At 37.5% G+C, this 175,452-nt stretch carries 141 protein-coding genes, 2 tRNA genes, 5 pseudogenes and 1 CRISPR repeat array; of the genes and pseudogenes, 57 read left to right on the forward strand and 91 right to left on the reverse strand.

Annotation, left to right across the window (positions count from 1 at the left end):
* Nucleotides 1–1,731, reverse strand: a pseudogene (locus tag VB694_RS02085) (transketolase); the annotation flags it as partial.
* Between the two features lie 478 nt (nucleotides 1,732–2,209).
* On the opposite strand from VB694_RS02085, the gene VB694_RS02090 reads away from it, so the two are divergent.
* Together VB694_RS02090 and VB694_RS02095 are read left to right on the forward strand one after the other, a co-directional pair.
* A complete protein-coding gene (locus tag VB694_RS02090) occupies nucleotides 2,210–2,290 on the forward strand; it encodes a hypothetical protein (protein ID WP_323358794.1) in 81 nt (26 codons plus the stop codon).
* Nucleotides 2,291–2,964: 674 nt separating this feature from the next.
* Nucleotides 2,965–5,469: a plasma-membrane proton-efflux P-type ATPase gene (locus VB694_RS02095; protein ID WP_323358654.1), complete on the forward strand. Its 2,505-nt coding sequence runs from the start codon at nucleotides 2,965–2,967 to the stop codon at nucleotides 5,467–5,469.
* Between the two features lie 141 nt (nucleotides 5,470–5,610).
* Here the strand turns inward: VB694_RS02095 and VB694_RS02100 are convergent, their stop codons facing one another.
* From VB694_RS02100 to alr, 6 genes are all read right to left on the reverse strand, one after another.
* A complete protein-coding gene (locus tag VB694_RS02100; protein WP_323358655.1) occupies nucleotides 5,611–8,562 on the reverse strand; it encodes a hybrid sensor histidine kinase/response regulator in 2,952 nt (983 codons plus the stop codon).
* A gap of 72 nt (nucleotides 8,563–8,634) precedes the next feature.
* Nucleotides 8,635–10,926 carry a methyl-accepting chemotaxis protein gene (locus VB694_RS02105; RefSeq protein ID WP_323358656.1) on the reverse strand — a complete coding sequence of 764 codons (2,292 nt, stop codon included), beginning with the start codon at nucleotides 10,924–10,926 and terminating at the stop codon, nucleotides 8,635–8,637.
* A 64-nt stretch (nucleotides 10,927–10,990) separates the two neighbouring features.
* Nucleotides 10,991–11,488 carry a chemotaxis protein CheW gene (locus VB694_RS02110; RefSeq protein WP_323358657.1) on the reverse strand — a complete coding sequence of 166 codons (498 nt, stop codon included), beginning with the start codon at nucleotides 11,486–11,488 and terminating at the stop codon, nucleotides 10,991–10,993.
* Nucleotides 11,489–11,531: 43 nt separating this feature from the next.
* Nucleotides 11,532–12,569, reverse strand: a complete 1,038-nt coding sequence (locus VB694_RS02115) for a response regulator (RefSeq protein ID WP_323358658.1) — start codon at nucleotides 12,567–12,569, stop codon at nucleotides 11,532–11,534.
* Nucleotides 12,570–13,044: 475 nt separating this feature from the next.
* A tRNA-Leu gene (locus tag VB694_RS02120) sits at nucleotides 13,045–13,126 on the reverse strand.
* Nucleotides 13,127–13,273: 147 nt separating this feature from the next.
* Entirely contained in the window at nucleotides 13,274–14,461 is a 1,188-nt protein-coding gene (alr, locus tag VB694_RS02125) for an alanine racemase (protein ID WP_323358659.1), read from the reverse strand.
* 796 nt (nucleotides 14,462–15,257) lie between these two features.
* Here alr and VB694_RS02130 point away from each other — a divergent pair.
* Nucleotides 15,258–17,624, forward strand: coding sequence for a hypothetical protein (locus VB694_RS02130; protein ID WP_323358660.1), 2,367 nt, complete (start codon nucleotides 15,258–15,260; stop codon nucleotides 17,622–17,624).
* Between the two features lie 22 nt (nucleotides 17,625–17,646).
* Here VB694_RS02130 and VB694_RS02135 read toward each other — a convergent pair whose 3' ends face one another.
* Complete coding sequence (locus VB694_RS02135; protein ID WP_323358795.1) at nucleotides 17,647–17,838, reverse strand: hypothetical protein; 192 nt, start codon at nucleotides 17,836–17,838, stop codon at nucleotides 17,647–17,649.
* 249 nt (nucleotides 17,839–18,087) lie between these two features.
* Here VB694_RS02135 and thrC point away from each other — a divergent pair, with 249 nt between their 5' ends.
* The gene (gene thrC, locus VB694_RS02140) at nucleotides 18,088–19,179 is read left to right on the forward strand and encodes a threonine synthase (RefSeq protein WP_323358661.1); all 1,092 of its coding nucleotides are present in this window, start codon (nucleotides 18,088–18,090) and stop codon (nucleotides 19,177–19,179) included.
* Nucleotides 19,180–19,375: 196 nt separating this feature from the next.
* Here the strand turns inward: thrC and VB694_RS02145 are convergent, their stop codons facing one another.
* Entirely contained in the window at nucleotides 19,376–20,812 is a 1,437-nt protein-coding gene (locus tag VB694_RS02145) for a bifunctional orotidine-5'-phosphate decarboxylase/orotate phosphoribosyltransferase (RefSeq protein WP_323358662.1), read from the reverse strand.
* A 493-nt stretch (nucleotides 20,813–21,305) separates the two neighbouring features.
* On the opposite strand from VB694_RS02145, the pseudogene VB694_RS02150 reads away from it, so the two are divergent.
* Nucleotides 21,306–22,143, forward strand: a pseudogene (locus VB694_RS02150) (Rpn family recombination-promoting nuclease/putative transposase).
* 270 nt (nucleotides 22,144–22,413) lie between these two features.
* Here the strand turns inward: VB694_RS02150 and VB694_RS02155 are convergent.
* From VB694_RS02155 to VB694_RS02170, 4 genes are all read right to left on the reverse strand, one after another.
* Complete coding sequence (locus VB694_RS02155; RefSeq protein WP_323358663.1) at nucleotides 22,414–23,154, reverse strand: molybdopterin-dependent oxidoreductase; 741 nt, start codon at nucleotides 23,152–23,154, stop codon at nucleotides 22,414–22,416.
* A 91-nt stretch (nucleotides 23,155–23,245) separates the two neighbouring features.
* Complete coding sequence (locus VB694_RS02160) at nucleotides 23,246–23,839, reverse strand: cytochrome b/b6 domain-containing protein (RefSeq protein WP_323358664.1); 594 nt, start codon at nucleotides 23,837–23,839, stop codon at nucleotides 23,246–23,248.
* A gap of 264 nt (nucleotides 23,840–24,103) precedes the next feature.
* Nucleotides 24,104–25,795: a restriction endonuclease subunit S gene (locus tag VB694_RS02165; protein ID WP_323358665.1), complete on the reverse strand. Its 1,692-nt coding sequence runs from the start codon at nucleotides 25,793–25,795 to the stop codon at nucleotides 24,104–24,106.
* Nucleotides 25,792–27,240 carry a class I SAM-dependent DNA methyltransferase gene (locus tag VB694_RS02170; RefSeq protein WP_323358666.1) on the reverse strand — a complete coding sequence of 483 codons (1,449 nt, stop codon included), beginning with the start codon at nucleotides 27,238–27,240 and terminating at the stop codon, nucleotides 25,792–25,794. Before VB694_RS02170 ends, VB694_RS02165 begins: the two co-directional genes overlap by 4 nt.
* A 209-nt stretch (nucleotides 27,241–27,449) precedes the next feature.
* Here VB694_RS02170 and VB694_RS02175 point away from each other — a divergent pair, with 209 nt between their 5' ends.
* Entirely contained in the window at nucleotides 27,450–27,701 is a 252-nt protein-coding gene (locus VB694_RS02175; protein WP_323358667.1) for a hypothetical protein, read from the forward strand.
* Nucleotides 27,698–28,108, forward strand: coding sequence for a type II toxin-antitoxin system VapC family toxin (locus tag VB694_RS02180; RefSeq protein ID WP_323358668.1), 411 nt, complete (start codon nucleotides 27,698–27,700; stop codon nucleotides 28,106–28,108). The genes VB694_RS02175 and VB694_RS02180 overlap by 4 nt, the downstream gene beginning before the upstream one ends.
* Nucleotides 28,109–28,230: 122 nt before the next feature.
* Here VB694_RS02180 and hsdR read toward each other — a convergent pair whose 3' ends face one another.
* Nucleotides 28,231–30,576, reverse strand: coding sequence for an EcoAI/FtnUII family type I restriction enzme subunit R (gene hsdR / locus VB694_RS02185; protein WP_323358669.1), 2,346 nt, complete (start codon nucleotides 30,574–30,576; stop codon nucleotides 28,231–28,233).
* A gap of 288 nt (nucleotides 30,577–30,864) precedes the next feature.
* Between hsdR and VB694_RS02190 the strand changes: the two genes are divergently transcribed.
* Together VB694_RS02190 and VB694_RS02195 are read left to right on the forward strand one after the other, a co-directional pair.
* On the forward strand, nucleotides 30,865–31,860 hold the full coding sequence (locus VB694_RS02190; protein WP_323358670.1) for a tRNA-dihydrouridine synthase family protein: 996 nt from the start codon (nucleotides 30,865–30,867) through the stop codon (nucleotides 31,858–31,860).
* A 41-nt stretch (nucleotides 31,861–31,901) separates the two neighbouring features.
* A pseudogene (locus VB694_RS02195) lies at nucleotides 31,902–32,051 on the forward strand (RNA-guided endonuclease TnpB family protein); the annotation flags it as partial.
* 34 nt (nucleotides 32,052–32,085) lie between these two features.
* Here VB694_RS02195 and ruvC read toward each other — a convergent pair.
* Nucleotides 32,086–32,577: a crossover junction endodeoxyribonuclease RuvC gene (gene ruvC, locus VB694_RS02200; RefSeq protein WP_323358671.1), complete on the reverse strand. Its 492-nt coding sequence runs from the start codon at nucleotides 32,575–32,577 to the stop codon at nucleotides 32,086–32,088.
* Between the two features lie 264 nt (nucleotides 32,578–32,841).
* Between ruvC and VB694_RS02205 the strand changes: the two genes are divergently transcribed.
* Nucleotides 32,842–34,215 carry a gluconeogenesis factor YvcK family protein gene (locus tag VB694_RS02205; RefSeq protein ID WP_323358672.1) on the forward strand — a complete coding sequence of 458 codons (1,374 nt, stop codon included), beginning with the start codon at nucleotides 32,842–32,844 and terminating at the stop codon, nucleotides 34,213–34,215.
* Between the two features lie 249 nt (nucleotides 34,216–34,464).
* Nucleotides 34,465–34,920, forward strand: a complete 456-nt coding sequence (tsaE, locus tag VB694_RS02210; RefSeq protein WP_323358673.1) for a tRNA (adenosine(37)-N6)-threonylcarbamoyltransferase complex ATPase subunit type 1 TsaE — start codon at nucleotides 34,465–34,467, stop codon at nucleotides 34,918–34,920.
* Here the strand turns inward: tsaE and VB694_RS02215 are convergent.
* Complete coding sequence (locus tag VB694_RS02215) at nucleotides 34,906–36,225, reverse strand: dihydroorotase (protein WP_323358674.1); 1,320 nt, start codon at nucleotides 36,223–36,225, stop codon at nucleotides 34,906–34,908. The genes tsaE and VB694_RS02215 overlap by 15 nt on opposite strands.
* A 192-nt stretch (nucleotides 36,226–36,417) precedes the next feature.
* Between VB694_RS02215 and lepB the strand changes: the two genes are divergently transcribed.
* From lepB to VB694_RS02230, 3 genes are all read left to right on the forward strand, one after another.
* On the forward strand, nucleotides 36,418–37,086 hold the full coding sequence (gene lepB / locus VB694_RS02220; protein WP_323358675.1) for a signal peptidase I: 669 nt from the start codon (nucleotides 36,418–36,420) through the stop codon (nucleotides 37,084–37,086).
* Between the two features lie 107 nt (nucleotides 37,087–37,193).
* Nucleotides 37,194–38,342, forward strand: a complete 1,149-nt coding sequence (gene ldpA, locus VB694_RS02225) for a circadian clock protein LdpA (protein WP_323358676.1) — start codon at nucleotides 37,194–37,196, stop codon at nucleotides 38,340–38,342.
* Nucleotides 38,343–38,394: 52 nt separating this feature from the next.
* Nucleotides 38,395–40,125: a R3H domain-containing nucleic acid-binding protein gene (locus tag VB694_RS02230; RefSeq protein WP_323358677.1), complete on the forward strand. Its 1,731-nt coding sequence runs from the start codon at nucleotides 38,395–38,397 to the stop codon at nucleotides 40,123–40,125.
* A 255-nt stretch (nucleotides 40,126–40,380) separates the two neighbouring features.
* Here the strand turns inward: VB694_RS02230 and VB694_RS02235 are convergent, their stop codons facing one another.
* The 7 genes from VB694_RS02235 to VB694_RS02265 all read right to left on the reverse strand — a co-directional run bounded on the left by VB694_RS02235 (nucleotide 40,381) and on the right by VB694_RS02265 (nucleotide 49,364).
* The gene (locus VB694_RS02235; protein ID WP_323358678.1) at nucleotides 40,381–41,052 is read right to left on the reverse strand and encodes a GIN domain-containing protein; all 672 of its coding nucleotides are present in this window, start codon (nucleotides 41,050–41,052) and stop codon (nucleotides 40,381–40,383) included.
* A 31-nt stretch (nucleotides 41,053–41,083) separates the two neighbouring features.
* On the reverse strand, nucleotides 41,084–41,608 hold the full coding sequence (locus tag VB694_RS02240) for a hypothetical protein (protein WP_323358679.1): 525 nt from the start codon (nucleotides 41,606–41,608) through the stop codon (nucleotides 41,084–41,086).
* Nucleotides 41,609–42,301: 693 nt separating this feature from the next.
* Nucleotides 42,302–43,270, reverse strand: coding sequence for a Calx-beta domain-containing protein (locus VB694_RS02245; RefSeq protein ID WP_323358680.1), 969 nt, complete (start codon nucleotides 43,268–43,270; stop codon nucleotides 42,302–42,304).
* Nucleotides 43,239–44,918, reverse strand: coding sequence for a Calx-beta domain-containing protein (locus VB694_RS02250; protein WP_323358681.1), 1,680 nt, complete (start codon nucleotides 44,916–44,918; stop codon nucleotides 43,239–43,241). The genes VB694_RS02245 and VB694_RS02250 overlap by 32 nt, the downstream gene beginning before the upstream one ends.
* 225 nt (nucleotides 44,919–45,143) lie before the next feature.
* Entirely contained in the window at nucleotides 45,144–47,207 is a 2,064-nt protein-coding gene (locus tag VB694_RS02255; RefSeq protein ID WP_323358682.1) for a pentapeptide repeat-containing protein, read from the reverse strand.
* A gap of 294 nt (nucleotides 47,208–47,501) precedes the next feature.
* Nucleotides 47,502–48,326: a PEP-CTERM sorting domain-containing protein gene (locus VB694_RS02260; protein WP_323358683.1), complete on the reverse strand. Its 825-nt coding sequence runs from the start codon at nucleotides 48,324–48,326 to the stop codon at nucleotides 47,502–47,504.
* Between the two features lie 360 nt (nucleotides 48,327–48,686).
* Nucleotides 48,687–49,364, reverse strand: coding sequence for a DsbA family oxidoreductase (locus VB694_RS02265; protein ID WP_323358684.1), 678 nt, complete (start codon nucleotides 49,362–49,364; stop codon nucleotides 48,687–48,689).
* Nucleotides 49,365–49,889: 525 nt separating this feature from the next.
* On the opposite strand from VB694_RS02265, the gene VB694_RS02270 reads away from it, so the two are divergent.
* Both VB694_RS02270 and VB694_RS02275 read left to right on the forward strand, forming a co-directional pair.
* Nucleotides 49,890–50,828, forward strand: coding sequence for a phosphoribulokinase (locus VB694_RS02270; protein WP_323358685.1), 939 nt, complete (start codon nucleotides 49,890–49,892; stop codon nucleotides 50,826–50,828).
* Nucleotides 50,829–50,999: 171 nt separating this feature from the next.
* Nucleotides 51,000–51,263 carry a hypothetical protein gene (locus VB694_RS02275; protein WP_323358686.1) on the forward strand — a complete coding sequence of 88 codons (264 nt, stop codon included), beginning with the start codon at nucleotides 51,000–51,002 and terminating at the stop codon, nucleotides 51,261–51,263.
* A 242-nt stretch (nucleotides 51,264–51,505) separates the two neighbouring features.
* Here the strand turns inward: VB694_RS02275 and VB694_RS02280 are convergent, their stop codons facing one another.
* Entirely contained in the window at nucleotides 51,506–52,639 is a 1,134-nt protein-coding gene (locus tag VB694_RS02280) for a glycosyltransferase family 4 protein (protein WP_323358687.1), read from the reverse strand.
* 40 nt (nucleotides 52,640–52,679) lie between these two features.
* Nucleotides 52,680–53,852 carry a glycosyltransferase family 4 protein gene (locus VB694_RS02285; RefSeq protein ID WP_323358688.1) on the reverse strand — a complete coding sequence of 391 codons (1,173 nt, stop codon included), beginning with the start codon at nucleotides 53,850–53,852 and terminating at the stop codon, nucleotides 52,680–52,682.
* Nucleotides 53,853–54,643: 791 nt separating this feature from the next.
* Between VB694_RS02285 and VB694_RS02290 the strand changes: the two genes are divergently transcribed.
* From VB694_RS02290 to VB694_RS02300, 3 genes are all read left to right on the forward strand, one after another.
* On the forward strand, nucleotides 54,644–56,866 hold the full coding sequence (locus VB694_RS02290) for a hypothetical protein (protein WP_323358689.1): 2,223 nt from the start codon (nucleotides 54,644–54,646) through the stop codon (nucleotides 56,864–56,866).
* Between the two features lie 373 nt (nucleotides 56,867–57,239).
* A complete protein-coding gene (locus tag VB694_RS02295; protein ID WP_323358690.1) occupies nucleotides 57,240–58,022 on the forward strand; it encodes a PIG-L family deacetylase in 783 nt (260 codons plus the stop codon).
* A 75-nt stretch (nucleotides 58,023–58,097) separates the two neighbouring features.
* The gene (locus VB694_RS02300) at nucleotides 58,098–59,210 is read left to right on the forward strand and encodes a glycosyltransferase family 4 protein (RefSeq protein WP_323358691.1); all 1,113 of its coding nucleotides are present in this window, start codon (nucleotides 58,098–58,100) and stop codon (nucleotides 59,208–59,210) included.
* 46 nt (nucleotides 59,211–59,256) lie between these two features.
* Here VB694_RS02300 and VB694_RS02305 read toward each other — a convergent pair whose 3' ends face one another.
* The 20 genes from VB694_RS02305 to VB694_RS02400 form a co-directional block, all read right to left on the reverse strand.
* The gene (locus VB694_RS02305) at nucleotides 59,257–60,135 is read right to left on the reverse strand and encodes an aspartoacylase (protein ID WP_323358692.1); all 879 of its coding nucleotides are present in this window, start codon (nucleotides 60,133–60,135) and stop codon (nucleotides 59,257–59,259) included.
* A gap of 329 nt (nucleotides 60,136–60,464) precedes the next feature.
* A complete protein-coding gene (locus tag VB694_RS02310) occupies nucleotides 60,465–61,898 on the reverse strand; it encodes an O-antigen ligase family protein (protein WP_323358693.1) in 1,434 nt (477 codons plus the stop codon).
* Nucleotides 61,899–61,946: 48 nt separating this feature from the next.
* Nucleotides 61,947–62,882, reverse strand: a complete 936-nt coding sequence (locus tag VB694_RS02315) for a glycosyltransferase family 2 protein (protein ID WP_323358694.1) — start codon at nucleotides 62,880–62,882, stop codon at nucleotides 61,947–61,949.
* Nucleotides 62,800–63,999 carry a glycosyltransferase family 4 protein gene (locus VB694_RS02320; RefSeq protein WP_323358695.1) on the reverse strand — a complete coding sequence of 400 codons (1,200 nt, stop codon included), beginning with the start codon at nucleotides 63,997–63,999 and terminating at the stop codon, nucleotides 62,800–62,802. Before VB694_RS02320 ends, VB694_RS02315 begins: the two co-directional genes overlap by 83 nt.
* A gap of 61 nt (nucleotides 64,000–64,060) precedes the next feature.
* Nucleotides 64,061–65,050: a glycosyltransferase family 2 protein gene (locus VB694_RS02325; RefSeq protein WP_323358696.1), complete on the reverse strand. Its 990-nt coding sequence runs from the start codon at nucleotides 65,048–65,050 to the stop codon at nucleotides 64,061–64,063.
* Nucleotides 65,051–65,099: 49 nt separating this feature from the next.
* Nucleotides 65,100–66,104, reverse strand: a complete 1,005-nt coding sequence (locus VB694_RS02330) for a glycosyltransferase family 2 protein (protein WP_323358697.1) — start codon at nucleotides 66,102–66,104, stop codon at nucleotides 65,100–65,102.
* Between the two features lie 207 nt (nucleotides 66,105–66,311).
* A complete protein-coding gene (gene hepA, locus VB694_RS02335) occupies nucleotides 66,312–68,147 on the reverse strand; it encodes a heterocyst formation ABC transporter subunit HepA (RefSeq protein ID WP_323358698.1) in 1,836 nt (611 codons plus the stop codon).
* Nucleotides 68,148–68,440: 293 nt separating this feature from the next.
* Entirely contained in the window at nucleotides 68,441–69,208 is a 768-nt protein-coding gene (gene hepC / locus VB694_RS02340; RefSeq protein WP_323358699.1) for a heterocyst development glycosyltransferase HepC, read from the reverse strand.
* A 672-nt stretch (nucleotides 69,209–69,880) separates the two neighbouring features.
* Nucleotides 69,881–72,112, reverse strand: a complete 2,232-nt coding sequence (locus VB694_RS02345; protein ID WP_323358700.1) for a polysaccharide biosynthesis tyrosine autokinase — start codon at nucleotides 72,110–72,112, stop codon at nucleotides 69,881–69,883.
* A 66-nt stretch (nucleotides 72,113–72,178) separates the two neighbouring features.
* A complete protein-coding gene (locus VB694_RS02350) occupies nucleotides 72,179–73,279 on the reverse strand; it encodes a glycosyltransferase (protein ID WP_323358701.1) in 1,101 nt (366 codons plus the stop codon).
* Between the two features lie 673 nt (nucleotides 73,280–73,952).
* The gene (locus tag VB694_RS02355; RefSeq protein ID WP_323358702.1) at nucleotides 73,953–75,266 is read right to left on the reverse strand and encodes an NAD(P)H-dependent oxidoreductase; all 1,314 of its coding nucleotides are present in this window, start codon (nucleotides 75,264–75,266) and stop codon (nucleotides 73,953–73,955) included.
* A 2-nt stretch (nucleotides 75,267–75,268) separates the two neighbouring features.
* Entirely contained in the window at nucleotides 75,269–75,814 is a 546-nt protein-coding gene (gene rfbC / locus VB694_RS02360; RefSeq protein ID WP_323358703.1) for a dTDP-4-dehydrorhamnose 3,5-epimerase, read from the reverse strand.
* Between the two features lie 70 nt (nucleotides 75,815–75,884).
* Entirely contained in the window at nucleotides 75,885–76,724 is an 840-nt protein-coding gene (locus tag VB694_RS02365; protein ID WP_323358704.1) for a phytanoyl-CoA dioxygenase, read from the reverse strand.
* Nucleotides 76,725–76,743: 19 nt separating this feature from the next.
* The gene (locus tag VB694_RS02370) at nucleotides 76,744–77,754 is read right to left on the reverse strand and encodes a glycosyltransferase family 2 protein (RefSeq protein WP_323358705.1); all 1,011 of its coding nucleotides are present in this window, start codon (nucleotides 77,752–77,754) and stop codon (nucleotides 76,744–76,746) included.
* Between the two features lie 141 nt (nucleotides 77,755–77,895).
* Nucleotides 77,896–78,921 carry an SDR family oxidoreductase gene (locus tag VB694_RS02375; protein WP_323358706.1) on the reverse strand — a complete coding sequence of 342 codons (1,026 nt, stop codon included), beginning with the start codon at nucleotides 78,919–78,921 and terminating at the stop codon, nucleotides 77,896–77,898.
* Between the two features lie 116 nt (nucleotides 78,922–79,037).
* Nucleotides 79,038–80,249, reverse strand: a complete 1,212-nt coding sequence (gene lhgO / locus VB694_RS02380; RefSeq protein WP_323358707.1) for an L-2-hydroxyglutarate oxidase — start codon at nucleotides 80,247–80,249, stop codon at nucleotides 79,038–79,040.
* A 37-nt stretch (nucleotides 80,250–80,286) separates the two neighbouring features.
* On the reverse strand, nucleotides 80,287–81,060 hold the full coding sequence (gene rfbF, locus VB694_RS02385; RefSeq protein ID WP_323358708.1) for a glucose-1-phosphate cytidylyltransferase: 774 nt from the start codon (nucleotides 81,058–81,060) through the stop codon (nucleotides 80,287–80,289).
* Nucleotides 81,061–81,774: 714 nt separating this feature from the next.
* Entirely contained in the window at nucleotides 81,775–83,970 is a 2,196-nt protein-coding gene (locus VB694_RS02390) for a tetratricopeptide repeat protein (RefSeq protein WP_323358709.1), read from the reverse strand.
* Nucleotides 83,971–84,122: 152 nt separating this feature from the next.
* Nucleotides 84,123–84,902: a PP2C family serine/threonine-protein phosphatase gene (locus tag VB694_RS02395; RefSeq protein ID WP_323358710.1), complete on the reverse strand. Its 780-nt coding sequence runs from the start codon at nucleotides 84,900–84,902 to the stop codon at nucleotides 84,123–84,125.
* Nucleotides 84,903–85,083: 181 nt separating this feature from the next.
* Nucleotides 85,084–85,758, reverse strand: coding sequence for a vWA domain-containing protein (locus VB694_RS02400; protein ID WP_323358711.1), 675 nt, complete (start codon nucleotides 85,756–85,758; stop codon nucleotides 85,084–85,086).
* Nucleotides 85,759–86,394: 636 nt separating this feature from the next.
* Between VB694_RS02400 and VB694_RS02405 the strand changes: the two genes are divergently transcribed.
* Nucleotides 86,395–87,762: a response regulator gene (locus VB694_RS02405; RefSeq protein WP_323358712.1), complete on the forward strand. Its 1,368-nt coding sequence runs from the start codon at nucleotides 86,395–86,397 to the stop codon at nucleotides 87,760–87,762.
* 180 nt (nucleotides 87,763–87,942) lie between these two features.
* Entirely contained in the window at nucleotides 87,943–89,220 is a 1,278-nt protein-coding gene (locus tag VB694_RS02410) for an ABC transporter ATP-binding protein (RefSeq protein WP_323358713.1), read from the forward strand.
* Between the two features lie 266 nt (nucleotides 89,221–89,486).
* On the opposite strand, the gene VB694_RS02415 is transcribed toward VB694_RS02410, so the two are convergent.
* Both VB694_RS02415 and VB694_RS02420 read right to left on the reverse strand, forming a co-directional pair.
* Nucleotides 89,487–89,873, reverse strand: a complete 387-nt coding sequence (locus tag VB694_RS02415; protein ID WP_323358714.1) for a HetP family heterocyst commitment protein — start codon at nucleotides 89,871–89,873, stop codon at nucleotides 89,487–89,489.
* A 297-nt stretch (nucleotides 89,874–90,170) separates the two neighbouring features.
* Nucleotides 90,171–90,743 carry a hypothetical protein gene (locus VB694_RS02420; RefSeq protein ID WP_323358715.1) on the reverse strand — a complete coding sequence of 191 codons (573 nt, stop codon included), beginning with the start codon at nucleotides 90,741–90,743 and terminating at the stop codon, nucleotides 90,171–90,173.
* A 1,250-nt stretch (nucleotides 90,744–91,993) separates the two neighbouring features.
* On the opposite strand from VB694_RS02420, the gene VB694_RS02425 reads away from it, so the two are divergent.
* On the forward strand, nucleotides 91,994–92,170 hold the full coding sequence (locus tag VB694_RS02425; RefSeq protein WP_323358716.1) for a hypothetical protein: 177 nt from the start codon (nucleotides 91,994–91,996) through the stop codon (nucleotides 92,168–92,170).
* A 632-nt stretch (nucleotides 92,171–92,802) separates the two neighbouring features.
* Here the strand turns inward: VB694_RS02425 and VB694_RS02430 are convergent.
* Nucleotides 92,803–95,184, reverse strand: a complete 2,382-nt coding sequence (locus VB694_RS02430; RefSeq protein ID WP_323358717.1) for a GH116 family glycosyl hydrolase — start codon at nucleotides 95,182–95,184, stop codon at nucleotides 92,803–92,805.
* A gap of 162 nt (nucleotides 95,185–95,346) precedes the next feature.
* Here VB694_RS02430 and VB694_RS02435 point away from each other — a divergent pair, with 162 nt between their 5' ends.
* Nucleotides 95,347–95,868: a DUF29 family protein gene (locus VB694_RS02435; RefSeq protein WP_323358718.1), complete on the forward strand. Its 522-nt coding sequence runs from the start codon at nucleotides 95,347–95,349 to the stop codon at nucleotides 95,866–95,868.
* A gap of 21 nt (nucleotides 95,869–95,889) precedes the next feature.
* On the opposite strand, the gene VB694_RS02440 is transcribed toward VB694_RS02435, so the two are convergent.
* From VB694_RS02440 to VB694_RS02455, 4 genes are all read right to left on the reverse strand, one after another.
* Nucleotides 95,890–96,693 (reverse strand): formylglycine-generating enzyme family protein, encoded by an 804-nt coding sequence (locus tag VB694_RS02440; protein ID WP_323358719.1) that lies wholly within the window; start codon nucleotides 96,691–96,693, stop codon nucleotides 95,890–95,892.
* 80 nt (nucleotides 96,694–96,773) lie between these two features.
* Nucleotides 96,774–97,067, reverse strand: coding sequence for a hypothetical protein (locus VB694_RS02445; RefSeq protein ID WP_323358720.1), 294 nt, complete (start codon nucleotides 97,065–97,067; stop codon nucleotides 96,774–96,776).
* 271 nt (nucleotides 97,068–97,338) lie between these two features.
* Nucleotides 97,339–97,410, reverse strand: a tRNA-Cys gene (locus VB694_RS02450).
* Between the two features lie 137 nt (nucleotides 97,411–97,547).
* Nucleotides 97,548–98,135 carry a chromophore lyase CpcT/CpeT gene (locus VB694_RS02455; RefSeq protein WP_323358721.1) on the reverse strand — a complete coding sequence of 196 codons (588 nt, stop codon included), beginning with the start codon at nucleotides 98,133–98,135 and terminating at the stop codon, nucleotides 97,548–97,550.
* Nucleotides 98,136–98,500: 365 nt separating this feature from the next.
* Between VB694_RS02455 and VB694_RS02460 the strand changes: the two genes are divergently transcribed.
* The 4 genes from VB694_RS02460 to pstB (VB694_RS02475) all read left to right on the forward strand — a co-directional run bounded on the left by VB694_RS02460 (nucleotide 98,501) and on the right by pstB (VB694_RS02475) (nucleotide 102,587).
* Nucleotides 98,501–99,514 carry a PstS family phosphate ABC transporter substrate-binding protein gene (locus tag VB694_RS02460; RefSeq protein WP_323358722.1) on the forward strand — a complete coding sequence of 338 codons (1,014 nt, stop codon included), beginning with the start codon at nucleotides 98,501–98,503 and terminating at the stop codon, nucleotides 99,512–99,514.
* Between the two features lie 229 nt (nucleotides 99,515–99,743).
* A complete protein-coding gene (gene pstC, locus VB694_RS02465) occupies nucleotides 99,744–100,658 on the forward strand; it encodes a phosphate ABC transporter permease subunit PstC (protein WP_323358723.1) in 915 nt (304 codons plus the stop codon).
* 217 nt (nucleotides 100,659–100,875) lie between these two features.
* Nucleotides 100,876–101,799 carry a phosphate ABC transporter permease PstA gene (gene pstA / locus VB694_RS02470; RefSeq protein WP_323358724.1) on the forward strand — a complete coding sequence of 308 codons (924 nt, stop codon included), beginning with the start codon at nucleotides 100,876–100,878 and terminating at the stop codon, nucleotides 101,797–101,799.
* Nucleotides 101,793–102,587, forward strand: a complete 795-nt coding sequence (gene pstB / locus VB694_RS02475; protein ID WP_323358725.1) for a phosphate ABC transporter ATP-binding protein PstB — start codon at nucleotides 101,793–101,795, stop codon at nucleotides 102,585–102,587. Before pstA (VB694_RS02470) ends, pstB (VB694_RS02475) begins: the two co-directional genes overlap by 7 nt.
* A gap of 381 nt (nucleotides 102,588–102,968) precedes the next feature.
* On the opposite strand, the gene pstB (VB694_RS02480) is transcribed toward pstB (VB694_RS02475), so the two are convergent.
* The 4 genes from pstB (VB694_RS02480) to pstS form a co-directional block, all read right to left on the reverse strand.
* Nucleotides 102,969–103,748, reverse strand: coding sequence for a phosphate ABC transporter ATP-binding protein PstB (gene pstB, locus VB694_RS02480; protein WP_323358726.1), 780 nt, complete (start codon nucleotides 103,746–103,748; stop codon nucleotides 102,969–102,971).
* On the reverse strand, nucleotides 103,741–104,667 hold the full coding sequence (gene pstA / locus VB694_RS02485; RefSeq protein WP_323358727.1) for a phosphate ABC transporter permease PstA: 927 nt from the start codon (nucleotides 104,665–104,667) through the stop codon (nucleotides 103,741–103,743). Before pstA (VB694_RS02485) ends, pstB (VB694_RS02480) begins: the two co-directional genes overlap by 8 nt.
* Nucleotides 104,668–104,719: 52 nt before the next feature.
* A complete protein-coding gene (pstC, locus tag VB694_RS02490; protein ID WP_323358728.1) occupies nucleotides 104,720–105,715 on the reverse strand; it encodes a phosphate ABC transporter permease subunit PstC in 996 nt (331 codons plus the stop codon).
* 456 nt (nucleotides 105,716–106,171) lie between these two features.
* Complete coding sequence (gene pstS, locus VB694_RS02495) at nucleotides 106,172–107,212, reverse strand: phosphate ABC transporter substrate-binding protein PstS (protein ID WP_323358729.1); 1,041 nt, start codon at nucleotides 107,210–107,212, stop codon at nucleotides 106,172–106,174.
* A gap of 284 nt (nucleotides 107,213–107,496) precedes the next feature.
* On the opposite strand from pstS, the gene VB694_RS02500 reads away from it, so the two are divergent.
* The 4 genes from VB694_RS02500 to VB694_RS02515 all read left to right on the forward strand — a co-directional run bounded on the left by VB694_RS02500 (nucleotide 107,497) and on the right by VB694_RS02515 (nucleotide 108,814).
* A complete protein-coding gene (locus VB694_RS02500) occupies nucleotides 107,497–107,847 on the forward strand; it encodes a histidine triad nucleotide-binding protein (protein WP_323358730.1) in 351 nt (116 codons plus the stop codon).
* Nucleotides 107,848–108,142: 295 nt separating this feature from the next.
* Nucleotides 108,143–108,322: a ribbon-helix-helix domain-containing protein gene (locus VB694_RS02505; protein WP_323358731.1), complete on the forward strand. Its 180-nt coding sequence runs from the start codon at nucleotides 108,143–108,145 to the stop codon at nucleotides 108,320–108,322.
* Between the two features lie 23 nt (nucleotides 108,323–108,345).
* Complete coding sequence (locus tag VB694_RS02510) at nucleotides 108,346–108,540, forward strand: hypothetical protein (RefSeq protein ID WP_323358732.1); 195 nt, start codon at nucleotides 108,346–108,348, stop codon at nucleotides 108,538–108,540.
* Entirely contained in the window at nucleotides 108,518–108,814 is a 297-nt protein-coding gene (locus tag VB694_RS02515; RefSeq protein ID WP_323358733.1) for a hypothetical protein, read from the forward strand. Before VB694_RS02510 ends, VB694_RS02515 begins: the two co-directional genes overlap by 23 nt.
* 305 nt (nucleotides 108,815–109,119) lie before the next feature.
* Here the strand turns inward: VB694_RS02515 and VB694_RS02520 are convergent, their stop codons facing one another.
* Together VB694_RS02520 and VB694_RS02525 are read right to left on the reverse strand one after the other, a co-directional pair.
* Nucleotides 109,120–109,572, reverse strand: a complete 453-nt coding sequence (locus VB694_RS02520) for a DUF29 domain-containing protein (protein WP_323358734.1) — start codon at nucleotides 109,570–109,572, stop codon at nucleotides 109,120–109,122.
* A gap of 94 nt (nucleotides 109,573–109,666) precedes the next feature.
* The gene (locus VB694_RS02525; protein WP_323358735.1) at nucleotides 109,667–110,587 is read right to left on the reverse strand and encodes a phosphodiester glycosidase family protein; all 921 of its coding nucleotides are present in this window, start codon (nucleotides 110,585–110,587) and stop codon (nucleotides 109,667–109,669) included.
* 142 nt (nucleotides 110,588–110,729) lie between these two features.
* Here VB694_RS02525 and VB694_RS02530 point away from each other — a divergent pair, with 142 nt between their 5' ends.
* Together VB694_RS02530 and VB694_RS02535 are read left to right on the forward strand one after the other, a co-directional pair.
* Nucleotides 110,730–111,104: a type II toxin-antitoxin system RelE/ParE family toxin gene (locus VB694_RS02530; RefSeq protein ID WP_323358736.1), complete on the forward strand. Its 375-nt coding sequence runs from the start codon at nucleotides 110,730–110,732 to the stop codon at nucleotides 111,102–111,104.
* Nucleotides 111,101–111,424 carry a helix-turn-helix domain-containing protein gene (locus VB694_RS02535; RefSeq protein WP_323358737.1) on the forward strand — a complete coding sequence of 108 codons (324 nt, stop codon included), beginning with the start codon at nucleotides 111,101–111,103 and terminating at the stop codon, nucleotides 111,422–111,424. The genes VB694_RS02530 and VB694_RS02535 overlap by 4 nt, the downstream gene beginning before the upstream one ends.
* A gap of 191 nt (nucleotides 111,425–111,615) precedes the next feature.
* Here VB694_RS02535 and VB694_RS02540 read toward each other — a convergent pair whose 3' ends face one another.
* Nucleotides 111,616–112,869: a DUF4912 domain-containing protein gene (locus VB694_RS02540; RefSeq protein WP_323358738.1), complete on the reverse strand. Its 1,254-nt coding sequence runs from the start codon at nucleotides 112,867–112,869 to the stop codon at nucleotides 111,616–111,618.
* A gap of 509 nt (nucleotides 112,870–113,378) precedes the next feature.
* On the opposite strand from VB694_RS02540, the gene VB694_RS02545 reads away from it, so the two are divergent.
* On the forward strand, nucleotides 113,379–113,948 hold the full coding sequence (locus VB694_RS02545; protein WP_323358739.1) for a Uma2 family endonuclease: 570 nt from the start codon (nucleotides 113,379–113,381) through the stop codon (nucleotides 113,946–113,948).
* A gap of 316 nt (nucleotides 113,949–114,264) precedes the next feature.
* On the opposite strand, the gene VB694_RS02550 is transcribed toward VB694_RS02545, so the two are convergent.
* The 7 genes and pseudogenes from VB694_RS02550 to VB694_RS02580 all read right to left on the reverse strand — a co-directional run bounded on the left by VB694_RS02550 (nucleotide 114,265) and on the right by VB694_RS02580 (nucleotide 118,277).
* Nucleotides 114,265–115,266 (reverse strand): glycosyltransferase, encoded by a 1,002-nt coding sequence (locus VB694_RS02550; protein ID WP_323358796.1) that lies wholly within the window; start codon nucleotides 115,264–115,266, stop codon nucleotides 114,265–114,267.
* 8 nt (nucleotides 115,267–115,274) lie between these two features.
* Nucleotides 115,275–115,901, reverse strand: coding sequence for a DUF6391 domain-containing protein (locus VB694_RS02555; RefSeq protein WP_323358740.1), 627 nt, complete (start codon nucleotides 115,899–115,901; stop codon nucleotides 115,275–115,277).
* Nucleotides 115,902–116,244: 343 nt separating this feature from the next.
* The gene (locus VB694_RS02560) at nucleotides 116,245–116,514 is read right to left on the reverse strand and encodes a hypothetical protein (protein ID WP_323358741.1); all 270 of its coding nucleotides are present in this window, start codon (nucleotides 116,512–116,514) and stop codon (nucleotides 116,245–116,247) included.
* Between the two features lie 6 nt (nucleotides 116,515–116,520).
* A pseudogene (locus VB694_RS02565) lies at nucleotides 116,521–116,700 on the reverse strand (hypothetical protein); the annotation flags it as partial.
* A 103-nt stretch (nucleotides 116,701–116,803) separates the two neighbouring features.
* A pseudogene (locus tag VB694_RS02570) lies at nucleotides 116,804–117,034 on the reverse strand (hypothetical protein); the annotation flags it as partial.
* Between the two features lie 96 nt (nucleotides 117,035–117,130).
* Nucleotides 117,131–117,262, reverse strand: coding sequence for a hypothetical protein (locus tag VB694_RS02575; RefSeq protein ID WP_323358742.1), 132 nt, complete (start codon nucleotides 117,260–117,262; stop codon nucleotides 117,131–117,133).
* Nucleotides 117,263–117,761: 499 nt separating this feature from the next.
* Nucleotides 117,762–118,277, reverse strand: coding sequence for a hypothetical protein (locus VB694_RS02580; RefSeq protein WP_323358743.1), 516 nt, complete (start codon nucleotides 118,275–118,277; stop codon nucleotides 117,762–117,764).
* 194 nt (nucleotides 118,278–118,471) lie between these two features.
* Between VB694_RS02580 and VB694_RS02585 the strand changes: the two genes are divergently transcribed.
* Nucleotides 118,472–120,007 (forward strand): YifB family Mg chelatase-like AAA ATPase, encoded by a 1,536-nt coding sequence (locus tag VB694_RS02585; RefSeq protein ID WP_323358744.1) that lies wholly within the window; start codon nucleotides 118,472–118,474, stop codon nucleotides 120,005–120,007.
* Between the two features lie 358 nt (nucleotides 120,008–120,365).
* On the forward strand, nucleotides 120,366–122,471 hold the full coding sequence (locus VB694_RS02590; RefSeq protein ID WP_323358797.1) for a S8 family serine peptidase: 2,106 nt from the start codon (nucleotides 120,366–120,368) through the stop codon (nucleotides 122,469–122,471).
* Here VB694_RS02590 and VB694_RS02595 read toward each other — a convergent pair.
* The 7 genes from VB694_RS02595 to VB694_RS02625 all read right to left on the reverse strand — a co-directional run bounded on the left by VB694_RS02595 (nucleotide 122,411) and on the right by VB694_RS02625 (nucleotide 132,011).
* Nucleotides 122,411–127,348 (reverse strand): filamentous hemagglutinin N-terminal domain-containing protein, encoded by a 4,938-nt coding sequence (locus VB694_RS02595; RefSeq protein ID WP_323358745.1) that lies wholly within the window; start codon nucleotides 127,346–127,348, stop codon nucleotides 122,411–122,413. The two genes, VB694_RS02590 and VB694_RS02595, sit on opposite strands and share 61 nt — an antisense overlap.
* Nucleotides 127,349–127,656: 308 nt before the next feature.
* Nucleotides 127,657–128,433 carry a 1-acyl-sn-glycerol-3-phosphate acyltransferase gene (locus VB694_RS02600; protein WP_323358798.1) on the reverse strand — a complete coding sequence of 259 codons (777 nt, stop codon included), beginning with the start codon at nucleotides 128,431–128,433 and terminating at the stop codon, nucleotides 127,657–127,659.
* Between the two features lie 111 nt (nucleotides 128,434–128,544).
* Nucleotides 128,545–129,030, reverse strand: coding sequence for a tRNA adenosine(34) deaminase TadA (gene tadA, locus VB694_RS02605; protein ID WP_323358746.1), 486 nt, complete (start codon nucleotides 129,028–129,030; stop codon nucleotides 128,545–128,547).
* Nucleotides 129,030–129,368: a glutaredoxin 3 gene (gene grxC, locus VB694_RS02610; RefSeq protein WP_323358747.1), complete on the reverse strand. Its 339-nt coding sequence runs from the start codon at nucleotides 129,366–129,368 to the stop codon at nucleotides 129,030–129,032. The genes tadA and grxC overlap by 1 nt, the downstream gene beginning before the upstream one ends.
* A 97-nt stretch (nucleotides 129,369–129,465) precedes the next feature.
* The gene (locus VB694_RS02615) at nucleotides 129,466–130,911 is read right to left on the reverse strand and encodes an ATP-dependent DNA helicase RecQ (protein WP_323358748.1); all 1,446 of its coding nucleotides are present in this window, start codon (nucleotides 130,909–130,911) and stop codon (nucleotides 129,466–129,468) included.
* A 27-nt stretch (nucleotides 130,912–130,938) separates the two neighbouring features.
* Nucleotides 130,939–131,445, reverse strand: coding sequence for a hypothetical protein (locus tag VB694_RS02620; RefSeq protein WP_323358749.1), 507 nt, complete (start codon nucleotides 131,443–131,445; stop codon nucleotides 130,939–130,941).
* Between the two features lie 14 nt (nucleotides 131,446–131,459).
* A complete protein-coding gene (locus tag VB694_RS02625; RefSeq protein WP_323358750.1) occupies nucleotides 131,460–132,011 on the reverse strand; it encodes a GNAT family N-acetyltransferase in 552 nt (183 codons plus the stop codon).
* A 180-nt stretch (nucleotides 132,012–132,191) separates the two neighbouring features.
* Between VB694_RS02625 and VB694_RS02630 the strand changes: the two genes are divergently transcribed.
* Entirely contained in the window at nucleotides 132,192–133,565 is a 1,374-nt protein-coding gene (locus tag VB694_RS02630) for a hypothetical protein (protein ID WP_323358751.1), read from the forward strand.
* A 37-nt stretch (nucleotides 133,566–133,602) separates the two neighbouring features.
* The gene (locus VB694_RS02635) at nucleotides 133,603–134,025 is read left to right on the forward strand and encodes a DUF29 family protein (RefSeq protein WP_323358752.1); all 423 of its coding nucleotides are present in this window, start codon (nucleotides 133,603–133,605) and stop codon (nucleotides 134,023–134,025) included.
* Between the two features lie 59 nt (nucleotides 134,026–134,084).
* Here VB694_RS02635 and VB694_RS02640 read toward each other — a convergent pair whose 3' ends face one another.
* Together VB694_RS02640 and VB694_RS02645 are read right to left on the reverse strand one after the other, a co-directional pair.
* Nucleotides 134,085–135,677, reverse strand: a complete 1,593-nt coding sequence (locus VB694_RS02640; protein WP_323358753.1) for a 2-isopropylmalate synthase — start codon at nucleotides 135,675–135,677, stop codon at nucleotides 134,085–134,087.
* Nucleotides 135,678–135,768: 91 nt separating this feature from the next.
* Nucleotides 135,769–136,290: an NYN domain-containing protein gene (locus VB694_RS02645; RefSeq protein ID WP_323358754.1), complete on the reverse strand. Its 522-nt coding sequence runs from the start codon at nucleotides 136,288–136,290 to the stop codon at nucleotides 135,769–135,771.
* A gap of 888 nt (nucleotides 136,291–137,178) precedes the next feature.
* Here VB694_RS02645 and VB694_RS02650 point away from each other — a divergent pair.
* Nucleotides 137,179–139,515 carry a serine/threonine-protein kinase gene (locus VB694_RS02650; protein ID WP_323358755.1) on the forward strand — a complete coding sequence of 779 codons (2,337 nt, stop codon included), beginning with the start codon at nucleotides 137,179–137,181 and terminating at the stop codon, nucleotides 139,513–139,515.
* Between the two features lie 197 nt (nucleotides 139,516–139,712).
* Here the strand turns inward: VB694_RS02650 and VB694_RS02655 are convergent, their stop codons facing one another.
* Entirely contained in the window at nucleotides 139,713–140,864 is a 1,152-nt protein-coding gene (locus tag VB694_RS02655) for a homospermidine biosynthesis protein (RefSeq protein WP_323358756.1), read from the reverse strand.
* A 217-nt stretch (nucleotides 140,865–141,081) separates the two neighbouring features.
* Here VB694_RS02655 and VB694_RS02660 point away from each other — a divergent pair, with 217 nt between their 5' ends.
* The 3 genes from VB694_RS02660 to cobO all read left to right on the forward strand — a co-directional run bounded on the left by VB694_RS02660 (nucleotide 141,082) and on the right by cobO (nucleotide 142,732).
* On the forward strand, nucleotides 141,082–141,441 hold the full coding sequence (locus VB694_RS02660) for a DUF433 domain-containing protein (RefSeq protein ID WP_323358757.1): 360 nt from the start codon (nucleotides 141,082–141,084) through the stop codon (nucleotides 141,439–141,441).
* A 164-nt stretch (nucleotides 141,442–141,605) separates the two neighbouring features.
* Nucleotides 141,606–141,914 (forward strand): DUF433 domain-containing protein, encoded by a 309-nt coding sequence (locus tag VB694_RS02665; RefSeq protein WP_323358758.1) that lies wholly within the window; start codon nucleotides 141,606–141,608, stop codon nucleotides 141,912–141,914.
* A gap of 122 nt (nucleotides 141,915–142,036) precedes the next feature.
* A complete protein-coding gene (gene cobO, locus VB694_RS02670) occupies nucleotides 142,037–142,732 on the forward strand; it encodes a cob(I)yrinic acid a,c-diamide adenosyltransferase (RefSeq protein ID WP_323358759.1) in 696 nt (231 codons plus the stop codon).
* A gap of 1 nt (nucleotide 142,733) precedes the next feature.
* Here cobO and VB694_RS02675 read toward each other — a convergent pair whose 3' ends face one another.
* The 4 genes from VB694_RS02675 to VB694_RS02690 all read right to left on the reverse strand — a co-directional run bounded on the left by VB694_RS02675 (nucleotide 142,734) and on the right by VB694_RS02690 (nucleotide 147,634).
* Nucleotides 142,734–143,444, reverse strand: a complete 711-nt coding sequence (locus VB694_RS02675; protein WP_323358760.1) for a hypothetical protein — start codon at nucleotides 143,442–143,444, stop codon at nucleotides 142,734–142,736.
* Between the two features lie 846 nt (nucleotides 143,445–144,290).
* Complete coding sequence (locus VB694_RS02680) at nucleotides 144,291–145,367, reverse strand: fatty acid desaturase (RefSeq protein ID WP_323358761.1); 1,077 nt, start codon at nucleotides 145,365–145,367, stop codon at nucleotides 144,291–144,293.
* A gap of 160 nt (nucleotides 145,368–145,527) precedes the next feature.
* Nucleotides 145,528–146,574 carry a fatty acid desaturase gene (locus VB694_RS02685; RefSeq protein WP_323358762.1) on the reverse strand — a complete coding sequence of 349 codons (1,047 nt, stop codon included), beginning with the start codon at nucleotides 146,572–146,574 and terminating at the stop codon, nucleotides 145,528–145,530.
* A gap of 241 nt (nucleotides 146,575–146,815) precedes the next feature.
* Nucleotides 146,816–147,634, reverse strand: coding sequence for an acyl-CoA desaturase (locus VB694_RS02690; RefSeq protein ID WP_323358763.1), 819 nt, complete (start codon nucleotides 147,632–147,634; stop codon nucleotides 146,816–146,818).
* 109 nt (nucleotides 147,635–147,743) lie between these two features.
* Between VB694_RS02690 and VB694_RS02695 the strand changes: the two genes are divergently transcribed.
* Nucleotides 147,744–148,973: a methionine gamma-lyase family protein gene (locus VB694_RS02695; RefSeq protein ID WP_323358764.1), complete on the forward strand. Its 1,230-nt coding sequence runs from the start codon at nucleotides 147,744–147,746 to the stop codon at nucleotides 148,971–148,973.
* Between the two features lie 41 nt (nucleotides 148,974–149,014).
* On the forward strand, nucleotides 149,015–149,392 hold the full coding sequence (locus VB694_RS02700) for a GxxExxY protein (protein ID WP_323358765.1): 378 nt from the start codon (nucleotides 149,015–149,017) through the stop codon (nucleotides 149,390–149,392).
* A gap of 35 nt (nucleotides 149,393–149,427) precedes the next feature.
* Here VB694_RS02700 and VB694_RS02705 read toward each other — a convergent pair whose 3' ends face one another.
* Nucleotides 149,428–150,627, reverse strand: a complete 1,200-nt coding sequence (locus tag VB694_RS02705; RefSeq protein WP_323358766.1) for a Coenzyme F420 hydrogenase/dehydrogenase, beta subunit C-terminal domain — start codon at nucleotides 150,625–150,627, stop codon at nucleotides 149,428–149,430.
* 497 nt (nucleotides 150,628–151,124) lie between these two features.
* Here VB694_RS02705 and VB694_RS02710 point away from each other — a divergent pair, with 497 nt between their 5' ends.
* The gene (locus VB694_RS02710; protein ID WP_323358767.1) at nucleotides 151,125–151,865 is read left to right on the forward strand and encodes a THxN family PEP-CTERM protein; all 741 of its coding nucleotides are present in this window, start codon (nucleotides 151,125–151,127) and stop codon (nucleotides 151,863–151,865) included.
* Nucleotides 151,866–152,363: 498 nt separating this feature from the next.
* Here VB694_RS02710 and VB694_RS02715 read toward each other — a convergent pair whose 3' ends face one another.
* Nucleotides 152,364–153,008, reverse strand: a complete 645-nt coding sequence (locus VB694_RS02715) for an Abi family protein (RefSeq protein ID WP_323358768.1) — start codon at nucleotides 153,006–153,008, stop codon at nucleotides 152,364–152,366.
* Between the two features lie 336 nt (nucleotides 153,009–153,344).
* On the opposite strand from VB694_RS02715, the gene VB694_RS02720 reads away from it, so the two are divergent.
* The 5 genes from VB694_RS02720 to VB694_RS02740 are packed head-to-tail and all read left to right on the forward strand — an operon-like array spanning nucleotide 153,345 to nucleotide 155,060.
* The gene (locus VB694_RS02720) at nucleotides 153,345–153,515 is read left to right on the forward strand and encodes a type II toxin-antitoxin system HicB family antitoxin (RefSeq protein WP_323358769.1); all 171 of its coding nucleotides are present in this window, start codon (nucleotides 153,345–153,347) and stop codon (nucleotides 153,513–153,515) included.
* Between the two features lie 58 nt (nucleotides 153,516–153,573).
* Nucleotides 153,574–153,936, forward strand: coding sequence for a type II toxin-antitoxin system RelE/ParE family toxin (locus tag VB694_RS02725; RefSeq protein WP_323358770.1), 363 nt, complete (start codon nucleotides 153,574–153,576; stop codon nucleotides 153,934–153,936).
* A gap of 17 nt (nucleotides 153,937–153,953) precedes the next feature.
* Nucleotides 153,954–154,277 carry a helix-turn-helix transcriptional regulator gene (locus VB694_RS02730; protein WP_323358771.1) on the forward strand — a complete coding sequence of 108 codons (324 nt, stop codon included), beginning with the start codon at nucleotides 153,954–153,956 and terminating at the stop codon, nucleotides 154,275–154,277.
* Between the two features lie 52 nt (nucleotides 154,278–154,329).
* Nucleotides 154,330–154,575, forward strand: a complete 246-nt coding sequence (locus VB694_RS02735; protein ID WP_323358799.1) for a UPF0175 family protein — start codon at nucleotides 154,330–154,332, stop codon at nucleotides 154,573–154,575.
* Nucleotides 154,572–155,060: a DUF3368 domain-containing protein gene (locus VB694_RS02740; RefSeq protein ID WP_323358772.1), complete on the forward strand. Its 489-nt coding sequence runs from the start codon at nucleotides 154,572–154,574 to the stop codon at nucleotides 155,058–155,060. Before VB694_RS02735 ends, VB694_RS02740 begins: the two co-directional genes overlap by 4 nt.
* Before the next feature lie 48 nt (nucleotides 155,061–155,108).
* Here VB694_RS02740 and VB694_RS02745 read toward each other — a convergent pair whose 3' ends face one another.
* The 5 genes from VB694_RS02745 to VB694_RS02765 form a co-directional block, all read right to left on the reverse strand.
* Nucleotides 155,109–155,885 (reverse strand): cobalt-precorrin-6A reductase, encoded by a 777-nt coding sequence (locus VB694_RS02745; protein ID WP_323358773.1) that lies wholly within the window; start codon nucleotides 155,883–155,885, stop codon nucleotides 155,109–155,111.
* Between the two features lie 73 nt (nucleotides 155,886–155,958).
* The gene (locus tag VB694_RS02750) at nucleotides 155,959–156,384 is read right to left on the reverse strand and encodes a DUF1636 domain-containing protein (protein WP_323358800.1); all 426 of its coding nucleotides are present in this window, start codon (nucleotides 156,382–156,384) and stop codon (nucleotides 155,959–155,961) included.
* A gap of 215 nt (nucleotides 156,385–156,599) precedes the next feature.
* Entirely contained in the window at nucleotides 156,600–157,094 is a 495-nt protein-coding gene (locus tag VB694_RS02755; protein ID WP_323358774.1) for a hypothetical protein, read from the reverse strand.
* Nucleotides 157,095–157,236: 142 nt separating this feature from the next.
* Complete coding sequence (locus VB694_RS02760) at nucleotides 157,237–159,357, reverse strand: pentapeptide repeat-containing protein (RefSeq protein WP_323358775.1); 2,121 nt, start codon at nucleotides 159,355–159,357, stop codon at nucleotides 157,237–157,239.
* A 61-nt stretch (nucleotides 159,358–159,418) separates the two neighbouring features.
* Entirely contained in the window at nucleotides 159,419–159,760 is a 342-nt protein-coding gene (locus VB694_RS02765; RefSeq protein WP_323358776.1) for a hypothetical protein, read from the reverse strand.
* A gap of 499 nt (nucleotides 159,761–160,259) precedes the next feature.
* Here VB694_RS02765 and VB694_RS02770 point away from each other — a divergent pair, with 499 nt between their 5' ends.
* Complete coding sequence (locus tag VB694_RS02770; RefSeq protein ID WP_323358801.1) at nucleotides 160,260–160,691, forward strand: hypothetical protein; 432 nt, start codon at nucleotides 160,260–160,262, stop codon at nucleotides 160,689–160,691.
* Nucleotides 160,692–160,742: 51 nt separating this feature from the next.
* On the opposite strand, the gene VB694_RS02775 is transcribed toward VB694_RS02770, so the two are convergent.
* Complete coding sequence (locus tag VB694_RS02775) at nucleotides 160,743–161,474, reverse strand: cyclase family protein (protein WP_323358777.1); 732 nt, start codon at nucleotides 161,472–161,474, stop codon at nucleotides 160,743–160,745.
* 330 nt (nucleotides 161,475–161,804) lie between these two features.
* Entirely contained in the window at nucleotides 161,805–162,077 is a 273-nt protein-coding gene (locus VB694_RS02780; RefSeq protein ID WP_323358778.1) for a hypothetical protein, read from the reverse strand.
* Between the two features lie 48 nt (nucleotides 162,078–162,125).
* On the opposite strand from VB694_RS02780, the gene VB694_RS02785 reads away from it, so the two are divergent.
* From VB694_RS02785 to VB694_RS02800, 4 genes are all read left to right on the forward strand, one after another.
* On the forward strand, nucleotides 162,126–162,752 hold the full coding sequence (locus VB694_RS02785) for a TetR/AcrR family transcriptional regulator (protein WP_323358779.1): 627 nt from the start codon (nucleotides 162,126–162,128) through the stop codon (nucleotides 162,750–162,752).
* A 62-nt stretch (nucleotides 162,753–162,814) separates the two neighbouring features.
* A CRISPR array of direct repeats spans nucleotides 162,815–164,481; the repeat unit is 37 nt; unit sequence GTTTCAATCCCTAATAGGGAGTATTGGAAATTGCAAC.
* Between the two features lie 340 nt (nucleotides 164,482–164,821).
* On the forward strand, nucleotides 164,822–167,380 hold the full coding sequence (locus VB694_RS02790; RefSeq protein ID WP_323358780.1) for a dynamin family protein: 2,559 nt from the start codon (nucleotides 164,822–164,824) through the stop codon (nucleotides 167,378–167,380).
* 107 nt (nucleotides 167,381–167,487) lie between these two features.
* Nucleotides 167,488–170,886 carry a molecular chaperone gene (locus VB694_RS02795; RefSeq protein ID WP_323358781.1) on the forward strand — a complete coding sequence of 1,133 codons (3,399 nt, stop codon included), beginning with the start codon at nucleotides 167,488–167,490 and terminating at the stop codon, nucleotides 170,884–170,886.
* A gap of 138 nt (nucleotides 170,887–171,024) precedes the next feature.
* Complete coding sequence (locus VB694_RS02800; protein ID WP_323358802.1) at nucleotides 171,025–172,140, forward strand: hypothetical protein; 1,116 nt, start codon at nucleotides 171,025–171,027, stop codon at nucleotides 172,138–172,140.
* Nucleotides 172,141–172,147: 7 nt separating this feature from the next.
* Here the strand turns inward: VB694_RS02800 and VB694_RS02805 are convergent, their stop codons facing one another.
* Both VB694_RS02805 and VB694_RS02810 read right to left on the reverse strand, forming a co-directional pair.
* Nucleotides 172,148–172,327 (reverse strand): hypothetical protein, encoded by a 180-nt coding sequence (locus VB694_RS02805; RefSeq protein WP_323358782.1) that lies wholly within the window; start codon nucleotides 172,325–172,327, stop codon nucleotides 172,148–172,150.
* 205 nt (nucleotides 172,328–172,532) lie between these two features.
* Nucleotides 172,533–173,258: a cytochrome b/b6 domain-containing protein gene (locus VB694_RS02810; RefSeq protein ID WP_323358783.1), complete on the reverse strand. Its 726-nt coding sequence runs from the start codon at nucleotides 173,256–173,258 to the stop codon at nucleotides 172,533–172,535.
* 123 nt (nucleotides 173,259–173,381) lie between these two features.
* On the opposite strand from VB694_RS02810, the gene VB694_RS02815 reads away from it, so the two are divergent.
* Nucleotides 173,382–174,191 carry a DNA adenine methylase gene (locus VB694_RS02815; RefSeq protein ID WP_323358784.1) on the forward strand — a complete coding sequence of 270 codons (810 nt, stop codon included), beginning with the start codon at nucleotides 173,382–173,384 and terminating at the stop codon, nucleotides 174,189–174,191.
* Between the two features lie 318 nt (nucleotides 174,192–174,509).
* Nucleotides 174,510–175,452: hypothetical protein (locus tag VB694_RS02820; protein ID WP_323358785.1), on the forward strand; the 943-nt coding region annotated here is incomplete at its 3' end.

The raw sequence follows: 175,452 nt of genomic DNA on the forward strand, positions 1-175,452 counted from the left end.
ATCCCTATATTCCCCGCAAAGGCATCTAAAACAGCATCACCTAAACCACCTTCTAACCAATGATCCTCTACAACTACTAAGTTACCGTTTGTATCTTTTGCAGCTTGATGTAATGTTTGCACATCAATGGGTTTAACGGAATAGGCATCAATGACGCGAACTGTGATACCTTCATTTTTCAATCTTTCGTAAGCTTTGAGGGCTTCATGTACAAGTAATACCTGCACCAATAACTGTAGCTTGATCTCGATGAGAACAGTGTATAACTTTACTGCCACCAATGGAAAATTTCTCTTCAGAACTATAAATTACAGGCGTGCTTTCTCTAGTAGTGCGAAGATAAATAATACCAGGTAAATTACTCATTTGTGCTACTAGTTTAGCGGTCTGATTGGCATCACTAGGATACAATAAGGTGCTATTCCATACAGCACGAAAAGCGGCTAAATCTTCTAATCCCATTTGGGAAGCACCATCTTGACCGATGGATACACTGGCATGAGAACCGACTAATTTGATGTTAGCATGAGATACCGCAGCCATCCGTACAAAGTCGTAAGCACGAGTTAAAAAAGCTGCAAATGTAGATGCAAAAGGTTTGTATTTTCGCACCTGTAAACCTACTGAAGCTCCTATCATCTGCTGTTCAGCAATATACATCTCAAAATAGCGTTCTGGAAAGGCTTCGGCGAAATCTTCTGCGTAAGTTGAATTACTTACCTCAGCATCAAGAACAACTACATCAGGTTGTGATTTTCCCAAAGCTAATAAAGCATCACCGTAAGCGCGACGGGTAGCAACTTTTTGACCTTTTTGATAGCTGGGAAGTTCTAAGGGGTGAGGTACTCCTAGTACAGCGGGTTGGCTTTCTGATTCTGGTTGATCAACTGTAATCCTAATGTGACGTTCTCCACCTAATTCTGAGATTGCTTGTTGTTCTTGTTCTTGTTTCAACGCTTTTCCATGCCAACCGCCTATATCTTCTAAAGATGCCACGCCTTTACCTTTCTTTGTGCGGGCAATAATCACCGTCGGACGGTCATTTACAGCTACAGCAGCACTAAAAGCCTGGTCAATTTCAGTGAGATTATGACCATCAATTTCTATTGCTTGCCAACCAAAAGCCTTAGCACGGTTAGCATAAGCTTGTGTATTCCAACCTAATTCTGTTTGACCTCGTTGACCAAGACGATTGACATCAATAATCGCAATTAGATTATCTAAAGTATAGTGAGAAGCATGATCAAAAGCTTCCCAAATCGAACCTTCTGACGTTTCGCTATCCCCCAATAATACCCAAACATTGTAAGGTAATTGGTCTAAATATTTACCTGCTAAAGCCACACCTACACCAATGGGTAAACCTTGTCCTAAAGAACCTGTGGCCACATCCACCCAAGGCAAAACAGGGGTGGGATGACCTTCTAAACGACTGCCAAACTGACGCAAAGATAGTAATTCTTGATCAGAAATTACACCTGCGGCTTTATACATAGAATATAGCAAAGGCGCAGCGTGTCCTTTAGAAAGAATAAAGCGATCATTATTAGGATTATCTGGATGATTGAAATCGTAGTGCAGATATTTAGATAGTAAAACCGCCATCAAATCAGCGGGAGACATAGAAGAAGTAGGATGACCTGAACCAGCAGTAGTTGTAGCGCGAATACTATCAACACGCAACTGTTGTGCGAGTTCTTGCCATTGATGTAGTTGTTCTTGGGTGGTCATAATTGCTAATAGGATTATTTCTAGGATTATTTTTTGATGGATTTATGAAATCTTAAATAATCACAGAATTAATTACTTCTTGCTATTGAGAGAATAATCACTCTCTCTAAAGAAATAGTAATTGATGACTATTTTACTAGTTGGCTAAATAGCATTTTTAAAGAAAGTAATAGCAAGACAACTCCAAAGATTTTTTCTAAAATCACTGTAGGTATACTAGTGGCAATCTTTCCTCCTATAAAACCTCCACATATAAATCCTAGAAGTAAATAAAGTAATGTCATGGTATTACCAAACCCTACCTAATCTATCTTCAAGATAATATTAACCATATTTTCAATAGATGTGTAATTTATCTGAATAAAAATTCATTGCTATCTCAATCTCAAGATAGAGTTACTTGTTTTAAATTTATCGTCACAATAGGAAAATATATCGTGCTTTTATTGCAGGTAATTACAAAAAATGCCATTTTGGGCTGAATACAACTACCCTAGTTTGGCACTTTGTAGATGGAATTTGGTTAGTTTTTTTTTCTCTCATCTATATTTGGCAATAGCATTTATGAAATTCACAAAACACCAAGTTTTATTAAATATTACTCTCTGCAACTCTGTGTCTTTAAGTGAGATAAATTCGGATAAATACCTATCAATAAACAATAACAATATTGAAGAAACTCCTTCCCGACCTCATGATTCATTAATTGCTAAAGGTTGGCAAAAAGAACAATATATTGGTATTGCTATTTTATTAGTAGGACTAATCACTATTATCGGATTTTTTAGTCGTAGATTTGAATATGCTTTGATTTTTTCTTTAACTCTTAGTGTGATTTTAATTGTTTTTTTTATGGTTGTTTAAAAAAGGTTAAAAAATGCTGAAGTTAAAATTCGGGGAACTTTACTTAAATTAGAATTAAATAATGCAATAGCTAATATTTATAATCTGTTTGAAATTAACGGTGAAATCGGGCATTTAATTCGCCAAGGTACTTATTTAGAACTTTTACCAATACCAATACATAACTTTAAAGCTACCGCAGAATGGCTAAATGAAGAAATTTTTGAACATCATCTTGCTACTAAAGATACAGGTAAAACGGCATTACAAGCAATAGAGTTAGTTAGTAGGTGGTGCAGTTGTGGGGGTTCTCGCTGCAAGAAAATTATTGCAAATGCTGGGTGATGAAAACACAAAGTAAAATTATTTTTTTTAAGACTGCATTGAAATATGAAAAAACAACGTCAACCTAGAAAATTAACAGCGACATTACCTCCATCTACAGATAGTAATTTAACAGTATCAGAATTGCAGACGCAATTGCAAACTTCGGAAAATGGTTTAAGTCAAACAGAAGCGAAAAACCGGATAAATCAATATGGTTATAACGAATTACCAGAAGAAACTAAAAATCCATTAATTGAGTTTCTTTCCTATTTTTGGGGACCAATTCCTTGGATGATTGAAGTGGCTGTTTTTCTTTCGGCTTTGGTAGGTGATTGGACTGACTTTACCATTATTATGATTTTGTTAATTGGTAATGCGGTGGTTGGTTTTTGGGAAGAATATCAAGCGGGAAATGCCATTGCAGCTTTAAAGGCTAAATTAGCATTACACGCTCGTGTCAAGCGAGATCAAAATTGGCAACTGATACCCGCCCGTGAAATTGTTCCTGGAGATATTATTCATTTACAAATTGGTGATATTATCCCCGCAGATGTCAGATTATTATCAGGAGAATCTCTAGAGGTAGATCAATCAGCTTTGACGGGAGAATCTTTACCAGTAACTCGTAATTCTGGCGATGTGGTTTACTCTGGTTCTATTCTCAAACGAGGAGAAATTGATGGTTTAGTTTATGCAACAGGGCAAAATACATACTTTGGAAAAACGGCGCATTTAGTGGAAAGCGCCCACACTGTCAGTCATTTTCAACAAGCAGTATTAAAAATTGGTGATTATTTAATTGTTATTGCGATCGTACTCGTAATTCTCATTTTAGCTGTGGCATTATTCCGGGGCGATAGTTTAGTTACTACCCTGAAATTTGCTTTAGTTTTAACTGTTGCCTCTATTCCCGTAGCTATGCCTACTGTCCTTTCTGTAACAATGGCAGTAGGAGCGCAAATTTTAGCTAAAAAACAAGCTATTGTGAGTCGTTTAGCTGCTATTGAAGAGTTAGCAGGAATGGATATTTTATGTTCTGATAAAACCGGAACATTAACTTTAAATCAGTTGACTTTAGGTGAACCTTTCAGCATTACGACAGATGAAGAAGTTATTCTCATGGCTGCTTTAGCCTCTCATAGTGACAATCAAGATCCTATTGATTTAGCAGTATTAACTGGTTTAAAACCTGAGCAAAATTTGCAAAATTACCAAGTTCTACATTTCCAACCTTTTGATCCAGTAAACAAACGGACAGAAGCAACAATTAAAACAGCAAATGCACAAATTTTTAAAGTTAGCAAAGGCGCACCTCAAGTAATTATGAAATTGGCTACTAATACCGCAGAAATTCAAACTCAAGTAGACCAAGTTATCAATGAATTTGCCCATAGGGGTTTTCGTTCTTTGGGTGTAGCGCGAACTAATGAACAAAATCAATGGCAATTTATCGGCATTTTACCGTTATTTGATCCCCCACGTCCTGATTCCCAAATCACCATTGATGAAACAAGGGAACTAGGAGTAGATATTAAAATGTTAACCGGAGATCAAATGGCGATCGCTCAAGAAACTTCCCAACAATTAGGACTAGGAAAAAACATTGTTGATGCTAGTATTTTTGCCAAAACTGAACCTCATAAAATCGGTCAATTAGCCCAAACTATAGAAAATGCTGATGGCTTTGCTCAAGTTTTTCCAGAACACAAATACCACATTGTGGAAGTATTACAACAACAAAATCACATTGTGGGTATGACTGGTGATGGTGTTAATGATGCCCCAGCATTGAAAAAAGCAGATGCAGGTATAGCAGTTTCTGGTGCTACCGATGCAGCTAGAGCGGCGGCTGATATAGTATTACTTAATCCTGGACTTTCTGTAATAGTTGATGCCATCAAAACCAGTCGCCAAATATTTCAGCGTATGAACAACTATGCTACCTATCGCATCGCTGAAACTATCCGCATTTTATTATTCATGACTTTATCAATTATAGTATTTAATTTTTATCCAGTTACAGCCATCATGATTGTACTTTTAGCATTACTTAATGATGGTGCAATTCTCACTATTGCCTATGATAAAACTCGTTATTCTCCCCATCCAGAAGCATGGAATATGCCCATAGTTTTAGGTCTAGCGACAGTGTTAGGCATGGCTGGAGTAATTGAATCTTTTGGTTTATTTTATATTGGTGAAACCATTTTTCAATTGAGTAGAGAAACTATTCAAACTTTTATCTATCTGAAGTTATCTGTAGCCGGACAATTGACAATTTTTGTAACTCGTACTCGTGGACTATTCTGGTCAATTAAACCCGCACCATTATTACTAGGTGCTGTCGGTATTGCCCAACTATTAGCAACTTTAATTTCTGTGTATGGCCTATTTGTTGCCCCCTTGGGTTGGGGTTTAGCTTTATTTGTGTGGGGATATGCTTTGCTAGGGTTTTTGATCGAAGACAGAGTGAAAATTGCTGCATATCGAATTTTTGATCATCGTCAACCAATTCTACTGGCTAAAGGTATTAAGCGTTGGGCTACTCAAAGATTTCATTTTTACTAAATACTGATAATTCCAGTAGATTCGTAGATGTTTTTACAAAATGCGTAGCACGAAAAAAACAGTGTCATTATTTCAATATCATGTTTTTAAACATGAGTTTTTTGCTGTTCCCTGTTCCCTCTGAACTGAATTCTGACTATTTTAGTTATTAGCAGACCCAGGTTCCGTCATGATAAAAATTATTTCTTCCAATGTTCTCAACAAATCTTGTTCATTATAAGGTTTAGAAAAATAAGCTCTAGCTCCTAATTGCATTGCTAATTGACGATGTTTATTACTACTACGAGAAGTCAACATGGCGACAGGAATACTTTTCAAATCAGTATGAGATTTAACCCGTTCTAAAAAACTATAACCATCAAGACGGGGCATTTCAATATCACAAATTACAGCTTGCACTTTTAAGCCATTCTCTAACTTTTCCCAAGCATCTTGACCATCTTTAGCCTGTTCAACCTGATAGCCTCCCTTTTCCAGAGTTAAAGCTAAATAACGCCGGACATTAATAGAATCGTCGACAATTAAAATCATGCCTTTTTGATGAACCTGTCTAGCTATAGGTTTCGGCTTTTGTGGTTTAAGAAAAGCAGTTTTTAATTTAGTTGCAGGTGATTTATTAGTCTTATGAGGACGTTGATTATTTGCTACCCAAGATACTAATTCATTAGTATTTACTAGCGGCACTACGCGACCATCACCAAGCATTGTGCAGTTACTAAAACCATCAGGTAAAGGTATATTTCCTTCAACTTGACGAATTGCGACTTCTTGCTCACCCCAACAACGGTCGATTTGCACCGCTATGGGTTGATAATCATTTTTGATAATTAATACACTACTAACATTGATTCCCGTGAGACTTTCTATCTCTAAATGATTGTAGTGAGAACAATTAAACTCAAAGTAATTACCCAAACGCATTAAAGGTAGCATGGTATCTTGCCATTTGAGAAATTCCCCACCATCCATTGAGAAAACTTGATCATTATCTAGTAAAAATATTTCCGCAACTACATCTGTCGGAAATGCTAAAACCATGCGGTGGTTTAAACCTTTAGCAGTATCGCTCTCTACTAACAAAACTCGTGCAACTGAAAGTGTAAATGGGACTGATAAAGTAAAAGTAGTGCCAATTCCTGCCTGTGTATCAACTTGAATATCACCCCGCACTAGTTGCAGATTATTACGAACTATATCCATTCCCACGCCACGACCAGATAAAGCCGTAACTTTTTCAGAAGTGGTAAATCCAGGCTCAAAAATCAATGATAATAGTTCTTCTTCACTAGCGGCAGCTATTAAGGCTGTATCTAAACCCATAGCTATAGCACGTTGGCGAATTTTTTCTAAAGAAATACCTCGACCATCATCACTGATGCTAATAATTGTGCGATCGCTACGATGAAATCCTTTAATTTCAATCCATGCCTGTTCTGTTTTTCCTAAAGCGCGACGGGTAGCCGAATCTTCAATTCCATGATCAAAAGCATTACGTAATAAGTGCATTAACGGCTCATTCAAAGCCTCTAAAATACTGCGTTCAATTAAAGTTTTACCACCCTCAATTTTTAGCTGGACATTTTTACCATACTCAACATTTAAATCCCGAATTGCTCGAGGAAAACGCTCAACTAAATCCGATAAAGGACGCATCCGCACTTGTGTTAATTTTCTCTGCACTTGCTTGGATGTTTTATTGAAATTCCTAGCAATTTGATCTGTATCATCAACACTAAGTTGAATATCACTAGCAACTTCTGCTACCTGAACAATAGTTTCCATCACATCTTGAGATAGCAAGTTTAATTTTTGATAGCGTGCTATTTCTAAACTATTCACCTCAGATTCTTTGACTATTTCTGACGATATATTTTGAGTAATAATTTTTTCATAGACAGAACGCACTTCTTGATTTTCTTGATGAAGCGTTTGCACTCTTTGGCTTAGTCCCAAAACCAGTTTGCGTAATCTTTCTAACTGGGAATTTAATCCATTCCGCTGAATAATTATTTCCCCAAATAAATCATTAATTTCTTCCAATTGCTTACTAGGAACTCGGACAGTGTTTTCATGAATTTCTTTGTCTTTAGCAACTCCAGTAATTTCGCCTTTGCGTTCAATATGTTTATAATCTATCGCAGGAATTTCTTGAGTAAATGCTATATTTGGCTCAGGAAACTCCACAGCATTAATTTCTGGTGGTAATTCTATTTCTAAAGAGTCAGAATCAGCAACTATTGCCGATCCTGCCAAGGTATTTTCCTGATTTGTAGCTGTATTAGTATCATCAACCTGCGGCTGAGTATAACTAACAACTATTTCCCCTAACTCAATTTTTTTTGGTAATCTATCCCGTTGATTTGTCAGCACTAAAGCTTGCGATCGCCTCCATGCTTGCAATGCTAACTGAGCAATTTCTACAGAGCGATGAGGCTGACTTTCTAAATGATCACGAATTGATTCACAAAGCTGAATAAAAGCAGGTAACTGAAGCATTTCTCCCAACCCACCCAACTCTAAAGCCATCACTCCCACTTGTGATTGTAAATCATTGACAGAACTATTTGTCACTAAAGATTCTAAATTCTGTAAACATTCTTCTACTTCTGTTTCAAACAACAAAGGAATGATTTCTTGACCATCTTCGGGTGATAGCATGGTGGTAATATCCTCTGGTGAGGGATCACCCAAACGTTCATGTAGTTCATCAAAAATTGGATAACAAAACGTTTTTAACCATTTATCATCTAGAGATTTTCTTTCTGCTAATAACTCTACAATCTGCCGTAACCAGTCAACTCCAGATAATAATAAACTCTGTAAATGAGTATCAATTTCTAGAGATTTTTTGCGCGTTTTTAAAACCTTAAAAGAATCTTCTAAACGATGAGCCAAATTACTTAACACCTTAAACCCCATCATGGCCGCACCACCTTTAATTGAATGTGCGGTTCGCATGGCGGCATTAATCTTGTCTAAATCGAGATGTTTACTAGTATCTATTTCCAGCAAGATATGTTCTAAAGTATTCAAATAATCAGTGGCTTCTTCCAAAAACTGCATCTGAATTTCCAGTTCTTTGTCATTGGTCATAAATTATTATTCCTTAGTCGTTAGTTAGTTAGTTAGTTATTAATCATTATTAGCCCAGAATACACTACTGAATTAATTGATTTTAAAAGTATTAACCTGATTTTCTAGCTGCTGGGAAATTTCAGCAATTTTTTGTAAAGATGCAGAAATTTGTCGGGAAGAATCGCCAGTGTGTTCTGAAATAGACACAATATTTTTCATTAATTGGTTGATAGCTTGTGATGTTTCCACCTGAGAAATAGAAGCCGTAGAAATTGAATTGATAAAATCGTTAATTTGCTGCGAAATATCAACAATCTCACTTAAACTATGTTGGGCATCTGCGGCTATTTGCGTACTCTCAATTACCTGATTTGTGCCTACCTCCATTGCTTTTACGACTTCAGTTGTATCTCGTTTAATTTTCTCAACAATTTGCTCAATTTCTTGAGTAGCAGCAGCACTACGCGCCGCTAACTCACCTACCTCTTCAGCGACAACAGCAAAACCTTGTCCTTCTTCTCCTGCACGCGCTGCTTCAATTCCGGCATTAATCGCCAACAAATTAGTCTGCACCGCAATTTGGTTAATTAAAGACACCACGCGGGAAATTTGTTGAGAAGATTCTCCTAAATGTTGCACTTTTTTAGCAGTTTCACCCACAGTTTCTTGCAAAAACAAAATATTTTCTACTGTCAAATCCAGCGCTTTTCCACTTTTGTTGGCGATGTAGTTAGCATTGTTAGCCATAGCAGTAATTTCTTGAGCATCATCTACTAAAGCTTGCATAGACTTGGTCATTTGCTCAACTTTTGCTAAAGTGCGGTTAATTTCCTCAACTTGTGTAATTGCTGTCTCTGTTAAGCAATTAATAGCATCTTGATTCGAGCCAATATCTCTATTAATTTGATGAGTATTTTGTTTGATGTTGTTAACAATATCCCGGAGACTTGCTAAAATTGAGTTGAAAACATTGGCAATATTACCTATTTCTCCATCTTTAACCTCAGCCTGTACTGTCAAATCACCTTTAGCAGCATTTTCTACTTGCTTGATTAATTGCAGAAGTTGCAACTGTAGCGGCTCTTTTTGTTGCCATTCCTGCCCATTTTTAGTTTCTCTACTATCTTGAATAGCCCTTTCTGGAAACGCAATAGATAATTTATTCTCAGCTACTGTTTCCAACCCAGCAACCTGAATATTCCCTTCTTTAACCCCAGTCAGTAATTCTTCATCTTTTTGATTTCCTAGAGAAATTTTAATTTCATCATCAGGGGAATTTTGCTTTGTTATACTCTTAGCTAACCAAGCAGCAACCAATGTCATCAATAATGCTATTAGTGTTGTTAGATTAACAATATTCTTCAAAAATTGTCTTTGCGGCTGTAAAGCAATTGCTGCATCTGTAGCCAGAATTAATTGCCAATTCAGGTTTGGTAAACCTGCTAATTTTCTCAATGGTGCATAACTAACTAGTTGCGGAACTTGATAAATTGTCTGAACTCCTGTCAAAATATCAACCTTTTCTCTGTCCATCAATTTAGCTAACCCAGGATATATTACTGTAGCTGCTTGACCTAATAAATCCTGCTGGAGACTGAGAAAAAACTTACCCTGACTATCAACTAAATAATAGTCATCATTATGATCTACATAATTTTTGATTGTCTCTATTAACAATTGCATAGATATACGCGTTCGGACTACAGCAATCGTTTTTCCTGTGGCTACATCTTTAATAGGTGCAGCAATATAAATCACTACTGCATTATTTTTTAATGTTTCTGGTTCACTAATAACCGGAGCATTTTTTTGCAGCACCTCTTGAAAATATTTCAGGTTTCTTTCCTGACTACTAGTTCCACCTTTAGATTGAATAATTATCTGGCCATTTAGATCAAAAACTGCTAAATGATCATAGCCTTGATAGGCTGCAATAAAGCTGTTTAAGACTGCTTTTTTGTCAGCAATACTCGTGATTTTACTAATTTCAGCATTAGTTAAAAATGGGAGATTTGAGAGAATTTGAATATCTCCATATCTGGCTAACAGAAATCGATTGATAATCTCACCTAAGCTAATTACTTGATTTTCCTGAGTCTTGATAATTTGTTTATGAATTGATTTGCTACCAAAGCTATAGGAAATCATGCCAATTCCTACTACTGGCAAAGTGCCAATAGCAATAGCAAAAATTACCGCTTTTGTACTTAATTTCAGTCGCTGTAAATATTTAATTACATTACTACCAGAATAAGTATCATTTTTTTTTATATGCGGCTGTCTAAAATTTTTCCTTTTCTTATCATTAGTTGATGATGATGCCTTAATAGATGCTTTGCTATTGGTATCATCAGTTTGAGCAGTGTCAGTTTTATTAAACATAAATTAATGCCCTGGAATCTCTGTAATAATAACAGTAAAAACTGATTTTTTTGATCTTGATTGTCTAATCACTATCTGAATGAGAATAATTTACAATATTATGTGCATCTAAAACCAGCAATATTTCTTCTTTTTGCTCCACGCAGCCACATAAATAAGGTACTAAACTAGTAGCTACTTGTCCTACAGGGGAATGAATATCATCAGGTTTCAATTTAGTTGTCCCTTTAATTTCTTGCACAACTAAGCCTAAAAGCTTTGATTCCACTTTGAGAACGATAATATTATACTGCCTCAAATGATGATCTAGCCCTTCTAAATTAAACATTTTTGGTAAATCAATTACCCAAATAACGCGACTACGCCAATTCATTAACCCTAATATATAAGTAGGCATATTAGGCATAGATGTTACAGATTCAACAGGTAAAATAATCGCTTCTTGGGTATGAATAACTGATAATACAGCAGTAGTTTGTTGATTGATTTGAAACTGAAGATAGCTATCTTCTAAGGATTTTTGACTAGGTTGATAATAAAGACTTAGTTTAGAATTTGTCATTTATTTAAATCAAAAAATTGGAAATTTATGCTCACTTATTAAATCAGCCAATGTATTTAGACACCATTCTCAGCAAGTCGGCTCTTGTGAAAGGCTTAGTTAAATAGCCTGATGACCTCACAAGTTTAGCTTTTGCTTTATCCACAAATCCTGTCCTCCCAGTTACCATAATAATAGGTGTATTTTTAAATGTGGAATGTCTCCTCAGTAATGAACATAGTTCATAACCATCTAAATTTGGCATTTCCACATCTAATAAAATCAAGTCAGGGTTACTTCTGATAATTTGCATTAAAGCTTTAATCGGGTCATTAATCATCACAACTGCAAATGTTTTCTCATCTAGAAAATGGTTAATAGAATTCAAAATAGCTTGACTATCATCAATACAGGCAATTGTATATTTTCTTTCACTAAAACCGGATGGCAAATTTTTGTTTAACTTGCGTTCAATCATCGCCACTTTGTCTAACTTATCTTCTATTTGCTGTTCATATTTTTTCTGAGCTTGAAAATTCCTATTTGATAATGTTTTTGACTGAAGATGTTGGCGATAACGTAACTGTTTTTGACAATGTTCTACTATTAATTGCAAATCCAAATGGCAGAATTTTGGTAGTTCATTTAAGAAAATATCAGAATTTAGTTTATAGTTGCCTTCTTTTAAGGAAATAAATGATTCTAGTACCTCTTTAGCCAGTTCTTCTATCACTATCTCCGCTTGTTTACGGGTAATATAGTTTTGATTTACTAGCCAGCAAATAGCATGATAGTCAGCATTCTGTATCAACTTACTTTGATTTTCATCCTCCAACATCAAACCCATTAGTTCATAAGTTGCATTGTTGAAAGCAGGAATTTCCTGATTTAAGCGTTGTAAGTTACTTTCCAGACGTTCAAATACTTTCTCCGAATAAGTCGCATAAGTTAATTTACCTTCTTCTAAATAAATTGACCAAGAAACAATTTCGGTAAATACACTTAAACAACCCGTGACTTTCCTTGTGCTTAACTGTGCCAGCAGTGACAGTGGATGCAGTTGGTGAAACAACCTGTAGCTACCTAAAGGAGTTGTTATCATTTTGCTTTTACTTGAGCTAAATTAATTTGCATAGCAGATACAATACATGATAATTACAACCAACCAAGTATAAAACATCAAAAATTTAGTAATCTTAAATACAAAAATTGATGTTTTATTTTGTGTGAAGACTCAACAATAACAGTGTTAATGAAAGATTATCAAATCTTAGTCAATTTGTCGGGTTTCAATAACTTACTGTAACTGCTGTTACCAAACATTTTTGCTGAATCACGCCAAAAATGTCAATGATAAATGATATTCTGTGTGTTGAATTACTATAAGTTACCGTGATTTTCTTTTTAGCTGGCTTTTCACGGTATTTGCCAAAATTTCTCTTATATTGAAAAATAGACTTAATATCTCTGTTCGTTTGCGGTAACGCTCTGCTTCACCCAAACTAGATTTATCTAATCATGCTGATGTGAATAATTCAACATCAGTAAACATAAAATATAATAATATTGTTTGTAAATGCGGATGAAAGGACTTGAACCTTCACTCCTTTCGGAACTAGAACCTAAATCTAGCGCGTCTGCCAATTTCGCCACATCCGCATCAGTTACTTATAGTAACATAACAAATTATAGATGGCAAGAGGTAATGGGTAATTCAATTTGGGATTTGGTATTTTCCTGAAATTAACTCCAATCCCCAATCCCCAATCCCCAATCCCCAATCCCCAATCCCCAATCCCCAGACCTCTACATCACAGCTACACGAGGTAGACGGTGTTTGAATCCGCAAAGAATTTCCCAAGAAATGGTGTTTAATTGATTTGCCCAATCATCAGCTGTGATTTTTTCTGCTCCCTGTTCTCCCAGTAAGGTGACTATTTCGCCTTCCTGCACATCGGGAATAGAACTTACGTCTATCATCAATTGATCCATAGTAATTGTGCCAATTTGTGGTGTGCGCTGACCACGAATTAATACTTCCATTTGATGGGAAAGACTCCGGGGAACTCCGTCTGCATAACCAATACCGACAACGGCAATCCGCATTTCTCTGGGTGCGATAAACTGATGACCATAGCTGACACCAGTTCCCGCAGCAATTGTTTTGACATGGGTAACTCTGGCTTTGAGTTGTAAAACAGTTTGTAGTTGAATTTCATTTTTTAAATGAGGAGCGGGATAAAGTCCATAAATGGCTAAACCTGCACGTACCATGTCATAGTGTAAGCTGGGATCTGCTAGGGTAGCGGCCGAGTTGGCTAAATGTAAGCTGGGAATTTTGATTCCTCTGGCTTTGATTTGGGTTACTGCTTCCTCAAATCTTCGATGCTGTACTTGCATAATCGCCGGATCTGGACTATCTGCGGTAGCTAGGTGAGAATAAATGCTGGCAATATGCAGATGCGGTAATCCCTGTACTAATTGGACAAAATCGGCGGCTTCTTGCCAATTTGTGCCTAACCTTGACATTCCTGTATCTAATTTTATGTGTACAGGTAGAGGATAATTATAGTTAATAGCTTCAAGTGTATTAGAAAATATGAAAGCTTGTTTAGGGTTGCATAGTGTCGGTTGCAGTTTCCAGTGAGCGATCGCCTGAATTTGTTCTGGTGTATGAGTTGCTCCTAATATTAAAATCGGGGCTTTAATCCCAGCTTCCCGTAACTGAATACCTTCGGGAACTGTCGCTACTCCTAACCAACTCGCACCCGCTTCAATGGCAGTTTGAGCAACTGTCACCGATCCATGTCCATAGGCATCAGCTTTTACCACTGCCATCAACTGGGTATTAGGCGATAAAAATATTACTAACTGCTTGATATTATCAGACAATGCTCCTAAATCAATTTCTACCCAAGCACGTTGAGAAAACCAAGCGTAAGTATCCCGTTCTTGATTATCAGCAAAACTAGGGGTTTGTTTGCTACTTAACATTGTTGCTGTTCACTCCTATCACACCACTGAAAAGCTTTCAGACTATCATGATTATGGTTTGTAACCCTCCAAACCATATCAATTTAATCAGGAAAGTCTACCTTTGATCCGGGAGTTATAGCAATGGACAGGGTGGTTAGGACATTAACTAATGATCAAACTCAAATACAAACAGACTTTCAACCCAGTCCCCAGTCCCCAGTCCCCAGTCCCCAGTCACCTGCTATAATACAAGACTTTAGATAGTGATCAGTTTTGCGATCGCTATTTCAGTGGATGATCTAAATTGGGATAAATTTTTAGCAACCGTATCATCTATTATCAGGTTTTCACATATTTGCATACATCCTCTAGGAAGATGCAGCCACAAAACCAGACAGGCTAAATTAGTTTGGGATGTTGTTATGCACTGGATTTATATTGAGGTTTGGTTAACCGCCAAACCTTTTTTATCGCAAGTGACAGATGTATTAATATTTCTTGAAATAAAACATATATTTAATTATAATCATATAACTATATTATTTCAAGTATAAACACTTTTTAACTTAATTAATAAGGCGATAAGATCCCCGACTTCTTTTATTGTGTCCATAAATGATAAATTGATCTGGTGAAGTCGGGGATCTGGATATGAACGATTTGCTCTAGCTGAATACTTACCATATATAAATTGTATTTTTTTTGTAAAATGTAAAAATTTAAACTTCATAATTATGGGCAACTGCTCAAATCAGGAGTATAAAAGCAAATATACTCAGCCCAAAAAGATTCTCTGCATTGACTGAAAACTATAATGGCCAAGCAATCGCGCAAGCTGAACCGAAAAGCGACTCGAATTAGTCAGCCTCGTACTAGTGCAATCACCAGGAGAGCTAAAAAATCTCAAAAACAGTCTCAATGGCGTAGTTGGTTATTGTCAACCTTGTCCTTGGCTATTTTGTTGGCTAGTAGTGGTGTAATTATCGCTTTTGGCTGGATTAGCATTCTCTTCATACTTAATCCGCAACAGGTTAGCTGGTTAAATGAATTTTTACCCGCAGGGATACAAATCCCTATCAACAAAAAAGATATACCTCAAAGCATCGCAGAAATTCAACTGGCCTTAAATAAACAAAATCGTATCGACGGGGAACGTCTGTCTTTAGAATCTGCAAATAACAACAATAATCAAAACCCAAAATTATTTTTACTGCCAATTTTCCAAAAACGCAATAATTGTCAATCTGATTGTCAAGAATTAGTAGAACTAAGAGTTTATCAACGCTCAAGAGATTTAGAGTTTCAATTTCAAGCAGAAACATACTACGATCTGATTACAAAACTACCTATTACTGGACTGACAAAATCTGTTGTGGAATCTCCCTTGGTGAAAAATACTGCCGAGTCAGAAAATCAAGGAGGAAAAAACTACTTACCTTTAAATAAAATCCAAGCTTTTAATGATCCTACATTATCACCAGGATTATGGTTTAATTTGCTGGGTGAACATAAACAAGGAGATAGTCAGATTATTTATGGGCAAATTATTCACTATAATCCCCAACTTCGTAGCTTAAAGCTAATGTTATCTTGGCAAAATCCCAATGGGCAATTACCAAAATGGCAACAGGTAACTGGTGGTGGCGCAAAAGAATTAGTTATAGATAAAACAATAGATTTAGAACCAAATTTACAAGTTTACCAAGTCGAAGAAAGCAAATTAGTTAATAATTCTGTATTACTGGAAGCTATTAACTTAAAACCATCCTATGAAGATTTTGGTTATCAAAAATCTCTATTATTGGCTAGAAATGGACTGTGGACACCCGCTGATGCTTGGTTAACATCTCTACAAAAACAGCAAAAAAGACCTTTCCCAGATTCTGTTCAGGGACAAATTGACTTAATTGGTTTGCATTCTCAATTTACTAAAATTCAAGCTGATAAAAATTGGGCTAGTCCTAGTCAACAAGTGCAGACAGCTTTAATTGATGGTCGTTGGGAACGAGCTTTACAGGTTTTGACAACATCTTATAATAACGGTCAAGAAATTTCTAATCTACTTAAAAGTGATAGAGGTAGATTATGGAATCGGACAACGGTGGCTTTACGACTCAACCCCAGTAGAAAGGCCGTGTTAGCTTGGGCATATCTCATCTTAACTGTACAAAGGGGAGAACAAAAAGCTAATACTTGGTTGCAGGGACAGCCTAACATTAATGAAGAAACTCTAGTTTATCTTCAAGGTTTGTTAGCAAAACTCAATGACGAAGTAACAAATCCTCATCAAAGTCAAATTATTGGTGGAGTACAAACAATCACCAAGATTAATAATACTAATTGGCTGCCAGTAGATGGTCAAGCAGAGGTAAAAATTACAGATAACCAAACTTGGTATCAGGTAGATGTGGGTGCATTTCATGATGGTACAAGTTGGTTAAGTTACCCATTTGCTAATTTCCCATTACCAAAAATTCAAACTAGCCAATTTTGGGCGAAAATTTTGGGAATTAGTGTTGATTCCACCATGCAAATAGTTGTTTGGCTACCTAATGGAGAACAGCAAATCAATACTGTTACTATTAAAGCGGTTCAAATGCGGAATGGGGTTTTACAACTTTTAGCTGCTGGTGATTTTGTGCTGGAAAATCAGGATAATTCTCTTCAACCTAAACATCTAGCTTTAACTGCTGCTGCTTTGGAATGGGTACAACCATCGCCTATTAGTATTCAAGCACTTTCTCAACAAAATCCTCAAGTTACACAGGAAATTCTCCCAACTTTGTGGCGTTCTTTCCAGCAGTCCGGTGATATTTCTCCTGGTGAAGTTCCCAGCTTTGAGGAAATTAAGGAAAAAATGAGTGATTGGCCGGTGCAGATGATTGATGTTACTAATGACGGTAATGTTGATGTGGTTTTGAGTATTTCTAGTTCGGCTATAGCGTCTTTGACTGAGGCTAAAAATCCAGATTTGGGAAATGAAGAAGAACAGAAACGTCCCCGGACTGTGATTTTTGCAGCTAATGGTCAGGTGATTTATACTGATTTTGCTATCAATTCACAACAAACACTAACAGCGATCGCTAAACTGAAAAGTGACCAATCTCTAGCTTTATTGGTAGAAAATAATAATAAATATAGCTTGAGGCGCTGGTCAGCCACCAATCAGCGCCTAGAATAGTGACCAAATTAAATTCTTGGGTTTATTCTTCGTTGCTAGAAGATTCTAGTTTTTGGCTCTTGAGGTTTTGTAACTGTTGTAGCAGGGAATCTACTTCCGCTTGCAGGTCAATAAATTTTTCTTGTTGCTCGTCCCCATAATAAGCTTTTGTAAGCTTTTTGACCAATTCACTATGGGATTCGCAACTGGCAACACTGGATGACAAGGTAGACATAGTTATACTCATTTGCAAAATTGGCTCACACCATTTGAGATATTATAATAATGTAATATTAAACTTTCTTAAAACATTGTAAACTTTTCATCACATACTCTGATAGGTTTCCTGTTTAGTGATAAGAGACTGCGATGATAGAGACTCTGTTCCTGAGATCACATCGCCATTTGCATGGTAAAGTGATTGACACCATCAAAAAATCCAATTTTCCTATCCCAAATCCCTAGTTAAGAAGTTTAGAATCCTGTGACTTTGAGTTTGTCTGTTGCTAAATCTCATCGCCAACCTTGGCCCGGACTGATAGAAGCCTATCGTGAATACTTGCCTGTCAGCGCCAGCACTCCAGTTGTTACTCTTCTGGAGGGTAACACACCTTTAATTCCAGTGCCAGCGATCGCAGAACGCATTGGTAAACAGGTGAAGGTATTTGTTAAATATGATGGTCTTAACCCCACTGGTAGTTTTAAAGACCGGGGTATGACTATGGCTATTACTAAGGCCAAGGAAGCTGGGGCTAAGGCGGTGATTTGCGCTAGTACAGGCAATACTTCCGCTGCGGCTGCCGCTTATGCTCAACGTGGGGGAATGAAACCTTTTGTGTTAATTCCCGATGGTTATGTGGCTTTAGGTAAGTTGGCACAAGCTTTACTGTATGGGGCTGAAGTATTAGCCATTAAGGGAAATTTTGACCGGGCTTTAGAAATTGTCCGAGAAATGGCGGAACACTATCCCATCACTTTGGTGAATTCTGTCAATCCTTACCGCTTGGAAGGTCAGAAAACTGGCGCTTTTGAAGTGGTGGATGCTTTGGGTAATGCTCCCGATTGGTTATGTATTCCGGTGGGGAATGCGGGAAACATCACAGCATATTGGATGGGTTTTTGTCAATACCATCAAGATGGTAAATGCGATCGCTTGCCAAAAATGATGGGTTTTCAAGCTGCTGGTGCTGCACCTTTGGTAAATGGTCAACCGGTAGCAAATCCTGAGACTTTAGCGACTGCAATTAGAATTGGTAATCCTGCGAGTTGGGATAAAGCGATCGCTGCTCAAACCGCTAGTCAAGGTTGTTTTAATGCTGTCACAGACGAGGAAATTCTCGACGCTTATCGGTTGTTAGCGTCATCAGAAGGGATTTTCTGTGAACCTGCTAGTGCGGCTTCTGTGGCTGGGTTATTAAAGGTAAAAGACCAAGTTCCTACAGGTGCAACTGTGGTTTGTGTCCTCACTGGTAATGGTTTGAAAGACCCAGATACAGCAATTAAACATAGTCATGCTCAGTTTAAGCAGGGTATTCCCGCAGACTTGAAAGCTGTAGCTGAAGCGATGGGATTTTGAATGAACTTTAGGGTTTGAATTACTGAACTAAGCGATTACAAAGTAGGGCTTCATTATCGCTTATTAGAAACCTGTGCAAACCTACAGCAGATAGCAGGTAAGTACTAGTGCAAAATAAATTGAACATTTTAAAAATCCCTAAACCAATCCCCCTGTGGTTGCCCCAAATACCGGGGTAGGCACGGGGGCGCTACCCCTACATTATTTCCTGAAAAGCCAAGAGTTGCTGATCAGTTATTCTCCTTGTTTGATGTAGAGTAGTCACAATTTCCGAAATAGTTAACACAGAATGACCACAATAACCATTGTCTTTTAACCTATCTTTTACACCTTGTTCATGGTCTATAAAAACCACAATATCATTAACTTTTAATCCCACAGATTTGATCTTTTCTGCACCTTCCATCACACTTTTACCACTGATGAGAATATCATCAACTACTGCAACTGTTTCACCAGGATGAAAATTACCCTCAATTACTTTGCGTGTACCATGTGCTTTTACCTCTTTACGGGGAAAAATCATCGGACAATGTAACCGTAAAGATAAACCAGTTGCTGTAGGTAAAGAACCGTAGGGAATACCAGCCAACCTATCAAAAGTGAGGGTTTTTAAAATTTCCTCATAAGCAGTAAGAACCTGATTAAAAACTTGCGGATTAGAAATAATTTTCCGCAAATCAATATAATAAGGAAAAGTTGCCCCTGATGCTTGGACAAATTCCCCAAACATAATACAACCAATATCAAAAAGTTGTAAAATCAAATCTTGATGAGGATGTTTATCTTTAAGATCAACATCAGAAAACCAAACATCACAACTAGAAGCATCATGGATAAATTCACTTCTAAATTGATTGATTTCTGTACGTAAAGATTGAATTTGTTGAGATAAATTGGCACGACTCAACATATCTTGAGGAACAGGAATCAACAAACCATCACCATTATTATTTAAACCTGCGGCTAAAATTGGTTTTAGGTTTCCATCACCAGCCCAAATACTCCGCGCCATAATCATTCTTTCCGGCGCAATTGAACGAATAGATTTTAAAATTTCAACATTTGTAGTTCCTACTTCTAAAGCTAATTGTTCGGGAGTTCCCCAGGTTTTTGATTCCTGTACTACCTGTAAATAAAGCGGTGAATTATTATTAGGATATTGCTGTAAATTCGCAGCACCAGGATTAGAAGTACAACACAAAATAAACACAGCTTTATCAGGATAAACTAAAAAAGGTGCAACATGATCCTGTCCAGTATAGGGACTAAGAGTAACCGCGTCTACCTGCCATTCTGTAAATATAGTATGAGCAAAAACGCTGCTAGTATTTAAATCACTATGTTTAGCATCTAAAATAATAGGAATATGGGCGGGAATAGAACTTAATGTTTTAATTAAAAGTTCTAAACCACGAACACCCAAAGCTTCATAAAATCCCAAAGTTGGTTTATAAGCACAAACAAAATCAGCCGTTTCTGCAATCATAAATTGCAGCCAATTGTCCAAACCAGTCATCATATCTGAAGATTGATAACGGTTAGGAATCATCTCAGGATTTGGATCAAGTCCCACAAATAGTAAACTTTGATTTTGGGATGTTGCTGTATTTAACTTGTCGAAAAAGTTCATGTTAAAGTTTTTTAGGGGTTTATTTCTTTATTTTATCTGATTATTAATCGAGTTTTACCAACCTAGATAAATGGAAAATAATAAATGTTGGGTTATGCCTTCGGCACACTGCGTGAACGTTACCTCAAACCAACCTACTTACTAAGTATAGGTATCAAACAAGTAAAAAAGAAGGAGCAACAACTGACTACACTCAAGTTGCAAACTTTTTTTTAGATCAGGGAAATATGGAAATTCATCAAGGAATTATACAAGAAATTAGGGATAATAAACAAGCATTTGAAAAATTTTGCTCTATCTACCGTTCTATTGTGACTGATTCCAGAACACCCAACCGTTTAATTAATCTTTGTTCGTTAGTGAATATTTTCGAGAATTAGTTTGTAGGTTAGATTGACACAAAAAACCAAAATCACCTATCCAAAATGACATAGAATGAGGTTGGGAAAGTAAATAGGAAAAATATCGCTCATCAAATGGGTTTAAAATTCTCATGTATGACAACATCTGCAAATTCTTAGCCGAAAACTTCAAAGATGACTTAGCAACATGGTTACTAGGTTCACCAGTTAAATTAACAGAACTTAGCCCCACAGAATTATCAAATGAACCAATTCGCGCTGATTCATTAATCTTATTACAATCAGATGAATTAGTTCTACATATCGAATTTCAAACCGACATAGATAAAAGATATGCCTTTTCGGACGTTAGATTATCGAATTAGGGGATATCGTCGGTTTCCTCATAAAAAAATGCGTCAAATAGTCATCTATTTGCGAAAAACAGGGTCAGAATTAGTCTATGAAAACAATTTCAAATTAGAAAACACCTACCATCAATTTGAGGTTATCCGGTTATGGGAACAACCGACAGAGCAATTTTTGACAGTTCCCGGTTTATTACCCTTCGCGGTGCTGAGTCAGACAAATGATCCTACAATAGTATTAACCAAAGTAGCACAAGCAGTAGAAAGAATCACAGAAAAAAGGTTACAAAGAAATATAGCTGCGGCTAGTAGCGTTTTAGCCGGTCTGGTGTTAAACAAAGATGTAATTAGGAAAATATTCAGGAGTGAGATTATGCGCGAATCAGTCATTTATCAAGAAATCCTAGAAGAAGGTAAAGCCGAAGGTAAAGCCGAAGGTAAAGCCGAAGGTAAAGCCGAAGGTAAAGCCGAAGGTAAAGCCGAAGGTAAAGCGGAAACAACCAGAAAGTTAGCTTTAAACTTGTTAAGAATGGGAATAATGAGTTTAGAACAAATTGCTGAAGTCACAGAATTATCTGTTGAGGAAGTGCAAACTTTACAACAAGAAATTCAAAAATCTTAAATTTTTATAGGGTGTAAAGGATTATCTTTTACACCTAAATCATCTATACTCAACACGGCTTAATCATTTGATTCTGTGGGTAGGGGTTTAGCTCATGCTTTACCCCTACAAATCTGGGTTTTTCGTAATTTTGTAAAAGTCCATGTCTCAACCGTGTTTAGTATAACTATTACCAGGAGTATCGCAAGTTTGAAAAATAAAGTTACACATTAACATAAGTTTAGGGAAATCATCACTCAAATCCATAATCTCTGTAAACTTAAATTTGCTCTACAACCCTGCAAACCATTCATAACCCTGATCTTCCCAATAACCTTTAAAAGCTGATAAATGACTAGTTACAGTAATTCTTGTCACCCATTTACTTTGTTTATAACCTAATTTAATAGGAGAAGCTAAACGCAAAGGTGCGCCATTTTCCACAGGCAATTTTTCCCCATTTTTTTGATAAGCTAACAAAGTTTGCGGATGGGTAGCAGAAGCTAAATCCCAACTTTCATAATAACCATCAGCTGATTCAAAAAAAGCATATTTAACATTTTCTTGCGGTTGAGCTAAAGTAATTAAATCACGTAAACGAATACCACCCCATTGGACAATTGCAGCCCAACCTTCCACACAAACATGACGAATAATCATAGAAGTTAAAGGTAAATTTTGAATTTCTGCCATACTCAAACTCAGGGGATTATTGACTTCACCATCAATAATTAACCGGAATTTATCTACATCAATAATTGGTGTACCACGGAAAGTATTAATTATTAAAGCTTCTGGTTGAATTTCACTAGCAGTAAATTCTGGGACAAGTTTTTGCGGTTGAAAAATTAATTGTTCAACTTTTTGATTTAATGGTTCTGACAGTTTACCTACTAAATCTTCTAATGCTGGTGTACCACAACCACCAAGTAAACCACCTATGCTGGAAATTCCCGAAATTTGTAAGAATTTACGGCGTGTTAGTTGGGGTTTAGGGATATGAATTAGTTGTTTTTTGTTGGTGTTTTTCACGGTTTTGATTCTAGGTTTTTATTTTTTTTTACTAACCGCAGAGGCGCAGAGAACGCAGAGTTAAGAAATTTAGATAAGGATATTTTTTGAGTTACCAAAACATTGATTCTATTAGTTTTTCTCCTCCGGCTTTTTGTCCTAAACGCCAATGAATTATTACAAATAATACCACCAATGGCACAGAGGCAAAATGCACAATTCTTAATGCTGTCCAATCGCCAAACATATCGACTATCCAAGGAAATTGGGCAGGTTTATACATTCCTATTCCTGTTAATATGGCTAAGAACAATATGGGAATAATAGATGTATAAATAATTCGATGCCAAGCATAGGTTAGACGTTTGGGATTTTGCGTTTTTTGTAAGGCTTTAATGTCATTATTTCCTACAAATTTATGTCGCCAACGTCGGGTAATTAAAATGTAAATTCCATAAAATAAAAGATTGAGAGAAAATAGCCACATAGCAGCAAAATGCCAGTGTCTACCTCCAGCTAACCAAGCGCCTAATGTGAAAATTGGGGGAATATGTAAACCTGCACGGCCACCAAAAACGGGATTAGCGTTGTAAATTTGCAATCCGCTGGTAATCATTAAAAATAGGCTAATAATATTGAGCGCGTGGAATATTCTAGCGGCTATAGCTTGGGTTGGTAATTTGCTGGGTTTGGCGGGAGAAATCATAGCAGTTATATTTGGTTTATTTAAAGATTATCTATTTAAAATTTTACTCTCTAAAAAGAAATTGGAGCAAGTGCGATAGCAAAGCTGACCAAAGATATTGCTAAAATTTAAAACCTTATTGGGTCAAATAGCTAGTACCGCTTCGCAGAAGTCAAAAGTCAAAAGTAGGGGTAGCGCCCCCGTGCCTACCCCGGTATTTGGGGCAACCACAGGGGGTTTACCCCTACAAAATTGATTGGTTTAGGGATTTTTAAAATGTTCAATTTATTTTGCACTATTACTTAATTGTTTGACAGCAGCGTTGATGATTTTTTCGCTCTCTGTTTGAGTTTGTGTTAGTTTGGTTTCTAGTTCATCACATAGTTTCATTAATTTATCTACTTTGGCAACTATGCGTTTTTGTTCTTGATATGGTGGTAAAGGTACAACTATACCTCTAATTTTACCTACGCTTAAGCTATAAAGTCCGCTAGTGGTAATGGCTAATTTTTTTATTTCTGTTATTCCAGCAGGAGAATTTAAAAATAGAAGTGTAAAAAGACTTCCAGTATGTCCAAGTGGTCTGCAACGAATTAAATGATTTTGATGAACACAATTTTTTATCTCTCCATTCCAAACAGCACATCTACCTATTTCATTTTCACTACCATTACCCTCAACAATAAGTAAATCTCCAGGGAATAAATTCCATTTTTGTAGGTCATTTTCAAAAAGTTCAAAGTACATAATTTCTGATAAATCTAACCTTCCTCTATAAACGTTAGCTACTCGTAAATAGGGATAATAGTTAGAGATTGGTGTTCTTTTTGGAGTCTTCTGAATTCCACCTACAACTTCATAAAAATCATCAATACGTACCCACTCCCACCCAGATGGTAATTCAAACAGTAATTCATCTGTTTCTAGTGGAGATACTAACTTTGATTTACTAACCTTCCCTTCCTTAATTAACCGTTCCTTTTCCTTCTTAATTCTCTCCAACAAAACCGCCGCAGGTTCATCATTTGCATTTTGCGGAACTAGCTTACCCATAACAGCCAGTTGGAGAATAGCTTGACGCAATTTACCAATATTTTCTGGCGCACTGTAGAGAATGTCAAAATTATCGCCAATGCGCTGCCAATTTTTGGTGAATGTCTCTGGTGTGTCAGCAGTGAGGAGTTTGTTTAATGCTGCATTATTGATTAATATGCGGGTTTCCCGTTTCTTTTTTTGACGTGCTTCTAATTCGTCGCACAGTTTCATTAATTCATCTACTTTGATAACAATGCGTTTTTGTTCTGCAAGTGGGGGAACTGCTATTTTAAAAGTTTCTAAATTTGTTTTTGATATAGCTTTAAAAGTTGAACCAACCCCCATTTCTGATATTTTTTTTTCAAATGCTCTGAGGAAATAAAGTAGGTAGAAATTATTAGTATTATCAAGACTTCTTAAAGCTGCTAATCCGCGACCAATACAAGATTTTTCTTGACATATATTAGTTGAACCTACAGGCGCACGTACTGAAATTAAAATATCATTTTCTTCAGCAATCTTTAGCGGAATTTCACACCAGACTCTTGGGGTAGGATATAAATTATTGAAATCGGATTTACCTTGATAAAAAGGTAAGCCTTTTTTATGATTATTATAGTATGTTGAATCTGGAGATTGTCCCATTACTATTAATACATAACTATCTAAATTAACCCACATCCAGTTTTTTGGTAATTCAAAAGGAATTTTACTATCATCTATTTTGCTAGTAGTGCGAACCTTTTGAATCTTTCCTTTAACTAACCGTTCCTTTTCAGCTTTAATTCTCTCCAACAAAACCGCCGCAGGTTCATCATTTGCATCCTGCGAAACTAACTTACCCCTCACCGCTAAATCTAAAATCAATTCTCGTAACTTCTGCACACCATTAGGCGCTTCAGCCAACAAATCAAAATGCTCAAAAAACGTTTCTAACTTCATACAAATTCACCCCCTAAAGCCGTCATCAATTCCCGTTTCAAACTATTGCGAGTATCACCTAAATCACCTAAAAGACTTGCATATTCTTCCAACATTTCCTCCACATCTCGATGTTCAAAATCAACCGTGTGGGGATTTTTGACATCTAAATTATATCCATTATCCTTAATCACCTGAATAGGAACTTTCCAAGCAAATTCAGATTCGATTCTATCGTCCCACCAAGCCTTCTCCGGTGCAAATTCTTCAATCCTAATCGGTTTAGTTTTCGAGTAGGACTTATACCCCGGTGGATAGGGGTGTTCATAATACCAAATCTCTTGAGTTGGTTCACCTTTAGTAAAGAATAATAAATTAGTTTTAATGCCAGTATAAGGACTAAAAACCCCATTCGGTAAACGGACAATAGTATGTAAATTACAATCCTCCAACAACTTTTCTTTAATGCGGGTTTTCACACCTTCACCAAATAAAGTCCCATCTGGTAAAACAATACCACCCCGTCCCCCATCTTGTAATAAATGGCTAATCAATAATAAAAATAAATCAGCCGTTTCTTTAGTCCGAAAAGTAGCCGGAAAACCAGACTCAATTCCATCTTCTTCCATACCACCAAAAGGCGGATTAGTAATAATGACATTCACTCTATCACTAGGTTTATAATCCCTTAAAGGTCGAGATAAAGTATTATCATGACTTATCGCTGGAACTTCCACACCATGCAATAACATATTCGTCATACACAATAAATGAGGTAAGGGTTTTTTCTCCACACCTCTAATTAATTTATGTAATTTTTCACTATCTTCTGAAGTTTTTACATATTTATTTTTAATATGTTCCAAAGCACAAGTTAAAAAACCTCCCGTACCGCAAGCCGGATCTAAAATTCTTTCACCCAATTTAGGATCTATCATATCCACCATAAACTGAGTTACAGCGCGGGGAGTGTAATATTCTCCTGCATTCCCCGCACTTTGTAAATCACGGAGAATTTGTTCATAAATATCGCCAAATAAATGCCTATCTTGGGAACTATTAAAATCAATTTCGTTTAATTTATTAATTACTTGCCGGATAAGAGTGCCATTTTTCATATAATTATAGGCATCCTCAAACACATCACCAATCATTTTACGAACGGGATTTCCATGCTGATTTGTATGAAATTCTTTTAAAGTTTTGAATAAAACATTATCCACAAAATTAAGTAAATCCTCCCCTGTGTCTCCTTCTGGGTTTGTAGCCCAATTCCGCCACCTTAAAGCCTCTGGAATGGGAGAACGGTAATTATCATCTAAAAGTTCATATTCCGCTTCCCTATCGTCAAAAATCTTCAGAAAAATCATCCATACTAATTGACTAATACGCTGGGCATCACCATCCACACCAGCATCTTTACGCATGATGTCTTGGATAGTTTTAATTGTGGTACTGATTGACATTTGTTGATAAAGTTAGAGTTTTTGTATTATATACGTAGGTTGGGTAGAACAAAGTGAAACCCAACATAAACAACCTATTGAGGTGTTGGGTTTCGTTCAACAAGTAGTTTATGTTGGGTTTTCTCAACCCAACCTACTAAAGATCATTAAAGATTTTATCATCATGTTATCATAGAGTAGTATTAAGTAAGAAATCATTTACAAAACCTATGAATAGTCTCTTACAACAAGCATTTAGTGTAGTGTCACAGCTACCGGAAACAGAACAAAATGAGATTGCTAAACTAATTTTTCAAAAAATATCCCAGAAAGTACCCCAAAAATTATCAGATTCAAAAAATATAGATTTCATGCAATTTGCTGGTATTGCTAATGAAGAAGAAAGCATACTTTTACAAAAACTAGAACGTGAGGTAGAAGAACAAAGATTACTAGACTTAGAAAGGCAGATTGAAGTGTGAAAAAGGCTCTATTAGACACTAACATCATCTCATATTTTCTTAGAGGTGACACACAAGTTGTTCAAAAATTCCGTGAATATCAAACATTTCACAATTATCTAACTTTTTCTGTTCTTACCTACTATGAAATAAAAAGTGGATTGCTGTATAAAGATGCTAAAAATCTTTTACAACAATTTGAACTTCTTGCTAATAGTAGCGAGATTTTACCCCTTGATATAGATACTTCTAATGTTGCAAGTATTATTTATCAAGATTTACGTCAAAGAGGTTTATTAATTACTCCCATTGATTTACTGATTGCAGCATCAGCTATTCATCATCAATGTGTTTTAATTACTGCTAATATTAAACATTTTCAAAATATCCCTAATTTAGAATATGAAAATTGGGCTATTATTTGGTAGTAGATACGTAGGGTGCGTTAGTGATAGCGTAACGCACCGCAAATTCGACTAATGGTGCGTTACGGCTTTGCCTAACACACCCTACAAATACTGATATGGCTACGCTACGCTATCAGACAGAATTATGATGCCATATAAAGTTGATTTTTTAACTCTTGTAATGCCTCTAAATACTTTTGTTTACTGCCAAATATTTTATTGACAATTTCTATAGGTGTACCTATTTTATCAAACGGTTGCACTTTTAAATCATTTATATTTTCAATATTTTCAATTCCTTCATCTGCATATTTATCTAAAAGTCCATCTATAACCGCACGGGCTTTTTCGCTGTATTTATGAAAATAATCACGCTGACGCACCTTTTTAGCCCGTTCTTTGCGACTTAAAGCAGGTTGGTCAAAAGCCACATGACAAATTAAGTCAAAAGGATCAAAATCTTTGCCAACTTCCTCCGCTAATGCTTCTAATAAAATACCCTGTTCATTTAATTCTTGAATAATAGCTTGTTTCTGTGCTGCTGCATTCCAACGACGCAGAAATTTATCTAAAGTCGTAAATTCTTGTTGGACAGTTTTCCGGGTATAGTCTTTAATAGATTCGGTAATTAATTTACCATCTTTACCATAATAAAGAGTCCTTTCAGAAATTATTGCAGCATCCACATCTACAGGTACAAATTTAACTCGCTTTTGCCCTGTTTTTTCAGGTAAATCATCAATATTATCTCTACTATCTGCACTACCATTATCATCATCTGGAGGTACAGGAGACTCCCCCGTTTTTGGTTCATATATTTGTACAGGTTCGCCATCAAAATCTTCATCATTAAACTTTTTAGTCGCTTTTTTGAAATCTATAATTGTGAAATATTTTTTATCAAATTCTTCATTAATTCTTGTCCCTCTGCCAATGATTTGTTTAAACTCTGTCATTGAACCAATATTTTTATCTAAAACAATTAATTTACAGGTTTGGGCATCTATTCCTGTAGTCATTAACTTAGATGTCGTCACAATCACTGGATAGGTACTTTCTGGTAATATAAAATTATCTAATTCTGCTTTTCCCTGTTCATCATCTCCCGTAATTCGCATAATATATTTACGATTTTGGGAAACTAAATCACTATTTTCATTAATTAACGCACAGCGCATTCTTTCCGCGTGGTCTATATCTTCACAGAAAACAATAGTTTTATCAAATCGGTTAGTAGCTTTCAGGAATTCGGTAATCTTTTTAGCAACTAAAATATCTCGATTTTCTAATACCAATGTGCGGTTAATATCTTTTTGGATGTAAATTTTATCTTCAATTAATTGATTATATTTATCTAATTCTCCTGGTGCTGGTTGCCAACCTTCTAAATCCTTATCAATATCAATTCTCACAACTTTAGAAGGGGCTAAAAATCCATCTTCTATGCCTTGTTTGAGAGAATAAATATAAATAGGTTCGCCAAAATAATCTATATTAGAAACTTCTTTAGTTTCTTTGGGTGTAGCTGTTAAACCGATTTGGGTAGCAGCAGAAAAGTATTCTAAAATTTCTCGCCATGCGGAATCATCAGCCGCGCTACCCCGGTGACATTCATCAATCACAATTAAATCAAAAAATCCTCTAGAGAATTGTTTATAGATATTTTTAGCTTCTTCTGTTCCTGATACACCTTGATAAAGGGCTAAATAAATTTCATAGGATTTATCTACCTGACGTTTAGTGATTTTCGTCATAGCAGAACCAAAGGGTTTAAAATCGTTGGTTTTAGTTTGGTCTATGAGAATATTTCTATCTGCTAAAAATAAGATTCTCGTCTTGGTTTTAGATTTCCATAACCGCCAAATAATTTGAAAAGCTGTGAAGGTTTTACCCGTGCCTGTAGCCATAACTAATAATATCCTGTTTTCACCTTTGGCAATGGCTTCTACAGTTTTATTAATAGCAATTTGTTGATAATAACGAGGTGATTTACCACTGCCATCATCATAATAACTTTGGGTAATAATAGGCTGTAGTTCATCATCAATATTTTTCCATTGACAATAACGTTGCCATAATTCTGCCGGTGTGGGAAATTTATCTAAAGGAATTTCTCTTTCTATGATTCCTGATGTCACAGTTTTATCATGTTCTAAAAATGCGTCACCATTGGAACTGTAAACAAAAGGTATATCTAATATTTCTGCATAGTTGAGTGCTTGCTGCATTCCACTAGCAACACTGTGGTTATTATCTTTAGCTTCAATGACAGCAATTTTGATATTAGGTTTGTAATAAAGAATATAATCAGCGCGTTTACTTTCTCCTCTTGTGACTAATTTACCTCTCACATAAACCCGTCCTGCGGTAAAAGTGACTTCTTCACGGATTTGGGTATGTAAATCCCATCCTGCTGTTTGCACTATCGCAGGGGTGATGTATTTGGTACAGATGTCGCGTTCACTGAGGGCTTTTTTGTCAAAGTCCATAGGATTAAGTCTGGTTATATTTTTAGCACACTTATTACTTATAGTATCAATTAAACGTAATTTTGACAAGACAAAGTGTATATTTTACAATATAGTTGTACAACTTTTGAATAAAATACAAAATTGTTAATCATGTTTGGTTTTTCTATTTAGGGACTTCCAAATAAAAAAATACTCAACCACCTAACGCAAAAATCTCTCAAACCCTTATTCCTCTGTGTTCTCTGCGCCTCTGCGGTTCGTTAATCTGGATAATTTATTTCTTGGAAGTCCCTTATCAAATTCTCTATGTCCCAGGTATCGCTTCCCCTCACTGCACTTGCACCCATGCAAGATGTAACAAACCTCTGGTTTATGAAAGTCATTGCCCATTATGGCAGTCCTGATTACTTCTTTACCGAGTATTTCCGCGTTTATGATAACTCACGGCTCAATCGGAACATTCTCTCAGCAATTACCGAAAATGATACAGGTCGCCCCGTTTTTGCCCAAATGATTGGCGAAAGCATTCCCAACTTAGTCAGAACAGCAAAAGAACTCTGTAAATATAATATCGCAGGGGTAGATTTAAACATGGGCTGTCCTGCGCCTCGCATCTATCGCAAAAATGTTGGCGGTGGGTTGCTGCGAGAACCAGAAAAAATAGACCAGATTTTGGGAGAATTGCGTGCTGCGGTGAATGATAAACCTTTAACCGTGAAAATGCGCGTAGGCTTTGAAAATACAGATAACTTTTACCAAATACTAGATATTATCAATCGCCACAATATTGATTTACTGAGTTTGCACGGTCGCACAGTGAAAGATATGTATCACGGAGAAGTTAAATATGATTTGATTGCGGAAGCTGTGAAAAGGTTAGATTGTCCAGTGCTGGCCAATGGTAATATCAACTCGGCAAAAACAGCCCTAGAAGTGCTTTCGCAAACGGGTGCAGCGGGTGTAATGGTGGGACGTTGGGCAATTGGGAATCCTTGGATTTTTAATCAAATTCGTCAGGCTTTGCGAGGAGAAGATATTACACCTGTTCCTTTATTAGAGGTACGTAAATATATTGACCGTTTGTCACAAACTCCTGTAGCATCAACCGTACCAGAACGGGCGCGGGTAGGCTACCTGAAAATGTTCCTGAAATACATTGCTTTGAGTGTGGATACTGAGGGTGAGTTTCTGCGATTGATGCGACAGGCGCAGACTGAGGTAGAATTGTTTAATGTGTGCGATCGCTTTCTCCTGAGTAATATAACGAAAACTTTAGCCCTAGCACCTGCTTTGATTGTGTAACTATAAGTAGGGTTTGCTGAAAAAGTTATCTGTGAGGGCAATGTGATAGCTGTGGTTTTGAGAGTGACAGAGATTTAAACGCTGCGATTAATTTAAAACAAGAAGCGGTCAGATTGATCGTGTTAGCCTGTGGACTAGATAGTGCCGACACTTCTAGGGTGAAACAGGAAGAAAAAGCCGACTTTTGTTAGCATTAGTTAGCTTTTTTGTATCGGATATCATCGCCTACAACTGAAACGAAGCAGTTAAAGCTACAGCCAAAGCATCCGCCGCATCATCAGGCTTAGGAAGTTCCTCTAAATCCAACTCGCGCATCACCGCTTCCTGCACTTCTGCTTTATCCGCTCTGCCATAATTTGTCAAAGCTTGCTTGATTTGGGGAGGGGCAAATTCCACATAAGGAAGTTTGCGTTGTCCCAAAACCAACATTAATACACCCCTAGCCTGTGCAACAAAAATAGTATTTGCCATACGATAGAAAAATAATTTTTCAATTGCTACTAAATCAGGTTGAAACTCATCCATCAGTGTGTGTAAATCGTCAAACAAAGTACATAGACGCTGACTCATTTCCATATCAGATGAAGTCCGAATTACCCCAAAATCCAGCATCTTTACCGTAGTATCTTGTAATTTACCTTGATTTTGCTGCCATGTAATTACGCCAAATCCCACAATTGCTAGTCCAGGGTCTAAGCCTAAAATTCGCTTTTCCATAAATTTTGGATAAATTGTTTATAAAATTCATTTTTACTGAGTCAAGGTGCGTAACTCAGATTATCAATTAAAGGTACATTCGTATTAACACTGTTCCGGGTTTTCCCTCTTCAAGTTGTAACTTGGTTTGGGTCAAGGTTTTTTCTTCATCTTGATTATCCTTGCACCTTGTTGGCATTTTAAATTGATTTTACTCTTGGTCTTTAAACCAGGTAGTGTACATTTTCTGTTAAACATTGTTTGTACCACCGTTCCCTATTAGGTATGTCAATCGGTTTTCTTAGACAAGCCCTCAACGCCATCCAACTCCAGTCACACAGCCGCACTTCCCATAGGGTTAACCAGTGGTTTAAGTGGTTATCCCCTGGAATATCGGTAAAACGCTGGTTTTTTGTCAGTGTTGGCGGTGTTTTGTTGGCAAGTTTGGGGTTGGCTATTTGGATTAAGCTAACCCCAATTTTTTGGATATTAGAATTTCTGCGTGGTTTACTGGGTTTCCTTACCGACATCCTACCCAACTATATCAGCGGACCATTGGTGTTAGTATTGGGTGTACTATTGGTGCTGTGGGGACAATCTCGCACTGTCGGTTCAATTACTGAAGTGTTAAGACCCCAAGGGGATGAGGAAGAACTGATAGATGTTCTCCTCGCCCATCGCCGTTTGTACCGAGGTCCAAAAATTGTCGTCATTGGTGGCGGTACTGGACTTTCTACTTTACTCAGAGGCTTAAAAACTTACAGTGCTAATATTACTGCTATTGTCACCGTAGCCGATGATGGTGGTTCTTCGGGCAGGTTACGTCAGGAATTTGGCGTTTTACCTCCTGGGGATATTCGTAATTGTTTGGCTGCACTAGCGGATGAAGAAAAATTATTAACAGAATTATTTCAATATCGTTTTCGCGCTGGAGACGGTTTGACAGGCCACAGTTTTGGTAACTTGTTTTTAACTGCCATGACTGATATTACTGGAGACTTAGAAAGGGCTGTTGCAGCTAGTTCCAAAGTTCTAGCTGTCAGAGGACAAGTTTTACCCGCAACCCTTAGTGATGTGCGTCTCTGGGCAGAATTAGAAGATGGACGCCGCATTGAGGGTGAGTCTAGTATTCCCAAAGCTGGGGGAAAAATTCTTAAAATTGGTTGTATTCCTGAAAATCCACCTGCTTTACCCTCTGCGATTAAGGCCATTAAAGAGGCTGATTACATTATTATTGGTCCTGGAAGTTTGTATACTAGTTTAATCCCTAATTTATTAGTACCAGAAATTGCCGATGCGATCGCAGAGAAAAAAGTACCCCGTATCTATATCTGCAATATTATGACCCAACCAGGAGAAACAGAAGGATACACCGTTGCTGAACACATCGAAGCCATTGATGAAGCTTGTGGTGATAGAAAACTGTTTGATGCTGTATTAGTAAATAAAAAAACCCCATCAGCCCAAGCCCTCATCCGCTACGCCCAACAAAATTCCCATCCCGTTTTCTTAGACCGAGAAGCTGTCATCAATCTAGGACGGCGAATAGTCCCTTCTAACATCTTGTATGAAGATGAAATCGGTTTTGTCCGCCATGACCCACAAAAATTAGCTAAGTTTCTATTAAAGTGGTACAGTGTAGCACAGCATGGGAAGTAATGGGGATTGGGGATTGGGGACTGGGGACTGAGGAGCAGGGGGAGCAGGGGAGGCAGGGGAGGCAGGGGAGGCAGGGGAGGCAGGGGGAAGATTAATAACCCAATGCCCAATGCCCAATGCCCAATGCCCAATGCCCAATGCCCAATAACTAATGCCCAATAACTAATGCCCAATGCCCAATAACTAATGACTAATGACTAATGACTAATGACTAATGACTAATGACCAATAACTAATGACTAATGACCAATGACTAAACTTTTCCTTCCTGATACAGAAGCAACACAACAGTTAGGTATTTTTCTGGGCGAAAATCTGACTGCTGGTAGTGTGATTTTACTAGAAGGTGATTTAGGTGCTGGTAAAACAACCTTGGTTCAAGGTATTGGTAAGGGTTTGGGTATTACTGACTCTATCGTTAGTCCTACTTTTACCCTCATTAATGAATACACAGAAGGACGCATCCCCCTTTACCATCTAGATTTGTATCGTCTAGAACCTCAAGAAGTGACTGGCCTGAATTTAGAAAGTTACTGGGAAGGGATGGAAGTTATACCGGGAATTGTTGCCATTGAATGGGCGGAACGAATGCCTTATTTACCAGATAGTTATTTAAAAGTATGTTTAACATCTGGTGAAAATGGCACTCGTCAAGCGGAAATTATTACTGTGAATTGTACGATAAATTTTTTACGAGAATGTTAAAGCTTTTCCGCGAATTTGCGTATTTACCTGCCCTTTGTCATAGACAATTTCACCACCGACAATGGTTGTTACAGGCCAGCCAGTTAAATTCCAACCTTCAAAGGAATTCCAACCACATTTGCTGACAACTTCTTCCCGCTTTACAGGTTTGTAGGTATTTAAATCTACTAAAACCAAATCCGCATCGTAACCAGGAGTAATTTCTCCCTTGTTAGGAATACCATAAGCAATAGCTACCGCCTTAGACATCCATTTCACAACCTGGGGAACGGTGCATTTTCCCTCCATTGCAGCAGTTAACATTAAAGGCAAGGAAGTTTCAACACCAGGCATTCCTGAAGGGGTATTTGGGTAAGTTTGCCCTTTTTCTTCTAAAGTGTGTGGTGCATGGTCAGTAGCGATAAAATCAATGACACCATCTCGTAAAGCTTGCCAAAGCACCTCATTATCATGGGGCGATCGCAAAGGTGGATTCATTTGTGCCAATGTGCCAATAGTTTCATAAGCACTGGTATTTAACAACAAATGTTGTGGTGTCACCTCCGCTGTCACCCAACTTGGTTTATCCTCACGCAGTAACTCGGCTTCTTGGGCTGTTGAAAGATGCAGAATATGTAACCGACGTTGATATTTTTTAGAAAGTTTTAATGCTAATTTTGTGGCATTCAAAGCCGCTTGATTATCTTGAATTTGGGAATGCACAGCCGGATCATGAATACCAGCAAACTCCTGTCGTCGTTGTTTAATTCTCTCCTGGTCTTCGGCATGAACAGCAATTAAGCGGCTTCCCTGAGCAAAAATACTCTCCAACACAGTTTCCTGGTCAACCAACAACTCACCGTGCATCGACCCCATAAAAATCTTAATTCCCGGTGTCGGCTGGGCTGAAAGTAATTCTGTTAAATTATCTGCCGTTGCCCCAATAAAAAAGCCATAATTAACTAAGCACTTATTGGCAGCCCTTTGGAGTTTGTCATCCAAAGCTGACTGGCTAGTTGTCAAAGGTCTTGTATTCGGCATTTCCAGAAAGGAGGTGACACCCCCTTTAGCGCAAGCACAACTGGCAGTAAACAGGTCTTCCTTATATTCTAGCCCTGGTTCGCGGAAATGCACCTGGGGGTCAATAACTCCTGGCAACAAAGTTAAACCTTGTGCGTCAATTTCTTGAGTCGCTGTAGCATTAGCTATTTCTGAACCTACCTCGACTATTTGCCCTCTATCCGTCAAAACATCCCCAATCATAAACTCCCCATTGGGTAAAATCAGGCGTGCTTGGCGAATCAGTAAACTTTTTGGAGATGACATGGATTTATCAGTGATCAGTTATCAGTGAATAGTTTCATCGTAAGAGATTTATAAAAATTAATTTATGTGAGAACACAAATTCTGCAACCCCTATCTTGATCTGTAAAACTTGCTGATCTAGTTAAGATAATAAACAAAATCTCCCCTAATGATTTCAATGCTTGCCTCTTACCCTAAAATTTAAGTAATTTCATGCAAAATCAAGTGTCTGATAAAAACTCGAGCCAACAGCCTGATAATTCCTGGATCGTCGAGCTAGTGAAAACAATTGTCTTGAGCGTTTTTCTAGCCCTGGGAATTCGTACTTTTGTCGCTGAAGCCCGCTGGATTCCGACTGGCTCTATGGAACCGACGCTGCATGGTGTACAAGACCAGTGGAAGGCAGATAAGATCATCGTTGATAAGGTGAAGTATAAATTTGCTAACCCAGAACGGGGGGATATAGTTGTATTTTCACCTACAGATGAGTTAAAGAAAGAACAATACCATGATGCCTTTATTAAACGAATTATAGGTTTACCAGGAGAAAAAGTAGAAATTAAAGATGGCAAAGTCTATATTAATAACCATCCTCTTGCGGAAGATAAATATTTATTTCCCTCTGCGCGTACAGTTGTTGATGTTTGCCAATCAGGAGGGCAACCCCCTTTCTTGGCTAAACCCGAAACCATACCACCAAACTCATACTTAGTATTGGGTGACAATCGTGCTAGCAGTTATGATGGACGCTGCTGGGGGCTAGTACCACGAGAAAATATTATTGGTCGGGCTGTAATTCGTTTCTGGCCTGTCAATAAAATTGGCGGTCTCGATAAGACACCTTTGTATCCATCTTCTAAGGGAATAGAGAATCAGGAATAGGTTGTAACTGCCGTTCAGGATTTACTAAAAACGACAGCTAAAAGAAATCTAGATTTTTTCCTGATTGTGGGCTGCAATTTTCACGCCGATGAAAGCATAATAGAAGTGTGACTAATCTGTTAGCCCCTTTACAATCCCTAAAACAAGGTCACTGGTTCAAACTGATTTGTGGAGCCAGTTACCAACATCTACCTGCGGTCAGAAGTTTAACTTTAGCCTACACTTTGGCGGGTGCTGACTGCATAGATGTCGCAGCTGATCCAGCGGTTATTTTTGCTGCTCAAGAAGCTTTAGTAGTTGCCAAAACCCTAGCTAAGAATGCTGAGGAGCGTGGCTTTGGCTTTAAAGGGGATTTACCCTTGTTAATGGTCAGCCTCAACGATGGAGAAGACCCCCATTTTAGAAAAGCAAAATTTGATGCTCATAATTGTCCTCTAGATTGTCCTAGACCCTGTGAAAAAATTTGTCCAGCACAAGCTATTGTGTTTAACAATATAAAAGATAGCTTTTCAGGAATTATTGCGAAAAAATGTTATGGCTGTGGGCGTTGCCTTCCAGTTTGTCCTTATGAGATGATTGATACAGCGTCTGATGTATCAACGCCGGGAGCGATTGCACCATTGATTATGTCAACGGGAATAGATGCCATAGAAATTCATACAAAAGTAGGGCGTTTGGCAGAGTTCCAGCGTTTGTGGACAGCTATCGCTCCTTGGGCAGATAAATTAAAGTTAATAGCTATCAGCTGCAATGATGCTGAAGGGCTGATTGATTACCTGCAAGCAATTTATGATGTAATTGCCCCCCGTCCCCAAGTTTTAATTTGGCAAACAGACGGGCGCTCTATGAGTGGTGACATCGGCGATGGCACAACCATAGCAGCTATAAAATTAGGGCAAAAAGTTTTGGCAGCAAACCTACCGGGATATGTGCAGTTAGCAGGTGGTACTAATAGCTACACCGTCCCTAAATTAAAGACGATGGGACTTTTACAAGGATGGGGAGATGGGGAGATGGGGAGATGGGGAGAAAAAATCACCCCACCACCCTACCACCCTACCACCCCATCTATTGCCGGCGTTGCTTACGGTAGCTATGCCCGTGTGTTGCTGTCATCAGTTCTCGAGCCGTTAGAGCATAAGGAGGTGAATTCCACTGGTTTTCAGGCTAATCCCCGCCTTGAAGATGAACCGGCAATACTTTGGCAAGCTGTAGAACTTGCTCATTCTCTCGTTTCTCAGATTAAGTCACAGTAAGAGCGTTAATTGCTCCTTCGTTATCTCTAAAAACGTCACTACCATAGAAAGCATGACGATTACAGAAGATCTCCAAAAGTTACTGGACATTTTGCCTCAAGACCTACGACAAAAATTAGAGCATCATCCCCAAAGAGATAATTTAGTTGAGGTGGTCTTGGATTTAGGTCGTCGCCCAGAAGCTCGCTTTGCTGACAATGCTGAGTATCTGAGCGAAACCCCCGTTACTCAAGCACAGATAGATGATTGCATTCAAAGAGTCGGAACCTTTGGTGGAGATAATCGGGCAGGAATTGAGCAAACTTTGCATCGCATCAGCGCCATCCGTAACCGCACAGGCAAGATTATTGGTTTGACTTGTCGTGTCGGTCGGGCTGTGTTTGGCACAATTGGCATGATCCGCGATTTGGTGGAAACTGGTAAATCAATTCTCATGTTAGGTCGTCCGGGTGTGGGTAAAACCACCGCTTTAAGGGAAATTGCCCGTGTGTTGGCAGATGACCTGAATAAACGAGTGGTAATTATTGACACCTCTAATGAAATTGCTGGAGATGGCGATATTGCTCACCCGGCTATCGGTCGCGCTCGGCGGATGCAAGTAGCCAAGCCGGAATTACAGCATCAGGTGATGATTGAGGCTGTGGAAAACCATATGCCCGAAGTGATTGTCATTGATGAAATCGGCACAGAATTGGAAGCTTTGGCAGCCCGTACTATTGCTGAGAGGGGTGTACAATTAGTTGGTACGGCTCACGGAAACCAAATTGAGAATTTGATTAAAAATCCTACCCTTTCTGATTTGGTTGGGGGTATTCAAGCGGTGACGCTAGGAGATGACGAAGCCAGAAGACGAGGTTCGCAAAAGACAGTTTTGGAACGCAAAGCACCGCCTACTTTCGAGATTGCTGTGGAAATGTTGGAGAGACAACGCTGGGTAGTGCATGAATGTGTAGCTGATACTGTGGATACTTTGTTACGGGGTCGTCAACCTAACCCGCAAACGCGCAGTGTGGACGAAAAGGGCAAAGTGGCGATTACCAGACAGTTATCTGTGGTTAATGGTCGGGGTGGTAATTTAGCTAGTGAGCAAGAATCTTTCCCCGCAGTTCAGCAGGTTAATGGCTGGCGTGCTTCTGGTCAAATGGTCGCTTTACCAGCTTTACCTGTGGAACGGGTGACGGGACGCAGTGAGTTTGACCGCTTGTTAGATGAATCTTTCAATTATTCGGAAACTATTGATTTTAGTCATACTAAATCAGCAGGTCCGAATGGGGAAGATTTACCTCTGCACATTTATCCTTATGGGGTGAGTCGTCATCAACTGGAACAGGTAATTAGTGTGTTAACTTTGCCTGTGGTCTTGACAAAAGACATAGATAGTGCTGATGCTATTTTGGCATTGCGATCGCACGTCAAGAACCATGCTAAGTTAAGACAAATGGCAAAAGCTCGTCATCTACCAATTCATGTGATTAAGTCCAGTACCATTCCTCAAATTACTCGTGGTTTGCGGCGGTTACTGAATATTGAAGAGCCAGAACTTGCCGATGATAAGGAATTGCAGTTATTTCTACACAGAGGCGGTGATGACGAGATGGACGCTTTAGAGGAAGCGAGACTTGCGGTTGAGCAAATCGTCATTCCTAAAGGTCAGCCGGTGGAGTTATTACCCCGTTCTCCCCAGGTGCGGAAAATGCAGCATGAGTTGGTAGAACATTATCGGCTCAAGTCTGATAGTTTTGGGGAAGAACCTAATCGGCGGTTAAGGATTTATCCGGCTTAATTTCAGATATAGGAATTACGCAACTGTCCTATGAGTAGGGTGTGTCAGACTCGATAATTCGTTAACATTTAACTAATTTTAAACATCTGACGCACCATACATTTAACGGTAAAAGTAGTTCGGAACTCTATCTTTGATAGAAACCGAATAGTGCGGCTTGTAGTTAGCCCAGTAAGGCTTGGCCGTGAGCATCAGCCGAACGGTGCAAACCTTACCAAGCTAGAAATATTTGATTATATTTTTAGTAACTATTAGCTAACGTTTCTTGACTGACCCCATGCCCTGCCGAGATTCCCGAACTTGAGGAGAACCAATATACTCTATTGAACCCACGCCGGATACAGTCGCATCCAACTGCTCACTCACATTAACCACAGCACTCCCCACGCCGCTATGGCGAACCGTCGCCTGCTTAGTCTTCAAATTCTCACCTTGGAAACTTCCAACCCCGGAAAGATTGAGTTCCAGCACATCGACACTTCCGGCGATTGTCATACTACCCACCCCATCAAGGGAAATCGACAACTGTTTACCTTGGATATCCGTTACCTCAACACTACCGACACCATCTATATTCAAGCTCTCTAGGCTCTTCACCTCCACAACGAACTCAATGTGCTTGGAGGGATTCATACTGGTATCTTTCATGATGGTGAGATACAGCACATTGTCAGCTACACGACTTTTTAGCAACGGCAGAATGTTGTCGTCAGCGGTAATCGTTAGAGACTCTTTTCCTGTTTGCTGTATCGTAATTTTGCCGATAGATTTACTAGAAATAGATGAAAATCCAGCCACCTTTCTAGATTCAGTCTTCGCTATTCCAGAGCCTCTCAGCCCGCCTAAGTTAATAAAGCAGCCTGTTAATAGGCTCAAAGTTGCAAAGCACGCAACCAAACCGTATAGATTCGATCTCTTCGATCTCATTGTTTTACCTGCTATATAAATCCTTATTCATTCACTTTTCATTCAAAAGATTTCTGGAAAGCTTCTGGCTTAACACGAGGCGATTCTTGTATTTCGTATAAGCAAAATAACTAGCAATAATTATCAGAAATCCTGGAGATGCAAGCCATAACCAGAAACCAGGAAGTAACTTAGTTAATAGAAGATGACTATAGGGATTACTACCATTGGGTAACACCAGCCAGTATGCTGATATTGTTCCTGTAAAACCGACTATAATTGCAATACAAGCAGAAACTATTGAGAATTTGTATTTTTTCTGTACAAACAATTTACAGGAAAACCAATAAAGCGGATTGGCTAACCAGCCAATAGCTGGAATTTGAAGAAATAACAATCCCAGTAGTCCCCAAATTGTAACTTCAGCCCCCTTCATAACAGAAATAGAACTTGTCTGCTTTGCCTGGTTGTCAACTATCTCAAAAGCAAGTGCTGGCAAGCTAAGTGCTATTATGTAGAGCAACAGAGATATTCCCAATAGAACCAAGCGTTTATCAAATAAAAGTGTCTTTTTCATGGGTACATTTTATGATGAACGAATTTGAAGTTGTCTTAAATGCCCATCTATCCATTTGTCAGTTAGGAATCCAATTCCAAAACTACCAATAATCAAGAAGAGTGTTCCTATCAATAAATTATTGAAAAGGTATGATGCTAAAACAAATGATGATATTCCACCGACCATTATTCCCGCTATTCGGATTGGCCATACCCAAAAAGAATTATCTTTAAGATAGGACACATTTCTGCATTGAGGACAGTGGTGATTTCCAAACGGTGCTGACCAGTATTGATGCCAAGTCAAGGGAAAAGAATTGTGGCAATATGGACACACTAACTTCCCTGCAAAAGTCGAGTTTTTTAGGTGAAATGTTTGATGATCGGTTGAGATACTCATGATGGTTTTCAGACTTTTTCTAATCTGAATAAAAAGTTAAAAAGTTCTGTCATTCTGATGTTTGAGATCAGGGTGAATTTGTTGATTGAAAATTAATTTTGATTAGGACTTACGCAAAAACCCTCTCAAACTCTCATTCCTCTGTGACCTCTGTGACCTCTGTGTCCTCTGTGGTTCGTTTTTCTTAACCTGTGCATAAGTCCTATTGATGATCAGGTCTGTTGAATTGCGATCGCGTCTTTCAATTAATGCTTGCATTCCTAATACCAAGATTGTTCTCCCGGAGGATTAAACAATCAAACTATTATTAATCTAGCCAACAAAAATATTATCACCCGTCAAGTTTAAGTTGGCCGTCAAGGACGCTATTTGAACTGCGGCAGTACTACCACTACCATCAATGTCAAAGTAGAGTCCTCCACTTGGTTTATTGAAAATAAACCTGGTAGAAGCGGTTGCTATCCCTAGACTAAACTGGTCTGAAGCAATATTTGTACCAGCTATGAGTCCTCCACCAAAGCCAGCCGCAGATACCTGAATTAAGTCTTGATCAACATTAAAGTCGGTTATCTTATCCACTCCCTCAAAACTATTACTAAATAGAAAAGTGTCAAAATTATCGCCGCCTGTCAAGGTGTCAGACCCTTGTCCTCCAACTAAAATTTCACTAGATTGGGAACCGATTAAAATATCGTTACCCCCAAGTCCACTGAGAATTCGAGTTGAACCCACTTCTATATAGTCCGAACCAGAAGTACCTTGTTGATTGAGAGTGCCATCATCATTAATGATCGTGCTGGAAACCGCAGCAGTTGTGCCAACTTGATAACCAACACCACTAGCAAGGGTTAAATTAATCGTCTTATTGGCTTCTTTAAGCTGATCACCAACGGTGACAAGAATCAACTTGGCTGTTGTTGACCCAATGTTAAAAGTAATGTTTCCCTGTTTAGCACTAGGAAAGAGTCCATTATAGGCAACGTAATCCGTAATCTGTGTAGCGCTACCATCTATTCCGAAATTAACCGTCAGAGGACTCGTGGTTGCTCCTGTGCGAGTGAAGGTATAGACAATGTCTGCTTTACCATTTTCACTGACACCGCTATAGTTTGAGGCTAAAGTGATGGTTGCTAATGTGGAAGTGTCATCATTTTGAATAGTACCTATTGCTGTAGCAGTTGTAATTGTCGCTCCATTAGTAGGATTAGAGAGAGTAACGGTAAAGTTCTCATCGGCTTCAACAGTCGTATCACCTTGAACATTTACTGTAGTCAGAGTCATTAGCCAGATTAGTTCCCGAACCGATTACCGCCCAGTTAACCGCATTCGCACCAGTCGTATTCACATCACGCTTGACAGTAAAGGTAAAGGGGTTTGTCCCACTATTTTTTTCTATTTGATTAGCTTTGGTGGCAGCGATCGCTAGAGTGGGAGTGGTTACTGTACTATCATCATTTTGAATAGTACCTATTGCTGTAGCAGTTGTAATTGTCGCTCCATTAGTAGGATTAGAGAGAGTAACGGTAAAGTTCTCATCGGCTTCAACAGTCGTATCACCTTGAACATTTACTGTAATTTTCTTTGAGGTTTGACCTGCCGCAAAATTCAATATCCCAGAAGGGAATACTCCACCCACAAAGTCAGAGTCATTAGCCAGATTAGTTCCCGAACCGATTACCGCCCAGTTAACCGCATTCGCACCAGTCGTATTCACATCACGCTTGACAGTAAAGGTAAAGGGGTTTGTCCCACTATTATTTCCTTCTGTTAGATTGGCATTGGTGGCAGCGATCGCTAGAGTGGGAATGATTGGTGTACTATCATCATCAAGAATTGTTCCTACACCCTGATTATCAGCAATGATGGCGTTAGTGGCACTACTGAGATTGACAAAGAAGGTTTCATTAGCTTCTACTACAGTATCGCTAATAATGGTTACAGAAATGGTTTTGCTGGTTTCACCTGGGGTGAAGGTTAAGCTGCCACTGCTAGAAGTGTAGTCATCGGGAGCCACTGCTGCTGCGGAGCCTGTGCCATTGGCTGTGGCATAGTTGACTGTAACATTGGATGTAGCGACAGTGGAGAGGGTAACAGTGAAAGTTGCTATACTAACTCCGCTACTACCTTCATTGATGCTGATATCGTTTATGGACAGAGTTGGGGGTGGAGTTGTCCCCAAAACAGTAAAGCGTTTACTAAAGACGTTGTTGTTTTCGTTGGTTTCCTGTACGGTATTTTCGGAATCTACTGTCAAGGTAATTTCGTGAGTTCCTGCTGACAGCGGAGCGAATATACTGTCCTGATTAAGAATAGGCGGATATGTGTAAAATGGCGGATATTTAGTTACAGACCCCCACAGTACTCCATCCAATGAGAGAGTATACTTGAAATTCTCAAATAACACGTAGTCAGGTCCGTTATTGAGTATAGCAAAGTCGATATAAAGCGTATCAGCCGTCGTAATTGTTTGAGCGTTAGTATGAGTTCCTGCTACAGTTGAAATGACGATAGGCCCGTCCCATCCAATGGGTTGATAGGGTATTAGATCTATGTCGAAGAGGCTATTGGTATCAATGAAGATAGTTTGCCCCACTCCTGTTTGATCAAGTTGGTGAAACCCATAGACAAAGCCAGATAAACCATTATTAGTTGAGATAACACTTAAAAAAGAAGAACCCTGATTTCCTTGAGGAGTGAAAGATGATGGATTATAAGTTAGCAAACTCTTCGATTCGGTATCAGGCTTATTAGCCTTCAGTGAGGGGGTATTGAGAGAAGAATTAAGGAGAGAAGATAAAGATGTATTATTTCGGGTCAAGATTTGCCCATTGACTTTAGGAATACTTTTAAAAATTGTTTCGATAGAAGACAAGTCTATTTCAGAGTAAATATTCCTGACAGTTTTCTTGGCTTTATTTTGTAAACTCATGATGCGCTCCTGATTAAATTTGAGACCTGTTTACTAGAGTCAGATTAATAATTCTGGCTTCTGATATTAATGTGACAAGCGATCGCTTGATTTCCTGTATGAATTGATTGAAGATGTTATGAAACGTATTTAAAATACATGAGTCCAGGATTTCCGCCTAAACCAATTAACGGAGATGTCTAGTGATCCTGACTGCATCCCTTGAGATGAATGATTAATCATTCACTATACCCCTTGCTTTTCGAGTTCTTTCTGTATTTCCATAGAAAGACCGGAAACGTTCGTAAATTTCGCGCCATCTACTTTTACATCAACAAAGTTAGCATCCTCAAGATTAACTTTGTTTAGAGTTGCTCTACTCAAATCAGCACGACGAAGATCAGCACCGCGCATTGTGACATTTGTGAAGATAGCTCGGTGTAAATTCGCATTGCATAGATTAGCCTCATCTAAATTGCTGGAGTTTTCCATTGTTGCAGCAATCAAAATAGCTCCATGAAAATCTGCACCCACCAAATTGGCACCGTTAAATTGAGCCTCTGTTAAGTTGGCATTTGCAAAGTTGGCGTTACACAAATCTGGCTCATCTCTAAAGAGGGCTAGGCTTAAATTTGCACGATTCAGGTCAGCATGGCACAAATCTACTCCATCTAATGTAGCCTCAATGAGGATAGCACCAACTAAATTCGCATTGCTGAGATTGGCATGACTTAAATTTGCATGACTCAGGTTTGCACCCTCTAAATTCGCATTGCTCAAGTCCGCATTGATTAGGCTCGCTCCGTTCAAGTTTGCCTTACTCAGGTTAGCATTACTAAAATTCCTCCCATTCAAATTATTTCCACTAAAATCTTGACCAATGAGATTTTGTCCACTGAAATTGATCTCATTCCAATTGGTTTTACTAACATCTTGACCGATGGGATTAAGAGGAGTAGGGTAAAGCAGACCAGGATTCATCCTCACGTAGGCTGAATCATTTACAGGTTGCAATCTTCTCCCTGTAAGTTGTCCTTCCATAAGAAGTCGATACCCATTCATAATGCACCTGTTAAATAATTGGTCGGCATCTTTTGCTGGTTCGATGTGTGTCAGTTCTGTTTTGCCAGAACTGGGTTCGATGTCGAGGGGTTTGAAGGCTCTGACTACAAAGACCGAACAGGGTGCATGACGAGTAACGTAGTTGCAAACGCTGCCCAACACCAGCTTTTTCAGTTCCCATTCACGGCGGTAGCCCAACACAATCAGGTCTGCTCCCGACTCCGTAGCCATTTCACAGATTACCTGACCTGGCAGAGCATCAGGTTGCAGCATGGATTCAGTGAAGTGTTCCTGCACTTTTGGGGCGGGCTTTTGTAAAGGTTGGACAGGAATATTACGCTGTTCTGCCCAAGTAGCAAAAGCTGTTAACATCTGGGAATAGCCATGCTCAAATGGCGATGTAACGTGCAGTAGGAACAGGGTCGGTGTTGCATCCTTGTCGGTAATGTTGGGGCTGAGAGACTGCTTTGCCGCACGAATTCGTTCAGCCAGGTTCATGGCTTGGAGGAAGATATCTAGGCTAGTGGGGGAGTCGTCGAGGGCAACCAAGATTTTGCGAATTTTCTGCACTTCTTTCAAATGCCAATCCACCAAAGCAACCGAACAGGGCGTATGGTGTAACACATAGGTGCTGACGCTATCAAAGTACAGACTGCGCCATTCCGATGCTCCACCACGTCCCATCACAATCAGATCCGCATCCCATTCCTGAGCAGATTCGCAAATGATCAGACTTTGACTATCCAGCATACTCATAGCGCGAGTCTGGATGCCTTCATCCCTAGCTCTGGCAAGCAAATCTTGAATCGGTTTTTGCAGTTTGTATGTCAGTGGCATAGCCCAGGCACGCAAAGCATACAAGGTATCCTTCGGCTCATCATGAAGTTCAAGTTCATGTAAACGCCCCTCTTCCCAATCTTTGAGTTCAGCCCCTGCACCAGCACTAAGATCAAGTCTAGGTAAATGCCTCTCTATTAAATCCTCAATTTCAGCTACATACCCGGTCTCTCTCAAACCTTTCAAGTCCTCTGGGCTATAGAAGCGATCGCTTCCCGGTTCATGGCTGGGACGAATAGACATCTCATCTTCAAGACTTGCGATATGCAACAGCACAACTTCAGCATTGAGCGCCTCTGCCAGATTCATGCTTTCTTCAAAAACCAGTCTATAGTCGGGTGCGTCTTTATGGGTAGCATCGGGGATATCAGAATCATCTAATGGGACTAAAATTTTAATTTTTTTTAACATGGTTTTGCCTTCTAGATAGGAGGATTCATACAAAATTTGTCTGTAACCACGACTTACTCAAAAAATCACCAAATCCTTGAATTTATGTAGGGGCAATTCATGAATTGCCCCTACAATGTTGTGATTTACCTGAGTCGTAGTTCACAATTCTGACTTCTGATATTAATGTGACAAGCGATCGCTTGATTTCCTGAATGAATTGATTGAATACGATACAATTTGATAAATATGCGAGGAATAATTTTTATCCCCGCATATTTTGTTGCACAATCCCAAGTAAGTTAATTTAATTTTCTAAATTGCTGTGATTAAAGAATCGTACTTTTGGGGTATATGCGTTTGCTGAGATTGTTTCAGTTTACGCTTGAGAATTACACCTGCTCCTAGTGTGCTGAAGGCAAGGAGACCAAGAATTGATGAGGGTTCGGGAACAGAAGCAGGAGCAAGTTGAAAAAGTTGCTGGTATGCCCGTCCCTGTGATCCATCTATCCATCCTAATTCAGCTTGACTATCAGAAAAAACAGAAATAGCAGTATTTACCCAAAAACTAGAAAGATTTGGAACAGAAACGGGAATCCCATTGATATTTTGAAATACGCTATACACTGAAGTAGCATTACCAATGTCGTTGCTTCCTGGGACTGTTCCAACGTTAATACTTCCAACAAGTTGACTACCGTTGGCTACCTGACGAAATCGCAAAGGCGATTTTATCTCTGTGATATTATTCCCTAAGCTTGTAACTTTGAAATTATAACTGAAGCTTTTACTGCCTGAACCAAAAACACTTAGTTCCCGATTGTTAGCATAATAAGCTGCTCCATTACCAAAGGATATCGGGTCTTCTTCTTGTACTACGATATTATTAAAGTCAAAGTTGGTAGCTGTTCCAATTACACTACTATTTACTAGAGACCAGTCACTTAGAAGTTCTTGTCCTACCTGAATAGAACCACCATGAAAAAGCTCGGTTAGAGTACACAAATCCGTTGCTGCACATCCGACAGTCAATGTAGCTGCTAAAACTGGATGAGTAGCAATTGTCAATCCCGCAAAGAAGATTCCGCTACTCAAAGTGCTTTTGATTGTAACTTCAGCAATAGTTTTCGTGAAACTCATGATGTATGCTCCTGATTAAATTTGAGAACTGCTTACCAGGGTCAGATTAATAACTCTGGTTTCTGATATTAATGTGACAGGCGATCGCTTGATTTTCTGAATGAATTGATTGAATACAATACAATTTAATAAATATGCGAGAATATGCGAGGAGTATTTTTTATCTCCGCATATTTTGCCGTGTATTCATTGTTATGAATGCTATAATAAGAAAAAATAAATATAATCTATAGCTAGAAATAGCTTTGATTATAATATCACCTATAATTGGACATAGATTCGTAAATTATGCACAATAATTGATGTACAAATTAGCTTGCTCAAGGTTAATAAGTACCTGAGCAAAATTAATTGAATTGCTTAACACCAGGATTGTTCTCCCGGAGGATTGTGCAGTAACTCCCGAATATTGGTTTCAATCACCCGATAACCCACATTACCGTTAAGTCTTTGCCGTCCTTCATTAAAAATTAGAGTCGGACTGACTGTAACTGTATGCTCTTTAACTAATTCAAAATCCTTGGATAGTTGAGCATAAGCCTCACCACTATCAATCTGAGCTTGGATAGCAGCAATTGGGAGTCCTAAATTATCCGCAATTTCAAATTGTACCTTGCGGTCAGAAACGTTGGCCAGTTGGGTAAAAAACGCCTCCCGAAATGCCCAGGTTATTTTTTCAAATACCTGTTGATTTCGCTCTACTAAATCCTTCGTTTCTAGTAATTGAATGGCATGGAGAAACAAATGACAGGATGTGGATGAAGGCGGTGTAACCTTAGTCCAAATATCAGGATGAACGGTGATGTGAGCGAACTTTTTCGCCACCTCCTGGACATGATGGCTGTATCCTTGCAATCCCCCGCGTTCGCGCCATAGGTTCTCCAGTTTTTCATGAGCAACACCAAAGACGGGGACAAAGTGCTGTGCGATGGCAATCTTGTCTTCAAAGGTTGTTTTTAACTCATCCAGACGAGTCTGAGCAATATAAGCCCAAATGCAGAGAACATCGGAAAAGTAAAAAATACGAATCGGTTCCATATCACTTCATCCTTAGACCCACCAGAGCTTCTATCATAACCCTTAAATAACTAGGAATTTTTAATATCAAGAATTATATATTTACAGTACAAGTCATACAGTTTATCCAGTATTCAAACATGATTTTAAACAACAAGATGGCATACTTTTTTGTGATTAATTCTCCATAGCTACTTTGGAAATTTACTAGCTAAAGATATTATGAAATGTTTTGTCTGCTAGTCTCCTTGAGCAGGTAGAAAAACATGATAGCGATTATGCGATCGCAATACATTAGTACAGCTTGGCGTAAATAAACCAACCATTATAAATATTGTAAGAGCTTATGCTGTAGTCGTTTTGACTTTTGACTTCCGCCCTGTGGTACTAGCTAATAGCACCTGCTCAAGCCTTGATGTTGAGAGATGTTGCGACGACAGTTCAAACTTGAATTTATTCACTAAATTGCCTCTAAAATTAGTAAATTAATCAAAACTGTTCTCTAGCAACATTATTACGCAACCAGTTTGTGTTAAAGGGGGTAAGATGAGTCGTCCAATTATTCTTGGTATTGTCGGTGATAGCGCAGCTGGAAAAACTACGCTGACAAAGGGTATTGCCCAGGTACTTGGTCCAGAAAATGTTACCCTTATTTGTACAGATGATTACCATCGTTATGATCGGACACAACGGGCGGAAATTGGCATTACAGCCCTTCATCCTGATTGCAATCATTTAGATATTATGCAGCAACATCTATCGCTGCTACGCACAGGTCAACCAATTCTCAAGCCAGTTTACAGCCACTCAACTGGGACATTTGAAGCTCCAAAGTACATTAAACCCAATAAATTTGTGATTATTGAAGGTTTACTTGGTTATTCTACCCGTGCAGCCCGTGATGCTTATGATGTTAAAGTTTATCTTGCCCCTCCTGAAAAACTCCGCGCTACTTGGAAAGTCAAACGGGATACGCAAAAACGCGGTTATACTCCAGAACAGGTATTAGCAGAATTAGAAAAACGCGAACCAGATTCAGAACAGTTTATCCGTCCCCAGCGTCAATGGTCTGATATTGTTGTTAGTTTCTATCCTCCCAATGAAAACGAGGATGAAAGTAATGGTCATTTAAATGTGCGTTTGGTACTACGGCCAACAGTTCCCCACCCAGATTTTACGGAGATTATCCAAGGTGGTAATGATAATTTGGAATCAGCGGTGCGTCTGGGATTAGACCGAGATATGGGTAAACCTGTGGATGTGCTGGAAGTTGATGGACACGCTACCTTGGAACAGGTGAATAAGATCGAGCATATTATGTGTAATGATATGCCTTATTTAAAAAATGTGTGCGATCGCGAAATTAATCCCGAACTAGGTAAAATAGCTGGTACAACTGGAGAAACTCTACAAAGTTACCCATTGGCACTGACACAGTTAATCATTACCTATCATATGCTCAAAGCTACGCAAATATATCAATAAACCGCTTTTTGATGTCAGGGCTTTTACCTTTTCTAGCCCTGGCAAAAGTCCAAAAATCAATCATTTTGAGTATTACTGACCATCTTGACATTATAGTACAAAGGTACTATGATAAATTCATCGCGTCCGACCTGTAAAAGACCTCTGGAAGATGGATTCAAGGATATTCCTATGATGAAGCATTATATTCTCAATCTTAATCCAACTGCCAAGCATGAATGGGATCGTTCTATTTTACGTGATCCTCTGACCGCAAAACGTCCAGACATAGCTAAATTAATAGCTGAAGCGGTAGGTGCGGATACAGGTAGTTATTTAGTCAGTGTCAATATTCAAGTCACAGTCTTGGAGGAAGCTGCAATACCTCAAAATGAACAACTTTCCCTTCCCTTTCCAGAAGTGAGTATACCTTCGCAAATGCGGGAAGCAGCGTAGATGATTAAAGATCCCCGACTTCTCTCGTATTTAATCTCAATACATAATAGATATACTTAAGAGGTTGTTTTAAAAGTTTATGGCGAATATAATTCGCTACTACACAAGCAAAGTCCACCTGCGTGGACTAACGAAAAATTAGGGGTTTCAAACCTGCGTAGGCAGGTTTTGTCTGTGTAGATGTGATTTATAATCACCCAAGTTAGACTTTTCAAACATCCTCTAAGAAGTCGGGGATCTGATTACCTTTCTAGCAATTCTTGAATTTGTTGATTAATAATATTCACATCAAAACGCTGACTAGCCGTTATTTTAGCATGATTAGCGATTTTTTTAATCTTGTCTTTTTCCTGACAACAAGTATTAATTACCTGCGCTAATTCTTGGGGGTTATTTGGTGTCACTAAAAAACCATTAATACCATCTTCAACTAATTCCATTGCACCTCCAGCTTTAGCAGCAATCACAGGTTTACCGCACAGCATCGCTTCAACAATAACTCTACCAAAAGGTTCAGGTGCAATTGAAGTATGTGCCACTAAATCACAAGCTGACATTAATTGGGGAATATCATCACGAAAACCCAAAAATTTTACTCGGTTTTCTAAACCTAATGCAGTTACCTTTTGGTGTAATTCTTGGACATACTCATCTTCACCAAATAAAGCATCACCAACTAAAATGACAGTGATATTTTCTGGACATTCCGCAAGGGAATTGATTAAAATATGTTGACCTTTCCAGGGAGAAAGACGGCTAAAATGTCCAACTATAAATTTTTCTGCTAAACCCAATTTTTGCCTTAAATTTTTAACAGCAACTTCAGAAATTTGATAATTTTTAGTTTCAAAACCGTTATAGACAACTTCAACAATATCTGATTTTCCTCCTGCTTGGATAAAGGCGGTTTTACTAGCTTGGGAATTAGCAATGACTAAAGATACAAAACGATTAATTAAAGTAATAGCAACTTGTAGATTAGTTTTACTAAAATGTTCTGTAGATAGAATATCATGTAAATGATAAACCAAAGGACGACGAGCGAAGAAACTCGCTACTGCACCGACAACCAAAGCTTTTTGAGTATTAGCGTAAATTAAATCATATTCCCTAGCGCGGTGTATAACTTTATTAATTAAAGGTGTGAGTTTTCCTAAACTAGCTAATGCTGAGAATAGACTACTTTGTTTTCTAACTTTAATAGCTTGAGTTGCTAAAACTTCCACAGGAATATGATTAGTTTCCAGTAATTTCCTAAAATCACCATCTGCAAATAAACCAATCAAAGAAGTATTAGCGTAGGGTTTAGCAATATCTAACAGACATAACTCAGCACCACCGGGTTTACCACTTTGATCCAAAAACAAAACCTTCATAAATATCTTCCTGAATCTGCGTTTATCTGCGTTTAATTTATCAATTCTTTTCAGCTAAAATAACTTGCCTTACTTGTTGAGCGATATTAGTCCAGTCATAATTTTGAACTGTGTAATTACGACATTTTTCTCTAGAAGGTAAAGCAATTTTTCTTAACATGACTTGTTCTAATTTTTCAGCAATGCTTTCAGCAGTGGTAGAATTAGTAATTAAGTCTGGTGTAAATCCTTGTAAAATTTCTGGCATTCCCCCTACAGGAGTACATAAAACTGGAGTACCACAGGCTAAAGATTCAATAATTGCTAATCCAAAACCTTCAAAAGATTGACTAGGCATTACTGTTAAATTAGCAGCTTGGTAAGCAATTGGTAACTGTTCATCCGGTAGAAAACCTAAGAATTTAACGTTGTTTTCTAGTCCTAATTCTCTAACTTGTTGTTGCAGTAAAGTTTGAATATGTCCACGTCCAGCGATAGCTAACCAAATATCTGTAATTTGGGGTTTAATTGTGGCTATTGCTTGCAGTAATTTGTCAATTCCCATGCGATAAACTAAACGACGGGATGTAAATAATATTGGTCGGTCAGTTGGCCAACCTAGTTGTTTTCTCGCTTCGAGACGGGATAAATTATTTTGAAAGTGATTAATATCTACTCCACCGGGGATAATATGGATTTTATGCCAAGGAATTTGATATTTTTGATGTAAGATATTACCGAAAGCTTTGCTGAGAACTATGAAGCGATCGCAACGATTATAAGTGTTCTTTTCTATCAACTGCTGCTTCATCCAAATACTTAGTTTTTTATCTATTACTTCTTCCTGACTTTCAGAAGCCCAAGGACCATGAAAATTGAAAGTAATGGGTACTTCTTTTGGTAAAAGATCCAAAATGGGAAAACTATATAATGCGAAATGTAGATTAATTGCGTCAGGTTGATCTAATCTCGTTTTTTGGAAGTTAGTGCGAATTGACCATAATCTTTCCCAAATACGACTATCTGGAGATGCTAAATTATTTAATTTAATGGGTGCATTTTTTTCATCTGGTAAACCAACTCCACATAATTCTATTCTGTCTTTGTTGATAGCTAATTTATGAGTTAGTTCATAAATATACCTTTCCAATCCTCCAGGTGTTTGAGGAAACCAACCTGTTCCCAAAGTGAGGATAGATGCAGATGCTTTTTCCAAAGTTTTTTTACCTTCCACCTAATTATCTCCTTGACTTCCACACAAGATGAAACTTTTTGTACGCAGTCGTTAATTATTATGAGTGATACTGAGAAGCGCCAATTCTCAACATCATCTTGAATATCTAAGTTTGAACCGATACTTTTGATTAAAAGTGATGATCACAAACATCAATGACCTCAGATGGAAATCCGGTTAAAAAAGCATCAATCAGGTTATTATTTTTAATAACTTGTTTTTATATCTATCATTGTTACTAGGCTAAGGGTGAAAAATTTTACTTGATCAGCAGTCTAAGGAATTTCTACCTATTATAAATCTTACTTTTAATAATTAATCTCCCCTGAAATATGTACCTCTGAATAATTCAGGATTTCATGGATTTTTATATCTATCCACAGACGTATAAATTCAACGATTAGGTATCATAATTAACTCGTTTGCCATTGAATATAAAATAGGTTTTCTGTAAATACAACTACTAACAGAAAAGAAAATATCAAAAATATATTTTTTTGATAAAGTTTTGATGAAACTATCTGAAAAACAACATTTGTTTGTTAGGTTATTGATGTTCAGTGCCAATGATTATGGTGTGCATTGTCTACTCTACGTTTATTGGACATGGTGCAACATATCAACATAGCCAAAGCATAATTTAAGTAGGTGAACAAGAAAATTTAAAGGTATGTGAAGAAAAGTAAAATCGCTCAAAACTCTCTTCCTGTTCCCTTGCCCCAACGACAATTTTTAACGCCCACCTACTTAGCAAGAAATGTTAATTGCCAGTATGCAACCATAGCAATTCCATGAAAAACAGACTCACTTCACAAATTAAAAAAAGCCAAAATCAGCTTCATCAAGTTATTAATAATGTAGTTAAGAGTAGGTATTGGCGACAAAATATAGTTTTCAAAATTTTACTCAGTTTAACTTGTGTCTTAGTTGTCATCTTTGCTGGAATGACAATAGACAAAGCCCCAACACAAACGGCTACAGCCTCTGCATTTAATTATAAAACTTCTTGGCTTGGTAATACTATTGGTAAGGGTAGATTGCGGGTACAAAACAATATAGAGGCAATGTATGTCACAGCAAATGGTCAGATTTATACTAATAGTATCTGGGATGAAGATGGTCTAGAAGCGGGAATATATAAAGATGGTCAAGTAATTGGTATCCTGGAAGACCTTCACGGTTGGTATCGGCTTGGTGGGAAAGCGGTGACAGCCAATAGCAAATATATTTATGTTGCTATGAGTCAAGGATCAATGAGTGGGGAAAAAGAAGGTTATCCTCCAGATGGTAAAACTTGGTATTGTGTGAGACGCTATAATTTAGCGGGAAAACCTGTACCTTTTGCTGGTGGAAATGGCTGGGATCAAAGTATGTTCATTATCAGTGAAAAAGGTGAAGTCACTGGTTTAGCAACTGTAGGTAATAAGTTATTTGTCAGTAATGCAGATGCCAACATTGTGCGGATTTTCAATACAGAAACAATGCAGGAAATGGGCAAATTTGCTGTTACCAATCCTGGAGGTATAGCTGTTGATCCACGGGGAACTTTATGGATTATTCAAAATAAAAAAGGCAGCACATCTGGTAAAATATTCCATTATGATCAAACAGGTAAAAAATTACCTCAACAAATTGTAGATGTTGTTGATCCTACAGCGATCGCCATTTACCAACAAGACAGATTATTAGTGGCAGAAAATGGCATTCGTCAACAGGTACTAATTTACAACATCAAAAACAAACCTGTACAGGTAGGAACATTCGGAACTAAAAACGGTATTTATAGTGGTGTTCCTGGGGAAGTTAACAATTTAAAACTCTATGGTATTACAGGCGTTGGTGCAGATAGCGCCGGGAATTTGTATATCAATAATAATGGTTTTAATAGATCAGGAACAGATTTAAGAAAATTTTCTTCATCTGGGAAACTACAATGGCAATTACTCGGTTTAATATTTGTTGATAATGCCGATACTGATCCTAAAAGTGATGGTGTAAATCTCTTCACCAAACATGAAGAATATCTGATGGATTATAGTAAACCTGCTGGTAAACAGTGGACTTATAAAGCCTACACTTTAAATCCTTTCAAATATCCTCAAGATCCGCGTTTACACACATCCCCGGATGGTCCAATTTTCCGCCGTATTCAGGGAAAACCATTTTTATTTCTCACAGATATGTTTAGCAGTTTTCTGCAAATTTATCGTTTTCAACCAACAACAGATGGTAAAATTGCTATTCCTGCGGGAATGTTTGTAGGAACTAGTGATCAAGGTAAAGCAATAAACGGTAATTGGCCTCCACATCAACCAGCCAAAGGAGAATGGATCTGGCGAGATAAAAATGGTAATGGTGCATTTGATCAAAATGAATATGATAACAGTCAAGATTATCCCTACATAGGTGGTTGGTGGGTAGATACTAAAGGTGATGTTTGGAAAACTTTGCGAACTCAAGATGGTATTCGTCATTATCCTTTACAGGGATTAGATAGCAAAGGAAACCCGATTTATACCTATCGTTCTATGCAAAAGGAAAAGACTCCTAGCATCTTTAGAGATTTGCGAAGAATTGAATATTTTCCCGAAACAGATACTATGTATTTATCCGGTTTCACTGTAGATCATCCTGCTTCTGGTGATGATTGGGGGGTTGTCGGCTCAGAAATTGCCCGGTTTGATAATTGGAGTCAAGGAAATCGCAATCCTAGATGGCGAACTGTAGTTCCTTATGACACCACTGGTAAACGAGAAGTTTCTACCGCAGCCATGAGTGTAGCTGGGGATTATGTGTTTGCAGTGACAGTAAAAACCGCAGAGGTTTATGTTTACAATGCTGCTACTGGCAAACTTGTACACAAATTTGGTCCAGGTCCTGAAGTCGGTGGAAAAAGTGGTTGGGTTGATATCCCCCACGGTATCCGAGCTTTTCGCCGTGCTAATGGTGAATATTTAGTGTTTGTGGAAGAGAATTTATATGGAAAAGTGATTATCTATCGTTTGCCAAGTTAACAGCAGTTTTCTAAGCATTCTGGAAGTTGATTACTAACTTCAGTCGCCTGGTGCAAGATGTGAGCCAATTCAAAATACCTAAAGTCAGTTTAAAACCCGCTTTTTGTATAAGAAATTGATTTTTAAAAACATCAAATCAGTAACGCTAAACATTCAAGCTAACAGTTGAATATAGATATAGGACTCCTATTTGATTTTTGATAGCTTGCGTGGCGTAGCCATACAGAACTCAGTACATACTGAAAGCTTTCTTCCCTGTTCACTGTTCCTCGCCTCAACGAAAAATATGGCTGATGCCTCCGGCACGCTAACGCGAACGCCACGCTACGCGGACATGAATCAAATTGGATCACTATATAAGGAGTAGAAAATAATGCTAAAAAGAAAGTTGCAGAAATTACAAAAACTAATTCCCACAAATTTGTTAAATCAAATTCAATATATCCATGCCAGTTTAGTTTCCAAATGGATTTTACGTTGGGGAAGTCAACCACTAAAATTTAGTGAAACCTCAGCAATGGTTTTTTCTCCCCATCAAGATGATGAAACCTTGGGTTGTGGTGGCATGATTGCTCGGAAACGGGAACAAGGAATCACAGTAGCTGTCACATTTTTAACGGATGGACGTGGTTCGCATGGTACAGATCCAAATATTCAAAATCAAATCATTCAAATTCGTAAACAAGAATCCTTAAAAGCATTAGGTATTTTAGGAGTTGAACCTTCAGAAATTCACTTTTTAGATAAGCTAGATGGTGGTTTACCAGATTTAAACATAGAAGAAAAACAACAAACAATTGATCAGATTGCTCAACTTTTAAAGCATTATCAACCAGGAGAAGTTTATGTTCCTCATCGTAAAGATTGTCATAAAGATCATGAAGCTACATATTACTTAGTTAAAGAGGCGATCGCCCAAAGCGGAATTAAAGTAGAACTACTACAGTATCCTATCTGGGTATTCTGGAGAGCGCCATTATTTATCCTCTTAAAAATCAAGGATATTAGTTCAGCTTATCGGTTATCAATTACATCAGTAAAAGCAAAGAAAAAAAGAGCGATCGCCGCCTATCCTTCCCAAATGCAAAACCTACCTATTGGGTTTATCAAGCGATTCTTACAGTCCGACGAAATTTTCTTTAAAGCTGAATTATAGTTACTGATAAATCATCTATTTTCCTGATACTTTAAGCTGAAATTTATTTACTAAAAAAAGCCGTGGAGAAAAAGAATGCGTATTCTACATATTACAAATCATGTCCAAAAAATTGGTAACGGCATTGTCAATGTGGCAGTAGACTTAGCTTGTTTACAAGCAAAAAAAGGTCTTGATGTTGCTGTTGCTTCAGCCGGGGGAGAATACGAAACATTATTAGCAAATCATGGTATTCACCACTTTCAACTAAATCAATCACGCACACCAGTAAGCATCCTTAAAGCAGCTTGGCGTTATCGAGAAATTATCAAAGAATTTCAACCAGATATTGTTCATGGCCACATGATGACAGGAGTTTTACTAGCCGGAATTCTCAGAAATAATCATGAATATAGTTTAGTTTCCACCGTACATAATGAATTTCAACGTAGTGCGATTTTCATGGGATTAGCAGATCGGGTAATTGCTGTTAGTCATGCAGTCGCTGATTCCATGATCCGTCGTGGTATCCCAGCTAAAAAAATACGGGTAGTTGCTAACGGCACTTTAGGCAGTCCTCGACATAGAAAAATGGAAGATTATCAACCTCTCAAACTACATCATCCAGCCATCACCACAGTAGCAGGAATGTATACCCGCAAAGGTATTGGAGAGTTAATTGAAGCCTTTCGACTTATTGCACAAGATTTTCCCCAAGCTCATCTTTATTTAGTCGGAGATGGACCAGATCGGGCTATATTTGAAACAATGGTTCAAAACTCTGGAAGAATACGCCAACGCATTCATTTTGAAGGTTTCCAACCAGAACCCCAACGGTATATGTTATCAACAGATATTTTTGTTCTCGCCTCACATTGTGAATCATTTGGTTTGGTATTAACAGAAGCACGAGAAGCCGGTTGTGCAATTGTCGCTAGTGATGTAGACGGCATTCCTGAAACTTTAGATCATCGCCAGGCGGGAATTTTAGTACCAGCCAAAGACAGCCAAACTTTAGCTAATGCTTTAGCACAATTACTTAGCGATCGCAAACAATTGCAAAACTGGAAATTCCGCGCTAAACAAAACCTAGAAAGATTTAGTGCCACGCGAGTCAGTGAGGAAACATTGACTATATATCGTGAATTGACCAGGAAATATAACGCTATCAATACTATAAAAAACAGAGAATTTGTAGTAGGTAAATAGGTATTAACTTGGTCTAGCCATAAGCGGTGGGCTAATGGCTAAGTGCTTATAAATGAATCATTTCCTTTTGGCTGAGATACATAGCAATTCCTTTCTCATAGTAAGCTGCTTCATTGATAAAAATAGGATAAACAGTAGACTCTCCCTCATAAAAAATTTCTTTGTTTTCAAAAGTTAGAAAAATTGGATCACCGGGATGCAGAGGTTCATAATCTCTAAATTGAAGTTGGGGGTGAATCATCGCTTGAATTTCCCCATCTTCATTTCTAGGGTAATCAACCACACCAATAAATTGATAAACTGTCAGCGTGTGATTATTTGACTTAATTTTACCTTGGTTAAACTCTTCAAAATAGTCCAACACAGCATAAATAAGCTGCTCTGTTTGTTGAAATAATTCCGCATTTAAAATACCTTGTGCTACAGCACCAACTTCTATAGCAAAACCTAATTCACTTAAAGAACGGAGAAAACCACTGTTTCTAGGCTGCTGATGACTATAGACTTTTACCAAAGGATTAATCGCACTCAAATTAGCCGCCAAACGCAATAATAAGGGGTGCATATTACCCAAAATAATACATAATCCCATGTTGGCAGTAGTCGTATGTAAATCAATAATTGCATCAACAAATTCCTGGTTTTGTGGTTGCAATATCTGTTGAATTTCTTTGGCTCTTAATTCTTCATAAATAGAAGTTTTGTCAGTTGGTAAATTGTTTTCAGTAAAACAGCGATTTAAATCTTTGTCAATGTATCTTCTCCCTGCGGCGATCGCTTGGGGATTACCTAGTAACGACAAAGTTTCAAAGTTTGCTCTTTTGATTAAATCTGGATATTTTTGAAACTTTTTGACTAAATAAACTCCAATTAATTCATTCCCATGACTTCCCCCGACAATTGCCAACCGGTTGATTTGATTCATAATTACCTCAACTATATAAACAAAAAAAATTTAAGATTTCACGTAAGAATTCAGGTAAGGCCATAAGATCCCCGACTTCTTTTATTTATTGTGTCCATAAATGATAAATTGATTTCAGAAGTCGGGGATCTGGACATGAACCATTGTTATAGCTGAATACTTACGATTGCACTGAACCGTATTGTATTATAAGTAATTAACCATAATAATCTTAGTTAAAAACGATAATTTTGTTAAAAAAACATAAAGATGATTATTCCCGACTTCTCTAAGAAATCGGGAATTTTGTATTTTCTGCTTTGTTGACTGCTGAATTTTCATCGAATTAACTACATCTTCATTGCCTGATGCTGATAGTATTTATGTGCAGCCATAGCCATAGCCAAAAAGCCCCACATAATCATACCTGCCACACTTAACATCCCACTATAGATAATTAACTGAGCGCAGGAACTAATACCAATAGCACGAGCCGCACTAACAAAACTATCAAACCGACCTTCAGTATACTGACTCACACTAACAAGCATCAAAATCAACCCACCAATATAAGGTATAGCACCAAACCAACCCAAAGTAAAAAACATATCTAAAATGCCACTGTCAATGACAATAACTTCAATTTGTCCAGTTTTTTCATTCACCTTCCAAATATTGCCTAAACCACTACCAAGACCAGTAGAAAGGGCTAAATTGAGACTTCGATCATAAGTTTTTGATCTATCCTGAAAACTACTATCTTTTTCCAGATTAGAAAAACTTTCTAAACGAGTAGTCACGACTTTAGAGATAGGTTCAATAGTTACCAATGGTACTACACACATAGCCATGACTAAAATGATCATAATTAGGCGCATTTGAATCCGGGCTTTAACCGAACCCAAAATTATAATTATCCCTAATAACCAGCCACCCCAATTAGTACGAACCTGTGAAAGTAAAAATGACAAATACCCAGTTGCTGAGGCGGGAAAAATTAATGGACCTGAACTGGTAAACAATAACAACAAACCAGCTTGCATAACCGAACCAAATGGACCAGATGAATGCAGCGTACTCCAAACCCTCATACCAAAAGGTACAGGATCTCCTGCACTACTAAACATTTTTGATTCTATTAACCAATATCTATCCCACTCAGGAGCTACTACAAATTGATAGATACCATAGGCTCCCAATAGGAAAACACACCATAAAAAAACCCGCTGAATGTGCTGACGATAACTAGGATAATCTCGCCAATTCATAAATAGGTGAAAAGCAAATATAATAGGACTCAACCAATCTAAAAATCCGCGAATCACAGAAACAGGTGGATTATAAATTAAACCGATTAAAAACCCATAGAAAACCCCAATAGAACCTAAAACAAAAGGTAAGCCACCTTGCCGAATAGCACGGGGTAAATGTTTGATAAAAGTAGCAATAGTGACAAATACCACTAAATAAGGCGCAACCAGCATTTGACGAGTGGGGTCCCAACCAATGCGATAGTCAACTAACCGAGTCAGTAAGGGTGTGAGAAACCAAATCCACCAAGTGAAGCCGATGTAAAGAATGGGATGACGCAAGTATAAAAATATCGCTACCAGTAAAGATGTAGCGGGAAAAACTAAGCGTAACAAGCCAGCAGCACCGCCAAAATAGCAAGCTGCTATGAGCAAGATATAGCCCAAAATGACTATCCAACTCTGTGCTGCTCTTTTTTCAGGAGAATAGTTTGATTGTAAAAAACTATTGAAAAGTATTTGTTGAGAAATCACTTTTTTGGTAATTGGTAATTGAATGCAAAAACTAGAAATTATGCTGAATTATGAATTGTGCATTGTGAATTGATTTGTTTGCCATCCTTGCCAACGTCCCCGTAAAGATGCTTGCAATTTTTTGTTCATAATTGTGCCTTGACTGGGTAAAAATCTCAACCATTGCACTACTCCTAAACTTTCCCTTGTACCTATAAAGATTGCCCACAATAAAAACACAATTCGGCGCAATGGAGGTAAATGTTCTAATAAAACTAGAGTTTCATTATGAACTAAGTTAGTAAAGGCAATTTCATTAAACTTTTGGCGCTGATCTTCATCAAAACGTTGGGCTGGATAGTGGTCTACGGCAACACTAGGATCATAAATAATTTTCCAACCTGCTCGCTTGAGAGTCAAGGTAAATGCCATTTCAAAATGTACCTGTGCGCCAGTACCTCGCATCCTTTCATCAAATCGTAAATTCCCCATTGCTTGGGTGCGAAAACTCATGTTTACACCCTTGAGAACATCAACTTCGCGAGGTTTTCCTACTCCCAAGTGATGGTTGCCAATTACTCGCCCAAACCACTGTAAACGTCCCACAATTGAGCATGAGCCGTCTTCTATCTTTTCCCCTTGGTGTATCCAGTCACGTCCACCCACACCACCTATGCAACCATCGCTTTGAAAGTGTGCAGTAATTTTTTCTAGCCAGTCAGGATGGGGGGCGGCATCATCATCAGTAATGGAAAGAATGTCTCCCTCTACTACTGCTAATCCGGCGTTGAGAGCCGCTACTACTCCCGGTTGTGTGACTGTGACAATTTGCAATGGTAGGTTGTGGGGGTGAAATTCCCTCAAGAATTGCCAAGTTTCTGTATCTATATCCCGGACTACCACAATTAACTGGTCAACTGCTTTAGTTTGGGCTTGCAGTGCGGTAAGGCAGCGTGATAGGTCTTGAGGACGGCGATAGGTGGGGATGAGAACTGTGTTCCTCATTTTTAATTAACTCTGCAAATAAATCTAAATAAGTTTGTGCCATGATTGTCCAGCTATGTTGTTCAGCAATTCTGCGAGCCGCTGCACCCATTTGCTGGCGTAGTAAATCATTTTTTAAAGACAACAATGCAGATGCTAAAGAATCTACATTGTCTGTATCAGGTAAAGTAATTCCCGCTGCTGATGTGACTAATTCAGCACCTCCTGTAGCAGTAGCAGTAATGACAGGTAAGCCGGAAGCCATCGCTTCTAACAAAACAAGGCTGCAAGCTTCATAACGGGAAGGAAAAACAAACAAATCTACAGCCCGCATAATCTCGGCTATATCCCGTCGATATCCCAGAAAATGCACTCGTTTACTTATGCCCAAACTATTTGCTAATTCTGGAAAGGGACTACCTTCTGTTGTTCCTACTACTGCTAATTGTAAATTGGGAACTTTTACTAAAGCTTGTAGGACTGTATCTAAATTTTTTCTAGTTGTGCGGATGTCTCCAGCAAACAGGGCTAAAGTTACATTTTCTGGTAAACCTAATTTTTGCCGAGAAGTTGCACCTGGACAAAATTCTTGTAAGTCAACTCCATTAACAATAACGCGAATTTTGTCACTGGCTACACCAATATTAACTAATTCATCTGCTACTTTTGTAGATACAGCAACAACAACTTTAGCTTGTTGGAAAGCTTGTTTTTCTCCATAGGCATTGAGCGCAGTATATAACCACTGATATAAACCATATAAATCTCGATGTTGACGAGAAATATGTACGGGTGATCGCCACCAAGAACTATGGACAAAATGCACAGCATTTACATCACTAGCACCTTTAGTAATCGCACCATTGACTTTAATTAAATCAAATTCCCTCCGGTGTTGACGCAACCAATCACCGCTTTTTTTAGCAAATATGAAATTGCGAATAAATTCACTCGGATACCTATTAACGGGAATATTAATCCAATTTACCAGGCTATTTTCTTCTAGTTCTGGGGCTATTTCACTAGCTAATAATGTCAATTGATGACCATGACGAATTGCTTCTAGAGCAACTTCATAGTTGACTCGTCCTTGACCATCACCTTTTCTAATTTTATGGGTAACAATGCAAATTTTCACTCACCACCTCCCGCAATTTAGCAATTAATAACATATAAAAATTAATCCACTAATCCACTGTTTAGGTAACACCCAGTATTTTATTAGTTAATACCTGGGGTGTAAAACTGAGAGTGAGTGCTGTTAAAGTCCGCAGATTAAATTTTTGTTCCTGTAACGCTTGCCAAAAATAAGAACGTGCTGCTCTGGTTTGTCGATCTAACATCAAGCCAATTCCTAAAGTTGTATGTGACTCTAACCATAGCTTTCTAAAGTGTGAATGAAACTGTTGTAAACGCATATCTTCCATAAAGACTTTGTAACAAAAAATTTCACTTTTAGCTTTGCGAATTTTCGCTTGTATATTGCTTCTTCCACTGAGCATAGTATCAGTTTGATCATGCTCACGATAATAGGTCAATTTTTCTGGACAATAGTAAACACTATAGTCTGATATACAACAAAGATAAGTTACATATAAATCCCACATTCCCCCAACTTCTGAAGGAATACTATCCCAATCAATTAAACCATTGCGAATTACACAAGCTGCTGCTGTAGCTATACTTTTATCAATTAAACCAATTTTTTGGAAATCCTGATAAATTCCTGAAGGCATTTGATCACGCTGATAACTGTGTGAATTTGTTTCCGTAGCAACTTCATTAATTTGACCTTGGGAATCAATGATATATTGGTCACAGAAGGCCAGAATTAAATCAGGATTTGCTTCTAGTGATGGAACAAGTTCGGCTAAAAAATCTTGATGCCACATATCATCATCATGGAGACTAGCCACATATTTTCCTTCTGCCATTTTAAAGGCATTCATCTGATTATTTAGCATTCCTACATTTTCTGGATGTCGCCAGAATTTAATGCGTGAATCAGCAAAAGAGTCCACTAAATCTTGAGGGTTTTCAGAACTGCAATTATCAGAAACGATAATTTCCATGTTTTGATAATTCTGTTGAACTGCACTTTTGATTGCTTGTTTTAAGTATTCTGGGCGATTATAAGTAGGTATGATAACGCTAACCAGAGGTTCTTTTAATTTATTATCCACAGGCATATTCTACACACCATTACTCTTTTCTTGTTTATAGTAGATATGAAGGGTTTTAAACCATATTAATTAACTGTTTAACTAGCAAATTAATATAGATATATAATTTGGTAATCGTATCCAGCAATAATTCCCCGATTGGGGAATTTTTAGGTATTTTATAATCAGGTATATCAGATATACCCTGGGATTTTGCATATTGACGACAAGCTTCCCAATCGTATTTCCAGATATCTTCCATCCAAAAGCGCCGCCATCCATATTTATGGAAATTACGCAACACTTCAAAATCATAATAGTAGTATTTTTGTTTAATAATTGTGTGCATATCAATTCCCAACTCTTCCCAGTTAGCAAACCACTCATCAGGCGCAGTTCCTACTTTACCCAGACTCAAATAATCTGGTTTGGAAGAATAACGAGATCGTCTGCTTATGGCATTACTAACTCCCAAAACATTCTCCAAGACAGTATACATACGTAATTTGGAAGCATGGGCATCCAAACGAGTGACGGCATAGTGAAGAACCTTAATATCATGGATATGCAATCTCGTCGCATATTCAGGAATGGGAATTCTGACGCTGTGAATTTTTTGTGGTTGATGTTCTGCACCATCATCAACATAACCAAGAGGTGTAAGAATTCCGGTTCTGAGACATTGATGAGTAGTAACAAATAAATCAGGCTTTTCAAAAAACAATATTGTTCCTGGTTTTGCTTCCAGCATTTTTTGCCAGCTTGCTGTTTTAGTAGCATTAGCCGCTAGTATTTCGTCAGCATCTAAAGCCAATAAAATTTTAGGTTCTTGGACTAAATCTCTGGCTGTCTGAATTAACAATAATTGTCTATCTGCTTCATTAAATTTTTCTGATTTATTTTCTATCAGAATCACCTTGGGATATTTTTTGCAAATAGACTGACTGCCATCAGTAGAATTTTGATCAGCAATAATGATGTAATCTGCAAATTGACTAGTGACTGATAAAAAACGATCTAAAATCCATGCTTCGTTTTTAACAGGAGTGATGACTACAATTTTTGGTACTTGTGTATTCATAGTTAACCTGGTTATCAAGTAATGAAATTATGTTTAGAAGTGTGTAATATTTGGGAATTTTAAGCACTGCTAAGACTACTCAAATATAAAACACCAAACTTAGGTGAGATTTTTGGTAGATACGTTTTCGATACAGGAGGAGAATATTAAATCTACATTCCTACTGCTCCCCAGAATTTCGGGATAAATAAACAGGATTAATGTTCATCATGTTTGACCCATTTCATATTGAATTTTGTGATATTTCCAAAACTGACCCTGGCGTTCAAGTAATTCTTGGTATTTGCCCTGTTCTACTATATGTCCCTGTTCTAGCACCACAACTTTATCTGCTTTAGAAATTGTTGAAAGACGATGGGCAATGACAATTACTGTGCGACCTATGGTAAATTTATCTAACAATTCTTGAATCACCTGCTCTGTAATTGAATCTAAAGCACTTGTTGGTTCATCCAAAATCAAAATTTCTGGATTTCTTACTAAAGCACGAGCAATAGCAATTCGCTGTTGTTGTCCTCCAGATAATTGAATACCATCAGCACCGATAACGGTATCAAAACCTTGAGGTAATTTTTCGATGAATTCTAGAGCATTTGCTAGACGTGCTGCTTCTATAATTTCTGCCTCAGTTGCTGCTGATGCACCATAGGAAATATTGTTGCGAATGGAAGTATTGAAAATAAATGTTTTTTGGCTAACTATTGCCATTTTACGGCGCAGTGAGTTAATTTCAAATTTTCGCAAATTCACACCATCTATGCAAATTTTTCCGTCTCTTGCTTCATAGAATCTAGCAATTAAATCAGCCAATGTTGTTTTACCACCTCCAGATGCACCAACCAAGGCAACCATTGTCCCTTTTTCAATTGTCAATGTAATATCTTTGAGTACCAAATTATTCGGCTCATAACCAAAATTTACAGCTATTATATCTATGGCTCGTTGTAATCCTTTAAATTGAAGATGACCATTTTGGAAATAATTTTTATCCTCTGTTTTTAATAAGTTCTTGATATTTTCTACCGCTCCGGCTTGGCTACTTAAAAAAGCGATTGACCCATTCAAATCCTGAGTAATTGGCACAAGCCGAAACAGCACAAAAAAGAAAGTCAATAAGGAGGAAAGCTGCATTAAGCCTGTCACCAGTGCCACGCAAATCATCGTGATTAAAATCAGAGTTGATAAACTCTCTGCTAGAGGTCTAACTAGTAGAGAAACCCAATAAACTCTCTTCCAAGCCTTAACTATATTGCCACTGGCTTGATAATATCGTTGCTGTTCAAATTCTTGAGTAGAAAAGGCATGAACTGTACGTATACCTTCGATATACTCTAGCGCCCTAGAAGTAAAATGATCATTAGCTTTGGTAATTTTAAAACTACGTTCTCTAATTTGTTTGTTTAATGTTGATAGTCCTACTGCTAAAAGACTAAATAACAAAACAGACACTATTGAAAGTTGCCATGACAAGACAAACAATGAAATTGAATATACTATTATTGTTAATAATCTGGTAGTGAAAAAAGATACTCCTCCAAAAATTTGTCGAATCCTCTCCATTTCATTGGTGAGAGTATTCATCAATTCTCCAGAACTTTTTTTTCCAAAATAACTGAGACTTTGAGCCGCTAATTGTTCAAAGATGCGTTTACGGAGATTATCTACTAAATTTATTTCACTGAACTGGATGCAAATATTTCCTATATAGTTGAATGCTGCACGCATACAGGTGATGGCAACTATTAAAGCAGATACCCGATATAATCGCTCGGTCGCTGAGGCATTAATACCTAAAATTAAAATATCAAACCAGTCAATTCCTGTTTTTACAGGTTCAGCATTTGGAGTAGTTAAGCTTTGTAGAAATACCAACAAGAAACCTAAACCAAACCCTTCACAACTGGCAGCTAAAGCTGAAAAAACTACAGCAGAAATAGCAACAAGTCGAAAGTGTTTAAACTCGCGTAATATTAACTTATTATTTTGCCAAAAACTTGTAGCTTTCAAGATTTTAAAAGTGGAAGTAGAAAATTTGAGATACATAAAAATTTAGGAAGATAATTTTCAGAATTAAGTGCAGGTAATCAACAACAATTAAAAGAATGAAGAATGAAGAATGAAGAATGAAGAATGAAGAATGAAGATTTGCAACGGGGATTTTACCCCGACGCAAAACCCGCTGCTTGTAGAAGCAGGGGACTTTCACCCCCAAAGGTAAGTTAAATATCTTTACATGGGATTATGTACATAATTCCTGTGTTTAAATATAAAAACAGGAAATAATCATAGACTAGGATAAAAAATAGCTAATTATCCTAGTTGATGTTTCCGAAACTTTATGACAATGTTACAGATTTAAATTCAGTCTTTAACGCCATAGATTCATCAGTTTTTATTTTTTGTGGCTGTTCATCTAACTCTTCTTTTGTTACCCCCAGACTGAGGTTAACTGCATCTTTTAAAGACCAAGAATTATCTCCAAACAAGCTCATTTCACCCCGTAAAATATTCAATAGCCTGGGCAAATTATCCAGACGGTATTTACGCATCCATAAACCCAAAGAAGTGATCTTATTTTTTCTGGTTGTACAAAACTTGAAGGCTGGAAATAGTTTACCCTTTTCGCTAATATGCCATTCATAAGCAAACAGTGATTGTGGTGATTGAAACTGCATCATGATAATTAATCCCAACATTAAAGGACTAACAAAAAAAAGCAAAATTAATGCCAAAATCCAGTCACTTACTCGTTGTATAGTTCTGAATATTTGATGACTGGGTTTTGGTAATTTGTGCCTAAAAGGTAGACGGAGAAATATTGGTTTATGAGCTTGTTTACAAGCATTTCCCCAAAATTGCAGCGTCGCCTCACCTAGTTGTGGATCTATGGTTACTAAACTAATGGGAGAATGTTTTAAACAGTCTATTAATAATTGTTCGTTCTTGAGTGAAGGTAAATATAGTTGTTGCAAATTTTTAGGAGCTTTCACTAACAACTGATTTCTGCGCCATTGAAGTGTGCAGTATTGCGAGTGATAATTTTGGGGCTGTTGAACTGTAGTGTTGTGGGCTTCTTGTAAACTGGTAAGAATTGAAGTTGTCATAGGTCTTTGCATTTATACAGTAGCCAATTACTGACCTGAAGATAGAAATTAAGCTTTGTAACATTCTGTAAACGTAAAGATGTACAGAAGGGAACAAGAAACGTTAAGCAAGCAGCAATTAAGATAAATGGAGAGTTGGGAGAGTTGGGAAACTTGGTATTTTTTGGGAAATATGTAGAGGGCGATTCCCTTGAGAAATAATCACTACATTAATTTAGTTGTAGCTACTTGATTCTGCTGTAAAACAACAAAAATACTCCAATTTTAGCCTTTTAACTTTCAGTGTTGTTCTCAATTTCTAGAATACAAGAAAGAGGAGCATTAACTAATAAATAAATCAATTCTTTATTTAGTCTTTAAATAAATAGGTGTTTTTGGAGAAAATTTTAAGTTATGATGAATTATTAGTTTAAATGTTAAACCTAATACATCATTATATTGACTTAAGAACTAATACCAATTCTCTGTGAGCAAGAGATAAGTCCAAAATATTCAATCATTTCTTTTTTTTGTAAATACCTCAAATATCAAGACTTTTTTATTGATTTTTAAAGGGTAATGGGAAAGATAAAAATCATTGATTAACTTGATTTTCTTTACCCATGCCCTTTTTTATTTTCCCTGAGTAAATTCTGAGTTCAAAAACAAAATCTTGCAGCAGAAAACATCTAGTTATTTTTCTACAAATTGTTGTAGCACTAATTCTTGTTGCTTGACATAAGGTACATAAGTGCTATCAGCATTAGATACTCCATTAGCCACAACTCCAATCAGATTTAACTTGCTCAACATTGATGTAGCTTGGGCTAAATGGTTGCGTGTCACCCTACCAATACTTGCGACCATGACCACACTCCGACAAGATGAAGCTGTGAGCATAGCATCTACCATACCGATAACTGAGGGAGCATCTATGAGTACCAAATCATAATTTTCTTCAAATGCTGTCATCAATTCAATCATGCGTGGAGAACTCAAAAGATGAGCCGGATCTATAGGTATTGGACCAGCAGTTAAAATGTCGATATAGGATGAACCTGAGTATTGAACTCCAATTTGATGAGGAAGGTTAACATCACTGGCTAATAGAGTTGATAAACCTTGTTCATTGGGAAGATTTAGCTGTTTGTGTAAGCTAGGATCTCTTAAGTTGGCATCAATTAACAAAACTTTTTTATGTAACCGAGCCGCACTCATTGCTAAACCTAATGTCAAAGCTGACTTACCATCATCTGGTAATGCTGATGTCACCATCAAAGATTTCAAATCAGTCACATTGTGGAGAAGTTCTATATTTTTATAGATCAAATCAAGGGATTCCCAACGTGGTGGAGATTGTAAAACTTGAATTGTCCAAGGAGCAAGAACTTCAGGTTTACCAAAAGGTAATTTGATGATTGATTCTTTTGGTTTAGCTGGTGGTAATTTGGGAGTTGTTCCCAACAAAGGTAGAGAAAATTGTTTTTCTAATTCAGCAGTGGTATGTACTGAATCATCCGATGCTTCTCGAATAAAGGCGGCAATACCACCTAACATTAATCCCACTACTGTACCCAATAAGAGATTTTGTTTGAGGTTTGGTCCTAATTTTAGACCTGCTTGCGGTTCTTCTACTACTTCCCAATTAAATCCACCTTTAGAAAGTTCCTGTCGCAATTGCTGTTCTGCTCTTAACAATTGCTCCATTCTTTCCCGACTAAATTTTAATTGGGGCAGGATGCGATTGTAATAAGCCAAGAGAGAGGGAAAGCGTTTTAGTTGCGATCGCAATTCTTTCTCTTTATTTGCTAAAGTTTGATCACGGGCGCTTAAAGAAACTATATTAGTTTGGGTTTCGACTAATTCACCCGTGAGGTTAAGATCAATTTCCCCAAGCTGCCCTTGTTCCAGAAGATTATCGCCAAAACTGAATCCACTGCTAGACTGTCTACCTAAAGTTCTACTAACTTCTTTTTGCAAAAGTCCTTTTTGACTCTGAAGCTGTTCAGTTAATTTCTGTACACTGGGAGTATCATCAGTAAAACGTAAGCGTTCTTCTGCTAAAGCTAGTTCTGTTTTCTGGATTTCGTTGAGTAAGCCTTGATAGCGCGTAGACTGACTTAACCGAGAAGAAACTAAAGCATTTTGAGGAGAACGATTCAATTGTTCTTGCAGGGATTTTTGCTTGGCTACAGCTTCTTCATATTCGGAACGAGTTGTTTGTCTCTCTTTCTGAATATTATTCAATGATTCTTCAATGGCTTTGGCTTGCAATTCGGGATCAATTAAATTCTGATTTCTGCGAAATCTTTGCAGATTAGCTTCCGATGAATTCACCTCATCACTAGCTTTTCGCAACTGATCTCTGATCACTTGCAGACCTTTTTGTAGACGTATATCCTGTTGTTGTTTGTTATATTCTACATAAACTTGGCGAATGGCAGTTAGCACTTTTTGCGTTTTTTCTGGATCGCTATCGCTATAGTCAACTTGAAAAATTTTAGTCGCTATATTATCTTCAGGAGTCTTGATTTGGGTTAATACTAAGGATTTTTTAATTTCCTGAACTGTGATACTTGGATATTCTGACTTGAGTTTATCAACTGCTTTTTGGATTAGTCCAGAACTCCGCATCAAGTTAAGCTGTGTCGCCGTATCTATAACAACATTAGAGTCTGTAAACTGATTTTCTACTGTATCTCCTCCTTCTTGTTTCCCTTGATAATTAGGTTCTACTAACAGTTGCATCGTACTTTGAAAGGTGGGCTGTGTCTTTAAAGTGATGATACCTGCAAGAGCCGTAGAACTTAGCAATACTAAGATAACCCAGGGAAATCTCCTGACCAATACAGCAAACATTTGTCCATAACCTGGGTCTTGATCTGCGATTGGATTTATATGGGGATTTAGACTAGTTTGAACCACTTTTATTATCCTTCTCTGGGAGACGCTATGCGTAGTTTATTTCCCCGTAGGGGTAAGGTCAAAACGTTAAATAAATGAGTGATGTACACCTGAAGCTTGTACTAGAATTTCCTCAACCTTACTAAAGAATGCTTGTTCTGAAAAATTATTAACAGCATGATTACGAATACTTTCGTAATTCCAAGATATTCCTCTAGCTTCTAGTAATGCAGCTTGTAGAGAATCCGGTGTTTGTCTCTTAAAAAAAACTCCGGTTTTACCAGGTATTTGAGTATCTAATACTCCACCGGCACCATAAGCAATAACTGGAGTTCCACTAGCATTTGCTTCTACTGGAACTAATCCATAATCTTCTAAAGCTGCAACAATAATGGACTTAGCTCTAGAAAATAAGTCTTTACGTTTACTATCACTAACATGGCCTAAGAATTCAATATTTCCTAATGCCTTGGATTTTAACCGTTCTAGTTCGGGTCCGTCACCTGATATTAATAAATGCCACCCTAACCAATTAAAAGCCTCGACTATGATATCAAGACGTTTATAACTTATCATCCGCGCCGATGCCAAGTAGTAATCCTGTTTGGTATCAGAAAAAACAAAGTTGTTGGTATCAATTGGATAGTTAATCACAATTGCTTGTTTACCATAAATTTTTTGAATGCGCCGGCCAACAACGCTGGAATTAGCAATGTAGAGGTCTGGTTCTTGAGAATATTTCAGGTCTACATTTCTCATCATTTCAAATATTCTTTCGATTAGGGGTGCAAAAAAGCGATAGTCTCCATACTCCCGTAAATAAGTTTCTGTATCCCATAAAAAGCGAGTAACATTATGACAGAAACAAATGTGTCTTGCTTGTGGTTTTTTACGTACTGCTTTCGCAAAACTTGTGCTACTACTAATAATTAAATCATAGTCTTGTAAATCTAAGGCTCGAAAGGCAGGAAAGTACAGGGGAGCTATTAAGCGAAAATACTTGGCTGCACCGGGAAGGTTTTGTAAAAAAGTTGTTCTAACTATACGTTCACCCAAATCAATTGTTTTTTGTGGATCATATAAGGATGTGAAAATGTCGGCTTCGGGGTAGCGTTTACAAAGCAATTCAAACACTCGCTCTGCCCCACCGCGCTGGGTTAAGTAATCATGGACGAGAGCAATTTTCATGGATGATGCCTTACATAGAAGTGTTGACTAAATTAGATGCTGTTTCATCAGGTTGTACAGATATTAATAATTTCTCTGTTTATAGCAGTATTATGTCTGTACTAAACCTGTCTTTAGATAGTTACATATTGGAAATTAAGTTAGGCAAATATGCGATAACTTTGCTTACTATAGCTATCACACGCCAGATTTAATTCACTCAAAAACTACATTTTTGTAGATTAAATTACATGGCTAAAATAGCCCTTTGTTGTGATAGTCATGATTACAACCAGACAGATGTAAAAATACCATTGTTAATCGGCGATAAATCTTTGTTCTAGATATATTGATATTTTGCTTTTGGTTTTTTTTGACTAAGTAGATACTACTGAATAAACCTTTAATGAGTAGCTGTAAACTAGAAGTGGAAACAGAATATCAGGTAAATTCGTCTTTATTTGCTTGTCTTGAACAGAAAGATAAATTTTTGCCAAATTGGTAAAGTTTTTAAACCCCCTAAGAAGGGGGCTAAATTTCAGTTTTAGTGTAAGAATTCAGGTAAGGCGATAAGATCCCCGACTTCTTTTATTTATTTTGCCCATAAATGATAAATTGATCTGCTGAAGTCGGGGATCTGGATATGACCAATTGCTATAACTGAATACTGACGTTTTAGTTGTTAATTTTTACCCTATTTTACACCTACTAAAGTTTTAGCTGGAGCAAAATAAGCTGTTTGTTCGGATCGCAATTTGTCGCAAAGTCTACCTTCAGGTAATTCCACATCATCGTAGGTCAGGACTTGATCTTTATCAATATCACGCTTTAAGCGACATCCTTCTGCTATCCCCATTGGTAGTAAATTTTGTTGTTGGACAATTTCTGAGTTCTCACATTGTCCATAGGTCATATAATAACCGATGCCATCAAGAGTTTCTCCAGCTTTTAAATCAATTTTGGCAGTAGCGACAACATCAACAATTGAACCAGCTATAGGAGCAAGCACAGCATCATGAAATAGCACTGCACGCGCTACAGAAAGGGGAACTTCAAAATGACAAAGATGATAGGGAGTATAGAAACTATAAAGAGGTCCTTCACCTAGTTTATAAAGATTGAGATAATGACGTTGTTTGGGGTCTTCATGGGTAGCAAAAACAAACACTCCTGGTCCCGGTTTTGTGCCAACTACATAATCAACAATGCCACCTAATTCTTTAAGTTGATCAACATCATACATTTTGGTCATTTCGTCAACATGACCTGTATATTCGTAGCCCAACATTCCCCTTTTTGCTACTTTCATTCCTGTGCCATTGGCAACTATTGCTTGTTCAAAAGAAATTTTTGTACCATCAGCAAAACTTGTCACCATGGCGGGATTTTGACCCCAGCGTTGAGCAAAACCAGCTTGGGTGGTGGGGTTGCGGTAGGGGTCTTGTAAACCTTTGATATTTCCACACAATAAGGGGGTTAAACCGATGCTTTTCACAAAGCGATATAGGTTCATTTCTACCCCTGGTTGATCACCATCACAAGCTGTTAAAATGACTCCAGCGCGGTCTGCATAAACTTTAAGAATAGGTCCTATTGTGCCATCAAGTTCTGCATTCATGAGAATGACGTGCTTTTGATGGGCGATCGCTCTCATCACTAAATGAGCAGCATATTCAATTGTACCTGTGACCTCAATAATCGCATCTATGCCATCAGCTTCACACAGCAACATGGCATCTTCGGTGATTGCACATTTACCTTGAATCAGTGCATCTTCTAAATCAATTACACTAGAAACAATATTGCAATCCTCAATTCCTGCTTCTAAATAAGCTCTTTTAGCTCCATCAATGTGACGGTTAGAAATAGCAACCAATTCCATTCCTGGCACAGAATTGATAATTTGATTGGCAATACCCCGACCCATAAAACCAGCACCAATCATTGCTACTTTTACAGGTTTACCTAATGCAGCACGAGCTTGTAAGGCTTGATCAACAATAATCATGATTAAACTCCTATTAAAATAGATTCTAGTAAAGGCCAATTGCGGTCTTTATCAGACATTTCAGTTGCAGCTAAAGGCCAAGAAATTTCTAAAAGTGGATCATCATAACGTAAACCACGTTCATAACCAGGAGTGTAAAATTCACCCACTTGATAAACAACTTCTGCACCATCTGTTAATGCTTGATAACCATGAGCAAACATTTCTGGTACATATAAAGCGCGGCGATTTTCCGCAGTTAGTTCTATACCAATATGCGACAGATAAGTTGGAGATTCAGGACGCATATCCACAATTACGTCATAAATTGCTCCTTGAGTACAACGAATTAATTTTGTTTCTGCTGCTGGGAGAATTTGATAGTGCATTCCCCGCATTGTTCCTTTTTTATGATTAAAAGATAAGTTACATTGAGCAACTGTTGGCTTTAAACCATGTTCAGCAAATTCTTGAGCGCAGAATGTCCGCGCAAAGAAACCACGATGATCTGGTTTTTCTTCTAAGTCGATAATAAAAGCACCAGGGAGTTTAGTTTGAGTAAAAATCATGATTTTTAGGGGAATAAATGACAGTTGATATAAAAGCGGTTTTACCAATTACCAATTACCAATTACCAATTTATATGGTTTCAGAGATTAATTGTGGAGTTGGTTTGATAAAGGTATCATCATGATATTGTGTACAAAGCTCTGGTCTTTTCGGTGGGTTAGCTGTGTACACAAAAAATAATGTTGACCGTTCTTCTGTTCTCACAGTACCGTGATGTAAAACATTTCTTGGATCTACAAAAATCACAGTTCCAGCTTTTCCTGGACAAGATTTCCAAGCTGATTTAGAAATTATTTTCTTCATTTTTTCATCGTTGATTCCTAAATAATTAGACTGCCAAAGTGCATAATCAACTTGATAATATTTCCACCAGTCTACAAGATTATCAGGTAGAGGTATATATTCAAAAGAACCATGTTTTTCTGTCACATCATTTAAATAGATAATGACTTTAATCATGCGCCGATCTTCAGAATCTTTATGCCATAGCAGTGTTTGTAATTGCTGCTCATTGGGGAAGTCTTTCCGTACATGAACACCATGAAAAGCTATAGGTAATCTGATATAGTGTTCTATGATATTTTGCAGCCGTTTTTCAATTCCCCAAGTAAAGAATTCAGGTAAATCTGTAACTGTATAAATTTGGGGTAATTTATACCCTGATTCAATATTTCTGGGATTTTTCATCATTGCTGCATAATTTTTAGCACTATCTAACATTTGTGCAGTTGATGGTAATCCTAAGTTCTCTAAGGAAGTAATGTAAACACCTTCTTTTTTTAAAGTTTGGGCAATTAATTGATCTTCATTAGATAATATAGGTAAATTTTTTCTGTGTTGGACTAGCGATACTTGATAATCTAACTCAGAAATTATGGTATCAATTTTGTCATTAAGAGTTGCAATCATAGCAATTATCCTTCCTTTTTTATCCTCTATTCCGACGGACAATTTGGTTTGAAGGCTGATGAGATTCGGCAATTTTAACTTCGGGAGCAGCCATGACTTCAACAGCAGAAATACCCACTATAGCCAAAAAAGGAACTACTGTTTGAATAGCAGAAACTGGCCATCTTCTCAAAGCACCTAAGAAAACTTTCAAATTAACTTGTTGGAAGTTATGTACCATCATTTGGGCATAAAATCGCTGAGAATATCCTGCATTTTCTTGTAGCTTAAAAATTACTTCTGGAATGTGTTTATATTGCATTAATAGCGCAGATTTTGGCTCTTTTTGCCAATAACTAACACCAACAATACATTCTAAATAGATATCTTTGCTGACAATTACTTTGCCATTAGCAGCACAATAACCGGCTAAATATGCTAAAGAAATCCAATTATTAATAGCATCTGGCCAAATTTTTAGAGCCTGTTTAACTAAATCAGTTCTGTATATTGAAGCTGATAAGAAAATGACTGCACCAACACTTTTAGAAAAACAATATTCAAATATTTCTTTACCATCGCTTTTGCCATCTTCACTATCAACATCAAACCAACGATTACCAACTATTGTCGGTGGATGAACTGGTTCACCAGTGATTTTATTTTTACCAGAAAAATTGAGAAATAATAATGATAATTCTTGATATTTTTTGATTTTATCTATTACATAAGTAATAGCTTGATCTTGAATTGGATCATCATCGCCAATTGTCCAAACATATTTTGTGGTCGCGGAACTTAGGCAATAAATGATATTTTTCATTACGCCTAAATTTTCAATATTTCTGTTACATTTGAAAGTAATATTCTTGAGAATGGCTTGCCATTTTCTGATAATTTCTTGAGTGTTATCACTAGAACAATTATCAGAAACTAATATTTCGCAATCAGATTCATAACCTTTAATAGCTTTAGACAACCACTCTAATTGCTGATCTAATAAATCTGCACGATTATAAGTAGGAATAGCAATGGTCAGTAATTTGTTCATAGGGTGACTGATATAAACCAATCAAGTTATAAGTGAATAAATTAAACATTTGGGATAAAAGGCATATCAATAATGCCGGATTAAAAGCAGTATAAAGAATTTGCTTTTACTGCTTTTAATTAATATTTACATTCTGGAAAATTATTTAGTCCAAAAGAAATCTCTATCAATTTGTTGAGTACGAATCAGGTACTCTAATTGCTTTAATCTTGTGAACCCTCTAAACAAAAAAGTATCTTCAGTCATATCAATCTGATTAAATAAATCAAATAACTGTTGAGCGCCAAGTTGAGCATTCCAATCACACTTAAATCCTGGCAAAATTGTGTTGATTTTCTCAAAAGATACTCGATAGCTGCGGTTATCTGAACCGTTATTACCAAAAGTTAATTTACAACCGGGGAAGGTATCAGCAATAATTTCGGCGATTTCTTTAACGCGATAGTTATTCTGTGTATCTCCCACATTAAAAACTTGATTGTGGATAATATCTCTGGGTGCTTCTAAAGCACAAACAATGGCTTTGCAAATATCCAAAGCATGAACTAATGGCCGCCAAGGTGTACCATCGCTGGTCATTTTAATTTCTTTAGTAGTCCATGCTAATCCGGCTAAATTGTTTAAAACAATATCAAATCTCATTCTGGGAGAAGCACCAAAAGCGGTAGCATTTCGCATGAAAGTAGGAGAAAAATCATCATCAGCTAATGGTTTAATATCTCTTTCTACCAATGTTTTACATTCAGCGTAAGCTGTTTGAGGATTCACAGGTGATTCTTCGGTGACATCACCTTCACTCGCAACTCCATACACACTGCATGAAGACATATAAATAAAGCGACGCACTCCCATTGTTTTCGCTAAGTTAGCTAACCGCACAGAACCTAAATGATTAATATCATAGGTAATATTGGGTGCTAATTGTCCGGTGGGATCATTAGAAAGTTCTGCTTTATGAACTATTGCATCTACACCTTCTAAATCTTCAGGAGTAATATTGCGAATATCTTTATTGAGGGTTTTAGCTGTGATGTCAGTTCCGTTATATAGCCAACCAACTTTATAAAAACCAGTATCTAATCCAATAACTTCGTGACCCCTAGCAATTAATAAAGGAGGTAATAAAGAACCTAAATATCCTTCTGTTCCTGTGACTAATATTTTCATGATTCTTAAATGTTTGAAGGGATAAAATTACGTTTTGTTTCAGATATAGAACATGACTAATTAACCGCAGATTAACGCGGATGGAATTTTCTACAAATTCCCAGTCTAAATTTGCTTTAGGCTACCAATCTTTGTAAATGTGACTGCTGAGGAATTTTGTTAATAATCGCTTTGCCAATTTCTAAAGAAGAAGTTGCTGCAGGTGAGGGTGCATTACAAACATGAATTGAGTTATCACCTTGGATGATTAAAAAATCATCTACCAATGCACCATTGTTCATTAATGCTTGGGCGCGAACTCCTGCATGGGTGGGTACTAAATCTTCGGCTTGGACTTCAGGAATGAGTTTTTGTAAACTTCTGACAAAGGCAGCTTTACTAAAGGAACGAATGATTTCTTGAATACCTTCATCGGCGTGTTTTGCTGCTAGTTTCCAGAAACCAGGATAGGTGATTACTTCTGCAAAATCTCTGAAATCAAAATCAGTTTTTTTGTAACCTTCTCGTTTGAGGCTGAGAACTGCATTTGGACCAGCATGAACGCTATGATCAATCATGCGGGTGAAGTGGACACCTAGAAACGGAAAATCTGGGTTAGGAACGGGATAAATGAGAGTTTTGACCAGATAGCGTTTTTCGGGTGTGAGTTCGTAATATTCACCCCGGAAGGGAACGATTTTAGCTTCAGGGTTAGCCTTACCTAATTTTGCAATGCGATCGCTATGCAATCCGGCACAATTGATCACAAATTTTGTTTCAAAACTACCCTGGTTAGTTTCTAATACCTGATTTTTACCACTTTTGGAGATTTGCAAAACTTTGGTATTGAGGCGTAAATCTCCCCCTTGTTGACGAATTAATTCAGCGTATTTTAAACAAACTTGCTTGTAATTAACAATTCCTGTCGAAAATACCCGAATTCCACCTACACATCTAACATGAGGCTCAATTTCTTTGACTTCTTCAGGACTAATTCTTTGTACTGCTATGCCATTATCTAAACCTCGTTGATAGAGGTTCTCTAACCGTGGTAGTTCCTGTTCTTCTGTGGCCACAATTACTTTACCACAAATGTCATGCTCAATATCATACTTTTGGCAGAATTCTACCATTGAAAGACTACCATCACGGCAAAATTTAGCTTTAAAGCTACCCGGTTTGTAGTAAATTCCTGAATGAATTACACCGCTATTATTGCCTGTTTGATGAAATGCCCATTGACTTTCTTTTTCTAATACTAGGATTCGTGCATCAGGATAGCGTGAGCCTAAAGCCATCGCTGTGGAAAGTCCCACTATTCCCCCACCAATAATCGCAAAATCGTACATTAGTAATTTTTTCCCAATCCAAAATCTAAAATTGCTATTACCAAACTTTCCAAGGAGCTTGATTATTTTTCCATAGATCCTCTAAGTAGTTTTTATCTCTTAAAGTATCCATTGGTTGCCAAAAACCGTTATGTTTGAAAGCTGATAGTTCTTGCATATCAGCTAACTTCTCTAATGGTTCTTTCTCCCAAACAGTAGTGTCATCCGTAATAAAGTTGATCACTTCAGGTTCTAGGACAAAATAACCGCCATTAATCCAAGCCCCATCGCCTTCAGGTTTTTCTCGAAAACTAGCAATTTTAGTTTGTTCTTGTCCTAAAGAAATTGCACCAAAGCGTCCCGCTGGTTGGACTGCGCTCAGTGTCGCCAGGGTTTTTTGTGATTGATGAAACTTAATTAATTCCGTGATATTGATATCACTCACACCATCACCATAAGTGAAGCAAAAAGTGTCATTACCAAGATGTTCTCTAACTCTCTTTAAGCGTCCACCTGTCATGGTATTGTCACCAGTATTGACCAAGGTCACACGCCAAGGTTCTGCATATCCAGAATGTATGCTCATTTGATTAAATCGCATATCAAAAGTTACATCTGACATATGTAAAAAGTAGTTAGCAAAATACTCTTTAATAATGTAACCTTTGTACCCGCAACAAATGATAAATTCATTAATACCATGAGCCGAGTATGTTTTCATGATATGCCAAAGAATTGGCTTACCTCCAATCTCAACCATCGGCTTAGGTCTGACACTGGTTTCTTCACTGAGGCGTGTACCAAGACCCCCAGCCAAAATTACTGCTTTCATGCAATTACCTCAAAGATTTGCCGGTAGGTGATTATTTATGTCTTTCTGGATGAAGAGGATGCACAGGAAATAGAGAAAAAGTAAGCATTCAGGAATGGAGTGATGAGATCCCCGACTTCTTTGATTATCGTGTCAATAAATTGTGAATTGATCGCAGAAGTCGGGGATCTGAGTATCAACAAGTGCTACAACTGAATACTTACGATAAAAAATCAATTTTTTCAAGAATTCAGAAGTTTGTAGAGATGTGCCGCCGGAATAAATCTAAAAGATTGTAACGCGTGTAAGATTGACAATCTCAACAATATATATTTGCTGGAAATTATCTTGATCGATAGTTACAAGCGTTATACATACTAGATTTTGAATCCTGACGATTTTTTATATGTTTTTCTCTAGAAAGAATCTAAAAACAATGTAACTGCAAAATGCTGAAAATTTATAAAGAAACGATAAATTTAAAATATTTTATCTGTAAAAAATTGATGAATATCAATAGTTAAATTGTAGTTTTATACAATAACAAAAGCAAATAATATAAATAAAATAACTAGCATTAAATATTGCTTTATTTTAGAGGTATAATTTATCCTCCAAAAAAAGCAAAAATGCCAGTTATCATAAACATCTTAACAAGCCTGAAAAAATCAGATAACTATGTATACCCATAAATAAATTGAGGGCGCTAATCTTTACTTCTTGGTTAATAGGAGTCTAAGGTTTGATGGAATCAAAAATAGTTGAACTTTGGAATAATCTGTCACATTTTTGAGATACAATTACACAAATGTTACTGAGTGCTTGTTGGTAATTATCAAGATCCTCTTGTTCCAGGTAAATTTGAGCAGATTTTTCTAAATCTTCAATAGCTCGTGCCTGGTTTTCTTTCACTTTCCCTTCCCCGTATTGGGCTAGTTCATAATGAACCATTCCCCGTTTGAGGTAAACTTTAGCCATCTGAGGATTGATATTCAAGGCTTGGTTAAAATCTACGATCGCCTGTTGATATTCTTGAGCATAATTACTGCTATATTGAGCAAATTGATAACGAGCAAGTCCACGCTGAAAGTAAGCTTCTGCTTTGGAAGTATTGAGTTTAATCGCCTCGGTAAAATCCGCAATTGATTTGCGGTATTCTTGTTGAAAATTACTACTATATTTGGCTATTTGAGAACGAACAATACCTCTTCTGATATAAGCTTCTGTGTCACGTTCATTGATGTTGATAGCATTGTTAAAGTTTTGGATAGCTTTATTATACTCTTGGTCAGGATCACTACTATAGTTAGCAAGCATATAGTAGGCATTGCCTCGATTCACAAATGCTTTGACTTCCTGGGGATTAATTTTTAAAGCTTGGTTATAGTCTGCCAATGCTCCTTGATAATCATTTAAATTGTAGCGAGCATTACCCCTATTAATATACAGTTTGGAAAATTGAGGATTTTTTTTGATACCTTGGGTAAAATTTTCAATTGCTTGCTCATAGTCTTGCTTTTGATAAGCAGTATTACCACGATCATAGTAATCTACAAAAGTAATATTTTCATCTTGGCGAATATTCTGTTCTTGACGAGACATCAAACTTTGTTGAGTGTAAGGATTTTGGGAAACAAACGGACGAGTAAATTTAATCATTACATCCAAATACCCTAATAAACCAACACCTAACAAGCAAAACATAACAGTATAAAATTTTGACTTGTTTACATTTTTGCGGGGTTGATAACCAGAAAAATTTTGAGTAACTACTGGTTGCCAGTGATGTAATGGTGATGCGAGAATAGCTGGTTTGCGTAAACGTGGATTTTGTGTATGACGTTTTCTAGATTTGCGCCGGGGTTTAAGATGTTCCTTGGCAGCGATCGCCTCCAATGATGGAAAAGGATCACGTCCACCTAACCGTGCGGTACGTTCACACCAAGGGCATTGATGCAGATGATTATGGTAAAGATGCTGGGGATTAACAGCACAAGTCACAAGATCCTCTTCAGCTGCAATCAGGGCTGATAACCAAGTTTGAGCAGCAGGACGCAAGTGGGGGTTGTGATGCCCATCCTCAAAACAACTCACAAACAACTCCTGTAAACCAGGATGAAGCATTTCCCAAGCTGGTGCTATGGGAGTAGGTAAATAGGGAACTTGTTGCTTTTGACTGTAAGTAAAATGACCAGCAACTATTCTGGCTTCATAAGTGGGTGGATCAAAAAGACCTTGAAAAATTCCTGAAAATGGGTGAGTGCCTTCCATTAATAATTGAAATATCAGCACTGCTAACCCAAATAAATCATGGGAACTATCACGATCATATTCCGCAAAAGTTTTATTTTGCAGTTCTGGTGGCGTATACTCTGGTTTACCAACTGCACAACGATAGACAATATTTTGCTCTGGATCACGAACCTGAAATGAGTCTGTATCTACTAAGGTGACTAATGCCGTATCACTAACCAAAATATTGGACTCATTCACATCACCAATGCAGTATTGACTAGTGTGTAAAGCTGCAAAAGCCGCTGCTAAATTGCGGGCAGTTCGTAATAAATACTGATAATTAAATAAAGGACAATTTTGACGACGATTGCCCGGATTATAAAAGTCCATGATCGGCCGCATTTCGCGAATACGCGGCATTAAAAAACCGATAATACTATCACTACCATCGGCTGCTTTTAATAATTCCTGTGGCCAAGCAATAGAAATATGCCCTAAATTAGCGGTGGGATTTTCTGGTGGGTTGGCAATCATGGCCTGAAGTTTCTGGACATGGGTAGGAATTGGCTTATGATAAATTTTGGCCACTAAATTTTCATCTGATGGCACTGCATAAACACAAGCTTCTCCTCCACGCCCTAAATTGACCGTGAGATTGAGAATTTCCTGCTGGGGAAAAAAACGTAGTACCTGCATATTGGAATTACGGTTAACAGTGGTTATTGAAAGGGACTGGGGATGAAAGTACAGACGACCTGAGAGCCGTTTATACGGAGTTGAAAATTGAAAAAAGCTGATTTGAAAACTGACAACCTACACCCTAAACCCTACACAATAAACATTTTCTATTAGTTGCTTAATGATGCAATTACTAAAGTTAAGTCATCATCAGTACGCTTTGTAATTTTATCGGAGCATAAAAACTTTACCAATTGCTCCTTAGCGACAATTTTATCTTCAGCATTAGCCACAAAGTCGAATAAAGGAAAAAAGAATGGTTTGTGAGGTTCACCAATCAGCATATTCAAAGCCAGCATTTGTAGTCCATCAGTAAGAACGCCGATATTTACTATGTTATGACGCAATATTTTTATTTGAGTTGTCGTTAGGGCATCAGATGATGTTAAAAATGTGGTTTCGTTAATGTATTCCCCGTGGTTAGGGATGGTAAGCGCCTGTAAGTTACCTGTACTGTCCTTGGCTACTGCTAAACCATCACCAATTTGAGCTACGGCGACAACTTTTGGGGTGGCGATCGCAATAATTAAGGTACTTGCCAAATCATCGGGCTGATGCTTGCAGACATCTGCTTCATCTTCTACTGCTTTTTTAGCGGCTAATATGCTCTCAGTTAACAAATCATGTAAAAGCCCATCCTCAGCCAGAATACTAGGGATGTTTTCGCAATCTGAAATATGCTCTATGGCTGTTTCTACAGCAATCATCGCTCCCACTTTTCCCAAGCTGGCAGAACCTGCCCCATCTGCTGCTGCTATGACTAATACATCATTTGGCAGTATCTGCCAATGGTGAGCATCTTGACACAACTGTTGGTTTTTGATATGACTGGTTCCACATACCGAAGCCGCTACTATCCGCCATTGAGAAATTTGTTTTGGTGTGTTCATAAATTTGTTTTCACAGCTATAGCAGGAACAGGTGACAGGTGACAGGTGACAGGTGACAGAGTTGAATGTCTGTTTATATATATCTTAGTTTTGTCAATGGCTAACACCACGCTACGCTATCAGTTGATTTCCTAAACACCTTAGTTGTTGCCATAACTGTTCACTGATAACTGAATAACTGTTAAACAGACCCCCAACCGATGGGTGGTAGTGCCACTTGATCGTCTACCTTGGAATGGGAGACGGCTGACATACTCGCTGATAGCCAAACAAACATTTCAATAAAGTTTAATCCTTTTAGTTTGAGGGGAGTTCGCACAGACATTTGATGCAAACGGCTCATGTTCGCATCCTCTACTCCTACAGTAAAAAATGCCACACGTTTATTTGCTTCATCTCCTTGTAGGCGCTGTACTGCTTGCTCAATGACATTATCTAGCTCACCTTGCGGTTCACCATCTGTAATCATAAATACCCAAGGACGGTAGTAAGCAATGCCGTTAGCACGATACTGGGATTTGCGTTCTTGAATTATTTCTAAGGATTTATGAATTCCCGCCCCCATTGTTGTTAACCCTTGGGCTGTTAGAATGGGTGGGTTGAATTGGTCTGCGGTGACAAAATCCTGCACAACATTGATATGACTATCAAAAGTAACAATTGCTACTTCTACCCTCCTGGCTGCCAATGAATTTTTTACCAGTTCATCCTTAAAACTCAGTAGTCCCTGATTTAATGCCTCAATCCGTTCTCCTTGCATAGAACCAGACGTATCCAGCAATAGCACGCACGGACAACGCGGTTCGGGGTTTTCTGCAAATTCTACGACTTCATCTAGTTTTAGTGTATCCAGCATAACCTTTTGTGTTATGTTATAGTCCAACGCTTTAATTTCCTTTTCTCAAAGTATATAGTTTGCCAGACTATTACGACTACAATTATGGTGTTTGGCGATAGATAGATGAAAATTCATCTATCAAATTATTCTCATCAAATTCTCTATTTCAGGAAACTTGAATTACCATATAGTTTAGTTAAAGTAAGGCAATCGGGGGTAAACATCTAGAGTAAACATTATTTATTTTGCTGCATCTATCATTTGTTTTCAACTAGTTAAGAATATAATAATATTCAATATATACATTGTTAATAATAAAAACTTAAAGATTTTATGTGGAAAATTTCTTAAACATCGACCACTCAGTAATTATCATCAATGCAGTCATTAGATAATGGACACAGTGTAAAAATGAAAACTGATAATTCGCTTTACCTTTAACATAGCAAACTAGTTGACATTCTAGTATTATTATGTAACTTACGAAGGAGTAATGGATATAGCTGACGATAGATATTTTATATTTACTAATCCATAATTAGTTGAATTAGTTGATATGGAAAGCTGAATGAGAACGACATACATATTTAATCTAATCCCGAAATTTATTCTCTCTCAATCCTAAGTCAAATTTTCCGAAAAAACTGTAAAATTATGAATAATACTGGCACATTTAACAAATTATCTCCTGAAAGTTTATTAAGACAATTAACAAATTCTTATGACACTACTTGTTTACAAGTCTGGAACAATTCAGTGTTATGGTCCATATACTTGGAACAAGGAAAAATCCTTTATGCCACTCATTCTGTTGAACCCTTTGATAGACTAGAACGGCATATTCGCCGTCTGAGTCAGCAAATTCCCCTGGTGACTAATGAGGTTCGTGTACAATTACGGATGACTTTTGAACCTGATTGGCAAACTCAGTTAAGCGAAGGTTCTCATCATTATCTCAGCCAACCGCCAGAATATCAAGCTATTCACTGGCTAATTACCCAAAAACATCTATTATCTCACCAAGCAGCATTAGTGATTCAAGAGTTAGTTAAAGAGGTGATTGAGTCTTTTTTACTGATTGGAGAAGGAACTTATGAATTAACAGCACCAGTTAATAGCTTACCTAAAATTTGCAAGCTGGATGCTGAGAATATCATGGAACGCTGCCAAAACCGCTTGCAGAATTGGCAGTCTTTCGCTCCTCAAATCTCTTCTCCCTATCAGCGTCCATACCTGTTAATTAACAGTAAATTTTATGACAAACAATTACCAGAATTGCAGCAAAATATCACTACCTGGATGAAGGGTTTTAGTTTACGTCATTTGGCAGTAATTATGAATCTGGATGAGGTGGAATTAGCTAGAACTCTATACCCACATATTCTTCAGGGTTCGATTATTTTACATCAACCAGATCCTCCATTTGATAAATTGCCTAAAACCTTTGAAGATGTTCCACTAACTCCTAGATACAACACCTTCAATATTAATGAAAAATCCTTTAATGTAGGACTATCACCATATACTACTCCTGAAGAAGACCCTGTAACTCAAGTTTCTTCACCAAAAGAAAGCCTTGAGCAAGCAAACACATTAAAATCAAATAACATACAAGCTGAGGAAGAAAACGTCAAAACTGCTACCATAACCGCTAAAAAACCCTACAAAATTATTTCTGTAGATGATAGTCCCACAATTCTTAAAGAAATTAGCCGTTATTTGGCAGATGAAAACGCTGCTGTAGTAACTATTAATGATCCAGTTAAAGCGGTAATGTCTATTATTAGACATAAGCCAGATTTGATTTTATTGGATCTGAACATGGCTGGAATTGATGGTTATGAATTATGCCGGATTATCCGTAATAATTCTATGTTTAAGGAAATTCCTATTATTTTCGTGACTGGTAATAAGGGAATTGTCGATAAGGTAAAAGCAAGAATGGTAGGAGCTTCTGGTTATTTAACTAAACCTTTTACTCGTACTGAATTGCTAAAAATGATATTTATGCACTTGGCATAAAGGTGACTGGGGACTGGGGACTGGGGACTGGTGACTGGTGACTGGTGACTGGGTTATTAACTTCCCCTACTTCCCCTACTTCCCCTACTTCCCCTACCTCCCCTACCTCCCCTACCTCCCCTACTTCCCCAATTCCCAATTCCCAATTCCCAATTCCCAATTCCCTATTCCCTGAGAACTGTGGCACAAGTTGTATTAGAAAACGTTTATAAAAGTTTCCCTCCCCGGAAGGGAGAAAGTGCGACTACCCAGCAGTCAGCACCAGCAAAGGAAGGTGCAGATAGCATGAATGTCTTACGACGCATTAATTTAACCATTACTGATGGTGAATTTATGGTGTTGGTGGGACCTTCTGGTTGTGGTAAAAGTACCTTGCTGCGGTTAATAGCAGGGTTAGAAGTGATGACTGCGGGTAATATCTGGGTAGGAGATAGCTTGATTAATGACTTACCCCCCAAAGCACGAGATATCGCCATGGTGTTTCAAAATTACGCCCTTTATCCCCACATGAGTGTTTATGACAACATTGCCTTTGGGTTACGTCGTCGATTTGGGGATGTGGAAAAAGTTGCTGCACCTGATTTTCGTAAGTGGGGAGAAAATTTGCTGGTGGGAGTAACTAAAAAACTACCCAAAGGACTGCGTTATCTTTCTGGGAAAGAACGCACCATAGAACAACAAGTGCGGAATGTTGCTCAATTATTACAAATAGAAGCTTTATTAAATCGTTTACCTAAACAGTTATCTGGAGGACAAAGACAACGAGTAGCATTAGGAAGAGCGATCGCCCGCAACCCCCAAGTATTTTTAATGGATGAACCATTATCTAACTTAGATGCTAAATTACGGGCAGAAACTCGCGCTCAAATCGTCAAATTGCAGCGCCAGTTGGGAACAACTACAATTTACGTCACCCATGATCAAACTGAAGCTATGACAATGGGCGATCGCATAGCCATTATGTCTGGTGGAAAAATTCAGCAAGTTGCCCCACCTTTAGAATTATATAATTATCCTGCTAACCGCTTTGTAGCTGAATTTATTGGTTCACCACCAATGAATTTTATCCCGGTACAATTTCACGCACCCTTATTAATTACCCATTCTGATTTTCGCTTTACCCTTCCAGAAATCTGGGGAAGTGCATTACAAAAATACGATGGAAAAACTGTAATTTTAGGTATTCGCCCAGAACACTTGATTTTAAGTGTAGCTGCAACCAAAAATTTACCAGTAAAAGTAGATTTAGTAGAGAATTTAGGAAATGATAGTTTTCTAGCTGTAAGAATATCTGACCCTGATTTAGCAACTCCAGATGGTCAAACTTTACAAGTACGAGTTCCCCCAGATAGATTCATCAGTTTGGGTGAACAACTTTGGTTATCACTGGTTTCAGAAAAACTACACTTTTTTGACCCAGAAACCGATTTAGCCATATTTCCTCAAGATCATAGATGATTTGGGGTAAGTATTCAGCTATGGCAATCTTTCATACCCAGATCCCCGACTTCACCAGATCAATTTATCATTTATGGACACAATAAATAAAAGAAGTCGGGGATCTTATGACCTTACCTGAATTCTTACGATTTGGGGAAGATGTGATTGGTAATGTTTTGGCTTTTTTTACATTTAATCCAATCACCAAAGCTGACATTTCCCCAGTCCCAAACTGAACTGATAACTTTGGATACACAGTGATTCCTAACTAACATTGTTGTCGGCTATGCCAACTTCTTCTCCCGATGGCTATTACGTACTTCTGCCTTTTGCTGACCACCAACTTCCAGATAAGCTATATCCTTAATTTTTCTACTCAAACAGCTAGGCGTTAAAGGACTATCAGACCTTTTTTCTGTTGCTGTTTTGGCAATTTTCAGATTTTCATTTGGTTGTGGGTTTGACCTACTATTCCGAGAGTTTTCTTTGATGAGTCGGTTATAAGTACGGTAAGGAATGTAATGCAGAGGATTATAACCAACAAACCGCAACATTAAAACACAAGCCCAGGAATACTTACCAGCGAGAATTGCTTCTACTACTTGGTCAAACTGTTCGGGATTGATTTTTTTATCTGGGTAGCCACTATTGCCAGCAATATCTTGATTCATGGTGAGTTTTAGTTTTATTTCAATGAAGTGAACTAGTCGCGTTTCTTTGAATGTTATTCAGTCAAGTGAAGAATTGATAAACTGCAATACTAATCGACCACACCAAGGGTTTTGGGTTGATAACACAGAAGACAATTGATATTCTTCTTACCTCTAGCTTCACCCAGAAATTTTGGTTTGGTTGATTACTATTTTGGAGACAGCTGTTGAATTAATTACAGGAATATATTGGTAATGGATTAGTAGCGAATGCTGAAAAAATAGATAAACTTTTCAACAGACACATCCAGAAATTTCTCAACTTCTCAGCGGTTCCCATAACTCCCAGTTAAAAAACCTATCCCTAAAACTGCTCTGTTGTGTTCGCTGCATCCAGATACTATGGAGCCAAGTTTTAGTTTTGGCAATTTTCGCTGCTAACTGGGTCTTTTTTTGTATGTTGGGGAGACACTGCAATAAATTAACTTTCAAAGCCAAGACTCCAGGGACTACTTTTTTTCCTCTAGCTGTAATCATCCCCAGAGTCCCAGTCATCACAGCTGTGATTTGCTTTCCTGGTGTGTAGCTGACTTGTGCAATCTTTCCTGTACACACCCAAATCATAACTATGGGCAAAAAATCTAACTTGTTCCCCCAAACTACATCAGGAAGGGCTGAAAGTTGCTTATTCTCCCAGGATGTTGACCTGTTGCTTTTATTTTTAATTACTATGTCACTACTTTGCGGTAGGACTGATAAAGTTACCGTTGGTGAAAGTACGAGACTTTCTATAATGGACACCTGACGAGGATTTAAATCAGAGAATTTTCTCCCTAAATTACCCCGTTGGTTTGATTTTTCGACTGCAATTGACCTGATGATTTGTTTCATGACCTGACCTGTGATTGAAAACCTGACTGTTTTTAATCAAGTCTGTGTACTGCTGTGATGTATTGACCCTGTTGTGCAGTTTTGTAACTTCGTGGTTGTGGTTGCTAGTAAAAACAACCGCCCTTGGTTACTTATTGACTGTGATTTTTGCTAACTAGTAAATGCAAGGTAAAAATTTACCATTTTTCTGTAATCTAGCGATTTGAGTAGATGCAGTTGTGTCCTTTTAAAATTCCACAAGCTTTAATTCAATAGATGTTACCTGGCTATTATTGTATAACTTGCAGCCGAAATTTAGTACAACTTTTCAGTAAAGTTTCATAATTTTTAATTCGGACGCGAAGATGATTCATATTGGCATCTAAAAGACTACATTCGTATTTATACTATTTTTTTTCGCCAATGTCATCTGCCACTTTGGCAGTCTTATAAGTTAAATTTACTGAATATCTCAGAATGTTCATTTAGGCATTGTGCAACTTTGATTTTTGTCCCAGTTTTATCAAAAAAATGAGGGGTAACACCCCCTATTTTATGTAACGAAAAACTTTTATCGGGTTTAATTTATCAACAAATATTACCCTTGCCTAAATTCAAAAAACCTTATAAATAAACAACTTCAGAGACTTTTAGAAAAACAAATACCTGATTTTTATAAAAATTAGCTCTAAGAGTTTAGTGATTATATATTGTTATATGTTTTTCTTGGAGGTCTGATCAGAAAATTGTTCTAGGCTACATCTATCCTCAATAGTATCAGATGAATACAGAGTAATAATTGTGTAGTAAGCAGTTAGATAATCCAGCTATTAAGTTATCGCTGATACTTTTTTATGATATACTATATTTAGCATCTTTATCACACAAAGTTAGACATAAAAAAAACACCCTGAAGCGGGTGTGTTAACAAAAAAATAAGGGGCTTAACCTGCATATAACCATATAATTAAATAGCTAAATCTAAATTAAGCGACTAAAACTATTTTGAATTTATTTAAAGATAATTTTTAGTTTTTGTGAAGTAAATCAACTCGGATCATATATGAATGATAATGATTATTTAAATTCTTTATAAATGCAAATCCAAGGAGTTAATTGTGATGAGTTTTTGTTTGGGACACTATAAAAATTTGATACTTCGGTTAAAAATCACCATTTAGTCGAGATTCAACAAACTCGATTACTTTTGACTTGCCAATTAGAAATTAAAGAGTTAGAATATAATTCCCTAAAAGCCCAACATCGTTTCTATGGGTAAGAAGGGTAAAACCACTTGTGAACCTGACTTTTTCTCAATCAAGGTTGATGAGAAAACACAATTAACACCAAAACTGCATGGTGCTGTATTTCAGACTCTGGGTAAAAGTAATTTTCCTGGTTGTGCATCTGTTGTTCATTTTTATAGTTTTCTTTTAGATGGCTGGTAGTAAATTCTTATAAACTTGTTACTACCTTCTTAATTACATTGTTTTACAGCTTAAAATCGATTGTGCTTAGTTAATAAATTCGACAATCATATATTTTTGCTGATGGAACAGGTAATGATGGCATATTTTAAACATGGATATCGGGGTTTAAAACTTTCGACTATTATCATTACTTATCTTTTCTCAGGTTTCCGGGAATAACCGGAAAATAAAAGCACATTCTTTTAGATAGATTGTTTAAACCCACAAAGATATTTATTCTCAGCAAATCTTAAGAAATTCTATGATTTTTACTTCCGTCTCATCATCTGTGATTAGTCGCAATATTAACAAGCTGGTAAAATATAGGATATAAGCATGGCTTAGGATGCTGACACCACAAGAGTTTTACCGTTCAGGAATAGGTAAAAAAATTAGTATCGGCTTAATAAAAATCAAGCTATGTATCACAACAAAAGAATGCAGTGTACATTAGCTTGACAAATTGGTGATGATAGGGAAAATGCGATTTAGTTAAGTATTTCTATTCTCTCTGTGTCTTCTGTGGTTAGTTTAAAAAAGCACTTTGACAAAAAATCGGACTTAACTGAAGCATATTGAATTATGATGTGTTTTATTTTCTTACCTTCTGTTCACAAGCATAAATAAATAGCCCAAATAGCCATTGCACGCAAATATGTACTAGCACGAAAAGTACCAGCAGCAGTAATAGCTTCTGGAGTGCGAAACTGTAAACCATTGTCGTAGATTTGTTTAACCACTGCTTCAGTCAAGCGCATAGATTCATCTTTCATCCCCATCTGTACTAAAAATGCAGCTAAACCAAAATTAATACCAGTCCAAACTTCTTGAGGATGGGTAGAATGAGGGTTTTCTGGAGAACCGTCAGGAAGGACACCATTAGCAGCACCAAACTTACCATCTTGGAACTTGAGGAAACAAGCATCATATACAGTTGTTAAAGCAGAAAGGGCGTGATTTGTGGGGATAATATCGGGTAAATTAAGTAAACGAGCGTAGAATTGCCCACATAATTGGTCAGCCATCACCACATTTGAACCGCTTTCACTATCCAAGCGGTAAAACTTCCCATTCCAAAGCTTTTCTTGATAGATTGGTTTTGCTTGACTTAACCAAGTTTGATAAATTAACCTCTGTCCCTCTGCGTCCTCTGCGCCTCTGCGGTTCGTTAAAACATCACAAATAGCAATAGCAGCCTCCAAAGCGGCCAACCACAAACCACCACAGTAAGCACTAACACCATTTAACCGCCAATCATCAAAAGTTTGATCAGGTGCGCCAGAATTTTCTGGGATACCATCTGCATCTAAATCAAATTTTTTCACATAATCGAGAGTCTGCACAATTGCGTCCCAACAATCTGCGAGAAATTCGATATCATCTGCACCAGTAAAGATAAAATCGCGGTACACTTGCAAAACAAAATCACAACCTAAATCTTTCCACAGATTGCAATCTTGATAACTGGTATAGTTAGTTTTTTCCCAGACGTGTTCATTCGGTGCGCCTAAGTCGTGGGGTGTAGCACCTGCTACTTTGCGGATGGCGTTAGGGCTTTCGGCGTTGATGGTGAGATAATAACCGATAATTCTAGTTCTATCATCACTTTGGGGAATTGCCCTAGCAAAAGCGCGAATGACAGCTTTTTCCAGTTCTGGGAATAACATCAATAACCCAAAAGAACCGTATAACCGCACATCTAAACTTTCATACCAGCGGTAATCGAGACATTCTAACACTGCAAATTGGCCGATGGGGTCTTTTTCTGTTGCTGCACTCCAGAGAGTTCCACCGCTGGTTAAGTCGTACAGTTCGTTAAATAAAGCCATTTTGAACCAGTCGGGTAAGTCTGATTTTGACAAAATGGGATTTTGCCAAGTTTGAATTTGCGATCGCCAATTTTGATATTCTTTAAGTGCAGTAGTCGCAATCTGCCAAGCATTATCACCACTACAACCAAAAAAGTCTGTATATCTGCGATAATAATTCACTCCCGCAGCAAATTCTGTGACGGGAAAATCCCAACTTAGCACAAAAGGAACTTCCAAATTTTCCCCAGGTTGCAAAGTGAAACGCACCGCAATAGCCGCACCTAAACGAGTATTTTCATCTGCGGGAGTTTCATATATATAATTAGGTAAAGAACCATTTTCAGAAAAACTTTGCCAAACATCTTCACCATTACCCACAGGATTAAATCGGGAATGATGAAATATTTCAACTTGGGGATTTTTAACGGTTGAAATACACCAAGTTCCGTCACCTTCTTGGACAGTTTCACTATTATCAACTCGACCTAAAACACAACCTAAATATTTATCATCTTCTGCTAACCAATTATAATTATTTTTGCTTTCTCCCCAACGTGGTTGATATTCATAAACAGGACTTCCATCATCTCTAACTTTTACTTCTGGAGATTTCAAAGAATTGGTAAACCAACCCACCATATTTTCCCAAGTTAGCATGATGCTAATAGTAATTGGTGCATTAGTTGGGTTGTGTGCTTTCCACAAGAAAACCGCGACAGGATAACTAGTTTCTTGATAATTATCTGCCCAAATTGGCGAAAATTGCTCACAAGTTAATTGAGTTTTTAAGACATTTTCATAAACAAACCAACTGCGGGGATAAAGTGCATGATATGTTCCTGAATTCTGTTCCTGAGACTGTGGATACCATTGCCAAGATTGCAGTGTATTATCTTCTGGACGTTGGGTAGATAATGCGTAAGCTTGTCCAGATTCAAAAACACTAAATTGACAAGCAGGAACGTTTTTAAAAGTATGTTCTCCCCCGTCAATGTGCCACAGGTTAAAATCTCCCCGTGAAGAACGTCCTATACACCCTGCACCAAAGCCACCAAGGGGCATTCCGTGCCAGGGACCATCATCAATATTACTAGGATAACGGACGGTGTAGGGCTTATCCCAGCCTAAGCCAAGGGGACGTTTCCAAGTGCAGGGGGGTATTTGGGGGTGGTGGTTTGTCATGGTTTGAGTTTCACGGGTTGACGCTTATGAAGACTAGCGCGATGTGTGATTTTTCTCAAGTCATCTCTGGTGCGTTCTTTGTGTCTCTGCGCGAAATGGAATGTTTTTGGGAATAATTTGTTATATTAAGTTTAGTTGCATTAATTTGAGGTTAATAAACAGATGACACAGGAATTAATAGACCTCAGAAATAGTATTTTAGAAAACCGTTATGCAGATGCTTTAGCCATTGTAGATGAGTTGGAGGGGATGAGTAAACAGGCGATTATTAGAAATATTCAATCTTTTGTCAAGATTTTGTTAATTCATTTGATAAAAAATCAGATAGAAAAAAGATTAACTAATTCTTGGGCGACTTCTATTCGTAATTCTGTAATGGAAATTAAAAGATTGAATCTGAAAGAAAATAAAAAATCTTATTATATTAATGCAGATGAATGGGAAATTTTGATTTTAGAGGAAGTGATAGAGGAAGCTATAGCTAATGCTAGTGAAGAGGTTTTAAATGGTGCATATAATCAATTTCAATTAGCGGAAATAGTATCTAAAACGGATTTATTACAAACTAGTTTCAAATTTTTAAATCTAACTTATGAACATTCAGCTAAAACTTTACCTAATGCTATAGCAGAAGTTTTAATTCAATTACCAGGAGGGGAAAATTGGATTAATCGTAAGGGTTAGAGGGAAAAAGGGCTACTGAATTCACGCAGCAACACACACAACCCGAAACCCGATATGGTAGCTACTGCTGGTCGCATCAATATTATGGCGAGATGCCGAACGGCAATTAGCAGGATAGGTTCGCCAAGAACCACCGCGCAACAAACGAGACTTATTATTATTAATATCTATCCATGCACTGCCATCTATAGATACTTTTTCATAACTATTGTACGAATTATCTTGACACCATTCCCAGACATTTCCGTGCATATCATATAATCCAAATTCATTGGCTATTTTAAAACTTCCTACTTCTGTTGTTTTTTCTCCATAAACTCCTTTAACTCCATTACCATAAATGTAGTTACCATCATAATTAGCTAATTCTGTTGTTATGGTTTCGCCAAAATGAAATGGTGTAGTTGTTCCGGCTCGACAAGCATATTCCCATTCCGCTTCACTGGGCAGCCTATAGGGTCTTTGAGTATGATTTGATAGTCGGTTACAAAACTCTACCGCATCATGCCAAGAAACCGATTCTACAGGGCGATTTGCTCCTTTAAAATATGAGGGGTCCAGTTTTAGTTCTTGGTTGACTTGAGGTAAAGCGGCTACTGCTTGCCATTGTGCTTGGGTTATTGGATATTTACCAAAGCAAAAGGGTTTAATGGTAACTTCATGTTGAGGTCTTTCATCGCTTGTACTTCTTAGTTCTTTTTCTAGTGAACCCATGCGAAAACTACCCCCAGGGATTAACACCATTTCTAATGCAATGCCATTTCCTAAGTTTTCTGTAAAGTATTGAGCTGTTTTTTTATGACGTTTAATAATAGTTTTTGGCATGATTTTTTGTCTGAATCAGGATTTACTGTTACTGAGCGAAGTCGAAGTACAGGATTAAAGGATTAACAAGATAATTTACTTTATTTAATCGTTTCCGTTTTAATTTCTTGCATAATTTGAGAAACTGCTTCTTCTGATTGCAGATGACGTGATAAAACCTGTGCAGTTGTATTTAACAACCTTTCATTAAATAACTTGGCTATGTCTTCTCGTAAACCTTGCCCAATATAGAATTTTAACAAGGCTTCTATAGATATATCTTTATCAGCAGCTACTTCTTCCAAAGATGCTAAGGTATCTGTAGGTATTTTGATAGATACAACTTCTGTGGCACGGGGACGCAGTTGTAATTTCAGTTCTTCATTATTGTTCATATAATCTCCTTTCGCTTTTTGTTGCTAGACGTGCAGAAATAATTCTGTTGCGGGCGTCAAATATACAACATTACCTGCATATTTTAAAAGTAAAAAACTTTACTAGCAATACTTTATAAGGCTTCTCGCTTCCACTGTTTAATAGAGTAGGGGGGATTAGCCAAAACACCTTTACTTTTACCCCAAACAATAAAGGACGAGTATCAAACCCGTCCCTTAAATAATTACCTAAAACCTTGAATTTAGTTGGTTTTGCTTGTTTTTTCAAAAAAGGCGACACCCGGATTTGAACCGGGGGATGGAGGTTTTGCAGACCTCTGCCTTACCACTTGGCTATGTCGCCGCACCTACAATTACTAATATTATCACCTTTTTCCCTCAATTGCATCCCTTGAGGAAAAATTTTTTTGTTAGTTCTTCCCAATCCCCAATCCCCAATCCCCAATACCCAATCCCCAATCCCCAATCCCAAACTCAGGATTATTTCACCTCATCAGCAAAATTAGCCCAGCGCACAAAGTAAAATGGACCTGCCACAGAACCCCAAATATGCTCATCTGTGTCAGGATTTCGTCCTCTGTCGCGGCTGATAAATTTTTCACCATCAATTTCAAAATCGCTATCTAAATAGGTTCTTTGCCCGTTACGGATGACAATGCAGCCTTTTCCTGGTTCGACTGTGCCTTTGAAGTGAGTACCAGTCCACTCTACAATCATGTTACAACCGGAGAGCTTTTCTAAGCGATCGCTCGTTAAACTTTGTAACCGTGGTAAATCACGAGATGCACCGAAAAAGTCTTTTTCATCTTTGACAGTATAGTTTTCAATATGGATTTTATCCCCTACTGACAGCAAATTTAACACCCGCACCCGATAGGGTTTATTCAGCATATAGTCATAAGCTTGTTCCACAAAAAAACTTACCCCTGATAATAACCCTCCATTGAGAGGACGCATACATACACGAATATGGGCATAAAAAGCTGGATTTTCAAAAACTTGGGCTTGGTTGCTAAAATCAGCGGCCATCCAACGGGCTAAGGTAACAATATCGGTAGAATGAGTCATGACAATTTTGAGTTTTGAATTTTAGTACACAGGCTGAAAACTACCTGCAACGCATTTGCTAATTTTAAACCTTGGTGTGTAAGCGAAACAGTGGCAAACACTCAGAAAACAGAACATTTCGGGTCAGAAACAGAAAATTGGCCAAAATGTTTTATAATTTTTACATTTTAACTAATTATCAACTTCGTCAAATATTTATTAAAAGTTAACCTGTACCTAACCCAAAATTAATTTCTAGATTACTTTGTTGTGTAATTTTGTAACCTAGACGTTTAATTTTCAACGTTTTTTAACGTAATAAAAGCATTGTTCTTGTAGAGCAATTGAGCGTAAATTGTACGTCTAATAAACTTAGGAGTGTTCTTGTGAACAGAATTAATATTAAGCTTAACAGCTTGAAAGCATTAGGTGTAATTTCATTGATGACCGCCACCTTGGGTATATCAATGTCTGCGGTTCAGTCTCAAAGTGTTAGCACAATCAAGATTGACGGTTCTAGTACCGTTTTCCCCGTTACTGAAGCAGTAGCAGAAGAATTCCAAAAATCTCAAAGAGGTAAAATTAGAGTTACCGTTGGGGTTTCTGGTACTGGTGGGGGCTTTAAAAAATTCTGTCGCGGTGAAACAGACATATCCAATGCTTCTCGTCCCATTCTCCAAAAAGAAATTGATGAATGTAAAAAAGCTGGTATTCGCTACATCGAATTGCCAGTAGCTTATGATGCTTTAACTGTTGTGATTAACCCAGGTAACACTTGGGCTAAAAACCTAACTGTTGCAGAACTCAAGAAAATCTGGGAACCAGCAGCCCAGGGCAAAATTAATAACTGGAATCAAGTACGTGCGGGTTTCCCTAATGCACCTTTGAAGTTATTTGGTGCTGGTACTAACTCTGGTACTTTTGACTATTTCACTGAAGCAATTGTTGGTAAATCTAAATCTAGCCGTGGTGATTTTACCGCCAGTGAAGACGACAACGTACTTGTACAAGGTGTAGCTCGTGATAAGAACGCCCTTGGTTTCTTTGGTTTTGCTTACTACGCAGAAAACAAGAATAAACTCAAATCAGTACCAATTAATGGTGTTGCTCCCTCGGAAACAACAGTAAAAAACGGTACTTACAATCCCTTGTCCCGCCCCATATTCATCTATGTTAGTGACAAGGCGGCTAATAAACCAGAGGTAAAGCAGTTTGTACAATATTACTTGAAGAATGCACCTAAGTTAGTCAAAGAAGTAGGATATGTAGCCTTACCAGGTTCAGCTTACACCACTTCTCAAAGCCACTTCAATAAGAGGAGATTTGGTAGCATATTTGGTGGTAAAGAAGCAGTTGGGCTGAAAATTGACGAATTAATGCGTCGTGAAGCTAAAGAATAAAAGCACTTACGCAACTGGCACATTGGTATGGTGCGTTAGACTGCATAAATACCGCAAATAAACAGATTGTTGATATCTGACTCACCCTACAACAGATTTTTGGTGTGAAACTTGCGTAAGTCCTAAATAATCTAAGTTCAGAAATTTGAAATTCCTCACAATTCACTAAAGGGAGGTTTTATACCTCTCTTTCTTGATCTCAAGTCATCTACAAAATTAAATTTCCAGCATGATTAATGCCAAACAAAGTCAATTTTCACCAAAGCTAACGCGCGATTTACGAGAACGAGCAATTGAGTCTATCTTGTTTCTGGCTGCTCTTTCTTCAGTAGCTACTACGGCAGCAATTATTGGTATATTGCTTTATGAGTCCATACTATTTTTCCAGAAAGTATCTTTGTGGGAATTTCTTACAAGTAGCCAGTGGACACCATTGTTTGATGACAAAAACTATGGTATTTGGCCACTAGTTTCAGGAACTTTCGTGACTACAGTAGTAGCCTTATTCGTAGCTATACCACTGGGTACAATTATTGCTATTTATCTAAGTGAATTTGCTCCACCTATAGTTAGGGAAACAGTTAAACCAGCTTTAGAGCTATTAGCGGGCATTCCTACAGTAGTGTATGGTTACTTTGCATTATTATTCGTTACACCACTGTTGCAAAAGATTTTGCCAAATCTGCCTGGTTTTAGTATGTTAAGTGCCGGGTTAGTTATTGGCGTGATGATCATTCCTTACGTTAGTTCCCTAAGCGAAGATGCCATGCGGACAGTACCTTCCAATCTGCGAGAAGGTTCGTATGCAACTGGGGCGACTCGCTTACAGACAGCATTACGAGTAGTATTACCAGCAGCTATTTCTGGCATCATTGCAGCTTACATTTTAGGAATTTCTCGTGCAGCTGGAGAAACGATGGTAGTGGCGATCGCTGCCGGTGGACAACCTAACTTAACCCTCAACCCAATGGAACCAGCGGCGACAATGACCGCCTATATTGTCTCAGTGAGTCTTGGTGACTTACCTCATGGCAGTTTAGAATACGAAACTATCTTTGCCGTCGGACTAACTTTAGTGCTAATGACTTTGGTATTTAACATTATTGGTCATTTTCTCACCAAGCGTTATCGAGAAATTTACTAAATAGGTGACAGGGAATAAGTGACAGAAAAGAGTTTTTCCTAATTACCAATTATACTAAACACGTTTGAGACATGGACTTTTACAAAATTACGAAAAACCTAGATTTGTAGGGGTAAAGCATGAGCTAAACCCCTACCCACAGAATCAAATGATTAAGCCGTGTTGAGTATAGCTATTACCAACCAAAACGAGAAGTTGTATAACTTGGTTTCTGAAAATGACAACTCTAAATATTCAAGAAGTCCGCAGGACTATTACCCGCAATAAACGCTCAGAATATATTTTTAACATCATTGGCTTTTTGTCGATGCTGATTGGTATTATTACACTAATTGCTTTGTTATTTGACTTGGCTAGTGATGGCTTACCACGTCTTTCCTGGCAATTTTTGACATCTTTCCCCAGTCGCAAATCAGAAGAAGCTGGTATTCTTTCCGCTTGGGTAGGAACGCTGCTAGTAATGTCAGTAACAGGATCTGTAGCAATTCCTGTGGGCATAGCATCGGGAATTTACTTAGAAGAGTATGCCAGAAAAAACTGGATTTCTGATTTAATTGAAATTAACGTCACTAACTTAGCAGGAGTTCCTTCAATTATTTACGGACTTCTGGCTTTGGGAGTATTTGTCTATGGCTTACACCTGGGAGAAAGTATTCTCACTGCTGGGTTAACCTTGGCATTATTAGTTTTACCAGTAGTAATTGTTTCCACCCGTGAGGCTTTGCGGGCTATTCCTAATAGTATCCGTGAAGCTGCTTATGCCGCAGGTGCTTCCAAGTGGCAAATGATTTGGGATCATATTCTCCCTTACTCAACAGGCACAATTATTACTGGTATTATTGTGGCTATGGCGCGGGCTATTGGTGAAACTGCACCTCTAATTACCATTGGGGCGCTAACATTCATTGCCTTTTTGCCAGAACCTCCATTTACAAGTCAGTTCCCTTATATTTCTTTTTCTTGGTTACTAGCTCCGTTCACAGTCATGCCCATACAGATGTTCGATTGGATATCTCGCCCCCAGGCTGACTTTCAAGTAAATGCAGCTACCGCAGGTGTTGTCCTCATTGTCATTACTTTGGCTATGAACTCTGTAGCTATGTATATCCGTTATCGTTTACGCAAAACAATCAAATGGTAGAAACTAAATCTTCAAATCCCAAAAGACCTATCAAAGCTACTGTTAATTATCTCAATTTCTACTACGGTGGCACTGTTCATGCTCTCAAAGACATTAATATGTCCGTAGGTGAGCATCAAGTAACAGCAATGATTGGTCCGTCTGGATGTGGCAAAACTACTTTGTTACGTTGTTTTAATCGGATGCACGATCTTTATCCGGGAAATCGCTATCAAGGAGAAATAGCCTTAGAACCAGATGGAATTAACTTACTCGGTAAAAAAGTTGACCCGATTGAGGTGCGGATGCGGATTAGTATGGTATTTCAAAAACCTAATCCTTTTCCCAAGTCAATTTATGAAAATGTGGCTTATGGTTTGCGGGTCAGAGGTGAATCTAGACGCGGAGTGATTGATGAGAAGGTAGAGAAAGCTTTAAACGGTGCAGCTTTGTGGAGTGAAGTTAAAGATCGCTTGCATGATTTGGCTTTTAATCTTTCTGGGGGTCAACAACAACGGTTGTGTATTGCTCGCGCTTTGGCTACTGATCCAGAAATGATTCTCTTTGATGAGCCAACATCTGCTCTTGACCCTATAGCTACTGCTAGTATTGAAGAATTAATTGCTGAATTAAAAAAAACAGTGACAATTCTGATTGTTACTCACAATATGCAGCAAGCAAGCCGTGTATCTGACTATACAGCCTTTATGTATTTAGGTGAATTGGTAGAGTTCAATAGAACTGAGGTGATTTTTAATACCCCAGTCCAGCAAAAAACCGCTGACTACGTAAATGGTCGTTTTGGTTAAAGAGTTAACTCATTACCAACTAAAAATTTATAAAGTAAGCCCTAAGTAGGGTTTGCTGAATAAAACTAAAACCGTTTATTAATAAGGGTTTTGCGAATTTTTAGAACAAAAAAGTGCAAGGGTTTGGCAAATTGAGTCTCAAAACAGTTGCATTTTTCCTTGTCGGATATAGGAAATTAAGTATATCCAGATGGCTGAAACTGTTCCCTGTTCCCTGTTCCCTGTTCCCTACCCTCACAGACAACTTTTTCAGTAAGCCCTAAGTAGGGCTTTATAGAAAATTAGAAAAGTTGTAATTTCTATGACGGGCTAGAATTTGGCATAGAACAGCCCAAGATATTTTTGTTGCCTGTACTTACAATTTTAATTTTAGATTAATTATTAACCAAAGCGTCCAGCAACATAATCACGGGTACGTTCATCTAAAGGGTTACGAAAGATTTGACCTGTAGCCCCAAATTCTACCATTTGTCCGATCCGACTTTCATCAGTGTTAAAGAAAGCTGTGAAATCAGAAACGCGGGTTGCTTGCTGCATATTGTGAGTAACAATCACAATGGTTAACTCCGAGCGCAAGCGGTAAATGAGTTCTTCAACTTTCAGTGTAGCAATGGGATCTAAAGCTGAACAAGGTTCATCCATTAATAAAACTTTTGGTTTTACTGCTAAAGCACGAGCTATACATAAACGCTGCTGTTGTCCACCAGAAAGTCCTAAAGCAGATGTGTTGAGTTTATCTTTAACTTCATCCCAAAGTGCTGCACCTTTAAGAGCAGATTCCACAATTTCATCTAATTTTGCTTTGGGAAATCTACCGAGAATTCTGACCCCATAAGCAACATTTTCGTAGATATTCATGGGAAAAGGATTAGGTTTTTGGAACACCATCCCAATTTCTCGGCGTAAGCGGTTAAGGTTAACGCGAGAATCATAAATGTTTTGACCAAAAAATTCTATGCTCCCTTCAGTTCTTACTTTTCCTTCTAATTCACTAATCCGATTTAGGGTTTTAATGAAAGTGGATTTACCACAACCACTCGGTCCAATAATCGCAGTTACTTGGTTTTTATAGATATCTAATGATATCCCTTCAATAACTTTGGCATTGGTGTAATAAAAGCTGAGATTTTTGACTTTGATTGCTGTAGTTAATTTACTCATCTTCATATTCAGTTTGAGAAACAATTTTCTTCAATTTAACCCTCTTTTCGCCTTTCTTAGTAATTAGACGAGAAAATAAGCTAAAAAACAAAGCTAAACTCAATAAAATTAACGCGGCTGTCCAAACTAATTCACTTATTGCTGGGTCAGGATTGTTGTAAAGATTGAAAATTAATACTGGTAAAGATGCGGTAGGAGTTAATAAGTTATCTGACCAGTTTTGACTAAACAATGCTGTAAAAATTAGAGGTGCTGTTTCACCGGCTGCACGGGCTACTGCTAAGGAAATACCTGTTGTAATTGTGGGGACAGCAGGAGAGATGACAACTCGGAATATTGTTTGTAAACGAGTTCCACCTAAAGCAGCCGAAGCTAGGCGTTGATCGCTAGGAATAAGTTTCAATGCTTCTTCTGTTGTCAATGCAATTACTGGTAACATGAGAACGCTTAAAGCAAAGCCTCCAGCTAAGGCGCTAAATTCTTTTGTTGTTAAAACAACTACACCATAAGCGAACATTCCTACAACAATTGAAGGTACACCTGTCAGAACTGAGGTAATAAAGCGGACAATATTAACTACTTTGCTAGTTTTCGCAAATTCTGCTAAAAAAATGCCAGTCATTATCCCTACAGGAATGCTGAAAAACCCAGCAATACAGACCATGATTACAGTACCAAAAATCGCATTGGCAAATCCATTGTCGATTAATGGTTTATATAACATCTCTAGTTTAAAGCTAGATGATCCTTTGACAATAATTTGCCAGAAAATTGATCCTAAAGGAAAAAATGCCAGCAAACTCAACCCCAAAGAGAGTCCATTCATTAGATAAGTGAATATTTTTCTCTCTGGTGGTAAAGGGGTGCAAAGCTCTTTGACTAGAGATTCATCTAGTTCTGAATTTAGAAAACCACTCATATCAATTTTGGGTTTTGGAGTTTAGATTTTGAATTTTCAACACTACACAAAGTTATTTATTTTTTTTGCCAACCCATTGTACTAATAATCCAGCACCGATATTAATAATTAGGGTTAGTACAAACAAAATCAAACCCAAATAGCTTAATGCACCAATATGTAATCCTCTTTCTGCTTCGGCAAATTCGTTGGCTAAAACAGCAGGAATTGTGTAAGCTGGATCTAATAAAGATATGCTGATTTGAGCAGAGTTGCCAATTACCATTACTACGGCCATTGTTTCACCAAGTGCGCGTCCTAGAGCGAGCATGGCCGCACTCACCATACCAGAAAATCCGGCTGGTAACAAAACGCGAAATATTGTTTCCCAACGAGTTCCTCCCAAAGCCATTGATGCGCTACGCAATTCTTTGGGAATGACCAACAATACATCACGAGAAATTGCTGCCATCGTTGGGATAATCATAATGGAAAGAACAATTCCAGCTGTCAACATATTGTTGCCGGCGGGGTATTCTGTATTAAATAGAGGGATGAATTTAAAGGTGCTGCCTATCCATTGTTGTATTGGTTCTACGATAGGAATAAACACGAAAATCCCCCACAAACCAATGATGACGCTAGGTATAGCGGAGATGGTTTCAATGACGAAAGCAATGGGGGCTGTAATATAGGTTGGTAAGAAATCTTCACTGGTGACTAAGGCGACTGATATACCGATGGGTATAGTTAGGACAAGAGCGATCGCACTACTTACAAGTGTACCGTAAATATAAGTTAATGCCCCAAAGTTTTCATTACCTGTATCCCAATCTTGTCCCCACAAAAAGCCGAGTCCAAATTTAGCTACTGCTGGTTCAGCTTCATGATAAATTACCAAACACATGACAAATAGTGTTGCTACAGTGGTAGCAGCAAATAGATAAACCAACCAGGTAAACCCTTGATCTAATCGGAAATTTAGACCACCATTGGCATTTAAATCTATATTTTCACCATCTAGATTAGTTGATGAATTACTATCACTTGAATCAAAGAAATTGGCCATAAAATCTCAATCAGTAGAATATTGTTATCCAAGTAAAATCAAAATAAAACCCCAAACTTGAGAATCATTAATGATTTCTGAAAAATTTCACGTAGTAGACATGGAGTGAAAATTAAATACAGCAGATTGTAAGAAAAGTTTTCGGCGAATATAAAGATGCCTCCGGCTCCCGTTAGGGATACGCTACTACACAAGCGAAGTCCACCTATTCCTTCGGTCCCGTAAGGGATACGTGGACTAATGAAAAATCAAGGCTTCTGAACCCACGTTCGCCTCTGGCGTTCCCGAAGGGTAGGTGGGTTTTGTCTGTGTAGCCGCGATTTATAATCGCCCAGAGAGTATGAATTTAGACTTTTCAAACACCCTCTAAGGTCTCTACCTTGTTTTTACAGGAGATGTCTAATGTAAAGTGGTTATTGCCACCCTACTTGTATTTTCAAAATCAAACAGGAGTAACTACTTGACGGTGCTATTTACTGTCTGTAGCACACGGTTTACAACTGCACTAGGAATTTTGGTGTAGTTGAGGTCATCATTGTATTGTTGACCGTCTGTGAGTACCCAATTAATCCATTTTTTAACTGCATCAGCTTTTGCAGGGTCAGCATACTGCTTATAAACCATCATCCAAGTTAAACCAACAATAGGATAACCCTGTCCTGGATCTCCTACAAATACGCGGTAGTTACTTGGGAATTGCACTGCTGATAAAGCCGCGTTGGAAGTTTGCAAGGAAGGAGCAACAAATTCTCCTTTTTTATTTTGCAATTCGGCGGATTTTAGTTTGTTTTTAGTAGCATAGTCATATTCAACATAACCAATAGCTCCAGGAGTACGGGATACTAAAGCTGCTACCCCTGGATTTCCTCTACCTTTGAGAACGTTAGGTAAGTTCCATTTGGGTGCAGTACCAGTACCGATTCTGCCCCGGAAATAACTACTAATTGTACTTAAATGATTGGTGAAAATAAAGGTTGTACCGCTACCGTCAGCGCGAACTACAAATCTAATTGGTTGCTTGGGTAGGTTAACTCCTGGGTTATCAGCTTTAATTTTGGGGTCACTCCAGTTGGTAATTTGACCGGAAAAAATCCCTGGGAATGTAGACCGAGATAATCTGAGTTTATTAACGCCAGGAAGATTATAAACAATTGAAACTGCACCACCAGCAGTAGGTACTAAAATTACGCCATTTTTAACTTGAGCCATGTCACTATCTGTCATGGCTGCATCACTAGCGCCAAAATCTACAGTTCCAGCAATGGTTTGACGAATACCACCACCGCTACCAATTGCTTGGTAGTTAATTTTCATGTTGGGGTATTTTTTTCTAATTTCACGAGCATAACGTTCATAAAGGGGAGCGGGAAAAGTTGCTCCTGCTCCGTTTAAGGTTTGAGCTTGAGCGATCGCTGTCAAAACAGGACTAAATGCTACAGCTACACCTAACGCTGAAGTAGTGACTACACGATGCAAAATTGTGGTTAAAAAAGTCATAGTACCTCGTATTTAAAGGAATATTTTCTGGATAAAATTACAGCCTTAAACCAAGTTTATACTTAGGAATTAAGTTAAAATTAATACGAGTTAAAGAATACGTTAAACTATGGTAATCTCTTGTAATTTTTGTGTAATTATTGATGCCTCATGTGACTTGAAGAAGATTTTGGCAAAGCTATGGATTTATCTTTTTCTCGACAAGCGATCGCCCTTGTAACTGCTTTCTGTACAATTGCTAGACATAGCTTAAAATCTCTAACAGAGATATTGGGTAAATGTGCATGAGTGAAACTACAGACACTATTTTCGGTAAAATCATCCGTCGGGAAATTCCTGCAAACATTGTTTATGAGGATGACTTGGCTTTAGCCTTTACAGATGTTAACCCCCAAGCACCAGTTCACATCCTTGTTATCCCCAAAAAACCCATAGTTAACATAGCTACAGCCGAACCTGAAGATCAAGCACTATTAGGACATTTGTTATTAACTGTGCAAAAAGTCGCAGCACAAGCTGGACTAGAAAACGGTTATCGCGTAGTGATGAATACAGGTAATGATGGCGGTCAAACGGTTTACCACCTACATATACACATCTTAGGAGGACGGCATCTCTCCTGGCCTCCTGGTTGATTTTTGCCTCTAATCTATAAATCTTGTGGTGTGGGCAATCCTTGCCCGCACAGAAGCTTCTGTCAATCCAATTACAATAAATGTCTGAATCAGAATTTTCAGGATTATAGGATTTACAGGATGTGGTTTTTTCGTTGGAGTTTTGATTTTTGGGATGTGAAAGGTTTACATTAACTTGACTATAGTGCTAGTATGGCAGTCAAGTTCCGATAAGTGATACTTGGTTCTGCTAAAAGGTGAACTTAACGGAGTCTGTACCTATTAGTCCTAATCTAATGTTTACTGGAAATATCAGATGATGTTGGATGCTATGGGAACTAATAAGAAAGTTAAAATTACATTTACTTGCAGTCCAGAGTTGAAAGAAGAGTTACAGCAATGGGCTGACAGTGAAAACAGAACATTATCAAACCTTGTAGAAACTTTGTCAGAAAAAGCAGTTACGGAACAGAAACAAATGCAAAAACCAGGTTAAGCAATTTGCACCAACCTTATTAAATGACTAGACCAGAATATACAGAAGCATTTCTCAGAGCGAGAAAGGCTTTAAGACGGGGTAAATGTCCCAGTGAGCAAGACATTGAGCATATCTACCAGCAAGGTTGGCAAACTCACCTGGGAGAAACTGAAAAAGAGTTACTAGAGCAATGTCTAAAGGAGTATGATGACGATGACAGTAGCAACCTGTATTGAAACTGTGCAGCAGTGGCTAAACCAAACCAATGGGTTAAAATTGGTACAGGCAACGAACAATGAAGGTAAACCTATTACTTCAGATGAAATCTTGGCATTAGCAGAACGTTGTGAATGGGTGGAAGCTGATGATATTTCTGATACACCCTATGCCAAAGACGGTTATTTGTACCATATTACTTTAGAACTTGGTTGGGGTAATCCTGATGAGGTTTATACACAACCCAATGCTGATAATTCTAGGGTGTTGTTTTTCAATGCCTATTATCAGTAAATATTCATTTGGCGATTAGCTATAGCGACTAAACACGCTACGCTATCGCCAATACCAAAGTAACTCATCCTGAAAATCCTTAAATCCTGGATATCCTGATTCAGAAAAGAATTAATCTTTCGTAAGGGTGAAGCATTCGGACAGAATATCAATGGTTTCAGCTAAAATTTCAACCTAGACTATTGACACAGGAACAAATGGCAAAAAAGGAAGAGGAGTTTAGAAAGAAATATATCGTTCCCAAGTATCTTGAATAAAATTGAAAGAGATGCGCTAACCCTGGCCAAAAAACGCGCCTTAATTTGTTATTCAAATTCTGTTTCAATATCAACTGGAAAACTAGAATCAAAAATCTGCTCAATAGTATAAGGACATAGAGATGGTAATTCTTTTTTCTTTAATGGTGTTTCAGTCAGCACTAAATCTAAACCAGAAACAAAACCCTCTTCCAGTGCCATTTTTAGATATGATTTCAGACTAGAATTATCTTTTAACAGTTTATTAATTGCCCGTCTTTGAGTATTAATAGTTATTTGCCAACTTCGTGTGCGCTTTTCTTGCTGATATTGCCATTTGAGCAAATGTCCAATCAACACACCTAACCGATTTTCTAATTCTCGTTTTTCCTGTCTACCCAAAGATTCAATCTCGTCCGCTAAATTTTGTAAATCAAGCCCTTCAAAATTACCACAACGCAACTTTTTGGACTGTTCTATTGTCCAACGATAAAAATCATTTTCATACAAACTAGCTTCCATATTTTTACCTTTTGCTGTTTGATTTAGGTGATGAATGGATTAGGAATTTTATTCTAGTATAGGTTTATAATTTCAGCATCTTGAAATTTTACTTTCACTTCTTATAAATCAAAAACACCGAACCAATAGGACCGAAATTTTCCACATACACCTTATTATTATAAAACAACCCCGGAGACATCCCCCCATCAAACAACATACCCTCTTGAATTTTACCTAAACAGTTATTTCTAGAAATTCCTGATAACACATCATCAAACTGACTAGGTAGCAACTCTTTATTAATAGCAGAAGTTTGAATACTGGAATTAGCTTTCACATCATTAACTAACAAAATTACATAACCCTTACTTGTAACTGCTACCATAGAGCGATTAGTTGCACCTTTACAAGCAAACTCACCCAAAGCCTTACAAATATCTTTAAATTGTCCTTGTTTGTAAAATCTGCCATTACCTCCCACCAAATTATAATTAAGAAAATTTGCTCCTCTTCTCCCAGTATCAATAGTAGCTATACGCTCCCTTGGGTTTCCTCCAGATATTCCAAAAGAAGAACGTTTAGTTTTAAAAGCACCAGAATATTCTACACCACGAGAAATATTTAAACCTTGGGGTTTATTTACAGTATCTATATAATCTGCATTAATAGCTGCAATAGGAGATTTACCATTTAACTTAGAATTTTCATCAGCTATCAATTGACTAAAATATTTAGGAATGTATTGTCTTTTAAAATTACCTCTACCATCTTTGGCATAGATTTTATGAGCTAAACCCACATTAACTTTAAAATCTAAACTTGGGGATTTAGGATTAAAAAGAATTACATGATTAATACCAGGGGAATATCTTTCACCTTTATTATTAGTCTTAAAAAATTCAATACTAAAACTAGGATTATTACCAGGACAAGTAGTTGATGGTTTTGGTACTGAATTCGCTACCATATCCTGACAACCTAATAATAAAAAACTGCTACTAATTAAGAGAGGTAAGAAAGATGATTTTTTCATAGATATGGTAATTGGTAAACTGTACAGGATGGTTTATTTTATCAGAATCAGGATAACCAGGATTAGAGGATGTACAGGATGATTGTAAGTTTTAATTTTTATGATATTATCTGATTTGTAATTATAGTAAATTTCATATAAAATGAGTAATGAGGAAGATATTATAGATATTCCTTTGCGTCCCCTTGTCTGGATAGGGGACTCTCTGAAAAATGTCCGTTCATTTCCAGAAGAGGTTCGCAGTTCGATAGGTTACTCGCTACAATTAATACAAGCTGGTGAAACTCCAATGGACGCAAAACCCTTCAAAGGTGTAGGTAGTGGTGTATATGAAATTGTGAAACGTTATGATACAGATACTTACAGGTGTGTTTATGCAGTAAAAATTGGCAATAACATTTATGTTTTACACGCTTTTCAAAAGAAGTCAAAACAGGGAATTAAAACCCCACAGTCTGATGTTGATTTGATTAAACAACGTTATAAAGATGCAGTAACAAGGGAACAGGAAAAATGAACCAAGAAAAGACATTTATAGAAAGTAGTGGTAATGTTTTTCAAGATTTAGGTTTTGCTAATGCAGATGAACTTTTAACTAGAGGCAAAATTGGGATACAAGTAATTAAAATTTTAAAACAACGTAATTTAAAACAGCGAGAGATTAGCGAAATATTGGGTATTTCTCAACCTGAAGTTTCTCATTTAATGAATGGTGAATTTCAGCGTTTTAGCGAGGGTAAATTGTTGATGTTTCTGAAAAAACTTAATGCAGAAATTGCCTTACATATTCGTTCTGCTGATGTTGTTAATCAAGAGGAAATAGTGATAGTTTTGTAATTGTCAGAATCAGGATAACCAGGATTAAAGGATGTACAGGATGAGATCATTTATATAGCGTTTCCCAGTCTAATGAAGTACACACCGATTTATTCCCTATTCCCTATACAAATAAAAAACCCGCTACAGAAATACTATAGCGGGTAAAACAGTTATGGCGTAATGTAAAGATCAAACTTTAAAATCAAACTTTATTTAAGCCATTCCAGAACAGCTTCATCCTTGGTGTTGGTATTGCGAGAAGGTGTTTCCCGTTCAAACTTCATGTGAATAGAACGAGTTTGTTCACCATCAGCAGCAACAGCCAAAATTGGGTAATCAATTACACCATCTTGGAAGGACATTTGGAAACGGAATGTACCGTCTGAATTGAGTTTAATAGGACGGCCACCAATAGTTACAGTAGCATCTGGTTCAGTTGCACCGTATACAATTAATTCTGCATCAGCAATTAACCAGAATTTGCGGGGACGTACTGGTACAGCAGAAGCTGAGAAACCAACACCAGACATACCAAAACCGGACATATTGATACCGGATGCGGTAGGAACTGCCCACATACCCACACCAGATGGGAAGACGTAGGAACTGATAACTTGTTCTGGACGTACAGAACCGGCTACGTGCTGCATAGAACCGAAGAGAGAACCAGCAACCCGTTGAGCTTCGGCGGATTCTGCCATCCCAAAGATTTGGTCGTAAATGGGGTTGCCATTTGCACCTACACCAGCAGCAGTAGTAGCGATTTTCTTAGCTGGGGGAACTAATTCATACTTGGTTTTACCGCGTAAGTCTTCTTCAAAGTCTACAGTGATGAAGACATCTTCAATCCAGTCGGAAGGATAGACAGGAGGAATGTGGACTCTCGCCGAACGAGCTAATACCAACCAGCCACCATCTGGGGTACGATAACCGATATCTATGACATAATCGCGATCGCTCACAGGAATGGGTAAATACCATTCTCTGGCTAGTTCATCGGCTGGATATTCTTGGATGCTGTGAGGACTTTGATTTTCTAAACTAATATCAGTAACATCATAAATCCGCAACGCTAGTTGCTGACCACCTTGGCGGCGCAGTTCTTCTTTATGATCATTGGGAATATCCCAGTATGTGTAAGCCCATTGTGGATCACGTGGTAACAACACAATGCGACTATCACCATAACCACCTGGTAAATCTGCTAATGCTTCATCAACATCAGCGAGAGAACCACCAGTACGATCTTCCTGACCTAATTCAAACTTTGCTGCTTCCACGGTCTCCTGTGCCTCCAGTGAACGAGATGGACTAAGCGATACTTTGCTGTGCTGAACTTCTTGAATTGATGCCAACAGTTGAGATTTACGCATTCGGCTATAGCGAGAAATACCATACTCACTAGCAACTTTACGAAGTTGCCTTAATGTCATCTCCTCTAGCGGTGGGCGTTCTTTTGCCATTAATGTGGCCTCCAGTAGTTGTAAGGGTAAATGACTTCCCCTGGTTATAGAATGGTTGATAAAATGTCATCTATTCCAGATGAATTTCTTATTCCTGACTTCTGGTTTTGCCCAGTTTATAAGTGTTTTAGTTTGTTTTTAAATGGAAATTCACTACCTCGTGATTCCTAGTTTTGCCATGATTAGCATTTCTTTGGGATCAGCGGCGTGTTTTTGTTAAAGAAATATTAACAGGTATTCATGCCTAGTGAGCAAGGGGTATGAACACGGTTTTTTGCCTATTTCACGTATTTATCAGCCCTTGGGGGATCACTTTGTCATGAAATCATAACATTTAACTTTAGTTGGGGTCATAATGTCAGAATTTGATGACATTGAGATTTTCATGAGTGGGAATTCCTGACTCCTAACTCCTGTGAGTGAAATTCCTCAGCAGGTAGCACCCCTGAATTTTTACATGATGAGTTAGGCTAGGATGTATATTGGCTCTGGTTTTGAGGGTTTAAAATATGATTGCTTCTCCCGAAATTTACATCACCCCAGAAGAATATTTAGCACTGGAAGAAAAAAGCCCCGTCAAACATGAATATATTGATGGATATATCTACGCGATGGCTGGCGCACTTGATCCTCACGTTACTATAGCTGGTAATATATTTGCCCTACTCCGTAATCATGTACGTGGGTCTGGTTGTCGAGTATACATTTCTGATATGAAAGCCAGAATCGAATTTTTAAATAGATTCTACTATCCTGATGTGATGGTAACTTGTGATCAACGTGATCGGGAAACAGCAGGTTATAAAAAATTTCCTTGTTTAATAGTTGAAGTTTTATCTGATTCTACTGAAGGATTTGATAGAGGTGATAAATTTGCTGACTATCAAATTTTAGAAACCTTACAAGAATACGTTTTAATTAACACAAAAAAACCTCGAATTGAATGTTTCCGACGCAATGATCAAGGACTTTGGGTGTTACAATCTTATGCAGGAGAAGAATCATCATTTCAATTCCACAGCATCAACTTTGAAGGCATAATGACAGAACTTTATGAAGATGTAAATTTTTCTAAGTAGGTTGGCGTTGAAAATTGTCGTTATGACAAGAGTAGAGAGATTTTTAAGTTATTTTACATTTTATTACATACCTTGGTTTTTTAGAGGATGTTTGAAAAGTTTTCGGCGAATATAATTCGCTACTACACAAGCGAAGTCCACCTTCGTGGACTAATGAAAAATCAAGGCTTCTGAACCCACGTTCGCCTCTGGCGTTCCCGAAGGGTAGGTGGGTTTTGTCTGTGTAGCCGCGTATCCCTAACGGGAGCCGGAGGCATCTTTATAATCGCCCAGAGAGTATGAATTTAGACTTTTCAAACACCCTCTTAGAGTCGACTTACTTATTGCGGAAATATTTCTTTATTATTTTCCCATATACTCGTGTTATAAATAGTTTTGTTAACCGCATTTTAGTGAGTTCTTGAATATTAGCTGAGTAATTATTTTTGTTGTCAAAAAAATCATTTATTTCTGCTAAAATCACCATAAATCGCTTAATAATATTCTCTTTTCTGTACTCTGTTAAAATCTCTGGTGACAAAGTTAAAGAAACTGGAGAAGATAGAGTTTTGAGAATACGTTGCACATCATATTCTAGGGAATAACCAGCAATTTTATAACAATTAAATCCAGGATCTAAATAATCAGAAAGTCCACCATTAACGCTAGAAAAAACCTGACAACCACAAGCTAAAGCTTCCATTGGTTGTAAACCGAAACCTTCACTTACTCCCTGTTGCGCCCAATATTCAGCAGAGTCATAGAGGTAGATTTTTGCTCTGTTGAATAAACCTGGTAAATCTTCAACATAAGAGTCAACAACAAAGACTTTACAATGTTTTTGCAATGCCGGAATTAAGGATTTAATTAAATATTCCGAGGATTTTCGTGCTTGAACTAAAACATCAATATCTCTTTCTAAATGTAAATTTGTAAATTCATCACCGATTTGATTAGGTAAATAATAAATTAAATTATTGGGTGCTTTTTGTCCCCAATATCCCATTGTATTACGGCTGACTGTAATAATCGGAATACTAGAGGGAAGACTAAACTTATAACCTGCACTATGAGCATGATAAACCACATTGTATTTTTGCAGTTTAGGCGCTAGTTTAGCAATATCAAATCCCCAACTAATGACAAAAATGACATCATCTAAATTTTTAGTTTGTAGCAAGTCATCAAGAAAAAGCTTATCTTTTTCTCTTTGACGATAGGTGATAACTTCCGCACTACAAATATTTTGAGCCAAATTAACTGTTTTTAATTCTGCCCATAAACCACCACAGGCAAATTTGCCATCTGTTCCCGGAACTAAAAAGTAAAGTTTTCTCATAGTATTTACTACCGCCATTTTACCTTCACAAAATGTGCCTCTTTTCCCCAAGTATCTCTTGTCTTAATAATATGTTCAATTTTGAGATTAAAGGGGATAGCTGTTGTTAAATAACGTTGGGCGATCGCTCCTAAATCCGGTGCAAGTTCAGAGGCCGTAGTTGCTGCTAATCCTAAACCTATTAATTGCTCAAGTGGTCGAAATGGTAGCATTACATAAGCACCTACGGCAAGTCCAGCAGTTAATAGCATGGCTACAGATAAATTTGTTCCGCAACGGGGATGTATGGCTAAATCCCATTCTCCGTTGGTGAGACGATGTTGGGCTAATGTTACCGCACGCCGCAAATGACTGATATTTACATCACCATAAAGGTAAAATCCCTGTTCTGTGGATAAACCGCTTAATGATTCGTTATCGAACTGGACATTATTAGACCTGCGGGGAGAGGAATAAATGTTGATAGTTTCACCCAGAACCCAAACAGTAGCGTGTTCCAGGGCGTGAACCTGACGCAGCATGAGAATTTCTTGTAACCCAGGGACAAAGGATAGCTGTTGGAGTAAATCAGTATCTTGATTCGGTGATGGTGCTATCACGTCAAAGTCGAACAAGTTAGAAGTAGAATTATTCATTGTCTCCCAAGCTGATAAAACAACATAGGTTTCTTTTCAGTCTAGAACTTTTTTAGTTGACAGTGTAGATATCTGAGTACATTAAGATGAGAGCCTGAGAAACTTAAAAAATTAAATTTTATGAAAATCAGGACTTACGCAACTGGTACATTGGTAGGGTGCGTCAGATGTCAACAATCTGTTTATTTGCAGGATTTATGCAGTCTGACGCACCCTACAACAGATTTTTGGTGTGATACTTGCGTAAGTCCTAATAGTTATTTTTTCATCAAAGTAATAGTAATGCAGGAATTCTCATCTGGCAACGATTTTACTCTCTGAAGGATGTTTGTAATGGGGTTGATTAATTGTTGGACCACAGTGCGATAGCGAAGCGCTCCGTAGGAATCGCATCGCCAATATTATTTATTGTTTCTAGACGCAGCACAAAGTAGAAGGAAATAAGATTAATTAGATAACTGCGTCTCATTTCCATCTGCACGTAATTAGAAATATAAAGCGGTTGGTCAGTAAATTGAGATTCAAAATACTGCTTATAGACTTGCTTACCTAGTAGCAAAGAACGTAAAACTGAGGTATCTAGAAAGTGTTGAGGAATAGATTTATCATCCATTTGGTATTATTCCTCGTCTTTATCTATATCCAGTTTTTCGTCAAGTTTGACTCCGAATGGTAGGGTATCAAAGCCTAAGTTTTCTATAGTTAAAATTGCTGTTTCGACTGATGAATTGTTGATTGTTTCTTGATTTACTAGAGATGTAAGTAATTCACAAACTCCATGGTATTGACTGGCATTATATAGCAGTCCTACTCCAAACATGAGAAAATACATAGATAAAAATTCTTATTTTATAAGCATTTGAGGCTTATTGAACGCTCACGTATCACTTAGGATTGCTATAGTCAATCCAACGGTTAGAATATGCCAGTGCATCATGTAATGCCATTACCACTTCTGTATAAGGGTCAAAAGGTAATTTATCACGCATGGTACGCATGGTACGCAGTAAGTTATCTGCATAGACAGATGCTATTGGTTCTCCAGAGCAAGAGGAGAGTTTTTGTAAATCTATTAAGATAGATTTGGTGATTTCTATTCCTGAAACTTCTAAGACATTCTGCTTAATGTTCATTGTTTTTATTCAATAATTTTTGAGGTTTTAATTAGCTATTGCTTTCTATTTTAATACATATTTATCTGTGTTGGTAATTGTTTGTTGCCAGAGTAATTATTCACTTATAAATTCGGTGATATCTGTTGGTTCTGGGGGATGGTGATTTGGGTGGGAATTTTCGGCAATGGGTGTGGTAGGTGGTGTCCAAAGGCTTTGTAGTAATAATCTGTAATTGGGGGTGTTCATGGTGGGGTTTTTTGAACTTTGCCCTTATAAATCCCCCATTGGGGGAGTGATAATGAGTTAGGATACATAGTATTAGTTACTACTTTGGCTATCGAGTAAATTATTTGTTTTTACATCAGCATCTGATGACTCAAAATTTTTTGATGTGTTTCTGGAATAAAACATTTGTGTGTAGTAGTTAAGTTTAGAGATGGAACGAGTTAATCTCGACCCTCAAGTAAATTTTGAGTTTTGTATCACAAATTAGACAAAAGAGTCAATAAATGGTTAACCCCAAACAGATTATTGAAGATATCCGTAAAAACATTCATTTTTGCTTGTAATGTGGCTTACACACCGAGAAAGCCAATTTGAAACAATCTGATGGTTAAAAAATTGTGCTAAAGAAATATGCAATACAATTCAGCTAATGCAAGATACTAAATTTGGATTTTAGACTTTTAGATAGACATTAAATATCCAATCCAAAATCCAAAATTCTCCCGCAACTTCCTCCTAATTAAACAACCTGAAACAACCTACAAACACCAAGAATCACCACCAACAAATCCCTACCCTCAGCACCCCTCTTAATAGACATCTCCAAATCCAAAATCATAGTCACCGCTTTAGCCAAAGCATTGATACTTGTATTTGCTACCTCCTGACGCAAATAGTAAATACGATGAGGATTACTGATATTACACAATTGAGCTAATTCACCATCCTTCTTCACCCCAGAAACCATCGCAGATTTCACCCATAACCAAGTTCTAAACTGCGTTAAAATAGTGCTGACAATCACCATTAAAGGTTGAGAACGAGACAGTAAATCATCCAACAATTGCAAAACTTGATGGCTTTTTCCTTCACGCATAGCCGCAGCCAATTGTAGGCTATTCTGAGTTTGACATGGCACTAGCACCAACTGTTGCAAAGTTGCCAACTCCGTATCACCCCACTGCTTGAGGTGGCAATTTTCCACAATCACCAGTTTTTTACCATCAGTCAGGGAACGAGTGCGAGCTACACTCAAAGCTTTGTCAAGCTGAACAGCCGGAAATCGGTGATAACATAGAGTCAGCGCATAGTCAGTTTTGATCTGCTATTATTTTAGCTTGATGTTTTCTTTGTTTTATGATTATTAACAGCCTGATTGCGTGATTTCACTCATTGTTAATTTCCCTATAAATCTGCTTTGATATTCTCAAGGTTTATTCATATACAAAAATGCTGGCTAGAGTCTGGAGTGCATCTATTGTTGGTATCGACGCGGTTAAAGTGGGTGTGGAAGTTGATGTTTCCGGTGGTTTACCAGGAATTGTGATTTTAGGTTTACCAGATTCCGCAGTTCAAGAATCTAAAGAACGGGTAAAAGCAACATTGAAAAATGCGGGTTTTGCTTTTCCCATGCGGAAGATTGTAATTAACCTCACCCCCGCAGATTTACGCAAAGAAGGACCCGCTTTTGATTTACCGATTAGTGTAGGAATTTTAGCGGCTTCGGAACAGGTAAACCCTGATTTATTGGGAGACTTTTTATTTTTAGGTGAAGTTTCTTTAGATGGTAGTTTACGTCCTGTAGTTGGTGTTTTACCTATTGCTGCAACTGCCGAAAAAATGGGAATTTCAGGTTTAGTTGTTCCTGTTGATAATGCTCAAGAAGCTGCTGTTGTAGAAGGATTAAATGTTTATAGTTGTCAACATATTTCTGATGTGGTGAATCTATTAAATAATCCTAGAAATTTCCAACCTGTAAAATTAAATGAAACAGCAAAAACTTTACCAGACACATCTTTTAATTTAGCAGATTTGCAAGATGTAAAAGGACAAGCTCATGCACGTCGGGCTTTGGAAATTGCCGCCGCAGGAGGGCATAATTTAATTTTTGTTGGTCCTCCGGGAAGTGGTAAAACCATGTTAGCAAGACGTTTACCAGGGATTTTACCACCTTTAGAATTTTCTGAATCTTTAGAAGTTACTCGCATTCATTCTGTAGCTGGTTTATTAAAAAATCGTGGTTCATTAGTACGGGAAAGACCTTTTCGTAGTCCTCATCATTCTGCATCGGGTCCATCTTTAGTTGGTGGTGGTAGTTTTCCCCGTCCTGGAGAAATATCTTTATCCCATCGAGGAATTTTATTTTTAGATGAATTAACAGAATTTAAAAGAGATGTTTTAGAGTTTTTACGTCAACCGTTGGAAGATGGTTATGTGACTATTTCTCGTACTCGTCAATCTGTGGTTTTTCCTGCACAATTTACTTTAGTTGCTAGTACAAATCCCTGTCCTTGTGGTTATTATGGCGATACAATTCAACAGTGTACTTGTTCACCTAGACAAAGAGAACAATATTGGGCAAAGTTATCAGGACCGTTGATGGATAGAATTGATTTACAAGTGGCAGTAAATCGCTTGAAGCCGGAGGAAATTACTCAAACGGCAACAACAGGAGAAGCATCAAAATTTGTGCGAGAAAGAGTGCAAAAAGCGCGGGATATTGCGACAAATAGATTTCAATCAGAAACAAATCTGCGATGTAATGCCCAAATGCAAAGTCGTCATTTACAAACATGGTGTAATTTAGATGATGCTAGTCGGAATTTATTAGAAGCTGCTATTAGGAAATTAGGGTTATCTGCAAGAGCAAGCGATCGCATTCTCAAAGTAGCACGCACAATTGCAGATTTAGCCGGAGATGACAATCTTAAACCTCAATACGTAGCAGAAGCAATTCAATATCGGACAATTGATAGAATGCAATAATGAATTATTAATAATTAACTATCGGTGTATTTGAGTTTTCAATTCATTGTCAAATTTTTGACTTTCCTAAACTTCATAGATATGGTTTTTCCCATAAATGATTTAGAGGATGTTTGAAAAGTTTTGGGCGAATATAAAGATGCCTCCGGCTCCCGTTAGGGATACGCTACTATACAGGCAAAGTCCACCTCCGTGGACTAATGAAAAAATGGGATTTTTAACCCGCGCAGGCGGGTTTAGTTTGTATAGCCGCGACTTCTAGTCGCCAGGCTGTAATAAATTAGACTTTTCAAACAACCTCTTAGGATGGCTATATAATTGACTATTACCCTGCATATTATTCACTCAAATATTCATGATGAGCGATAGTTTTAGTTCCTCTAATTCTCAAACTACAGGTGTACCTGCAAGCAGCCAAGGAGTGGTTTTACAACGTGGTGGAGAGGAGTTGATTTTAGAAAAAGCTTGGGAACGCTTTACTATCAGTCCAACGGAAAACTTTTCTCGTGAGCAATTTTCTCAGATTACTGGTAGTGTTTGGCGGCACACTATCCCTAGAGCAAAACTAGAATTATTCACTGTTGAACCTAGCCAGTTAGAAGCGGCCATGTCTCAAGCAAGGGCTGACGAAAGGGTGGCTTTTGCTAGTCATGTTTATAAGTTTAAAGATAATCCAGGTACTTATGTTTATTTAAGTGATCAAATCACAATTCAATTTGCTACCTGGGTAGACTCTGCCAAGATTAATACTATAGCATCTACATTTAGCTTAATTGAAAATCAACCAGTTTTAGGTCTACCGAATACATTTATATTTCTCCTTAGTAAACAAACAAGGGAAAACCCGATCAAAATTACCAATCAGTTGCAAGGACTTACAGAAGTTTTAGCTGCTGAACCCAATATTTTTATCCAACAAGAACCACATTATAAACCTAGTGATTCTCTCTATTCTCAGCAATGGTATCTCAACCATAATAGCGGTAATCAATTAGGAGGAAGTTCTCATATTTCTGTAGAACAAGCTTGGGATATTACTCGTGGTGTGCGTTCTGTAGTCGTAGCAATTGTGGATGATTCTTTTGATTTGAATCACCCAGATTTTCAAGGTCTGGGTAAAGTTGTCGCTCCCAGAGATTTAAAAGAAAATGATTTTTTACCTTTACCTGGTGAAAAAGAAACTAGTCACGGTACTGCTTGTGCAGGAATAGCTGTAGCCGAAGAAAATGGTCAGGGAATTGTTGGTGTTGCTCCCGGTTGTGCTTTAATGCCAATTCGCACCACTGGATATTTAGATGATGAATCAATTGAGGATATATTTAATTGGGCAATTAATTATGGTGCAAGTGTAATTTCTTGCAGTTGGGGAGCATCTGCTGTTTATTTCCCTTTATCTTTGCGTCAAAAGGCAGCTATGACTCGCGCTGCTACCCAAGGAAGAAATGGTAAAGGATGTGTAATTGTCTTTGCTGCTGGTAATGCTAACCGCCCGATTAGTGGTACTATCAATGAGCAAAATTGGCCAAAAAATGTTTTAGAAGGTAAGACAAATTGGTTAAGTGGTTTTGCTATTCATCCAGATGTAATTGCGGTTTCTGCATCTACAAGTTTAAATAAAAAAGCTGCTTATAGTAATTGGGGATCTAATATTTCTGTTTGCGCTCCTAGTAATAATGCTCCGCCAGGAATGTGGTTTCAAGAAACAGGTTTTGTATATACACAACCAACAATTACTACTTCTCTTTCTGGTTTGGGAATGTTTACTACAGACCAACTAGGAGCAGCGGGTTATAGTCCTGGAAATTTTACTAATAACTTTGGTGGTACTTCTAGTGCGACTCCCGTAGTTGCAGGGGTAGCAGCTTTAATTTTATCAGCTAATCCTAATTTAACGGCGCAACAAGTTAATCGCATTTTACAAGAAACTACTGATAAAATTGTTGATCTTGAAGCTGATCCACAATTGGGTTTACGTGGGGGTAGTTATGATAGTAATGGTCATTGTATTTGGTTCGGTTATGGTAAAGTGAATGCTGCAAAAGCTGTACGTACAGCCCAACAGTTAAGTACAGTGATATCAACTGTTAATAGAAAATTAAATGCTGAAAATAAGCAACAAATTGCTATTCCTGATAATAATAAAAAAGGAATTAGAAATGCGATCGCTATTAATGAAAATGTTACTATTGCTGATATTGAAGTAACAGTAAATATCAGTCACGATTTTTTAGGAGATTTAGAAGTTTATTTAATTGCTCCTAATAATCAACAAGTATTATTACAAAGTCGAACTTTAGGAAGACAGACTCAGTTAGAAAAAACTTATACAGTGCGATCGCATCCTGTTCTCAAACAGTTACTTTCCTTAACAACAAAGGGAAATTGGCAATTACAAATTATTGATCATTCACCTGAAGATGTGGGTAAACTTAATAGTTGGGAATTAGTAATAGGATATGCTTGATAATTTATCCGTAAATTAGTATAACAACCAGGATGATTTAAACCAGAATTTTGCAGCGTAACCTTTGGAGTTTCTGCGGTTAAAAATACCTTACCATCAGCATTAATCATCCAACCCTGGGCTTCTTGAATGACAAGATTGTGAATATTTTCCTCCTGCTTATTTACTTCTCTTTGTTTTAATATAACTGGTGTTATTCCTTGTTTACTTGAACGATTAGCCCACTCTACCATACCGGGAGAATTGCTAATTAATTCATCAACTTCAGCAGGTAAACCTCCCCTACCAATAATGGTAAAAGAATTCTTTTTAGCACGTTGTTCATAAGAACAAATATCTTTACCTAACAGTGATTCTGCATTGACTAAATTACCAGGTAATTCTATTAAACCAGAAGTAGGATCAATATCTGGAGTATTGATTTCCACTTGTCCAGCTAAACCAAATTCAGAAGATGCAGTAATATCACTTTTGCGGGTTAATTCTTGTTGATATTCTAATCCAAAGATAGCGTTAGTTGTAATGTTGATTTTTCCACCATCTCCTTGAAAAGCGTTAGCAGTAATATCACTATTTTCACTAGGAAAGGCAATAATAAAAGGAGTATTAATATTGATGTTTCCCCCATCTCCTCCTGTTCCTGCTGTTGCGGTAATTTTACTATTATTTCTAAACAATAATAAATCTGGAATATTCAGATTTATATTTCCACCTTGGTTAGAAGCAGTTTCCGCACTAATAAAACCTTGATTATCTAAAATCAGATTACCAGCTTGAACAGAAACATCTCCACCTTCTCCACTTCCTTGACTATTTACTCCTATTCCTGCACCATTTTTAATAGTTAATGTTTGGGGGTCAATATCAATACTACCACTATCACCAATTGAACCTAGTTCTGTACTAGCAAATAGTCCAGTGTCTGTTCCATCTAAGGTAATATTATCTTTAACTTGGACGATGATATTCCCGCCTTTACCACTTCCAGAAGTGGAAGCAGATATTTTCACACCATCACTCAGATTTAAGTTCTGGGAGGTAATTAAAATATTGCCAGCATCACCTGTTCCTTTACTTTCAACAGCTAATTTTCCCTGCCCAGCGATGTTAATATTTTCCGGTGCGGTAATAATTAAATCTCCACCTTTACCACTAGCAGTAGTGGAAGCAGAAATAATTGAACCAGGGAACAGGGTTAAATCTAATGTGTTCTGATTTTCATAAGGATTGAGTTGTAATGTTCCTGCGGGTGATTGTCCTTGGGTTTCGGCAAAAACACCTACTATACCGGCTAGGTTCATTTTTGAGGCGTTTAAGGTGATGCTACCACCGCCATCTTTATTAGTAGCTGTTTCTGTAGCAGTAGCGGTAATACGGGCGGTATCAGATACGGTGAGGCTAGGAGTATTCACAATGATGTTTCCGGCTTTTCCTGCACCACTGGTTTCAACGGAGAGGATAGGAGAAGAATCTTTAACACCGATACCGAGATTAACAGCTTTATCTGCATTGATGGTGATTGTACCGCCATCACCTGTGCCTGTAGTTGTGGCGAAGATTTCAGCGCCATTGGCTACTGTTAAGGTGGGAGTATCAAGGGTGATGTCTCCAGCTTTACCTTCTGCTGTGGTGGAAGCTGAGAGTTCTGAATTATTTGTGAGGGTTAATTTTTTAGCATTAATTTGAATATTGCCGGCTTTGCCTGTGCTGCTGGTGTTACTTGTAATTTTACTACTATTATTGAAGGTGACAGTACCAGGACTGGTGATATTTACGTTTCCTGCGGGGTCACTGCCTCTGGTGTCACTTTCTATGCGACTACCTTGAAAAATGAGATTACCTGTGCTGGTGAAATTGACATTTCCTGATTGACCAACGTCACTAACATCTAAGATAATTTTTTCCCCAAAAAAATCAAATGTTACTGTGTTACTAGTGGTAATCTTAGTATTTTTTACAGATAAATTATCAAAACCTTGAACTTGAACATCTCCAGATTTGGAGGAAGAAGAAAGAGTTAAAATTTCCAAATTTGTAATATTATTTTTAGCTACTAATGCAACATCACCACCTTTTCCTGAAGTTCCATTTTCGGAAATAGATAAGGAATAAAAACTAGGAAATTCTTGGCTAAATTCATCTTTGATTCCATTAATATCACCACCGGGGACAGTTAGGGAAATTGCTCCGCCATTACCCGCTTTTCCTAAGTATGTAATTGAGTCTGATTTAAGGGACTGAGTAAAGATATTACTACCATAGGAAGTCAGAAAAATATCTCCGCCACTACCTGCTGTTCTTAAATATGAAAATGATGGAGAGTTAAAATTATAGTATGAGCGTGAGTATGAATCTATGTTTTGTGTGGTAATATCACCACCAGAAGTCAGATAAATATCTCCTCCATTCCCTGCTCTTCCTTGGATTGAAAGCGAAGAGGAGTTAATATTTTTTGTTTTGATATTTCCACCTGCATTCAGAGAAATTTTCCCACCATTTTCTCCTTTGTAAGAATATGAGTAGGAGTTAATGTTTTCTGTATAAATATTACCATCAGTGGTAAGATAAATACTTCCACTATCTTCTCCTTTGGCATAACGTGAAGATGAGTATGATTCTATATCTTGGGTAGAAATATCACCACCAATGGCAGTCAAGTTTATATCTCCTCCTTTGCCTTCAAAACGTGAATAAGATACTATATTTTCTGTAGTGATATTGCCACCAGTGGCTGTCAAGTTAATGTTTCCTCCATTTCCACCTGTGTGAAAATATGAATATGAATAAGAGTTAATGTTTTGTGTAGAGATAGAGCCATTAACAGCAGTAAGATTTATATTACCTCCATCATCTACTGAGGATTCAAAAGATTGTGAGAATGAATTAAGGTTATATGTATAAATAGAGCCATCAGTGGCATTTAAGTTTATATTTCCTCCTTTTCCTCCAGAATATGAAAAAGATTCTAAGTTGTGTGTAGATATATCACCGCCAGCAAAAAGGAAAATTGCTCCACCATTTGCTTTACGACCAAGTAAGAATGACTCTGAGGAGGAGTTTAGATTTTGTGTAGTAATATTGCCATCAGCAGTGAGAGAAATCGCACCCCCATTTCCTGCTGTACCTGAATATGAATGTGAGGAGGAGTCTAAGGATTGAGTAGAGATATGGCCTTGAGTGGTTTTAAGGGAGATTGCACCCCCATTTCCTGACATAGAAGAGGCGTTAATATTACCCGTAGTAATATCATGAATGGCATTTAGATTTATCAACCCAGCATTAATACTGCTAGATGAATTGATGTCACTTGTCGAAATTTTACCTCCAGCCTTGAGGTTGACATTTCCTCCAGCACCAAGACTACGAGAGGTAGTGATAATTAACTGTGTACCAGTTGCTATTCCCCAAGGGGCGGTGTCTCCAGCTTTATACACAGTCGTTGTAGTATGAGAGTTGTTATGACTAGATATAGATAAGTCCCAACTACCATTGGGGTTACGCTTATTAAGTTGAGCTAATGGATTACTAGGTTGAAATGTGCCGTTAAAGGGAGTAGAACCCGATGAAATAGGAGTAGAAGCACTATCAGCGAGTAGGGTATCTTGAAAATTGACGAGATTATTTCCCGTTGAATCAATCAAATTTAAACTTACATATTCTGCGGGTGAGGATAAACTAACATTTGAATTACTGAGAACATTACTAGCTGAAAGTCTCACTTTAACTTCCGTGATGGGGTCGGTGAGATTGCTAGTGAAGGTAAAATTACCACCGTATATGTCTTCATCAGGATTAATTAGACCTGTCTCACCGTATATGTCTTCATAGGGATTAATTATTATTGTTAATGTCCCACCGTGATCAATATCTATGGTGGTAGTTTGGGGAGTAGCATAGGTAGTATCCAGTATTCCTGTGATAATATCTCCATCTTCACTGGTGATATTAATATCTCCACCTTTGCTACTAATATCTTTGATGTTAATATTGCCTCTCGCTTGCAAATTTACTAATAATCCCGGTGCTGTAGTCGTAATATTTCCTGTACCTGTCATCTGTTTTTCTGCTGTTAATGATAAGATGGGATTAATAGCAGGAATTTCAGCATTTTCATCAGCAACAATTGCAATCTTTTCATAGTTAAGATTTTGATTCGCTGTTACTATAGCGGACTGTGCAGTTAAATCATTAACTTCTACATCTCCAACTGTAGATGTTAGTTCTATCTTGCCATGAGGTGCAGATAGAATCCCACGACTGTTAATATTGCTGCTAAAAAATATTAAATCTGTACCCGTGATTAAATTACCTTGATTTTCTATCTTTGCTTGCTGATTTTTTAACGCATTAACAAATAATGCCCCCAGTTGTACACTCAATAAATTACTTGTCGCTGGTGCAGTCGCACTAAATAACCCATTTTCACCTAATTTAATTCCATCCGCAGTTGTAGCTGTAAATGAACCACGAATATCTAAAACGGCATCTTTACCAAAAAATATCCCATTGGGATTAATTAAAAATAAATTTGCTGTTCCTTCTACTCCTAATGTTCCGAAAATATTTGAAACATTATCACCAGTGACACGAGTTAATATATTTTCAATTCCTGTAGGGTTAGCAAAATACACACTTCTATTTTCACCAACATTGAATTTTTCAAAGCTGTGAAATAAATTACTACCTCTAGCAGCACCACCATTAATAATGTCTTTTAAGTCGTTGATTTTGGTAACAACTGATTTTTCTGCACCTAATGTATTATCTGGTTTGAGTTCGGCTAATACTCTGAGATGTGAAGAGGTAAATATTCCTCCTATTGTTAATAAGGTTGTAATTAATTTTTTATAAAATAGTTGCTGTTTTTTAAATGTCATTATATCAACTCCTTATAATTAGGAATATTGTAAACCATTTTCAGTAAATCTACAAGATAATTTTGACAATTTAATGCTCAATGATATTAAATAAAGTAGCTATTCAATATCACCTAATAGATACCTAATCACCAGAATCAGTCAATCCTCAAATTGATATAACTTATGTGGCTGGCTGTTCTGAACTTCGTCCTTTGAGATAAAAAATCTCTCTAAAACTCTATTAGAGAGATTTTATGAATTACATAAGTTTGAAAATGCGATCACTACCTACACAACAAGTATTCCTAGTAGAAATACAAATATATTTAAACGCAGGAATTGGGCATTTCTGCAAAAGCATGAGCAGCTATTTCTGATTTTTGATGACTTAATTGTTGTAATTTATTTGTTAAATCTGCGGTTAGGCGTTTAGCATCTTTTTTTAAACAACCATTAATGTAATCTGTAACTTTTATAGATTCGCCAATATGAATGTTCACATCTGTACCCCAGTTGGGATAAGGTTGACTGTAATTAATGCCAACGGGAATAATTTTTATATCTAAACCAGGGTGAATAGATTCAGCAGTTAAAGCTAAACGAGAAATTCCCGACTTTAAGGGGTGAACTTTGCCATCTCGATAAATGCCACCTTCGGGATAAATCACCAACATTTCTCCATCTACCATTAACCCTACAGTATGACGCAAAGTGGCGATCGCCGGCCGTTGAATATCTACAGGAAAACCGCCCATACGCAGCACAAACCAGCCTTGTATCCCTTGACACTCACTGCTTGTCACCATAAATCGCATATCTCGACCAGTGACACGACGACCTGTAGCATAGGGTAACAGCAAAGAATCCCAACGAGAACGGTGAGTAGGTGCAAAAATAACAGGTCCATTTTTAGGGATATTTTCTTGACCCTTGATATTAATTTTACCAAAAAATAACGGTATAACTACGTTATGCCCCAAACAATAGGCCAAAGGAGTTAACCAAGAAGAAACCCTTGATGTACTAGAAGCCACCTTGGGATTTACTGAGGTATTTGTTAATTGAGATTCAGAGTTGGTAGAAGCAGAGTAAAATTCCATCATGACGGTGGCTGGTAGTTGGCGGGTAAAATGTGACGCAAACTTAATTATGTCCACCGTAAATTTTCTTGAGTCACTTGTGTTTTGCTATCTGGACAGTTTTACCTCTGTCTGTTATTTATGCTTATGCCTTCTAGCAGTAAACCAAGTTTGTAATTGTTGGCGACAAGCTGATTCTAGAATACCTCCTACCACTTGTAAAGCATGATTAGATGCGGGACTACTGGGTATGTTGATAACAGTCCGAATTGCGCCAGTTTTAGTATCGTCCACTCCATAAACTAATGTTTGCAACCGTGCATGAACTATAGCACCAGCACACATCGGACAAGGTTCTAATGTCACGTACAGGGTGCATTTATCCAAACGCCAGCTTTGTAAACTTCTCGTAGCTGATTGAATCGCAATAATTTCCGCGTGCGCGGTAGGATTTTGCTCCCGTTCTTTTCTATTTTCCCCTTCCGCAATTAAGTTACCCCATTGGTCAATAATCACCGCACCTACAGGAACTTCACCCGCATCACCCGCTACCTGTGCTAATTCTAGGGCGCGATTCATCCATTTTTGATGTTTTAAATATTCTGGGTGGTCAATGGTCATTATTCAGTTGTTACTGTTTCCCTATTTTCTGACTCCTGAACCAACAACGGGTCTAGTTGACCTTTTGTATCTAATCCATACAAATCATCACAACCGCCTATATGTTGATTATTAATGAAAATTTGGGGAACACTGCGGCGACCATTGGCGCGTTCTGCCATTTTTGCTCTCGCTGCTTCGTCACCGTCAATTTTGTATTCAGTAAATTTAACGCCTTTCCACGATAACAGCATTTTGGCACGGATACAGTAAGGGCAAGTTTGCCAAGTGTAAATTTCGACGTTGGCTTTGATACGCTCTGGGTGGCGACCTAAAAGAGAATTGATGAAGTCTAGCATAAATAAAATTTATTCAACAAATTAATCTTATATCTGATTATAACATTTCCCAAAAACAAATGACAACTTTCCTTGATTACTGCTGACATTTATTGATTTATTTCTGACAATTATCACAATGTCCACAACGCCAATTTTCAGCATCTTTCCCAAAACCAAAAGCAGTTAACAAAAACTGCCAACGACATTTTTTAGTATGCAAATATTCACTCATTTGTTTAGCAGCTTGTAATTGCATTTTCGGCTGTTTTCCAGAGTTTGTAGAAATTGCATAATGAAAAGGATCAAGCCATTGCAATTGGCCACTACTATGCAGTAAAGAAAGCGCATTTGCACCATCAGGAAATTGTTTAATTACAGATGTTACTTCTCCCTGTTGCGGTAACTTTTTTACTAACTGTTGAGCTTTTTGTTGTTGCTTAAACATTTGTTGTTCAAAAAACTGCTGTCTTTGTTTATCTTCAGCATCTAAAAATCCCGTTGGTTCACTAATTAAAGTCAAGGCTTCTGCTGGTTTTCCATCTCTTCCCCCACGTCCTATTTCCTGCACATATTCAGATAATAAATGTGGTGCATGGAAATGTATAACCCATCTCACATCTGATTTATTTATCCCCATCCCAAAAGCACAGGTACAAACTACAAAAGGTATTTTTCCACCTAACCAACTTGCTTCTACTGCACGTCTTTCTGTTGCACCTAATCCTGCATGATAACTAGCAGTTTTATACCCTATTTCTGTTAACCACTCGGCTAAATTTTCGCTATCTTTGCGAGTTCTCACATAAATTAAACCTGCTTGATTTGGGCGATTTTGAATAAATTTTAATAATTGTTGTTTTCTACCTTTCGGAGTCCAAGCAATTTTAATACTAAGATGTAAATTATTACGGTAAGGATTAAGTTTATAACTATCAGGTTTTTGTAATTGTAAAACATCAGAAATTATCTTTTGTGCTGAAGGATCAGCCGTTGCTGTAAAAGCTGCTAAACTAATTTTAGTCCCCGGTGGTTTTGATTTTAATAACGCTGGACGAACTGCACCTAAACGCCGATAAGCTGGACGAAATGTATCACCCCATTGAACTAAACAATGTGCTTCATCTAGGATAATGCAATTAATTTGTAATTGGGGATGAGATAACCTTTCCCACACCGGGGGACTGAGTAAAGTTTCTGGGGATAAATATAATAATCTTAATTGTTGTTTTTCTAAAGCTTGCAAAGTTGCACGGCGTTGATTTGCAGGTAATTCACTGTGTAAAAGTGCGGCTTTTTGGTTGCGTTGACGTAGTTCTTCAACTTGGTTTTCCATTAATGCTACCAAGGGAGAAACTACTAAAGTTAATCCGGTTTTTAATAGTGCAGGAAGTTGAAAACAAATTGATTTTCCTCCACCTGTAGGCATAATAATTAATGCGTCTTTTTGGGATAATAAACTTTTGACAATTTCTCCCTGTGGTGGACGGAAATCATCATATCCCCAGATTTGTTTTAATGCTGTTTTGACTTCAGTTAAAGAATTTGTAATTGGATTATTCATAGTAATATTTAAGCCTAAATCATTATTTTATGCAGAAATTTGATTAATGCCTACTTGATAAATTACCTGTTCTCGTACTGAGTTTGCAGCAGCTAAAGCTATTTCTTCCCAATCACTAGCTAATAATAAAATAGCTAAAAGTGACTTTAATACATCCCGATTAGATATAAATTCTTCAACATTATATAATTCATCTTGCTTTAAAATATCTTGCAGTGCTGATAAAGCCGCAGGTTCAGGTAATTGTAATCTTTGAATCAAGGATTTTTGTGCTACTTCTAAAGCTGTTTTTTCCCCTATACCCAAATTCCATTCTTTTAGGAGTAACCTCAGTTCCCGGTTGAGTGATACGCGCAACTGTGTCAACCTTCCAAACATTCCCGGATTTTGCAATAAAGCGGGAATTGCTAAACCCCAATCTAATCCTGCTGTCACGTCGCAGTCGGTTTCATTTTCAATTTGAATTGCTGCTTGAAGGAATGCTGGGTTAAAAAGTAAATCAATAGCTTCAGCTACATTTTGGTTATTATTCATAATTACTCCCTGTATCATTTTTGTAGTCGTAACATACCATATTCAAAATAGGTAAGATTCTCGTATTCTTCATCAATACCAAGATTGAACATATTTTGGTTTTCATAAAATCGTTCCGCAGTTGGAAGTGAATGCAGTCCAATTCTTCCACCATAACCTAACTCTACACTTCTGAGTCGTGCATATCTCAATAATGCAGTACCTACACCTTTATATCGTGGTGGACTTTGTATTTCTTTACGATTCCAAGGAGCAGAGGTAATGTACTGGATATATACTAATCTTTGTCCAATTGCAGAGCGTGAACCGTGTAATTGAGTTTCCACCATCATTAACCCTTGAGTACAACCTTCACATTCCAGCGCATACCCTTCTTGGTTGTCTTGTTTGCTAATATATCCCAGTTTAAATAACCAATCCCAAAACTTATCTTCTGCTTGAAAAACTCGTAACTCCTCGCGCCATAAGTTTTCATAATCATGGATGTGTTTTTGAGATAATTCAACAAGATTGGCGTTAACTGGTGAATTTTCTGTACCTCGATTTAATTGAATTTGTAGCTGCACTAATACACCTTATCTGAATTTTTATACAAGTTGAGTTTATCGCTGAATGGGTTTCGTAGAGTGCATAAAAACATAATGTACCATTTTTAGGGTATTTTAATGTTACCAATACATATCACAAGGGTATACTAAAAGTATAAATAATGCTATACTTATGAAGTTGTTATAGTCAATAAAAATATGGATTCATCAATAAAAGAAGATGTAAAAATTGAGGATGTTATTAAACTCTTAGAAAAAATTACAAATACAACTGCAAAGTTAGACAATGATAAATATATTTTTGAAAAAAAGCTTACACAGCAACCAAAAATAGAACCCAAAGTTTCTGGAAAACCTCAAATATTACGTAAACCGCAAGCTCCTTTTTCAATAAGCCTAAGATTTTCTAGAATAGAAGAGATATTAAACACTTTATCCAATAAAAGAATCACAGAAGATAATAAGTATGAATTTTATGATGATAAACATTACGAATTGCTTGTAAAACGGGAAAATACAGCAAAATTACTTAATAGTATTACAGAAAAAAAGGAAGTTATAATATTTCTTGAAGATAAATATAATAAATTAAAATATGAAATTTCTCCTATCAGCGATGAATATTTATTATGGATAATTTTACAACAAATTAAGCAAAATATTTATACTAATTTATCTATAGGAAATAGGCAAAATTGGCCTATAAAGCAGCCAGAGGATAGCCATGAAATCAACATTTTTGATTATTTAAAACAGACATCTAACAGTTATTTAACACTCAAAATTATAGCTGATAAAAAACTGTCATTAAAAGATTTTGATAACTTAACTTACACATTCTTATTTCAAATAGCTTATAATAATACAGATTTGATATTTTATCCAGAAACATATTTAGAAAAAAATCCTATTAAAAGAAATTCATCAAAAGATGAAATAGATCCTCCTAAAAGATTGTATAATAATGATTTAATACAACATTATTTGTTAGCAGTATCTGCAAAAGATCCTGTTGTAATATTTTTGTCTCATTATCATGTAATAGAACATTTTTTTGAGTCTGTATTTTATGATTACTTGAATCAAGAAATCAAGAAAATTATTACAAATCCGGGGTTTTCTTATAATCGAGAGAAGGATATTAACAAACTAATCAGCATGGTTAAAGATTCTTTATCAGCAATTAATGGAGACTCAACTTTTAAGGAATTAGAAGCTTTAAAAATCTGTTTAAAACAATATATTAATTTAAGTCAATTGGAAAATGATATTAATCAGTTTGATTCTAATTTATTAAATTATTATAAAACAACAAAAGTTTCATTTTCTGGTTCTGGAGAGAATACTAATATAAATTTTCAAAATCAAAACAAGATTTATGAACAATTGGCTAACAGAATTTATAAGACTCGAAATGCTATAGTTCATAGTAAAGAACGTATTAAGGAAAAAGATTATAAAGATAAATATACACCTTTTGTAGACGACAGTGTATTATTTAGAGAAATTCCTTTGATACAATTAATTTCCGAACAGATTATCTTATCCACTAGTAATGAATTCAAAATATAATAAATATTAATTGTTAATCACAATTTCCACAACCAACATGGAAGAACTCTTAGAAATTAGACAACTCCTACAACAAGGAAAAATCAATGAAGCTTTACTGTTAGTAGATGAATTAGAAGAAATGAGCCTTAGTGATAAAATCAATAAAATTGATAGTTATGGCGTAATTCTACTCATCCATTTAATCAAACAAAAAGCTGAAAAACGTTCTACCCGTTCTTGGGAAATATCTATAGAAAATGCAGTACGGGAAATCAATAAAATTAATAAACGCCGCAAATCTGGTGGTGTTTACTTGAATCAAATAGAATTAATGGAAATTCTGCAACAAGGATATCAAGTAGCACTAAAAAGAGCAGCTTTAGAAGCTTTTGAAGGACGTTATGAAACAGAAGAATTAGCAACTATGGTTAATGAACAAGAAATATTAACTCATGCTTTGGAATTAATTCAAAAGTAGTCAGAACTCACAGATCCCCGACTTCTTCAAGAAGTCGGGGATCTAGGGTATATATGTTATTATGCTGTCACTTCTTCCTTAACTTCCTTCTGCAATGCTGAATACAACCTATTCAGTGCATTCACATAAGCCTGAGCCGATGCCACAATGATGTCTGTATTTGCTGCATGACCGGAAAATACACGGGATTCATGGCGTAAGCGAATCGTGACTTCCCCTAAAGCATCTATTCCACCTGTCACCGATTGCACTGAAAACTCAATCAATTCATTAGGTACATTCACTACTCGATTGATGGCTTTATAAACCGCATCTACTGGACCTGTACCAATAGCTGCATCGGTTAATTCTTTACCTTCGGGAGTGCGAAGTGTCACTGTAGCAGTTGGTTGAGTGTTGCTACCGCAGGAAACCTGTACTAATTCAACTTTAAATAAATCTGGTGCTTGTTGGATTTCGTCGTTAACAATAGCCTCTAAATCCCAATCAGAGATTTCTTTCTTTTTGTCTGCGACTTCTTTAAAGCGAACAAAGGCTTTATTGAGGTCATTGTCTGATAATTCAAAACCCAATTCTCTCAAGCGAGTACCAAAGGCATTTCTACCAGAATGTTTACCCAAAACGATTTGATTGTCTGTTAAACCAATCAATTGGGCATCCATAATCTCATAAGTGAGCTTATTTTTTAACACTCCATCTTGGTGAATTCCCGATTCGTGTGCAAAAGCATTTGCACCGACAATGGCTTTATTTGGTTGCACCAACATTCCTGTCAAGTTGGAAACCAGACGGGAGGTTTTATAAATTTGTTTGGTGTCAATATTAGTTAATGATGCTTCAGAATCAGCAGGTCTACCAAAGAAGGGGTTAAAATATTGCCGTCTGACGTGCAGTGCCATTACTAACTCTTCTAAGGCAGCATTTCCAGCCCGTTCTCCTATACCATTAATGGTACATTCTAGCTGTCGTGCGCCATTTTTAACGGCTTCTAAGAAGTTAGCAACTGCTAAACCCAAATCATTATGGCCGTGAACGGAAATAATGGCTTGGTCGATGTTGGGGACGTTTTCGGTAATGCCTTTAATCATCTCCCCAAATTCGCTGGGGGTGGTGTAACCTACAGTGTCAGGAATGTTAATTGTTGTTGCACCAGCTGCGATCGCCCGCTCCAAAACTTGGTAAAGATATTCTGGATCGGTACGAGCCGCATCCATTGGCGAAAATTCGACATCATCCATGAAGGACTTAGCATAAGCTACCATTTCTTCTGCGATCGCTAAAACTTCCGCCCGTGACTTTCGCAGCTGATACTGTAAGTGAATATCAGAAGTAGAGATAAAGGTGTGAATTCTGCCGTGGACTGCTGGTTTTAATGCTGCTGCCGCCGCTTCAATATCTGCTTTAATGGCTCTAGCCAAGCTACAAATTACCGGACCATCTTCTGTTCCTATAGTTTGGGCAATTTTTTTGACTGCTTCAAAATCACCTGGACTAGCAAAAGCAAAACCAGCTTCAATTACATCTACACCTAAACGAGCTAATTGTTTGGCAATAATTAGCTTTTCCTCTATGTTTAATGTCGCTCCCGGACACTGTTCTCCATCTCGCAGTGTCGTATCAAAGATGATAATTCTGTCTGCTTGATTTCTCATTGGTTTTAGGTTGTTTAGTTTTGTTTGTGGGCTTAAAATACCTTGAACTTTATTTTTTAACTCTTGGCTTTGTAAATAATTATTAATTTTACTAAGCTTCAGTTTTTTCTATTTTGTCTCTGATATCGTTCAAGTCTATATATCTATCAGTAGCATTGCGTAGTTCTCTGGCTATCATGCCTTCAGTTGATACAACTGTTATATGCGTATTCTTAGAACGTAATAGCTCGATTGCTCTTTCAAAATCCCCATCACCACTAAATAAAACAACTCGGTCGTACTGGTCTACTGTATTAAACATATCGACGACAATTTCAATATCTAAATTAGCTTTTTGTGAGTAACGACCAGAAACATCGTCATAGTATTCTTTGAGGATTTTAGTGCGTACTGTATATCCCAAACTAATGAGTGCATCTCGAAAACCGCGTTGATCTTGTGGATCTTTTAAGCCTGTGTACCAAAAAGCGTTAATCAACGTTGTCTCAGACTGCTCATTCTTAAAGTATTCTAACACTCGTCGCGGGTCAAAAAACCAGCCATTTTTTTGTTGAGCATAGAACATATTGTTTCCGTCTACAAAAATAGACAGACGATTCATTGGCGAACCCATAGAAATTTACACCTAAATAATAGATAAGAATGTAAGATTGAACAATAGATTATAGCAATTCTTAATCGTCAAGGTCGCTAATATCTATAAAAGTAGTTTTTTTTCATGTATAGGTTTTATCCTACCTCTGGCAAAGCATAAAATTGGCTAAAACATTAAATTTGATATTCTAGGAACTTAACTTATTTAACCTCCGACTCTTCGGAACACAGCCTCTGATCAAAATCTACCAATAAAATTGACTTAGTAATAGCATTCTGATCTGGATATCAATCAAGTTTACTCCTAAAGAGGTATCACATAAGGTTTTGGGCAGAATATTAGGACTATGTGGATTAATATCCTGATTATCCTCCACATCCTACCTCCTTGCTACTACATTCAGCCTCTGGTAAAAACTTTTGCTCTCCGGCATTTTCTGGTCTCACTGGTCTCGCTGTGGTTTGGCGGCATACGAGGATAGGATATAATCTCACCGTAACCAATTGCAAAGGTAAATCTGCTCTGGGTCATATCTGTGCGAAAATCAGGGTTAGAAATTGAGTTATACACAAATTTAGGCAGTATTTAATACTACTTGATTAAGAGTTTGGTAGTAGTAGCTTGGCAAATTTACAAGGTTTTTTCTTAGACCTGTCCCTTATACCTACTTAGTTACGTCTTCACCTTTAGCTTTAATTAACAAACATTAAAATCGGATTTGTACGCAAACAAGTTTTCAGCAACAAGTTATCAGCAAATATGCTGGTGTAAGTTTAGTGGTATTTCCAGTTTATTTGAGAAAGGGACAAGATATTCATTTAAGTTTGATTTCAAGATGTAGATTATCGCTAAAACTGTGTGTAAATAAATAGCAGTGTTGTACTTAAATTAACCGAGTGACACAATATGGCAGAAGAAATTACATCCAGCTTAACTAAAAAATCCGTCTCTGCTGCCAAGAGCCAGTTAAGTAACTTTACCAAAGGAACTTTAACAGGATCATTGCACCAGCCTAAAATGATGGTGCGTTTTGGTCATCTCCTTGCTGGAACTTCGGCGATAGTAGCAGCATTTTTGAGTGCGGCTAGTGGAAATTGGGTACAACTCCTAGAAAATCAAGCTGTGACTGCCTTTTTTCAAATTCGTGGGTCAAAAGTGGCTCCAGAAGATATTGTAATTTTAGCAATTGATGATCAGTCTATATCAATTCCTGAACAATTTTATACGACCGATTCTCAAGAGTACAGCTACTTACAACCACTAAAACCTTTTCCGTATAAACGTGCGGCCTATGCTCAACTGATCACCAAGTTGGTGGAAGCTGGTGCGCGTTCAGTAGCTTTAGATGTGGTTTTTGATCAGTCAAGTACCTACAGTGAGGCTGATGATCGACAATTTCAGGAAGTATTACAAAAATATGGCAGTAAAGTTACCTTGGCCGCAGTCTATGAAAATTTTACAACTCGTCATGGAGAATTTTGGCAACTAACGGAGCCGCATCAAAGCTTGCTTTCTGAGTCTGTGTCCATCGGTGCAGTAAATTTTGCACTAGACGTGGATGGTAAAATTCACCACTTGAGTAGTGAATTTTTGAACTCCATATCTCAAAACAATGCTCTCAACACTAAAATACCTTCCTTTGCAGAAGCGGTGTTAGCAGCAGCACAAATCAAGTATCCTCAACCTAAAGGCGATCGCATTTATTTTTGGGGACCTGGGGAGACATTCAAGACAATTCCTATTTTAGATGTGTTTGACCCAGTAAACTGGAACAATTCTTTGCAGCAAGGTAAGTTTTTCCAAAATAAAATTGTCCTGATTGGTGCTACGGCAAAATTAAGCAATGATTTCCATCTGGTGGCTAGTTCTGCTCATGAACGCATGGCTGGGGTAGAAATTCATGCTCATGCGATCGCTACTTTAATAGCTAATAAATCTATCGCTATAGCCATTAAAAATCCAATATTGCGAGGTTTATTTGTACTGCTGCTAGTAAGTGGTACGGCTGTGATAGTAACAAGAAAAAAACAGGGAATCCAGAGATTACTGTCAAGTATTGCCTTAGCTACTGTGTGGGGAGTAATTAGTTACAGTAGCTTTATTTATGGTCAATTAATGTTTCCCACTACAGTACCAATGATAGCAATATCTCTAACTGGGCTATATTATTTAGGCACTGAAGTAGCTAAGGAAAAAATTAACAAACAAAAATTATTACTCATATTTCAAAAACACAAATCTTCTGCTATTATTCAGGAAATTATCAGCCAACAAGAAGACCTGCAAGACCTAATTCAACAGAAAGATTTAGAATTGAATGGTAAAATCCTGGGCGGACGCTATAAAATTATCAAAGTTCTTGGTGCAGGTGGATTTAGTGAAACCTATATTGCTGAAGATATACAACGTCCTGAACAACCACAATGTGTTGTCAAACAGCTAAAACCAGCTACTAGTAAACCAGAGAGTTTAGCACTTGCTAGGCGTTTATTTAGTGCAGAAGCAAAAACTCTAGAAAAATTGGGAATAAATCACCAAATTCCTCAACTATTAGCTTATTTTGAGGAAGATGAAGAATTTTATTTAGTACAGGAGTATATACTTGGTCATTCCCTGAGTAAAGAATTAATATCAGGTAAATCTCTAAACGAAAGTTCAGTTATTATCTTGTTAAAAGAACTGTTAACAATATTAAGATTTGTCCATGAAAATGACGTAATTCACCGAGATATAAAACCTGCTAATATCATCCGTCGTCATTCAGATTGGAAACTAGTATTAATTGACTTTGGTGCTGTTAAAGAAATGAGTACCCAAATCATGGATAATTTAGAATCAACTGCTTTTACGATTGGTATTGGTACAAAAGGTTATGCACCTAACGAGCAATGTTTTGGTCGTCCTCGATATAATAGTGATATTTATGCTGTGGGAATGATAGGTATTAAAGCCTTAACTGGTATTTCTCCCCATGAGTTGAAAAGAGATAGTAATGAAGAAGTGAAATGGGTTGATAAAGCAATAGTTAGCGATGAGTTAGCAGCAATTATTAATAAAATGGTTTTGGATGATTATAAAAAGCGATATAATTCTACATTGGAAGTTTTAGAGGCACTAGATCAGTTACCTACTCCTCAAGATGAAATGTTGAGTTCAGAAAAAGACTATTCACTAGATGATATATCTGTTGTTGATGCCGACTCTCCCACCTCACCTTGGCCGGGAGATGCTGGAAAGATTTAGCAATCTCCTGACTCCTAAAAAATAGGTTGGGTTAACTCCAGTTAAACCCAACAAGGCTAAATGTAGAACAAATTGCTCGTATACTTGAGTTAGATATCGAAGTCTTGAAACAAGCAATTAAAATCCTTCGTGTCGCTTATATCTCAGGACTAAAGCCACTGAGTTTTACGCTTACCGGATGTTTTTATCATAAAACTCTAACGTTTAACCGGCGTACCGCAAGGATAAGTAGCTACTTCCTCATAACTATCTTCCTTAACAACCGGTTTATCCTTCGCAGCTAAATAATCTTTTTGCAAAGTATCTAACAATGCTTCCCGTCGATCATACAACCGCTTTAAAGTACGAGGTTGACATTGATTCAAAACATAAGCAGTTACCAAAGGCAAAGCAATTGTACTATCGGTATAACAAACAATTGCGCTGGGTAACTCATCGGGGTCAATTTTACCCCAACTCACCGCTTCCGCTGGAGTTGCACCCGATAAACCGCCTGTATCTGGACGTGCATCGGTAAACTGCACAAAGAAATCATGTCCTCTTTCTTCTAATCCTAAAACCTCGTGAATTTGCGGTTGTGTTTGTAACAAAAAGTTTTTAGGACTGCCACCACCAAGAATTACAGCCGCGCTTTTACCGTCGGTTTCCCGTGCTGCGTAAGCAATAGACGCTGTTTCATTTACGTCAATAGCAGGATCGATCACCAACTTTGAACCTTCCAACGCCAAAGCCGCCACATTCATACCGATAGAACTATCGCCAGGGGAAGAAGTATAAATAGGTACGCCACATTCATAAGCCGTAGCTAATAAACAGGAATGCTGCACACCTAATTGCTTTTCTACTTCCCGCACATACTTACCCAGCAAATAATGAAACTCAGCCGTTCCCATCCGCTTTTGAAAAGGTTCAGCTTGGAGGACTTTACGGATAAACGCGTCGGTTTCTAATAGGACATCATAGCCAAAGATAATGTCATAAATTCTGATTGTACCTTGTTCCCGTAATTTGACATCATCTAAAAACGGACTACCGGCAAACAATTCAAAACCTAAACCGTAGTGCATATCATGGTAAAGATTTGCACCAGTGCTAATCATCCAATCAATGCAACCATGACGAATTAAAGGCGCAAGGGCGGAAACTCCAAAACCCGCTGGTGTCAAAGCCCCGGAAAGACTAACCCCGACGGTTACACCTGGTTGAAACACTTCCTTAGTCAGCAGTTGACAAGCTTCCCGTAACCGGGCTGAGTTGTAAGCGGTAAAATAGTTATTAATCAAATCAACCACACTGATGTCGGCTGACATGGGTATGGGTGCAATTTTCTTACCTTGCAGTTTTGACATTTTTGGGAAATCCTGAATAGTAAATACACTGAATATAATGTTATCGCATTCAAATCTACGGAAGTTGCTAAAATGTTTTTTAGTGATATGAATTAACGGCAATTCTCAAGAGAATACTTCGGGAGTTATCTATTTTTGTATTTCTTTTTAAGCAAATCCAAGGATATATCTAAACCAATATTTGCTATTATTAAACATAACTAACTTGTTATTAATTATGGCACAAGCGTTAGTGAGTCTCTCTGAAGGAATCGCATCCGAACCCCCACCATTAGAATTTACCACCGATGGCGTGATTAGGATAGGCAAAACTCGTGTAACACTAGATACGGTAATTGCTGTTTTTAAACAAGGAACAACAGCAGAGGAAATTGCTTACCGTTATCCATCCCTTAAACTTGCGGATATCTATGCTACCATTGCCTTCTACCTCAATCATCAACAAGAAGTGGAAGTGTATCTACAGCAAAGACAGCAACAAGCACAGGAAATTCGTAGAATAAATGAGGCCAGATTTGATTCCCAAGGGTTGCGTGATAGACTAATGGCGCGGAAAACAGAACGGGAAGTATGTTAAAATTGCTTGCTGACGAGAATTTTGATAATGATGGAGTGGTGTTTAGAGGCAGAATTGGCAGGACAAATTTACTATCTTCCTCTGTAAAAATTACACTTTAAACAAATGCGATCGCTCTTTTCAGATTACAATAAAGTCATCCCAGAGGATTTAGTCAGAAACTGATGCCAACCCTCACAGATATTTCCACTTTGATTGTTAGTACACCAGGTACTTGTGGTGGTCGTCCGCGAATTGCTGACACTCGTATTACTGTTCAGTATATTGTCAATGAGATTAAATCTGGTATGACCCCAGAAGAAATTATTGAAGATAAGCCTTTTTTGACAATTGCAGGTATTTACACTGCGTTGGCTTATTATTATGCTAATAAGGAATCACTAGATATTGAATTCACTCGATATCAAGAAGAATGTCAACAACTCGAAGCAGAACTGCTTATATTTAAAAATTACCAAAAAAATAAATTCTGACAATTTTGAATTATTAAGATCGCAGTTAACAGAATTTAGAACATTTCTAGTGTAACTTTACTAAATACAAAAAAATTATACTTCATTCTCTTAGTTTTAAAAGTTATTTATCAATAGGATTTATGAAAAACGACACACCAGAAGAATTAAATTCAGATAATTCAGATCAAGAACTTTCGCGTTTAATAGACGAGGTAATGTCATCATCAACATCATCCCTAAATGATGAACAGTATCGCCAAAAAATGCAGCGGCGGAAGGAAGTCCAAGATCAACGTATAGCTAAAGCAAAACCAGAAAAGGGTTTAATTATTGTCAATACTGGTCATGGTAAGGGTAAAACTACTGCGGCTTTGGGGATGGTGATGCGATCGCTTGGTCATGGATATAAAGTAGCGATCGTCCAATTTATTAAAGGCGCATGGGAACCTTCAGAAAAGCGGGTTTTCAGTCATTGGCCAGACCAATTAGAATTTCATGCGATGGGTGAAGGTTTTACCTGGGAAACTCAAGATCGCGATCGCGATTTAGATAAAGCCAGTGCTGCTTGGGATAAATCATTAGAATTTATCCGCAACCCAGATTTTAAACTGGTACTATTAGATGAAATTAACATTGCCCTCAAACTTGGTTACTTGCAAGTTGAACAAATATTAGCAGGTTTAGCCGAAAAACCAGCAGATAAACACGTAATTCTCACAGGTAGAGGCGCACCACCAGCTTTAATTGAAAAGGCAGATTTAGTCACAGAAATGACCTTAATTAAGCATCCTTTTAAAGATCAAGGAATTAAAGCCCAAGCGGGAATTGAGTATTAAACTACTGATTAGCACTGCTTAAATCTTGACGACAAGCCTGTAAAATTTGCTGGTCATTAGCACTGACAGAATTTAACTGATGATAGTCTTGTAGTGCCACAGAATAGGCATAAGTCATTGCATTTTCATCAGTTAATCTGGGTATTCTACTGGTAGTTGATACTGTATTTATACCAGCTTCACCAGGAGAGCTAGTTACAGTCATTGCCAATTCTCCTGATTTAGCGATTGTCCCCTGAAAACAGCTAAACTCAGAACTGGGCATATACAAAGCACCAATTACCTTTCCTTGCTGTTTTTGAAACACAATATAACCTTGTCCTAACTCATTTGGTCTTGAGGACTGTCCATAAAGATAAATTCCATCTTTTTCAGGGAAATTGACTGGTGATGTCCGTTGTGATTGTCTTGTAGTTGTGGGTATTGTATGAATGTTTGTGATTACAGCTTCAGATGGTAAGTTGTTAGGATCAAGAGTATTTTGCTGAATTTGATTTCTTTGATTTCTAATATCTCTCAGTCTTGATACCAGAAAGTTTTTCTGACTACTTTGAATTTGATTTGTATAACTTGGTAAATTGGCCGCTATAGCTGTAGATTTGAGATTAATTTTGATCTGTTCACCAATTATACCCAAACCTAAAATACCAAAAGTAACAAGTAGACCGATAGCGGGAAATTTTAACTTCCCTTGAGAAATGTTGTTAAGCACCCGAATTCTCCTGTAATATTAATTAACTACTGCTTTCAAACTTAATAGAATCATAACTAAATATTGATACTTCGGGATTCCCTCAAAGGTTTTATATATATTATCGGGAAGAAAAAACTATCAAAAAATGAAATCTTTCTGTATTTTGATTGATAATTCCAAAATAGCATTGTTTAAAATTTTATGCTTCACCCAAGAAATTCACACTATTGGAGGATGACTACTTAATATTTACAAACTTTGATTTAATTTTTGAGATAGTTTGAGTTTGCATTTTTTTTCGACATTGTTCAATAGGTAAGAACAGATACAGTGTTGATTTAGATCACTTGATTTACTCTCAAATTGTGATAAACATCTTTGATTCCAAATTTTTTGCCCTCAGTCTGATAATTAACTACAACATCAAGTTTGAGTATTTCGGATGAGATCAAGAAAAATTCAGGAACAATTTTTGGGTAAGTGAAATACTAATCTCTAAAATGTAGTTAATTGTGACACTACACAGTAAAAACCTAAAATCATTTATGCAAATCACTAACAGCAAAATCCAAGCTGGACGGGAATTAATGCCAGATTATACCCTTATACCCCCAGACCAAAAGCAATAGATCAGTTAGAACCCACCTTTCGCACTTCAATTAGTAGTAAGTAGGTAGGCGTTGAAATTTATCGTTCAGGCAAGGGAAGAGGGAAGAAACTTTGAGGGATTTTACATTTTGTAACATACCTCTGTTTTTTCAAGCCGACTTACTTATAGTAAAATTACAATCAAACGGTTGTTTTCAACAGCACAAAAAAAAAGCCCGCACTTGCGGACTTTATGAATCTCAAGCCATCTAAGAATTACTTCACATTCTCTTGATGATAAGTTTGATAAACCTTATCACCAGTATCTGGTACAAAACGGCAAACCTTAGCAGAATGCAATAATGCTTTCCAAATAGGAACTTCAGACTTGTAGTAATAATCGCCCAAAATTGGTTTAATTGCCTCAGTTGCCTTCAACAAATTGTAGTGAGGCATATTCAAAAAGATGTGATGGGCAACATGAGTACCAATATCATGATGGATATGGTTAAAAATGCCATAATCCCGATCAATCGTAGAAATAGCACCCTTTAAAAAAGTCCAGTTATCACCACGATACCAAGGTAATTCCTGTTCAGTGTGATGTAAATAAGTTACTAAATCCAACCAGATGATAAATACAATGTAAGGAACAGCGTAGTATTTGATTAACCACATCCAACCCCATTGATAGGTGAAGAAACTTAGCAAACCTACCATGCAAATCCATAGGGTAGTGCTAGTGATAATGTCCCATTTTTCTGAAGGCTTAAACAGCGGACTGCTGGGATCAAAATGTGAACCTTCCTTACCAGGAGAACGCTTAAACAAATAAATTGGATAAGCCAACAAGAACACATAGAAACGCCCTATTTTTTGTAATAAGGGCATTTTATTGTATTCAGATTCAGACACAGGATACCAGCTTTCATCATTTTCCAAACTGCCAGTATTTTTGTGGTGAGTTCTGTGGCTAATTCTCCAACCGTGATAAGGAACAAGAATGAAAGTATGAGTGATATGACCAACCAAATCATTCAGCCATTTATGCTTAGAAAAAGATTGGTGTCCGCAGTCATGACCAACCACAAACAAAGCCCAAAACATCGTTCCTTGCAATACCCAGAAAATTGGCCAGAAATACCAAGAATCTAGATAATTTGCAACTGCATATAAAGCAGCAACAATGGCAACATCACGGAAAAAGTAATAGAGTGATTTAACCACACTAGGCTGAAAACATTCAGCAGGAATAGCAGCTTTTAAATCTTGGAGAGTAAACGGAAGTTTATCTTCACCCTGAGATGATTCCAAGCTAGGATTTTGGTTGGACTGAACTGTATCTAATTGCACTGGATTTGGTGATGTTTAAAAAAATCAAGTTAGGGTAGAGAATGTTCACTAAATATCGCAAACATTGAAAGTTGGAAAATAAAATGATTTAATAAATTTTGATTAATTAAATCATTTTGCTACTTGTCGAATTATTAGCTAGAGACCTTTATTTCTGCGCTTAATATTCGTCAAAAGTTGTATAACCAATGTCAGTTTTATAAAGTTGACATTCATTAGTGATTAGTTTCATTAAATCCCAAGAGAACTTATATTCCTCATGGAGATATGGTTGCCAATTTTGTTTGATGCTATCGTAAGCTAACCGCAAATTGTAGGAAGGAATAGCGGTAGAAATATGATGGGGAACGTGAACGTTAATATCGTGACAAAGGATTTCTACCCAACGAGGATAATCACAATGAACTGTACCAAATAACTGTGCCATAGCCTCGTTCCACTTGTCAGCCGTTGTAAAAGGAACATCTGGAAGAGTGTGGTGAACAATAGTGAAGGTACTCATCCAGAAATGGTAAACCATCCAAGGAATAAACCAGAACTTAATAAAGCCCCAAACACCAGTTGTAATAATCAAAGTGGGGAAAACAATAGCTGCAAAAGCTACCACCACACCAACAGAAAGCTTAACATTAGCTCTATCTTTTGGCTGGAATTTTCGCGCATCAAAATGCACAACTGCCCAATGTCCAATAGAACCTACCCACCACAGACGCTTCTGCATAAAAAATTGAAATGCAGATTGTCTGGTTTTATCCCAACTTTCAAAAACCTCTGGTCTGATGGGATGCCATGCGTTATCCTCATCTAATTTATTTGTATGTTTATGGTGATGATTATGTTTAATTCTCCAGCTATGAAAAGGGTAAATTAGAAACATCATGAAAAAATGACCAACCAAATCATTTACCCAACGACGTTTAGCAAAAGAACGATGTCCGCAGTCATGGCCAATAACAAAAAAACCTGTTAAAGCAGTTCCTGTAAAAATCCATGCTAAGGGTAGAAGAAACCAGGGAGAAATTGCTATAAAATAATAGCCTAATGCAGCCATAGACAAACTAAGAACTACAGTAGTCCAAGCTTTGCGACTATTTTTTTGGAAACATTCCTTGGGCAGACTTTTGATAATATGTTTTAGTTTGATTTCGTCTTGACCAAGGCTTGTGGAGACGAAAGTTTCCTGGTTTTTGATGATTGATGTAGTCATGAATACCTAAAAAACAACAAAATACGATGCAAAGTCACTTAAAAAATGATTTTGCAGCAAAGTTTTGTAACGTAACATTAATGTTTGAGATTATAGCAACCTAAGAGTAACTTAGGGTAGATAGTCAGCAATTAAAATTAAAATTGAAAATTTTAAATTGCTGTAGTCGCACGCAAAAAGTCAATAGTTTAGCGTCCAAATTTTGAACATAAAACTATTGACTTTCAAGATAAACTATGCGTTATGCTTTTTTCTCTGCCAGCTTGACATTTGTCGCTAGACCTAGCAGTTGGAGTAATTGAATAGTCATCCAAGTCATATCAATTTCCCACCATTCCAAACCATGACGGGCAGAATATTGAAAAGCGTGATGATTATTGTGCCAGCCTTCACCAAAGACAAGAATAGCCACCCACCAACAATTAGTGGAATTGTCACCAGATTCTGGATATGTGCGATAGCCAAACTTATGGGTAGCACTATTAACCAACCAAGTACAGTGGTAAACCCAGATAATACGCGCAAAAATTCCCCAAACGACAAAAGACCAACCCCCTAAGGAATAGAGTACCAAGCCCAGGGCAATTTGTAAGAAAATGAAATTTTTCTGTAAAAACTGATAAACTGGGTCATCAAAAATATCTTTCGTAAAGCGAGGAACTTGTTCGTGAGCCGGGGCGAAATGGATCATCCAGCCCATGTGACTCCACCAGAAACCTTTATTAGAATCATGGGGATCATTTTCTGTATCTGAGTGCAAATGATGGATACGGTGTGTACCTACCCACTCAATAGGTCCGCCTTCACAGGATAAAGTCCCGAAAATAACCAAGACATACTCCAGCCATTTGGGAGTTTGAAAACTGCGGTGGGTGACAAGACGGTGATAACCAAGGGTAATCCCTAAACCACCAGTCACCCAGTAAAGAAATAAAGCTACACCGACAGCTTTCCAGCTAAAGTTACTAGGAACTAAAGCGAACATAGCTCCAATGTGTAGTGCAACGAAAAATAGGGTGTTAACCCAGTTAATTTGAGGTTTAGAAGTAGCAATTGTCATGCAGTATCCTGAATAGAAAATTGTTCAGCCTAATCTGCGCGATTTTTCGAGTAGCTAGGCGCTACGCGCCATAAATCCGCATATCTATATTTTTTTGAATGAGGAAACAATGAACAGCATAGAAAAGCTACGGCAAGCAGAACAGGCACTATTAGAGATTTTTTCTGGTATTGACGCTCAGGTCAAGCATAATCTTAAACGAATACTAGATGCTTTTCGCAATCACCGTGTAGGCGCACACCATTTTGCAGGTGTAAGTGGTTATGGACACGATGATTTGGGACGAGAAACCTTAGATAAAGTATTTGCCGAAGTGATGGGTGCCGAGGCTGCGGTGGTGCGAGTGCAGTTTGTTTCGGGAACTCATGCGATCGCCTGTGCGCTATTTGGTGTACTCCGTCCTGGAGATGAAATGTTAGCAGTAGTTGGTTCTCCCTACGATACATTGGAAGAGGTAATTGGCTTGCGGGGGCAAAACCAAGGTTCCCTTATTGAGTTTGGCATAAAATACCGCCAATTGGAACTAACCAAAGAAGGAAAAGTAGATTGGTCAGCTTTAAGCACAGCAATCACCGAAAACACCCGTTTAGTCCTCATTCAGCGTTCCTGCGGGTATTCTTGGCGGTCTAGCCTATCCATAGCCGAGATTGAAAAAATTGTCCACATAGTCAAACAACAGAACCCAAACACAGTTTGTTTTGTAGACAACTGCTACGGCGAATTTATAGACACCCAAGAACCAACCCATGTTGGTGCTGACCTCATGGCCGGGTCATTGATTAAAAATCCTGGTGGAACAGTCGTTAGTGCAGGTGGTTATATAGCCGGACGTGCTGACCTAGTAGAAGCAGCAGCGTGTAGACTAACCGCCCCTGGTATTGGTAGTGCGGGAGGTGCGACCTTCGACCAAAACCGCCTCTTATTCCAAGGCTTATTTTTAGCACCGCAGATGGTAGGGGAAGCCATGAAAGGAACTTACCTCACAGGATATGTATTTGACAAACTCGGATATCCCGTTAACCCCGCACCTTTAGCACCGAGAGGGGACGTTATCCAAGCCATCAAACTCGGTTCAGCCAAAAAGCTAATCGCCTTCTGTAAAGCCATCCAACAGTATTCACCCATAGGATCTTATCTCGACCCCATCCCCGACGATATGCCGGGCTACGAAAGCCAAGTAGTCATGGCTGGGGGGACATTTATTGAAGGTAGCACCTTGGAATTATCAGCCGATGGACCATTACGTGAGCCTTATGTTGTGTATTGTCAGGGCGGTACACATTGGACTCATGTATCTATTGCGTTACAGGCAGCTATTGAAGCTGTAGGAGAAGTATAAGATAATTTTTATGCACGCAGAGACGCAGAGGCGCAGAGAGTATGATTGAGAATGAAATTACGGGAGTTATTGTTGATGTGGCTTATAAGGTTCACACAACTTTAGGACCTGGTTTATTGGAGTCTGTTTATGAGACTGTGATGGATGTTGAGTTGAGACGGCGAAAGTTGCAAGTGAGAAGACAGGTAGTTATTCCTATCACTTATGAGGGTGTGGTTTTGGAGGAGGGTTTCCGGGCTGATTTGATAGTTGAAGACAAGGTAATTGTTGAACTAAAATCAGTGGAAAATCTCCATCCTGTGAGCTATAAACAGTTACAAACCTATCTCAAGCTTGCTAATAAAAAAGTTGGACTACTCATCAACTTTAACGTCCCACTCATCAAAGATGGCATCTCAAGAGTCGTCAACAACCTCTAAAAACTCTCTGCGACTCTGCGCCTCTGCGTGAGCTATTATTCCGGTAATTTATACTGCGCTACGATCCGCTTGGCAAATTCCGGTACATGATCTGCCAATTTCTCAGGATGATTCCGCTTCACGTATAAATAATTTCTCGCAAAGTGGGAATCTATGGAAAATCTTCCGTATTCTAAACCCTTGGGTCCAATTCTATCTATCACTACTCCCATTAATTGCGCTACCCACATGGGTAATGTAACTGCGTCATCATAGGCTTTTATACCCTGTTGGACTGCGGGTTTGCGGTTGCCCTCTGACATTACTGGTTGGGTGTCTAGTTGATCTTTGACGAGTTCTAACATTTCTTTCCCAGTATCATTTCTCACCACTATCCATTGCCAGGGGTAGGGTGCGCCCATGTATCCCACAACGAGATCCGCTAGGGAGTTGACGTAATCAAAGCAACTCATACAGGATGGGGCGAAGATATCTTTGAGTACGTTGGTTTTTAAGCCAAAGAAGGGTACTTTTTCTTCTGATCCGTCTTCGTGTTTAAAATGTACCCGGAAGTCTTGCATAAATTCGTAACTAACTACTGTTTGGGGGGAACTGCTGGTGGTTTCTAGAAATTTTTGCAGTCCGGCGCGGGTAACGTTATCTACGCATGGTGTACCGAGTACATAGAGTTTTTCTAGTCCGAGTTTTTTCTCAATAGCGCGTAATGCTTGTATTTGACACCCTACTCCGATGACTAATAACCGCTTCATTCCTGATTTTTCGATTTCTTCTAATACGGAGAGATTGGGGGATAGGGTAGGTTTATTGACTTTGGCTGCTAGTATTTCTTCTGGGGTTCGCGCTATGATGGGCATGGGTTGAAAGCGGTCTTCTTTGGTGTTTTGGACACAGACCACGCCTTCAACTAAGCCTCGATTGAGCATTTCTATGGCTATGCTGCTAACTATTCCTGTCCATTGTGCGCCTTCGATGGGTTGGGTTTTGCGGGCGGACATCATTTCTTGATGTACACCAAAATAGAGTTCCTTTTCGTCTTCTAGGTTGCGGGGGCGGTTATGGGTGGTGGTTTCTAGTTCGTCTATTCTTTGGGTGATGAAGGCGCACGCTTCTTTGACGTAATGGATATAGTGGGTGTCGCATAGTCCGCATTCGCTACAGAGTTCTTTGGCGGGGCGCACGCTTCCGGGTTTGAGGGCTTTGGCTTTTTTGTGTTTGCTGGTGTCTATGGATGTCATTTATTTTGTTTATTTTTCGGGAATATGGCTTTTATTACCTTACCGTTAGGGGTTGTGATGTGGGTGTTTTGATTTGGGTAAGAGGGTTTTTTCGCGCAGAGACGCAAAGAATAACGCGGAAGGAATAATTTTGACTTATCTGAACAGTGGTAATTAAGTTTAAACCTCATCTATCTTGAAAACTTGAGTTTTCGCCATAGAAAAAACTATGGATTTCAACTTGGAAGAGGGTTAGAGTGTTCCAAGTAAAAAAATGCCCAAATTAAAATTGGGAATGAACCGGATCAGAATGAATCACTCTAAGAGGATGTTGCGATCGCAATGAGTGGTTTTGGATCATTTATTGGTTGGTTGGAAGATTCTTATTTGATTTCTTTATCTAAAATTCATAAAACTTTTATCTAAACTTTATGAATTAATTCTGTAAATATACGGTTTTCTGAAGTTATAATAAACTTAAATTTTTCACATTTCAACTAAAACGGAGAATAAAGGTGATGATGATTGGACATTTACTCAAAAACATCTCTTTAGTTGCTACTGCTACAGCAACAATAGGTATTTTTGCAAACTCAGCTAGTGCTTTAACTTTAAATAGTTCTTCTGGTACTTGGAGTAATACAGTAGGAGGTTCAGGTGTAGTTACTCAGACAGTAGGTAGTGAAAATCAAGTTCGTTGGGGGTCTCCACTAACAAATGATGGTAAATCTGGTTTAGGATTTACCGGGGTTGGTACTACAACTTTTAATCCTGGCGACACTTTTTTACTAGGTACACTGCGCCATTTCAATAATGTCATCAGTGGTGGAACTGCTGCAAGTCAAACAAAACTGAATGTTAACTTGAATTTTAGCTCCCCTCTTACTACTCAGGCATTTGGTTTTGATTTAGCTATTGATGAAACACCCAACGTAGCACCTGCAAGTAGTTGTCCTTATACCAGCACGATTCCTTGTTCTGATAAAATTTCTTTCCCTAATGCTTTCCCAGGAAACACTTTCAATATTGCTGGTACAGATTATACACTGCAATTACTAGGTTTTAGTGATACTCTTGGTGGTAATTTAGTCCAGGATTTCATTTCTCAAGAAGGTGGTACAAATAGTGCTTATCTGTATGGAAAACTTACATCTGTAACACCTACATCAGTTCCTGAACCTAGTAGTGCTGTGGCAGTTTTGGCTTTGGGTGCTTTGGGCGCTGGACAAGTCATCAAACGTAAAAAAGTAATCGTTTAATCATCTGGTGTTGATAACATTTACAAACTCTTTGTTTTGAATGCAATCTTGGTAAGGGTAAACGAACGATGAAATAAATATTAAAATTAATCAGCCTTCGGTCAATTTATCGAGGGTTTTTTGCTTTTAATATACATCTTCCATTATTCCACAAAACCGCCTGATAATTAATTCTCAGTCTCATAGCAAAAGTCTGTTAAAACAGACTGGATAGATATTAATTTTGATGCAGCTTTAGCTGAATTTTGCTATTAGCCATGAAATTCATTTCTTGGCGGGTTATATTCGCAGTTTTTCAATCTTTCATTATCTCACAAAACCGCCTGAGAATTCAGGTTCTTGAGTATATTTTATGGTGATTGAGGATTGATTACTACAAACCCCTTGCGGGGTAAGGTTTATAATATTATCAATACTTTCAATAAAATGCCGACACAATAATACTTGTAATCATTTCAACCTTTCATAAACATATTTTATTTTCAAACCAAAACTCTCTTATGAGAATATTTTATTGGGATAAACTTTTATTAAATCAAGCTGGTTTGATATAACTTTATATATTTCTGGAAAGCGATCATATTCTCTTAACCAATTGCCAACTTTCGGATTAATCAAATTAATAAAGAAATGAATGTCACTATGCACAATGTCAATGTTTCGGTAATTCCAAATAGGTTCGTGGTGAAAAGTGCGATTACGTAATTTAAGTATTTTTTTGATTTTTAATCTTATATTAATTATATTTAGCTCAGATTTTTGAGCATATTTAAATATTTGTTTGCTACAAGGATTCCATATTGTATTTTGATAAAATCCCTTTTGGATTAAGCTGTTCCAAAATCCAAAATTTAGTTCAGGAACTAAGTTATTTAAATTATTATTGCACTTCTTTAAAGCAGCATTAATTGTCTCTTGTTCATATTTTTCTAACTGAATCTTGCCATTAGTAAACCAATCATTTTCATATTTGACTGATAATACAGTGTTTATTTGGTTACGAAGGCTAATTTCTAAGGTATGTAAACTGGGATATAGTGCCTCACAAAGTTTAGTATTGATTTCATATATTCTGATCGCATTGCTATAATTGTTATTACTAGCATTGAGATATGGCTTCATACGAGCTTCTGAAAAAGCCATTAGAATATCTTTTAGATCATCCTCTGTTAGTTTAGGTTCAGGTATTGACAAATATTATAATTTTTGTTATCTTTAATGATGTGGACTCCAGACCGTCCTATGTCTCGTTTGACCGAGTTACGACCCTGGCGTAAAGAAATTAATTAGTTTTAAAGACATCCCCCTAAATTTGATATTTTTAGGGGGTTTGTCTTTGCTGAATAAATCAAAATCTTTTATTTAGTAAAGCATATAATAGAAAATATACAACAATCTGCCCATATTTAGTTAAATTACTGAATATTTCGCGTAAGTCCTAATTTGAAAATTCTATCTGTTGCGTTTTTTTAAATGCGTATGAATAAAGAATTTAATGTAATTATTGAACGAGATGGTGATGGTTACTTGGTTGGATATATACCTAGTATTTCTGGTTGTCACACCCAAGCAAAATCTTTAGATGAACTGATGGAACGTATTAAAGAAGCAATAGAATTGTGTTTAGAAGTTGATGAAATTTCCTATTAGCTTTACTTTTATAAAAAAATATGCTCTTTTTAGCATAAATAGGATATAAGTCAGACAATTGCAAACAGAACCAATAAAACCACTGCAATGGGTAGGAAGTTCCCTAGAAGACCTCAAAAAATTTCCTGAAGAGGTACAGGGGGAAATAGGATATGCGTTATATTTAACCCAAACTGGTGAAAAACATCCTCATACTAAACCCTTAAAAGGATTTAAAGGAGCAAGTGTATTAGAAGTTGTAGAAGATTTTGATGCAGATACCTATAGAGCTATTTATACTGTGAAATTACCAAAAGCGGTTTATGTTCTTCATGTTTTTCAGAAAAAATCAAAACATGGGATTGCTACACCAAAACAAGATATTGATTTGATTGAAGCAAGACTGAAAAAAGCTAAAGAACACCATGATCAAATAAATTAATAAAACCCAGGAGAATTATGTTAGAAAATATCGAAATTCAAACTAGCAGTGGTAATGTATTTGCTGATTTAGGTTTACCAAATTCTGATGAAATGTTAGCAAAAGCAGAACTAGCTCGGAAAATTAGTCAAGCTATTAGCGCACATGGATTAACTCAAATGGAAGCTGCGGAACTATTAGGAATTGATCAACCAAAAGTTTCTGCTTTAATCAGAGGAAAACTGACAGGATTTTCTTTAGAAAGAATGTTTAGATTTCTCAACGCTTTTGGTAGTGATGTGGAAATTACAGTTAAACCTAAATCTAGTCATAATGCACGGATTATTGTCAAGGAATTGTAGAAAGGAAAGCGTGAAATAAATTATAATAATGTTAGTTTCATGGATGGTAAATATGAGTGTAGTTATTCCTAATGAAATATTAACCACAACTCGCATGAATGAAGAGGAAATGAAACGAGAAATTGCGATTATGCTCTTTCAAAAAGACAAATTAACTCTTGCTCAAGCTAGTCGCTTTGCTGGTATGAATCGTATAGCATTTCAGCATTTACTCGCAAGTCATCAAATCCCGGTACATTACGGAGTTGAGGATTTTGAACAAGATATCAAAAATTTACAGGAGATGGGTAGATTGTGATTATTGTCAGCGATACATCACCTATTAATAATCTTGCAGCTATTAACCACCTTCAATTATTACAACAGCTTTACGGAACTGTAATTATTCCTGAAGCTGTTTATCAAGAATTAACTGATCCTGATTTTCCTGTAGCTGATGCAAAAGAAGTACAAACTTTTAATTGGATTCAAACTCGTGCAGTTCAAAATAGAACAATGGTTAAAGCACTTAGCAATGAACTTGATCCTGGTGAAGCAGAAGCTATTGTTTTAGCTTTAGAAATGAACGCAGAGCAAGTTTTAATTGATGAACGTCGTGGACGCATGATTGCAGCCAGACTCAATCTTCATTATACTGGAATTTTAGGAATTTTAGTAGAAGCAAAAAGTCAAGGTTTGATTTCTACTGTTAAACCTCTGTTAGATGATCTTATTAATAAAGCAGGATTTTGGGTTGCTGATTCTTTGTATCAAAGTGTTTTACAGCTAGTTGATGAAACGTAAAAAAATAAAATTTTGAAAACTGAACTAATTCCCCATCTCAGCTTTTTATTAACTCCCCACCTTCTCCAATAACCATTTCACAGCACTTTCCACATCTGCAACTTGTTCCCCTGGTGGTACAGGTGGACGTTTCACCATCACTACTTTTATTCCCATTTCTCGCGCTGCAATAATTTTAGGATAAGTAGCATTTCCACCGCTATTTTTACTCACAATAGTATCAATATTATAATTAGTTAAAATTTCCCTTTCATCCTCTAAAGAAAAAGGTCCTCTATCAAATAACATTAAACCAGGAGGTATCACCGCATCAGCATTTGGTGGATCTATCATTCGCATCAAAAACCACATTTCCTGTAAATGGGAAAAAGCAGATATTTCTTGTCTACCAATAGTTAAAAATACCCGTTTTGTTTGATGTTTGAAAAGTTGATTTTCTAAAGCTTTATTTTCTAAAATTGCGGCTGCTTCTGTATTATTTTCTACCTCAATCCAAATATCACCCGGTTGTTTTTCCCAAGGGGGACGATTTACTAATAATCTAGGAATACCCATTTCCGTTGCTGCTGCGGCCGCATTCCCAGAGATATGATTAGCAAAGGGATGACTAGCATCAATTAACACATCAATTTGTTGATGTTTTAAATATTCAACCAAACCCATCACACCACCAAAACCACCAACGCGAACATTACCAACAGGTGCAACAGGTTCACGGGTACGACCGGCTAAAGATGAGATCGCCTCAATCTCAGTAATATTATTTATCTTTGCAGTCAATTCCGCTGCATCACCAGTACCACCCAGAATCAAAACGCGCAACATAGCAATTTTGGATTTTAGATTTTTATCAATTATTTAAGCCTCTTTCCTTGCAGGAGAGAGGTTTGGAGAGAGGTCAATTAATTGTCGGAATTCTGGCTAAAATCCCCTTTTTCAAAGGTTCAGGACGTTCTGACCAAGGTAAAACACCATCAGGCTTATTGTAGTATTTACTCGCACATTCCAGTACAGCCTCAGCACAACCATCAACAGGCAAATCACCGAATAGATAAGTTAACTTCCCTTCACCAGCAAAAGCCACCACGCAGGAACGGTTACAAGCACTCATACATTCAACTTCCTGGATGGGGAACTCATCCCGTAAATCCCAATTTTGCGCCAGTTCCTGAATTTGTTGTAATAGTTTTTGACCACCACTTTCACCGACACGCTTACCATCTTGCCAAACACTAGCGCAGGTTTTACACACAAATAAACTATGAGCAGTTACATCAGCGTTACTTGTGGGAGAAATTGGAGAAATTTTAGCAGCAGCAGTCATCGTATCCTCGCAGATTTGCACATTCTCCAATTATAAGTAGTAGTGCAAAATAAATTGAACATTTTAAAAATCCCTAAACCAATCAATTTTGTAGGGGCAAACCCCCTGTGGTTGCCCCAAATACCGGGGTAGGCACGGGGGCGCTACCCCTACATTAAATCCAAATCTTTTATACAATTAATTTTGCCTACCTATTTAGTTCTGCCAGCATGATGTTAGAATCTCAAACCCACACCACCCTGTAAAGATAAAGCCGTACCTCCACCATTGCGGTAAGCATCAAAAGCGATAATTGCGTTACCAAAAATCACCGTATTACTATTAGGGACAACATAATCAATTCCTGGTTGCAAAGCAAAGCTAATTTTATTACCTACAGGGGAAGCAGTATCACCACTGGTTAAAACCATTCCCGCACCCAAATAAACATCAGTTTGCCAATTGAGGGGAAGATCATAAGAAACTGTAGGTACTACTGCTGTACCTTGGCCAATTAAAGCTTGAGCGCGGAAAGAAACTGGTGTTTCTAGCAATTTGTAGCGAAAGGACAAAACTCCACCCAGTTGAGTATCTTCACTTAAGCCAATAGTTGGACCAATACCCACATAGCTACCATAAGCTACTTGAGCCTGTGCTGGTTGACTGTTGATTAACAAACTAAAAACCGTACCAGTTCCCAAAACTGAAACTAAATATTTGAGATACTTCATCACCCTACTACTCCTAACACCATCTAAATAAATATGTTACCAATATTGCTGATTGGTAATTGGTAATTGGTAATAAATTCATTCTTCCCAATCCCCAATCCCCAATCCCCAATCCCCAATCCCCAATCCCCAATCCCTCATACTATGGACAACGGGAATGAATACCACCCTTTGTACAAATGAAAGCTAATTGCTGGGGATCTAAATTTTTCGCTGTGCTAAAATCAACCCCTTGGACTATAGCTGCTTGTGAACCGAGATCGGAAGTTTCGACAAACCTATCTCCGGGATCTTGTTTACCAGGAAAGAGGATAGTACCTTGAAAATCAGCACCGTCCAAATTTGCTTCCCGTAAATCTGCACGACTAATATCAGCATTGCGGAGGTTGGCGTTTTTCATGTTAGCAGAGCGCAAATCAGCACCAGAAAGACGAGCCGCACTAAAGTTGGCATTAGTGAGATTAGCGTGATCTAAATAAGCTTCAGATAAATCCGCTCCTTGCCAATCTGTGTTAGTTAAATTGGCATGAGATAATTGTGTGCTTATAGCAGAAACACGACTTAAATGAGCCGCATACAAATCAGCTTCAATTAATTTGGCATCGCTGATATCTGCTCCTGTTAAAATCGCATCTTCCAAAATTGCTTGTTGTAAATCGCTCCCAATGAGTTGGGTACTGCTGAGATTAGCACCTACTAAGCGAGCATTAGACAAGTTAGCTTTATTTAGGGTAGCGCGGCTTAAATCACTACGGTTCATCAACACCCGACTCAGATTTGCATCATTGAGGTTAGCTTGCTTTAACTGAGTTTTACTTAAATCAGCAATAACATCATCATAAGTATCCCAACGTCCATCTTCACCAACACTGCGAAAGCGACTAGCTTTCAAACTAGCTCGGTTAAGATTGGCAGATTTAAACAAAACTCCCGATAAATCAGCATTATCTAGTACCAAGTTAAATACAGAACTTTCCTCAGAACTTTTTGCACCCAATTGGGCATTGCTTAAATCAATATTATTAATTTTGCCGCTATAAACAGTCAAAATTTTGTTGATTGCCTGTTGGTTAGTATCTAACTGCTGTTGTCGAATATTACGGAAATTGCTTTTTGATTGTAGTTCCCCGTCCAGAAATAAATTCATCCGTTTTAATTCAGGCAGAGCGTTGATGCCAATATTTGCCAGTGCCTGTTGAGTAGTATCTAAGATATTAGGATCAGTTTCCTTCACCAGTAAATCCACAAGGAACTTGATAGACTGTGTATCATTAATACCACCCAATGCTAAAATTGCCCTTTGGCGTTCTTCATTGCTGGAACCAGAGCTAGGATTAAGTTGTTTGACAAGTTCAAGAAACTTTTGAGTATTGACTAGCTGGGTTTTACGCAGACTTTCTTGATTTTGGATGTAGATTTGTGTACCGACTAAAGTTGACAACACAGCAATCATGCTTGTGATCCCAACTACAAACAAGGTAAAATTGGGACTGTGGACTATTTTCAGCTTGGGGGTAGGCTGCTTACTAGATGTATTGACCTGATTGTCATTTTCTGACTGAGGCTGTTCGCTGGCAGTTTCTACAGGAGTTTTTATTGGTTTCTTGGTATCTTTAGCATCTATGATGTATGTACCTGCCAACTGATCATGCCAGGCGCGACGACGCTTTCGGGAAGTCCAACCCATTCCTTCACCTAGCACCATCAATACAGCTAAAAATGTAAATAAACCTAAATTGGGAAAAGCAAAGCTGTAGCGCCACAACACATAGGCAATGGAAACTGGAGCAGTCCAGCGTCCTAGCCCTTCACGGACGACAACAGCCCTTAAACCAGGGGCTTTACCTTCTTCATTAACTACCCGCACACCAAACCAACGTTTGGGAAGGGTACTACCGGTTTTACCCAGTAAATACAACTGCCAAACCGAGAGGGTAAGAGGTGCTAAGAGGGCGATAGTCCAGAGAAAATTGGTGGGACCAGCAACATTACGAATGCCATAACTAACGGGTAGAGCTAGAGGCCGTGCGATCGCTCTTTCTGTGACTACCAGCACTGGGTTCAATGGTACTCGCTGAATATCGCTGCGAGAATTGGCGTAAACGCCGATGCCAAAGGGAACTAACCCACTGGCAACTACTAGCGTGATTTCCACAGCCCAAGCAGTTAAACGTCTTGCTCCCAGGGGCAGAGAATTAGCTTTTTCCGGTTTTTGGGATTGGCTAGATTGATTAATATTTCTCCTCACAGTTGGGGTCGTCATTGCATAAATTCCCTTTGATTTTTGATGTTTACGCTAATCTCGGTGTGATTTAAATAGGCTATTACTTACGTTGAAAGCTATTAGGCAGCAAAAATTTGTATCCAACATACACTAAGACTGCCAACACCGCCAGACTGATCACAGATGCTACCAGTTTAAATACTGTTTGCAGTACCCATAAGCCCAAAAATATTACTCCACCAGTAACTGCAAGCTTTTTCATACCGGATAAACTTTGAAACCAAATCTGAAACTGCTGGAAATACCCGTTTAATTTGGCAAACCCAGTTTGATTTGTCTGTTTTTGTGTTTCGGATTGGTTGGAGTTGGCAGAAAATGAGTTAATCTCAGCCTCTAGTTTTTGGAGGCGACGCTTTAAGTCTTCTTCAGGTTGAGGATTCATGATTTTTTACCTCAGCTATAACACTGCTAATACAACCGACCAACTATATCCATTTATTTGGCAGTTGTGTTAGTGATGTTAGCTAATATTTATGTGGGCAAAACCTCTGTAAGTAGGAAAAATAATATATGTTGCCGAATCAAGAAGAAGATTAAAGCTTGAGTATTACCAAGATTTTCTGCTTCTCCCCTGTCAATTCAGGATATTTTAGTATTTAGTTATAAATTCGCCAAATTACAAAATAAAAATTAAATAAAAATTAAATAAAAATTAAATAAAAATTTATACTTCCAACTTGGGAACAAAAACCCGTGGTCTGGGTCTAATAATCTAGAACATAATATCAAAATACTGCTCTATCAGTTGTAGGGTGCGTCAGATATCAACAATCTGTTTATTTGCAGGATTTATGCAGTCTGACGCACCCTACCAATGTGCCAGTTCCGTAAGTCCTGTATATGCCAAAATACTGCTCTATCAGTCGGGAGCATTAATAAAAATGAATACTTTAAGGTTACTGACTCTTGTTCCCGCAACTTTGGTCATGAGTTTGGTATTTAACCAATCTATTTTAGCCCAGACTCCATTTATCCCCATTAATAACCAACTCCAAACAGATCCACTTGTTGTCAATGGCACATCTAAGGGAAAAGTTCAGAGTAATTGCGGTAATATCACGACTCAACCTAGTCAAGTTCTTCAGGTTCAAGAATCACTGCCATATTTGCGCTTAACACTTGAGGGACAAGGACAACCAACACTGCTAATAGATGGACCTGGAGGGCGCTTTTGTGTGTTGGCAGATAACTACTCTCAAAATAAACCAGAACTTGCTGGTTTCTGGCAACTGGGCAACTATTTGCTATACATAGGCAATTTATCCCCAGGTGAGCATAATTATACTCTTTCGATTTCCCAACACAAGAAATAGTCAATCAATTTTAGATTTTAGATGCAGCTACACCAAAGGAAAAATTAGCATTCAAAACAGTGCCATTACCGCAGCGGGTGAACCAGAACCACCACGCAGTCTCAGAATACCAATTATTAAGGTAGTGCCTTGGGGTGGCAGTTGATCTAAGTTGGTGAGATTTTCTAAGACAATACGTGGTTTTGCTAAGATTAAACGATTAGTAATGAAATTAGAATCTTGCCCAGAGTCTACCCCATGGGTATCAATTCCTACTCCAGCAATTTGCCTTTCGGTAATTAAAAACTGAGTAGCATCACTACCAAACCCTGGAAAGTGCATATTTCCATCTGCATCTTGGTTTAAGAATGCTTTTTTATCCAACCATTTAGTTTGCCAACCCGTATAAAGTAACACCAATTTATTAACGGAAATAGTTCCAAATTTTCCTTCCCAAGTCAGGATATCAGTTACAGTTAAAAGATAATCAGGATTTGCTGTGGCTTGGTTACAAATATCTATGACTACCGCAGATACTACTAAAGATTGGGCTGAATATTCGTCAATGCTGATGCCGTTTCCGTAAAAACTATTAGGGGCATTGATATGGGTAGCACTATGTTCACCTAAAGAAAAACGCCGCAGATAATAGCCATCATCTTGCAGTTGGGCAACAGTAGTAAATTTTACGCTTGGATCACCAGGCCATTGTGGTATATCTATGTCAATTAGATGACTTAGGTGGATAACGCGGGAATAGGAGATACTATTTTTGTTCTGGGGATGTATAATTGCTTTCCTCACTTCTTGGGCTAAAATATAGCATAAAAAGTGGAAATTCTGATAAAAATTTTGGTTTTGCTCAATTTATTAGCAAGCGATACCGATGCTAGGGAAAAATTGATTTTTGACAAATTATTTAGGTAGTCAGAAACATGAGAATGTTATACCAATTCTGTATAAAGATGCGCCAAATTTAGAAAGGAACGAACCACAGAGACACAGAGAACACAGAGGAGGAAAACACAGGGTTACAAAATTCAGCGCAGCCTCATAAGGAAATGGTATTACAACAAAATTATAGTATGCGGTAGAACCATGATTTTAACAAGTCATTAATAAAATTCTTATCTGTCACCTATATTCAATCATGGCAAATTTTTCAAAGTTGCGTTTTACCCAATCCATACCGATTTCGTTATTTAATTTTATATGCTGAGGAATGTTAGTATATAGTTTATTTAAAATATCCACATCTTGTTCAACAATTACTTCTGCTAAACGGACAAAATTTTTCTTAATTAAATGAACAACAGGATTTTTAAATTTACCATAAACTAAAACATAGGTGCGTGTATGGGTTTCTGATTCGGGAATAAAGAAATAAATTTGTTTGACACTAGCCACAGGACTTTCACCATGTACGACGACAAAACAGGGAAAGAAATTTTATAAATGGGCGTTAATTGTGTTGGGAATGTGCGGGATGCAGAAGTGACACAGCAGCAAATTCTGGATGCAGCGGAGATTGAATTTGCTAGAGATGGGTTAAAGGGGGCGCGGTTGAGTGCGATCGCAGATCGTGCAAAAATTACAACAGCGATGATTCATTATTATTTTGAGAATAAAGAAGGTTTGTATAAAGCGGTTTTGCAGCGTCCGATTAATCAAGCGTTGTCAGTGGTTAGTCAACTAGATTTAGAAAGTTTAAATCCAGAGGAAGCATTAAAGCAAATTATTCGTAGTGCGATCGCTTATGAAGTTGCTTATCCCTATCGTCAAATGTTGTGGTTTCAAGAAGCGAGTCAAAATCAGGGTTTGTATTTTAAGCAGATTAACCCTATGAATTTATACGCACCACTGCTGAAAGTTTTAGAAAGAGGGATAAAGGAAGGATATTTCCGGTCTGTAGATCCATTTTTGACATTAACTCATATTATTAGTGTCTGTATTTTCTATTTTACAGTGCAAGAAAACTGGAAACATTTGACACCAGAGATAGATCGCCTCAGTCCAGAAATGGTAGAGAAACATACAGAAAATGCGATCGCTCTTATTCTAGGTGGTTTGTTGGTTAAGTAAAGAACTGTCAGAATCAGGATTTCCAGGATTAAGGGATGAACAGGATTAAAATTGGGATTTGTGTTTCAATCCCTAATAGGGAGTATTGGAAATTGCAACCGAAAACGTTTCTTGATTGCTGCTTATCTTATCTACATTGTTTCAATCCCTAATAGGGAGTATTGGAAATTGCAACTTCTTCCAGCGGTTAGACAAAGGGCAATTGCTGTTTCAATCCCTAATAGGGAGTATTGGAAATTGCAACATCAAAGTTATAAATCGTATAACTCGACATTTGGACAGTTTCAATCCCTAATAGGGAGTATTGGAAATTGCAACTGGGAGGGCGATTATCCTCCCAGGTGATCCGGCATTCGATTGGTTTCAATCCCTAATAGGGAGTATTGGAAATTGCAACATGGGTTATGTGTGCTTGAATCAGCAAAAAGGCTGGTTTCAATCCCTAATAGGGAGTATTGGAAATTGCAACCTACAGCCATAATGTAGATATAGCTGGTTACACGGAAGTTTCAATCCCTAATAGGGAGTATTGGAAATTGCAACATCCCAGCGACAGGGGCAAGTAAGGGTAGTGATGTTCTCAAGTTTCAATCCCTAATAGGGAGTATTGGAAATTGCAACCTTCAGCATTTCTTCCTACAGGTGGTCTTGCTGAGTTTCAATCCCTAATAGGGAGTATTGGAAATTGCAACCTCCACTTAGATTTCCTATCGTTTGCCATGTGGGGTTTCAATCCCTAATAGGGAGTATTGGAAATTGCAACCTGATAAATTTATATAAAAGCACGATATCACAGCTAGGTTTCAATCCCTAATAGGGAGTATTGGAAATTGCAACCACCAACCACCGAACGGGAAGCAGCGTTAGAGGCGTTGTTTCAATCCCTAATAGGGAGTATTGGAAATTGCAACGTTATAGCCAGTGGGGTCAACGTCCATTGCTACGGTTTCAATCCCTAATAGGGAGTATTGGAAATTGCAACATAATCGCACCTGCTGGTAATTCCAATTCAATGGGGATTGGTTTCAATCCCTAATAGGGAGTATTGGAAATTGCAACAGGGCGAGAGCGATCGCAATTGGTAGAATTTTCATGTTTCAATCCCTAATAGGGAGTATTGGAAATTGCAACAATTATGTTCATTGATCTTAATCGCCAATTCTTCTCTAGTTTCAATCCCTAATAGGGAGTATTGGAAATTGCAACAAAATAAAACCCTGAATTAATCAGGGTTGCAAATCTAGTTTCAATCCCTAATAGGGAGTATTGGAAATTGCAACAAGTTCAGATACCGTTTTCCCGATGGTAGATATTGCGTTTCAATCCCTAATAGGGAGTATTGGAAATTGCAACTCCTGTGGGGTGTAATCCAGTCACCCCTAAATATTCCCGGTTTCAATCCCTAATAGGGAGTATTGGAAATTGCAACCTGTCATCACAATTTTTATCTGCTTGGTATCTATGCGTGTTTCAATCCCTAATAGGGAGTATTGGAAATTGCAACCACCCTTGACATCAAATTATTAGATGCCAACAGCAGGGCTGTGTTTCAATCCCTAATAGGGAGTATTGGAAATTGCAACTTCTAACTCCTAACTTTATATCCATTGGCTCTCTGATCGTTTCAATCCCTAATAGGGAGTATTGGAAATTGCAACGCAATCCGATTTCAGGTGAAATCGGCAAAATGGCGTTTCAATCCCTAATAGGGAGTATTGGAAATTGCAACAGCGGCATTCTGAAAGCCTATATATATTTAGTTTTCAAGGTTCGATTGCGCGGATGGTCTAATGATAGTCCATTTCAGGAATTGTGTCAAGAGCAAAAAACGCTGAAACCCAGTCTGTGTAAGGTGCGCGGGTGTGTCGCCAACAAGAATAAGCTCAAAGCATTGCCTAGAAAGAGATTCAGACATTTTTTACAGCACCTGATTTTTTACACCCACCCATCCGCGCAAAAATCCCAAATTTCTTTCCCCTGCCTTCTGCCTCCTCGTTGCATCAAGAGTGGAGGTTTTCATTTTTTATGCTATAACCCACACAGAAAATGAACTTAGGCGGCAACGACTAATGGAACTAGACAAACTAGCCAGGTTTAAAGAGTACGGTGAGTTTATCCTTCGTAAAATTGACTCTGTACCCCAACGCCCCTCCCAACAAGAAGATTGGGTTCCGACTAGCCTTGATGACTGTCTCATGGGTCTGCGAGAGGCTGCACAGAAGACGGTGGAACTGGCTACGTCACCCGTAAAAATTGGCGTGATGGGTGAATTTAGCAGCGGTAAAAGTTTGCTGCTAGGTAGTTTAATTGGTTATGCAGATGCTTTACCAGTGAGTGAAAATCCCACGACGGGAAATGTCACCGCTATTCATATTAAACCACAAGACGGTTTTGTTACTACTCAAATAGATAATTACACCGTTGAGTATTTATCTCATGAAGGGGTAAATGAGTGTTTACATTTCATGTTGGGAGAAGCAAATCGCCGCGCTACAGCAGCGGGTTTACCAGCTTTACAAGTTTCTAAAATTAAAACCGGTAAAGATATTTCTCACTGGTGTGAAGAAGCATGGAAAAGTTCAAATAATTTAGAATTACGCTATTTATTGCGGGAGTTAGTCTTATTTTTGCGGGCTTATCAAGCTTATGGTGAGGCTTTGTGTAGTAAACATTATCACATTGATGCAATTACGGCTCATGAAGGGTTACAACTAACGGAAATGCCTATGGCAATCCAAACTCTTAAATTTGAGGAGTTACCACCGGCACATATTCGCTTACCCAGTGCGCCCCAAAGACTACAAACTCAATTATTACAAAATAGTTTTCATCTCATTCACCGTGTTGATATTGATGTGAGAATATCTAGAGAAATTTGGGATTTAAATGGTGCTGACGAATTTGTATTATTAGATTTTCCCGGTTTAGGTGCAGCAAATTCTGGTGCAAGAGATACATTTTTATCATTGCGAGAATTGGCACAGGTGCAGACAATTTTAGTTTTGTTAAATGGTAAATCACCGGGGAGCGATCGCGCTAACAAAATATTTACCATGATGCAGCAGCAACGCCCAGGACAGGATTTAAAAGATTTAATTCTTGTGGGTGTGGGACGTTTTGATCAATTACCTTTAGATAGTGAAGGTGGAGAAAGAATTCTTGATTTTTTAATTGAAGATCATCCCAATTCTCAACCCTTACAAACAGATGTAGTTTTCCAAAAACTGAAAATTCTGCAAACTATTATTGATGGTGCAGATGCTTTTACTACTCAAAAAGACCGCATCGTTTTATTATCTCCATTGTTAGGTTTAGCGGAATTAGCCAAACGTTCAACTACGGTTAAAGCTGGTTCAGAACAATTTTTGGCTAATTTGGATTATCCTGATTATTTAGAACGTTCTAAACGCTTACAACAAAAATGGGGTAAATTAAGCGAACGGTTATTAACAACTGAACCGCGTAATCCTTTAGGTAGACAGTTAGGTTATTTTGCCCAAGATGGTGGTATTAATAAACTGCGGGAATTGATTCAAAATCATGTCACTAATCATGGATTAAAACAACTATATGAAGATACTCGCAGGATGGCTGATGTTGTACATCAACAACAGGAACAATTAAAATATATCATTGCGGAAATTCACGATCAAGGTATACCTACAGCTGATAGTCCAGCTTTAGTTGAGTTGCGTTTGGCAATTGAAAGTTTGGATAAAACCTATAGAAACTTTCAAAAAGATTTGGGTAAAGAACCACTTAAAGATAGAAGGGGAATTGTTGTTAGTGATGTCATTAAAGATGAACTAACTTATAGAATTCTCAATTGGAGTCAGTGGACTTTATTATTTAACAAATCCCAAAATGGTACAATTACTTTAGCAGAATCTAAAGGTGCAGCAGGAAAATTATTTGATCGGGGAAATAGGGTTAATAATTCCCTACCTACCAAGAGTGATGACTTTTATCCAGAGTTTGAAAAAACTGTGAAAGAACTGGAAGATTTTGCACGGGAGCGAATTCGTCAAGCAGTTATAGATTTGTTGAATCAATTAGCGCATCAAATAGTTTTAGAACGCGAGAAATTAAAGGAAATTCTCGATCCAGAAATGGAACAAACTATTGAAAATAAATTTGGTGTAGAAGCCGCAGATTTATTTTATAAACTTCTGTTAGGATGTGAACCAAGCCAATGGCAAGAAGCGATTATCTTAGAAATTAAAAATCAGGATAAAGCCATTTCTCCAGAAATCATGTTTCCCCTAGCACGACAAGACGAAAAACATAGTATTGGACAAATATTTGATTGGTCTCCAGAAAGAAATCAAAACTCATTTCGTGCTGCTAATCATCAACTTTTTGTTTTACGACTACGGGATGAAATAACTGCTAGTGCTAGTCTTCATCTTGTCCAATATGTCAGTGAAGTTAATCAACAAGTGAATGCAGAATTAGAAGGTATTTTGGATCAAATAATTCCTAGTTTGCAAAACCTGTCTAAAAAAGAAGAACTACTCAGATATATTGCTGCTGGAGACTCAACTCCAGAGTTAGCAATTCCCACTTGGTTAGAAATTCTTGCTGATATTGCATCAATTAATGAGAGTGATATCTATGAGTATTTTTAAAGGAACAAGGGAACAGGGAATAGGTAATAGGTATTAGTATTAGGTTTTTTCCGCGTCTACCAATTACCAATTACCCATTACCAATTACCCATTACCAAACTTAAATTATGCCTGTGGAAATTCGTCTTCCACCCAAATATCAACTGCGAGTGAAAGAAAATCAAAGTTTAGATTTACCTGCTATCCAAATTGTTGCTACTAATAGCAATATTCCTCATATTTCTCGCATTACTTGTAGTGTCAGAGGAACACCCAAGGAACTAGCAACGGAAATTCAACAAACATATAAACACTTTAACTCCGCTACCCCCCAGAAAATCTCTAACTTATGTCAACTAGGTCAATATCCTTATCAATTAGAGAAGCCTTTAGATGAAACAGTTAACTGTAATTTACAGGTGATTGTTGAGTATTTTGATTCTGATGCTACAGGAAAACCTATATTATCTATTCGTAAAAATATGGGCGTTTCCTGTAATCTTTGGTTTACACCTGATTTTGAAACAACAACAAATAAACCCATGAATCCTTTTGAATTAGACACCTATCTCAATAAATTAAGTCAACAATTGAGTGAAAAACTCAATGAAAAACCACAAAAAAGATTTCCTGGTTGGTTTGCGTTAGATTTTGGGACTTCTAACTCTACAGTGACACTTTTTGACCCCATTGAAGTACCAATTGCGGAAATTTTACCCAGAGAACAAGAATTAAGATTACGTCAACGGTTAGCAGAATGGTTAAGTTCTCCTGCTGCTTCTGCTTTACCCGATACAACTTTGAGTGAGTGGGAAAAGTTCATTGCTAATATTAGCAAAAACTTGGAAATTGAACCAGAACAGTTAAGCGAAGTTTTTGAAAGTGACAATAAGGAATTGTTTTTAGAAGCAATTCGCCAAATTGAATTATGTTTAGGAAATAGTGAGAGATTTCGCCGCGCTGTTAGCAAGAAACTTTATCAAATATATCATGAAGTTTTCCGGGTTCCGACTTTAGAATCACAAAATTTGATTCCTGTAGTTTTAGATATTGACAGACGAGATACAGAAATTCCTAGTGAAATGGAAGTATCGCAAATAGAACCTTTAAAATTGCAGATGGGTAGGGAAGCAAGAGACAACAGAAAAAAAGCCATTGCTCAAGGTACAATTAGTTCTGTCAAGGATATAATTAGCAGATTTCATCATTCACCTAAACGCTATTTTGGTCAAAGTCGGACTTTCCCAGTTTTCTTAAATGGGGAAGAACAAAATATTGAAGTTAACCAACTAATTCAAGCAGCGTGGGCGCATTTAATTGAGTTAACAGAAGATTATCGTCAACGTGCTAGAAGAAGATTTTCTGATGGCGATTTATTAACAGCAGTTGTCACCTATCCCACAGTTGCACCTCCAGTAGTTAGAAAAGAAATTAAAGCATTAGTTGAACAATTAGGAATTGATGATGTCCAAACTGCTTATGATGAAGCGGTTTCTGTGGCGATATTCTTTTTATGGCGAGAATTTGGTGGTAATTTAAATATTGGCATTGAATCTTTTAAAACTCGCTGTCGTCAAGAGAGAAATAAATGGTCACAAAATGTTTTAGTTTTAGATATCGGTGGGGGAACTACAGACTTAGCATTAATTGAATTAACGTTAGAAGATAAAACTCCATTTTTTGCTGATCATGAAGATAGGGGTTTAGGTGGACGTTACTATAAATTGACCCCGAAATTATTAGGTTCTTCGGGACATTTACAGTTAGGTGGTGAATTAATTACTTTGCGAATTTTTAGACTTTTAAAAATTGCGATCGCCGATTTTCTCTTAACAGCAACTACCAGCGGTGATATCGAAAGTGACAAACTAGAAGACTTAATTAGTTCGGAATTAAATGAACGCTTTTTAGAAGATGGTAAATTTAAAAGCGGCAGTTTATTAAAATGTGTAGACAAAGAAAATCCTGAAGGTGATGTTGCTTTCAAAGATGCCCTAGACACAGCCGAAAAAGTCTTACCTACCCGCTGGCAACAAGCACCCCAACGCCTACAAACATTTTACACCCTTTGGGATCATGCCGAAGCTGCTAAACTCAAACTAGGACAAAAATTACCCGGAGATGGTTCTTTATTAACCTTCACCCTTTCCGAACAACAAATTAGTGAACTACTCGCCCAAAGTGCAGTTAAATTTCAAATTATCATTCCTGATGCTATCTCCCTAACATTAGATAGTCAGCAATTTGAACGGGCTGCAATTTCCGCCATTAAAGAAGCAATTGGTATTGCCAAAGGTTTAATGGAAAGCCGACTAAATGTTGATAATAAACAAAAAGTAGATTGGTTAATTCTCTCCGGTAAAACCTGTAATCTTGATTTAGTACAACAGCAAATTTACCAAGAATTTAGTAAATCTCCTTATTTTGTATGGAACCCAGAACGCATTACTTTTGTTTTAGAATTTACCAAACTCGCTACCTCCGCAGGTGCTTGTTACGCCGAAAAATTAAGAAGATTAAGATTTGACCCTGAAGAATCTAAAAGTTTACTGCGTAAAGGTGCAAACCAGCTAGAAATAGATGTTAAAAACCTATTTTATTATCTACCTTGCAACTTCAAACGCAAAACCCAAAGTAACGAACTCTTAGGATTATTTAACGCTGGACAAGAACTTTATCAACTTGCACCCTGGGAAAGCGTCGCCAAAGTGCGGACAACTTGGCAAGGAATACAATTAACAAATATCATCTATCGTCAAGACTACGAAGATGGAGAATTACGTCTCTGGGGTAGCTTCGACGGTAAAACTTTGATGGAGAAATTAGGGATGGAAGAACCAGAATTTCTCAAAAAAATTAAATTGCAATTTGAAATAGATCAAACCCTACAATTTAGCGTTTTACTCTGTCAAGGTAATCCCCATTATTTAATAGATGATCAAGGAATTAACATCAATTATGTCATATCCGCCAATTCAGAACCAGCAGATTTATTTACTGATGGAGAATTAAAATGGAATATCGCCGTTGAACAACCTCGTAAAGACTTAACAGATGGTGATATTGCCATCAATGTATTAGAATCAGCAACAGTTGATCAACCAGATGCTTATCATTTAGTATTTGCAGTTGATAACAATCAAAATCAATCGTTGCAAACATTTCACTATTTACAAGATGGTGTTAACGAACCAGGAAAAGGGTTAATTAGTAACCCCTTACCTCCCTTCCCACAAAATGGTCAACACACCTTTTATATTTATCAAACAGATAGCGAAACCAACACCAAAAAATGGATACGTATCGGCGCACTTAGTAAACCAGATATCACCACAGATTACCCATGTCAATATCATGTCACACTTGATAATAAAGGTATATTAAGAATGCACGCAGGTGAAGTACCTTATTGGACATCACATAATCAAGAATGTCTGAAACAAGAAGGATGTGTTTATCGTGCAGAATTAGAATTACAACCTAATGAAATTGATAAAGAACGCGATCCTTTTTGCGGAATACATTAAAAGGGAATGGGGAATAGGGAATAGGGAATAGGGAAATAGTTATTTTTATTCCTTCTCAACTCCTGATTCCTGTACGGGTTTAGCAATGCTAAACCCCTACTAACTAACTCCTAAATTCTAAAATTTTTTCTTACCATGATGCAGCCTTTACAACAATTATTAGCAACGGAAAATTCCCAAATAGCCCAGGTATTACGTTTTAGTTTATATGGACTAGAAGCAACCTTAAATCAAGCCCAGACGGAATACACAGAAGATCCAGGAAAGGAATTATGTGAACAGCTTATAGAAGAAATTAACAACCTTTTAAAACCCGCAAAAGTTCCAGAAGATGCTGTTGTTAATGAATCTAAATTGAATGAATCTAAATCAAGTGAATTATTAAGTGAGTTACGTCAAGTTTTTGATGCTGATTTAGAACTGAATTTTTATTTAGGAGATGCACCACTGCAAAGTCAAAATGACAATGATTTATGGAATGAAATTCAACGTCAACTTTTGCGAGTTCCTGAAGATTTAGCCACATCTTGGCGAAAACGTGCTTTAGAAATGGCTCAGAAAGTTGGCGCAACCGAAGATTATGTAAATCTTTACCATTTACCTTTTGTTCGTGATGAAATTATTTATCCTGGTTTAAATGGTTCTGTCCAAGCTGGGGGTTTATGTTTGTCTAAAAAAGCCCTTTTAAAATCAGATATTGATCAGATATATAACTCTGAAGAATTGCATTTATTAGCGGGATTTTTACATTTATATATTAAATTAATTGAGATAGAACCAGATTTACATCATGCTTTAAAAAGTGTGTTTAGCTTTGATGTTGTTTCTTTAAAATCTCAGCCAGAACAATGTCATCTTTACATTGAAACATTGAGCGATCGCTTACAACGTACTCAAAAAACTGAGGAAAATACTGACCCAATATTAAATCTACGTGCTTGGCTTGACATAGATGAAGCCATACATTCTCTAGTGTTCGTTCCCCCAGCTGAACGTTATTCCTGGTGGGGAAAGCTACAACAAGAATCACGACGTATCCTGAAAAAAGTAGCCAATAAAGCTATAAAAGCAGGTAACAATGTCCATATTAAGCAATTATCAGGACTTTATGCTGATAATTGTGCTTATTCCAAAGATGACCTACAGCTAGATTATGGTGGAACACCCGGTGAAGTATTAACTTGTCTAAGATTATACGCACGTATAAATCAAGAAGAAAATCCGGGACGCGTACTCTTTCGGTCGTTACGGTAAAAATCTTTTAGAACTCACCAGGTGTAGGTGTAGTAGTTGGTTTAGATGTCGGTGTAGTAGTTGGTCTAGGAGTTTGTTGAGCAAATAGAGTATGTTGTGTGTTCTGAGCTTGAAAATCTTTGGGTATTGCAGCAACAGCAGCAGTTCCCAGAAATGCTAATAAAGCAACAGATGCTAAATTCCTCATTTTCTTATTCCTACCAAAACTAATGTCACTCTATTTTGATCAATCCTAAAAATTTATATATCTAACTATAGGTGGTCTAATTTGTATTTCTTTAGATAGAAAAACTGAATGAAAAATTTTCTAAATTTGCTGCTTAATATTGATGTAAAAAACAGGAACTTTAGATTTAATAAATCAAAATTTTTCCTATCTATGATTTATTATCTTATTCCCCAGCAGAGAAAAACACTGGTAAAACAAATGCGACTATAATTCCCACTAACACAACCACTTCAATAATTCTCAGAGAAAAATTACTCTGCATTAACTGATTAATTTCAGCAGGAAAATTACTGGAAAAATTACTCAACCAAGCACGCAAACTAATAAACCAGATTCTAGGACTATCTTCTGTTCTAAATTTCCCTGAAAACATTGATAATAATAATGGCGCACCACCCACTTTAGCAGACATTAAAACATGAATAGCTAAACAGCAAACCATAATCACCCAAGCTATCAAATGAAAATAATACCAAATATGATCAAGTTCCCCTATCGGTAGCCATTCTTCTTTCATCATTCTTCCAGATATTACAGCCAAAACTGAAGCAATTAGCATCAAAGTATTTGCTAAACGTTGCAGACTCACCCACCAAATTGGTTTACCAAATTGTGAGAGTTTTGGGATCGAATCTGGTTGTAATAAACGCTTTTCACCAGCATGAAAGCTGTAAATAGCGAAAGCTGGTAATAAAATTAAGAAAAATAGCCCTACAGTTCCGTGAATATCCTGGATAGGATCAATTTTAGGAATGGGAAGTTTACCGAATCTTTTGTCAAATGTGTTGTAAACTAAGAATCCGGTAATAATAGCCGCAATGACTAAAATTCCGCTGATACCGTGTAAAATTCGCAATAACAAAGGTTGATAGGGTACTGAACGAGTCATAAAATGTTTACTTTATGGTAATAAAAACAAAGTGAAGAAAAGTGAAGATTTCAGATGTTATATTTAACAATAATATAATAAAAGTTGACCGCAATTCAATAATTCAATCACTCATAATCCTATATGATTAAAAGCCCTCTCCGTTATCCTGGTGGTAAATCAAGAGCCATCCAAAAAATAGCCGAACATTTACCAACAACCTTTACAGAATTTAGAGAACCATTAGTAGGTGGTGGTTCAGTCTTTATTTATCTAAAACAAACATTCCCTAACTTAAAAATTTGGATCAATGATTTAAACAGAGAACTATATTTATTTTGGCATATTTCCCAAAACGAGCTACCTAAATTAGTTGCCGAAGTTCGTTATATTAAAGAAACCTATAAAAACGGACAATTGCTATTTTCATACTTATCCCGCGTAGATGTTAATACCTTATCATATTTAGAAAGAGCAGTCCGCTTTTTTGTTCTCAATAGAATTTCCTTTTCAGGAACAATAGAATCAGGAGGATTTTCCTTAGAAGCTTTTCATAAACGTTTTACTTATTCATCAATAGAACGCCTAGAAAAATTAGCTGATATTTTAACAGCAGATGTCAAAATTACCAACTTAGATTACAGTGAATTGTTAACAACAGAAAGTGAAGATGTATTTATATTTCTAGACCCGCCTTATTTAAGTAATAAAAATTCTAAACTATATGGAAAGGATGGAGATTTGCATACTGTCTTTGATCATGAACAATTCGCTGGAAATATGCGTAAATTCCCACACAGATGGCTAATTACGTATGATAACTCTCCAGAGACCATAAAGTTATTCAACTTTGAGAATATTAATATTCATGAATGGAAGCTCCAGTATGGCATGAATAATTATAAGCAAGAAAATGCTGCTATTGGACAAGAATTAATAATCCGAAACTATTAAATTACTCCTACGAATAGCCGACAGTTACACAACCTAATACCGCTTCTTTATGAGGCTGCGCTAAATTTCTTTATCTCTTTCTTTGTGTTCTTTGCTTCCTTTGCGGTTCGTTATATAATTCGGCGCATCTTCATACAGAATTGGTATAAGTAGTTGTCTCCAAAATAAGCTGATTATAATATCTTGTAACTAAATGTTGCAATGTATTTATTAAGATTGATACAATTCGTTGAGATTAGTGGCTTTTATACATAAATATACCAACGAATTACTGTATAATAGAAATAAATTTATACAGTTAGCTGACCAGCATCTCTAATGATTACACCCGAAACCCTGAATGATATTCGGAAGAAACTGGAAGAAAGATCCATAGCTGACAAAGGGATCATAGAAGAACTACGTCTTGAAATTCAACCGTTAAAAAGTGAAGTCCGCCGAATTAATCCTCGAAGCACTACATCTATTTCTCTTGTTGCTGCTGACGGTGGTAATAATAAGATTGATTTTGACCCATTCTTATTTCAACTTGTTAGGGTTGTAGACTCCTATGGAAGAGAACTGATACTAGATTTAGCTTCTCCAACAACAGATATAGGGCAATTGTCAAGTAGTCATCTAGATCAGGATGGTACTCCTAAATCAGCTTTGGGGCTGATGATGAAAGATTTGGGAGTGAAAACTCTTTGGGAACTTAGTCCAATGATACCCAAACCTAATAGCGCAAATTCTAATCCTAAATGGGTTTTAGATTATCGTGATTTGGCAGAATGGGCTGCTTTGTATCAAATGCTTCAAGAAGGAGGATTTAATACAGATACTTTAATTGTTCGTGATGGCCTCTTAAGAAGCAAAATTTTTACTCAAAAACTCTTTAAGGATCTATTAGAAAAAATTAATGATGCTATTAAAGAAATTTATCGTCTTAGAAAAAGGCGTGTTTATCTTGTTGGCTTTTCTAAAAAAAGTAAGGTACTTGCAAGATATAGATTGGCATTTGCATTAGAAGGAATATTAACTCAGGGTTATCCCTGTTATGTAGAAATACCACCAGATATTCAGAAAAAAGCCTATATTTGGGAAGAGTATGCTACAGGAAGTGAATCTGAAAAGTTTGTAGGTGGACGTTTATTTATGGTCAGATTTGGTAGTCGTATCAATGACCCTATCTGGCCAGTAGATATTTTTCTACCTCAACTTGACCAAGTTTCACAGATCATGGGCTATTTATTGGCAGATGCCAATGATGGTTTCCCTGGGG

This window comes from Anabaena sp. UHCC 0451, from assembly GCF_034931405.1.
Classification (GTDB): domain Bacteria; phylum Cyanobacteriota; class Cyanobacteriia; order Cyanobacteriales; family Nostocaceae; genus RDYJ01.

Coding starts and splice junctions, on each gene's coding strand:
- VB694_RS02735 (WP_323358799.1), top strand. CDS start 154,330: ATGAGTGTAGTTATTCCTAATGAAATATTAACCACAACTCGCATGAAT.
- VB694_RS02245 (WP_323358680.1), bottom strand. CDS start 43,270: ATGACTCTGACTACAGTAAATGTTCAAGGTGATACGACTGTTGAAGCC.
- VB694_RS02750 (WP_323358800.1), bottom strand. CDS start 156,384: ATGACTGCTGCTGCTAAAATTTCTCCAATTTCTCCCACAAGTAACGCT.
- VB694_RS02280 (WP_323358687.1), bottom strand. CDS start 52,639: ATGAAGGTTTTGTTTTTGGATCAAAGTGGTAAACCCGGTGGTGCTGAG.
- VB694_RS02440 (WP_323358719.1), bottom strand. CDS start 96,693: ATGCCAAAAACTATTATTAAACGTCATAAAAAAACAGCTCAATACTTT.
- VB694_RS02695 (WP_323358764.1), top strand. CDS start 147,744: ATGAACAGCATAGAAAAGCTACGGCAAGCAGAACAGGCACTATTAGAG.
- VB694_RS02760 (WP_323358775.1), bottom strand. CDS start 159,357: ATGACGACCCCAACTGTGAGGAGAAATATTAATCAATCTAGCCAATCC.
- VB694_RS02270 (WP_323358685.1), top strand. CDS start 49,890: ATGAGTCGTCCAATTATTCTTGGTATTGTCGGTGATAGCGCAGCTGGA.
- VB694_RS02165 (WP_323358665.1), bottom strand. CDS start 25,795: ATGAAGTTAGAAACGTTTTTTGAGCATTTTGATTTGTTGGCTGAAGCG.
- rfbC (WP_323358703.1), bottom strand. CDS start 75,814: ATGATTTTTACTCAAACTAAACTCCCTGGTGCTTTTATTATCGACTTA.
- VB694_RS02575 (WP_323358742.1), bottom strand. CDS start 117,262: ATGAACACCCCCAATTACAGATTATTACTACAAAGCCTTTGGACACCA.
- VB694_RS02215 (WP_323358674.1), bottom strand. CDS start 36,225: ATGTCATCTCCAAAAAGTTTACTGATTCGCCAAGCACGCCTGATTTTA.
- VB694_RS02810 (WP_323358783.1), bottom strand. CDS start 173,258: ATGACTCGTTCAGTACCCTATCAACCTTTGTTATTGCGAATTTTACAC.
- tsaE (WP_323358673.1), top strand. CDS start 34,465: ATGACTAAACTTTTCCTTCCTGATACAGAAGCAACACAACAGTTAGGT.
- VB694_RS02530 (WP_323358736.1), top strand. CDS start 110,730: ATGAGTAATGAGGAAGATATTATAGATATTCCTTTGCGTCCCCTTGTC.
- VB694_RS02730 (WP_323358771.1), top strand. CDS start 153,954: ATGTTAGAAAATATCGAAATTCAAACTAGCAGTGGTAATGTATTTGCT.
- VB694_RS02645 (WP_323358754.1), bottom strand. CDS start 136,290: ATGGGTTCGCCAATGAATCGTCTGTCTATTTTTGTAGACGGAAACAAT.
- VB694_RS02425 (WP_323358716.1), top strand. CDS start 91,994: ATGGGTAAGAAGGGTAAAACCACTTGTGAACCTGACTTTTTCTCAATC.
- pstA (WP_323358727.1), bottom strand. CDS start 104,667: ATGAGTGGTTTTCTAAATTCAGAACTAGATGAATCTCTAGTCAAAGAG.
- pstB (WP_323358726.1), bottom strand. CDS start 103,748: ATGAGTAAATTAACTACAGCAATCAAAGTCAAAAATCTCAGCTTTTAT.
- VB694_RS02520 (WP_323358734.1), bottom strand. CDS start 109,572: ATGGAAGCTAGTTTGTATGAAAATGATTTTTATCGTTGGACAATAGAA.
- VB694_RS02700 (WP_323358765.1), top strand. CDS start 149,015: ATGATTGAGAATGAAATTACGGGAGTTATTGTTGATGTGGCTTATAAG.
- VB694_RS02350 (WP_323358701.1), bottom strand. CDS start 73,279: ATGAAAATTGCTCTCGTCCATGATTACTTAACCCAGCGCGGTGGGGCA.
- VB694_RS02435 (WP_323358718.1), top strand. CDS start 95,347: ATGACACAGGAATTAATAGACCTCAGAAATAGTATTTTAGAAAACCGT.
- VB694_RS02105 (WP_323358656.1), bottom strand. CDS start 10,926: ATGTTTAATAAAACTGACACTGCTCAAACTGATGATACCAATAGCAAA.
- VB694_RS02250 (WP_323358681.1), bottom strand. CDS start 44,918: ATGAGTTTACAAAATAAAGCCAAGAAAACTGTCAGGAATATTTACTCT.
- VB694_RS02805 (WP_323358782.1), bottom strand. CDS start 172,327: ATGAGGAATTTAGCATCTGTTGCTTTATTAGCATTTCTGGGAACTGCT.
- VB694_RS02800 (WP_323358802.1), top strand. CDS start 171,025: ATGCAGCCTTTACAACAATTATTAGCAACGGAAAATTCCCAAATAGCC.
- VB694_RS02265 (WP_323358684.1), bottom strand. CDS start 49,364: ATGGAACCGATTCGTATTTTTTACTTTTCCGATGTTCTCTGCATTTGG.
- VB694_RS02170 (WP_323358666.1), bottom strand. CDS start 27,240: ATGTCAATCAGTACCACAATTAAAACTATCCAAGACATCATGCGTAAA.
- VB694_RS02190 (WP_323358670.1), top strand. CDS start 30,865: ATGTCCCAGGTATCGCTTCCCCTCACTGCACTTGCACCCATGCAAGAT.
- pstS (WP_323358729.1), bottom strand. CDS start 107,212: ATGACTTTTTTAACCACAATTTTGCATCGTGTAGTCACTACTTCAGCG.
- VB694_RS02540 (WP_323358738.1), bottom strand. CDS start 112,869: ATGGCAAAAGAACGCCCACCGCTAGAGGAGATGACATTAAGGCAACTT.
- VB694_RS02300 (WP_323358691.1), top strand. CDS start 58,098: ATGCGTATTCTACATATTACAAATCATGTCCAAAAAATTGGTAACGGC.
- VB694_RS02620 (WP_323358749.1), bottom strand. CDS start 131,445: ATGAATAATAACCAAAATGTAGCTGAAGCTATTGATTTACTTTTTAAC.
- VB694_RS02550 (WP_323358796.1), bottom strand. CDS start 115,266: ATGAGAAAACTTTACTTTTTAGTTCCGGGAACAGATGGCAAATTTGCC.
- VB694_RS02240 (WP_323358679.1), bottom strand. CDS start 41,608: ATGAAAAAGACACTTTTATTTGATAAACGCTTGGTTCTATTGGGAATA.
- VB694_RS02560 (WP_323358741.1), bottom strand. CDS start 116,514: ATGGATGATAAATCTATTCCTCAACACTTTCTAGATACCTCAGTTTTA.
- VB694_RS02370 (WP_323358705.1), bottom strand. CDS start 77,754: ATGAACAAATTACTGACCATTGCTATTCCTACTTATAATCGTGCAGAT.
- pstC (WP_323358728.1), bottom strand. CDS start 105,715: ATGGCCAATTTCTTTGATTCAAGTGATAGTAATTCATCAACTAATCTA.
- VB694_RS02705 (WP_323358766.1), bottom strand. CDS start 150,627: ATGACATCCATAGACACCAGCAAACACAAAAAAGCCAAAGCCCTCAAA.
- VB694_RS02640 (WP_323358753.1), bottom strand. CDS start 135,677: ATGAGAAATCAAGCAGACAGAATTATCATCTTTGATACGACACTGCGA.
- VB694_RS02390 (WP_323358709.1), bottom strand. CDS start 83,970: ATGCAGGTACTACGTTTTTTTCCCCAGCAGGAAATTCTCAATCTCACG.
- VB694_RS02600 (WP_323358798.1), bottom strand. CDS start 128,433: ATGATGGAATTTTACTCTGCTTCTACCAACTCTGAATCTCAATTAACA.
- lhgO (WP_323358707.1), bottom strand. CDS start 80,249: ATGTACGATTTTGCGATTATTGGTGGGGGAATAGTGGGACTTTCCACA.
- cobO (WP_323358759.1), top strand. CDS start 142,037: ATGAAAAACGACACACCAGAAGAATTAAATTCAGATAATTCAGATCAA.
- VB694_RS02545 (WP_323358739.1), top strand. CDS start 113,379: ATGATTGCTTCTCCCGAAATTTACATCACCCCAGAAGAATATTTAGCA.
- pstC (WP_323358723.1), top strand. CDS start 99,744: ATGATTAATGCCAAACAAAGTCAATTTTCACCAAAGCTAACGCGCGAT.
- VB694_RS02160 (WP_323358664.1), bottom strand. CDS start 23,839: ATGATTTCTCCCGCCAAACCCAGCAAATTACCAACCCAAGCTATAGCC.
- VB694_RS02635 (WP_323358752.1), top strand. CDS start 133,603: ATGGAAGAACTCTTAGAAATTAGACAACTCCTACAACAAGGAAAAATC.
- VB694_RS02420 (WP_323358715.1), bottom strand. CDS start 90,743: ATGAAACAAATCATCAGGTCAATTGCAGTCGAAAAATCAAACCAACGG.
- VB694_RS02255 (WP_323358682.1), bottom strand. CDS start 47,207: ATGTTAAAAAAAATTAAAATTTTAGTCCCATTAGATGATTCTGATATC.
- hsdR (WP_323358669.1), bottom strand. CDS start 30,576: ATGGACTTTGACAAAAAAGCCCTCAGTGAACGCGACATCTGTACCAAA.
- VB694_RS02275 (WP_323358686.1), top strand. CDS start 51,000: ATGATGAAGCATTATATTCTCAATCTTAATCCAACTGCCAAGCATGAA.
- VB694_RS02455 (WP_323358721.1), bottom strand. CDS start 98,135: ATGACTCATTCTACCGATATTGTTACCTTAGCCCGTTGGATGGCCGCT.
- VB694_RS02305 (WP_323358692.1), bottom strand. CDS start 60,135: ATGAATCAAATCAACCGGTTGGCAATTGTCGGGGGAAGTCATGGGAAT.
- VB694_RS02145 (WP_323358662.1), bottom strand. CDS start 20,812: ATGAACTTTTTCGACAAGTTAAATACAGCAACATCCCAAAATCAAAGT.
- VB694_RS02355 (WP_323358702.1), bottom strand. CDS start 75,266: ATGATTATTGTTGATCAAGCCTTACAAGCTCGTGCTGCATTAGGTAAA.
- VB694_RS02585 (WP_323358744.1), top strand. CDS start 118,472: ATGCTGGCTAGAGTCTGGAGTGCATCTATTGTTGGTATCGACGCGGTT.
- grxC (WP_323358747.1), bottom strand. CDS start 129,368: ATGCTAGACTTCATCAATTCTCTTTTAGGTCGCCACCCAGAGCGTATC.
- VB694_RS02205 (WP_323358672.1), top strand. CDS start 32,842: ATGTCAATCGGTTTTCTTAGACAAGCCCTCAACGCCATCCAACTCCAG.
- alr (WP_323358659.1), bottom strand. CDS start 14,461: ATGTTAAGTAGCAAACAAACCCCTAGTTTTGCTGATAATCAAGAACGG.
- tadA (WP_323358746.1), bottom strand. CDS start 129,030: ATGACCATTGACCACCCAGAATATTTAAAACATCAAAAATGGATGAAT.
- VB694_RS02325 (WP_323358696.1), bottom strand. CDS start 65,050: ATGCCTGTGGATAATAAATTAAAAGAACCTCTGGTTAGCGTTATCATA.
- VB694_RS02260 (WP_323358683.1), bottom strand. CDS start 48,326: ATGAGTTTCACGAAAACTATTGCTGAAGTTACAATCAAAAGCACTTTG.
- VB694_RS02115 (WP_323358658.1), bottom strand. CDS start 12,569: ATGATAACAACTCCTTTAGGTAGCTACAGGTTGTTTCACCAACTGCAT.
- VB694_RS02590 (WP_323358797.1), top strand. CDS start 120,366: ATGAGCGATAGTTTTAGTTCCTCTAATTCTCAAACTACAGGTGTACCT.
- VB694_RS02710 (WP_323358767.1), top strand. CDS start 151,125: ATGATGATTGGACATTTACTCAAAAACATCTCTTTAGTTGCTACTGCT.
- VB694_RS02315 (WP_323358694.1), bottom strand. CDS start 62,882: ATGAGGAACACAGTTCTCATCCCCACCTATCGCCGTCCTCAAGACCTA.
- VB694_RS02365 (WP_323358704.1), bottom strand. CDS start 76,724: ATGATTGCAACTCTTAATGACAAAATTGATACCATAATTTCTGAGTTA.
- VB694_RS02595 (WP_323358745.1), bottom strand. CDS start 127,348: ATGACATTTAAAAAACAGCAACTATTTTATAAAAAATTAATTACAACC.
- VB694_RS02110 (WP_323358657.1), bottom strand. CDS start 11,488: ATGACAAATTCTAAACTAAGTCTTTATTATCAACCTAGTCAAAAATCC.
- VB694_RS02500 (WP_323358730.1), top strand. CDS start 107,497: ATGAGTGAAACTACAGACACTATTTTCGGTAAAATCATCCGTCGGGAA.
- VB694_RS02505 (WP_323358731.1), top strand. CDS start 108,143: ATGATGTTGGATGCTATGGGAACTAATAAGAAAGTTAAAATTACATTT.
- hepC (WP_323358699.1), bottom strand. CDS start 69,208: ATGACAACTTCAATTCTTACCAGTTTACAAGAAGCCCACAACACTACA.
- VB694_RS02755 (WP_323358774.1), bottom strand. CDS start 157,094: ATGAAGTATCTCAAATATTTAGTTTCAGTTTTGGGAACTGGTACGGTT.
- VB694_RS02510 (WP_323358732.1), top strand. CDS start 108,346: ATGACTAGACCAGAATATACAGAAGCATTTCTCAGAGCGAGAAAGGCT.
- VB694_RS02685 (WP_323358762.1), bottom strand. CDS start 146,574: ATGACTACATCAATCATCAAAAACCAGGAAACTTTCGTCTCCACAAGC.
- VB694_RS02330 (WP_323358697.1), bottom strand. CDS start 66,104: ATGAATACACAAGTACCAAAAATTGTAGTCATCACTCCTGTTAAAAAC.
- VB694_RS02375 (WP_323358706.1), bottom strand. CDS start 78,921: ATGAAAATATTAGTCACAGGAACAGAAGGATATTTAGGTTCTTTATTA.
- lepB (WP_323358675.1), top strand. CDS start 36,418: ATGCAAAATCAAGTGTCTGATAAAAACTCGAGCCAACAGCCTGATAAT.
- VB694_RS02815 (WP_323358784.1), top strand. CDS start 173,382: ATGATTAAAAGCCCTCTCCGTTATCCTGGTGGTAAATCAAGAGCCATC.
- pstB (WP_323358725.1), top strand. CDS start 101,793: ATGGTAGAAACTAAATCTTCAAATCCCAAAAGACCTATCAAAGCTACT.
- VB694_RS02615 (WP_323358748.1), bottom strand. CDS start 130,911: ATGAATAATCCAATTACAAATTCTTTAACTGAAGTCAAAACAGCATTA.
- VB694_RS02525 (WP_323358735.1), bottom strand. CDS start 110,587: ATGAAAAAATCATCTTTCTTACCTCTCTTAATTAGTAGCAGTTTTTTA.
- VB694_RS02405 (WP_323358712.1), top strand. CDS start 86,395: ATGAATAATACTGGCACATTTAACAAATTATCTCCTGAAAGTTTATTA.
- ruvC (WP_323358671.1), bottom strand. CDS start 32,577: ATGGAAAAGCGAATTTTAGGCTTAGACCCTGGACTAGCAATTGTGGGA.
- VB694_RS02130 (WP_323358660.1), top strand. CDS start 15,258: ATGGCCAAGCAATCGCGCAAGCTGAACCGAAAAGCGACTCGAATTAGT.
- VB694_RS02515 (WP_323358733.1), top strand. CDS start 108,518: ATGACAGTAGCAACCTGTATTGAAACTGTGCAGCAGTGGCTAAACCAA.
- hepA (WP_323358698.1), bottom strand. CDS start 68,147: ATGTATCTCAAATTTTCTACTTCCACTTTTAAAATCTTGAAAGCTACA.
- VB694_RS02295 (WP_323358690.1), top strand. CDS start 57,240: ATGCTAAAAAGAAAGTTGCAGAAATTACAAAAACTAATTCCCACAAAT.
- VB694_RS02665 (WP_323358758.1), top strand. CDS start 141,606: ATGCCAACCCTCACAGATATTTCCACTTTGATTGTTAGTACACCAGGT.
- pstA (WP_323358724.1), top strand. CDS start 100,876: ATGACAACTCTAAATATTCAAGAAGTCCGCAGGACTATTACCCGCAAT.
- VB694_RS02175 (WP_323358667.1), top strand. CDS start 27,450: ATGAATAGTCTCTTACAACAAGCATTTAGTGTAGTGTCACAGCTACCG.
- VB694_RS02555 (WP_323358740.1), bottom strand. CDS start 115,901: ATGAATAATTCTACTTCTAACTTGTTCGACTTTGACGTGATAGCACCA.
- VB694_RS02655 (WP_323358756.1), bottom strand. CDS start 140,864: ATGTCAAAACTGCAAGGTAAGAAAATTGCACCCATACCCATGTCAGCC.
- VB694_RS02650 (WP_323358755.1), top strand. CDS start 137,179: ATGGCAGAAGAAATTACATCCAGCTTAACTAAAAAATCCGTCTCTGCT.
- VB694_RS02770 (WP_323358801.1), top strand. CDS start 160,260: ATGAATACTTTAAGGTTACTGACTCTTGTTCCCGCAACTTTGGTCATG.
- VB694_RS02290 (WP_323358689.1), top strand. CDS start 54,644: ATGAAAAACAGACTCACTTCACAAATTAAAAAAAGCCAAAATCAGCTT.
- VB694_RS02100 (WP_323358655.1), bottom strand. CDS start 8,562: ATGACCAATGACAAAGAACTGGAAATTCAGATGCAGTTTTTGGAAGAA.
- VB694_RS02660 (WP_323358757.1), top strand. CDS start 141,082: ATGGCACAAGCGTTAGTGAGTCTCTCTGAAGGAATCGCATCCGAACCC.
- VB694_RS02445 (WP_323358720.1), bottom strand. CDS start 97,067: ATGAACAATAATGAAGAACTGAAATTACAACTGCGTCCCCGTGCCACA.
- VB694_RS02535 (WP_323358737.1), top strand. CDS start 111,101: ATGAACCAAGAAAAGACATTTATAGAAAGTAGTGGTAATGTTTTTCAA.
- VB694_RS02745 (WP_323358773.1), bottom strand. CDS start 155,885: ATGTTGCGCGTTTTGATTCTGGGTGGTACTGGTGATGCAGCGGAATTG.
- VB694_RS02430 (WP_323358717.1), bottom strand. CDS start 95,184: ATGACAAACCACCACCCCCAAATACCCCCCTGCACTTGGAAACGTCCC.
- VB694_RS02235 (WP_323358678.1), bottom strand. CDS start 41,052: ATGAGATCGAAGAGATCGAATCTATACGGTTTGGTTGCGTGCTTTGCA.
- rfbF (WP_323358708.1), bottom strand. CDS start 81,060: ATGAAAGCAGTAATTTTGGCTGGGGGTCTTGGTACACGCCTCAGTGAA.
- VB694_RS02720 (WP_323358769.1), top strand. CDS start 153,345: ATGAATAAAGAATTTAATGTAATTATTGAACGAGATGGTGATGGTTAC.
- VB694_RS02230 (WP_323358677.1), top strand. CDS start 38,395: ATGACGATTACAGAAGATCTCCAAAAGTTACTGGACATTTTGCCTCAA.
- VB694_RS02790 (WP_323358780.1), top strand. CDS start 164,822: ATGGAACTAGACAAACTAGCCAGGTTTAAAGAGTACGGTGAGTTTATC.
- VB694_RS02095 (WP_323358654.1), top strand. CDS start 2,965: ATGAAAAAACAACGTCAACCTAGAAAATTAACAGCGACATTACCTCCA.
- VB694_RS02715 (WP_323358768.1), bottom strand. CDS start 153,008: ATGGCTTTTTCAGAAGCTCGTATGAAGCCATATCTCAATGCTAGTAAT.
- VB694_RS02400 (WP_323358711.1), bottom strand. CDS start 85,758: ATGCTGGATACACTAAAACTAGATGAAGTCGTAGAATTTGCAGAAAAC.
- VB694_RS02395 (WP_323358710.1), bottom strand. CDS start 84,902: ATGAACACACCAAAACAAATTTCTCAATGGCGGATAGTAGCGGCTTCG.
- VB694_RS02690 (WP_323358763.1), bottom strand. CDS start 147,634: ATGACAATTGCTACTTCTAAACCTCAAATTAACTGGGTTAACACCCTA.
- VB694_RS02630 (WP_323358751.1), top strand. CDS start 132,192: ATGGATTCATCAATAAAAGAAGATGTAAAAATTGAGGATGTTATTAAA.
- VB694_RS02785 (WP_323358779.1), top strand. CDS start 162,126: ATGGGCGTTAATTGTGTTGGGAATGTGCGGGATGCAGAAGTGACACAG.
- VB694_RS02795 (WP_323358781.1), top strand. CDS start 167,488: ATGCCTGTGGAAATTCGTCTTCCACCCAAATATCAACTGCGAGTGAAA.
- VB694_RS02135 (WP_323358795.1), bottom strand. CDS start 17,838: ATGTCTACCTTGTCATCCAGTGTTGCCAGTTGCGAATCCCATAGTGAA.
- VB694_RS02765 (WP_323358776.1), bottom strand. CDS start 159,760: ATGAATCCTCAACCTGAAGAAGACTTAAAGCGTCGCCTCCAAAAACTA.
- VB694_RS02415 (WP_323358714.1), bottom strand. CDS start 89,873: ATGAATCAAGATATTGCTGGCAATAGTGGCTACCCAGATAAAAAAATC.